This window comes from Microbulbifer regidiadema (SeqCode), from assembly GCF_052467605.1.
Genome location: NZ_CP174316.1, coordinates 1,265,606 through 1,496,291, shown reverse-complemented (window position 1 = coordinate 1,496,291; position 230,686 = coordinate 1,265,606). Strand labels below are relative to the sequence as shown.

Annotated in this window: 222 protein-coding genes, 5 tRNA genes, 2 pseudogenes and 1 riboswitch (1 of these 230 only partly in view); of the genes and pseudogenes, 144 read left to right on the top strand and 85 right to left on the bottom strand. The window is 51.4% G+C overall.

Going from position 1 to position 230,686, the window contains the following annotated elements:
* From ACJJIF_RS07245 to ACJJIF_RS07195, 11 genes are all read left to right on the top strand, one after another.
* Positions 1-506 carry the end of a glutamine--tRNA ligase/YqeY domain fusion protein gene (locus ACJJIF_RS07245; protein ID WP_444931560.1) on the top strand. 1,168 nt of this gene lie to the left of the window's left edge, so the window shows 506 of its 1,674 coding nt (coding positions 1,169-1,674); its start codon lies beyond the left edge, outside the window; its stop codon occupies positions 504-506.
* An 87-nt stretch (positions 507-593) separates the two neighbouring features.
* Positions 594-1,970 carry a cysteine--tRNA ligase gene (gene cysS, locus ACJJIF_RS07240; protein ID WP_444931559.1) on the top strand — a complete coding sequence of 459 codons (1,377 nt, stop codon included), beginning with the start codon at positions 594-596 and terminating at the stop codon, positions 1,968-1,970.
* A 110-nt stretch (positions 1,971-2,080) separates the two neighbouring features.
* A complete protein-coding gene (locus tag ACJJIF_RS07235; RefSeq protein WP_444931558.1) occupies positions 2,081-2,269 on the top strand; it encodes a DUF3012 domain-containing protein in 189 nt (62 codons plus the stop codon).
* A 15-nt stretch (positions 2,270-2,284) separates the two neighbouring features.
* Positions 2,285-3,712, top strand: a complete 1,428-nt coding sequence (locus tag ACJJIF_RS07230) for a Wadjet anti-phage system protein JetA family protein (protein ID WP_444931557.1) — start codon at positions 2,285-2,287, stop codon at positions 3,710-3,712.
* Entirely contained in the window at positions 3,705-4,469 is a 765-nt protein-coding gene (locus ACJJIF_RS07225) for a DUF4194 domain-containing protein (RefSeq protein ID WP_444893397.1), read from the top strand. The genes ACJJIF_RS07230 and ACJJIF_RS07225 overlap by 8 nt, the downstream gene beginning before the upstream one ends.
* Before the next feature lie 134 nt (positions 4,470-4,603).
* Positions 4,604-8,245: an ATP-binding protein gene (locus tag ACJJIF_RS07220; protein WP_444931556.1), complete on the top strand. Its 3,642-nt coding sequence runs from the start codon at positions 4,604-4,606 to the stop codon at positions 8,243-8,245.
* Between the two features lie 42 nt (positions 8,246-8,287).
* The gene (locus ACJJIF_RS07215; RefSeq protein ID WP_444931555.1) at positions 8,288-9,490 is read left to right on the top strand and encodes a hypothetical protein; all 1,203 of its coding nucleotides are present in this window, start codon (positions 8,288-8,290) and stop codon (positions 9,488-9,490) included.
* 226 nt (positions 9,491-9,716) lie between these two features.
* A complete protein-coding gene (locus ACJJIF_RS07210; RefSeq protein ID WP_444931554.1) occupies positions 9,717-10,172 on the top strand; it encodes a hypothetical protein in 456 nt (151 codons plus the stop codon).
* A gap of 154 nt (positions 10,173-10,326) precedes the next feature.
* Positions 10,327-10,800, top strand: a complete 474-nt coding sequence (gene msrC / locus ACJJIF_RS07205) for a free L-methionine (R)-S-oxide reductase MsrC (RefSeq protein ID WP_444931553.1) — start codon at positions 10,327-10,329, stop codon at positions 10,798-10,800.
* A complete protein-coding gene (locus ACJJIF_RS07200; protein WP_444931552.1) occupies positions 10,800-11,546 on the top strand; it encodes a spermidine synthase in 747 nt (248 codons plus the stop codon). The genes msrC and ACJJIF_RS07200 overlap by 1 nt, the downstream gene beginning before the upstream one ends.
* A 132-nt stretch (positions 11,547-11,678) precedes the next feature.
* Positions 11,679-12,134, top strand: a complete 456-nt coding sequence (locus tag ACJJIF_RS07195) for a hypothetical protein (protein ID WP_444931551.1) — start codon at positions 11,679-11,681, stop codon at positions 12,132-12,134.
* A gap of 55 nt (positions 12,135-12,189) precedes the next feature.
* Here the strand turns inward: ACJJIF_RS07195 and ACJJIF_RS07190 are convergent, their stop codons facing one another.
* Genes ACJJIF_RS07190 through folD form a run of 3 tightly spaced genes read right to left on the bottom strand, consistent with a single transcriptional unit; the run spans position 12,190 to position 14,755 of the window.
* Positions 12,190-13,206, bottom strand: a complete 1,017-nt coding sequence (locus ACJJIF_RS07190; protein WP_444931550.1) for a class I SAM-dependent methyltransferase — start codon at positions 13,204-13,206, stop codon at positions 12,190-12,192.
* A 6-nt stretch (positions 13,207-13,212) separates the two neighbouring features.
* Entirely contained in the window at positions 13,213-13,917 is a 705-nt protein-coding gene (gene rsuA, locus ACJJIF_RS07185) for a 16S rRNA pseudouridine(516) synthase RsuA (RefSeq protein WP_444931549.1), read from the bottom strand.
* Positions 13,910-14,755, bottom strand: coding sequence for a bifunctional methylenetetrahydrofolate dehydrogenase/methenyltetrahydrofolate cyclohydrolase FolD (folD, locus tag ACJJIF_RS07180; protein WP_444931548.1), 846 nt, complete (start codon positions 14,753-14,755; stop codon positions 13,910-13,912). Before folD ends, rsuA begins: the two co-directional genes overlap by 8 nt.
* A 341-nt stretch (positions 14,756-15,096) precedes the next feature.
* Here folD and ACJJIF_RS07175 point away from each other — a divergent pair.
* The 4 genes from ACJJIF_RS07175 to ACJJIF_RS07160 all read left to right on the top strand — a co-directional run bounded on the left by ACJJIF_RS07175 (position 15,097) and on the right by ACJJIF_RS07160 (position 16,459).
* Positions 15,097-15,173, top strand: a tRNA-Pro gene (locus ACJJIF_RS07175).
* 18 nt (positions 15,174-15,191) lie between these two features.
* Positions 15,192-15,268 (top strand) — tRNA-Arg (locus tag ACJJIF_RS07170).
* Positions 15,269-15,383: 115 nt separating this feature from the next.
* Positions 15,384-15,459 (top strand) — tRNA-His (locus ACJJIF_RS07165).
* 154 nt (positions 15,460-15,613) lie between these two features.
* Entirely contained in the window at positions 15,614-16,459 is an 846-nt protein-coding gene (locus tag ACJJIF_RS07160) for a hypothetical protein (protein ID WP_444931547.1), read from the top strand.
* Between the two features lies 1 nt (position 16,460).
* On the opposite strand, the gene ACJJIF_RS07155 is transcribed toward ACJJIF_RS07160, so the two are convergent.
* From ACJJIF_RS07155 to ACJJIF_RS07085, 15 genes are all read right to left on the bottom strand, one after another.
* Entirely contained in the window at positions 16,461-17,393 is a 933-nt protein-coding gene (locus ACJJIF_RS07155) for a tyrosine-type recombinase/integrase (RefSeq protein WP_444931546.1), read from the bottom strand.
* A 101-nt stretch (positions 17,394-17,494) separates the two neighbouring features.
* Positions 17,495-17,734 carry a DUF4224 domain-containing protein gene (locus tag ACJJIF_RS07150; RefSeq protein WP_444931545.1) on the bottom strand — a complete coding sequence of 80 codons (240 nt, stop codon included), beginning with the start codon at positions 17,732-17,734 and terminating at the stop codon, positions 17,495-17,497.
* Between the two features lie 15 nt (positions 17,735-17,749).
* Entirely contained in the window at positions 17,750-18,664 is a 915-nt protein-coding gene (locus ACJJIF_RS07145; RefSeq protein WP_444931544.1) for a hypothetical protein, read from the bottom strand.
* Positions 18,661-19,212 carry a phiTE_072 family protein gene (locus tag ACJJIF_RS07140; protein WP_444931543.1) on the bottom strand — a complete coding sequence of 184 codons (552 nt, stop codon included), beginning with the start codon at positions 19,210-19,212 and terminating at the stop codon, positions 18,661-18,663. The genes ACJJIF_RS07145 and ACJJIF_RS07140 overlap by 4 nt, the downstream gene beginning before the upstream one ends.
* Positions 19,209-19,655 carry a hypothetical protein gene (locus ACJJIF_RS07135; protein WP_444931542.1) on the bottom strand — a complete coding sequence of 149 codons (447 nt, stop codon included), beginning with the start codon at positions 19,653-19,655 and terminating at the stop codon, positions 19,209-19,211. The genes ACJJIF_RS07140 and ACJJIF_RS07135 overlap by 4 nt, the downstream gene beginning before the upstream one ends.
* Positions 19,642-19,899 (bottom strand): hypothetical protein, encoded by a 258-nt coding sequence (locus ACJJIF_RS07130; RefSeq protein WP_444931541.1) that lies wholly within the window; start codon positions 19,897-19,899, stop codon positions 19,642-19,644. The genes ACJJIF_RS07135 and ACJJIF_RS07130 overlap by 14 nt, the downstream gene beginning before the upstream one ends.
* Positions 19,900-19,980: 81 nt before the next feature.
* Positions 19,981-20,235 (bottom strand): hypothetical protein, encoded by a 255-nt coding sequence (locus tag ACJJIF_RS07125; RefSeq protein WP_444931540.1) that lies wholly within the window; start codon positions 20,233-20,235, stop codon positions 19,981-19,983.
* A gap of 87 nt (positions 20,236-20,322) precedes the next feature.
* Positions 20,323-20,622 carry a hypothetical protein gene (locus tag ACJJIF_RS07120; protein ID WP_444931539.1) on the bottom strand — a complete coding sequence of 100 codons (300 nt, stop codon included), beginning with the start codon at positions 20,620-20,622 and terminating at the stop codon, positions 20,323-20,325.
* Positions 20,623-20,646: 24 nt separating this feature from the next.
* Positions 20,647-20,934 (bottom strand): phage antirepressor KilAC domain-containing protein, encoded by a 288-nt coding sequence (locus ACJJIF_RS07115; RefSeq protein WP_444931538.1) that lies wholly within the window; start codon positions 20,932-20,934, stop codon positions 20,647-20,649.
* Positions 20,931-21,089 carry a hypothetical protein gene (locus ACJJIF_RS07110; RefSeq protein WP_444931537.1) on the bottom strand — a complete coding sequence of 53 codons (159 nt, stop codon included), beginning with the start codon at positions 21,087-21,089 and terminating at the stop codon, positions 20,931-20,933. The genes ACJJIF_RS07115 and ACJJIF_RS07110 overlap by 4 nt, the downstream gene beginning before the upstream one ends.
* Before the next feature lie 165 nt (positions 21,090-21,254).
* Positions 21,255-21,557 (bottom strand): DUF7673 family protein, encoded by a 303-nt coding sequence (locus ACJJIF_RS07105; RefSeq protein ID WP_444931536.1) that lies wholly within the window; start codon positions 21,555-21,557, stop codon positions 21,255-21,257.
* Entirely contained in the window at positions 21,554-21,733 is a 180-nt protein-coding gene (locus tag ACJJIF_RS07100; RefSeq protein WP_444931535.1) for a hypothetical protein, read from the bottom strand. Before ACJJIF_RS07100 ends, ACJJIF_RS07105 begins: the two co-directional genes overlap by 4 nt.
* Positions 21,730-22,068, bottom strand: a complete 339-nt coding sequence (locus ACJJIF_RS07095) for a response regulator transcription factor (protein ID WP_444931534.1) — start codon at positions 22,066-22,068, stop codon at positions 21,730-21,732. The genes ACJJIF_RS07100 and ACJJIF_RS07095 overlap by 4 nt, the downstream gene beginning before the upstream one ends.
* 304 nt (positions 22,069-22,372) lie before the next feature.
* Complete coding sequence (locus ACJJIF_RS07090) at positions 22,373-23,710, bottom strand: SNIPE associated domain-containing protein (RefSeq protein ID WP_444931533.1); 1,338 nt, start codon at positions 23,708-23,710, stop codon at positions 22,373-22,375.
* A gap of 223 nt (positions 23,711-23,933) precedes the next feature.
* A complete protein-coding gene (locus tag ACJJIF_RS07085) occupies positions 23,934-24,608 on the bottom strand; it encodes a LexA family protein (RefSeq protein WP_444931532.1) in 675 nt (224 codons plus the stop codon).
* Positions 24,609-24,705: 97 nt separating this feature from the next.
* Between ACJJIF_RS07085 and ACJJIF_RS07080 the strand changes: the two are divergent.
* Positions 24,706-24,858: pseudogene (locus ACJJIF_RS07080) on the top strand (transcriptional regulator); the annotation flags it as partial.
* A 10-nt stretch (positions 24,859-24,868) separates the two neighbouring features.
* On the opposite strand, the gene ACJJIF_RS07075 reads toward ACJJIF_RS07080, so the two are convergent.
* Positions 24,869-25,015 (bottom strand): hypothetical protein, encoded by a 147-nt coding sequence (locus tag ACJJIF_RS07075; RefSeq protein ID WP_444932399.1) that lies wholly within the window; start codon positions 25,013-25,015, stop codon positions 24,869-24,871.
* 360 nt (positions 25,016-25,375) lie between these two features.
* On the opposite strand from ACJJIF_RS07075, the gene ACJJIF_RS07070 reads away from it, so the two are divergent.
* The 44 genes from ACJJIF_RS07070 (at position 25,376) to ACJJIF_RS06855 (ending at position 59,636) form a co-directional block, all read left to right on the top strand.
* A complete protein-coding gene (locus ACJJIF_RS07070; RefSeq protein ID WP_444931531.1) occupies positions 25,376-26,416 on the top strand; it encodes a PriCT-2 domain-containing protein in 1,041 nt (346 codons plus the stop codon).
* Positions 26,413-27,006, top strand: coding sequence for a hypothetical protein (locus ACJJIF_RS07065; RefSeq protein WP_444931530.1), 594 nt, complete (start codon positions 26,413-26,415; stop codon positions 27,004-27,006). Before ACJJIF_RS07070 ends, ACJJIF_RS07065 begins: the two co-directional genes overlap by 4 nt.
* On the top strand, positions 27,003-28,751 hold the full coding sequence (locus ACJJIF_RS07060; protein ID WP_444931529.1) for a DUF5906 domain-containing protein: 1,749 nt from the start codon (positions 27,003-27,005) through the stop codon (positions 28,749-28,751). The genes ACJJIF_RS07065 and ACJJIF_RS07060 overlap by 4 nt, the downstream gene beginning before the upstream one ends.
* 338 nt (positions 28,752-29,089) lie before the next feature.
* Complete coding sequence (locus ACJJIF_RS07055; protein ID WP_444931528.1) at positions 29,090-29,548, top strand: hypothetical protein; 459 nt, start codon at positions 29,090-29,092, stop codon at positions 29,546-29,548.
* A gap of 210 nt (positions 29,549-29,758) precedes the next feature.
* The gene (locus ACJJIF_RS07050) at positions 29,759-30,199 is read left to right on the top strand and encodes a DUF5675 family protein (RefSeq protein WP_444931527.1); all 441 of its coding nucleotides are present in this window, start codon (positions 29,759-29,761) and stop codon (positions 30,197-30,199) included.
* A complete protein-coding gene (locus ACJJIF_RS07045) occupies positions 30,199-30,555 on the top strand; it encodes a hypothetical protein (protein ID WP_444931526.1) in 357 nt (118 codons plus the stop codon). The genes ACJJIF_RS07050 and ACJJIF_RS07045 overlap by 1 nt, the downstream gene beginning before the upstream one ends.
* A complete protein-coding gene (locus tag ACJJIF_RS07040; protein ID WP_444931525.1) occupies positions 30,552-30,773 on the top strand; it encodes a holin in 222 nt (73 codons plus the stop codon). The genes ACJJIF_RS07045 and ACJJIF_RS07040 overlap by 4 nt, the downstream gene beginning before the upstream one ends.
* A complete protein-coding gene (locus ACJJIF_RS07035; protein ID WP_444931524.1) occupies positions 30,773-31,531 on the top strand; it encodes a hypothetical protein in 759 nt (252 codons plus the stop codon). Before ACJJIF_RS07040 ends, ACJJIF_RS07035 begins: the two co-directional genes overlap by 1 nt.
* Before the next feature lie 72 nt (positions 31,532-31,603).
* Entirely contained in the window at positions 31,604-32,125 is a 522-nt protein-coding gene (locus ACJJIF_RS07030; RefSeq protein ID WP_444931523.1) for a hypothetical protein, read from the top strand.
* A complete protein-coding gene (locus tag ACJJIF_RS07025; protein WP_444931522.1) occupies positions 32,097-34,094 on the top strand; it encodes a terminase gpA endonuclease subunit in 1,998 nt (665 codons plus the stop codon). The genes ACJJIF_RS07030 and ACJJIF_RS07025 overlap by 29 nt, the downstream gene beginning before the upstream one ends.
* Positions 34,095-34,310 carry a DUF6148 family protein gene (locus tag ACJJIF_RS07020; protein WP_444931521.1) on the top strand — a complete coding sequence of 72 codons (216 nt, stop codon included), beginning with the start codon at positions 34,095-34,097 and terminating at the stop codon, positions 34,308-34,310. It begins immediately after the preceding gene.
* A complete protein-coding gene (locus ACJJIF_RS07015) occupies positions 34,310-35,791 on the top strand; it encodes a phage portal protein (protein WP_444931520.1) in 1,482 nt (493 codons plus the stop codon). The genes ACJJIF_RS07020 and ACJJIF_RS07015 overlap by 1 nt, the downstream gene beginning before the upstream one ends.
* Positions 35,792-35,800: 9 nt before the next feature.
* Entirely contained in the window at positions 35,801-37,837 is a 2,037-nt protein-coding gene (locus ACJJIF_RS07010) for a ClpP-like prohead protease/major capsid protein fusion protein (RefSeq protein WP_444931519.1), read from the top strand.
* Between the two features lie 81 nt (positions 37,838-37,918).
* Complete coding sequence (locus tag ACJJIF_RS07005; RefSeq protein WP_444931518.1) at positions 37,919-38,290, top strand: capsid cement protein; 372 nt, start codon at positions 37,919-37,921, stop codon at positions 38,288-38,290.
* A 7-nt stretch (positions 38,291-38,297) separates the two neighbouring features.
* On the top strand, positions 38,298-38,594 hold the full coding sequence (locus ACJJIF_RS07000) for a head-tail joining protein (protein WP_444931517.1): 297 nt from the start codon (positions 38,298-38,300) through the stop codon (positions 38,592-38,594).
* Positions 38,595-38,865: 271 nt separating this feature from the next.
* The gene (locus ACJJIF_RS06995; protein WP_444931516.1) at positions 38,866-39,669 is read left to right on the top strand and encodes a hypothetical protein; all 804 of its coding nucleotides are present in this window, start codon (positions 38,866-38,868) and stop codon (positions 39,667-39,669) included.
* Between the two features lie 88 nt (positions 39,670-39,757).
* Positions 39,758-40,297, top strand: a complete 540-nt coding sequence (locus tag ACJJIF_RS06990) for an NYN domain-containing protein (protein ID WP_444931515.1) — start codon at positions 39,758-39,760, stop codon at positions 40,295-40,297.
* A gap of 464 nt (positions 40,298-40,761) precedes the next feature.
* The gene (locus ACJJIF_RS06985; RefSeq protein ID WP_444931514.1) at positions 40,762-41,004 is read left to right on the top strand and encodes a hypothetical protein; all 243 of its coding nucleotides are present in this window, start codon (positions 40,762-40,764) and stop codon (positions 41,002-41,004) included.
* Positions 41,005-41,020: 16 nt separating this feature from the next.
* Positions 41,021-41,839 (top strand): BRO-N domain-containing protein, encoded by an 819-nt coding sequence (locus ACJJIF_RS06980; protein ID WP_444931513.1) that lies wholly within the window; start codon positions 41,021-41,023, stop codon positions 41,837-41,839.
* A 113-nt stretch (positions 41,840-41,952) separates the two neighbouring features.
* On the top strand, positions 41,953-42,192 hold the full coding sequence (locus ACJJIF_RS06975) for a hypothetical protein (protein WP_444931512.1): 240 nt from the start codon (positions 41,953-41,955) through the stop codon (positions 42,190-42,192).
* Between the two features lie 85 nt (positions 42,193-42,277).
* Positions 42,278-42,655: a hypothetical protein gene (locus ACJJIF_RS06970; RefSeq protein WP_444931511.1), complete on the top strand. Its 378-nt coding sequence runs from the start codon at positions 42,278-42,280 to the stop codon at positions 42,653-42,655.
* 212 nt (positions 42,656-42,867) lie between these two features.
* Positions 42,868-43,260 carry a hypothetical protein gene (locus ACJJIF_RS06965; protein ID WP_444931510.1) on the top strand — a complete coding sequence of 131 codons (393 nt, stop codon included), beginning with the start codon at positions 42,868-42,870 and terminating at the stop codon, positions 43,258-43,260.
* A gap of 51 nt (positions 43,261-43,311) precedes the next feature.
* A complete protein-coding gene (locus ACJJIF_RS06960) occupies positions 43,312-43,785 on the top strand; it encodes a phage tail tube protein (protein ID WP_444931509.1) in 474 nt (157 codons plus the stop codon).
* 10 nt (positions 43,786-43,795) lie between these two features.
* Positions 43,796-44,155: a phage tail assembly chaperone family protein, TAC gene (locus tag ACJJIF_RS06955; RefSeq protein WP_444931508.1), complete on the top strand. Its 360-nt coding sequence runs from the start codon at positions 43,796-43,798 to the stop codon at positions 44,153-44,155.
* 20 nt (positions 44,156-44,175) lie between these two features.
* Positions 44,176-44,439 carry a phage tail assembly protein T gene (locus ACJJIF_RS06950; RefSeq protein WP_444931507.1) on the top strand — a complete coding sequence of 88 codons (264 nt, stop codon included), beginning with the start codon at positions 44,176-44,178 and terminating at the stop codon, positions 44,437-44,439.
* A 7-nt stretch (positions 44,440-44,446) separates the two neighbouring features.
* Positions 44,447-46,702: a hypothetical protein gene (locus ACJJIF_RS06945; RefSeq protein ID WP_444931506.1), complete on the top strand. Its 2,256-nt coding sequence runs from the start codon at positions 44,447-44,449 to the stop codon at positions 46,700-46,702.
* Positions 46,702-47,292, top strand: coding sequence for a DUF2460 domain-containing protein (locus ACJJIF_RS06940; RefSeq protein ID WP_444931505.1), 591 nt, complete (start codon positions 46,702-46,704; stop codon positions 47,290-47,292). The genes ACJJIF_RS06945 and ACJJIF_RS06940 overlap by 1 nt, the downstream gene beginning before the upstream one ends.
* On the top strand, positions 47,289-48,209 hold the full coding sequence (locus tag ACJJIF_RS06935; protein WP_444931504.1) for a phage/gene transfer agent baseplate hub protein: 921 nt from the start codon (positions 47,289-47,291) through the stop codon (positions 48,207-48,209). The genes ACJJIF_RS06940 and ACJJIF_RS06935 overlap by 4 nt, the downstream gene beginning before the upstream one ends.
* A gap of 1 nt (position 48,210) precedes the next feature.
* On the top strand, positions 48,211-48,645 hold the full coding sequence (locus ACJJIF_RS06930) for an NlpC/P60 family protein (protein ID WP_444931503.1): 435 nt from the start codon (positions 48,211-48,213) through the stop codon (positions 48,643-48,645).
* Positions 48,633-49,562, top strand: a complete 930-nt coding sequence (locus ACJJIF_RS06925) for a hypothetical protein (protein ID WP_444931502.1) — start codon at positions 48,633-48,635, stop codon at positions 49,560-49,562. The genes ACJJIF_RS06930 and ACJJIF_RS06925 overlap by 13 nt, the downstream gene beginning before the upstream one ends.
* Positions 49,559-50,527 carry a hypothetical protein gene (locus tag ACJJIF_RS06920; RefSeq protein WP_444931501.1) on the top strand — a complete coding sequence of 323 codons (969 nt, stop codon included), beginning with the start codon at positions 49,559-49,561 and terminating at the stop codon, positions 50,525-50,527. The genes ACJJIF_RS06925 and ACJJIF_RS06920 overlap by 4 nt, the downstream gene beginning before the upstream one ends.
* Positions 50,527-51,108, top strand: a complete 582-nt coding sequence (locus ACJJIF_RS06915; RefSeq protein ID WP_444931500.1) for a hypothetical protein — start codon at positions 50,527-50,529, stop codon at positions 51,106-51,108. The genes ACJJIF_RS06920 and ACJJIF_RS06915 overlap by 1 nt, the downstream gene beginning before the upstream one ends.
* A gap of 7 nt (positions 51,109-51,115) precedes the next feature.
* Positions 51,116-52,684 carry a phage tail protein gene (locus ACJJIF_RS06910; RefSeq protein ID WP_444931499.1) on the top strand — a complete coding sequence of 523 codons (1,569 nt, stop codon included), beginning with the start codon at positions 51,116-51,118 and terminating at the stop codon, positions 52,682-52,684.
* 4 nt (positions 52,685-52,688) lie between these two features.
* Complete coding sequence (locus ACJJIF_RS06905; RefSeq protein ID WP_444931498.1) at positions 52,689-53,129, top strand: DUF2793 domain-containing protein; 441 nt, start codon at positions 52,689-52,691, stop codon at positions 53,127-53,129.
* A gap of 245 nt (positions 53,130-53,374) precedes the next feature.
* Positions 53,375-54,190: a hypothetical protein gene (locus ACJJIF_RS06900; RefSeq protein WP_444931497.1), complete on the top strand. Its 816-nt coding sequence runs from the start codon at positions 53,375-53,377 to the stop codon at positions 54,188-54,190.
* Positions 54,191-54,293: 103 nt separating this feature from the next.
* The gene (locus tag ACJJIF_RS06895; protein ID WP_444931496.1) at positions 54,294-54,830 is read left to right on the top strand and encodes a hypothetical protein; all 537 of its coding nucleotides are present in this window, start codon (positions 54,294-54,296) and stop codon (positions 54,828-54,830) included.
* A 152-nt stretch (positions 54,831-54,982) separates the two neighbouring features.
* Positions 54,983-55,297, top strand: coding sequence for a hypothetical protein (locus ACJJIF_RS06890; protein WP_444930959.1), 315 nt, complete (start codon positions 54,983-54,985; stop codon positions 55,295-55,297).
* A 121-nt stretch (positions 55,298-55,418) separates the two neighbouring features.
* Positions 55,419-55,826, top strand: a complete 408-nt coding sequence (locus tag ACJJIF_RS06885) for a hypothetical protein (protein ID WP_444931495.1) — start codon at positions 55,419-55,421, stop codon at positions 55,824-55,826.
* Positions 55,827-55,920: 94 nt separating this feature from the next.
* A complete protein-coding gene (locus ACJJIF_RS06880; protein WP_444931494.1) occupies positions 55,921-56,352 on the top strand; it encodes a hypothetical protein in 432 nt (143 codons plus the stop codon).
* 19 nt (positions 56,353-56,371) lie between these two features.
* Positions 56,372-56,638, top strand: a complete 267-nt coding sequence (locus ACJJIF_RS06875) for a hypothetical protein (RefSeq protein WP_444931493.1) — start codon at positions 56,372-56,374, stop codon at positions 56,636-56,638.
* Positions 56,639-56,670: 32 nt separating this feature from the next.
* Positions 56,671-57,012 (top strand): hypothetical protein, encoded by a 342-nt coding sequence (locus ACJJIF_RS06870; protein WP_444931492.1) that lies wholly within the window; start codon positions 56,671-56,673, stop codon positions 57,010-57,012.
* A 21-nt stretch (positions 57,013-57,033) separates the two neighbouring features.
* Positions 57,034-57,375: a hypothetical protein gene (locus ACJJIF_RS06865; protein WP_444931491.1), complete on the top strand. Its 342-nt coding sequence runs from the start codon at positions 57,034-57,036 to the stop codon at positions 57,373-57,375.
* Between the two features lie 132 nt (positions 57,376-57,507).
* The gene (locus ACJJIF_RS06860; protein WP_444931490.1) at positions 57,508-58,212 is read left to right on the top strand and encodes a hypothetical protein; all 705 of its coding nucleotides are present in this window, start codon (positions 57,508-57,510) and stop codon (positions 58,210-58,212) included.
* Positions 58,213-59,174: 962 nt separating this feature from the next.
* On the top strand, positions 59,175-59,636 hold the full coding sequence (locus tag ACJJIF_RS06855) for a hypothetical protein (protein ID WP_444931489.1): 462 nt from the start codon (positions 59,175-59,177) through the stop codon (positions 59,634-59,636).
* Positions 59,637-60,110: 474 nt separating this feature from the next.
* Here ACJJIF_RS06855 and ACJJIF_RS06850 read toward each other — a convergent pair whose 3' ends face one another.
* On the bottom strand, positions 60,111-61,022 hold the full coding sequence (locus ACJJIF_RS06850) for an EamA family transporter (protein ID WP_444931488.1): 912 nt from the start codon (positions 61,020-61,022) through the stop codon (positions 60,111-60,113).
* Positions 61,023-61,140: 118 nt separating this feature from the next.
* Between ACJJIF_RS06850 and ACJJIF_RS06845 the strand changes: the two genes are divergently transcribed.
* The gene (locus ACJJIF_RS06845) at positions 61,141-62,613 is read left to right on the top strand and encodes an aminotransferase-like domain-containing protein (protein WP_444931487.1); all 1,473 of its coding nucleotides are present in this window, start codon (positions 61,141-61,143) and stop codon (positions 62,611-62,613) included.
* A 1,301-nt stretch (positions 62,614-63,914) separates the two neighbouring features.
* Here the strand turns inward: ACJJIF_RS06845 and ACJJIF_RS06840 are convergent.
* Positions 63,915-64,337 (bottom strand): hypothetical protein, encoded by a 423-nt coding sequence (locus tag ACJJIF_RS06840; RefSeq protein ID WP_444931486.1) that lies wholly within the window; start codon positions 64,335-64,337, stop codon positions 63,915-63,917.
* A 656-nt stretch (positions 64,338-64,993) separates the two neighbouring features.
* Between ACJJIF_RS06840 and ACJJIF_RS06835 the strand changes: the two genes are divergently transcribed.
* Both ACJJIF_RS06835 and ACJJIF_RS06830 read left to right on the top strand, forming a co-directional pair.
* Positions 64,994-65,446, top strand: a complete 453-nt coding sequence (locus ACJJIF_RS06835; RefSeq protein WP_444931485.1) for an IS1/IS1595 family N-terminal zinc-binding domain-containing protein — start codon at positions 64,994-64,996, stop codon at positions 65,444-65,446.
* Positions 65,382-65,918, top strand: coding sequence for an IS1595 family transposase (locus ACJJIF_RS06830; RefSeq protein WP_444931484.1), 537 nt, complete (start codon positions 65,382-65,384; stop codon positions 65,916-65,918). Before ACJJIF_RS06835 ends, ACJJIF_RS06830 begins: the two co-directional genes overlap by 65 nt.
* 368 nt (positions 65,919-66,286) lie before the next feature.
* Here the strand turns inward: ACJJIF_RS06830 and ACJJIF_RS06825 are convergent, their stop codons facing one another.
* On the bottom strand, positions 66,287-66,646 hold the full coding sequence (locus ACJJIF_RS06825) for a hypothetical protein (RefSeq protein ID WP_444931483.1): 360 nt from the start codon (positions 66,644-66,646) through the stop codon (positions 66,287-66,289).
* 478 nt (positions 66,647-67,124) lie between these two features.
* On the opposite strand from ACJJIF_RS06825, the gene ACJJIF_RS06820 reads away from it, so the two are divergent.
* From ACJJIF_RS06820 to ACJJIF_RS06805, 4 genes are all read left to right on the top strand, one after another.
* A complete protein-coding gene (locus ACJJIF_RS06820; RefSeq protein ID WP_444931482.1) occupies positions 67,125-67,487 on the top strand; it encodes a hypothetical protein in 363 nt (120 codons plus the stop codon).
* 685 nt (positions 67,488-68,172) lie between these two features.
* Positions 68,173-69,030, top strand: a complete 858-nt coding sequence (locus ACJJIF_RS06815; protein WP_444931481.1) for an RbmA family biofilm matrix protein — start codon at positions 68,173-68,175, stop codon at positions 69,028-69,030.
* A gap of 1,625 nt (positions 69,031-70,655) precedes the next feature.
* Positions 70,656-71,486: a glycerophosphodiester phosphodiesterase family protein gene (locus tag ACJJIF_RS06810; RefSeq protein WP_444931480.1), complete on the top strand. Its 831-nt coding sequence runs from the start codon at positions 70,656-70,658 to the stop codon at positions 71,484-71,486.
* 417 nt (positions 71,487-71,903) lie between these two features.
* Positions 71,904-72,299 carry a universal stress protein gene (locus tag ACJJIF_RS06805; RefSeq protein WP_444931479.1) on the top strand — a complete coding sequence of 132 codons (396 nt, stop codon included), beginning with the start codon at positions 71,904-71,906 and terminating at the stop codon, positions 72,297-72,299.
* Positions 72,300-72,398: 99 nt separating this feature from the next.
* On the opposite strand, the gene nhaA is transcribed toward ACJJIF_RS06805, so the two are convergent.
* Complete coding sequence (gene nhaA / locus ACJJIF_RS06800; RefSeq protein WP_444931478.1) at positions 72,399-73,829, bottom strand: Na+/H+ antiporter NhaA; 1,431 nt, start codon at positions 73,827-73,829, stop codon at positions 72,399-72,401.
* A gap of 944 nt (positions 73,830-74,773) precedes the next feature.
* Between nhaA and cysC the strand changes: the two genes are divergently transcribed.
* The 10 genes from cysC (at position 74,774) to ACJJIF_RS06750 (ending at position 84,855) form a co-directional block, all read left to right on the top strand.
* Positions 74,774-75,403 carry an adenylyl-sulfate kinase gene (gene cysC, locus ACJJIF_RS06795; protein ID WP_444931477.1) on the top strand — a complete coding sequence of 210 codons (630 nt, stop codon included), beginning with the start codon at positions 74,774-74,776 and terminating at the stop codon, positions 75,401-75,403.
* A 257-nt stretch (positions 75,404-75,660) separates the two neighbouring features.
* The gene (locus ACJJIF_RS06790; protein ID WP_444931476.1) at positions 75,661-78,021 is read left to right on the top strand and encodes a DUF6351 family protein; all 2,361 of its coding nucleotides are present in this window, start codon (positions 75,661-75,663) and stop codon (positions 78,019-78,021) included.
* A gap of 99 nt (positions 78,022-78,120) precedes the next feature.
* Positions 78,121-78,196, top strand: a tRNA-Val gene (locus ACJJIF_RS06785).
* Positions 78,197-78,223: 27 nt separating this feature from the next.
* Positions 78,224-78,300: transfer RNA gene (locus ACJJIF_RS06780), tRNA-Asp, on the top strand.
* A gap of 384 nt (positions 78,301-78,684) precedes the next feature.
* Positions 78,685-79,554, top strand: coding sequence for a 1-aminocyclopropane-1-carboxylate deaminase/D-cysteine desulfhydrase (locus ACJJIF_RS06775; RefSeq protein ID WP_444931475.1), 870 nt, complete (start codon positions 78,685-78,687; stop codon positions 79,552-79,554).
* 186 nt (positions 79,555-79,740) lie between these two features.
* On the top strand, positions 79,741-80,610 hold the full coding sequence (locus tag ACJJIF_RS06770; RefSeq protein ID WP_444931474.1) for an NAD(+) kinase: 870 nt from the start codon (positions 79,741-79,743) through the stop codon (positions 80,608-80,610).
* A 141-nt stretch (positions 80,611-80,751) separates the two neighbouring features.
* Positions 80,752-81,687, top strand: a complete 936-nt coding sequence (locus ACJJIF_RS06765) for a glycosyltransferase family protein (protein WP_444931473.1) — start codon at positions 80,752-80,754, stop codon at positions 81,685-81,687.
* Complete coding sequence (locus tag ACJJIF_RS06760) at positions 81,684-83,141, top strand: capsular polysaccharide export protein, LipB/KpsS family (RefSeq protein WP_444931472.1); 1,458 nt, start codon at positions 81,684-81,686, stop codon at positions 83,139-83,141. Before ACJJIF_RS06765 ends, ACJJIF_RS06760 begins: the two co-directional genes overlap by 4 nt.
* Positions 83,142-83,200: 59 nt before the next feature.
* Positions 83,201-83,872: a hypothetical protein gene (locus ACJJIF_RS06755; RefSeq protein ID WP_444931471.1), complete on the top strand. Its 672-nt coding sequence runs from the start codon at positions 83,201-83,203 to the stop codon at positions 83,870-83,872.
* A gap of 44 nt (positions 83,873-83,916) precedes the next feature.
* Complete coding sequence (locus tag ACJJIF_RS06750) at positions 83,917-84,855, top strand: hypothetical protein (RefSeq protein WP_444931470.1); 939 nt, start codon at positions 83,917-83,919, stop codon at positions 84,853-84,855.
* A 150-nt stretch (positions 84,856-85,005) separates the two neighbouring features.
* Here the strand turns inward: ACJJIF_RS06750 and ACJJIF_RS06745 are convergent, their stop codons facing one another.
* The 5 genes from ACJJIF_RS06745 to ACJJIF_RS06725 form a co-directional block, all read right to left on the bottom strand.
* Positions 85,006-86,178 (bottom strand): capsular polysaccharide export protein, LipB/KpsS family, encoded by a 1,173-nt coding sequence (locus tag ACJJIF_RS06745; protein WP_444931469.1) that lies wholly within the window; start codon positions 86,176-86,178, stop codon positions 85,006-85,008.
* A gap of 16 nt (positions 86,179-86,194) precedes the next feature.
* Positions 86,195-87,502: a glycosyltransferase gene (locus tag ACJJIF_RS06740; RefSeq protein ID WP_444931468.1), complete on the bottom strand. Its 1,308-nt coding sequence runs from the start codon at positions 87,500-87,502 to the stop codon at positions 86,195-86,197.
* 50 nt (positions 87,503-87,552) lie between these two features.
* The gene (locus ACJJIF_RS06735; protein ID WP_444931467.1) at positions 87,553-88,413 is read right to left on the bottom strand and encodes a hypothetical protein; all 861 of its coding nucleotides are present in this window, start codon (positions 88,411-88,413) and stop codon (positions 87,553-87,555) included.
* A 149-nt stretch (positions 88,414-88,562) separates the two neighbouring features.
* Positions 88,563-89,261, bottom strand: a complete 699-nt coding sequence (locus ACJJIF_RS06730; protein WP_444931466.1) for an ABC transporter ATP-binding protein — start codon at positions 89,259-89,261, stop codon at positions 88,563-88,565.
* The gene (locus ACJJIF_RS06725) at positions 89,258-90,025 is read right to left on the bottom strand and encodes an ABC transporter permease (protein WP_444931465.1); all 768 of its coding nucleotides are present in this window, start codon (positions 90,023-90,025) and stop codon (positions 89,258-89,260) included. Before ACJJIF_RS06725 ends, ACJJIF_RS06730 begins: the two co-directional genes overlap by 4 nt.
* A gap of 220 nt (positions 90,026-90,245) precedes the next feature.
* Between ACJJIF_RS06725 and ACJJIF_RS06720 the strand changes: the two genes are divergently transcribed.
* Together ACJJIF_RS06720 and ACJJIF_RS06715 are read left to right on the top strand one after the other, a co-directional pair.
* A complete protein-coding gene (locus ACJJIF_RS06720) occupies positions 90,246-91,391 on the top strand; it encodes a glycosyltransferase (protein ID WP_444931464.1) in 1,146 nt (381 codons plus the stop codon).
* On the top strand, positions 91,391-92,482 hold the full coding sequence (locus ACJJIF_RS06715; protein WP_444931463.1) for a glycosyltransferase family 4 protein: 1,092 nt from the start codon (positions 91,391-91,393) through the stop codon (positions 92,480-92,482). Before ACJJIF_RS06720 ends, ACJJIF_RS06715 begins: the two co-directional genes overlap by 1 nt.
* 294 nt (positions 92,483-92,776) lie before the next feature.
* Here ACJJIF_RS06715 and ACJJIF_RS06710 read toward each other — a convergent pair whose 3' ends face one another.
* The 6 genes from ACJJIF_RS06710 to ACJJIF_RS06685 form a co-directional block, all read right to left on the bottom strand.
* Positions 92,777-94,525: a BatD family protein gene (locus tag ACJJIF_RS06710; protein WP_444931462.1), complete on the bottom strand. Its 1,749-nt coding sequence runs from the start codon at positions 94,523-94,525 to the stop codon at positions 92,777-92,779.
* A 14-nt stretch (positions 94,526-94,539) separates the two neighbouring features.
* Positions 94,540-96,432, bottom strand: a complete 1,893-nt coding sequence (locus tag ACJJIF_RS06705) for a VWA domain-containing protein (protein WP_444932323.1) — start codon at positions 96,430-96,432, stop codon at positions 94,540-94,542.
* A gap of 2 nt (positions 96,433-96,434) precedes the next feature.
* Entirely contained in the window at positions 96,435-97,475 is a 1,041-nt protein-coding gene (locus ACJJIF_RS06700; protein ID WP_444931461.1) for a vWA domain-containing protein, read from the bottom strand.
* Positions 97,468-98,043 carry a DUF4381 domain-containing protein gene (locus ACJJIF_RS06695; protein WP_444931460.1) on the bottom strand — a complete coding sequence of 192 codons (576 nt, stop codon included), beginning with the start codon at positions 98,041-98,043 and terminating at the stop codon, positions 97,468-97,470. The genes ACJJIF_RS06700 and ACJJIF_RS06695 overlap by 8 nt, the downstream gene beginning before the upstream one ends.
* A gap of 97 nt (positions 98,044-98,140) precedes the next feature.
* Complete coding sequence (locus tag ACJJIF_RS06690; RefSeq protein WP_444931459.1) at positions 98,141-99,115, bottom strand: DUF58 domain-containing protein; 975 nt, start codon at positions 99,113-99,115, stop codon at positions 98,141-98,143.
* Positions 99,115-100,086 carry an AAA family ATPase gene (locus ACJJIF_RS06685; protein WP_444931458.1) on the bottom strand — a complete coding sequence of 324 codons (972 nt, stop codon included), beginning with the start codon at positions 100,084-100,086 and terminating at the stop codon, positions 99,115-99,117. The genes ACJJIF_RS06690 and ACJJIF_RS06685 overlap by 1 nt, the downstream gene beginning before the upstream one ends.
* A 309-nt stretch (positions 100,087-100,395) precedes the next feature.
* Here ACJJIF_RS06685 and ACJJIF_RS06680 point away from each other — a divergent pair, with 309 nt between their 5' ends.
* Both ACJJIF_RS06680 and ACJJIF_RS06675 read left to right on the top strand, forming a co-directional pair.
* Positions 100,396-105,291 (top strand): NAD-glutamate dehydrogenase, encoded by a 4,896-nt coding sequence (locus tag ACJJIF_RS06680; protein ID WP_444931457.1) that lies wholly within the window; start codon positions 100,396-100,398, stop codon positions 105,289-105,291.
* Positions 105,292-105,394: 103 nt separating this feature from the next.
* Positions 105,395-106,444 (top strand): quinone-dependent dihydroorotate dehydrogenase, encoded by a 1,050-nt coding sequence (locus ACJJIF_RS06675; RefSeq protein WP_444931456.1) that lies wholly within the window; start codon positions 105,395-105,397, stop codon positions 106,442-106,444.
* Between the two features lie 51 nt (positions 106,445-106,495).
* On the opposite strand, the gene rmf is transcribed toward ACJJIF_RS06675, so the two are convergent.
* Positions 106,496-106,747 carry a ribosome modulation factor gene (gene rmf / locus ACJJIF_RS06670; RefSeq protein ID WP_444931455.1) on the bottom strand — a complete coding sequence of 84 codons (252 nt, stop codon included), beginning with the start codon at positions 106,745-106,747 and terminating at the stop codon, positions 106,496-106,498.
* Positions 106,748-107,197: 450 nt separating this feature from the next.
* Between rmf and rlmKL the strand changes: the two genes are divergently transcribed.
* Positions 107,198-109,396, top strand: a complete 2,199-nt coding sequence (gene rlmKL / locus ACJJIF_RS06665; protein WP_444931454.1) for a bifunctional 23S rRNA (guanine(2069)-N(7))-methyltransferase RlmK/23S rRNA (guanine(2445)-N(2))-methyltransferase RlmL — start codon at positions 107,198-107,200, stop codon at positions 109,394-109,396.
* Between the two features lie 218 nt (positions 109,397-109,614).
* Here the strand turns inward: rlmKL and ACJJIF_RS06660 are convergent, their stop codons facing one another.
* The gene (locus ACJJIF_RS06660; RefSeq protein WP_444931453.1) at positions 109,615-112,029 is read right to left on the bottom strand and encodes a bifunctional serine/threonine-protein kinase/formylglycine-generating enzyme family protein; all 2,415 of its coding nucleotides are present in this window, start codon (positions 112,027-112,029) and stop codon (positions 109,615-109,617) included.
* A gap of 17 nt (positions 112,030-112,046) precedes the next feature.
* Entirely contained in the window at positions 112,047-112,964 is a 918-nt protein-coding gene (locus ACJJIF_RS06655) for a PP2C family protein-serine/threonine phosphatase (RefSeq protein WP_444931452.1), read from the bottom strand.
* A gap of 327 nt (positions 112,965-113,291) precedes the next feature.
* Here ACJJIF_RS06655 and ACJJIF_RS06650 point away from each other — a divergent pair, with 327 nt between their 5' ends.
* Together ACJJIF_RS06650 and ACJJIF_RS06645 are read left to right on the top strand one after the other, a co-directional pair.
* Positions 113,292-114,152: an FHA domain-containing protein gene (locus ACJJIF_RS06650; RefSeq protein WP_444931451.1), complete on the top strand. Its 861-nt coding sequence runs from the start codon at positions 113,292-113,294 to the stop codon at positions 114,150-114,152.
* A gap of 5 nt (positions 114,153-114,157) precedes the next feature.
* A complete protein-coding gene (locus ACJJIF_RS06645; protein ID WP_444931450.1) occupies positions 114,158-114,403 on the top strand; it encodes a glutaredoxin family protein in 246 nt (81 codons plus the stop codon).
* Position 114,404: 1 nt separating this feature from the next.
* On the opposite strand, the gene ACJJIF_RS06640 is transcribed toward ACJJIF_RS06645, so the two are convergent.
* Complete coding sequence (locus ACJJIF_RS06640) at positions 114,405-116,411, bottom strand: transglycosylase SLT domain-containing protein (protein ID WP_444931449.1); 2,007 nt, start codon at positions 116,409-116,411, stop codon at positions 114,405-114,407.
* Between the two features lie 156 nt (positions 116,412-116,567).
* Between ACJJIF_RS06640 and ACJJIF_RS06635 the strand changes: the two genes are divergently transcribed.
* Positions 116,568-118,433 carry an ATP-binding cassette domain-containing protein gene (locus tag ACJJIF_RS06635; RefSeq protein ID WP_444931448.1) on the top strand — a complete coding sequence of 622 codons (1,866 nt, stop codon included), beginning with the start codon at positions 116,568-116,570 and terminating at the stop codon, positions 118,431-118,433.
* 49 nt (positions 118,434-118,482) lie between these two features.
* Here ACJJIF_RS06635 and ACJJIF_RS06630 read toward each other — a convergent pair whose 3' ends face one another.
* Positions 118,483-118,926 (bottom strand): universal stress protein, encoded by a 444-nt coding sequence (locus ACJJIF_RS06630; protein WP_444931447.1) that lies wholly within the window; start codon positions 118,924-118,926, stop codon positions 118,483-118,485.
* A 144-nt stretch (positions 118,927-119,070) separates the two neighbouring features.
* On the opposite strand from ACJJIF_RS06630, the gene ACJJIF_RS06625 reads away from it, so the two are divergent.
* From ACJJIF_RS06625 to ACJJIF_RS06610, 4 genes are all read left to right on the top strand, one after another.
* A complete protein-coding gene (locus tag ACJJIF_RS06625) occupies positions 119,071-119,601 on the top strand; it encodes a hypothetical protein (protein WP_444931446.1) in 531 nt (176 codons plus the stop codon).
* A gap of 207 nt (positions 119,602-119,808) precedes the next feature.
* Positions 119,809-122,496, top strand: coding sequence for a type I DNA topoisomerase (gene topA, locus ACJJIF_RS06620; protein ID WP_444931445.1), 2,688 nt, complete (start codon positions 119,809-119,811; stop codon positions 122,494-122,496).
* A 3-nt stretch (positions 122,497-122,499) separates the two neighbouring features.
* Positions 122,500-122,991, top strand: a complete 492-nt coding sequence (locus ACJJIF_RS06615) for a DUF6586 family protein (RefSeq protein ID WP_444931444.1) — start codon at positions 122,500-122,502, stop codon at positions 122,989-122,991.
* 257 nt (positions 122,992-123,248) lie between these two features.
* Complete coding sequence (locus tag ACJJIF_RS06610; RefSeq protein WP_444931443.1) at positions 123,249-123,503, top strand: hypothetical protein; 255 nt, start codon at positions 123,249-123,251, stop codon at positions 123,501-123,503.
* Between the two features lie 92 nt (positions 123,504-123,595).
* Here ACJJIF_RS06610 and lexA read toward each other — a convergent pair whose 3' ends face one another.
* Positions 123,596-124,201: a transcriptional repressor LexA gene (gene lexA / locus ACJJIF_RS06605; protein ID WP_444931442.1), complete on the bottom strand. Its 606-nt coding sequence runs from the start codon at positions 124,199-124,201 to the stop codon at positions 123,596-123,598.
* 162 nt (positions 124,202-124,363) lie between these two features.
* Between lexA and ACJJIF_RS06600 the strand changes: the two genes are divergently transcribed.
* The 6 genes from ACJJIF_RS06600 to ACJJIF_RS06575 all read left to right on the top strand — a co-directional run bounded on the left by ACJJIF_RS06600 (position 124,364) and on the right by ACJJIF_RS06575 (position 129,220).
* Entirely contained in the window at positions 124,364-125,002 is a 639-nt protein-coding gene (locus tag ACJJIF_RS06600; protein ID WP_444931441.1) for an LOG family protein, read from the top strand.
* A 298-nt stretch (positions 125,003-125,300) separates the two neighbouring features.
* Positions 125,301-125,933, top strand: coding sequence for a TetR/AcrR family transcriptional regulator (locus ACJJIF_RS06595; RefSeq protein ID WP_444931440.1), 633 nt, complete (start codon positions 125,301-125,303; stop codon positions 125,931-125,933).
* Between the two features lie 30 nt (positions 125,934-125,963).
* Complete coding sequence (gene nagZ / locus ACJJIF_RS06590; protein ID WP_444931439.1) at positions 125,964-126,980, top strand: beta-N-acetylhexosaminidase; 1,017 nt, start codon at positions 125,964-125,966, stop codon at positions 126,978-126,980.
* Positions 126,981-127,067: 87 nt separating this feature from the next.
* On the top strand, positions 127,068-128,174 hold the full coding sequence (locus tag ACJJIF_RS06585) for a mechanosensitive ion channel family protein (RefSeq protein WP_444931438.1): 1,107 nt from the start codon (positions 127,068-127,070) through the stop codon (positions 128,172-128,174).
* 299 nt (positions 128,175-128,473) lie between these two features.
* Positions 128,474-128,689: a cold-shock protein gene (locus ACJJIF_RS06580; RefSeq protein WP_020413094.1), complete on the top strand. Its 216-nt coding sequence runs from the start codon at positions 128,474-128,476 to the stop codon at positions 128,687-128,689.
* Positions 128,690-128,980: 291 nt separating this feature from the next.
* Complete coding sequence (locus ACJJIF_RS06575; protein ID WP_444931437.1) at positions 128,981-129,220, top strand: hypothetical protein; 240 nt, start codon at positions 128,981-128,983, stop codon at positions 129,218-129,220.
* A 2-nt stretch (positions 129,221-129,222) separates the two neighbouring features.
* On the opposite strand, the gene ACJJIF_RS06570 is transcribed toward ACJJIF_RS06575, so the two are convergent.
* Positions 129,223-130,221 carry a CsiV family protein gene (locus ACJJIF_RS06570; RefSeq protein ID WP_444931436.1) on the bottom strand — a complete coding sequence of 333 codons (999 nt, stop codon included), beginning with the start codon at positions 130,219-130,221 and terminating at the stop codon, positions 129,223-129,225.
* A gap of 121 nt (positions 130,222-130,342) precedes the next feature.
* Entirely contained in the window at positions 130,343-133,822 is a 3,480-nt protein-coding gene (gene mfd / locus ACJJIF_RS06565) for a transcription-repair coupling factor (RefSeq protein WP_444931435.1), read from the bottom strand.
* A gap of 300 nt (positions 133,823-134,122) precedes the next feature.
* On the opposite strand from mfd, the gene ACJJIF_RS06560 reads away from it, so the two are divergent.
* The 14 genes from ACJJIF_RS06560 (at position 134,123) to ACJJIF_RS06495 (ending at position 150,078) form a co-directional block, all read left to right on the top strand.
* Positions 134,123-135,586 (top strand): glyceraldehyde-3-phosphate dehydrogenase, encoded by a 1,464-nt coding sequence (locus tag ACJJIF_RS06560; protein ID WP_444932322.1) that lies wholly within the window; start codon positions 134,123-134,125, stop codon positions 135,584-135,586.
* A gap of 372 nt (positions 135,587-135,958) precedes the next feature.
* Positions 135,959-137,299, top strand: coding sequence for a Na(+)-translocating NADH-quinone reductase subunit A (locus ACJJIF_RS06555; protein ID WP_444931434.1), 1,341 nt, complete (start codon positions 135,959-135,961; stop codon positions 137,297-137,299).
* A 2-nt stretch (positions 137,300-137,301) separates the two neighbouring features.
* Positions 137,302-138,516, top strand: coding sequence for an NADH:ubiquinone reductase (Na(+)-transporting) subunit B (locus tag ACJJIF_RS06550; protein WP_444931433.1), 1,215 nt, complete (start codon positions 137,302-137,304; stop codon positions 138,514-138,516).
* Positions 138,509-139,291 (top strand): Na(+)-translocating NADH-quinone reductase subunit C, encoded by a 783-nt coding sequence (locus ACJJIF_RS06545; RefSeq protein WP_444931432.1) that lies wholly within the window; start codon positions 138,509-138,511, stop codon positions 139,289-139,291. Before ACJJIF_RS06550 ends, ACJJIF_RS06545 begins: the two co-directional genes overlap by 8 nt.
* 2 nt (positions 139,292-139,293) lie before the next feature.
* A complete protein-coding gene (locus ACJJIF_RS06540) occupies positions 139,294-139,950 on the top strand; it encodes an NADH:ubiquinone reductase (Na(+)-transporting) subunit D (protein WP_444931431.1) in 657 nt (218 codons plus the stop codon).
* 3 nt (positions 139,951-139,953) lie between these two features.
* Positions 139,954-140,562, top strand: a complete 609-nt coding sequence (nqrE, locus tag ACJJIF_RS06535) for an NADH:ubiquinone reductase (Na(+)-transporting) subunit E (RefSeq protein ID WP_020413086.1) — start codon at positions 139,954-139,956, stop codon at positions 140,560-140,562.
* 17 nt (positions 140,563-140,579) lie between these two features.
* Positions 140,580-141,803 (top strand): NADH:ubiquinone reductase (Na(+)-transporting) subunit F, encoded by a 1,224-nt coding sequence (nqrF, locus tag ACJJIF_RS06530; protein ID WP_444931430.1) that lies wholly within the window; start codon positions 140,580-140,582, stop codon positions 141,801-141,803.
* 14 nt (positions 141,804-141,817) lie between these two features.
* Positions 141,818-142,879, top strand: coding sequence for an FAD:protein FMN transferase (locus tag ACJJIF_RS06525; RefSeq protein ID WP_444931429.1), 1,062 nt, complete (start codon positions 141,818-141,820; stop codon positions 142,877-142,879).
* On the top strand, positions 142,876-143,118 hold the full coding sequence (gene nqrM, locus ACJJIF_RS06520) for a (Na+)-NQR maturation NqrM (protein WP_444931428.1): 243 nt from the start codon (positions 142,876-142,878) through the stop codon (positions 143,116-143,118). The genes ACJJIF_RS06525 and nqrM overlap by 4 nt, the downstream gene beginning before the upstream one ends.
* A 146-nt stretch (positions 143,119-143,264) precedes the next feature.
* Entirely contained in the window at positions 143,265-144,662 is a 1,398-nt protein-coding gene (sthA, locus tag ACJJIF_RS06515) for a Si-specific NAD(P)(+) transhydrogenase (protein ID WP_444931427.1), read from the top strand.
* Positions 144,659-145,123 (top strand): thioesterase family protein, encoded by a 465-nt coding sequence (locus tag ACJJIF_RS06510; RefSeq protein ID WP_444931426.1) that lies wholly within the window; start codon positions 144,659-144,661, stop codon positions 145,121-145,123. The genes sthA and ACJJIF_RS06510 overlap by 4 nt, the downstream gene beginning before the upstream one ends.
* 93 nt (positions 145,124-145,216) lie before the next feature.
* Positions 145,217-145,867: a LysE family translocator gene (locus tag ACJJIF_RS06505; protein ID WP_444931425.1), complete on the top strand. Its 651-nt coding sequence runs from the start codon at positions 145,217-145,219 to the stop codon at positions 145,865-145,867.
* 1,242 nt (positions 145,868-147,109) lie between these two features.
* A complete protein-coding gene (locus tag ACJJIF_RS06500; RefSeq protein ID WP_444931424.1) occupies positions 147,110-147,811 on the top strand; it encodes a YopT-type cysteine protease domain-containing protein in 702 nt (233 codons plus the stop codon).
* Positions 147,812-148,494: 683 nt separating this feature from the next.
* A complete protein-coding gene (locus ACJJIF_RS06495) occupies positions 148,495-150,078 on the top strand; it encodes a bifunctional AfsR/SARP family transcriptional regulator/alpha/beta hydrolase (protein ID WP_444931423.1) in 1,584 nt (527 codons plus the stop codon).
* 135 nt (positions 150,079-150,213) lie between these two features.
* Here the strand turns inward: ACJJIF_RS06495 and ACJJIF_RS06490 are convergent, their stop codons facing one another.
* Positions 150,214-150,549, bottom strand: coding sequence for a hypothetical protein (locus ACJJIF_RS06490; RefSeq protein ID WP_444931422.1), 336 nt, complete (start codon positions 150,547-150,549; stop codon positions 150,214-150,216).
* 1,268 nt (positions 150,550-151,817) lie between these two features.
* On the opposite strand from ACJJIF_RS06490, the gene ACJJIF_RS06485 reads away from it, so the two are divergent.
* The 3 genes from ACJJIF_RS06485 (at position 151,818) to ACJJIF_RS06475 (ending at position 155,852) form a co-directional block, all read left to right on the top strand.
* Positions 151,818-152,744 (top strand): helix-turn-helix transcriptional regulator, encoded by a 927-nt coding sequence (locus ACJJIF_RS06485; protein WP_444931421.1) that lies wholly within the window; start codon positions 151,818-151,820, stop codon positions 152,742-152,744.
* Positions 152,745-152,848: 104 nt separating this feature from the next.
* Complete coding sequence (locus ACJJIF_RS06480) at positions 152,849-153,304, top strand: GyrI-like domain-containing protein (RefSeq protein ID WP_444931420.1); 456 nt, start codon at positions 152,849-152,851, stop codon at positions 153,302-153,304.
* Between the two features lie 868 nt (positions 153,305-154,172).
* Positions 154,173-155,852 (top strand): NAD-dependent malic enzyme, encoded by a 1,680-nt coding sequence (locus tag ACJJIF_RS06475; RefSeq protein ID WP_444931419.1) that lies wholly within the window; start codon positions 154,173-154,175, stop codon positions 155,850-155,852.
* Positions 155,853-155,899: 47 nt separating this feature from the next.
* On the opposite strand, the gene ACJJIF_RS06470 is transcribed toward ACJJIF_RS06475, so the two are convergent.
* The 3 genes from ACJJIF_RS06470 to ACJJIF_RS06460 all read right to left on the bottom strand — a co-directional run bounded on the left by ACJJIF_RS06470 (position 155,900) and on the right by ACJJIF_RS06460 (position 158,882).
* The gene (locus ACJJIF_RS06470) at positions 155,900-157,204 is read right to left on the bottom strand and encodes a patatin-like phospholipase family protein (RefSeq protein ID WP_444931418.1); all 1,305 of its coding nucleotides are present in this window, start codon (positions 157,202-157,204) and stop codon (positions 155,900-155,902) included.
* Between the two features lie 1,028 nt (positions 157,205-158,232).
* A complete protein-coding gene (locus tag ACJJIF_RS06465) occupies positions 158,233-158,508 on the bottom strand; it encodes a YecA/YgfB family protein (RefSeq protein ID WP_444931417.1) in 276 nt (91 codons plus the stop codon).
* Between the two features lie 101 nt (positions 158,509-158,609).
* Positions 158,610-158,882, bottom strand: coding sequence for a hypothetical protein (locus tag ACJJIF_RS06460; RefSeq protein WP_444931416.1), 273 nt, complete (start codon positions 158,880-158,882; stop codon positions 158,610-158,612).
* A gap of 137 nt (positions 158,883-159,019) precedes the next feature.
* Here ACJJIF_RS06460 and ACJJIF_RS06455 point away from each other — a divergent pair, with 137 nt between their 5' ends.
* Positions 159,020-159,526, top strand: a complete 507-nt coding sequence (locus ACJJIF_RS06455) for a hypothetical protein (RefSeq protein WP_444931415.1) — start codon at positions 159,020-159,022, stop codon at positions 159,524-159,526.
* 52 nt (positions 159,527-159,578) lie between these two features.
* Here ACJJIF_RS06455 and ACJJIF_RS06450 read toward each other — a convergent pair whose 3' ends face one another.
* The 4 genes from ACJJIF_RS06450 to ACJJIF_RS06435 form a co-directional block, all read right to left on the bottom strand.
* A complete protein-coding gene (locus ACJJIF_RS06450; protein WP_444931414.1) occupies positions 159,579-160,319 on the bottom strand; it encodes a siderophore-interacting protein in 741 nt (246 codons plus the stop codon).
* A gap of 5 nt (positions 160,320-160,324) precedes the next feature.
* Positions 160,325-160,774 carry a MarR family winged helix-turn-helix transcriptional regulator gene (locus ACJJIF_RS06445; RefSeq protein ID WP_444931413.1) on the bottom strand — a complete coding sequence of 150 codons (450 nt, stop codon included), beginning with the start codon at positions 160,772-160,774 and terminating at the stop codon, positions 160,325-160,327.
* Positions 160,775-161,070: 296 nt separating this feature from the next.
* Entirely contained in the window at positions 161,071-161,574 is a 504-nt protein-coding gene (gene greB, locus ACJJIF_RS06440) for a transcription elongation factor GreB (protein ID WP_444931412.1), read from the bottom strand.
* A 30-nt stretch (positions 161,575-161,604) separates the two neighbouring features.
* Positions 161,605-163,551, bottom strand: coding sequence for a S9 family peptidase (locus ACJJIF_RS06435; RefSeq protein WP_444931411.1), 1,947 nt, complete (start codon positions 163,549-163,551; stop codon positions 161,605-161,607).
* Between the two features lie 266 nt (positions 163,552-163,817).
* Between ACJJIF_RS06435 and ACJJIF_RS06430 the strand changes: the two genes are divergently transcribed.
* The 3 genes from ACJJIF_RS06430 (at position 163,818) to ACJJIF_RS06420 (ending at position 166,988) form a co-directional block, all read left to right on the top strand.
* On the top strand, positions 163,818-164,672 hold the full coding sequence (locus ACJJIF_RS06430) for a beta-keto acid cleavage family enzyme (protein WP_444931410.1): 855 nt from the start codon (positions 163,818-163,820) through the stop codon (positions 164,670-164,672).
* A gap of 361 nt (positions 164,673-165,033) precedes the next feature.
* Entirely contained in the window at positions 165,034-165,228 is a 195-nt protein-coding gene (locus ACJJIF_RS06425) for a hypothetical protein (RefSeq protein ID WP_444931409.1), read from the top strand.
* Between the two features lie 293 nt (positions 165,229-165,521).
* Positions 165,522-166,988 (top strand): alanine/glycine:cation symporter family protein, encoded by a 1,467-nt coding sequence (locus ACJJIF_RS06420; RefSeq protein WP_444931408.1) that lies wholly within the window; start codon positions 165,522-165,524, stop codon positions 166,986-166,988.
* A gap of 89 nt (positions 166,989-167,077) precedes the next feature.
* On the opposite strand, the gene ACJJIF_RS06415 is transcribed toward ACJJIF_RS06420, so the two are convergent.
* Together ACJJIF_RS06415 and ACJJIF_RS06410 are read right to left on the bottom strand one after the other, a co-directional pair.
* Positions 167,078-167,488 carry a SirB2 family protein gene (locus tag ACJJIF_RS06415; RefSeq protein ID WP_444931407.1) on the bottom strand — a complete coding sequence of 137 codons (411 nt, stop codon included), beginning with the start codon at positions 167,486-167,488 and terminating at the stop codon, positions 167,078-167,080.
* A 130-nt stretch (positions 167,489-167,618) separates the two neighbouring features.
* Positions 167,619-168,491, bottom strand: coding sequence for a M91 family zinc metallopeptidase (locus ACJJIF_RS06410; RefSeq protein ID WP_444931406.1), 873 nt, complete (start codon positions 168,489-168,491; stop codon positions 167,619-167,621).
* Between the two features lie 465 nt (positions 168,492-168,956).
* On the opposite strand from ACJJIF_RS06410, the gene ACJJIF_RS06405 reads away from it, so the two are divergent.
* The 3 genes from ACJJIF_RS06405 to ACJJIF_RS06395 all read left to right on the top strand — a co-directional run bounded on the left by ACJJIF_RS06405 (position 168,957) and on the right by ACJJIF_RS06395 (position 172,041).
* Complete coding sequence (locus ACJJIF_RS06405) at positions 168,957-169,625, top strand: hypothetical protein (protein WP_444931405.1); 669 nt, start codon at positions 168,957-168,959, stop codon at positions 169,623-169,625.
* A 278-nt stretch (positions 169,626-169,903) separates the two neighbouring features.
* Positions 169,904-170,899, top strand: coding sequence for a zinc-dependent alcohol dehydrogenase family protein (locus ACJJIF_RS06400; RefSeq protein WP_444931404.1), 996 nt, complete (start codon positions 169,904-169,906; stop codon positions 170,897-170,899).
* A gap of 194 nt (positions 170,900-171,093) precedes the next feature.
* Positions 171,094-172,041, top strand: a complete 948-nt coding sequence (locus tag ACJJIF_RS06395) for a DUF5996 family protein (RefSeq protein WP_444931403.1) — start codon at positions 171,094-171,096, stop codon at positions 172,039-172,041.
* Positions 172,042-172,061: 20 nt separating this feature from the next.
* On the opposite strand, the gene ACJJIF_RS06390 is transcribed toward ACJJIF_RS06395, so the two are convergent.
* The 4 genes from ACJJIF_RS06390 to ACJJIF_RS06375 form a co-directional block, all read right to left on the bottom strand.
* Positions 172,062-172,541, bottom strand: a complete 480-nt coding sequence (locus ACJJIF_RS06390) for a low molecular weight protein-tyrosine-phosphatase (protein WP_444931402.1) — start codon at positions 172,539-172,541, stop codon at positions 172,062-172,064.
* Positions 172,542-172,582: 41 nt separating this feature from the next.
* Positions 172,583-173,311: a hypothetical protein gene (locus ACJJIF_RS06385; RefSeq protein WP_444931401.1), complete on the bottom strand. Its 729-nt coding sequence runs from the start codon at positions 173,309-173,311 to the stop codon at positions 172,583-172,585.
* A 24-nt stretch (positions 173,312-173,335) separates the two neighbouring features.
* Positions 173,336-174,004, bottom strand: coding sequence for a class I SAM-dependent methyltransferase (locus ACJJIF_RS06380; RefSeq protein WP_444931400.1), 669 nt, complete (start codon positions 174,002-174,004; stop codon positions 173,336-173,338).
* 195 nt (positions 174,005-174,199) lie between these two features.
* A complete protein-coding gene (locus ACJJIF_RS06375; protein WP_444931399.1) occupies positions 174,200-175,111 on the bottom strand; it encodes a LysR family transcriptional regulator in 912 nt (303 codons plus the stop codon).
* A 105-nt stretch (positions 175,112-175,216) separates the two neighbouring features.
* On the opposite strand from ACJJIF_RS06375, the gene ACJJIF_RS06370 reads away from it, so the two are divergent.
* The gene (locus ACJJIF_RS06370; protein ID WP_444931398.1) at positions 175,217-175,516 is read left to right on the top strand and encodes a GFA family protein; all 300 of its coding nucleotides are present in this window, start codon (positions 175,217-175,219) and stop codon (positions 175,514-175,516) included.
* A gap of 49 nt (positions 175,517-175,565) precedes the next feature.
* On the opposite strand, the gene ACJJIF_RS06365 is transcribed toward ACJJIF_RS06370, so the two are convergent.
* From ACJJIF_RS06365 to ACJJIF_RS06340, 6 genes are all read right to left on the bottom strand, one after another.
* Positions 175,566-176,009 (bottom strand): YtoQ family protein, encoded by a 444-nt coding sequence (locus ACJJIF_RS06365; RefSeq protein ID WP_444931397.1) that lies wholly within the window; start codon positions 176,007-176,009, stop codon positions 175,566-175,568.
* A gap of 159 nt (positions 176,010-176,168) precedes the next feature.
* Positions 176,169-176,630: a nuclear transport factor 2 family protein gene (locus ACJJIF_RS06360; protein ID WP_444931396.1), complete on the bottom strand. Its 462-nt coding sequence runs from the start codon at positions 176,628-176,630 to the stop codon at positions 176,169-176,171.
* 105 nt (positions 176,631-176,735) lie between these two features.
* Positions 176,736-177,617 (bottom strand): phosphotransferase, encoded by an 882-nt coding sequence (locus ACJJIF_RS06355; protein WP_444931395.1) that lies wholly within the window; start codon positions 177,615-177,617, stop codon positions 176,736-176,738.
* Positions 177,618-177,624: 7 nt separating this feature from the next.
* Positions 177,625-178,290 (bottom strand): nicotinamide riboside transporter PnuC, encoded by a 666-nt coding sequence (pnuC, locus tag ACJJIF_RS06350; protein WP_444931394.1) that lies wholly within the window; start codon positions 178,288-178,290, stop codon positions 177,625-177,627.
* Positions 178,283-178,546, bottom strand: coding sequence for a hypothetical protein (locus ACJJIF_RS06345; protein ID WP_444931393.1), 264 nt, complete (start codon positions 178,544-178,546; stop codon positions 178,283-178,285). The genes pnuC and ACJJIF_RS06345 overlap by 8 nt, the downstream gene beginning before the upstream one ends.
* A 60-nt stretch (positions 178,547-178,606) precedes the next feature.
* Positions 178,607-180,748, bottom strand: coding sequence for a TonB-dependent receptor (locus ACJJIF_RS06340; RefSeq protein ID WP_444931392.1), 2,142 nt, complete (start codon positions 180,746-180,748; stop codon positions 178,607-178,609).
* Between the two features lie 55 nt (positions 180,749-180,803).
* Positions 180,804-180,919: riboswitch (TPP riboswitch) on the bottom strand.
* 348 nt (positions 180,920-181,267) lie between these two features.
* Between ACJJIF_RS06340 and ACJJIF_RS06335 the strand changes: the two genes are divergently transcribed.
* The gene (locus ACJJIF_RS06335; RefSeq protein WP_444931391.1) at positions 181,268-182,104 is read left to right on the top strand and encodes an SDR family NAD(P)-dependent oxidoreductase; all 837 of its coding nucleotides are present in this window, start codon (positions 181,268-181,270) and stop codon (positions 182,102-182,104) included.
* Positions 182,105-182,507: 403 nt separating this feature from the next.
* Here ACJJIF_RS06335 and trmA read toward each other — a convergent pair whose 3' ends face one another.
* Positions 182,508-183,599, bottom strand: a complete 1,092-nt coding sequence (gene trmA / locus ACJJIF_RS06330; protein WP_444931390.1) for a tRNA (uridine(54)-C5)-methyltransferase TrmA — start codon at positions 183,597-183,599, stop codon at positions 182,508-182,510.
* 53 nt (positions 183,600-183,652) lie between these two features.
* Here trmA and ACJJIF_RS06325 point away from each other — a divergent pair, with 53 nt between their 5' ends.
* The 11 genes from ACJJIF_RS06325 (at position 183,653) to tnpC (ending at position 194,834) form a co-directional block, all read left to right on the top strand.
* Entirely contained in the window at positions 183,653-184,057 is a 405-nt protein-coding gene (locus tag ACJJIF_RS06325) for a secondary thiamine-phosphate synthase enzyme YjbQ (RefSeq protein ID WP_444931389.1), read from the top strand.
* An 877-nt stretch (positions 184,058-184,934) separates the two neighbouring features.
* Positions 184,935-185,294: a hypothetical protein gene (locus ACJJIF_RS06320; RefSeq protein ID WP_444931388.1), complete on the top strand. Its 360-nt coding sequence runs from the start codon at positions 184,935-184,937 to the stop codon at positions 185,292-185,294.
* A 464-nt stretch (positions 185,295-185,758) separates the two neighbouring features.
* Positions 185,759-186,310 carry a hypothetical protein gene (locus ACJJIF_RS06315; protein ID WP_444931387.1) on the top strand — a complete coding sequence of 184 codons (552 nt, stop codon included), beginning with the start codon at positions 185,759-185,761 and terminating at the stop codon, positions 186,308-186,310.
* Between the two features lie 116 nt (positions 186,311-186,426).
* Positions 186,427-187,005: a hypothetical protein gene (locus tag ACJJIF_RS06310; RefSeq protein ID WP_444931386.1), complete on the top strand. Its 579-nt coding sequence runs from the start codon at positions 186,427-186,429 to the stop codon at positions 187,003-187,005.
* A gap of 996 nt (positions 187,006-188,001) precedes the next feature.
* Positions 188,002-189,291, top strand: a complete 1,290-nt coding sequence (gene ltrA / locus ACJJIF_RS06305) for a group II intron reverse transcriptase/maturase (protein WP_444931385.1) — start codon at positions 188,002-188,004, stop codon at positions 189,289-189,291.
* Between the two features lie 489 nt (positions 189,292-189,780).
* Complete coding sequence (locus ACJJIF_RS06300; RefSeq protein ID WP_444931384.1) at positions 189,781-190,128, top strand: hypothetical protein; 348 nt, start codon at positions 189,781-189,783, stop codon at positions 190,126-190,128.
* A gap of 839 nt (positions 190,129-190,967) precedes the next feature.
* Complete coding sequence (locus ACJJIF_RS06295) at positions 190,968-191,306, top strand: hypothetical protein (RefSeq protein WP_444931383.1); 339 nt, start codon at positions 190,968-190,970, stop codon at positions 191,304-191,306.
* A 163-nt stretch (positions 191,307-191,469) separates the two neighbouring features.
* On the top strand, positions 191,470-192,501 hold the full coding sequence (locus tag ACJJIF_RS06290; protein ID WP_444931382.1) for a hypothetical protein: 1,032 nt from the start codon (positions 191,470-191,472) through the stop codon (positions 192,499-192,501).
* A 55-nt stretch (positions 192,502-192,556) separates the two neighbouring features.
* Positions 192,557-192,859: an IS66 family insertion sequence element accessory protein TnpA gene (gene tnpA, locus ACJJIF_RS06285; protein WP_444931381.1), complete on the top strand. Its 303-nt coding sequence runs from the start codon at positions 192,557-192,559 to the stop codon at positions 192,857-192,859.
* Positions 192,853-193,209 carry an IS66 family insertion sequence element accessory protein TnpB gene (gene tnpB / locus ACJJIF_RS06280; RefSeq protein WP_444928607.1) on the top strand — a complete coding sequence of 119 codons (357 nt, stop codon included), beginning with the start codon at positions 192,853-192,855 and terminating at the stop codon, positions 193,207-193,209. Before tnpA ends, tnpB begins: the two co-directional genes overlap by 7 nt.
* 35 nt (positions 193,210-193,244) lie before the next feature.
* A complete protein-coding gene (gene tnpC / locus ACJJIF_RS06275; protein WP_444932321.1) occupies positions 193,245-194,834 on the top strand; it encodes an IS66 family transposase in 1,590 nt (529 codons plus the stop codon).
* A gap of 221 nt (positions 194,835-195,055) precedes the next feature.
* On the opposite strand, the gene ltrA (ACJJIF_RS06270) is transcribed toward tnpC, so the two are convergent.
* Positions 195,056-196,327, bottom strand: a complete 1,272-nt coding sequence (gene ltrA, locus ACJJIF_RS06270) for a group II intron reverse transcriptase/maturase (protein ID WP_444931380.1) — start codon at positions 196,325-196,327, stop codon at positions 195,056-195,058.
* A gap of 966 nt (positions 196,328-197,293) precedes the next feature.
* Between ltrA (ACJJIF_RS06270) and ACJJIF_RS06265 the strand changes: the two genes are divergently transcribed.
* The 4 genes from ACJJIF_RS06265 to ACJJIF_RS06250 all read left to right on the top strand — a co-directional run bounded on the left by ACJJIF_RS06265 (position 197,294) and on the right by ACJJIF_RS06250 (position 199,627).
* Positions 197,294-197,638, top strand: a complete 345-nt coding sequence (locus tag ACJJIF_RS06265; RefSeq protein ID WP_444931379.1) for a hypothetical protein — start codon at positions 197,294-197,296, stop codon at positions 197,636-197,638.
* 109 nt (positions 197,639-197,747) lie between these two features.
* Positions 197,748-198,071, top strand: coding sequence for a hypothetical protein (locus ACJJIF_RS06260; protein WP_444931378.1), 324 nt, complete (start codon positions 197,748-197,750; stop codon positions 198,069-198,071).
* 230 nt (positions 198,072-198,301) lie between these two features.
* Entirely contained in the window at positions 198,302-199,174 is an 873-nt protein-coding gene (locus ACJJIF_RS06255; RefSeq protein ID WP_444931377.1) for a hypothetical protein, read from the top strand.
* Entirely contained in the window at positions 199,175-199,627 is a 453-nt protein-coding gene (locus ACJJIF_RS06250; protein WP_444931376.1) for a hypothetical protein, read from the top strand.
* Between the two features lie 287 nt (positions 199,628-199,914).
* Here ACJJIF_RS06250 and ACJJIF_RS06245 read toward each other — a convergent pair whose 3' ends face one another.
* From ACJJIF_RS06245 to ACJJIF_RS06190, 12 genes are all read right to left on the bottom strand, one after another.
* A complete protein-coding gene (locus ACJJIF_RS06245) occupies positions 199,915-201,012 on the bottom strand; it encodes an IS630 family transposase (RefSeq protein ID WP_444928468.1) in 1,098 nt (365 codons plus the stop codon).
* 419 nt (positions 201,013-201,431) lie between these two features.
* Positions 201,432-201,746 (bottom strand): hypothetical protein, encoded by a 315-nt coding sequence (locus tag ACJJIF_RS06240; protein WP_444931375.1) that lies wholly within the window; start codon positions 201,744-201,746, stop codon positions 201,432-201,434.
* A gap of 136 nt (positions 201,747-201,882) precedes the next feature.
* Positions 201,883-202,248, bottom strand: coding sequence for a hypothetical protein (locus tag ACJJIF_RS06235; protein ID WP_444931374.1), 366 nt, complete (start codon positions 202,246-202,248; stop codon positions 201,883-201,885).
* 331 nt (positions 202,249-202,579) lie between these two features.
* Positions 202,580-202,915 carry a TusE/DsrC/DsvC family sulfur relay protein gene (locus ACJJIF_RS06230; RefSeq protein ID WP_444931373.1) on the bottom strand — a complete coding sequence of 112 codons (336 nt, stop codon included), beginning with the start codon at positions 202,913-202,915 and terminating at the stop codon, positions 202,580-202,582.
* A 6-nt stretch (positions 202,916-202,921) separates the two neighbouring features.
* On the bottom strand, positions 202,922-203,215 hold the full coding sequence (gene tusB, locus ACJJIF_RS06225; protein WP_444931372.1) for a sulfurtransferase complex subunit TusB: 294 nt from the start codon (positions 203,213-203,215) through the stop codon (positions 202,922-202,924).
* 1 nt (position 203,216) lies between these two features.
* On the bottom strand, positions 203,217-203,579 hold the full coding sequence (gene tusC / locus ACJJIF_RS06220) for a sulfurtransferase complex subunit TusC (RefSeq protein ID WP_444931371.1): 363 nt from the start codon (positions 203,577-203,579) through the stop codon (positions 203,217-203,219).
* Between the two features lie 2 nt (positions 203,580-203,581).
* A complete protein-coding gene (gene tusD / locus ACJJIF_RS06215) occupies positions 203,582-203,974 on the bottom strand; it encodes a sulfurtransferase complex subunit TusD (RefSeq protein WP_444931370.1) in 393 nt (130 codons plus the stop codon).
* 66 nt (positions 203,975-204,040) lie between these two features.
* A complete protein-coding gene (locus ACJJIF_RS06210; RefSeq protein WP_444931369.1) occupies positions 204,041-204,724 on the bottom strand; it encodes a Bax inhibitor-1/YccA family protein in 684 nt (227 codons plus the stop codon).
* A 229-nt stretch (positions 204,725-204,953) separates the two neighbouring features.
* A complete protein-coding gene (locus ACJJIF_RS06205) occupies positions 204,954-207,383 on the bottom strand; it encodes an endonuclease/exonuclease/phosphatase family protein (protein ID WP_444931368.1) in 2,430 nt (809 codons plus the stop codon).
* A 10-nt stretch (positions 207,384-207,393) separates the two neighbouring features.
* Positions 207,394-208,668 (bottom strand): glycosyltransferase, encoded by a 1,275-nt coding sequence (locus ACJJIF_RS06200; protein WP_444931367.1) that lies wholly within the window; start codon positions 208,666-208,668, stop codon positions 207,394-207,396.
* Positions 208,665-210,902, bottom strand: coding sequence for a glucosidase family protein (locus ACJJIF_RS06195; protein WP_444931366.1), 2,238 nt, complete (start codon positions 210,900-210,902; stop codon positions 208,665-208,667). Before ACJJIF_RS06195 ends, ACJJIF_RS06200 begins: the two co-directional genes overlap by 4 nt.
* Entirely contained in the window at positions 210,902-211,609 is a 708-nt protein-coding gene (locus tag ACJJIF_RS06190) for a TVP38/TMEM64 family protein (protein WP_444931365.1), read from the bottom strand. The genes ACJJIF_RS06195 and ACJJIF_RS06190 overlap by 1 nt, the downstream gene beginning before the upstream one ends.
* A gap of 466 nt (positions 211,610-212,075) precedes the next feature.
* Between ACJJIF_RS06190 and ACJJIF_RS06185 the strand changes: the two genes are divergently transcribed.
* The 6 genes from ACJJIF_RS06185 (at position 212,076) to ACJJIF_RS06160 (ending at position 220,851) form a co-directional block, all read left to right on the top strand.
* A complete protein-coding gene (locus tag ACJJIF_RS06185; RefSeq protein ID WP_444931364.1) occupies positions 212,076-213,386 on the top strand; it encodes a TolC family protein in 1,311 nt (436 codons plus the stop codon).
* A 3-nt stretch (positions 213,387-213,389) separates the two neighbouring features.
* Positions 213,390-214,499, top strand: coding sequence for an efflux RND transporter periplasmic adaptor subunit (locus tag ACJJIF_RS06180; RefSeq protein WP_444931363.1), 1,110 nt, complete (start codon positions 213,390-213,392; stop codon positions 214,497-214,499).
* Positions 214,500-214,509: 10 nt separating this feature from the next.
* Positions 214,510-218,190 (top strand): efflux RND transporter permease subunit, encoded by a 3,681-nt coding sequence (locus ACJJIF_RS06175; protein ID WP_444931362.1) that lies wholly within the window; start codon positions 214,510-214,512, stop codon positions 218,188-218,190.
* A 34-nt stretch (positions 218,191-218,224) separates the two neighbouring features.
* Positions 218,225-219,115, top strand: coding sequence for an AEC family transporter (locus ACJJIF_RS06170; RefSeq protein ID WP_444931361.1), 891 nt, complete (start codon positions 218,225-218,227; stop codon positions 219,113-219,115).
* A 141-nt stretch (positions 219,116-219,256) separates the two neighbouring features.
* Positions 219,257-219,769 (top strand): hypothetical protein, encoded by a 513-nt coding sequence (locus ACJJIF_RS06165; RefSeq protein WP_444931360.1) that lies wholly within the window; start codon positions 219,257-219,259, stop codon positions 219,767-219,769.
* 113 nt (positions 219,770-219,882) lie between these two features.
* The gene (locus ACJJIF_RS06160) at positions 219,883-220,851 is read left to right on the top strand and encodes a UDP-glucose 4-epimerase family protein (RefSeq protein WP_444931359.1); all 969 of its coding nucleotides are present in this window, start codon (positions 219,883-219,885) and stop codon (positions 220,849-220,851) included.
* A gap of 28 nt (positions 220,852-220,879) precedes the next feature.
* Here ACJJIF_RS06160 and ACJJIF_RS06155 read toward each other — a convergent pair whose 3' ends face one another.
* The 6 genes from ACJJIF_RS06155 to ACJJIF_RS06130 all read right to left on the bottom strand — a co-directional run bounded on the left by ACJJIF_RS06155 (position 220,880) and on the right by ACJJIF_RS06130 (position 227,185).
* The gene (locus ACJJIF_RS06155) at positions 220,880-221,431 is read right to left on the bottom strand and encodes a hypothetical protein (protein WP_444931358.1); all 552 of its coding nucleotides are present in this window, start codon (positions 221,429-221,431) and stop codon (positions 220,880-220,882) included.
* A gap of 233 nt (positions 221,432-221,664) precedes the next feature.
* Positions 221,665-222,522, bottom strand: coding sequence for a class I SAM-dependent methyltransferase (locus tag ACJJIF_RS06150; RefSeq protein ID WP_444931357.1), 858 nt, complete (start codon positions 222,520-222,522; stop codon positions 221,665-221,667).
* A gap of 82 nt (positions 222,523-222,604) precedes the next feature.
* Entirely contained in the window at positions 222,605-223,906 is a 1,302-nt protein-coding gene (locus ACJJIF_RS06145) for an NAD(P)-binding domain-containing protein (protein ID WP_444931356.1), read from the bottom strand.
* Between the two features lie 27 nt (positions 223,907-223,933).
* A complete protein-coding gene (locus ACJJIF_RS06140; RefSeq protein WP_444931355.1) occupies positions 223,934-225,013 on the bottom strand; it encodes a permease in 1,080 nt (359 codons plus the stop codon).
* Between the two features lie 115 nt (positions 225,014-225,128).
* A complete protein-coding gene (locus tag ACJJIF_RS06135; protein ID WP_444931354.1) occupies positions 225,129-226,583 on the bottom strand; it encodes a hypothetical protein in 1,455 nt (484 codons plus the stop codon).
* A 260-nt stretch (positions 226,584-226,843) separates the two neighbouring features.
* The gene (locus ACJJIF_RS06130) at positions 226,844-227,185 is read right to left on the bottom strand and encodes an ArsR/SmtB family transcription factor (RefSeq protein WP_444931353.1); all 342 of its coding nucleotides are present in this window, start codon (positions 227,183-227,185) and stop codon (positions 226,844-226,846) included.
* 301 nt (positions 227,186-227,486) lie between these two features.
* Here ACJJIF_RS06130 and ACJJIF_RS06125 point away from each other — a divergent pair.
* Positions 227,487-227,750, top strand: a pseudogene (locus tag ACJJIF_RS06125) (DMT family transporter); the annotation flags it as partial.
* 25 nt (positions 227,751-227,775) lie between these two features.
* Here ACJJIF_RS06125 and ACJJIF_RS06120 read toward each other — a convergent pair.
* Together ACJJIF_RS06120 and ACJJIF_RS06115 are read right to left on the bottom strand one after the other, a co-directional pair.
* Complete coding sequence (locus tag ACJJIF_RS06120) at positions 227,776-228,258, bottom strand: pyroglutamyl-peptidase I (protein WP_444931352.1); 483 nt, start codon at positions 228,256-228,258, stop codon at positions 227,776-227,778.
* Between the two features lie 53 nt (positions 228,259-228,311).
* Positions 228,312-228,731 (bottom strand): ester cyclase, encoded by a 420-nt coding sequence (locus ACJJIF_RS06115; protein ID WP_444931351.1) that lies wholly within the window; start codon positions 228,729-228,731, stop codon positions 228,312-228,314.
* A gap of 527 nt (positions 228,732-229,258) precedes the next feature.
* Between ACJJIF_RS06115 and ACJJIF_RS06110 the strand changes: the two genes are divergently transcribed.
* Positions 229,259-229,705 (top strand): GNAT family N-acetyltransferase, encoded by a 447-nt coding sequence (locus tag ACJJIF_RS06110; RefSeq protein ID WP_444931350.1) that lies wholly within the window; start codon positions 229,259-229,261, stop codon positions 229,703-229,705.
* An 18-nt stretch (positions 229,706-229,723) separates the two neighbouring features.
* Here the strand turns inward: ACJJIF_RS06110 and ACJJIF_RS06105 are convergent, their stop codons facing one another.
* Complete coding sequence (locus ACJJIF_RS06105) at positions 229,724-230,632, bottom strand: LysR family transcriptional regulator (RefSeq protein WP_444931349.1); 909 nt, start codon at positions 230,630-230,632, stop codon at positions 229,724-229,726.
* Positions 230,633-230,686 lie beyond the last annotated feature (54 nt).

Genomic DNA, 230,686 nt, shown 5'->3' with positions numbered 1-230,686 from the left:
AAGAAGATTTCCGCGAAGAGGCCAACAAGAAGTACAAGCGCCTGGTGCTGGGCAAGAAAGTTCGCCTGCGCAACGCCTATGTGATCTTCGCCGAAGAAGTGGTGAAGAACGAGGCCGGTGACATTGTTGAAGTGATCTGCTCGGTTGACCTGGATACCCTGGGCAAAGACCCGGCCGACGGCGTTAAGCCGAAGGGCGTTATTCACTGGGTGTCTGCGGACAACAATGTCGATTGCGAAGTGCGCCTCTACGACCGCCTGTTCAGTGATGCGGCGCCGGATGCCGGCGGCAAGAACTTCCTCGACAGCGTAAACCCGGACAACCTGCAAATCCTAAAAGGCTGTAAGGCGGAAATCGGCCTGGCCAAAGCGGAGCCGGAGCAGGGTTACCAGTTCGAGCGCAACGGCTACTTCTGTCGCGACAGCAAGTACGGCAGCGCGGAAGCGCCGGTGTTTAACCGCACCATTGGTCTGCGCGACAGCTGGGCCAAAGAGCAAAACAAATAGCCAAGCGGAGAGCTGCCCGAGCGGCAGTTTTCGCGGCTGGGTCAATGACTGGCCCAGCCACACAGCAAAAAGAATTCGAGAGAAAAAATGTCTCTACAGGTCTACAACACGTTTTCCGGGAAGAAAGAACCCTTCGTACCACTGGTGGAAGATCAGGTGCGCATGTATGTGTGTGGCCCCACCGTGTACAACCGCGTGCATATTGGCAACGCCCGCCCCGTAGTGGTGTTCGACACTCTGTACCGGGTACTGAAAAGAAACTTCAGCGATGTGATTTACGCGCGCAATATCACCGATATTGACGACAAAATCATGAAGACCGCGCGGGACAACGGCGAGGAAATCGGCGTGCTGTCGGCGCGCTATGCCCAGGCCTACTACGAGGATATGGCCGCGCTCAATAACCTGGAGCCGGATATTGTCCCCTACGCCACCCAGCACTTGCCGGAAATGATCGCGATGATCGCAAGCCTGCTGGAGAAGGGCCACGCCTACGCCGCCGAGGGCCATGTGCTGTTCGCCGTGGAATCCATGCAGGAGTACGGCCAGCTGTCCAAGCGCTCCCTCGACGATATGCTCGCCGGTGCGCGGGTGGAAGTGGCGCCCTACAAAAAGTACGCCGGCGACTTCGTCCTGTGGAAGCCGTCCGCCGATGATGAGCCCGGTTGGGACAGCCCCTGGGGCCGTGGACGCCCCGGCTGGCACCTGGAGTGCTCGGCCATGATCAAGAAGCACCTGGGTGACACCATCGATATTCACGGCGGCGGTCGCGACCTGACCTTCCCCCACCACGAGAACGAGCGCGCCCAGAGCTGCTGCGCCAACGGTGTGGACTTTGTGCGCTACTGGATGCACAACGGCTATGTGAATATCGACGGCGAAAAGATGTCCAAATCCCTGGGCAACTTCCGCATGGTCAAAGACCTGCTGGGCCAATACCCCGGTGAAGTACTGCGCTTCGCACTGCTGTCTGCCCACTACCGCTCCGAGCTGAATTTCAGCGCTGACCTGCTGGATCAGGCATGGCGCACCCTGGATACTCTCTACGGTGCCCTGCGTGAAACGGAAGCGCTTGCGGCTGAAGCGGCAGATCTTAACGACAGCGCCTTTATCAAGGCGTTGGAAGACGATCTGAATACGCCGATCGCTATCAGTGAGTTGCACCAGATCGCCCGCGATCTGAACAAGGCCGGTGAGGCGGATAAAGCGCGCCTGAAGGGCTTGTTGCTGGCCGCCGCAGATATGCTCGGTATTCTCCAGCAAGACCCGGAAACCTGGTTCAAGCAGGCCCGTGGGGGTGATGAGGGTATTTCTGCCGAGGAGATCGAAGTCCTGATTGAAGAGCGCGCGCAGAGTAAGAAGAACCGTGACTTTGCCCGCGCCGATGAGATTCGCGAAGAGTTAAAATCCAAAGGTGTGGTGCTTGAGGATAGCCGCGAAGGTACCAAGTGGCGCCGCGAATAGCGCGGCCCACTTCACACGGATAGACCCGAGACACCGATAGATATTCCCCGGCCTGTCACTCTGTGGCTGCCGGGGAACTGCCATTCGAATTTTATTTGTAGAAGCGAACCATGAAAAAAGTACTTGTCCTGACCAGCGCTGTGATCGCCCTTATCGCACTGACCGGCTGCGAGCCCAAACGGGGTTCCGATGCCTGGTGTGAGAAAATGGATAGCATCCCCAAGGGGCAGTGGACTTTTGACGATACCCGCGACTACACCAAGTACTGCGTCTTCAACCAGAAGCCGGAAGAAGAATAAGCGGGCCTATAGTCGTTGTTCTTCGTCGATTCCTACCAGCACTTCTTCCGCCCGCTGACCGGTAAATACCGCGAGCAGGTGGTCGAGTGCTTGCGTCTTTTGTATGAGCGTCTGTACACCGCCAAGGCTGACTACGGTGAGTCCCTGCTGCGCGAACAGATTCTGGAAATTTTTGCCGAGGCCCTGACCCGCGCGCCGCAGCTCGATAGCGAGGACGGCGTGCAGGACCCGGAGGGCCGCTTCCGCAACCTGCGCGATCAGGCCGTCTGGGTACTGAACAGCCTGGTGGAATACGGTTGGCTGGAGAAGCAGGTGGACAGCGCCACGCTCACCGCCACCTATCCGTTTAGCCGCCGGGGCCGCCTTTTCACTCAGCCGCTAGTGGAAGTGAACGGCACCCGCGTACGCACCCGCCACCGCAATACCCGTAACACCTTAAATGCCCTGGAAGCCTTTGCCAGCCGAGGTGAAATCCACGACTTGATCGATGCCTGGGAATACTCCGAGCGTATCGTGGCGGATTTCACCGATATGATCGCCGAGCTGGAAGAGCGCAAGCGGGAAATGGTGCGGGAGGTGGAAGCCCAGTTGCTGGTGCAGCAGGCCACCGATGAGTTTTTCTCCTTTATGGAGAGCCGCTTCCAGCCGGACCTGGCTATCCGCCTGTCTGCGGACAGCGTGGAGAAGCACCGCGATTCCATCAACCGGGTGATTGACTGCATTCGCCGCAAGGAGGATATGCAGAAAGCGGAGTGGGAGAAGCGCCTGCGCCAACTGCTGCCGGAATTGATGCAGCCGGGCCAGTCCCTGCTGTGGCTGATGCTCGATACCATCGAGGACCGTATGCGCCGCGCCTGCGAGGTAAAACTGCCCGCTTTGCGCCGCGCGCTACAGGGCTTTACCAAGCGCGCGGATATTATTATTCGCCAGCTCAGCTACCTGCACAGCCAGGCCGAGGGCGAGTTTGCCGACCTGTGCCAGCGCCTCGGTGAGAGCCAGCAAAAAACACATATCCTCGAACAGCTGGGCGAACAGCTGGGCGGCTTCCAGCTGCGCCTGTTCGACCCCAAGCAAACCCAGCTGTGGCAGCGCAACCGCCGCCAACCGGTAAATACCCGGGTCGAAGATGAAACCCCCATCGGTGAGGAGAACCGCCGCGAGATCGAGCTGCAACAACTGCTCGACCAGGCGTTTAACTTCAACAACAGTAACCTGCGCGATTACTTGAGTGATGCCCTCGGCACCGGCCGCCAGATCAATAGCCGCAACCTGCCACTGCGGGATGCGCGGGATCTGCTCGCTATGAGCCATGTGATCGAAGCGGCGGCGGTGAACCAGAGCGGCGCCGCCGACTTGCAGGTGAAATTTACCGGTGAAATCGCCAGCAATGACTATTTCACCGAATTTGACGAATATATCCTGGAGCTGAAAAACCGTGATTGAGCAGGCTTTGGAAGAGGCTCTGGCGCAGTGCCGCCTGAACCGCAGTGAATTTTCTGAGCTGCTGGTGCGCCTGTTGGATTACGGCGTTATCTGCCGGGATGAAAGCGTAATCGAAACCACCCTTTACGATCGCTTCCAGCGCTGTGAGCAGCTGGTGCGCGAGTGGTTGGCCCCGCTGGGATTGCGTTTGCAGCACGACAGCCGTTTCCAGTTTATCCGCGTGTATCCGCCCGGCGCCGAAGTGCCGGGCCTGCCGGATCAGGAAGAGCCGCACCACGGCGGCTTCCGCGCCCGCCTCAGCCAGCAGGAAGTGGCCGCGATTCTTGCCCTGCGCGTGGAGTATGATAAAGCGCTGCGGGAAGGGCAGGTGGATGAGAGCGGTTGCGCCGCGCTATCGATGGAAGCCCTGGAACTGGGCATGCGCAATCTGCTGAAAATGTCCCTGCCGGATAAGCACGCCGAGCGTAAAAACCTGCTGAAGAAATTGCGCCAGTTGCGCCTGGTGCAGTTCAGCAGCGAAGAGGTGGAGACCAGTGCGGAAGTGTGGCTGCGCGTGCGCCCGACCATCGCCCACTTTGTCAGCGAGTCGGTATTGCACCAGCTGATCGACAGCGAAGTCCCGCCCGCCGCAGAGAGCCAAGTTGCCGAAACCGATAAGGTGGGTGAGCTTGAAGAAGCGGAAATAGAGCCGGCGCCTGCGCGCATCACCCCAGAGGTCGAAGACCACAGCTTATTTGAGAGTGAAGCGGCTTCTTAGCTGAAAAATAGAGGCCGCAACAGCGGCCACAAAAAATAGACAAATACTCGACCGCCGGGGCCTCGAAAAAGGGTAGTGGCTTTCCGCCTGCCAAAAGACCCTGCTTTTGAAAAGACCGTTTTTTTGAAAAGACTATGTTCCTAAAAAAACTGATCCTGATTAACTGGGGTAATATTCCGCAGTTGGAATATGATTTCGGCCCGATCAACCTGTTTTCCGGTGGCAATGGTTCCGGTAAAACCACCGCAGCCGATGCCATCCAGACATTGATGACCGCCGCCCACGACACCCTGTTTACCTTTAACCCGGGGCAGGATGAAACCACCCAGCGCGGGCGCGGCGGCAAGCAGGTGCGCACGCTCGCATCCTACGTGTTGGGTTGTGACGACGGCAGCTATGCCCGTGTTGAGCCCACCGACTGTTACATCGCCGGTATTTTTCATCCCACCAGCGGTGAAGACGACGCTGAGCCTTTTACCGCAGTGATGGGTATTCGCGCACACCTGGATAACAGCAGTAAACCCGCCCAGGCCCGCCAAAGTGATTTGCGCTTTTTCGTATTCCCCGGCGAACAGTTGGTGATGGGGGATTTTGTCCGGGATTACACCGATGGCAAACATTTACTGCCACTGGATAAATTCAACCAGGTCCTGAGCAAACAGTTCGAAAAAGTCGAGCAGTACGACAAGAAAAAGGCCTACCTGCGCCGCCTTTACGGTGCCCTGCGCGGACGCCGCGATGCGGTCTCCGATCGCGAGGCTATGCACGCCGCGCGCACCTTTGCCAATTTTATGGCCTACAAGCCAGTAAAAAGCATCAACGATTTTGTCGCCCAGGAAGTGTTGGAAAAACGCGACCTGGGTGATGCCATCCGCTCCGTTTCCGAGCTGATGAAAACCATTCACAGCATGGAGCAGGAAGCCCGCCAGATTGTGGAGCGGGTCAGTTCCCTGGAGGCCATCGCCCAGTCGGTAGAGCTCTACCGGGAGCAGTGGTTGCAGTTGCGGGTGCAGGAATATTTGTGCGCACGCCACCGCCAGCAGCGGGTGCAAAAGAGTTATCTGAGCGGCAAGAACGATCAGAAAAAACTGCGCAGCGATCTGGACAACAATGAGCGCGAAGTGCGCGTCGCTTCCGAACGCGTCGAGCAGCTCAATGGTCAGCTGGTAGAGCTTCAAGCCCAGCGCCTGGGTATCGATGCGCTGCGCAATAAGGACGAACTGGAGCAGCGCATTAACAATGCCCTGAGCCTGCTGTCCCAGCAGCACACCCCGCTGTCTGCCGAAGAGGCCCGCTGGCGTGAGAACCGCGAGGCCGCCGAAGAATTATTAAACCTGCTCAACTTCACCTCCGCCGAGCTGGAAATTCCCGCCTTCTCCGATAAGGCGCTGGTGCAGGCAATTAAGCAGGTGGCCCGCGAGGAAGACCTGCCGGATCTGCACAAGTTGCTGGGCAAAGACTGGATCGATCTGGCTGCACTGGAGCCACTGCGCGAGCGCGCCGCCAGCAGTGAAGCCCTACAGAACCGCCTGTTCGACCTGCTGGATAGCAGTGGTAAAGCCGGCGCCAGTGATGAGGTTTCCCCCAAAGAGCAGATTGCCCAGCAGGCCTCCCGCTGGGAGCAAAAAGTGCAGCAACTGCAAAAGCAGCTGCGCACCCAGGAGAGTCGCATTCAGCATCTCCAGGCCAACCGCGTGCGCTACCCCCAATCGGTGGAAGTGGCCCTGGCCGCAATTCGCGAGCAGTGCCCAGAGGCGGAGCCCCGCGTCCTGTGTGATTATGTGGAAGTGCTGGATGAGCGCTGGCAGATGGCGATTGAAGGCTATCTGGGCGGCGCGCGTTTCTCGATTATTGTGGAGCCGGAACACGAGGCCCGCGCGATTCGTATCGTGCGCGGCCTGCCCGGGCGCAACAACCGCGCCCGTGTGATCCAGGGGGACAAGGCCCGCCGCGATGCGGAGCGCCTGGATACGCCGTCGGGCTCCATTATCGAACTGATGGAGTTCACCCATAAAACTGCCGAGCACTATTTGCGCGCCTCTTACGGTGCCGTGGTGCAGGTGGAGGATGAACACGAGCTGCGCGGCACCCGCCGGGGCCTGACTGCCGACGGTATGGCCAGTGGCAACTACAGCATGTGGCGCTGCGATATGGACGATGCCGAGTTGGTATTCGGCCAGGGCGCCCGCGCCCGCGCACTGGCGGCGCAGCAGCGCGCTATGGAGCAGTTGCTGGAAGAGGCCGCCCACGTCAACGAGCGCCACCAGCTCTACCGCCGCGTCACCAATGCAGTGCGCGGACTGGCGAATATCAAGCTGTTGTCCATTGTGGATACCGCCCTGGCGGCCCAGCGCGAATGGCGCAGCGCCGAGCGCGCTCTGGAAAACCTGGACCTGAAGGACTTCGAGCAGTTCGAGCAGCAGGTTGATGAACTCAAGGCCCAGCTCAAAGATCAGCAAAAGCAGTTGTCTGACCTCCAGCGCAAGCATGGCTCTCTGGAGACCAAGCTAAGAAGCAACGAAAAACTCTTGTATGCTCTGTCTGGCGAGCTGGAGTCCCTGGACGATGCTGCCAGTGACAGCGAGGCAATGGTAAGGCGCATTACCGCCATCGACCCCACTTTCGACGCCGAGCAAGTACTGATTACTGCCGACGAGCAGGTGGAGCGCGCCGCCGACAACTTCGACTTCTCAGCGGATATCGAAAGTTGGCGGGGGCAGCTGGAAAAATACAGCCGCCAACTGGATCGCGCGGTGATGGAATACAACGCCACCTGTGCCAGCGTCGATACCCTGGTGTTTGAGCCGGACTTGAGCGGCGGCCACAAAGACAACCTGTTCAAGTTGATCAGCGGCCTCGGCGATCAGGTAGAGACCCTGCGCAACCGCCTGAAGAATAACCTGTTGGTGGAGCGCCACGATCAACTGCTGGGATTGAAAAAATCCTTCAATACCACGTTTGTAACTCACCTGTGTCACGCTATTTACCAGTCTATTAACGACGGTAAGCGCGTGCTGGATGATTTGAACAAAGAGCTGGAGCACCACCGCTTCGGCGCGGATCGCGAGCGTTTCCGTTTCGACTACCAGTGGGTGGCGGAATTTAAGGAGTACTGGAGCTTCTTTAAGGCGGTGATCGAGCTGCCCAATTTGGGCGAAGAGCAGAGCTTGTTCGACACGGATTTGGCGCCCAAGCACCGCAAGGTGCGCGACCGCCTGTTGAGCATGCTGCTGAGTGAAGACGAGCAGGTGGCGCGGCGCGAGCTGGATCGAATCAGCGACTACCGCAACTACCGCAGCTATGAGATCTATAAGGAACCGGAAGGCAAGGAGCCGATCGCCCTCAGCCAGTACGGCACCGGTTCCGGCGGTCAGCTGGAAACCCCGGCTTATATTATCCGCTCCGCAGCGGTGACTTCGGCCTTCCGCTTTGGTGAGAGTGGCAGCCATTTGCAGATGGTGCTGGTGGATGAGGCCTTCTCCAAAATGGATGAGTCCCGCTCCAAGGAAGTGATTCGTTACCTGACTGAGACCCTGGGCCTACAGCTGCTGTTTATTATGCCCAGCAGTAAGTCAGGGCCCTTTATGGACCTGATCTCGAATCAGTTTGTATTCAGTAAGTGCCCCAGTGCCAAGCCTATCGGCCAGCTGAATACGCGGGTGTATGTGGATCGCAAGGTGTGCAACCAAGAGCGCATCGCCGAACTCTGGGCCAACCACCGCCGCACGATTCGCCAACAGGCATCGCTGGATTTTATGGACCTGGTTGAGGGATAGGTATTTTCGGGGGAGACCCCGCCATTGGCAGGGAGGCAAGCAATGGAAAAGGCATTGCCCTATTGGGTAGAGGAAAACCCGCTGTTACTCGGCATCCTGAATTTTATTCTGGACCGGCGGGATAGCCAGCTGCTGCGCGGCAAGGAAACGCGTATCAGCTTTAGGTTGGATCTGCGCGCCGGCAGCAAGCGCTGGCAGGAAGTGCTGGAGCCCCTCAGGGACCCCGGTCAGGATGAGCAGGAACTGTGGGGAGGCTTGCAGAAATTTGCGCGGGAATACCAGTGCTTTACGGTAAAGCCCAACCCGAAAAGGCGGCCGGGTGTTGCCGAGTGGCAGGGGGCCCAGTTAATTTTCCGCGATGCCAGTGAGGCGCAGCTGCGCCAGTGGCTCAAGCGCCCATCCCCGACTGTGCGCCAGTCCGCCTGGACCAGCTTGCTGGAACCCTACGCCGATTGCTTTGAAAACCCCGCTGCTTTTCCCCTCGAAGGGTTGGAGCTGCAACCGGGGTTTAACTCCGTTGAAGAGATTATTGCCTGCTGGGTCTCCGTCGGCAAAGCGCTGATCTTTGCCGATAAAATTTCCTGGCGGCAACTGGCCGCGCGCTGCTTTAACGGGGATTCCAAATACCTCGAATTACCCAGTCGTCAGTCCCTGGTGCGCAACCTCTACCCCGAATTGAGCCGCAAAATACAAGAGCGCCCACTGTTGCTGCACACCTACCTGCCGGAGTCATTTGAGCGGGTGATTTTTATTGAAAACCAGGACACTTTTATCAGTTTGGCCGAGCGGCAGCCCAGCTGTGTAGCACTGGTGTATAGCGAGGGCTACCAGGGCGGGGCGGAGCGCATTCGCAACCGGGAGGGGGTGCGCTTTAGTACGTTTAATACGGTGAGCGCTAGTAGTCGGCAACAGTTCTTAGCCTGGTGGTACGGGGAGAGTCCCGAAGCGCTGCCAGCTTTTTTCTGGGGCGATTTGGACTACGAGGGCCTGCGCATTGCCGCAGCACTGAGAAAGAGCTTTCCCGACTTGCAGTGCTGGCGCCCGGGCTACGATCTGTTGCTACATTTTTTGCGCGCGGGGAAGGCACACACCCCGGAGCAGGCGGAAAAGGCGGGGCAAAAACCGGTGCAAGCTATCGGTTGCCAATACGCAGATACGGTACTGTTACCGGCAATTTCAGCTCTCAATCGCTATGTGGATCAGGAGATGGTTGAGATCGGCAAATTGGCCGGGGCGCTGGCGTAGAGCGCTTTTGCAAGTTGGACGTTTAAAATTTTCCGGGCGCTTGTGGGCTTGGCCCGGGTTGTGTCGCTATCGGCTAAATTTCAGCGGTTGGTTTTTAGGGAATGGCGACTGCTAAGACTTTTACTGGCGTTTAAACTTGTGTTTTATGCGCAATTTCTCGGAAGATGGAAAGAATATGCTGTAAAAATCCCATCCAAAATATCAAATGCAGCTTTCGGAGTTTAGTATGCGTCAGTTTTCCATCCTGGTCATTTTTGCTTTGGCCTTTGGCGGTGCCGCTGTGATGTATGAAAAGGAAAGTCGCAAAGTAAAAGGCGTGCTGACCCAGATTACCGAGCTGCAAGCGCAGGTGGGCGATTTGCAGGCGGAGATCAATCGACTCAATAGCGAGCTGGAAGCGGTAAAACTCGCCGAGCGTCGCCGCCCCAATTTGAGCGCTATGGCCAATCGCATTCGCCGCGAAGCTAATGCCCCGCAAGTTGCGCCCAAGCCCAAGGTGGAAGAGCGCTTCGAAAAATCTCGCAACCTGATTCAATCAGACGTTACCAGCGCGCCGCCGGCAATCCAGTCGAATACGCGCGGCAACCAGGATGACAGCGACTGGGCTCGCCCCACCGTAGACGCCGATGAGTATCGCGGTGAGAGCGGTGAAGAGTCCGCAGTGGTCGATCCCTACCAGTAATTTTGCCCTCTGCATATTGATTCCCTCGCCAAAGCCCGCAAAATACCTGCCTGCCGCAGGATACTGTTTTGCGGGTTTGCCAGTTTTAGCGAGCACGATTTGAAGTTATAAGCTGGCACAATTTGAAATTATAAGTGGGCAAGGGGCGCTAGGTATGTCGCTGAACAAGTTTTACACCACCTTAAATGGACAGCTGGAAGGATTGCTTTCTGCGGAGCGAGACTGGCTGGCCAACACCGCCAATGCCAGCGCGCTGTTGTTTATGGAGCTGGGGGATATCAACTGGGCCGGCTTTTATTTTCTCTGCGGCGATGAACTGCGCCTGGGGCCCTTCCAGGGCAAACCCGCCTGCACCCGGATTCCGGTGGGCGCCGGTGTCTGCGGCACCGCTGTCGCTACCGGTGAATCCCAATTAGTGGACGATGTACACCAGTTCCCCGGCCATATCGCCTGCGATGCGGTGTCCGCCTCCGAGGTAGTGGTGCCACTCTACGACGCAAGCGGCCGTTGCCTGGGGGTACTGGATATCGATAGCCCCAGTGTGGCCCGTTTTAGCCAGGAAGACCTGGCGGGTCTACAGGACTTTGCCCGGATACTGCTCGAGTCCTCAGACCTCCCGGCGAGCTGATGGCGCTGCTCTGGCAAAAGCAGGTTGGCGACACCTGTTATCAGGTGCGCAACCACGGCGCCAGTGTGCGCCTCTATAGCAATGGGGTTTTTCACTCCCAGTGGAATCCCCGCGATCCCCTCAAGGGCTCCCTTTGGGAATTGCTGCTGTTACCGGCATTTTTCCTCCCGGAACAGCGCCTGGATTCGGTATTGGTGCTCGGCGTTGGTGGGGGTGCCCTGATTCGCCTGCTGCAAACATTTACCTCCGCCAAGCGTATTGTCGGCGTGGATTTGGACCCGGTGCATCTGGATATTGCCCGCCGCTTCTTCGATGTGCGCGGTGTCGAGCTGGTGTGTGCCGATGCCTGTGACTTTGTGTGCGATCACCTGAGCCGGCCCTCTCCCAGCACTTTCGATCTGGTGATTGACGACCTGTTTGGCCACTGTGACGGAGTGGCCCAGCGGGCAGTACCCGCCGATAAAAATTGGTGTGCCAGCCTGATGCGCCTGCTGCACCGGGATGGTGTGCTGGTCAGTAACTTTGGCGATCGCCCCGAGCTACAGAACAGCGCCTGGCGCAGCAAAGCTATGCGTGAGCGCCTCGGCGGCGCCTGGATGGCGCATATGCCCCAGTATGAAAATCATATCCTGGCCGTGAGCAGAAGGGCGCTGCGCAAAGGCGAGTTAGCGGCCAGGGCACCGGAAAAAATCAATCCCGCCAACCCCAACCGGCGCCTGGATTTCCGCATGAGCCAGCTGCGCTGATTGCAGCTGTCGCGGATTGGCCCGACTGAAAAAATCTTAAATCCCTGTCGCGTTAATGATGATATTCATTGGCGCCCTTTGTCACCTCGTGACTATACTCAATCGAGTAAATTGTTCTGCTGGGATTGAACGATGCGGTACAAAACGGTTGAGGATGTAATTCAGGAAGGAAGGGATTTTCACGCCAAGCTGGCGCTGCAATACGAAGAGTACGAGCAGCTCGCCACCAATGAGCGGGTTGAGTTACTGCTGGACCAGCTGCGGCGGCGGGAAGACTCCATGAAGCACTCACTGGATAACTTCCATGACGACCTGCCCCCTGGCGCCCTGCATACCTGGGTGCAATTTGCCCCGGAGGGGCGCGAGAAGGAGTTTCTACAACGCTTGCGCGGCATTGATATTGAAAGCTTGGAGCAGATTGCCAAGCTGGCGATGGATATTGAGATCTATCTGGCCGATCAATATCGGGATCTGGCTCAGGGCGCGGAGACCCCATCGGCCCGGGATGCATTTGAGCGACTGCGGCAACTCGAAGAGCTGGAAGAGCACACCCTGTCGTCGAATCTATTCAACTTGCGCGATTACTAGTCTTCTGACCAATGCCTGACTCCAGGCGACTGCTGCCGGCCTGCGTCCCTAGCTCTTAGGGGCGCAGGCGGTATACACAAAATCCCCGCTCTTTAGTGATCAATGTCACCTGGGAGAAGTAGCGGGGCCCTTTTTTGGCCAGGGGAATAAATTCATTCACCACAAAAATTGCCGTACCGGAATCTTTCAGTATCCGCGCGCTCTGCTGTAGAAAGCGATCGGTTAAATCCCCCTCCACTTGAAAGCCCTGGTGGAAAGGCGGATTGCACAGCAGCAGATCGGCAATACCCCCCTCCAGTTCAGAGCCCGCATCAGAGGGCACCACGATGCCTTCGATATTCCGCTCGGTAAAGTTTTTGCGGCAGGCCAGCAGGGCCGCAGCGTTGTTGTCCGTCGCGGTAAAGTGGTAGTTGCCCAGGGCGGCCAATTGCAGGCTCAGGTAGCCGTAGCCACAGCCCAGGTCAACAATGCGCGAGCCATCCGCAGGCAGCTCGGTAGTGAACTGTTGAGCCAGCAGCGCGCTGCCCTTATCGACCTTGTTCCAGCCGAACAGCCCCGGCTTGGAATAGAGATCGCCAAGCTCGGCAAGCTGCTGCAATTCCGGGTACTGGAGTTCGGCAATTGGCGTGCCGCTGTCCCCGCAGTCAACCGTATTGCAGCTCAGATAGCTGCTGCCGTGCTTTTGCAAGTGCTTGGCGCCACCCAGGCGCTCGGCCACTTTTGCCGCATAGCTTTTGATCCCGCTCTGCTTTTCGCCCAGCAGAACCAGCTCGCCACCCTCACCGAGAAAGTCGGGGGCGCGATCAATAATATGGTGAACCACGGCCTTTTCTTTCGAAACGGCGTAGACAATACGGCGGTATTTGCGCTCAAGCTCTTCAAAGTGGAAGTCGTTGAAGAAGCTCCGCTGCACCCTATTTGCAGCGAGTTCGGCAATATCCCAGCGGTTGCTGAGTAAATCCCCGGCAAAGTGAAACCCCTCCTGGTGTAGGAGGGGTTTGCTGTTTTCATCGGCGATCCACAGAGTTTCCTCTGGGGCTTGGGTAAGTTCCTGATATAGAAGGGATGACATATTATTTTATTGGATAGAGTCGATTTCTTCAGGAGCCAGGAGGCGGTATTCACCTTCCTGAAGTTCTTCATCCAGGATAATTTCGCCGATTCTCTCCCGGTGCAACTCCACTACCTTATTGCCCAGAGCTGCGAACATACGCTTCACTTGGTGGTAGCGCCCTTCACCGATGGTGATACGCACCTCATTGGCAAAGAGAATCTCCAGCTTGGCGGGCTTGGTTCTCTTCTTTTCATTATTGAGCCAGATACCCTTGGCAAACTTTGCCACTGCATCTTCCTCAATCTTCTCGGCCAACAGTGCGTAGTAGGTCTTGTCGCAGTGGTGGTTGGGGGAGGTCACCTTATGGGACCACTGGCCGTCATCGGTGAGCAGCACCAGACCGGTGGTATCGATATCCAGGCGCCCGGCGATATGCAGCTTGGCCTTGTTCGGCTCATCAATCAGGTCCAGCACTGTGGGGTGCTCGCCATCTTTGGTGGCACTGACATAGCCCAGGGGCTTGTTCAACATAATGTAGCGGGGGCCCGGCTCGTGCAAGGGCTCATCATCCAGGCACAACTCATCACTGACCTGTATCTTGGTGGCCGCACTGGTGACCACCTCACCATTCACAGTAATGCGCCCCGCCCAGGCGGCGCGCTTTACATCGGTGCGGGAGAGGTCGGTGACCTGGCTGACCGCTTTGTCCAGACGAATCAGGTTAGCCAATTTTACGCTCACCGGAATCAACAGATTGATAGATCAGGGTATTGATGGTCATGGGGCCAACACCGCCGGGTACCGGGGTGTAAGCAGCGGCGCGCTCAGTCAGAGGGCCCAGCTCGATATCGCCGACGCCACCGGGGTGGTAACCGGCATCCACAACCACGGCGCCATCTTTAATCCACTCGGCCTTGATAAACTCCGGCTTGCCCACGGCACCTACAACGATATCGGCGCGGCGGATATGCTCGGCCAGATCCTGGGTACGGGAGTGACAGATGGTCACGGTGGCGTTGGCGTTTAGCAGCATCGCCGCCATCGGCTTGCCCAGAATGGGGCTGCGGCCCACAACTACGGCGTGCTTGCCTTCCAATTCGATATTGTAGGCTTCCAGCAGGCGCATGATTCCTTTAGGAGTGGCGCAGCCGTAGGCTTCTTCACCCATAGCCATGCGGCCGAAGCCCAGGCAGGTTACACCGTCTACATCCTTCTCCAGGCTGATCGCATCGAAACAGGCGCGCTCATCGATCTGCGCCGGCACCGGGTGCTGGAGCAGTATGCCGTGGACGTTGGGGTTGGTGTTGAGTTCTTCGATCTTGGTAAGCAGTTGCTCGGTGGTGGTGGAGGAGGGCAGTTCCACCTGGAGGGAATCCATGCCGATTCGGCGGCAGGCATTGCCCTTCATTTTTACGTAAGTGGCGGAGGCGGGGTCATCACCTACCAGGATGGTCGCCAGGATTGGCGTTTGGCCACCACTCTTTTCCTTTAGTACGGCTACCCGAGCCGAGAGTTCCTCTTCAGTTTTCTGTGCCAGGGCCTTGCCGTCCAGAACCAGTGCAGACATAGATACTATCTCTAACAGTAAAAAATCGATGGCTAATAGACCGGAGTCTGCTCCAGCACCTACTTTATATAGAAGAGCGGAAGCAGGCGGCTTTTAAGAGCTGCTTACTTTTTATCCGGTCGGATTCGCGAAGTGCGCCATTTTCGCACAGGTTGGAAATAATTTCGCCACTTCTGGGCCCAGATAGGCAAAAGGATAAACTTCTTTAAAAATAATAGCTTAGAAGCGTTGACAAGGACCCGGGGTATCATTACTATGCACGCACTTCGCAGCTACAGCGACTTACACAACCCCCCACGGGACGGTTGGCAAAGTTAAGAAGCAGCGAACAATTGGAAAAACGGGGCATAGCGCAGTCTGGTAGCGCGCCTGCTTTGGGAGCAGGATGTCGGGGGTTCGAATCCCTCTGCCCCGACCAATTTTCCGGGTTCACCTTGCGCCCGTAGCTCAGCTGGATAGAGCATCCGCCTTCTAAGCGGATGGTCGCAGGTTCGAGTCCTGCCGGGCGTGCCATCTCCACAAGATGGTGCTGGTTTGGCAAAAAGGACTTAGTCTGAAGCCAGATTGGTTGCAAGAGGTATCCGGTACTCAGTACTGCCACAAGGTGCTGAAGTATATCACTTTTATGGTGGCCGTAGCTCAGTCGGTAGAGCACAGGATTGTGGCTCCTGAGGTCGCGGGTTCGATCCCCGTCGGCCACCCCATATTTTTCCTTGTTTATCAAGGACTTAAAACCCCGCCTAGTGCGGGGTTTTTTCGTTTCTGACTCCAGTGTGGTAATTTGGTGTGGTAATTTTGGCCTCAATCTATGTTGAGGTTTTTTGATTGCGAGCTTGAGGTCAAAGGGAAAAGACTTGTATGGCTAATGAATTAGAGCAATTCCAATCGATTCTGAATGAGCTAGATGGACCATCGAAATTAGATAGTAAATTTGCCCGCCTAAGTCAGCTACCTCCCGGTAGTGAGATTCATAACATCGAAAAGTGTCGTTCAGAGTTGAAGGCGTGGAAGCTGGAGCTGCAGGGCTCTTGTCGAGTGGCGCGGATAGCAGGGGAGTTATTGGAATCCTCCTCTTTCACATCGACATCAGATGTTAATCTACGTGACGTACTGATCCTTAAGGCAGGAAAAAAGCTTGAGTGCGCAGAAAGTTACATTGAGGCTACTGATGCGCGGATTGAATTTGTCGAAGATTTGCTTCGCGGTATGCAAGAGAAGGAACAAAAAGAGTTTACAAAACGGACATTGTCTGAGGCTGAGCGTGCCAACTCGATTGCTAAAGAGGGATTGAGGATTGCCGCTGATAGTTCGGCGGCGGCGGAAGTGAGTGCAAGTGCAGCCAAGCAAAGTGCTCAAGTTGCAGGGGATGGAGTCAAGCTTACAAAAAAGATGTTCTGGGCAGCAGTTGTTTCGGCCTTGGTAGCTGTTGGTGCGCTCATAGGTCAGATCTACTCTCAAAATAAAGATGTTTCTGTAAATCTAAGCTCCCCTGTGGCCTTACAGCCAGTTACCCTCTCTGATGAATCAATAAGTAACCTAACTCACGCAATTGCAGTTGAGCTAACTAAGGCAAAAGGTCAGCAGGTGATTTTATCAGCTGAATCAATTGAAGGTTTGCTAGCAGCGCTGAAGCTTGAGCTTGAAAGTAGTGCTCGTATTGATGTTGTAGAAACCAAAGAAAAAGTAGAACAAAAGGCAAATTAAATTATTTGCCTTTCTTTGGCCGCTTCCGGTCTAGGCTGACAACTTTATCTGCTGTTCGATTGTATCGCTCTGCCATAGAGCGGGTTTTGTGTCCTGTAAATTTCTGCACGTCACCGTCAAAATCACTGGCGGCTTTAATTTTCAAATCGTGAAACCGAAACCGCTCCTTAATCACTCCCGCTTCAAGCGCAGCTCGCTGTTCTCTTAGCCAGGTAGCATTAAAACCCGTGCGGGTGAAAGGTCGCCCGGTGCGGCTGCGAATAATATGAGCTGTTTGAATTTGTGCTTCAATGTTGCTCGCAAGTGCGCGCTCCACAGCTTCCCTTAGTGCTGGGCTCCAGAGTTTTATCTGCGCTTTTCCGGTCTTGCTTTGAACAATTAGCAGGCCATCTTCCTTCATATCTGTTCGGGTGAGGGCGAGCACATCCTGCTGCCTGGCTGCACACAAATAGCTAATCTCCATAGCGCACTGATGCATAATATGGCCGCGATCGCCAAGCCACTGCCAAAAGGCTTCATACTCCCAGTCTTCGAGATAGCGCCCGCCTGCTTTTTCCTTGAGACTTTTAATTACTGCGGTTGGGTCTTCAATTTTTACAAACCCTCTGGCTTTGCCCCATTTCATCACAATGCCTAGAAAGGTTTTTTCTCGGTTTGCTGCGGTAGGGTGTTCTGCACCTCGGGCATCAATAAACATCTGAACCAGTGGTGAGGTGATAGCATCGGGTGTCATTTCCCCAAACACTGCCAAGATACGCAGGCTATAGCGGTGGTAGTCTTTTTGCGTCTGCGGTTTGATGTGTTTGGTGTATTGAGGTGATGCAAAATACAGCTCAACAAGGTCTTTAAGGGTGAATTCCTTCTCTACCAATCCGGCCAGGTAGCGTTCGTAAGCAGTCCATACTTCTGCTTTGCTGGCATCAGGTTTTGCCAAGTGCTTGGTCGGGTAGCCCCTGCGATTTACTCGGAAGCCGCTCTTGTACCGTTCAACATTTGGTGGCATCCATGCATTTTCGGGGTTGCGCCTTCTGCCCATCAGCTTGCTGCTCCAAGGTTAAAGCCTGTAGGTAAGTTTATACCTGGGGTGCCGGGTTTATTGGCTCCTCGGGAGAGCGTCGCCTGGTTGACCATCTCCCAAGTTAGGGCGGGTGAGCCATCTTTGCGTCGCACATAGGGGATTCGGTTGGCTTCCAAAATTTGTTTTTGCCCTTCGATATTATCTGCGCCAACACCAGTCAGGCGGCCTATCTCTGTTTTGGTGAGTAGCTTACTCATGGTAATCCTTACCTTCTAGCGCTGCACCAGGGCAAACCCCTGGCCGTTGCGTTTGAGTGCGCCTGCCTGTTGCAGGGCATCGAAAACGGGTTTAACGGTTCCGTATCGAAGGCGCATATCGTTGATAATGTTGCGCATTACGGGCTTGTGGCCGAACTCTCCGGCACTGATGCGCTGGGCGAGCTGCTGCTGCTCTTCGCTTAAGTGGGTGGTGTGTTTCAGCTGTTTCTCCACTGTTTCAGGCTGTTGCAACGGTGTTGTGGCGCGTTTCGCAACTGTTGCAGCGGCGTTAAACGCGAGCAGTGCGACAAGCCCCACGATGTCAGTGATGACTGCCAGCGCCAGAAAGCCGATATGCTGAACCTTTTCCGGGTCTGCGTTGAGGGCGCCCGCCAAGCTGCTGAAGGCGCTGTTTGTGCTGGGTGCCTGTTCGATTGTGGATAGTTTTTCTATCAGCTGCGCGCGTTGAGCTTCCAATGTGGATAACTGAGCGGCGGTATTGAGGGCGCGCTGGCGATAGCCGTTGTTAGCATCGGTGTTGATCAAGCCGTTTAAGGTGTCGATCTGTTGTTGCAGGCTGTTTAGCTGCTGTTGCAATGCTTGGTATTCCTGGCTGTTACGGGTGCTGCGCTGTTGCTGTTCCTCGCTGTGGGTGGCGAGGAATCCGACCGTTGCAACAATGCTGATCACTACCAGCAGGGGCCAGAGGCAGAGCAGGGCATAGCCACTGGCCTGGCCCTGGCTGCGCAACCAAAGCCCGAGCGGGGCGAAGCTGAACTTGCACAGCTCCAGCGCTACCGCAGTAGCCCCGGCGACCACCTGCCCGCCGAGGCCTGCGGGCATAGATATCCACAGCTGCACGGTAAACGCGAGGCTGGTGCCGCAGAAGATTAGGGCGGCGATACCGGTGAGGGATTGCCAGAGTTTCACGCAGCCTCTCCAAGTTGCTCGGCTGTGCGCAGTTTTAGTGCTTCTTTCACTGCATCAATGATTTTGCAAAGGTAGGTAAATTCGTGGTGGTCCTTGGTGGGCAGCAGCTCGTACCATTCCTGGCCAAATACCTCGCAAATGGTCTCCAGGTGTTCTTGCAGCTCGTAGTCGTCAGATAGGTGCTTTAGGCCTCTAATATCAGTCCAAAGTCTTTTCGCCGTTTGTTTGTCAATTGCATGCTCTCGGCGATCTTCCAGAATTGTTGTTTTGGCTTGCTTATAAACTTCTGAAAAATCAGTAACGCTTCTTTGCAGGTGGTTTGGAAATAGTTTGTTAGAGAGGTAATCCGTACTTGCAGAAAGAAAAAAAGTCTCAAGAGTGTGCTGCTCACCCATGCGTGGCCAGAAGTGATTCCAAGCCTCACCGCAACAACTAAGGGTGATTTGTCCTGCCCCCTTGGCCGTGTTCTCAATAAGCACAGTGATGGGGTCGAGACCTTGAGGGGTTAGAGTTCGAAAAGCTGAAACTTCAATGTCTTTGGTATTCATGCTGCTCTCCCTTTTTCCTGTTTACGATTCGGTAGAATCTCTGCCTGCCAGCCGTGGTCTGTGTAGTGGTTGGGGTTGGCTTTGTTTTTGATGGTGTCCAGTTCTGGGCGCACTAATTCGGCTAGGTCATTAAGGCGGACGCCGTAGGCTTCGAACTCGGTCGAGTCTTTATAGAAATCGCCTTCAGGGGTTTTGCACTCAACAAATACCGTTATCATCCAGTGGTGTTGCCAGTTCAATATTTCATGCTGGTAATCAGCGCGGGCGATATCGCCCACGGCGCCCCGTTGGCGGCGGTGGGTGATCTTTAAAATAGGATCGCCATCGGTATCCAGACCGGTACTGCTGCGCGCGGTGAGGATTAAACCGGATAGCCAGCGGTTTACCCGGCGGGCGTGCAGGGCGCGTTGGCTCATGGGTTTGCGGGATTTACGCTTGGGCACTGCTTTCTTCCTCTAGTGGGTGTCCTGCGCAGCGCCCAGTAGAGTCCATGTTGTCGCAGCCGCTATAGTAGCTAAGTCCTTTGTCCTGCTGTTTACGCAGAAAATGCCGTACCTCATTTGGAGACATTTCTCTCCCGGTTTTAGCATCCTGCAAAATCCCATCTAGCCACTTATCGGATTTCCTCAATGCGCCTTGGATATCAATGCATATATGGCGAGTTACTCCTGATACAAAATTTGTCATGGTATCCCCCGAGTTTATTTATTAATTGCTTCTACCCACTTAGCCCGCACGGGGCGGGCTTAGAACGTTATTGGCTGTGAGTCAGGCGGCGTTTGGTTCTGGGTGAGGGCAGTCTTGGGATTTGTCCTCGGTGATTTTTTTATCGTCGATACGATAAATTTTTGCGGTGTCGGTTTTCTTGTCGAAGATTTGCGCCCAGTGTGTGAACAGTTCCTGCTGGGCAATGCGCTCTACCTCTTGGTAGGCTTCTTCTTCGGTGGCGTAGGAGCGCTTAAAATCTTTGATGCCTCCCATTAGTAAGTTATAAGTGCCGGTAAATAGTGCGTATCTTTCCACGGGGTTCTCCAATTTATTAAAATTGGGCTCCGTACCGGCAGCCCTAACGGTTACAGCTGACTGATGCGCCTGGGGCGCGGTTAAACTTTAATACTTGCTTTCTGGGGGTTTTTCGCTTGGCCCCTTTCGGCCTTCGGCAATGTGCCCATATTCAAAATTAGGGCGCTCCATCACTGATTTTTTACTGGTTATTTCAAGGCGTGAGATATCAAACCATATGGTTTCTTGTGGTTTGCCATCCGCGCTCAAACCTGGGTGAACAATTGCTTGAACACATCCATATAGATCAAAACCTATATTTACTATTACGCCCTTTAGCCCTGTCACCTTGTCCTGACATCTCATGCCAAGAAGGCTTAAATGTTTTTCAACTTGTGTTGTGCTCATATCTACTCTTACTTTCTAAAAAATTTAACTGGCTTCGAGTACGGTTTGTTTTTCGATAAGGTCGCGCATCCAGACCATGCCGTTGGAGGTGACTTTGGTGTTGATGTAGGGCACGGCCACCACGCCGCGTTTGTATTCAGCGTTTTCTGCTACGAGCAGGCCCTGTGTGGTGGCCCACTTTGTGGGGGAGTTGCGCATGGGTTCTTGGCTGTGTAATAAGCCGTTGTTCCGCATGAGTTTCATTAAATTGTTTCTGCCCATTCCCAATAGGCGGGCGGCTTGGGTGACGGTGAAAGTTTTTTGCTTGTTCACGCTGCCTCCTGATTTCCTTGTTGTGGGGCTTGGCCTTGGATGGCTTCGGAGAGTGTGGCGGTTTGTTCGCGCATGCTCTCAAGTTGAATTTCTTGCAGCTTTACCTTGGCCAGTAGCTCTTCGTATAGCTCTAAGATTCGGGTGAATTCACTCATGGCCGGGCCCTGGTTTTTTGAACTTCCTTTCTCTGCCAATGGCGGGTTCCCAGTATCGGCAGGGTTGGCAGCTCCAGCCGCGCAACTGCAATTGCCCGTTAAATACTGGCTTTGCTGATTCACCACAGTGAGGGCAGGGCATTTGCGGTAGCGGCTGGGCTTGGCTCATGCTGCTTCCTTCCTTTGTATTTCCAAGTAACTCCAGTAGCGGTAGAGGGTGTGGAATTTCTTTTCGCCGTTGGTGATAACGCTTTGTGGTGATTTGCCCTGGTAGCGCAGATTGATCACGTTGATGGCGTGTTGGTAGTTGTCGCCATCAAGCAGGCTAAGCTCGGCAACCGGGACTGCAAAATCACTGCTATTCCAGGCCGAAAGCAAAACCTGTGCGGCAATTTCGCTGGCACCGGAATAACCGTTGGCGACCCTGAGCAGGGTTTCCACGCTGTGGGCGGGGTTGATCTGGTTCATGCGGCATCACCTCCAAACGGTGGCCAGTTGTTATTGGCTGGCTTTGTAAAGGTTTTGGGTTGCACTAAGCGGATGTGCGCTTTGTGGACGGCGTTGGCGATATCGATGCGCTGCTTGAGGCGGTCGATATTGTTTTTACTCATGGCCGTGGGGTGTACAAACACGGTGGCGGTCATGCGATTCCCTCCCGGTTATTGCGTATGCGGATAGTTTGTGAGGTAAGACGGCGTCCGAATCGGGTGCGCAACTGTTCTTGTTCCGCGCCAATTCCGCTGACAATCGTGGCGATCAGGACGAATTGAATTAATCCATGTTTTATGGCTTTGGCCACGGCGTCGGTGCTGTTACGGGCGTGCAGTTTGTAGAAGCACTCCGCCAGCAGGTTGCTCACGTTGGTAACGGAGCACTGCATAGCCTGGGCGGTCTCCCGGTTTGAGAGGCCTCGGGCGCGATGTGTCAGCGCTTCGGCTTGGCGTGGTGCTAGTTGTCGGAACTCCGTTTCGCTGTGCATTTTGGCTGCCCTGTCCTTGGTTTACATGAAGACAGTAGCCGAAAGTTAATGCTCTCGTCAATAGCCGAAAGTTAATGTTAGGGGTTGTAGTGGTGTGGTTTGTCGTAAGGGGCAAGTAACTTATTGAATATCAATGGCGCTAGGAGTGGCTGCCAGAAAGGGGTAATGGCTCTATCTAGTTTTGAGTTTGAGTAGAATATTGTCGCTTTTTGAAGGATTTAGCGCCAATGGAGGCTGCGAGCTTCTGCTTAATTGGGCAAGCAGCCAAAGATTAGCGCGTGTACAGGGTGCTTCTATGTAGCTGTTATATGGTTTCAGGAAACTCTTCAGCTAGATTATTTGCGGCTTTCTTGCTTTGACGTTGGGCAATTATACTTCGAGATTCTCTGTAATCTCTGGCTTCAGCGGTTTTAATAAATTCAGCATTTGGATATTCCCTTTTAACTACTCTTTCAATATCTGAAAGGGATACACGGAAGAACTCTTTTCTTGTGTTAACTAAGTTGAGTCTTCTTTCATCAAATACCTTGTGAAGTTTGTTTTCTAGCGCCGGGGCATCGTCTGAAAAGATCATGGCGTGGATATCAAAGGTGAAGGGTACACTAGCGTCACCAAGCTCTTTGACCCGATCATTTGGTTCTAGTCGTCTGGTCATTCCAATTTTATATACATGTGCACCAAATGATCCTACGTTTGAAATAACATATACGTGCCCTTGTTTAGTTTGTTCTGCCATAGATTTGGCGCGTTCAGATTTTTTATGGGCCTCTGTGAGTTCTTCGTTTAGCTTGGCTATTTTTGCGTTAAGGTTTTCAAGTTTACTTCCTGTGGTTTTTTCAGCCTCTTTCCTTGCTTTCTCTAGCAATTTTTTATACTTCACTTCCTCTTTAAGGCTTTTTTCCATCTCTTGTTCTAGTTTTAACTCCTCTCGCATCTGACGTTTTATTTCTTGCTGCTCTTCTTTTTCTTTTTGCTTCTTATCTTTGTATTCGTAAGCTAGTCGTAGCTCTTTTAGTTTAAGAAGGTAGTAATCATGTGAGATGACAATAGAGTTAGATTGATTCATTTTGTTTATTGCATCATAGGCAGCTTTTATTCGCTGTTCCATTCTGTCAACATTGTTCCAGTTTGTATTGGAAATTGCGGAGTCACATTCATTGTTAAAAGCTCTGGCAGTTAACTTGATGGCTCGATTGGTCATTGTTCTGCCTTTTGCCTTGCTTCCTTCAACAGTCCATTGAGTGTTGCAATATATAGCCTTCTTAGCGGAAATTAAGCTTTTTTGTTCATTCTTTATTTGGTCTATTTTCTGTTTGTATATCTCGGATGTGTCAAAATCAAAGTGAGGTTTATAGAATCCTAACTCGGCAAGCTGGATTTCCTCGTCATAGATGGCAGCTTTTTTGATTAGCTTGTTTAGTATTTCTCGTTTTTCTTTATAGTTTTGAATGAGGATTGCTGTTTCATTGGATATTTTCTTCTTGTCTTTTTTGGCTTTTTCAACCTCTTTATCAATATTTATTATTTTTGAATACTTCTGTTTAATTTTTTTTAGCTGTAGATAAATTTTTACGGTTAATGCTGAAAGTGCTATAAGGGCCGCAATTGCTATGGATATTCCGGCAATTAGCTGTTGCTCCATCTTAATCTTTCCTTGGTGTAAGGTGCAAAGTCGACTATCTTCTATTTTCTCTGTTCGCTTGAGGTGAAGGTGCAGAGAATTAGAAATATATCCAATTGGATGGATGTGAAGCAACAAGGTTATTTCACTTGTTGCCTCTTGATGGGTGTGAATTTCGATTTATGGAGTGGGTGAGTCGCAACTTAAAGTTACTTTGCACACCTGTGCCAATTTCAGAGGGGTGTTAGTCCGGGGTGTAGGAGCCAAGTATGACACCGCAAAAGCTAACATCCATATCTGTGATATCCATTGATGGATAGCTGGGGTTGATTGGCCGCAAGAAAGTGCGCCCCATATCTTCGGCATAAGTTTTGAAGGTTGCTTCGTCATTAAGTTTGGCTATAACCCGGCAACCATTAGTAAGAGGCTTGTCAGGGTCAACAAAAATAATGGTTCCTTCAGGGTAAGATCGTTGGCCTGGGTAGGGGTTTGTCATGCTGTCGCCATTAACGCGTAGTGCGTAAGCTCGATCAGAATGTGTTGCTGGACAGGGTAACCAGGCTTCGGCTTCACTTGGATCAATTAAGTCTAGAGTTTCACAAAAGGCCCCTGCTTGTACCCAGCTAATTAGGGGAATTCTCCCTTGAATTCTTGGCCCTTGAACAACATTGCTTCCCTCCTTAGTGCCTCCTTCACCTGGTCCTTTGCCTGAACCAGTTAGCAGCCAATCGACAGAGACACCAAGCGTTTCTGCAATTCGCTTTGATGTGCTCATGCGGGGCAGCTTCTCCCCATTACGGTAGCTCCATATCGTTACGGTACTTACTTCAAACAGGCGTGCTAATGCCTCCTGCGTATCTTCCACGCCGGCATGGGTAACCGCCTGTTTAAACCGCTTTGCAAAGTCAGGATGTTTCATAGCGCTATGTTAGCTATAAGTTAATTAATTATCGGCTATTGATTTTCGGTAGCTGAAAGTTAATACTCTGGACTCTGATGACAAGGAGCCGCCGGACATGACGCAGGAAACGCCAGATTCTGCCCTGGATACCGCTATCAAAGTGGTTGGATCACAAGCCAGACTCGCAAGGGCTATCGGGGTTACCCCGGTTTTTGTCTCTCAAATGCGTAATGGGTTGAAAGCTATACCGCCAAAGCTTTGCTCGAAGATTGAGTTGGCTACTCGGAGGAAAGTTTCTCGGGCTCAGTTACGCCCTGATGTGTTTGGGCCTCTTGAGGTGCAGTTTGTGGATCAAGCAGGCTGAGAAGTTCAGTGGGTAAGCTGAGCGGGTGCGGGTTCGTTTCAGAAACCAGAATAACGATCATTTTCAATTCCCCATTCTATTGTCCTGCCATTCTGCGGTTTTTGAAGATCGGGATTAATTCACTGCGGTATATGGGGGTTTATACAGGGTGTATTGAATACCCACAGGATGGGCCGGTGCGGGATCTGAGCCGGCCCGATTAGAAGACGGCGGGAAAGACCGGCATTCAGAATTATTTAGTCTCCGCCGTTCGGAATAGGGCAGCAGTGTGGGGACTTAAAGAGCGGCACGACACGACCACGGGAAGCCCTATTTGCATCGTGGAGAAACAGCGCCAAGGGCCTGAAAAACCCTGAGCCGGTGGAAGACCGGCACTCACTTCTCAGCGCTTCGGGCGCTTCTGTTTTAGGGGGAATTCTCTATGTACGAACAGTGCACTATGGATGATGTGCGCCGTGCGCTCACGTTTGTTCTCGATTATGCCGTGCGTGATACCTGGGTTGAGATGGGTATGGCGATCAAGGCGGAGTTTGGTGATTCAGCCTTTGATATCTGGGATGAGTGGAGCCAGCAGGCGGATAACTATTGCCCGCGCGCGGCGAAAAGTACCTGGAAAAGTTTCAACCGATCTGCGGGTGGTATTGGTATCGGCACATTGTTCGCTAAGGCGAAAGAGGGTGGCTATCAGTTTGAGCGCCGGGAGTTTACGCCGGAAGAGAAAGCGGCCTGGGCGAAGGAAAAGGCAGCGCGCGATGCACAGCGGGTTGAAGATATTCGCCGGGAAGAGTCGGAAACGGCGGCCTGGCATGAGGCGGTAAAGCAGCAGGCGCAGGCGATTTGGTCAGAATTAAAACCTACAGGGCGGAGTAAGTACCTGGGGGTTAAAAAAATTGGCGCCCATGGGGTGCGCTTTTTCCGTTCGGCGTTGTTGTTGATTGAACGGGATGATCATTTGGAGCGGGTTGAGGATCAGGAAAAAATATCAGAGTTTTTCGCTTTGCCGAAAGAAGGGCGCCCGAAGTTTCACTATTTCAAGAGTGGATATTTTGCAGTCCCTATGACTGATATTGATGGTGTGATTTGGAGTCTACAAATTATTACACCCTCGGGTAAGAAGTTGTTTTTGCGTAATGGACGTAAGTCGGGTTTGTATGTACTCCTTGGAAAGATGGACCCACGTAAACCCTTAGTATTGGTTGAGGGGTTTTCGACGGGTGCCAGTGCCCATGAGGCCACAGAGTGCCCGGTATTGATTTGTTTTGACTGTGGCAATTTGAAGGTGGTGGCTCTGTTGATCCGTGAGCGCTTCCCTGATCAACACATGGTATTCGCTGCTGATAATGATCTGCACTTGGATGTGAATGATGGTGTGCAGAAGGCTATGGAGGCGGCAAAGGCTGTGGGTGATGCTGCGGTGTGGGTTCCGTCTCTGCGTGATGAGGTGGAGGATAAAGCTGCATGAGCCAGTTAGAAAAAATAGCTGTGCTTTTCGCGAGACAGGACAGTAACTATAAATCAATAGAGGGTGTCGATGTCTGGGATGCGGAAAGGGATGCACGCAGGTGGCCTGGGGGAAGTTCTTTGATTGCGCACCCGCCGTGTCGGTTGTGGGGCAGGCTGAGACAGTTTGCGAAAGGTTCAGAGGATGAAAAAGAATTAGCGATTTTCGCGATTGGGAAAATCCAGAAGTGGGGAGGTGTTTTGGAGCATCCAGCCTATTCAACGCTCTGGAAGTCTGAAGGATTGCCATTGCCTGGTTCACGAGATCAATTTGATGGATGGACACTGCCAGTGCATCAGCATTGGTGGGGGCATAGAGCTGAGAAGGCAACCTGGTTATATGTGGTAGGCGTTGAGCCAAAAGATATGCCAGAAATTCCGCTGGTACTCGGAAAGGCTACGCACTGTATTAGACCGACAAAAAGTTATCCGCGTCTGCCCTCTGTAACGAAGGCAGAACGTGAGCATACACCAATAGATTTTGCTCATTGGTTGGTTGAAGTTGCCCGAAGAGCAGCTGGGTACTCTAAACCGTCTCAGGAGGCAGCATGAGCAAAAGCAAGCCAGAGGGATTTGATTTTAATGATATCCATTGCCGCTATGGATTAGAGGAGGTGCGGCGGCAGTGGGATGTGTTTATGAAGAATGTGGTTTTCTTCCCCCGCTCCCCATCTACTGAGGCGCCCGCTGCGGTTGCTGATGATTATTCGGGGCCTGTTGATGCTCCGCCTATTGATGATATTCCCCCCGAGTATTCTGAGCCGAGCGAGCCTGCTGATTCTCCCGTACCCTCTATAACGGCAGAGGCGCGCGAAATTACGCTGGAGGATGCGAAAAAGCGTTTTGCTTTGATTTCTGGTACTACCAAGGTGTGGGATGAGCATCAGCACAAAGAAATGAAAGCTGCTGCATTTAAGGCTGAGGTAGGTACCGATATCTATAAGCAGTTCATGGATGCTGGTGATAAGCGCAAGGTGCTTGAGTTGGATGTGCGCCGGTTTATCTCGGCGCGCCAGGCCGCCAACAAGGGGGCGGGGGGAGTAGGTGACCTACTGAGGCGTTTCACGTTATTGGAGGGGACGGAAGAGGCGTGGGATAGTTTGCATTGGGAAAGGATGCCATTAAAGGTGATTAAACATATTTCGCCTGATGCTTATGATATCTGGTATAGGCATCCAGATAGGAAAATGGTGCCGCACCGAAATGTTGTTTTTGATCCAACGCGCCGGACTGATCCCAAAACCCATATCAATACTTTCCAGAAGTTGCCACTGAATCCAGAAAAGAATTGGAATAAGTGTAAGAACATCCGTGCATTACTAAATCATCTTTGCAATGAAGATGAGGCAGTTTGGCGCTGGATGGTGAGTTGGTTGGCGTATCCGTTGCAGTATGTTGGTTCCAAAATGGAGACGGCGTTGCTGGTGCACTCTGATGTCCATGGTTCTGGTAAGTCCCTATTTTTTGATGGGGTGATGCGCAAGATATATGGTGAATACAGCGCTACGCTGGGTCAGCATCAAATTGAAAGTGCTTATACAGATTGGAAGTCTTCTTTGCTTTGGGGGGTGTTTGAGGAGATCTTTTCGAGAGATAAGAAGTACTCCCAGACCGGTAACATCAAGCAGATGATTACCGGTGCAACCACTCGTATTGAGAAGAAATTTGTCTCTGGATGGGAAGAGGCGAACTATATGAATAGCGTGTTTCTTTCGAATGAGGTTTTGCCATTCCCGGTTGAACCTAGGGATCGGCGTTTTTTAGTTGTTTGGCCCTTGAAAACCTTGCCTTTAGATTTGCAGAAAGGTGTGGGTCAGGAGCTGGAGAATGGCGGGGCAGAGGCTTTCTATCAGTTCTTATTAGATTGGAATCTGGGTGAGTTTAATGCCCGCACCAAGCCGCCTATGACTAGTGCCAAGGAGCGGTTGATTAGCTTTGGATTGCCTAGTTGGGAAGTTTTTTTTAGGGCTTGGAAAGAAGGAGAGACGGAGGCACCATACTTTACGTGTTTAACCGGGGATCTGTATTCGGTCTATAAGCGGTGGTGTCGTGCAGGTGGATTTCATCAAATGGATATGAACCGCTTTTCTGAGGCGATGGCTGCGCGGGTACAGAAGAGGAACCGGTTGGAGTATGATAATCCGGGTGGCTTCGGCAGAGGCTCAAAGAAGGGAGTACAAGGAACCTTCTTTCTATTGCACTCTGCGCCGTATGACAAAACCCAAAAGGAGTGGCTGTCTGATTGTGTTAAGGCTTTTCGAGATGAGATCGGTGCATTTCATGAGGAGGCCGCATGATTCCCGTATGCCCCCGTTGGGCTCCCGTACATGATGTTTATACAGTATACGGCTCTGTAGCCCCCGTCATTTCTAGCTTCCTAGCACTTCCCGTATACCTGTACCTCTCTTACGTGCGCGCACGCACGCGCGTAATTACTGCGGCAGTATTTATTCAGAATTCAGTATTTATTTTTTCTCTACGCGCGAGAGGTTTTTGTATTACGGGTATACGGGAAGTGTAAAAACCCTAGTAACCATGCGGTCTGTAGAGCCGTATACCTATTTTTTTTACTGTACGGGATATATACGGATATATACGGGTAGTTAATTTCAGTTTTTTCCAGAGGAGGGGTGTGATGATTGATCGAGTTGAAAAACGTTTGCTTGATTGGGCGTTTCAGGTGATTGGGAGTATGGCGCGGCAATATAAGTCGCCGATGGCTGCGATTATGGAGAACGGTGTGAGTTCTTCATCTTCTGGCCAGTGGACCAATGAGATACGGGTGAGCCCGATAACCTACAGGGCTCACAGAATTACCGCCAATATGCGCGCAGGCAGCGGCCAGGGGCAGCGAGGTAAGGGGCCGGTAGTTTTAATTGATGAGGAGCCTATGGAAGTTGAAGAGGCTTTGCGTAAATTGCCGGAAGTGCTGCGACAGGTTGTGAGAGTGCAGTATTTACGGGAGGGCCTTTCTGCTAAGGGGCGTGCAAAGGCTGCTGGTGTTTCCGTTCGTACCTATTATCGCCATCTTGATGCGGCTCATGTTTTATTAGATGTGGAGCTATTTGGCTCGCTAGGTCCAAGAGTGGCGTAAATATCTCTAAGTTAGGGCTTTACATCCGTGACAATAAATTATTAAATCTAGGCATCCTGCCATAGGTGGGTAAGAAAGAACCCAATCCGATTCCCCCCATTTTCGGATCGCGCAAAAAACCCGGCTCCCCCAGCTGGGTTTTTTGCGTTTGGGGCTTTCATTTTTCATCCTTGTACGATCTTTGATGGCGCTCTTTTGGGCGCCTTTTTTTTGAATTCTATTTGCTCTGCAATGCAGGGCACTGAGCGCAAACACATGGACTGCAATTTACAACGATACGCCTATGGGCCAGATGCCACATTGGGGCGGCTGAGAGTGCGCGACTGTGTGTTTTATACGATTGAGCGCCCTTGGGTGGGTAATCGCCCGTTTGAGAGTTGTATCCCCGAGGGTATTTACTCTTGTGAGGCGTATAGCTCGCAGCGGTATCCCAATGTGTGGGAGTTGTCAGAGGTCCCTGGGCGCTCAAAAATATTAATCCATACGGCCAATTATGCCTCTGATGTTCAAGGCTGCATTGGTGTTGGTTCTGCTATAGCGCCAGGTGGCTGGTGGGTGATGCGGTCACGCAAGGCAATGGATCAACTGCGGGATATGTTGCCGCCTAACTTTAATCTGACAATTACGCACTACGTGCCGGAGTATCCGTGATGGGTATTTGGTCTGGAGTTAAGGGTTTGTTCGCGGGCCCCGAGTCTGCAAGCAAAGTGTTGGATGCCACTGTAAATACCGTGGATGCGGTGTGGTTTACCAATGAGGAAAAGTCCCGTTGGTATCTCAAATATCTGGAGGCCACACAGCCGCAGAACCGGGCGCGAAGATTAATTGCCTTTCTGGTGACGTTGGTTTGGTCGCTGCTGGTTTTATTTATTGCGGCAGCCATGGCTTTTAAGGCGCCTTTTGTGGCGGACCTAAAGGGCCTGCTGGTTGATGTAGTTGTACAGCCTTACAGCATCATCATCGGCTTCTATTTTGTGAAGTCATGGGTGAGTGAGGTTAAGCGGTGAACACTGTAGCCCAAGAGGCAGCGAGGGAAGCCATGGTTCAGAAGGTCGCCAGTGCAACCACTACGGTTGCTGCGGGTACAGCGGTATTCGGTGGATATGCAGCGCAAGAGCTGCTTGCTATGGGTGGTTTCCTGATTGCTTTGGGTGGTTTCGTTGTGAATTGGTATTACAACCACAAGCGCCTGAAGTTACAAGAAAAGCAGCAGGGGGAGAGCTGATGGACGTTAGTGTCAGGTTGGATATTTCAAGGTTTCAGCGGGCGTCTGCGGAGCTAAAGCGACAGGTGCCCTATGCCAGTTCGGTCGCTCTGAATAATGTGGCGTTTCGTATTCGCGGTGAGGAGCGTGCAGCCATCGGGCGCATATTTGTAAACCCGGCGAAGCTGACACTGAACTCTGTGCTGGTGAAGAAAGCCACTAAGCGTTCAGGTGTGGCGAAAGTCTTTATTCGTGATCAGGCAACCAAGGGAACGCCGCCCAGTAAATACTTAGCGCCAGCCATACTTGGTGTTGACCGCAATGTGAAGAGGTTCGAGCGGGCATTGCGCCACGCGGGCTTACTACCTGAAGGGATGTATGCAGTGCATGGTGAAGGGGCCAAGTTGAATAAGCATGGCAATATCTCGGGCGGCACTTATAGCAAGATCCTCTCGCAGGTACGTGCTAGCAGTGACCCAATGCAGAATGCCACTAATAGCAATCGTAGTAAGGCTAAACGGGGCGCAACTAAAGGCTATTTTGTTGGAAAGATTGAAGGCACCTTGGGTGTATGGCAAAGGGTAGGGTACAAGCGGCGCAGATCCGTTAGGCCCATTCTGATCTTCGTAAAAAAGAAACCAAACTATCGCAAGCGCTTCCCCTTCTTCCGAATTGCCGAGGGCATAGCGCGGCGACACTTCCCGATTGAGCTTGATAAAGCAATGGATCGTGCCATTGCGACCGCTAGGCCATGGCCAGGCCCTGGTGGGTCCTTCTGAGAAATCCGTGATACGGGTAATTCGGGCCCCGTTTTTTTAACAGCTATCTGAAATTTCCTAGGGGGTTATACCTTGGCTGACAACCTATCACTGGATGATCAGGCCACTCAGTCGGGCTTTGCTCGCTTGGTTGGCGCCTCACAACCCGCGATTGCCAAGCACTGCAAGGCCGAGGTTTTTACTAAAGATGCGAGCTATAGGGTTTGGCTTCACGAGTACTGCGAGCGGCTGAGAACTGAGGCTGCTGGTCGCCAAGCGAATGAAGCCCGCAACCGTCGTGATATGGCTCAGGCAGTTGAATCTGAGGCGAATGCTCAACTAAAAATGCGCGAGCTGTACAAGCAGGATCAATTAATTCTGGATATTGAGTCCGTGCGTAAAGCGATGGTGGAGTGGTCCACCATTGGCAAGAATGAATTATTAGGAGCGGTGGAGAGCATCGTTATTGCTATCGAGAGCCAGCATGCAATTACCGTCGACCGCGAACCCTTACAGCCAAACATTGACGCTGCCCTCAGAGCTATTGGCAGTTACGAGATCGAATCTCTCGCGCCTGGTGAAGGAGGTGCGGGAGACCTGGATACCGCAGCCTAAAGTCCCGCTGATTGAGTGGCTGCCGGAAAATATCAAACTGCCGTCTGAGGATAGCGACAACGCCGGCTATTACCGCAACGATTATGTGCCCTATTTTTGGGGCGTAATGCACGCGCTGGATAATCCGGTGTCGTGGATGGTAGTGATGCAAAAGGCCGCGCAGATCGGCTGGACGGTTCTACTGGCAACCGATATCTGCAAGGTCGCCGCTACTGATCCAGCCCGTATCCTGATGTTGTTCCCCAAGGATGAAAAGGGGCGGCTGTTTATGGATGAGAAGCTGGTGCCGATTATCGAAGGGTCGCCGGCGGTGAGTAAGGTGATCGATGTCACCACCAGTCGCAAAGGGGGCAGTCGCTCAACGCGAAAGAAATTCCCCGGTGGTGAGATTCGCACCATTGGCTCCAACTCCATTTCCAATGTGAAATCTACTTCAGCCCGGCGAGGCTATGTGGAGGAGCCGGACGATACCAACAAAGACGTCGGTGATCAGGGCGACTCCATTCGCCACCTGCGCGAACGCCTCAAGCGCATGCGCAATAAAAAGTTAATTATCGGCGGCACCCCAGCGGTTGCCGATCTCTCCCAGGTGGAGCACTACACCAAGCTCGGCACCATGCGCGTGCTGCCGATTACCTGCCACGACTGCGGCGAGTCCCATGTACTGGACTGGGAAAACGTCAGTTGGTTAGAGAAAGAGGGTGGCACACCGCATCCGGTGTTTGGCCTGCACCAGCCCGAAAGCGCGGTGTATGGCTGCCCGCACTGTGGCAGCGAATGGGATGACTACCGCCGCCAGGCCAATATTTTGCAGACCTGCAAAACCGCGCAGGAGAATGGCGATGACTTTGCCGGCTGGGTTAAAACCCAATGCGGCGAAGACTTTGAGCAAGACGAGATCGAACCGATAGAAACCTTTATGGAGCTATCGGAGCTTTATGTGTGTATCCCCGGCACCGGCCTCGCCGATGTGGTGCGGGATTTTCTCGAAGCGGAACACGAAGCGAAAAGCGGCGATGAATCTGCCCGCATTGTTTTTCAGAATAACAAACTGGGCCGGCCCTACCAGTATGCCGCCAGTCGTTTGCTTGACCATGAAAAGCTGCAAGAGGCCGCCGAGGATTACCCGGAATTAGTGTGCCCTGCCGGTGGTCTGCTGGTAACGGTCGGCATCGATGTACAGCACGACCGACTCGCAATCACCATTCGCGCCTTTGGCCGTAATGAAGAAAGTTGGCAGATGTACTGGGGCGAAATTGACGGCGATACCGCCGACAAGCGCGACGATTGCTGGGATGCCCTGGATAAACTGGTTTTCCAGAGTTTTGAGCACGAGCGCTTCGGCGAGATCCGCGCAGCGGCGGTGAGTATCGATTCCGGCGATGGCGGCACCAGTAACGCGGTGTATCACTGGGTGCGAACCCGCGATAAAAAATATCGCGGCGTGCTGGTGATGGCGATTAAAGGTGACAGCAACGACTTCGGCACCAAGGAAATCTTCAACCAGCCCCGGCAGGTGGATTTTAACAACCCCAAGCGCCGCACCAAGGCAGACCGCTTTGGGGTAAAGGTTTATATCGTCGGCACCCACAAAGCCAAAGACCTGATGGCCAAGCGTCTGCTGGGCACCAGTGCCTATATGCACAGCTGCAAGCATGTGCGGCAGGATTACTGGGAGCAGGTCACCGCTGAAGTCAAAGCCCCCAGCAAGAAAAATAAAGGCCGGGAAACCTGGCAGCCGCGCCCCGGCCGGCCCAATGAAGGCACCGATACCGAGGTCTACGCCCTGCACGCCGCCCACGCCATGGGCATGCACAAATACAACGAGAAAAAATGGTCCACCATCGAATCGCGCCTGGGCCAGCGCACGCTGTTTAGCGAACCTCAACAAGCCTCCGAACAACCCAAACCAGCCCCGAAAAAACCACGGCAGCCCGCGCAGCCAGCCGGCTCCCTACTGGATAGTTAAATGTCGAAAACCGCCGCTGAAATGGTCGACCTCTATATCGAGGCCGAGATAGACGTGCTCGCTGGAAAATCCACGGTGATTAACGGCCGCCAATTTACTGCCGAGAACCTGCAAGAGATCCGCGCGGGCCGACAGGAATGGGAGCGCCGCGCAACCGCAGAAACCTTAAAGGCCGCCGGCAAACGCCCAGGGCCCGCCTACGCGAATTTTTGCTAATGAATAAACTGGATTCTGTAATCGGGTTTTTTGCCCCCGAGGCTGCCCTGCGCCGTGTACAAGCCCGGCGCGCCCTGGAAATCGCCGCCGCCTATGAGGCCGCGCGCCCCAGTCGCCTGCGCAAAAACCCCGGTGATAACCGCAGCGGCGACCTGGTGTTGGAAGGCAGTGTGGAAACCCTGCGCGGCCAAGCCCGGCACCTGGAGCAAAACCACGATTTTGCCTTTGGCATTCTCACCACCCTGGTCAACAACATCGTCGGCCCGCGCGGCATCGATGTGGAATTCCAGCCCAAAACCTGGGATGGCGATATCCATGACGATCTTGCCAGCCAAATGAATGACGCCCACAAGGAATGGGCGCGGCGCCCGGAATGCACCCGGCAATTTAGCTGGGGCAAAGCCCAGCGGCTTTTGTGCAATACCTGGCTGCGCGATGGTGAAACTTTAATGCGGCACCTACAGGGCACAGTGCCCGGGTTAAAACACCGCACCCCGGTGCCTTACACCATCGAATGCCTGGAACCGGATTTCCTGCCGGTGGATTACAACGACCCCAGCAAGCGCATTGTGCAAGGCATTCAAAAATCCGCCTGGGGTGAACCTGCGGGCTTTTGGTTGTACGACGAACACCCCGGGGCCTCATTTAACTGGCGCATGAAGCGCAGGTTTCACAGTGCCGACAATATCGAGCACCTGAAATTTGTACGCCGGCTGCACCAAACCCGTGGGGCTTCCATCTTTGCCGCAGTGATGAATCGCCTTACCGATATTAAAGACTATGAAGAAAACGAGCGCGTTGCCGCCAAGATTGCCTCAGCCATGGTGGGTTTTATCCAAAAGGGCAGCCCTGATACTTATGACGCTGACTCTTATGATGAGAATGGAAACCGCACCCTGGATATCCGCGCCGGCGCCATCTATGACGATCTACGCCCAGGGGAATCTGTCGGCACCATTCAAAGTAATCGCCCCAGTGGTCTGCTAACGCCATTTTTAGAAACCATGCACCGCATGGCCGCCGCCGGCACCATGGCCAGCTTTAGCAGTATCAGCAAAAACTACAACGGGACTTATAGCGCCCAGCGCCAGGAACTGGTGGAGCAGTGGGGAAACTACGAAACCCTCAGCCTGGAATTCTGCGAAGAAATTGTAGAGCCGGCCACCCGCCGCTGGGTGCAGATGGGTTTACTCGCGGATGCCTTCAAAGTGCCGAGTGATGTCGATCCATCCACATTAATGCACGTCGATTTTATTACCCCGGTGATGCCCTGGATTAATCCGGTTCATGAAGCCAGCGCCGATGAAACCCTGCTGGAAAATGTACTGGCCAGCCCACAGCAGACCATCCGCCGCCGAGGCAAAAAGCCGGACGATGTGATTAAGCAAACCGCTGCCTGGCAGCGGAAGTTGAAAGAGAACGGAATCACCACCCCAACCAAGCGCGAAGCCGTACCCGCGCAAGAAACTGAATCTGAATAGGAGGCAGCTATGCCGAAAAAATCCTGGTACAGCATGACCGCTGCCGCAAAGAACAGTGAAGCCGATATTTATCTGTACGACTCCATCGGCTACTGGGATATGACCGCCAAAGACTTTGCCCGCGATCTCAAAGCCCTCGGTGATGTCAGCAAGATCAATCTGCATATCAACTGCCCCGGCGGCGATGTGTTCGACGGTACCGCCATCTACAACCTGCTTAAAGACCATAAAGCCGAAGTGGAAACCTGGATTGAAGGCATCGCAGCCAGTATGGGCAGTGTGATCGCCCTGGCCGGGGATAGGGTCCATATCGCCGAGAACGCCTATTACATGGTGCACAACCCCAGTGCCGGTGTTCGCGGTGACGAGCGCGCTCTGGAAAAAACCAAGAGCCTGCTGGCCAAAGTCAAAACCACCATGAAAAGCCTGTATTCCTCCCGCACCGGCATGTCGGATGAGGAAATCAGCCAAGTGATGGATGACGAGACTTGGTATACCGGCACCGAAGCGGTAGAGGCAGGCTTCGCCACCGATACCAGCGCAGCAATAGAAATGGCTGCCAGCTTCAGTGCCGATCACTTAAACCAGTTCAAAAACACCCCGCAAGTCATTAGTGCATTGGTTATGCAGGGGCCCACTGAATTTAGATTCCCGTCTGCGGTTGCAGACAACCCAACCCAAACCCAGGAGGCGCAAGCCATGCCGAAAACTACCACGCCAGCTGCAACCGCTGCGACCGAGGTTACCCCAGAAATGAAAGCGCAGATTGCTGCCGATGCCAAAGCGCAATTTGCCGCCGATGAGAAAAAGCGCAAAGACGATATTAAAGCCGTGTTTAAAGGCTTCGACGCGCACAGTGTTGTGATGCAGGAATGTCTCAATGATATGGACTGCACCGCCGAAAAAGCCAAAGACAAACTGCTTGAAGCCCTCGGCAGCCAAACCCCAACCCCCGTGCAAAGCTATAGCGTGGTGGTACAGGAAGGTGAAGGCATTAAGCGCCTTAAGGCGGATGCTGAAAATGCCATTGCCATGCGCGCCCTCGGTGAAAAACGCACAGAGGGCAATGAGCTTACCGGCTACACCATGATGGAGATTGCCCGCATTTTGGTGCAAGCCCACGGCCAGAGCTTGTCCGGACTGGATAGAATGGGTGTGGTCGCCGCAGCGTTTACCCATAGCTCGGGTGACTTCGCAACGGTCCTCGGCAATATCGCCAATAAATCCATGCTGAAGGGCTATGAAGAAGCACAGGAGATCTTCCCGCGCTTTACCAGTGTCGGCAACCTCAGTGACTTTAAACTCACCACCCGCACAGACCTGGGCAGCTTCCCCTCACTGCGCCAAGTCGCACCCGGGGCAGAATTTAAATATGTGAGTATCGGCGAACGCGCCGAGACTGCCGCTCTGGCCACTTACGGGGAACTCTTCTCCATTAACCGCCAATCCATTATTAATGACGACCTGGGCGCATTCACCCGCATCCCGCAAAAGATGGGCCTCGCCGCCGTGCGCACCGTGGGGGACTTGGTGTTCAGCATCCTGCTCAATAACCCGAATATGGCAGACGGTAAAGCCCTGTTCCATGACGATCATGGCAACTTGGCCGGCACAGCCGGTATCAACACCGCCAGCATCGACGCCGCACGGGTATTGATGGGCAAGCAAAAGGATGGCAGCGCAGTACTCAATATCCGGCCCAAGTTCCTGCTGTGTGACATTGCCGACGAGGGCAGCGCAAAGGTTGCCCTGGAATCCGAATTCGAAGTGGGTGCAACCAGCAAAAACAACACCACCCCGAACAGCGTGCGCAATATTGCCGAAGTGCTCTCTGATGCGCGCCTTAGCGGACACAAGGGCTGGTACCTCAAAGCCGACCCGGCAGTACACGACACCATCGAAGTGCTCTATCTGGATGGCCAACAGGCCCCGGTGTTAGAAGAGCAAAATGGCTGGAGTATCGATGGGGTGGAATTCAAAGTGCGCCTGGATGCCGCCGCCAAAGCCTGGGATGCAAAAGGCATGGTGAAAACACCCAAAACCTAAACCCAATTCAAATTAAATCGGAAAGGGCCGCACTACGCGGCCTTTTCTATTTCGACGGCTTGATCCACTGAGAGAAAGAATATGGCTACGAATTTTGTACAAGACGGGCGCATGCTCGATTTCACCAACAGCACCAGCGCAGCGATTACTTCCGGCCAGGTGGTAATCGCAGGTGCGGTCCTGGGTGTGGCGATGGATGATATCGCCGTGGGCGAGTCCGGGGTGATCGCCATTGATGGCGTATTCACCGTGCCCAAGGTATCCGCCGCAGAGATCAATCAGGGCGAAACCCTCACCTGGGTGGTTGCCTCCAGCTCATTCGATAGTAATGCAGCCACCGCAGCCACTGGCGATATCACCGGCTCCACTGCCTTTGCCGCCGAAGCCGCGGGGGGTGGCGTCACCAGCTTTGCCGTCAAGTTTACCGGCATACCGGGCACCGTTAAGGCCTAGGTGATCCATGGACCTGGACCAAAGAGCCGCAGAGCGCGCGTTCCGCAAATGGGGCAAGGCCGCTACCTATGAGGACGGTAGCGGTGCTGAGCCTATTGATTGCCGAGTGATAAAGGATCAGGAGATCGACGAGTTTGAGGAGGATGATCGTTTGCGGGTGGCGCGCATTGAGTTGAGCCTGCTGGTGAGTGAAGTGGGTACTTACAACTCAGAGGCAGTGATTACGCTGGGTGGTGTGGCTTATACGGTGCGCAAACGATTGGCGGATGATGGGGTGGTTTGGCGGGTGTTGGTGGATGGGTAGCCTTAGTGGGTAGGTCAGCACAGGATTTATGGTCACTGTGATTGTTATTTTTTTGAGTTATTCAAACTTACGGGAAAGTGCTTCAAAATCAGTGGGTTGAAAGGGTGGCTGAAATTGAGGATAGTGGTCATGATGATTACTTTTATAGATGGGTCGATGGTACTAAATGACCGTAATCTATTGATTTAGTAGAAGAAGACGGCGTGTAGGCGTAAATTTGTATCAGAAATAGTGGTCATGATGACCACTATATAAATGTTAAGCATCAGTCATGGTTATGAGAATTTATCACGAAACAAATGAATTTTTAGAGCAATGCTTTCATGCGTTGGAGAAGCCCTTGCCAGCGCCTGTTCTAAAGAAGCTCGGAGAAAGCCCCGTTCTTAGATATCTTGAAGCTCATCAAGGCCTAGAGTTGGCAATCGTCCAAAAGTTAGCACGGTACATAAGTGGCCTCAACGCGGCATTGCTTTTGCTAGATTCAGGATATACGCAGGAACTTGGTGTGATATTTAGAACGCTCGATGAATTCCAAGAAGATATAGTGTTTCTTGCGTTACCAATTGTTGGTGGAATAGAAAGAGGAGAAGCCCATAAAAAATATCTAGCTGATTTCTTTCAAGAGGAATTTGATAATCCTAACAATCCTATTCTTTCAACTCAAAAAAGAGAGGCCGTTTCTCGAAAGAAAATTAGGGCTGTTATTGCCAACTCTGGGAAAAATAATCTTAACCCACATGATAGCCGTGAATTATCACGTACAATCAGCCAAACCTATGGTGGGTACGTGCATGGTGCTTCATGCCATATTTGTGAAATGATAGGGGGAGATCCTCTACACTACTATTTGTCGGGTATGGCAGGTACGCCACGGCAAGTGGAATTCGCTTATAATTATTGGGATTACGCGTACCGCGGGCTCATATCAGTCGTGCTCGCTGCAAAAGCGCTTGGAGATGCTGAGGTTGTCGAAAAAGGTTGTAAGTATATTGAGCATTTTGAAATCGTTACTGGTGATACTGGTAGTGGCGATGCGGAAAAACTGATGAAGAAAGTAAAGCGGAAAAATGCTTAACAAAGGCAGTCATTTGCCCTCCATTACGGCGCTTGAGCGCCTTCATTCCGGCAAATGCTGCCTGCGTTAACAATACAAGGAGATATTGGTGAAATCCTATACATACATAGACAATTCCAACGTTTTTATTGAAGCTCAGAGAGTCGCTGCCGTGAAATCAAATATGGCCGTCGATATCTATGATGCAATGGATCGCAGGGTCTTCGACTTTAGCTATAAATTGGATTACGGAAAAATGTATGAATATTTTTGCGGGGAAAACCAAAGTGAAATTGGCTGCGCTAAGCTTTGGGGGTCTCCGCCACCATCAGATAGCTTCTGGAAAATGGTCAAGAAAAAAGGATTTGAAGTTGTAACTTACGATAGGAATGCAGCAGGAAAAGAGAAAAAGGTTGATGTGGCTATAGCTCATTCAATGACAAAAGATGCATATACAGCTATCGACAAAGATGATTCTGAAATTGTTCTGGTTTCTGGTGATAAAGATTACGTTCCAGTCATTGAAGACCTAAAGCAAGAGGGTTACCGCGTAATTGTTGTTTTTTGGGATCATGCTGCCAAAGAACTCAAAGAAACAGCTACCAAATACATATCCCTCAATCAGTGGCATGACTATCTACAGTTGTAATGTTAACAAGGCCATCAACCATCGCCACTTCGTCGCTGGACAGCCTAAAGCGCGCTTCGCGCTCGGTTGCTGGTTATGGCGGCGTTAACCGCTACTGTCCCCCTGAGTAGCAATAAAAAACCCTACCAGTCACCGCTGGTGGGGTTTTTTATTGCCTGCGGTAGCGGGCTGTATAGAAAACCATATATTTGGAGTGATTAACTGGAGATTGGCGACAAGGTATTGTTTAAATCGTGCTTAGCGTGTAGTGTTGGAGGCCTAAAACTCACAAAGCGGTCTCCCGCACCCGTTAGCAGCGGTTTTTTTGCGCCCGAAATCCGTGCGCGAAATGCCAGTTATGGCGGGATGATAGGCGTAAATACAACACCTCTTTGAGGGAATAGCGCCAGGGTTTCCTTTGTGAGCCTTAGTGAGTCCTGCCGCCTCAACAAAGCGGCACCTCTAAAATCATGAAGGAGGCCGCCATGGCCAGTGCCCACGCAATCTCCATAGTTAATCACTCCCAACCTGCGCTACAGCCGGCTCATGTCCAGCAGTTGCGCGAATTGCAGTATTTAAACCTGGCCCGCCAGCGCATCCTGGAATGGCCCGACTCCCCAGTAAAAACCGCCGCACTCAATGCTCTCTGTGGCGAAGAGGGCGCGGTCCTGGATGGATTGACCTACGCCGCCGAACGTATGGCTGCGAAGCAAAGTACTGAACATTAACCGCAGGAGAGTGATTATGGGTAACGTGATTCCATTTAATTTCAAAAGCCGCCAAGTACGTGTTGTTGAGCAGAATGGTGAGCCGTGGTTTGTAGCTAAGGATGTAGCAGAGGTTTTAGGCTATAAGCGAACAGCAGACGCGGTTCGTGCGCATTGCAAGGGGGTCGGTGAAATGCAGACCCCCATAAACGGGGTGATTCAAACAGTTAAAATTATCCCTGAGAGTGATGTATACCGTCTGATCTTCCGATCAAAGCTTCCAGAGGCTGAGGCATTCGAGGATCTGGTAGTTAAAGAAATTCTCCCCAGCATCCGTAAAACTGGTCAATACAATTCTACTAAGCCGGAGATGAGTGGTGACAAGCTATTGATAGTGGCCAATCGCTCATTTGGAGCGGCCCACGGATTAGCCAAGCGAATGGGCATGAAGGGTAATCAGGCAATCTTACTGGCCAATCGGGTAGTGGAAGAAACCACCGGCATCAGCCCAATGAAGCTGATGGGAGTAACCCATCTGGAGGCCGAGAACAACGAGCCTCTCTATACCCCCTCGGAATTGGGTAAAGCGTACGAAATGAGCGGACAACAGTTCAATACCATCCTTCAGGGTATGGGGCTTCAGAAGCGCGTGGAATATAAGCCAAAGCAGAAGCGCTGGGAGCTCTTGCCTAAAGGGGAAGAGTTTGGCCGCTACTGCGATACCGGCAAGAACCACTCCAGCGGCGCCCCAGTACAGCAAATCAAATGGCGTAAAGCGGTATTGGAAGAGGTTGCCCGGTACGCGGAACAGCTCCGCGATAAGTTGCCAGGAGGGCCGTCTTTAAAAGTCGTCTAGGGTCGGTACTTCATCGCACCCTTCCAAACCGGCGAATCGCCGGTTTGGGATACTGAAGACAGAATGGCGCTGAAGGTAAGGCGCTGGATGTAAGCCAAAATGGACGAAGAGGCATGAATGAAATTGTCGAATTTCAAACTGGTGAAGTTCAAGGAGCTGAGTCGACGGGGCGTCAACTGGCGTGTGAGTTCCTGCGTGATGTTGATGCAATTGATACCGAACTGTTGGTTCGCCGCTGGGCAAGACAGCTAGTTAATGAGTTGTCGTGCCCACAGCCTGAAGCTCAAGGCGTGTTGGCTGGATTTCTTGATGAGGTGCTGGAGCAGCTATATACCCTAGATATAGAGGACTGAGCTTCTTTTTTAAAGGCTGTCTAAGGTGGTATAAAGAAGCTTCTTTTGAATTAACTGTTATGTATTTCTCTAGTTCGGAGTTTAAATGATGGAACAAGAAATTTCACAAATTGCCGCTAAATGTGTTTGTGATAGTAAATTTTGGATTGGCCTTATTGGTGTTGTAGGTGCAATAGTAGGCTCTATTTTGACTATTTTGGGCAACTTCGCGCTTGAATGGTTTAAATCTAGAAGTCAGAAAATTATTGATAAATCTAGGCAAAAAATCCTAAAAGAATTGTTAGAAGATAAAGCGTTCGAATGGCGTAATATTTCGACTCTGGCCGCTGTTATTGGTTGTGATGAAGATTCGACAAAACACCACCTTATCGCTATTGAGGCTCGCGGTTCGGAGAGAAATGATGGGATGTGGGGGCTAATATCCCGTCACCCATTAAAAGATATTAAGCGTAAAGAGACATAACAAGCGTATCAATTGGTCTGGTTTTCCGTTGGCGCTTGAAACCAGTCCATTACGCGGGCGTTAAAGCTACACCAAAAACGCTTTCTGTTCTGTTTCATAAGGCCTCTTGAATCGTAGATAATTATCAAGCAGGCGGTCAGTAAAGAAGCATCGTCGGTACTAAACCCGCATCAGCGGGTTTTTTTATGCCCAAAATTCCTGGAGCAATCCCAATGACCCAACGCATCACCATCCGCGATGCTGTATTAAGCAAACTAAAAACCCTATCCGGCTACACCTTCCCCCCGGCCGGCACCACCGAAGGCATCGAACGGGAAAAGCTGCCGGCCATTCTTGTCGGCTTTGCCACAGAACAAACACAACAGGAGTTCTCTGGCACCACCCGCCAGCTGGATCTTGTCGTATCGGTGGTGGTGCATAGCCGGGGGGATATCTATGAACTTCTGGATCAGGCCTCAGCCGAGGTTGAGAGTGTCCTACAGGACCGAACCCTGGGCGGGGCCTGTGAAATCTTTGCGCTCTCGCAAACGGACTTCGCCCTGGATCAGGACTACCCCCTGGGCGAGGTGCGCCTGACCTACAGCGCCCAATATTCCACTGAATGACGCGCCCCTGCGTCGGTATTTCATTTCCACTAAAGCGACTGGAGAACCCCTATGTCCCAATTGGCTCAGGGCACCAATATCTATTTTATCGACCCGGCAGATGATTCTGTGCAGAAAGTTACCGGGGTGAATTCTTTTAACCCCGGCGGCAACCCTGCCGATCAGCTGGATGACACCTCCCTGGAAGACCTGGATAAGAAGTTCAAGCGCGGCCTGCGTACACCGGGGCAGGCTTCTGTGGGCCTCAAGATAGACTCACAGAACGCGGTGCATAAGCGTCTGCATGAACTGTCCCAGGATGACACAGTGGACAGTATCCAGTGGGCGGTGGGCTGGAGCGATGGGTCTGAAGCGCCCACCGTGACAACTGGCGAGTGGACACTGCCGAGCACGCGCACTTGGTTTACCTTCGAGGGTTATGTGGCCGACTTCCCCTTTGATTTTCAGCAGAACACCTTGGTCACGGGTGAAATGTCGATCCAGCGCAGCGGCGGTTCTGCCTGGACTGCTAAATCCTCAAGCTAAGGGGTAAGTTATGGAATTATCTATTGCGTCCCTGCAAGAGCAGGGCAGCTTTTCCGGGGCGCCGGTTAAGCGTTCCATTACCTGGAAGCAGGATAAAGAGGAATTTACGGCAACCGTCTACATTCGCCGCCTGTCCTACTTTAGTGCGGTCAATGATGTGGCCGCGATGCGCGGTGAGGGCAATCTTATTGCCGGGCGGATTGCCGCCTGTGTTGTCGATGCCGAGGGTAAGCCGATATTTACCCCGGCAGATATCACTGGCGATGCAGACCCGGAGCGCGGTCCGCTCAATGACGGCCTGACCCAGGCACTGCTGCTGGAAATCGGTGCGGTCAATAACCTGGGAAAGACGCAAAGCTCAGTGAACTAGACGAGCTCTGGCATGAGCTGGTGTTGAACGGCATTGGTGGATGCACCATCGCCGAGGCCCAGTGCCGGCTCAGCTATGAGGAGGTCCAGCGCTGGGCACTCTACCGCAAGAAGCGCGGCTCCCTACACCCGGGGATGCGAATAGAGCGATCCACGGCATTACTCGCCACCCTCTACGCCAATGCCCATCGCGGTAAAGGCAGCCCCGTAAAAATTACTGACTTTATGCCCCACGAGGAAGAGCCGGAAATCACGCTAAAGGATGCGATGAAATCCTGGCAATAGGATTGCTATGTCTACGAGAAACCTTGGTGCATTAACCATTGATTTAATTGCTGATGTTGGCGGCTTTGTGAGGGGGTTGAATGATTCCGAGCAGAGCACAGAGGCATGGCAGCAGCGTGTAAGCCGCAGTACGAAGGTGGCCGGAAAGGCGTTTGCGGCTGTATCTGTTGCGGCGGCGGGCAGCTTAGCGTTGATGACCAGCCGCGTGGTGGATCAAGCGGCTGAGATTGAGATCCTCTCTGCTGTAGCCAATACCAGCACCGAAGAATTCCAGCGCATGGCCTATGGCGCTCAGCGCTATGGTGTTGAGCAGGATAAGGTTGCCGATATCCTCAAGGATACCTCGGATAAAGTCGGGGATTTTTTACAAAATGGCGCCGGCCCACTAAAGGACTTTTTCGACAAGATTGCCCCGCAGGTGGGGGTTACTGCCGAGGAGTTTCGCGACCTCTCGGGCCGTGAGGCCCTTGGGCTTTATGTCAGTAGCCTGGAAAAAGCCAATTTATCCCAGAACGAAATGACCTTCTATATGGAGGCCATCGCCAGTGATGCAACGTTGTTGCTGCCTCTGTTGCGCAACAACGGCAAAGAGCTTGGCCGGCTGGGGGATGAGGCCGAAGATGTGGGCGCGGTGCTCTCTGATCTGGATCTTCAGCAACTGGGAGAGGTGCGCGAGAACCTGGATAAACTCAAGGGCGCGTTTGATGGGTTCGAAAAAGAAATCGTCACCGGTGCGCTTCCGGCGATTAAGGATCTGACCGATTTATTGCAAGATCCCGACACCATAGAGGGAGCGACTGCCCTCGCGAACGGCGTAATAAAAGGTTTTTCTGCGGTTACGAAAGTGGCGACCGGAACCGCTAACGTTATCAAGTTCCTGGCGGAGGAAACGGCTGCATTTTTTAGTGGTCCCCATGCCGACGATATTGTGCGGCTGGAGGATACCGCACAGCGCATGCGCGATATTTTGGATGGCAATAACTTTGGCGATCGTATTAGGCTCTTCGGCCCTACAGGGCTGGTGGAATATTGGGACGATGAAGAGTTAAAGGCGGAGTTGGCGTATCTGGAATCCATGATCGATGCCTATTACAACCCGGCCACAAAAACCAATGCCAAAACCCCAGCAGAGATCACCATTGAAGGTGAACTACTCGGCGATGATTTTCAGCAGGCTATTGCTGAGGCGGAGAGTGAGTTAAAGCAGTTGGCGGCTATGGGTGACCCCTGGGAAATTTTCTCGGATACCTTGGGGGAACTCGAGGGGGAGTTGGAGGTTGAGGCAGAGCAGCGCGAGCGAATGCTGCGTGCGCAGCAGGCTTTTAATTCGCTGGTTGCAGACCTGCAAACCGATGAAGAGCGCAACCTCGCTCTGCTGCGTGAGCGCCTGGATATCCTCGAAGCCGTTCACGATATCACCGATGAACAGCGCCAGCAGACGCTCGGCCGTATCGTCGACGCGGCTGTCGATGATTCCCCGGCCCTCGGCGGCCTCGATAGTGGTGAGGATATCGAATCTGCGCGCACCGAGCTGGAAGACTGGTATTCCACTCAGCTCGATATGCTGGAGCAATTCCGCAGCGAGCGCGCCGACCTGAATGCCGCTTGGGATGATGAGGAGCTGGCCATTCGCCAGCAGTATGAAGAAAAACTCACCGAAATTAGCCAGGCCAACGAAGACCTGCGCCGCCAGCAGCAGCTGGAGGGGTACAGCACTTTGATGTCGGTGGCCTCGGAATACTATTCCGGTATGGAAAGCCAAGAGGCGGCCTATATGCGCGCGGCGCTTACGCTTGGGCAAACCCTGCTGGATGAGAAAAAGCGCAATGCCCTGGAGAGCATTATTGCCAATACCCAAGATGCCGCCATGGGTGCCTACAGTGCTTTGTCTTCCATCTACATCGTAGGCCCTGCACTGGGTGCAGCGGCAGCTGGTTCCATATATGTAGCTGGCGGCCTGGCTGCGGCAAAACTTACCGGTATGGCCCACCACGGTATCGACGCGGTACCGGAAGACGGCACCTGGCTGCTGCAAAAAGGCGAGCGGGTTACCACTTCTGAAACCAGTGCAAAACTGGATCGCACCCTAGCGATGATTCAAGCGGATATGCACGGCGGTGGTCGCGGTGGTAGCTCGGCTGGGGCGGCACCATTCACCCAGAATATTAGCGTTACCGGCAAGTTGGATAATCGCACCGCGAGTCAAATAGCTCGCGAGGGTACCCGCCAGCAACGTATTAACCGCAGGAGGCTCGGCTCTTAATGTTTAATGAAAGTCGATTGTTGGAGCGCGTGGCCTATGGTTCCGAATACGGCCACCGCTATAAAACGGATATTCGCGAATTGCGCAACGGGGTAGAGCGGCGCAATGCGGAGTGGGAGCGCCCGCTGGGTCAATATTCGGTGATATTTAAAAACCTGGATTATGACGATCATCAGATAGTTGTCGCCGCACACCATGCCTGCGCCGGCGCCCTGGTGGGGTTTCGCTTTAAAGATGCCAGTGATTTTTTTGCCGACGGTGAGGTGATTGGTTACGGCAGCGGCAGTACAGAAACTTACCAGCTGATAAAAAGCTATGTGTTTGGCTCGCTGTCTTATCAGCGCGAGATTTATAAACCGGTGACAGGAACGGTACAGATTCTTGTCGATGGCCAGGCGGTGTCTGCCGCGATCGACTACACCAGCGGCCTGGTAGAGCTCAGCGCGACGGCCGGTGCAGAAATTACCTGGCACGGTGAGTTCGATGTGCCGGTGCGCTTTGAGGATGAGGTCAGCTTTAGTATTGAAAATCGCCGCAGGGGCCAGCCGGTGTGTAGCGGCAGTGTTGAGCTGTTGGAGATTCGCTTATGAGAGTTATCCCTTCGGCACTGCAAGCCCATTTAAACAGCGGCGTTACCAGCACCTGCCGCCTGTTAAAAATCACCCTCAGCGACGGCCGCGAATTCGGTGCCACCACCCTGGACCGCAATGTCGAATACAACGGAATTACCTACTACGCCCAGAACGGCTTCGACCCCAGTGTGATCGCCAGCGATACCAGCTTTGATGTGGACAACGCCGAGGGCTATTCCCTGTACGCCACCGACGTGCCCGGCATCACCGTCGAGATGGCCGAGCGCGGCGAGCTGGATGGCGCCGAGTGGACTATGTATCTGCTCAATTACCGCGATCTGTCCATGGGTGTGATTGAACTGGACGGCGGCGATATCGGCGAAGTGAAGACCGTCCGCAATACCGTGTTTATTCCCGAACTGCTGAGCTACATGATGCGCCTGCGCCAATCGATCGGCCATGTGGATTCCATCACCTGCCGGGGCATATTCGGCACCGAGGCCAATTCGCAAACCGGCTGCGGCGTGAATGCCGATGCGCTGTGGCAGTCGGCCACGGTCACCGCCGTCGATAGTGATGAACCGAAAGTCACCTATCGGGTGGACGATATTGCCACCCTGTCCACGGCCGCCAACCGCTGGCGGGTGCGCTGGAAATCCGGCGATAACGTCTCCTCGCGGCTGTATCAGATCGAAGCGGTAGACACCGCCAGCGGCCAGATTACCCAAATCGAACCGCTGCCGTTTGCGGTTGAAATTGGCGATGCCCTGGAGATCCGCCCGGACTGCGACAAGCAGTACAGCACTTGCCAAGCCTACGGCAATGAACTGGATTTTAAGGGCGAAAACTTAATTCCCATCGGCCAGGCCTCAGACACCCCCGGTGCCGGCATTTCCGGCACGACCGCTTGGCCTGGCATTAATAGCGAACCGTAAAATGAACCCACAAAGACAAGCGACACTGGCCTTTGCCCGGGGCCTGGTGGCTAACGGCGTGCGCTGGCGCCACCGGGGCCGAACGCCCTGGGCGGTGGATTGCGTGGGCTTAATCGTGCTCAGCCTGCACGCCGCCGGCCTCGATATCGAAGATGAAAAGCACTACGGCCGCGAGCCCTGGAAAGATGGCCTGCGGCAAAAAATGCAGCGGCGTTTTGGTGACCCGATTGCGGAAGACTTGTGGGAAGCGGGCGATATCGCGGTATTTAAATCGCCGCAAAAATCTGCCCCCAGCCATGTGGGTTTTTTAGGGGATTACCCCCACGGCGGTTTCTCCCTGATTCACGCCCACGCGGATCAGGATTGCCGCGAGCATATTCTGGATAAACGCTGGCGCCGCCTGCTGGTGGAGGTGTATTCGCCATGGGTAACTTAATTTTTGGTACCACCACCATCGAGGGGCGCACCTTTGACGATATTAAAATCCAGACCTCCAAAGCCGGGGTGCCGCGCCCGATTGTGTTCGGCAAGGTTTTTCCCATTGTCGGCAACGTTATCGCCACCACCGCGCCGAAAATAGTTAAGAAAAAAGAAAAGCAGGATTCGGGCAAGGGCGGCGGCAGTACTGAAGTGGTCAATGACGAGGTTTACCGCACCTACGCCATTCGAATTTGCGAGGGGCCGATAACGGGTATTTCCCGGGTTTGGCGCAACAATGAATTGGTTTACGAGCGCGATAGCAGCGACAGCACGCAAATCGAAAACAACCGTGCCTTTACACAAATCGCTGAGTTTTTCCTGGGCGATTGGGACCAAATGCCCAGTAGCGTGATGCAAGCGGCGTTTGGGGTCAGTGAGGTACATGCGTATCGCGGCACCTGCTACATGGTGATCGACAACGAAAACCTCACCAGTACCGGCGGCGCCATTCCGCAGTTTGCGTTTGAGGTGGAGCGGGCTGAGGGGAGGGTATTGACCAGCCGGCTTTATCCGCTGGAGCAGATCGACAATTTCGCCGCGAGTCACCATAGCACCAGCGTCCGCGTTATTCCCGATTACAGCTATGCGCAGATAGATGGGCTCAGCCCCAGTATTAGCCAGGTTGCCGCCGATTTGCGCCAGCCTTTGCAATCGCTCGATACCTGGCCGGCGGAAGCCCTGGCCCCCGTTATTGAATCCGCCTCGGCGGAAATGCGCAGTCTGTTGCAATCTACCGAGTTCGAAGCCGAGGGGCTCGATGCAGCCATTGTCGGCGCCTCGGGCTCGATGCGGCAGGCCCTGATCCCCTACAACAATTATCCGGCCGAAGGCTTGGATGTATCCATTATCGACGTTACCGGTGAGTTCACATGATGAATTGCAAATTGGGAATGCGGGTCTATTACCGCTTCGAGAAATTCCGTGCGGATAACAGCGGGGCCGAAATCGCAGGATCGCGCCAGGTAGTTTCAGCCTGGTCCCCGAATATTATTCTGAACCAGGGGCTGGATTATATTGCCTCTAAGCCCCTGAATTACGCCGTCGCTCGTGTGAGAGTGGGCAGCGGTAACTCCACGCCATCGGCGACGCAGACCGGCCTGGATAATCAGATAGCCGTGTCGTCGACCCAGCAAGCCGCTAGCACCGGTGCCGAGACCTCGGGTACCCCCTATATTTGGCGGCGCCGCACGGTGCGTTTCGATGAAGGGGAAGCCGCCGGCATCTTGGCGGAGGTGGGCGTGGGTTGGAGTGACGAGGTCACCGACACCTTTAGTCGTGCCCTGATCCTCGATACGGATGGCAATCCCACCACTATCACGGTGCTCGCAGACGAATATCTGGATGTGGTTTACGAGCTGCGCATCTACCCGCCCAGCGCCGATGCCGCTGGCAGTCTCACTATTGACGGTAAGACCTACGATTATATTTGCCGCCCGGCGCGCATAGGGAGTTACTCAATTAATAACAGTTACCCTGGCGGCTGGAACGCGGAATACGGCGCAAGCAGCCTAGCTCCATCAATTAGCAACTATTCGGTCTTTGATGGGGAGATCGGAGATAGCACCGGCTATCCAGCTGGGACAGCGAAGAGTGTAGCCAACGGATCGGTAACCCCCGCAGGCTATGTACAGGGCAGCTATCAATTAACCCTTGAGATTGAGTTTGGCCTCAACAACGGCAATCTCAGCGACGGCATCCGCTCCTTGCTGTTTGCTACCGGCTGGGGCCTGTGGCAAATGGAATTTAGCGAGCAGGGCACCGGCGATACCATCCCCAAAGATGACCAAAAGAAGCTGACTTTTAATATCACTCACAGCTGGGGGCGGGCGACGATCTAATGGCACTGCCGGAAAACAGCCTGTCTACGCTCGCAATCTCTGCGCCCTTTGTCGGCGGCGCCGCACTCCCAGTGCGGGATATTACCGACTACGAAACCGGCGGTATCGCGATTCGGGACAGTAGCGAGGGCTTGCAGTACCAGGTCTGGCGCGCACGCATTTTAAATGACGGCACCGATATTGTGCTGGATGCCCGCGAAGTCGACGAGTTTACCCTGATTAGCGGCAGCGATATTACCGAAGTCAGCCTCGCCTTCGACCGGAATATGTATCCGGTTATCGCCTACGTTGAAGCCGGCACCGCCAAACTGAACTGGTATGACAGCAGCGCAGCGGAGCAGGTCACCACCGACTGGCCCGGCATTATCACACCGCGCGTCACCCTGGACGATAAGCGCCAATTACAGTCCGCTGCCAGCGATGTGATTTTCGCTTATCTCAAAGACGGCCACCTCTACTACCGCCAACAGCGCGACCGCTTCGAAACCGAATACCTGTTGCAGGCCGATGTGGATAGCGACGGCCTGATCAAAATTGGCATGAATCGACAGCATCGCCTGCAATTTCTATTAAAACCCTAGGTTTTCTATGTCTACCGCCTCTTCTGCCTACCCGCTCTACGCGGTTATCGCCGAGATCTGCGCGCGCGCCGGCCTGCCCTACGACAAGTTCAACACCACTCTGCTGGAAGGCTATGTGCAGGGCATGCAGATCACCAATGAATCGGCGGCCTTCGAACATATCCAAACCCTGGCGCAAGCCTATTTTTTTGACCCGGTTAATCGGGGTGGCGCGGTTACCTTTGTGCCGCGCGGCGCCGAACCGGTAATGGAAATCGACGAGAACGATTTAATCGGCGATAGCGACGACGAGAAAACCCGCCGCTCCCCCGAGGAAATCGTGCAGGTACTAAACCTGAATTACTACGACTCCGCTGGCGGCATCGACACCTGCAAACAAACCTCTGATCGCAGCATCGATACGCGCTCCGAGGGTGAAAAGAATATCGAAACCCCGCTGGTACTGGAGACTGACCAAGCCGCCCAGGCCGTAGTGATCATGCACAAAGTCATGATCGAAGAGCAGCGTGGCGAAGTTGAAATCACTTTGCCGTCAAGCTACCTAAGTCTCACCGCCGGCGATGTCGTGTTGTATCAAGGCGATCGCTACCGCATCGATGAGGTTAATATTGATAGTGGCGAGCAGAAGTACAAGCTGCTCCACGACCGCAAAAGTGCCTATCAAAGCCAGGCTTTAGGCGTAGCCCCCATGGCCGCACCAGACCCGGTGCCGCTGGTGGCCGGCTCGACCTATATCGAATTTATCGACGCGCCGATATTGTCCAGCGGCGACGATACCCAGCTGGGTTATTACATCGCCATTGCCGGCAGCAACAGTGCCTGGAGCGGCGCCACGGTGGCGCTGTCCCTGGACGGCGGCGAGAACTACAGCGGCTCGGATACCACCGATGTCGAGGCTGTTATGGGCGAGCTGACTACCACCCTCGGCACGCACAAGCGCGAGATCCCCGACACCCACAACCGCGTGCAGGTCCAGCTGTACGACGATGGCGACGCGCTCGAGTATCGCACCCTGGCGCAGCTGCTCAACCGGCAGAATAGGGCGCTGATTGGCAATGAGATTGTGAGCTTTGCCGAAGCCGACGAAATCAGCCCCGGGGTATGGGAGATTGGCTATTTGCTGCGCGGGCGCCTGGGCACCGGTATCGAGGCGCACCCAGCGGGCACTCGCTTTGTCCTGCTGGAGCGCAACACGCTGCACTATATCCCCACCGAACGCTACAACCTGGAGCAGACCTTAACCTTCCGCGCCACCAGTTCCGGCAGTGCGGTGGAGACCACTACTGACGGCACCTTCACCGGCGCCAGCCACAGTGAACCCGCACCCACCAGCCTCACCGCCTACCGCAGCGGCGGCCAGCTGACGATCGAATGGGTTGGGGTAGGGTACTTGGGCGGCCGCGCCGCCTACGATCAATCACAGTTTTTTAGCGGCTACCGGGTAACAATCAACGGCGACAGCACCGACACCAGCGCCACCCGCCTCACCATCGCCGACCCGGGCACCGCCACCATCCAAGTGAGCCAAATCAACAGTATCACCGGCACAGGGCCGGCCGCAGAAATTACGGTATAAACCAATGAGCAACACACCCAACAACGCTATCCCTTACGCCGCTGAAGGCACCCTGGACCCCGCCACCAGCCTTAACCAGGCACTGGACACCATTGACGCGCTGCTACAGATTGAAGTACTGGGAATACAGAACGATCCCCCGGCCAGTGCCAGCGACGGCGACCGCTACATAGTTGCCAGCGGCAGTGGCGGCTGGGCCGGCAAAGACGGCCAGCTAGCCCGCTATGTTGCCGACCCCGGCTACTGGCAATTTTTCCCCGTAAAAGTCGCGCTGAATCAGGTGGATGGACTGCTGTATATCAACGGCAGCAGCGGCTGGCAGATAGCCAACCGCCCGGCCACACTGCCGCAGATTACTGGGGATACTGGCACTGACCTGGCGGGGGTGGTTGGGCAGATGCTGGGGGCTTTGGATGGGGTTTATTGGGATAGTCAGGTCACTTAATGTGCTTGTTGGTCAAGGATCACAAGCAGCTTCATCTATCCACCCGCAGAAAAGCACTAATCCTTTGACTTTTAAGGGGTTCCCAAAATGATGAATAGCAGAGAAAATGCTGGGATATAAGGCGGTTGCAATATATCCACTTGCGTACGATGGTGCTAACTGCGGGTAACTCGATGTTTCCGGGGGCCTTTTTTAAAATCGAGGCTGAGAGCAGTCTGGGGATATAGAGCTGGGGATATATTGCAGTGGCTTTTGAATACACTGTTAAATTAATACGTAGCATGGATCATTTAAAAGAGTACAACGGAAACAAAGTTCAAGGCGATCAGAATCTATACGGCCAGAAAATCAAAGATGGCACAGAGATTCGTGTTAAAACTGTTGCTGAATTCGAAGGTTTTAAATGTCAACTTTGGGCTCCTGAATTCCATAGCCTGCTAATTGATTCTGCCATTAGAGACGCCAAAGAAGCTGAGATTCTTCGTAAAAATCTGGTATATACCCATAATTCTATGAATAGGCAAAAAGAACTTAGTGATGTACCAGGAAATATCGAGAATTCGTTTAGAGTAATGCAGCTCGCAATATCAACGACTGCATCTTGCATTGGTGCCGTAGAGTCTTGGGCAAACAAGATCATCCAAGCCGAGGTTAATGAGCAGATCGAATATCAAAGATTAGATGGAGAGAAAGTAAACTGGGGTGCAAATAGAATTGAAAAGTCTGCTACTTTGGGAGAAAAAGTGTTCAATGTAATCCCTTCTATCTTAGGCGGTAAAATTATCAAGCCTCATGTGACCACACGAAAGAGGTTTGTAGATCTTATCGAAGACAGAAACGCTGTAATGCATATGAAGGAAGCACCTAAAGTTAAAGGTAAGAAAGTTAGAAGAATGGATCTTTCTCTAAAACTAATTCGACGTAACGCATTGCTTGTTCCTAAGAACACAATTTCTATGTTCAAAATGGTATTTGAGCAAGCGAATCAACCATTTCCATTGTGGCTGATCGGTAATGTCGGTGTGTTGGAGGCGGCTGAGAATGAAGTCAAAAAAATTTAACAATGCCAGGCAAGGCGACCGCTTTTCCGTTGCGGCTTCGCCTTCACTGCAAAAACGTCGCTTGCTGGCGGCGTTACATGTCAATCACTAACTACCGGCGAATATGAAAACAAAGCTTAAGGAATTTGTTCAGCATCTTTATCACGAAGTTGAAGATGAGAGTAAAGCTGAAGACTACATAGATGAAGCATTACCATCTATTGGCTTGATTGTTATGTATTTCAACTCTTTAGAGGGTTGGCTGGATTCCATACTTTGTGAAAATTTTACCTACCGCACTGACTCTACTGGCCTTATTGTTCTTAACAAGATGAACTACGCAGCTAAAGTGGAACTACTCAAGCGATTCTGTGATGACTTCCATCTTTGCGTTCAAAAGAAAATTGAGGGATATGATCAATTAATCAACGATTTAAAGGAATCTGGTAGGCTTCGTAATCTTGTGGTTCATGCTAACTGGGAGGCCACAGATGAAGAGGGCTACACCTATGTTCGGCTAAAAATGTCAAAAGACGGTATGCAACAAGAGTACGTTCAGTTTTCGAAAGAATCCCTTGAGAAAATTATCGAGCTAATAATAAAAACGCAATTCAGCTTGAGTGCTTACTGGGAAGCACGCAATGAAGCCCTGCACGGCTAAACATGTAACAATCGCAGGCAGGATGCTCCGGCCCTTCGGGCCTCCGCGGGACGCCCAACGCTGTGCACATATTGTGCTGGTCGCTGCGCTCCCTTTTTAGCACAATATGTGCACAGCATTGGTCGCCCCTGCTGCGGGCGTTAAACGTAAATATGGAAAGAACCGTAGTATCAATAAGCTGGGCCACCATGTTATTTTTAGTGGTAACAGTGGTTTTAGGTAGGGGAGAACTTCCTGAGCATGCAATTATTCCTGCTCTAAACACCGCAGCCTTTTGGGCGGTTGTTACTGGGCCGTTTTGGCTTATGGGTTTTTCTACAGTTTCACTAATTGCAGGTTGCATTGCCATTAGCAAAGGCCAAGCAGCCAAAAACAACTCTATCGCTCAAAAATATGGCTGGGGTTTAGCGGGCGTGGCGCCTATAGCATTTATATTTACAACCTTAATTGTTGCGGCGCTATTATGAGAGCTGAAACGTTTAACAAGGCGCTGTTGTCACAGCCTTCGGCTGCTGGGACGGCCTGCTGCGCAGTCCGCCCCAAAGCTTAGCGTTAGGTTTCCCACAAGCATCGGGCTCTAGTTATAAAATGGAATTTGAAATCGACAAATCTAAGTGGTCAGATTCAAGCCAGAAGTCTTCTGGTGGTCATTATGATAGTAGAGCGACTCACTACGAAAATATCTCTTACAGCTGCCGTACATGCTCTTGTTCATGTGTTTTCTCAGCCCAGGATCAAAAAGAAGCATATGAAATACAGAAAAGGTTTGTATGGTGGATTCCTTCTAGGTGTTCAAAGTGCCAGGAAAAACTAGATAAACTCTTAGATAAAGAGCGTCAATATCAAGCGCTGTGGAATTCTGACAAAGAAAAGGTAAAGAAGGACAAATCCCTAGTAGTAGATTGGCTTAAGGTAATTCGAGAAATTGATGCTTACGGAAAAAAGTCCAATCAAACAATGGTAACCTGTCTGGTAAGGTGTCTAAATGAAACCTAACAAGCGGCTGTATTACGTTCCGGCACTTTCAGCGCCTCCACCGGACTCGCCTTCGGCTCGCCGATAAGCCGGGCGTTAGGACTATTAACCTGAAATGAAAGTTTTAGTGACCCTTATACTTGTTTTTATCGCTCAGGCTGCACTTGCATGTCAGGAGCTAAATTGGACCCCAGAACAGTGGGCTGAAAATGCCAAAGAAGTTTATATTGGCAGAGTGTCTAGCATATCTATCCCTGAGTTGGAACATCGAGTGTTAAGCAAAGAGCAAGAAGGTTTTTTGGTTCGTGGAGCGGAAAGAGTAATCCGAATGAAAGTATATGAGACCCTGAAGGGAAGCCAAGAAAATCTTGTTCAGATAAAATTAGGCTGGTGTCGTGGCGGTAAAGCGAATCTTGGAGAAATGGTAGTTCTTTATAGCCTCGGTAAGGAGTGGCACGTAAAGCAGGCTAGTAGTGCAATTGCCAAAACTAGAGCAACCCTAACAAATAAAGGCTCTGGACGTGGTAAAGCTACGCCGGTGCTTTAAGCGTTAAGTGTCAAATCTTATGGAATACTTGAATAAAGATGAGATTTTCGAACTAATAGACTCCTTGAATAGGGATGTTGTTAGCTTTGATAGAGTGCGTCCATATAATAAAGGTGAAATTAGAAAATCAGCCTCAATGGATAGAAGAGAGCTTAAAGAGTTTATCGCTGAGGCTATTGAAGAGGAGCATCAACCTGGTGGTGATATTGAAATAGTTATTCCATCAATCAATAAAATTTTAGTGGGGCAGCATGACGGGGTTTATTGGCTTGAAAGCAACACTTAACAAGTCGTGGCTGCAAGGATGCTTGAGAAAGTATGACTGATCAAGAAGAAACACCATGGGTAATCGTCGATGATCCGATGGAGGATGTGATTGTAGGGAACCGTAGTGGCCTAAAACTCCTCTCAAAGGCTATAGATGAAGCTCTTGAAAATGGAGAGTCCGATTTTAGTCAGTACCTAGAAGATACGAGCGTTTCTAATATCATTATTAGCTCAAAAAGGGATTTCCTAGAGTCAGTGCCACAGTATCAAGCGACATTAAAGGATAAGGTATTCGGAGCCCTTACCTTTACCTGGTTTGTGATCTTGCCTTTTGTGGCAATAGGACTTATTGCATATTTGGTATTACAGTGGTCAGATTTAAATCAACCATAACAAACAAAGGCATCAGACCAGATGTTGAAGAAATTTATAATTACTTTATTAGTTTTACTCTCACTTCCAATAATTTACATATTAATATTTGCCATCCCGCAGTGGTTGAATACAGATCCAGACGCGACCTATGAACTAAGAGGTCGCTATAAAGATTCACCGGATGGGAAAACATATCTCGTAATTGAAGATGATAATGGGGGGAAATGTAGCCCTCTGGAAGTAAATGGTAAAGCATGGCCTCACCGCTTATTTGAAAAAGGTCAAATTGAACCGGGTGAAGTCTCCATTGAGTGTGGCACTTGGATCGGAGTTACTGTCAGAGCGGGTACAACTTATTTCTTCGATTACTGGGGCCCTTAAAATTCCTAACAAGTTGCGCAAGAGGGGCGTATTTTTAGCTGCTTCAATTTGTGCTTTAATAGCACAAATCAAAACAACTAAAAAACGCCCCTTCGCAAGGCGTTAAAACTCACAAGTAGAAGGGAGCTCTAAATGACTATCAGAACGGAAGATCAATTCTTAAATCAAGAATTAGCAAAGTTAGAAACGACGGCAATTACATTTGCCAACCAAGTAATACCTGATGCTAAAGTCAGGCAGGAGTATATAAAACAAACAAAGGCTATGTCTGATGACCTTGCTAATAAAGTTAATAAAAATCAATTATCACCTAAGGTAGCTGCCGAGCAAGCTAATGCAATGCGTAACACCATAATGGAGGCGCAGAGAGGAAAATCCTCTTCACTAGGTGTCGCTATTGCCACTTTTATGAAAAGAGAGGGTAAAACCTTACCTGAGCTAGAGGCAAAATATGCACAAAACCTCTATGGTAAGCACTTCTCATCTTTAAGTTCGTCTCAGAAGGACGCTGTCTGGCGCCATATTGTTAAAAAGTCCGGATCACCCCAAGTTAAAGCCAGTAATGCTGCAAAATGGATGGGGCATGCAGGTAGGGGGTTATTCCTACTCACTATTGCGATTGCTGTATATCACGTGGCTACCGCTGAAGATAAAGTTAGGGCGGCGGCCAATGAAGGCGTTGCCATTGGAGGCGGAATTGCCGGTGCAACCGCCTTGGGCGCAGCGGGCTTGGCCTGCGGCCCTGCTGCTATAGGATGCGTTCCGCTGGGTGTATTTATTGGTGGTATACTTGGGGCATTCGGTGCGGACTGGGCATTTGATCAAATCTGGAAATGATTATGTATATTCTACGTAGTTTCTTATTTATAACTCTCGCCCTTTCGGCTCTAATTTATGTGACACATTGGTTTCTTGAGTGGTCATGGCTGCAGGTCGTAGGTCTCCTCGCGCTTGGTGCCATATTTATAGGAGCCTCAATATGGGGTTACTATCAAATGTACCGCGAAAATGAGTAAAAGTTTTAACAAACTGCTCAATTTCAACACTTCGGACAGTTTTAGCTCAGTAACCCTGCGGCTTACAGCCATACAGGTCAGTTATCGGCAGCTCTGGGCCACCTTAGATCTTTGATAAAGTAAGCATCGGTAAGCTGCAATCTCATAAGTTAAGAGCACCAGCTTTCTAAAACTGTCCGAAGTGTTGCAATTTCGTTCCAGCCGCAAAAAGCGCAGCTTCCACGGGACGGCCTACGCGTTGCTTCGGCCGCCCATTAGCAAGGCGTTAGGTGGCTGAATGAGCATTGATATCCGACGGGGATTTCTACAGCTAGACGGCGATGTCCCGCCGCGAGAATGTTCTTAGCCGCGTTTATAGGGTTCCTTTCGGATTTTGGGGCTGCGTTGTGCTTCCCGTTACTGCGCAAATATACAGTCTTTGTATGTGTCAAAAATTGAGCGATTCAGCAATCACGGGGTTTATAGCAGGGTTGAACTGCCACAGTATTTGCACACAAAGTACCGTAACTGTATGATAGTTAAAGGTTTTAGATTTGATTGTGGCTCCTGAGGTCGCGGGTTCGATCCCCGTCGGCCACCCCATATTTTTCCTTGTTTATCAAGGACTTAAAACCCCGCCTAGTGCGGGGTTTTTTCGTTTTGGGTTCCGTGGTGCCAATTCATGGTGCCAATTTTGACCTCAATCTATATTGAAGTTTAATTTTGGCAGATCGTGAGTCATGTCCATCTGGCGGGAAAATCCCCCCCCCTGTTGAAATCACTAAGAAGTAGCTTGGAGCTGTAATGAAGTATCTGCTGTGCGTATTTTTCTTAACCTGTTCTGCTTTCGCCTCTGCGGCTGGGGACTCAAACTTTTCATTAGGCTTGGGTGGGGATCATGGTGGGCTCGGGGCAAAGTACGCAATTAACCGAGATGAAGATAAATACTTTGCCACTTTGGGTTTGTTGGGTTACTCAGAGCATACCGGTTGGACCGAAGGTTATGGTATTGGTTGGGAGCGCTTAGTGTCTTCCGATCGCCACACTGTGGGAACATTCCTGGGGGCTGTTAGTTCCGATAGTGGAGGTAGAGTCATGACTCGTTATCACGGAATTTCCTTACTCTATAACTACTATTTTTCAGGGTTTTCTGATTCCTCATGGGTGATCGGTGGCGATATTTATGGCGGTGTTAGCGAAGATGATGACTTGAACTTTGATGATGAGCTATATGGTATTAAGTTGAAATTTGCTTATCAGTGGTAGGGCTGATCACCATCTGCCGCCCTAGCCCCTTCTTTTTTTTGGAGTTTAAAACCTCGCTTTGTGCGAGGTTTTTTTTATTTCTTGTGGATTGATCCTTGGGGTTTATGAATTTAGTGTCTAAACTCTGAAAGTTCTAATCTTCTTAGCTTTGTTTTTAGTGGGAATGGAAACCGTGTGCCAGAGGCGACTGTAAGGACGTGCAGTCTTGGACATCCATAGGTCATCTTCAAGAGCACAGGTTTCTGGCTTTATGTGATCATCCGTTCCACTTTGACTGGAATGAATGGGTTTATAATCACATTCACGATCAAAATATTATCCTGACTGCTTTCAGTCAGTAAATTATTAACCAGGCAATGCTTTCTGATTGTGGCATTGGCGCCATGCCGAGAATCCTGACTAAAAAATTTGAAGACATTATTGAGGTTCCTGAGCCTGAAAGCGAAGCTGGCAAATCTCAACTTGGATATTTGTTCATCGCGATATGTTTAATATGCCAAAAATCCGTGAGTTTCTTAGCATCTTAAAGCTCTGGCGAAAATGAACAATACCAAGTGCCAGCCCAGAAAAAATCATAACAGCGGCCATTAACTTTTCTGAACCAATCGATTCGCCAGTTAATAACCAACTGAAAATGAGTCCAAAAACGGGGCAGAGTAAACCTAAAGGCGCAACAGTAGACAGCGGGTACTTAACGATTAGTCGGTTCCAGAACCAGTATCCCAGCAGAGTGGTTGGGTAGGCCTGAAACAATATGGAGAAAAGTAACCGTCCACTAAGGTTGCTTTGAATTTCATAAAATACAGCCGCACCATTTTGAATATAGGTAGCAGCGAACAGTGGTAGCGGTGCAAAAAATAGCCCCCAGACAATAAAGCTAAATACTTGCTGTGTGCCACTGACTTTTACAATGAGCCCACTGATGCTCCAGCTGGTAGCCGCTATTAAGATAAGTGCAATGCTGATAAGGGGCACAGTGCCATCTTCAACCATCAAGCTTAGCAACAGCCCTCCCAAGGCAAGTAGAGCCCCAAGAGCTTTCTGCGGGATAATCTTTTCTTTCAGGAATACCCAGCCGAACAGTAAGCTAATCGCAACATTTACTTGCAAAAGAAGTGAGGCCATTCCCGCAGAGAGTCCGCTAGAGATTGCCCAGGTGGCCATCCCCCAAACCCCACAGCCAAAAGTCAGGCTGTAGGCTAGAACGTACTTCCAGCTGACTGTCGGTCTGGAAACGAAAAGCACTGCCGGAAAGGCTGCCAAAGAAAAGCGTAAAGCCACCAGAAGGAGTGGGTCCAGATCTTCCGTTCCCATCTGAATAACGATGAAGTTGAAGCCCCACATTGCCATTAGTAGCACACCAAGTAATAAATCCGAGTACCGCATCAGCCCCTCCAATTTGTCTCGGGGCTAACTATCCAAGAAATGAAAAAAGGTATACAGATGCAATTTTTGTATAAAATAGGTATACAGTTTGGGTGGAGACGGAATCGGAGGGGGATAGGTGCGGTATAAAGAGCTTGCCGAACGCTGTATAGAGGATATTCAGTCAGGGAGAATACCGAACGGTCATAAACTACCGTCCCTCAGGCGGTTCGCTGCACAAAACGAAGTCAGCCTGACAACAGCCCAAAGCACCTACTACTTGCTGGAGGAGCTCGGCTGGGCGAAGGTTCGACCGCAATCTGGATTCTTTGCCTCAGTTCCTCCCAGTAGTAACCCGCCTCCCATAATGCCTGCATTTACCTGCCGAACAACAGATCCAGTAAGTCACGATTACTATTTCCGTGGGTTGGGAGCAGGGCCATTGGGTGTTGCGTCTTTATCCCCAGAGCTATTGCCGTTAGATTCCCTGGAGCGCAGTATGCGGCGGGCAACCCGAGAGGCTGGCGCCAGTATGCATGGCTATCCAGTTTCCTCAGGGGAGCCGCTTCTACGCAGTGCGCTTAGCGCACACTTTGCCAGTTATGATTTGCATTTCTCTGCCAATGAATTAGTAGTGACAAATGGTTGTATGGATGCCGTCCGCACAGCGATTGCCATTACGACTAAGCCCGGTGATGCGGTTGCGATCAGTTCTCCTTGTTACAACGGCCTTCTTAATCTGCTGGCTTTGATGGGACGAAAAGTTGTTGAGATACCGACTGTTGGAAACGGTTTAGACCTCGCACAGCTAGAGCGCTATATGCAGCAGGGGTTGGTCCAAGCGGGTCTTTTTAGTAGCAGTCATATGAATCCTACGGGCGTGTCCCTGAGCTCGGAGCAGAAAGAGAGCCTGGCCGTACTGGCTGGTAAATATCGGATTCCAATTGTCGAGGATGATGTGTATTTGGAACTCGGATTTCAAAGAAGTCTGCCCATGCCCGTGCGCTACTGGGACCGGAGCGGGTATGTGCTTTGGTGTGGCTCTATCTCCAAGACATTGAGCGCAGGCTATCGCCTGGGATGGTGCTTACCAGGAAGGTATCGAAAACAATATGAGCGCTATCGATTTACTGAAAGTTTCGGTGTGAGCTTGCCCGTCCAATTAGCGGTAGCCGATTTCATCGGTACCAACCAATACTCCCGTCATGTGCAGGGGCTCAGGCAAAAGCTTGCCTTGCAGGCCGCATCCTATCGCAACTACTTAAGTTCAAACTTGCCCGATGAATCGCGTATCAGTGATCCCCATGGAGGAATGGTGATTTGGTTGCAGATTCCAGGGTTGGATAGCCGGAGTCTTTGTCGGTTGGCTTCCGAAGAAAATATAGCCTTATTGGGCGGTGCAGATTTCAGCACGCTTGATCTCTACGGTGATTGTGTGCGGGTGAATTGTGGTTGGCCGCTTGAAGGTAAAGATGGAGGGAAGACTGAGGCCGGATTTCAGTTGGAACGTTTTATCAAGTTAACTCACTCATGCCTGGTTTTGGACACCCAGTGCGCCGAGATAAATCGGCAAAAGATTGGAGGTGAAAGCCCTCTTCCCGGTAAGGTTTAGCAAGCCGCTGGGGCCCCGAGTCATGGGCGTTGTTCGGTAACGGCCAGCGTTAAGCGTTGACAGGGGAAGGTACCGGCTCAGTATTGAGCTTCGAAAATATAACTTGAGATCGCCGACTTTGTTGGATGATGGGGAAGGCAATAGGTGAAAGATACGCTTTTGCGAGTATCTTTCCCGATCTCCGGAGTTAGTAGACCTGATGCATGTATTGATGTCTTTTGCGCGGAACTCGGGAGGTCCTGTAGGCGATTCGTGCGTGTCCCGCACGGGTTGGGTCCGGCGAAGCCAGTTAGGCAAAGGCCCGTGTGTAATCTTGTGTAATCTTGGACACCCACAGATTAAAAGGTTAAAAAACAGGCAAGGTTTCTACGCTATGAGTTAGAAGCTGGCACGAAGGTTCCAGGTGGGGCGCCAACTACGCACTGAAAATATTTTTGATAGCCATCAAGGGATAGGTAGGTAATGCTGCTAGGAGAGGCTCTATCCAATGGTTTCTCGTGTTGCCTGAACAGGGGGCCGCTCCAATTTGCTGGTTTGAGGTCGTGCAATCTTGGACACCCACAGATCAAAAGGTTAAAAAATAGACAAGATTTCCGCGCTATGAGTCAGCAGTTGACACAGGGGTTCTAGGTGGGGCGTCAACTACGTACCAAAAGTATTTTTGATAGCTATCTAGGGGTAGGTAGGGAATGCTGCTAGGGGAGGCTCTACTCAATGGCTCCTCGCCCTGTTACTTGAACTGGCGGGCGTTCCAGTCTGCTGGTTTGAGACTGTAATCCAATTAAAAGGCAGGTGTAGTGCTCCTCGTAAAAGCGGCCACTATATAGGTCTTCGGCACTGGCTTGGCGAGCAATAGATTCATTGAGGCGACGTATAAACCAGCTGATATCTATCAAATACACTGGCTAAAGGGTTTGAGCGCCCCCATTCCGTGACGATCAAGGCGGCTGTCTTTCAGGCAGCGGTGAGTTTTTACACCTTAGCTGCAAGCCTCTGGTGCCGCTCTTCCAGATCGGGTATCCCTACTACAAAGGAGTGCTCTGTGCATACAGTGGGAGACGCAGTGATAGCAGAGTATCGCATTGAGAGAGTGTGATGTAGGACGTTAACTGTTGAATATCCAGGGGTTGTGGCGCCTTAAACCTTTTTGGGTGGGGCCCACCACTAACAATGAGCGGGCAGGGCCAGGTAAGTCGTCAATCGGATGATAACACTGCCGCAGATTACCCGGGATGTTTCAGTGGATTTAACGAGAGTGGCCTGGGGTGCGAACAGGGATGCTTAATTATAAGGCTCAAATATCAAGCGTTTTCCCTGTAATCACGGCAAACCCAATCCAAGTATTTTTTGGGCGGCAGGTGGAAGTTACCTTCTAAATTCCAGTGGCTGTAAATGTCAACCAAACAAATCTTCTTTCTTCCGTAGGTCCACTGAAAATGGAGAAGCCAATCGGAGGTTTTATACTTGTCGTGTACCTGTACGTATTTAGGGATTCCTACGTGGTAATGCCATAGGTTGTGAGCTTGAGCGTAATCTTTATCTCTCTTTGAAATTTGGTCTTCACGCCAGGATGGCGAAACTTTCCCTTCATAGTTGCTGAAATTAGCTAGTCCCTTCTCTTCATAAACATCAATAAAATTAATAATTTTATCTTGGTGTTCTTTGGGGAGGTTATCAAAGGTTACTTTAAAGCTGTCACTTAATGACCATATATGACTAGGCATAAGCTATGTTCTCTTTTGATTGGGGGCGTACTTTTCTGCCCGCCCACTCAAGAATGCTCTTTTTTGCTCTCTAGTCATCCCCTTTGGAGCTTCATGTCTAGGGGTGGCTAAGGCTGCCTCCATGCGTCTCCTGTCAAAAGCGCAATCAGCCTCATTATCTATAGCGTAGTCCGCATTAATTTTCATAAGTAAAGCCTCTAACAGTTTTACGAATTGCTTAACAGTTACTATTTTTAGCAGTGTGATTTGATGATGTCAAAGTTGTAAAGTTGATAGCAGCTTTTGGCAGCTTGTTATTACATGTCGATATTAGCAGTTAATGTAGAAAATAATGTTAAAAATCCGCAGGGTGGAAAATGAGGTCAAGGAAAGTTTTTCTTAATGAATTAACAGGTGGTAATTAAGCGCTAAAATCTTTTTTTGGGGGCTGGGATGAGGGGGGAGCTTTGGTGATGCTTGGAAAGATGGTTCTCCGGTTTAATCCTGTGACAAACAAAGCCGGTGTTGGCAGCCTTACAATCTGTGTGCCTCAGACTTGTTCTGCTTTACGTAAATCTGCCGAATTAATTCTTGGCTCTTTATGGATTCCGGGGAGCTCTAGATTTGAGACATCATCAATGGAATCAGTAGCCGAATGTCTGTAAAACAGACTCATGATGAAATTTCATGATCTCCTCGATAATGCAAAATGCTACGAACAGATACGGCAGTATCGCTGGCCCGATGGTGTGTGCTGTCCTCATTGTTTGAGCCAGGATGTTACCCGACAAGGAAAGGATGATACACAACCTGAGAAGCAGCACTATCGCTGTAAAGATTGCCAGCGGCGTTTTGACGATCTGACGTTATCAGTCTTTTCGGGGCACCATCAGCCTCTAAAGGTCTGGGTGCACTGCTTATACCTCATGTCATTGAATCTATCCAATTTGCAGATCAGCAAAGAGCTCGATCTGAACAAAGATGATGTTCATAAAATGACTCAGCAGCTCAGGGAAGCCGTTTGTGACAAAGCCCCTGATGTCTCCCTTGAGGGAGAGGTAGAGTGTGACGAGGTCTATATTGTTGCAGGCCACAAAGGGCGGCCTGAAGCAGTTAAAAAAAGGCCGTAGCGGACGGCGGAACCGACTGAGAGGTGCTCGTGGGCGAGGTACCCTGGAAAAGGAAAAGCCTCCCATTTTTGGCATGGTTCAGAGAGGCGGGCAGGTTGCAATACGTATGCTTGAAAATGTAAAGCAAGCAACGATTCAACCGCTTATCGAAAGCACTATCGTTTCGGGCACTCTGGTCTACACGGATGAATACAATATTTATGACCGCTTAGAGGAGTGGGGTTATACCCACAAGTCTGTTTGCCATAGTGTGGGTGAGTATGCCAGGGATGAAGATGGCGACGGTTTTCATGAGGTTCATGTTAATACTATGGAAGGTTTCTGGTCATTGTTACGATCCTGGTTACGTCCTCATCGCGGTATATCGCAAGAAAAACTTCCACTATATCTTAGCTTCTTTGAGTGTCTGCACAATCTAAGGCGCCGAGGAAAATCGGCCATTTCCGGGCTTTTTAATTTGTTGCTGGGGTAGCTCCCCGGAATCCATAAAGAGCCTAATTCTTTCGGGTCCACTAACCCTTTGAGGCGATTTCCAGCGTTATGGTTTGGGTGGGGTGAGAGTTTTTTCGGTATCTACAGTTGTTTGGGGTTTGGGATATTTAAAATATCACCTGTAAAGTGAATCTTGCTGTAGTGATGGTGGAGTAAAGTCAGAGAGCTATCCATGCAATGCTGGAACAGACTGCTGGGGGTATTGGAAGTGTCCGTAGAGTTAAAAACTGGGCGGTGTCTGTGAGTCTTTTACGTTATCGCAAATCGATTTCGATCAGGGTCTGCATCGCCCAATATCCTACTGAATGATACATCTTGGAGTCGCTATTTAATTTATACTAAGACTAACTAGAAGCCCTCTAAGTGAGAAATTTTTAAATTGGTACCATCTCTTTGTCCCTGCACAGTAACTGAGTAATCAGCTTCTATTTGATTGTTTATTGCATCACCATTTTTAGTGGAAATTAAGGAGGTTTGGTCAATTACTACTTGAACATCAACTGCGGATATGTCGCCGCGTTGAGCCACATTGCCGAGGATTTTGGCACTTAAATTAGCCGCTGTGTCAATCAGTATGGTTTGTTGGTTTCCCAGCCGTTCACCACTGTTCCATCGATCTGTAGCTTTTTGCTCTGCCTGAGGCTGGGTGTCGGCTTGGTGCCGTCTTAGAAAGTCTTCGGTAAAAGTAACTGTATTAATTGCGGGCATCGTTTAGTTTCCTTTCAGATTGAGGTTCAGAATATCGTATACCTGTTATGGGGGGAGTGTTAATCGTGAATTTATTCCCCATCAAAAGCAGTCAAAGGTTGTACTTATGTCTAAAGTTCTAATTGCCCAGCGAATTTTGAATAATGATACAGAGGTGATTGTATTGTTTGGGTCAAGATGATTTTCTAATGAGGTGCATCTGATTTACTATATCCAACATTTGGTGCCCTATGGATTTTTTAGAGGAGCTTAATGTCTCAGATATAATAGTAGATATGTTTTCAATAATTACCTGTTTTGACAGTTGGCGTTGAACTTAGTAATCTTTGTAGGGCTCGTACGCGGTTAATATATGCTCCCTTGGGGGTTGTATTTATAAGTTGAATTTGATAATTCATGTATTACGCTTTGGTTTGGCGGGTCGCACAGGTTTGCATTTGATATTAAATTAAGAATTATATGAGTTGGATGCTTATAAATGTCTGCTTCTAGTGGTTCCAGGGGGTGCTTTACCGTTATTATGCGGGTTTGTGTGTTTCTCTTGTTGCTAAGTATTATTGTCGATAAATATGGGGAATATGAAGATAATAGGCAAATCAGAGAAAAGTTTGCCAGCGCTAAACTTTCAGACTGGAAATCTGTCAAGGAGGTGGATCGAACGATACTTTCTATTGGTCTTTTCCATGCGGTGGATGGTGTAAGTTTTTCTTTTCTCGGTGCTCGACAGGAAAGGGGTTTTGAAGCTTTAAGGCACTGTCTTGATGATTCCGTGGAGGAGAGAGGCAATGAAAATCGGCTGCTCCTGAAGCAGGTTGCAATTTGTCTTGAGCAAATTAAATGATAAATAACTTTGTGCAAGCAAGGTTGTGATGGAGTAATTAACATTGTTCAGATTTTTGTGTGGGTCATCGCTGTTCTAGCGAAAGCAAGGGTGCCTTGTTTTGGTTCTGGGTTTTGTTAGAAATGACTGAGTAGAATTTCAGGTGGGTGCAAACCCACGCGGAGCGTGTCTTATGCTCGGAAGAATCTTGAATACGCCTTAACACCCACTAACTACCTTAATGCTCACATCGGGAAAGCGAAAGCGCTACTTGGTGGGGCAGTGGTTAGGGTTGCTCCTTGTTGTCCCCGTCAAGCTCAAACTTTATCAAGCTGGTAAATTGCTATATGTCAGCGGCCAGTAAAAATTTGGGGCGTGATGTCGATTTTATTGGAATGTCCCCATAAATATTATTTGCTAATGTAACCATATTGGTTTCAAAATATTTAACTTACAACCTATTTGGTACGCTTGCGCGAGAGAAAGTTTTAGAGGGGTTGCGGAGAGTGTAATATAATATTCTGGACAGTTTTAGCCAAGTAATTATGAGCTTAGTTCGATAAGGCTATTTTTCGCAGCCTGGGGGGAGTCAGGATGTTCGATAAATGTGGCTTGCCAAGCTGTAAGCCCTACTTTATCGAGATTTGGTGCCATAAGCTGTCCGAAGTATTGTTGTACCTTATGATATATGTAATGGATTATGATTTTGAAAAAACTAGCTGTAACCCGCTTGCCATGCGGGGCTGTATTAAAAAATTCTATTGGTGGTTTCACGTTGATCTGTGTGTCGGCACTGGTTCAGGCTGATACAATAAGTACAAAAATAGATCTAGATGGGCCCTTCCCTTTTAGAATGGAGGATGGAAATAAATATAAGGTGAATTTAGATGTTGGCTATCAGTTCGACTCCATTGAAAGAGTTTGTGTCAATGCTGAAACTAAAGATGGGGATGCTTTCTCGGCAGCTTATAGCGTGATGGGTGAAGATGCTGTTTCTGCTGCGCATCAATTGACGCTTATCAGTTATTCTGTTGATGATCCAACTCCAGAAAACCCAGATCCTGTTCCGCAGATAGGGAACATTGATCTCTGTGGGGATGGCGATAGCATATTGGCAAAAAATTTTCTCGATGGGGAGAGTGAGTTTACACTCTACGTGTCTGGCGGTTATGTAGACTTCTGGGATCTGGAGTTGGTTGTTGAGGGTGATGTTTCTGATACTCAGCTGGCAGTTGTACTTGATGAGCCAGCTGAATTCTCGGTCCCCTCCTACGGAGGACGGGTTAATTACGATGCAAGCATTCGCAATTTAGATTCTACGCAATCGCTGCTTACACTGGAGCAGTGGAGCGTGCTCAAATTCCCCAATGGGGATCATTACCCCATTCATAAACCCAGAGACGTTGTATTAAATTACTCTGAGGCAAAGGACTACACCCGAAACTATCTGAATATACCCGAGTGGTTTGAGGCTGGAGATTACGAATTGACCTGGTATGTAACCAATCCAAGCACCGGGGTTCGAGTGAAAGATAGCTTGTATTTTACTAAAAGCGCTGATTGAGCCTTCTTTTCAGTGTTTTAATCCTAAGAGCACTGCCGCAAGGTTTGTCGGCCTTGCGCGGTCCTCTAATCTTTGGTTGTAAGAGCTTTTTACCAACGTTCCATATGGCTGAAGCATATCTATGGTCTATCCCTAAGGGAGTTATAAATTGTCGGGCTGCTGGGACGTTCTTGTGTCCCAGTAGTCCCTCTGGGATTATAGCTGCGATCGAGAGTACCTATGCGTACTTATACTCTATCTGAGGCGAGTTGAAAAAAGCCTATATCTGTCAGTGATGACTAAGATATTAAACACCGTTTTAAATTTAATGGGAAAGGCACCCCCTTGGGCGGCCAATGTTGCGCAAGGCAGGTAGTGCCGGAGAGTGCTGTGTAGGGCAATAAATGATATCGCCATGGGTAAGTCTTGGGTGACTGCTATCGGAGGTGTGTCCACAGTATCTAAGGTGTCTGCGATAGAAGTCAGTCGATGGAAAACCTTAACCTGGGTAGTTGCCCCCAGCTTGCTTGACGCTAACACTGCGAGTGCAGCAACTGGCGATATTGCCGGTTTAAACCGATAGGTTAGTGGGGAGATTTTGGAGAGCGGAAGGTTGAGTATATCGTACCAGTTTCACAATCTAGGTGGTGCGATAGTTCAGATTGGAGCTTGAGGCGGCAGCTTGCAGAAGATTCTGAGGGCCAGCGGCTGACCGATAATGGTCCTTGAGATTTCTTACTGGCTTGAAAGGCGCTGCTCTTGGCAACAATTTTGGCGACAAAGGGTGAATGCAGTTCTGTAGAGGCGACCCCAGTGACCTCCTCTTTCTTGGGCAGTTTACTTTTTATACCATAGTGTTTTCATATGGGCTGCTGTCGCAAGGCTTCCTGTTCACTTTTAGGCCGGGTATATCCTGAGACTTTAGGACCGCCGCCATCTTCCAGTGCTGGCAATACGGATAGATCTACACCTATCTGCTAATTGTATTTTGTGCGTCTAGTCCCTAAGCGTTGATATTGCGGATCGCGCCTCCCTACGCTTGGGCCTGTAATAAGGTTTCACATGAGTTGGTGGGGGCCAATCTTGCATACAGCTTTCCTGTAGTGCTCCCCAACTCATAAAGATCATATCTTGCCCTTGCACTTCGGAACGATAGGGTTTTGTTAAGCTCTACCGCCAGAGGCGGCGCTTTATGATGTGTTGGTCAATGAAATGGGTGGCGATACTTACCTATTTTGTGTGTTAGTGCCAACTATTTGCTTATGGCATATTGTTTAAATTTGATAGGGGCGTTTAGGATGGTGTGCCGATTAAATTTCACTTGGCTAGATACGAGGCGGGCTAATTCTATAGAGTGGCGTCGATGAAAAGGCGAGCAGTCAGCTCGGGAGGTGTTCTACAAGCAAAAATTTCCTGACTATCAGTAGTGGAAGTTATTTAATTAGATTTGTTTCGATTGCAATGATAGAAAGAGGAGGTTTTTATGCTGGTTGGCTCCCTTTTCTTTTAGTGGTGGGATTGGAAATCTAGATTAAGTATTTGTTAAGAAAATTCTTAATGTTAGATGTGTGATAGCAAGCTGGGTTTGGTTGGTTTTTTTATTTCTGGATGAATAGTTACCCCCTATTAACAAAGGAAATCCCTCAATGAAAAACATGCTTAAGGTTGTTGTCTGTGTACTTGTTTCAGTGGTTGCTTATAGTCAGGTGTGGGCCATCGATATCCTTGCTCACAGGGGTGCATCAGGTGAGTATCCCCAGGGCACCGCTATAGCCTTTGATAAAGCTCTGGAGCAGGGTGCTGATATCTTGGAGCTGGATATACATCTGTCTAAAGACCATAACATTATTATCAATCATGATGCGGATCTAAAAGAAAATGTGGGGATCTCCGATAAAATTGAGGATCTGACACTGGGGGAGATCAAGGCTCTGGATGCCGGGTATGAATTTACACTTGATAGTGGCATTAGCTATCCTTTTCGGAACCAGGGGCATACATTATTAACGCTGAATGAATTGTTTGAGCGCTATCCTAATGCCATATTTAACATTGAGATTAAGCCAAATGACAAAACATTATCAGAAATACTTTGGCAGGTGATAGTTGATTACCGAATGGAGCAGCAGGTGACTGTGGCTAGTCAGCATAATAAGGCGATGGGGCATTTTCGTGATATTAGTGGGGGAGAGGTGAGAACCAGCGCAACCGTTGGCGAACTTGTAGAGGCTAGCCTTGCCTGGAGCTCTGGTTTTGGTTGGGTCTTCAATCCTGATTTTGATGTTGCCCAATTGCCGTACGGTATCACAACTAAGCCTTATGTGCGCTTTTTTCAAGGTAAAGGAGTTGCGGTTGACCTTTGGACCGTTAATGATATAGAGGATATTGAGCGCAGTATTTCACTTGGTGTGGACGGTATCATTGGCGATTACCCCAGTCGGATTTATCAAGCCCTTGAGGATGCTGGTGATCGTTAGCTTTCGTGATTCAGTTGCCAAGTAAAATTTCTGGGTGCATAAAAATAACCTTGCTGAGGTGATATGTTCTACTGGATAGATGATTGAGAAGAAGTCTTTTAGGTCAGCTTTTTGCTGGCCTTTTTGTTAGATTTTTACTTTTGTAAGGGAACTCATGGTGCCCCTCTGGGCCTTGAAGGTCACAGGTATTGGGTGCGTCTTAGTGTAGAACGCTCTCGCAGAGATATTATGAGGCTAATTGTAGCTGCCTAGGGGGCTTTTGAAGCCTGGGTACAAGCTGATTTTCTCAATTTTTTAATCTGTCGCTTCCGCTTGTGTCGCTAAGATGGTAAAACTATTAAGCAATGTTGGAGTAGGGATGTTTTCGGTTTTCATTTAATTTTTTAGGTTTCTAGTGTGGAAACTATGGGGGATCGTATGTACGGGACTGTCCTTTGCGCTATAGAGGCATCTCAAGAGGGTAGGTTTGTATTATCTAAGGCTGTAGAGCTATCCAGGAAATTTGATAGCAAGCTAATAGTTTTAAATGTGTTGCCTTACAGTTTCTTACCCAAGGATTATCAGCGAGAACTAAAGGAAAGCGCCATTCCAAAATTTGATGAGATTACTGCGGATTTTGGGATTGCTAAAAAAAATCGGGCACTTAAAGTCGGCAAACCCTATGAAGTCATCTGCAAAGAGGCTGAAAAAAGGGAGGTGGATTTGATCGTGCTGGGCACTCATTCCAAGAAGGGGTTGGGCTCTCTTATTGGCTCTACAGCGAATAGCATAGTGAACTATGCGCACTGCGATGTAACTTTGGTTAGAATTTAGCCTGAGGGTTAGGCTGTTATCTACACCATGTGATTCTTACAGGACTTTCATTAAGCCGGGCAGCTATAAACTGCCCGGCTTACTATTGACCGTTGAAAATTAGCTAGAGGCAGGTTGGGTCGGATACTCTGAATCCTTGCTCTCTGCTGTAGTCTCTTCTGCTGCGGGTGCGCTGCGCAATACAAGGAAGCCCGCTGTACCAGCGATAACTGACGCTAACAGAATGCCTGCTTTGGCCTGGATAAGCAGTTCATTTTGTGTGCTGAATGCAAGTTCGGCAATAAAAATGGACATGGTAAATCCAATGCCTGCAAGTAAGGCTACACCGACAATGTGCCGGAAATTTGCCGATTTGGGTAGCTGGCCCCAGCCCAACTTCCAGCCGATCCAGGTCGCACCTACAATGCCGAGTAATTTCCCAACGACTAAGCCGAAAATAACCCCAAGGGTAACTGGGTTAAACACGGCTTCAGAGCTATTGAAGCTGGCGACTGGAATCCCCGCATTGGCCAAGGCAAAGATTGGTATTACCACAAACCCTACGGGGATATGCAGTCGGGTTTCCATGCGCTGGAGGGGGGACTGAGCCAGGTTGACACCGTTGCTCAAACCCATCACGCGAGCTCTTAGATCATCGTTGGCGATAATCTTGTCGCCGGGGCGGAAACAGCGGTCAAAGCTGCGAATAATGTCTTTAACGAAGGTGCTAAATGCTACAGGGTCGTACTTCGGCTTGGCCGGCAGGGCCATAGCAGTAATAACTCCCGCGAGTGTGGCGTGAACGCCTGCGGAGTGGAGTCCGTACCACAGCAGCCCACCAACGAAGACATAGGCCGCAGATCGGCGAATGCCTGCGGCATTAAGCAGGCCCAGTACCACAACGAGGCAGCCTGATAGGATGAGAGCCGTCATATTGACTTGCTCTGTATACCAGATCGCAATAACAAGAATGGCACCCAGGTCGTCGACAATGGCCAGTGCGACCAGGAAAGTGACGACTGTGCGTGGCACTCGGTTGCCCAGTAGCGCAATACAGCCCACAGCAAAGGCAATATCTGTCGCCATGGGGATACCCCAGCCAGGCCCGGCTTCGCTGCCTGCATTTAGGGAGCTGTAAAGCAGGGCTGGCACCACCATACCACCAATAGCCGCCATCACTGGCAGTACTGCCTGGCGAAGATCTGAGAGTTCTCCTACGAGAAACTCTCGTTTCAGCTCCAGACCCACCAAAAAGAAAAAGATGGCCATTAGGCCGTCATTGATCCAGTGGTGTAGAGAAAGGGAGAGCATCCATTCCCCGGCACCGATTGCAATAGGCATATGAAGCAGATGCTTGTAGGCTTCCTGCAGGGGAGAGTTGGCGACAATTAGTGCGATTAGCGCAGAGAGCATTAGTAATATGCCACTGCTGCTTTGTCGGTGAATAAACTCTTCAAAAGGAGTGACCAGGCGACCGAATGCCTCCTCCAGTGGGGCTTCAAAAATCTTTCCTTTGCGAATTTTAAATCTATTTAAAACCCCTTTATTCATTGGCAAATATCCTCTTTCCTAAATAAGCCCTACGAAGTATAGGGCTATCTCTTTTAAATTTAGGCTGAAAGGTTACCATGAATCCTGTATTTCTACCTAGATTAAAGCGTGTCATTCTGTAATTGCCTGTAAGAGTATTGATAGGCAAAGCCCGTATAATTGACAGGGAAACTTTGCTGAAAATTTTATGGGGTTAGAAACTTTATTATCTAAATCTAGACGCTGTTTTTATCGGTAAGTGACACGGGTAGACCCCTTAAATTAGTGATTTTTTATTGTTTTGGGAGTCTAGATTTTTCTAGCCGTAAAAAGAACTTTAAGTCGGTTTTTGGCGAGGGTAAATCTAACCTCCGAAAGTGCCTTTTGCTGAAGATGGGAGAGACTGTATTGCCGCACTGGATTTCCTATTTGGTGATTTTGCTGTTGGCCGATCAGGGGTAGGTGGTGAAATTCCTCCTTTATTTTTTCTTTTTTTACTTTTAAACGATAGGTGCGGGTTAACTTTTCAGGGCGGATGTTGTGAGTAGCGTAGATCTTCTACGCTCGCTGCAAGCTAAATAAATCACTCACTCTCAAAGCTTAGAGACGATTTATTTCAACTCCTACCACCTGGTATATTTGGTATTAAAAATCTGTACTGCCACTTGTCTTTTATATGTAGATTGGCACTTAAGCGGGGGTGAGCTGAATTGAACTCCACTCCATAGGGGAGGGTAGGTTCGGTCTTTTATCCGGCGAGTTGTCTGGCAATAAGTAATGAACCTTTATTGCTTATGCACACAGAACTTTGAACTGGGTAGACATGTTCTAACAAGGGGCTTTACGCTTACGGCTCAAATGCTCGATAATTGGCGGCCATATCGCAGATTGATGCCAATGCTTACTGTAATAAAACGCCTTAGGCCTGCGACGTTGGGAACAATATTCAAAACTTGGAGTGATCAGTGACGACTACAGTTGAGCAAAAAGCGACCAATGTTCATTGGCATGAGGGTGATGTCACCCGTGAAAACCGGGCGAGTATCCTCGGTCACAAAGGTGTGACCCTTTGGTTCACTGGTCTGTCAGGTTCCGGCAAGAGTACTGTGGCCGTTGCTGTAGAGAAGGCGCTGGCTGCCCGTGGCGTGCTTAGCTACCGTCTTGATGGCGATAATATTCGCCTGGGTATCAACTCGAACCTTGGCTTCTCCGCAGAGGACCGCCAAGAAAATATCCGCCGTGTAGGCGAGATTTCCAAGCTGTTTGCTGATACCGGTGTGGTTGTTCTATCTAGCTTTATCAGCCCATACCGCGAAGATCGCGATATAGTCAGAAAAATGCACGAAGCGGGCGACCTTCCTTATATGGAGGTGTTTGTAGACTGCCCGTTGGATGAAGCCGAGGCGCGCGACCCTAAAGGTCTGTACAAGAAAGCCCGTGCCGGTGAAATCAAAGGGTTCACCGGCATTGATGACCCCTATGAGGCGCCAGTTTCACCGGAACTGCACTTGAATACCGCTGAAATGACCCTTGAGGAGGAGGTGGAGGTGATCCTTTCCACCCTTAAGGAAAAAGGTATTATCGCCAAAGATTAAGCGATAGACCTCAGGAAAAGGGAGATCACTAGATCTCCCTTTTTTGTTGCCCCTAAAAAATTTGTGCTGCCGCGCAATTCTCTATAGCTTCGGCTTCTCTTTAGAGGGCCCCTGGATAGCTTTGAAAGTTCTACCGGGGGGTATCAAGTTGCCCAAAGACCCCTTAAGTGCCTCTCGACGCCAACTGTCAGTAGCCCGGTATATCCGCTCATATACTCAAATTGTACAGATCGTGATATTTGCCGGTGGAGGCGCTTATGTCTGCAAGGATGGGCTGGGTACTCTCTATTTCGCTCTTTCTCCTGGTCGGTTTGGTGGCGGCAGCTTGGTATGGGTATAGCCAGCTACCAAAAGTTCATGGGAGTGTAGAGGCTCCAGTTCTGGGAATCCCGGAAGGGGTATTGGATTATAAGCCAACCCCAGCCTACTCCGGCCCCCACCCTAGAATGATGTCACGCCCGCCTGAATACTTTCCTTTTCCCGTTGGGATAGGTGAGGTCGGGCCGGTGGAGACGCTGTTTAGCGGCCCATCCCGCTACCCCCTCTATTGTGGGGAAAATAACATCACCAATAAGCAGCCCCTGGTCGATAACCAGAAAGGGGAGGGGGTGCCAGTCTTCGCCCTGAATGAAAAGGGGCGGAAGACAAAAGAGGTGATCGGATATAGTCGGGATTGCAGCCACGCCACAGAAGTGACCTATTTTTATCGCAGTAATGTCGATGGTCAGTTCCACTATCTACATGAAGCCAGAAGTGATATCGACAAGGTGACCGTAAATGGAAAGTCGGTGGATTTTATTATTCGCGTAGAGACAGGAACGATTAACCGCCACTTTTATGCGATAGCGGTATTAAAGGGAGAGGGGGAGTCGGCAGCCAGGCCAAGCGGCAGCAACTGGAATAAGCGGTTAATTTATCAGTTTCGCGGTGGTGTAGGCATTGGAGGGCGCCAGGGAAAGATCAATAAAGGCGATATTACCACGCGGCGCATGGATGAGCTTGCCCGGGGTTACGCTGTTGTCTATTCGACCGCCAATCAAACTAGAAATCACTACAATATGTGGCTGGCGGAAGACACGGCCCGACGCGTTAAAAAGCAGTTTGAATCGCTGTATGGGGAGCCGATGTATACCGTTGGTATTGGCGGATCGGGTGGCGCGATCCAGCAGTATTTGTTTGCACAGAATGCTCCCGGTCTCTTGGATGCGGCGATACCTCTCTACTCTTACCCGGACATGGTGTCTCAAACGATTTATGCTTTCGATTGTGAACCATTAGAGTATTTCTTTGACATTGTGGACAGTGCCAATCAGCGCTGGAAAAGGGCGGAGGAGCGCACCGTTATCCAGGGGCTGGCCGCCAGTGAAAATGGCTCCAGTAGATTTGGAATGCTCAGATTTTTTGCCGGTATCTTTGATAGCCGCTATCGAAATGGCATTCAGGGGAGCACTGAGTGCGTGGAGGGCTGGAGGGGCTTGGTTCCACTGGTCAACAATCCGAATTTCGTTCACTTTGCCAAGAGTTTTGCCGCAGAGGTTATCCCAAAGGTACATTGGACACACTGGGAAGACCTTCGCCAATTTTATGGGGCAAATGCCTCAGGGTATGCGAATAGCGCCTGGGACAACGAGGGAGTGCAGTACGGCCTGAAATCCCTCGTGAGTGGTGAAATAAATATTGATACCTTCTTACGCCTTAACGCTGCTGTAGGTGGCTGGAAAGCGCCAGAAGATCAAAGTCAGGAGCAGTTGTGGTTTATGAACGGGAGTATGTTTCCTGTTCGATTGTCCCTTTGGAGCGAGCAAAACCTCAATATGGGAACACTGTTAAACCCGGCAAAGCGCAGTCGGGCAAGCCTGGAGGCAATCAATGGAATATATCGCTCCGGGCATGTTTTCCTTGGAGATGTAGAGATCCCCATCATTGATTTGCGCCACTACCTGGATAAAGAGCCGGATATGCATCACAGCTCTGCCTCCTTCTCTGCCCGCGAACGTATCCGGCGGGCCCGCGGGCATGCGGACAATCAATTGATATGGATGAGTGACAAGGACTATAACCCACTGCACGAGGCCCTGGACCTTATCGACCGCTGGGTGCAGAACATCGTTAAGAATCCGGCTAAGGGAGTGGTGGAAAATCGCCCCGACGACGCCAGGGACCGCTGCTTCGACAAAGAGGGGAATTTACTGGCATCTGGGGATGATGTCTGGAATGGCCTCTGGAATAGCCGGGCTCCCGGCAAGTGCATGCGGGTGTATCCGATCCACAGTACATCGAGGCAGCTGGCGGGAGCCCCAGTGACCGATGATATCTTTAAGTGCGCACTGCAACCGGTTGAGTTGGCCCTGGCCAAGGGTGTCTATGGCCCGTTTACCGAGGAAATTTCCAGCCGTGTGGTGGATCTCAAGAGGATCTTCCCCACTGGGGTGTGTAATTACAACGAGCAGGACCTTGCCCGGCCAAAGGAGCAGCTGATTCCCAGAGAGATACCGGTGAAAATTGCGGGGCACCTGCTCGACCCGGACTACAGGCAAGGGAAGGTGCTACAGGGGGCAAATGCTGAGGGGGTGAGAGGCGCTCCTGTATCTTTACCCCGCGAATCGAGCGGAAATTGATCATATAGGATTTTTGGCGCGAAAATTGTTGACAGAAAATTACAATCGGGTAATATTCACCTCGCTCAAGGGGGCACGGCCTCTAAGAAAAAGAGCATCGGGTGGTTAGCTCAGTTGGGAGAGCGACGGCCTTACAAGCCGTAGGTCACAGGTTCGACCCCTGTACCACCCACCAACTTCCCAAAGGGAAGTTTACTACCGAGGACCGGTAGTTCAGTTGGTTAGAATGCCGGCCTGTCACGCCGGAGGTCGCGGGTTCGAGTCCCGTCCGGTCCGCCAGACACAAAAAAGCCCTCACTTGTGAGGGCTTTTTTGTGTCTGTTATTTGGAGTAAAGCCTTTAACTTTCCTTGCTAGTCGCACTTCTTCATCTTTGAGCCGGTCTGTATTGGATAATGTCGGTCTTACACCTACCTTAGTTCCACTGAATTAATTATCTACTTGAGGGGGAGGCTAAAGCGAACTCTTGGGCTCTAGGGGGCATCGTTTGAAGGTATAGCTGTGCCTGGTGGAGGGTATTATTATTGCGAGTTATCTTATCTGCGGTGGAGGGGGGGGAGATGCTGCTTGGCGCGTTAGACCAGTTGGATTTAGGTAGCTTTATTGGTGCGGCAAAAAGTGTCCCATACGAAAGAGTGGGGGGGGAGTCTTTCCCGAAGTTGAGGTGTGGATTAGAAGGGATGACTTGATAGACCCTCTCATTTCTGGGAATAAAGCATATAAGCTCTTTTACAACCTGATTGAGGCGAGAAGGCGGGGTGCTAGTACGCTAGTTACCTGTGGCGGCGCTTGGTCAAATCATATTCATGCGGTAGCGGCTGCGGGGAGCAGATTTGGTTATCGTACGGTTGGGGTAATTCGGGGTGAAAAGCCTCCAAAGCTTAGCGCTACATTGTCAGATGCTGAGCGGATGGGAATGGTTTTACATTTTGTTAGTAGGATGGAGTATCGGAAGCGAGGGGAAAAGGATTTCTTTAGCCGGCTCGATCTACAGGCGGGGGAGAGTTACTTTATCCCTGAGGGGGGAGGTAACCTGTTGGGGGTTGAGGGTATACAGTTGCTTGGGGAAGTGATTGAAGACACTATGCCCGTTAAGTTTGACCAGATATGGGTGGCCTGTGGGACTGGCGCTACTTTTGCTGGGCTATCGCTAACCATGGACAGGGTTCGTGTTATCGGGGTGGAGGTTTTAAAGGCGGGTGATAGTATTCTTAGGGGGGTGTGTGAGTGGGGCTCCCGCCTCAGGTGTGCGAATAAGCTGCTGGATGTAGCGCGGGTTGATTACCGTACGGCGCTTAGAGAGTCTTTGATTGGGGGGTACCATTGCGGGGGGTATGCTAGGTACCCTGATTGGTTGAGGAGCTTTCATTTTGATTTTGAAGCAGAAACAGGTATCCCGCTTGACCCCGTCTATATGGTCAAGGTTTTTAATGGGCTTTCTGATAGGATCTCTAAGGGGGAGATTCCTATTGGTAGTCGCATCCTTGTACTCCATTCTGGAGGCTTACAAGGGCGACGCGCTTACATTAAGTAAGAGGGGTTATTTTGGCCCAAAAATTAGTAGGAGATAGCGTTTTTGGCGTACAAAGGCTACACGATTCGACTCAGTGTACTCTCTTCGGCATAATGGCGGCCCTTCTTGGGATGCTACTTTGCCGATAGTGGTTGTGTCTCGGTAGGGTTCATCAGTGGGTAAATGACAGTGAGCTGAGAGGTATTGGTGTCAGAATTTCAAAGTATAGGCCTGATAGGGCGGACTGAAAGTGACAATGCGGTCATTTCCTTGAGGCGCCTGATGGCCTTCCTTGAGGCTGAGGGATACTCTGTTGTACTTGAAGTTGATACTGCAAATGCTGTAGCTAATCACTGCACCCGTACCTCTTCTAAGGATAAGCTTGGCGAGCAGTGTGATCTTGTTATCGTTGTAGGGGGCGATGGTAGTTTGCTCGCGGCAGCTCGCGCCCTAGCGAAGTTTAGTGTCCCATTACTAGGTATTAATAGGGGGCGCCTCGGCTTTCTCACAGATATTACTCCTGACCAAGTGGAGCAAAAAGTTGGTGAGGTATTGTCCGGCAAGTACATGGCAGAAAGTAGGTTCTTGCTAGATATGTCTGTTTATCGTAGTGGGAGATTGATAGGGAGGGGGGCAGCCTTAAATGATGTTGTGTTGCACCCTGGCGAATTTATTCGAATGATAGAGTTCGATCTATTCATTGATGGCCAGTTTGTCTATACGCAACGATCAGACGGTCTAATTATCTCTACCCCTACTGGATCAACTGCGTATGCCCTATCTGGTGGCGGCCCTATTATGCATCCAAAATTAGATGCAATTGTTTTGGTCCCTCTCAATCCTCATACACTTAGTAGTCGCCCAATAGTGGTAGAGGGGAGTAGTGAATTTAAGCTTATTGTAGGGGATCAAAATATTGCTAATCCATATGTAACTTGTGATGGGCACGATCAAATAATAACTGAGCCAGGTGATATCATACGAATACATAAAAAGCCGCATCGCCTTACACTAATCCACCCTATAGATCACAATTTTTATGAAACATGTAGGTCTAAACTAGGCTGGCTTAGCTAGCGGTTAAGCTGTAAAGGGTATAGCGTGTATCAAGCATGGTGAAGTATTTAATTAATGATTTCTACTCTTACTGCTATTCAGCTTGCGAGTTGAAAAATGAAAATTAAATTTAGTTAGGCTTTTACACGTAAAGTAGAGGTTATGGGAAAAATGATTATAGTTAATCATGTCATGTCTAGTGACATGTATAGTGCAATTTTTGATGCAATATTGGGGTATTTTGACAACCTAAAATCAAAAGGGTTTAGGCATATAATAACTACTGAACCTGATCCAAGTGCAGATGTTTATCATTTTCATAGACCTAATTTAGCAGATAATATTCCAGAAAATTCTATATGTACCGTTCATCATGATTTGAATGATGAAGATTCATGGCTTGACAAGATGAGTTTTGTGCGGGCATATGAGAAATGTAAATTCGTGGTTTGCTTGAATTCTCAGCAGTCGCAAACCTTGAACGATTTTCATGGTATCTCGCATACAGTGGTTATTCCGCACGGTGTAAATAAACCATTGTTTGATCGTTTTACAGCAAGCGAAAAGCGCCTAGCTGCCCCAAAAAAATATACCCTTGGGGTTATATCAAAGCGCTATGGACGCATGGTCAAAGGGGAGTATCGACTATATGAGCTGGCAAAGCGTTTATCTCCCGAACTATTTGACTTTGTACTTGTCGGCGCTGGCCGTCTGATGGATGCCAATTTTTTGCAGCGGAGAGGCTTTGATGCTTTATGCTACTCATACCTTCCGTATAATTTAATGCCGCAAATTTATGCTGAATTAGATGGATTGCTAATGCTATCTAATTTTGAGGGAGGGCCTGCGAACCTACCTGAGGCTATTTATACAAAAACGCCAATTTTCTCTACGCCTGTAGGAATGGCTGTAGATTTCATTGATGCAGATAAAAGCTTGAATGGAGTTTTCTTGGAGGAGGGTTTTGATGGTATGGCTCATCAAATAAATAGATATTTTATCGAGGGGGTGGGAGCGGTTAGCTTCACCGATATTCCGGATTGGAGTGATATTGTGGGCCAGCATGAAAGCTTGTACTTGAGGGTTGCGAAAAAATGAGACCAGATGTTCTGATTTCAGATAAATTGCATATACATAAAAGAAACTTTTTTAGTCTTTTTAAATTCCTGGAGTCAAGTAATATTGCTTACAGAGAGTTTTCTGAGTATGATGAGTTGCGTAACAATACGCTTGAGACTTACTGCTCTTCTGAAAAACTTAGTAAGTATGACGATATTTTGCACAGTGATATTGACGTTAAGTTGTATAACCTTAAACATTGTGGAGTGTCAGTGTTTGAGATTGCTCGTGCGGAGTTGTTGAGTCACCTTGTGTATAAAGGGTTAACCAGTTTTTCCTTTTCCAGCACAAGAGAGTTATTTGATTATCTTTATTCCGGATTTTTGGATGAGATGCTGGCGGCTTATCGAGTGGCTATGTTTTGGCTGGATGTCTGGCGGGAAGAGCTGTTAGAGAGTAACTATAAGTTCGCGATAATATTTTCTGGGTCTTCGATTTCGGCTAAGGCGTTACTTTATCTATGTAGATTTAATTCAACGGAGCCGCTCCTGGCCGAGGGGTTCTTCACGGGTAAGCATTATTATTTGGAAAATAAGTATGAGCCAATTGCTAACAACTCGGACTTGAGGTTTGCCTCTCTAAGCTTCAATCCTGAAATTGATTTTCCTAGGTGGCCCAAGACCTGTGAATATATTTCTTCAGTAGGAGTTTTCAATAAGAACGTAAAGCAGCCAAAGGAAAAGTGCGATCTGCCTTTTGATAATTATTTATTGCTTACTTGTCAGGTTGTGAATGACTACTCTCTAATCGATTCTAGTAGGAAGCTTGTTTCAAGTGTTGAGTTGTATAAGAGGATTATTAAAGAGGTCGTTGAGGAAACTAATTTTAACCTGATAGTCAAGGTGCACCCTTGGGAAAGAAATAAAACAGAGAGCCGCTCCCCGGTTACGTTTGATGCACTAAGTCAGTATTTAGAAGGGTTTAATCCTCAGCAATCAAAAAGGGTTTTCCTGACAGAGGATAGCAACCTTTCACATTTGATCTCAAACTCTATTACTACAATGACCCTATGCTCACAATCGGGTTTGGAGGCATGCTTTTTAGGGAAGAAACCGATTACAATAGGGGGAGCCTTTTACTCAAATAAAGGGTTTACCTATGATGTCGAGTCACCAGTGATGCTGGGTGAGTTGCTGAATAATAATTTTGATAGCGAGTTAACTCTGATAGAGTTTAATAAATATATTGCATTTATGAATCACAGTTTATGTGATCATTTGGTTCGGAGCGATTGCGATGTGTTTAATCGACTCCCTGTAATATTGGCTGGGTGTAAAGCGACTTCTCAAGTTGGTGGCGTCGGAGTAGGCACCTTTAAATACGAGATGGAGCAGGCTTTTCTCAAGAGAAATCTACTTAAGGCAGTTGAAAACCCCTCCCAATTGGTTCGGGATTTTATGGTTATTTGTAGTCGGATAGGTCAAAAAGCTTGATTGGGTAGTGATAAGCCAATATTTTTGTTTGAACTTTATTTATCTGTAGGTGGTAAAAAATGAAAAAGAAGTTTCATATTTCATGTTGTGGCCGTAGTGGCAGCAAATATGTCGCAGCAGCTCTAAGGAATATGGGTTTTGCTGTTCTTCATGAGATGGGTGATGATTGGCCTTTCCCCAAAGAAAGAGGGATTAAATACATTGCGCAGAATAGAAATATATTTAGAAACTATGACGGAATTGTTGGTTGGAAGTGGTCTCTATTGACTCCTCGATATGCAGAATCATTTAATTTACAGTTCCATATGGTTAGGAATCCAATTTCTGCAATTGAGTCCGCTACAACCCATGCCGATTCACTATTCACCCAAGTTGAAAGGCATCTAGGCAAGGCTGATTTTCTTACTGGCGATGAGCCTATTGAGTTGGTGAGGCTTGGGCGGGCTATCAACTATTGGTTGAGATACAACTCTGAATTCGCTCAGGGTAAGCCAATACTTAAGGTGGAGGATTTTTCAATTGCAGGTTCAACTTTTGTAACCTTTTGCGAAATGGTTGGTGGCTCAAAAATGGCTGGTGAGTTGTTGGACTTTTTGCCAAAAGATGTTAATGCCAGAAAAGATGCAAAAAGGAGGGTTTCCTTATCTTGGGAGAAGTTGGATGAGCATTTCCCTCAGCAGGCGAGCTTGGTTCGGGGTATGGCTGAAAAATATGGCTACTCAGTAGAGTAAAAATATTTTGAGTGGTTATATTTCCCTATCTTCCTGAGGCTTAAATGGGAAAAGTTATCATACATATAGGTAGTCCGAAAACTGGGACTACCTCTATTCAGAGATTTATGTCTGAAAATGCTAAGACATTAACCAAATTTGGTATTTTGTATCCTGATGTTGGGCATGACGAATCATGTGGGCATACTTCATTTAGAAAGGCTTTGTTAAGTAAGCCTACACAAGCTATTGTTAACAATAAACACGAGTATAGTGCTATTTTTGAGCAGCTTGAGGATGATGTATCTTGCCTCCTTTCTACGGAGCTTTTGTGGACGATAAATCCGGAAAGGCTGTTATCGGTATTCCCCTTTTTAGCTAATCATGAGGTTATAGTTGTTTGTTACTTGAGGAATCAAATTTCAATGATTCACTCTCATATAAAGCAAAAAATTAAGAGCGGGAGAGATATAGGTAGTCTCTCGGTTTTTTTTGCAGCAAACTATCAACACTATGACTATTATGAAAAGCTTAGCAGGTGGGAATCGGTATTTGGTAAGGGTAGTGTGCAGGCATATGCTTACGAACTTGAGTCTTCTGTATCTATTGTTGATAGCTTTCTCAAAAAAGTTGTCGTAAAAAATAGAAGTGCGTCTAGTGAAGTAAGTCACGATGACGGGCTTAATGCTTTTACTTCAAGTGAAGGGATGTCAATGATGGATTATAGGAACAAATCCTTATCTGAGGAAATTGTTGCACTGATTCAGGCTATTAATAGTTCAGGTTATTCTGAGGAGGCTAAGTTTAAACTACGAAGTCTATTGATTTCTTGCGGGGATAATTTTAACGAAATTCCTGGTTTCAAAAGCGAAATATTTGATGAGGAAACTCAGTCCCTTATAAGTAAGTATTATAAGTCAAGTAACGAGGCTTTGTTGAACTCCTTTTTTAGTTGCGGGTATGCGAAAAAAGATTTAATTTCAGCGGGCTGGGTATTTAACTAACTTTTTCTTGTAAGTTCTTTAGGTGGATAGCGGTGAAGATTTGATCTGCCAGTTGCAGATTATTGTAGTGTGCTCTGTCAGATCGGCTTCACTTGTAGGTTTTCATGTTTTAGCTTTTTAGTGCCCCCCTATTGTGTGTGCTTGTAGTGCTTACTTTCTGCTTAACCTCCTCCTTAAAGACAAGTATAGTTTTGCAGTTAGTATAGATAATCTGCTATATGGTGAGGGTACGGCTGTTTGGTTAGCTGATCTGTTAAAGGTGGGAATACTTTTCTGTTTTTTTAATAAAAAATACAGCAAGGCATCGCTTTCATGTTTTGAACTTTTGCTACCACTTAACTTTAAAGGGGTGTCAATTTTTTGCTTGGGAATGGCCATAGAAGAATCAAATAATCCATTTCCAAGTGCGTATGTTGGTTTGTTGTAGATTAGGCTTTCCAATAGTACAGTACTATTAATACCTATGACTGCGCTGCATTCGGCCAGGAGTTTGCAAATAGGCGTCTCACTATCAAATGTGACTCTACCAGGGATGTTTTTTGTTTCTAGTTCTGGGATGACGGGATGAATGGGGTGTGGTCTTATTATAATCTTCTGTTTTTCATCTGTATTGTTGATTACCCACTCTATAAATTTGGCCATAGTTTTAAAGGGGGAGAACATCGTAATGTTGGTATCTGTTTCCAGCTGAAGCGGAACAAATATATAACCAGAGTCCTTAATCGCATATCTACCACGTTGAATGTGGTATTTTTTCTTCCAGTGGTTTAGGGTCTCTCTCTCTTTGGCTGAAATTGAGGGGGGGCATGTAAGGGCGATTGAACTCTCTGCATTAACCCCTTTGCTGTCTTGATAATAGGTCCCTTTTTGGGGAAACCAGCCGGCTTCGATGTAGCAGTATTTTTGTTTGGGATTTAACTCTTTTGTTAAAGAGATGAAATCTTGCTGGTAATGTACGAGCCCATTCCATAGGGTAATTAGATCTGGGTTGTACCCAGTGATAATATCTTTATATGCGGATTTTCTATATTTCTGTATTTTTTTTAGGGTTGCTCTGGGGGAGCTTTTAAAGAGTTTTCTTAGTGCCTTATTCCTTGGGAGGGCAAAAAAAGGAATGCCTGAATCGGCAATTATGGATTTTATGATGTTTATGCAGCAAATGCTGTGAGGATTATTCTGGGCGTTTCGAAAAAGAAGTTGAATCTCCTCCTCAACTATGAGGAAAACTTGATTGCCATTTTTTATTTCTTGTTGTGCGATAGCGCATATCTGCTCTGCCCGCAGGATGTCCGGCATTGGCTCATAAAAAAGTATTTTTTTCATAAACTTTTATTGGATTTTAATGATTGTTTTTCAGGGTTGTGCTAAGGGTGGGCTTTAGGGGTGAATAGATATTGCAGGTCTTCTCTGAGACCTCTGCTATAGAAAGAGGTTTTACTGGAGGCGCAAAGGAAGATGGGTTGCTTAGAAAGCTTTGGATAAGATGAGCTAGTGATCTTGAATCATTCATTGGGAATGTTAGCTTGGTTTCCAGTAGTTCAGCGCAGCCTGGACTGTTGCTAGAGATTGTTGGTATTCCTCTTGCGCCGGCCTCAAGCAGAACTTGAGGTTGGTTTTCAGGGCTGGTACTGGGTATTACTAGTAGATCCAGGGAGTCAAGGAAAGAGATAGTGGCCTTTTCATTGGCTTCTCCTGCATACTCTATATTGACGTTACTCTTAAATAACAAACTGGCATAGTCTTTGTCATGTATTTTTCCTGCGACACTCAATATAACGTTTTTGCATGCAAGTTGAGATATTGCCTCTACAAGTATGTGTACCCCTTTGTGCGGTGCAATTGCACCTAAAAATCCAATTTTAGTAAAAAATTTTTTCTCTTTCCTTTCAGGGGGGGGAGGCAGGAACCAGTCGGAGGAAAGTCCTGTTGGTAGGTAGGTGGCATTTTTAATTTTAAAGAAATCTTCTAGGCGAGACTTCCCGGTTTTGGAAAGACAGATAACCTTTTCGGCGTTACTTAAAATTTGCTGGAGAAGCTTATTCCTTTTAGGCCATTTGGTAATTCCGCCAAACTTAAAGAGGTTGTTACTGAGGACGGCACCTTGGGTTAAAGTTTTGAGTCCATTTCTTGTTGATAGCTCCCTAATGACTTTGTTTGGGTGTGTTGAGGCAATGCACTTTAAGCACTCGGTTGACTTTCTGAAGCCTGAGCAAAACCTACCATTACTTAAGGTTAAGGTATGTTTGGGGCATAACCACCAAAAATCAGTAACTGTAATGAAGTAAGGTAGCTGAAGAGCTCTTGCTGCTATTAGTGCATTAACGCCAATGTGGGCTGGATTAACCATGTGAATGATATCGGGTTGAATTTCACCTAGCAGATTTTTGTAATAATTTACAGATGCTCCGTCAAGAGTGCTCCATCCTTTTGTGGGAATCTTAACTAGTGTGGTTTTGCCTGCTGGCTCCACGTTGTGTGTATGTGTATTCTTTTTCTCTGGGTCGCCAGCTGCGATTATAATCTCATAACCTATATCGGTAAGTCCATTTGCTATATTCTTTATATACCTTTCTGTACCTTGGGTATAGCCCGGCCCATACTGCATTGTAAAAAATAGAATACGTTTAGTTTTGCAAGTATTAGCCATTGCTGCGGGTCTCTGGGAGAATTGGTATGTAAATCAATTTCTTACCATCATTATGGTCGAGTATTTCCAGAATTCTGGACATTCTTAAGCGCAAGCTTCTTCTTCAGTTGATTAACTTTCTTTTTTTGATGTATTGAAAACTCAAGTAGGAGTTGCTGTGATTTACCGATGATCAATGACTCTCCTGGCGCAAAACTGGCCGATAGCTTTTTCTTCGCGGGAGGAGGGCAATTAAATTCTCTGCTAATTCGTTTAAATATGATGTTTGATATAGCTAAAGCCATGTGCCTTTTAAGGCGGCTAGTAACAGGTCGCTTCATCGCTTGCCCATATTTTTGGGTCATTATCTCAGAGAATTGATGCCTTATAGAGGGGCGTTTGGTGGCTGCAAAAGAGGACATTGTGAAGATTGTATATATATCGGGAGTTATATTTTTTTTGCGAGGGGTTTGTTTTAAATTTTCAGTCTGTGAAGAAAGGCCCAGCGTGCTCATAAAATCTGACACTAAACTTCCATCTACCCACTGAGACTCACAGTAGGGGCGTACATATAGATTTTCTTTGCCAAATACTTTTGCCCACCTAAATACGAATAGAGGTTTCAGTCCAGAAATGTAAACCCAGGAATTAAATATTGCTGGAAGCCATTTTAATTTTCGATATAGGCGAAAGAAATCAACCGTTGATTTGCAGCTTTTGAGCTGCTGCATGGCGCCTGACTCTAGATATTCGTCAGACTTTCTTATATATGCAATTATTTTGACCTCGTGATCATGTAGCCAATTTTTGAGTTGTAGAATATCTGCTTCGCTAATCCCGCAAAGCATTTCAGAACTAAGAATTATACTCTCACTAGAACCTTTCAATTGTTGCTCAAAAGTCTGCCAGCCCGGCCCTTTCTTTCCTGACAAGAGTTCTCTCGCTAGAACTTCCTGATGTGGTGATCTTTCCAGTTGGGGGTAGAGTATCCCGGACCTCCTTAGCGCTTTTCGGCTTCTGGACAAAGTGTCTTGAATAGACGTGGTTCCGGTTTTATCTGATCCTATGTGGACATATATCTTCATGTGGATTCAGTCTCTAAAGAGTAACAATCTAATACATGTTGAGTAGGGCCGAGCATCTTTACTTTACCCTGATCAATCCAGAGGACGCGGTCACAAAATTTCTTTAAAGTTCGAATTGAGTGGGATACCAAAACAACAGTCTGATCAGAACTAACTCGCTTTTTTAGCTCCTGGGATGACCTTTCTTTAAACTTTTTATCTCCAACTCCCAGGATTTCATCCAATAATAAAATCTCAGGGTTGGTGCGAATTGCAATTGAAAAGCCAAGCCGAGCCCTTTCCCCCGCAGAATAGGTTCCCACAGGTTGGTTCATTAGGTGTGTTATCTCTCCAAACTGCGCAATTTCTGTAACTAAAGACTTTGCGACGCTAATGGGTTTACCCTGCGTAACTAAAGCCATTACAGTATTATCGTAGCCGCTTAGGTTTTTATTAAAACCCAGGTTTAGAGATAGTAGTTGAGATCTCAATCCTTTGGATCGAGAAATATGGCCCTTGTCAGGTTTGATGATGCCTGCTAGAAGTTTCAGAAGAGTTGATTTCCCTGCTCCATTGCGACCAATCACACCAAGAGTTTCACCCTTGAATAGCTCAAAATTAAGGTTTTCAAGGACATATTCCTTCTTGGAGAAGGGAGTTAAACGCCTACGAAAGCCGACGCCAACCCCATTGAAGGTGAGTACTTTATCTTTCATATGAGCCTCCTTGGGTAATGCTTATCAAATTTTTGTAAAATCCCAAATCCCAAGAGGAAGAACACTGCGGCGAAGCAATATGGGTATATAAGATCTGCGCTATCTAAATTTTCACCGCGTATAATGATGGCGCGATAGCTATCAAAGATGCTGACAAAGGGATTGAAGTGTAAAATTTCTTGAATTGCTTCTGGGCGGCTGTTGATATCAAAAAATATACCAGAGGTAAATAAGATGGTTGTCATTCCGAGGCCAATAATGTGCTTCGTATCTGGAACCAGGGGTACAATGGCAGCTGCCATAAAGCTAAGCCCCAAGGTGATAAATAGCTGACAAGCTACAATTGGCAACAAAAATACCCAGTTCAGACTCGGGTTAAAGCCGCTAAGTATAAAAAACAAACATAAAAGCGGAAAGACAATTGAAAAGCGCAAAAGTATGGATAGGTTTACAATAGTTGGGAATATCCACTTAGGTAGATAGAACTGATTAAGAATACCCTTGTTGCTACTAATCGAGGTTCCGCTACCAGTTATTGCAGAGGATGTCCACTTGAAAGGAATGAGTGCACACAGCAAGAAATAGAGAAAGTCTGCACCTTTACCGCCACCTTTAAGCCCTGTAGAAAAGGCAACAAAAAAAAGTGCAGCCAAAAGGATGGGTTCAAGCACCCACCAAAGTGACCCGAGGTAGGAGTTTTCGGAGTCAGCTTTGAGCGCCCCAATACCACGTATCCAAATAATACTTAAATAATTTTTTAACATCTAAAGAATAGCTCGTTCTTTCAGAGTGTCCCAGGGGTAGAAATCTAATAGTTTTGTCAGCATGTATAGCGCGCTGCTGTTGTCATATCAGAGTTCCATTGTTAATCTTGGAAGAATGTAAAAATATACAATATTTTGTTTAAAAACAGTAGCCTACAGGTGTAAGTTATAGCTTGCGGGTTGGTGTTGGTTGGGTGGTCATGATTTATGGCGGTGATCTGTGGGTAGACTTATAGAAGCTAGGGGGGATGAGTTGGAAGCCTCAACTAAAATACTGCAGTGCTACCGTACATTTTTTCCGGAAAGTCAAGGGGGGGTGGAGCAGGTTATTCTGGAGATTGCTCGTAGAACAGAGGGTGAGGTTTTAACCCTGTCACAGACACCTTGTGAGCAGTCGATATATTCAGGTGTAAAATACAGTGCCGCCAAAAGGTGGCTTTCTATTGCCTCCTGCTGCGTTGGCCCAGGCTTATTACTGCGTCTCCTCAAAAGATCTCCCGATATCCTCCATTTCCACTTTCCGTGGCCATTTGGGGATATCAGTTACTTGCTGGCTGGCCGCTCACGCCCTCTAGTCATTACTTATCACTCTGATATTGTTCGGCAGCGCTTCTTGGGGGCGATTTATAGGCCTTTAATGAGGTATTTTCTCAGTCGTGCTGATCGAATTGTCGCCACTTCTCAGGCATATGCAGATACTAGTGCCGTGCTATCCAACTATCGAGAGAAGGTTGAAGTAATTCCGTTAGGCATATCTGAGGGGGACTACCCCCTCTTAAACCACCAAACGCTTGATTCAGTCGAGTCGCGATTTGGCCGTGATTTCATGCTGTTCGTAGGTGTTCTTCGGTACTACAAGGGGTTGGACTACCTGATTGAGGCAGCAGCTGGCCAGGCATATAACGTTGTTATTGCTGGGAAGGGGCCAGAGATGGAGCGCTTGAGAGCTCTGTCCCAGGGATTGGGCGCTGACAATATTATCTTTGCGGGGTTCGTTAGTGATGAGGAAAAAGTAGCGCTTATGTCGCTATGTCGAGCAGTAGTTTTTCCCTCTCATCTACGCTCAGAGGCCTTTGGAGTTACCTTGATAGAAGGGTTGATGAATGGGAAGCCGCTAGTATCTTGTGAGATTGGGACTGGAACGAGTTATGTGAACTCAGATGGTGAAACTGGCTATGTGGTTAGGCCTGCTGACCCGGACTCCTTGCGTGAAGCTATGGATAAACTATGGCATGAGCCAGAGAGGGCTGTAGAGATGGGGCGGGCTGGGCGCCGTCGCTTTGAAGCGTTGTTTACCGCAGAAAAGATGGTTTCCTCTTATCAGCGGCTGTATCAGGATGTTCTCGAGCAGAGGGCGGGGGTCTAATGGCCAGGATCGCTGTTGATGCACGCCCACTTTCTGAGGCGACAACGGGGATAGGTCGCTATACCCGAGCGCTGTTCGATCGTATGTGTGAGAGTGAACATCATTGGTACCTCTATAGCCATAAGCCACTCATAGGGAACCTCCCAAACACAGGCAATATTACTGTTAGGTGTGGTAACGTTAGCTGGGGGAGCCTTAGCTCTCCATTTGCACAGGTAGTATTTCCGCTCTGGGCTAGGCTTGATCGTATTGATGTGTTCTGGTCCCCTCGCCATCACTTGCCTCTTTTTTTGCCTTTACGTACCTTCAAGGTGGTTACGATACATGATCTGGTATGGCAAAAATTCCCGCAAACTATGTCGCGCCTGGGTCTACAGCTCGAGCGCTGGTTAATGCCTCCATCATTGCGCTTGGCTGATAATGTGATTGCTGTGTCAGAGAGTACTGGAGGAGAAGTTTTAGATTCTTTCAGTTGCTCTAGGGGGAAGGTTGTTGTCATTCCCGAGGCCCCATTTCTAGATTCCTGCTCCTCTATAGCCACTCGAGGGGATTATTTTCTATTTGTAGGTACTCTTGAGCCGCGTAAGAATTTGCGGCGTCTGCTAGAGGCATACTGCCAATATACGATGCTTGTAGAAGAAGCTTTGCCTCTGAAGTTGTGCGGAGGTAAAGGGTGGGGAGGGGTGAAGGTTGAGGAGGTTATTGAGGAGCTGGGACTTGGGGGGCGAGTTGAGGTTTTAGGATATGTTGACGATAGCCAGCTCCCAGCTCTTTACAATAATGCTAGAGCATTGTTAATCCCTTCTCTCTATGAGGGCTTTGGGCTTCCGATTGTGGAAGCCTTTAGCCAGGGTACGCCCGTCTTGACCTCGAATTCCGGAGCAATGCAGGAGGTTGCGGGTGAGGCCGCGCTCCTGGTAGACCCTTTAGATGTTGAGGGAATGGCTAAGGCTCTAGTCAGGCTAACATCTGATTGCTCACTGGTAGAGAGTTTGCAGAAAAATGCTCTTACAAGGCTGGATAAGTTCTGCTGGGCTAAGTCCTCGGCTAAAACGTTAGCTGTGCTTGAGGGTTCCTATCAAAAGGGGTGAGATACTCATTGCGTCCTAATGATTTTCTTATTTTGGGTTTATTTTCCCCTTTTGTGCTCTGTTTTGGTTTTTTGTTGTGTTAGCTGTATAAAAATATCTATAACTTAACTCCACATTTTTATGTGGTGACAGCTCACAGAAAGCTTGAAATTGCGCTATCAAAGTCTGGAGATCGTCAGGGCCAAATTTATTCCTGGCTCTATTTAAGATGCTCAACCACACCGGGGTTGGCCTTACCCTCAGAGGTAAAGGCCAAATTCTCTGTAAAGCCCCATTTGACAGCGGCGATCCCCTTCAGGAGAACAGCGAGGGCAGGGCGCTACCCGCCTCACTGGACTCTCTTTCTGGTTGTGCTTTGAGTAGCGACCCCACAATTGCTTGCAGTTTATGGATGTCCAACGGGCTGGGCGGTGACCGGTAAATGGAGGCATCCAGCATGGCTTGGAGTTGTCCCAGCTCGGAGATGTGCAGCTGCCCTGCAGCCTCCGTTAAACTTTTCCCCTTTGCTTGTGGCCACTTTGCGTAAATCCATTTTAGCGCGGCTTGCTGGATATGGATGGGGTCCTCGCTTTCCAACGCTCTCTTAAGTGCGCTGGTTTCACGCTGCAAATCGGGAGCCTGGGGATTGATATTCGGTCTCTGTCGGGTGGATTTGCGTCGCTGCAAGAAAAAGTACAGTACCCACAGTAGGTGGGAGGCAATGGCGATAATGGCCAGGTTGCGCCAGAAGTGACTCGCGCTGCCGAGCTGTTCAGCGGGGGCTGTTACCTGGGGGGTGTTGGCGCTGATTTCACTGTTGTTGGTTGCTGGTGCAGCCGTACCGGAAACAGAGAAGCGGAATGCCGGCAGTTGAGTGGTGCGCTGCCGCTGGGTTTTGGTGTCCCACCAGGTCACAGTGATTGGGGGGAGTTCGTAGTCCCCGGGTTGTGTGGCCACGATCGCGGTAGTCTCTATGCGGCTTCCGGTAACTCCGTTGGGGCCAACTTGGTCCTCTTGCTGTGGTTGATCGGGGTAGGTTTTAAGGCCATCCACGTTGAGTTTTGGCAGAGGCGGTAGCTGTGCGGCTCTGAGCCCTTCGGCGCGGATATTTAGAATTCGGGTAATGGGTTCGCCCACGGCAAAACTATCCGGGTCCTGACTCCAGCTTTGCACTATGCCGAGGCCGGTGGCGGGTAGCCACTGACTGCCAGAGTAGTCAGCGGGCTTCGGCAGCACTTCAATAGACTTCTCCTGGGAGCGAAGCCGCAGTCGCTGGCTGTTGCGATTAAACAGGGAGAAGGGGTCCCTGCGCCCGGCAATGGCGACATAGCTCAGTGCGGGGATGCTGAGCTTACCGGAATTGTCCGGGAAAACGGCATAAGTGAGCTCATAAACCGCATAGCTGGCACCATCGAGTTTGCGCTCATAGCGCTGCTCATCGACTTTTTCCGCATGGGCGCCGGCAACCTTAAGAGGGTCGGTCGCGATGTCGTGTAAGCCGATCGTGGTATATAGGCGAACTTTTACCAGCAGTTGTTCCTGGACATAGACTTTTTCCTTGTCGAGGGTCACCTCTAGGAAAGCCTGTTTCTCTCCGCCATTGGGCCCGCTTTGGGCCTCGGTAACCGTAATGGGGACGGCATCGGAGATCTCTCCCTGGTAGTTAAAGGAAGGGATAAACAGTTTGCCTTCCCGCTTTGGGGCCAGCGCCAGCACCCATTCGACAAAACTCTCTGCGCGCCCATTAATTACACGGTACTGGTTGGACTGTTGGTGCGAGAGGATATCGAAGTCCTGCTCCAATAAATCAAAGTCCGGTTGTCCGCCGCTCTTATCCCCTGAGTAGCGCACACGCAAATTGACAGTCTCATCAATTCCAATTTTGTTCCGGTCTACCGTTGCATTGAGGTCGCTCGCCAAAACCGGTGTCGACACGCATAGGGCCGCCGCAAGAAGCAGCCAGAGAAAGACGTGGCCGAATGGGAGGCCGCCAAGTTTGATGCGATTGTTGATGGATACGTCCATAGGGTGTTTCGAAATCAGTGTCCTTGAATCCGGTGACATTGCTCTGCTGCTCTCTACCATCTCTGTGTTGCACCGTTCTTTGGTGGTTCCCATTCTCCGCTGCGATAGGCGCGGCGTCTTTGCAGGCTTTCGTATTTGAATTTCTCACGCATCAGGCCGGCGGGATCATCGGGAATTTGACGGAGCCACTGGTCCAGAGCTTGCTGGGTTTCCTGGTCGAGCGGGCTCTCCTCATCAGCGCCGGCGGGCTGCGGCTCTGCCTGCGGCGGTTGCTCTTCACCCTGTTGTTGCTGGGATTGCTGTTGTTCGCCCTGCTGCTCCTCTTTGCCTTGCTCCTGGGCGTTCTGCTGTTCTTCTCCCTGGGGTTGCTGCTCGGAGGGCTCGGTTGAGCCGGAGGATTGCTGGTTGTTGCCCTGCTGTTGATTGCTGCTCTGTTGTTGTTCGCTGGATTGCTGCTCGCTGTTTTCCGATTGCTGTTCCTGGTTTTGCTCTTGCCCCTGGCCCTGCTGCTGATCCTGTTGCTGCTCGCCCTGCTGTTGTTGGCCGGACTGCTGCTGGGATTGCTGTTGTTTTTCTTGCAGCTCCTGCAGTTTTTCAGCGATTTCGCGATTGTATTCGGCGTCGGCAAATTCGGGCTGCTTTTGCAGGGCTTTATCGTACGCTTCGATAGCTTTGCCGTAGTCACCCTGTTGCACCAGGCTGTTGCCAAGGTTGTAGAGGCTCTGTGACTTATCGCTCTCGGCGAAGTTTTTCTGGGCCTCGGCGTAATTGCCCGCGCGATAGTTGGCGGTGCCTTTCCATTCGGGGTTGTGAAACTCTTGCGCGGCCTCTGCCGGTTGCCCTTCTTCCAATAGGCGCTGGCCTTGCTGGTCCTTGCGTTGCCATAAATCCTGCCACTCAATGGCCTGGCTTTCACTGGGCAGCCCGCTCAGCAGCAGTAGGGGTAGGGTGCATGCCAGGGCGCCCCGGCGGAACAGTAGGGCGGCGAAAGGCAGTAATAGCAGAAGCAGTAGTGGCCCCTCATCCCGCCATTGGTCGAACTCCCTTTCCGTCAGCTGCGCTTGCTGGGGGCTGTCTGCTTGCGGCAGTAGGTAATCGATATCGCTGTCGTTTACGCTGATTTTGGCAAAGCGCCCTCCGCTGGAGCGGGCGAGTTGGCGAAGTTCACCGGCATCGAAATTGGATATGACGATGGCGCCTTTGTTGTCGGTTACAAATCCGCCGGCATTTCCCCGGGGGATTGGGCTGCCCTCACCGCTGCCCACGGCGAGTATGCTCATTTCGACTTTTGCGCTGGATAAGGACTCGCCTATCTCATCGGCGGCCATTGGGTCTATGCCGTCGGTAACGGCGAGTAATTGGCCTCGTCCGGTAGTCCCATCTTTTAACAGGCGAATTCCGGTGTTTACCGCCATTTCAATATTGCTGCCGGGAACCGGCATAATCGAGGGCGACAGCGCTGGTACCAGGTTGGCAATAGTGGCCGTGTCCTCGGTAAGAGGGGTGACTACGTGGGCCTCTCCGGCATAGGCGACAAGTGCGGTGAGACCGTCTTTTCTCTGCCGCAAAATATCCAAAATCTTAAGGCGGGCGCGGGTCAGCCGGTCGGGGGAGAGGTCTGTCGCCATCATGGAGGGGGACAGATCCAGTAATATGACCAGGGCATCCTGGTTGCTGTACACAGGCGTCGGCAGCTTGCGCCAGGCGGGGCCCGCCAGAGCGATAATCATTGCCGCCAGTAGCGCAAAAATTAAGGCGAATAACCAGGGCCTTTTGCTGCCGCCGCGCAGTAGAAGGTGGGGCAGCAGGTCCGGGTCTATGACCTTTTGCAGCTGGGCGCTGTTGAGCACCATTTTTGCCAGCCCCCAGCAGAGGAGTGCTGCGGGAAGCAGCAGCCATAAAACGCCTGGGCGCAGGAAGTGGAAGGACTGGAGTAGGTCGAGCATAGTCACTGGGCCTGGCCTCCGTTAGTGCGACTTATTTCTTCACGCTTGGCGGGGAGTCTCAAGTTGCCCGCCAGGGGAATCAGGGCCCAAACTCCAGCCAGAAGCAGAGCGATGCTCAGGGGCCAGGTAAACAGGGACTTCATGGGACGGTAACTCTCCGCCTCTTGTTCGACAGGCTCCAGTTTATCCAGTTCGGCATAGATTTCTGCCAATTCTTGCGGGTTGTGGGCGCGGAAGTAGCGGCCGCCGGTTTTGTCGGCAATCTCCTTGAGGGTCTTGCTGTCGAGATCTCGCGACGGGTTAATTCTGCGGCTGCCAAACTGGCTCCCCAGAAGGCCCGGTTGGACCATTTCATCGGCGCCCACGCCGATGGTGTAGACGGTAATGCCCGCTTGCTGTGCCAGCTCGGCGGCTTTGAGCGGGGAGACTTCCCCGGCGGTGTTGGCGCCGTCGGTGAGGAGTATCAGCACGCGCTGGTCGGCGGGGCGCTGGGTTAGGCGTTTGACCGATAATCCTATGGCATCGCCGATAGCGGTTCCCTGTCCGGCGAAACCAATCTGTGCCTCTTTTAGCAGGGTGCCTACAGTTTCCCTGTCGTAGGTGAGGGGGGCTTGTAGATAGGCGCGGGTGCCAAACAGTACCAGCCCCAAGCGGTCGCCCTTGCGCCGCTCAACAAAGTTGCCGACAACTTGTTTGACGGCGCTGATGCGCATCGCCGGCCGCCCGTTAATCACCATATCGGGTGTTTCCATGCTGCCGGAAATATCTACGGCAATAAGGAGGTCTCGCGCGCTGCTGGGCTGAGAAATCGGCTCTCCATACCAGCGGGGGCGAGCTGCGGCACTGATTAAGAGCAGCCAAATCAGAATTAACAAAATCAGGTTGAGCAGGTTGTTTTGCTCGCCGCCGCCGCGCTGGGACAGCTCCGCATAAAAGGGCACCTTGAGGGCGCTGCTCATGGGTTTGGCACGGGGTAGCAACCAGCGGGCGAGCAGTGGGAGCGGGGTTAAAAAGAAAACCCACGGCCAGGCAAATTCAAACATGCGCAGCCTCCCCGCCCGGGTGTTGTGAGTGGCTTGTGCTGGATTGTCCGTGTTGCTTTACCCACAAAATAGCGTATTCCTGTAGCGCTCGGTTTTTGTCCGGATCGCAAGTGCCGCGATAGAGGTTTTCGCGGAGCGCCTGCTGTGCATCGGCGGGGCATTCAAGCGGGGCCGATTTTTTCAGAAATTCGATCCATGCCGTGCCGGTGAGGTTGCCGCACTCCGTGCGGCTGTAGGTAGTCACTGCAACTCGCTTGAGTATTTCATTAATCTCCGCCACCGCAGTCGTTTGCTCAATCTCTATTGCGGCGAGCAGTGCCGCTGCCTCTACGCGATAGCGATTGCGCTCAGCTTTTTTGCGCCGCTGCCGCCACCACAGAGCGGCGGCGACCAGGCCGGCCAGAATTAATGCGGCCAATATCCACCACCCGGGAGCGGGCGGCCACCAATTGATCGCTGCGGGCTCCTGGATGTCGCGGAGTTGCGCTAACAACTCCTGGGCCTCAGGCGAGGGAGCTTGGGGTGCCGGCGAGGGCATTTGTTTTGGCAGAAGACTTCCTCGTGTCACGACCGGCCCTCAATTAAATGGCCAGTGCATTTTGCCTTCGCTCCTTCGCTCGCCGGAATAATGGCGGTCAGCTTTTTCTGCACGTTAAAAATCATTACTACTTGGGCCTTCTCGTATTTTGCCTGCCGTTTCTCTGCCGCGAGCCGTAGACCGACATCAGCGCTGGAATCAGCGGCTGGGTATTGTCAAAGTCCAGCAGTGGCAGGCGATAACGCCGGCACAGTTGTTCGACTCCGGCGCGGGCGCGGGCCTGCTTTTCGGCAAAGTGTTCGTGTACCGGGCGGTTGCCGGCGTGAAGAAATGTGCGCTGGCGGCCATCGGATATGGTGAGGGACTGGCCTGGCAGGTGTTGCTCCAGGGGGTCCGATACTCTCAGTACCTGGAGGTCGGCATGCCGGGACAAAAGGTAGAGCGGTTGTGAGCAGGTCTCGTCGAGATCGTGACAATCGCTGATTAAAAAGAGCGCACTACCGGGGCGTGCGATTCGCCGCGCTTCCTCGAGTAATGTTTTCAGCGATTGACTACCCTGTTCGGCAATGGGGCTGTTTAGCTCTGCCGCCCGCGCCACCGTACTGTGAATCATCGATAGCACGGCGTGGTGGCTGCGGCGCGGGCGCACAGTGTCGATTGCGCGGTCGGAAAAAAGCAGTGCTCCGATGCGATCGCTGTGTTGCAGGCCCGCCCAGCCCAGGGCTGCCGCAATACCGCTGGCCGTTACCGATTTAAATGCTCTTTGGCTGCCGAAAAACATCGGCGAGCGCAAGTCCAGCAGGATCACCACTGGGCGCTCCCGCTCCTCCTGGTAAAGCTTGGTATGGGTTTGGCCGGTTCGAGCGGTTACGCGCCAATCAATGGAGCGCACATCATCGCCGGCCTGGTAATCCCGCACTTCCTCAAAATTCATGCCGCGACCGCGATAGCGAGTGAGCAGGCTGCCGGCCTGGTCGCTGCGGGCGAGTCGCGGTTTGAATAATTGCAGCTGCCGCGCGGCGTAGCGCATTTGTACCAGCGGCGTTACCTCGGGGTAAGCGCCGCGCAGCTCGAGTTCTGTTGGGGCTGTTTCTGCGGACATCAGATCGCTGGAACCTGTTGCAGTAAACGTTCAATTACCTGATCGGCGGTAATTCCTGCGGCTTCCGCTTCAAAACTCAGTAGGAGTCGATGGCGTAAAATATCGGGGGCGACACTCATTACATCGTCTGGGGTGACGTAGTCGCGCCCGGCGAGCCAGGCGTGTGCCCGCGCGCAGCGGTCCAGTGCAATTGTTGCCCTCGGACTTGCACCAAAATCTAGCCATGACGCCAGCTCGCTGTCATACTTCGCCGGCTCGCGAGTAGCAATGACAAGTTGGACAGTATAGGTTTCCACGGCTTCAACCATCTGCATTTCCAGAATTTGGTTGCGGGCCTGGAGAATGGTCTCCTCACTGATAATTTTAGTGGGGCGATTTTCGCCAAGGCTAGCCTCGGATCTGGCCAGGCGCAGGATTTTTGCTTCCGCCTCCGCATCGGGATAGGCAAGATTTACCTGCATTAGAAATCTATCTAACTGTGCCTCTGGCAGAGGATAAGTACCTTCCTGCTCAATAGGGTTTTGGGTAGCCATTACCAAAAATAACTGGGGAAGGGGATAAGTTTTCCGGCCGACACTAATCTGCCGCTCTGCCATAGCTTCGAGCAGCGCCGACTGAACTTTGGCCGGCGCGCGGTTAATCTCATCGGCCAGTATCAGGTTGTGAAACACTGGACCTGGCTGAAAATGGAACTCTCCGGTTTCCGGCCGGTAAATGTCGGTGCCGGTAATATCTGCCGGCAGCAGATCTGGCGTAAACTGAACGCGATGGAAGTCACCCTCAATAGCTTCGCCCAGTGTTTTAATGGCCTTGGTTTTGGCCAGGCCTGGTGCTCCCTCCACCAAAAGGTGGCCGTCGGCAAGCATGGCGATCAGCAGTCGGTTGACCAGTTTCTCTTGACCAATAATCTGCTTTTCCAACCAATCGCCCAGTGCGGCGATCTGATCCCTAATAGTCTGGTTTGCTTCCATAGTCTCTCTTCTTCTGAGCATTTAGCCGCCGCACGGACTTGGCTGGCTTTCTACCATCTATATATAGTCGCCGCCCACAGGGTGGCGACTGTTGATTTTAACGGCACCAAATGAAGAGGCAACTCTTGAGTCAAGGGCCTCTGTTGAGCCGACTGGATTCTGAGGTGGAATGGACTTCACCTCACTGCCTGACTGAAAGTGTAATTTTTAGGACTCGACCCTGCAGCTGCGTATGGGCTGAGATGATGACCTTTTCGGATCTACAGTGTTTGGATTCGATGTGACAAAAATGAGATTGGGAGGTTCCCCGTGAATATGGCGACGGTTATTACCGACAGCCGTGAAGAATTGGTTGCGCAGATTAGCGAGCTGATTCGTGACAAGCTGACCAGCGAGGCTGAACCCGTTGTGGCTTTTGCCCAGCAGTTCCTCAACCAGTATCCACTGGAAGATCTGGCCGGCCGTCGTCTTGTCGATGTCTATGGCTGCATATACACCTGGTGGAACTTTATCCAGCAGCGTCCCGGCGGCCTCCCCAAGGTGAAGGTATTTAATCCCCGTCTCGAAGATGATGGCTGGCAGTGTTCACACACGGTAATCGGTGTACTGCAACGGGATATGCCTTTTCTGGTGGATTCCATTCGCATGGAGATCAACCGGAAGAATACGGTCACTCACTCAATCAAGAGTACTGTGGTTCGAGTCGAGCGCGATGCCAAGGGGCAGCTGACGCGCCTGCTGCCGCCAGAGGAAAGCGCCTCGGGGGAGAAGCCGCCGGCAAAAGGTCGGCATATCACCAACGAGGCGATGATTTATGTCGAGATTAATCACGACACTTTATCGGAATTTGCCTCGGGGCTGATGACCGGCCTAAAAGATGTACTCGGTGATATTGAGCTGGTGGTGGACGACTATGTCCCCATGCTGGAAACATGCAGTGCCATAGAGGGGCAGTTACAGGCGGGTCTTCCGGAAGAAGATGCCAACCTGCTGGAAGCCAGTGCATTTTTGCAGTGGATGCGCGATGGTAACTTTACTTTCCTCGGCTACCGCGAATACGAATTTAGCATGGTTGGGGATAAGAAAATCCTCAATGAAGTCGAAGATCGCAGACTCGGTATTTTCAAAAAACTGGAAGAGGCGGCCCCGGTGCTGGAAACCTCTTTCAGCGAGGGTAAACAGCGTTTTTACCAGGGCCCCAATTACCTGACATTTGCCAAGTCCTCGGTTAAGTCCCGGGTGCATCGCACGGCCTACTCCGACTACGTCATCATCAAGCGCTACAACAGCGCGGGTGATGTGATCGGTGAGGCGGCGTTTATGGGGTTGTATACCTCGCCGGTTTACACTGAGAGCCCGGTTAAGATTCCGATTATTCGCCGCAAGATGGCCTCGATTATCGAGTCCAGTGGTCTCTCCGGGCAGGGGCACGACGGCAAAGCCCTGCGCCGGATTCTAGACACTTTCCCACGGGACGAGCTTTTCCAGGGCAGCACCAAAGAGCTGTTTGAGGTGGTTATGGGGGTGCTGCAATTAAATGAGCGCGCGCACCTCCGCCTGTTTATGCGCCGCGACCCCTTTGGTAAGTTTGTTACTGCCACGGTCTATGTCCCCCGCGAACTGTTTAACAGCGATGTGCGCGAGGTGATTTGTGCGCATATTGCCAAAGCGATCAATGCCAAGGACTCGGACTTCACCACTTTCTTCTCCGAGTCTATTCTCGCGCGGGTGCATTTTGTTTTCCGCGTATCTCCCGATGAGCCTGTTGAATTAGATGTCGCGCTGCTGGAGGCGCAAATTGTGGATATTACCCGCTCCTGGGAAGATGTTTTCCAAAGATCACTGATTGACAATAGTGGGGAAGAAGAGGGCAGCCGCCTCTACCGCACTTTTGGTCGCGCCTTCCCGGCGGGGTATCGGGAGGACTTTGAGCCCCGTATTGCCGTACAGGATGTGGCCGCCGTTCAGAGCCTGAATGAAGACAACCGGGTGGCAATGAGCTTCTACCAGCCGGTGGGTGCGGCCCAGGGTAGCCTGCGCTTTAAGGTATTTAACTGGGGCAGCGGTCTGACGCTGTCCGATGTGATCCCGGTATTGGAAAACCTGGGCTTGCGGGTTATTGGAGAATTTCCCTATACCATCCGCCCCCGTGGCTACACCGATGTCTGGATGCACGAGTTCCATCTGGAATTTGGCTTGCCCACCAAAATTGATGCGCAGGCATCCCGCAGCCTGTTCCAGGATGCGTTTGCGGCAATCTGGAACCATACGGCGGAGAGCGATGCCTTTAACCGCCTGGTACTGGCGGCGCGTCTCAACTGGCGTGAAGTATCCATGCTGCGCGCCTATGCGCGCTATTTGAAGCAAACCAAGTCCAGTGCCAGCCAGAGCTATATCGCCGCTACCCTGGCCAACCATGTGGATATCACCCGCAATCTGGTAGCCCTGTTTAGGGCGATGTTCGATCCCCGTTTAAGCAGCGGCAAGCAGGAGCAGCCCCGTGTCGAGCGCTTGATTGCAAAAATTCACGACGGCCTGGATGCGGTGGACAACCTCAACGAAGACCTGGTTCTGCGCCGTTACTTGGAGCTAATCCTGGCGACCCTGCGCACCAACTTCTTCCAGGCGGATGAGGAGGGGCAGCCCAAGGATTATATTTCGATCAAATTCAGCCCCCGGGATATTCCCGGTATTCCCGAGCCCCGCCCGGAATTTGAGATTTTTGTGTACTCTCCACGGGTGGAAGGTGTGCACTTGCGCGGCAGTAAAGTCGCCCGTGGCGGCCTGCGCTGGTCTGACCGCCTGGAAGATTTCCGCACAGAAGTTCTGGGCCTGGTAAAAGCCCAAGCGGTGAAAAACGCGGTGATTGTTCCCAGTGGTGCTAAAGGCGGATTTGTTGTGCGCCGCCCGCCCGCCGATGGCAGCCGCGAAGCCATGATGGAAGAGGGGATTTCCTGCTACAAAACCTTTATTCGCGGTCTTCTGGATATCACCGATAACCTGAAAGACGGTGAAGTTGTGCCGCCCAAGCACGTTGTTCGCCGCGATGAAGATGACCCCTATCTGGTGGTCGCTGCGGATAAAGGAACGGCGACCTTCTCCGATATCGCCAACGGTATTGCCGGGGAGTATGGTTTCTGGATGGGCGATGCTTTCGCCTCCGGCGGTAGCCAGGGTTACGACCACAAGAAAATGGGGATCACTGCGCGCGGTGCCTGGGTGTCGGTGCAGCGCCACTTCCGAGAGATGGGGGTGGACGTCCAGAAAGAGAACTTCTCTGTTGTCGGTATCGGCGATATGGGCGGTGATGTGTTCGGCAACGGTATGTTGCTGTCCGAGCACATTTGTCTGAAAGCGGCCTTTAACCACCTGCATATTTTTGTGGACCCCAATCCGGATGCGGCATCCAGCTTTAAAGAGCGCCAGCGTTTGTTCGCGCTGCCCCGCTCAAGCTGGAGAGATTACGAGCGCAAATTAATCTCCAAAGGTGGCGGTATCTTTGAGCGCCGCGCCAAGGCCATCGCGATTACTCCGGAGATGAAAGCGGCATTTGATATCAAGCAGGACCAGCTCAATCCCAATGAATTGATCAGCGCCTTGCTCAGAGCGCCGGTGGATCTGATCTGGAATGGCGGTATTGGCACTTATGTTAAAGCCACCACCGAGACAGATTCTGAGGTCGGCGACAAGTCCAATGACCACCTGCGCGTTGATGGCCGAGAGCTGCGCGCCAAGGTCTTTGGTGAGGGCGGCAATCTGGGCATGACCCAGCGCGGGCGCATTGAGTTTGCGCTCAATGGCGGGCGCTGTAACACCGACTTTATCGATAATGCTGCCGGTGTGGACTGCTCCGACCACGAGGTAAACATCAAGATCCTGCTGGACAAGGTGGTTGCCAATGGTGATCTGACCGAGAAGCAGCGCAATGAATTGCTCGATGGCATGACCGATGCTGTCGGCGAGCTGGTGTTGCACAACAACTACGAGCAGACCTTTGCCCTCAGTGTGGCGGAGTATCAGGTTGCCAAGCGCCTGGATGAGTACCGCAGAACCATCAACACCTTGGAAGACGACGGCCGACTGAACCGCGCGCTGGAGTTTATCCCGGACAACGAGCAGATTTCTGAGCGCGAGCACAAGGGACAGTCCCTGACCCGCCCTGAACTATCGGTTTTGATTTCATACGTGAAGGTGAAATTGAAGGAGGAGCTGCAAAATGCACAAATCACCGACAATGAGCGGGTGCGTTTTGCGGTGGAGTCTGCATTCCCGGAGAAGCTGGTAGCGCGCTATCGCGATCAGGTCTACGACCACCCACTGCTGCGCCAGATTGTGGCGACCCAGGTTGCCAATGAGATGGTCAACAGCATGGGGATCACCTTCTACAACCGCATCGGCACCGCCACCGGCGCCGATGTGAACGATGTCACCGCCGCTTATGTCAGCGCGCGCGATGTGTACAAAATGCACGACTTCCAGCAACAGCTGGCGGCCCTGGATTACAAGGTGCCGGCGGAGTTGCAGACGGAACTGCTGAACTCGATGATTGGCCGGGTGCGCCGGGCAACGCGCTGGTTCCTGCGCAACCGTCGCAATGAGTTGGAGCCGGCTAATAATTGTGAACTGTTCCAAGAGCCGGTACAGCGGGTTATTAAGGCGCTGCCGCAGGTCTTGAGTGGAGAACCCCTGGTTGAATGGGAGCAGCGCTACCAGAAGTTATTGGAAGCCGGGGTGCCGGAGGACCTGGCTCTGCTCTCGGCATCGCCCACCTACCTCTACTCAGCGCTGGGCATCTCCGAGTCGGCGCGAGCCAGCGATACGCCGGTAGAGGAGGTCGCCACGGTTTATTTCAGGCTCTCCGACGAGCTGAACCTGCACTGGTTTGGCAATCTGATCGTCGACTTGCCGGTGGACAGCTTCTGGCAGGCCCAGGCTCGTGAGACTAGCATGGATGATCTGGATAGCCAGTTGTCGACACTGGCGGTGAACATTCTCCGTTTGGGTAAGGCTGAAAATCTTGATGTAGAGGGTGCAATGTCCCGCTGGAGCGCTATCATGGCGCCCGCTATTCAACGCTGGCACAATATGATCGCCGAGTTGAAGTCTACTGCTGTCGGCGATTTCGCCATGTTTACGGTGGCCCTGCGCGAACTTATGTACCTCGCGCACGCCACTGCGGACCGGGAAGTCCTGGCAGAGCAGTAGCGGAATCGAGCCCAGGGGCCGCTCAGAGGCCCCTGCTGTACCGTCATCACAATAGAGAGCCCTTCACTGCTCGAAGGGCTCGCCTCCCCACGTAAGGAAAGGTATGTATTCAACACTGCGTAAAGCCCTGTTTGCGCTTGACCCTGAGCGGGCCCACCACTTGTCGATTGATGCCATCGGCGCCGCAGAGCGCCTCGGCTTGATGTCCCTGTACAAAAAGTCGGTGCCGGATGATCCGGTCGAGCTGATGGGGCTCACCCTGCCCAATCCGGTGGGTCTGGCGGCCGGTCTGGACAAGAATGCGCAGGCCTTTAACGGTTTCGGGGCACTGGGTTTTGGGTTTGTTGAAGTGGGCACAGTGACACCTCGCCCCCAGCCCGGCAATCCGCTGCCGCGATTGTTTCGGGTGGAAGAGGCCGATGCGATTATCAACCGCATGGGCTTTAATAATCTCGGTGTCGACTACCTGATTCAGCGGGTGAAAAAGCGCCGCTATAGTGGCGTATTGGGTATCAATGTAGGCAAGAACTTCGATACTCCGGTGGAAAAGGCCGCCGATGACTACTGCTTGTGTATGGAGAAGGTGTACGGTTACGCCGATTACATCACTGCCAATGTATCCTCCCCTAATACCAAGGGACTGCGGGACTTGCAGTTTGGTGACAGTCTCAACCGCTTGCTCGGCAGTATCAAAGACAAGCAAATGGAGCTGGCGCAAAAGAGCGATCGCTACGTTCCGGTTGCGGTCAAAATTGCCCCGGATATGGAAGGCGATGCGGTGGCACAGATCGCTGAGGCACTGTGCGAGTACGATATCGATGGTGTTATCGCCACCAATACAACCATTGATAAATCCTCCGTCGCTAATCTGCCCTGCGGTAGCGAGGAGGGCGGTTTGAGCGGAAAGCCCCTGCGGGAGCAATCCACCAAGGTGATTGAACTGCTTTCGAAAGCGCTGAGCAAACAGATCCCGATTATTGGCGTTGGTGGTATCTTTGACGGCGATAGTGCCGCAGAAAAGATTCGTGCCGGGGCAACCGCTGTACAGATGTACACCGGATTTATCTATCGGGGACCCGAATTGATTCGCGAAGCGGCAGAGGCTATTGCCTTGGAGCGCCGCAGCAAAGATCGAGAGCAGGCTGCTGATTAATAGGCCGCCGCGCTGGAGAGGGGGCTTGGGTAGCAAGCCCCCCTATCGCGGCTAAATCGTGCTCCACCCGTCGGGGTATTGGACCTTGGTTGAAACGGCGCCGTAGATTTCCAGCTTTTGCGCCTTGGTCACTCTGTCAAAGCCATTCCAGTAGTCTTCCCGCCCCTCACGCCAACCGTTGACCCACTGCTGGTGAGAATCTTCTTCGACAAATGGGCAACTATCCATAGACTTGTTGTTCAGGGCTGCCAAATAGCCCTTATAGAATGCCCTGTCGGCGTGATTTCGTTTTTGGCGTTTCATCGTATACGGCACCTCTACTTTGTCAGTTTGTGCAGAGTTTGTCGGCAGGTTAGCAGACGGTTCTATTTCTGGGTGTCTCCCAATAAATTTTAGTGAAAGAAATGTGACCTTGGGCGGGCCGACTCAGACCATCTTGAGGAAAGAGTAAAGTGGTCGAGCAGGAATCGGAAAATAGTCGTAGGGCCCACAGCGCTCAGTGCGGGCGTGACTTATGGGGCAGGTAGTATTTGACGGCAGGGCGTATTCTCTTCTGCCACAAAATGGGATAATCGTCCTCTTTTAGGGCAAGGCGATAGTGCTCAATTTCCCCGGCCGGGAAGGGGAAATTTTTGCCTTCAAGTTTTGTTTGTGCGCAATGATGGCACAGATTGTTTGCCGACGGCTTTGGACAGAGGGCCTTTACTGGCGTACAAAAATTCCCCCACAGGGGGAGATTAATGAGTAAGTATTTTGACAGATTTACAAACTGAAGAACTCGAGTTTACCGCTACCTGCCCCAAGGGAATAGAGGGTCTGCTCGCCAATGAATTGCGCGATTTGGGTGCGGAGTCCGTGCGGGAACAACCGGCGGCGGTGTATTTTTCCGGCTCCCTGAAGTTGGCTTACCGCTGCTGTCTGTGGAGTCGCTTGGCAAACCGCATTATGTTGCGCTTGGCGCAGGTGCATGTGGCCACCGCTGAAGACCTGTATCGAGCGGTGGCCGAGCAACCCTGGGAGCTGCATATTCGCCCCTCGGGCAAACTGTGGATGCAATTCTCTGGTACCAACCGAGAGATCCGCAACAGTCAGTTCGGTGCTCAAAAAGCAAAAGATGCCATTGTCGACCGCCTGCGCCGCCACTCGGGAGCCCGCCCGAGCATTGAAAAACACCATCCGGATCTGACCGTGGCTTTGCGCCTACACCGGGATAAGCTGGATATTGCCATCGACCTGAGTGGTGACAGCCTGCACCGCCGTGGCTACCGGACCCATATCGGCGCGGCCCCATTAAAAGAAAATCTGGCGGCGGCCCTGTTGCTGCGCGCCGGCTGGCCGAAGATTGCCGCAGAGGGCGGGGCTCTGCTCGACCCGATGTGTGGTTCCGGCACTATCCTGGTGGAGGCGGCGATGATGGCGGCCGATATCGCCCCGGGATTGATGCGGGATAGTTTTGGTTTTGAGCGCTGGCTGAACCACCAGAGCGATATTTGGAATGAACTTCGCGAGGAGGCGTTGCAGCGCCAAGGTGTTGGCCTGGCCCGCGAGCTGCCGGAAATTCGCGGCTACGATGCCGATGCGAAAGTGCTGTTTGCCGCTGAGGCCAATATTACCCGGGCCGGTCTGGAACGCCAGGTGCGGGTGAGTTGTCGCCCGGTAGCTGCGTTTAAAGTGCCGAGCCATAGAGAGGTCAAGGCTGGATTGGTTTTGACAAATCCTCCCTACGGCGAGCGCCTGGGTGAGCAGGAGGCCCTGCGCGAGACCTATTTTGAACTGGGGCGGCAGTTAAAAGCTGAATTCCCCGGCTGGTTGGTGGGGGTGTTTACCGGCAACCCGGAGCTCGGTTATGCCACAGGCCTGCGCTCCCACAAGCAATACCAGCTTTACAACGGCAGTATCCCCAGTCAGCTGTTGATGTTTGAAGTGCGCGCGCAAAGCGGGGCGGCGGCGAGCGAAGATAAGGGGCCGAAACTTTCACCCCAGGCGGAAATGGTCGCCAATCGCCTGCGTAAAAATCTGCGCACAACAGGGAAGTGGGCGGCTAGAAGTGGTGTGGATTGCTATCGCCTCTACGATGCGGATTTACCCGAGTATGCGGCGGCGATCGATATCTACAAAACTGTGGATGGCGCCGTGTACGCGCATTTGCAGGAGTATCGCCCGCCGGCCACGATTGAAGAAGAGAAAGCTCGGGGGCGCCTGCGGGATTTGTTGAGGGCGCTTCAGTCTGTACTCGAATTGCCCCGCGCGAATATCAGTATCAAGGAGCGCCGCCGTCACAGCCACAAGGGTGGAGGCAAGGGCGGGAGCCAGTACCAGAAGCAGACCGAATCGCGGAAGGAACTCTGGGTTGGTGAATACGGCGCTGAGCTGGCTGTGGACCTGTGGAGCTACCTGGATACCGGGCTCTTCCTCGATCATCGCCCAGTGCGCAAGTATCTGCGCGAGATCTCTACCGGTAAAACATTCCTAAACCTTTTCTGCTACACCGCCAGTGCGACAGTGCAAGCGGCCCTGGGGGGATGCAAGCAGAGCACCAGTGTCGATATGTCGAGAACTTATCAAAACTGGGCGGCACAAAATTTCCGCGCGAACGACATGGACCCCTATCGCCACCAATTGGTGGAGGCCGATTGCCTACAGTGGCTTGAATCGGCACAGCAGAATAGGAAAGGCCACTACGACCTGATTTTCCTCGACCCGCCGAGTTTTTCCAATTCCGCCAAGATGAGCGGTGTGTTGGATATTCAAAGGGATCACGGCAAACTGATTCGCCAGTGTATGTCTCTGTTGTCACCCCAGGGGCGTCTGGTATTTTCCAATAATTTGCGCAGCTTTAAGATGGATGACGAAGTTTCCAGTGAGTTTTCAGTAGAGAAGCTGAACCTTTTAGATAAGGACTTTCAGCGCAATCCGAAAATTCACAATGTCTGGGAGTTTCGGCTGAAATAGGGTAGGGCTAGCGCTTTACCTTTAGGGGTTGGAAGCTAATGGCCAGCTTGATTTTATCGGCTGGCCATTAAGCCCGGGGAGCTTTGGTGGTTGGAGAGAAGTTGTTTCGCAGTGCCACAAAAATATAATTTCAGATTTATTTGTGCCTGCGGTTTTTAATAAAAATTTTGTCGGGTAAAAAGGGGCTGAAAGTTAGTAGCGCAATCACCAAAACCCCTTTATTCATTCAGTTCCATGACAACCCGTATCCCCACATCCTTAGCGCGCGCGGTTTCACTGAGGCCTTTCCGATAGTCAGAAGATATCTTGCTAGAGATATCGCGCATTGAGCCGCCCCTGACAGTGTGAAGTTGGCAGCCTCTGATTTTTACCGGTGCAGCAGTGGATTTTGTCGAGTCGTAACCGGCCTGGTAGCAATCCTCTACCCACTCGGCGACATTCCCCGCTGTATCAAAAAGTCCAAAGGGATTCGCTGGGTAGTGCCCGACAGGTGCGGTACTAATACTGAACAATTTTGTGAACTCGCTTGAGCAGCCCCGGCGACAATTGGCTTTTCCGCGGGCGTCGCTGGAGGCCCACCAGTACTGGTGGCTATTGCCTCCCCTCGCGGCATATTCCCACTCGGCTTCACTGGCCAGCCGGTAGCGTTTGCCGGATTCTTTGGACAGCCATTTCACGTACTCCTGTGCATCTTGCCAGGTCACATTGATGACTGGTCTATCGCCGCGTCCCCAGCCGGCATCGCTGGGTTTTGCGCTGCCGGTGGCTTCGGCAAAGCGATCGTATTCGGCAAAAGTAATTTCATAGACGGACATGGCAAAGTCCTGCTCAACCCGTACCTTGTGTGCGGGACTGGCCAGGCGCCGCTGGTTGTTGCCCATGGTAAAGCTGCCGGCGGCAACGGGGACCATCCTCGGCCCCAGGCCGCCGGAGGTGAGCTTTGACTGGAAGCTTCTGCCAATAGTGTAGGCGCGCTCCAGTTTGAGCTCGACCTCCAGATTTTCTGCCTCAATAGAAACCCATTGGCGCACCTTGCTGAAGCCCGCTCTGCTGACTTCAACGTCGTACCTGCCGGGACTTAATTCAATACCCGGCTGGTAGCGCGGTGCTATATTCATAATCCGCACACGGGCATCAGCGGGCTCCGTGTTGATGGTCAGGCTGTAGAGCGGGGGTTGCTCTACTTCAGTCTCTGCTTCCGCTTCTTTTTCCACCTCTGCGGGCAGGGGGAGAATCTCTTCTGGAAGAGCCGCATTCTCCACTGCGACAGGGCTCTGTTGATCGGTGGGCGCTGCGAAGGTGGTGATTAGCGGGGCAATTGCAACCGCTGAATCTGGACTGTTAAGCGCTATCTCTGCTTCCGCTTCTATTTCTGCTTCTACCTGTGCGGGCTCTCTCTCCTCGCGGGAGGGGGCAGAGGCGGATGCCTGTTTATTGCCCAGTAGTGAGGCGGCGGTAAAATCGGCCGCGCTATCCAGCCAAGGCATGCCGGATTGCCAATCGGTCTTGTGGTTGATCAGGCTGTACAAGCTCCACAGGGAGGTGAGACCGAAGACAATTAAGCCGCTCATAAGCCAGGGGCGCTTGTGTTTGGTCGGCTCGGCCAGGAACTGGCGCAGGCGCACAACCGTGTGCTGCTCTTTGCGTTCGGGGCTCTCCAGTGCCGCTGTTTCCCTCCAGTTGGCGGTAATTTTCCCGAGGCGATCGGTCGCGCTGCCGTAGATGGTCAGTAGCAGGGCTTTTGCCAGGCTGGAAGTGTTCAGGGTCGAGTTGTTGAGCTGACTGATTTGGTTTGCGGGTTTTCCCGCAAGCGTGGCGACCAGATCATCGGCGGCATCGGCGACATCCAGGCCGCGCTGAAAACGCTTGTCCGGGTCCTTGGCCAGAAAGCGATCGAGCAGGGGCTGGTAGAGCGCGTGGCGGGCCGGTAGTCGCGGTATTGGGTCGGTGAGGTGCTTGATCGCTATAGCGACGGCTTCATCGGCCTGATAGGGTACGGCTCCAGTCAGCATTTCATAGAGCACCACGCCGAGACTGTACAGGTCGGCGCGGCCATCTACCGCCGTTCCGCGCGCCTGTTCGGGGCTCATGTAGTGGGGGGTTCCCACAACCATACCGCTGTTTGTCATACGGGTGGTGCGCGCAATGGCTCGGGCAACACCAAAGTCACTGAGTACGGCCGAACCATCTTCGCGAAACAGAATATTTTCCGGTTTCAGATCCCGGTGTACATAGCCTTTGCTGTGGGAGTGATCCAGGGCCATAGCAATTTGGCGCACCACATTGAGCGCGTCGAGGGGATCAAGTCCGCCCCGGCCCAGGCGCTCTGCAACTGAGCCTCCGGGCATATAGTCCATTGCGATATAGTTTAGGCTGCGATAGCGGCCAATATCGTGAATACCAACAATGTTGGGGTGCGATAGCTGCCCGACGATATTCGCTTCCCGCTGGAATCGCTCGCTAAAGATAGGGTCGGCGTTTAGTACCGGCGACATAACCTTGAGCGCCACCTGTCGGCCCACACTGCGCTGTACCGCCAGGTACACCGAAGACATACCGCCCTGATTGATTTTCTTCAGGATGCGATAGCCCGGTATCTGTAGTGAGGAGGTACCACTATTAACAACTTCCATTGAGTGCTTCCCTTATCTTAAAGCAGGAATGAAAGTCCATAGGTCGCTGCGGAGGCTAAAGCGACTGCGAAGAAAAAGGCAAGAAGGCGCTGCATTTTGATTGTGAAGCCGGGGGGGCTGGAGTCGTTAATTTGACTGGGGGAGGCGGTGTGGGAGGGTTGTGCGGTAGCCGGGGCATCAATCACCTGAACGGTTACATTGTCTTTGCCTCCTGCATCTAGGGCCGCTGCGATAAGAAGTTCTGTAGCCCTGAGGGTATTGCTGTTTTCAGCTAATATCCGTGCAATTTGATCAGCTGGTACTTCCGAACTAAGTCCGTCACTACAGAGAAGTAGTCTCTGCCCTGCGGCCCAGCGATAGGAGACCCGGTCCACCTCAAGCTTGGGATTGGTACTGCCGCCGATACATCGGGTGATCACGTGCCGATTGGGGTGGATGGCGGCTTCCTCTGAATTGATTGCGCCGGAGTCCATCAGCATCTGCACATAGGAGTGATCGCTAGTCAGCTGAGTGAGTTTTCCTGTTTCCCCTTCAGGGGCCCAGAGATAAACACGGCTGTCACCTACCCAGTAGATATGGAAATAGTCTCTCTCTTCGGCAACGACAACCGCAGTGGAGCCCATATTGGCTGCGGTTTGCTCATCGCCCAGGAGAAGGGCGTGCGCTTTTTGTAGCGCGCGCTCATAGTGTCGGTCAGTTTCTGCCGACTTTTGGATTTCCTCAACAACGGTTTTGCTGGCGAGTTCACCCGCGTGGTGACCGCCGAGGCCGTCAGCAACAACCCAGATGCCTTTGTCTTCCGCAGCCCAATAGGCATCTTCATTCTGTTCACGCTTGTAGCCGGTATGGGTGGCGCCGGCACTGCGTGTCGCATCTTGCTTATGCTGAACAGTTTCGCTGTGCCTTGATACTTCGTGTAGTTTGGCTTCACTCACTGGCGTGCAACTACCTGTAATTTATTTTGATCTTTTAACGCTGATCACCCTGCGGTAATCATGCGCGTCTTCCCTGTTGTGTAATCGGTACGCTTGAAGATAAGCTGCCGATTGCTGAATAGGTCATCACTGAATCTGTTGAATAGTAGACCACAGGGCCATTTTAAGCTGCAAACCTAATCACACGCTAATAATATTGCCCATGATAAACTCAACTTTATTAATAAAGAGAGAGTGTTTCGGCTGCTTTTTAACATTAGTTAAGCGCACTGTCTTCAATAATCGGACAATTTTCACACGGCCACTGTGGCTTTAGGAACGATTTCGATGCTCAAACTTTGTGATGTTAATGATCTCAGCCAGAGTGTTTGGCTGGTATCTCCAGGGGTGACTGTGGGGCGGGCACAGAGTAGTGATCTGTGTATAGCCGATGATTCCGTAGCGAAGTCACACCTGCAGATCACTGTCGATGGCGATATCCTGACCCTGCACAATTTGGCAGGTGCGCCCCGTATACAGCTCAATGGCAAGTCAACGGGTACTCCCTGCCAATTAAAAGTCAACGACCAAGTCAAAGTGGGCAGCCGCTTACTTCAGGTCGTCGATCCCAAGGTAACCAAACTCAAATCGGATTCTGCCAAGGCGGCCTCGGGCAAAGGTGTTGCCTGGGCGCTGCGAGCTAATCACCGGGCTATTGCCGGCAAGGTGTTTCCGCTGCGCGAGAGTTCGGTTATCGGGCGCTCCGATGAGTGCGATATTACTTTTTCACTCTCCCACCTTTCGCGTCGGCACGCCCGTCTCGAAGTGCGGGAGGGGCTACTGTTTGTTATTGACTTGGGTTCGGCAAATGGGACTTTCGTCAATAATAAAAGGGTCAGTGAGACCCGGGTGCGCAGGGGAGATGAGCTGCGATTCGACACCTTGAGTTTTTCTGTCGTTGGCCCCGCAGATGATCATAATCGTACGGCCGTACGTCCGGCGCTATCGGATTTCGAATTGCCTGGCGCTCCCCCAGTGCCCGGCGAGGTCGATACCGTTCCCCATGCGGTGCAATCCCGATTGCCGGAGGAAACCGCTGAGGAGAAAGACAAGCCCGGGGCTAAGAGCAGGACCTGGTTGTTGCTCGCCGGTGTTGTGTTGGGGGCTGTGGGATACCTTTGGGGGACCAGTCAGGGACTGTTTGGATAAGCAATATGAGAGAGCTGTTACTCTATACGACTTTAGGTTGCGGGCTGTGCGAAAAGGCCAAAGTTGAAATTTGGCCCGCACTGGAGAAGTTTGACCTGCGCCTTCGCGAGGTGGATATCGCTGAAGAAGAAGCCCTGATGGAGCGCTTCTCTATTCGTATCCCGGTGGTTGGCCTGGGGGATCTCGATGATGTCTGCGGCTGGCCGTTTGAGCGGGAGCAACTGCAAGACTGGCTTGCGGCGCGGCTTTGAGTTACAGCAGCCGCGCAGCCTCGCTCTCCCTCAGTAGCTGAAGTTTTGACCCGCTTCGATAGGCGTAAATTACCGAATAGGCGAGGACATTTTGCACATAGTTGCGTGTCTCGCTAAACGGAATGGTTTCGATCCACACATCATAGGGCAGCTGCTGGCGAGTTTCTTTTAGCCATCTCGCTACGCGGGTTGGTCCGGCATTGTAAGCGGCAGCGGCAAGAAAGCGGTTGTTGTCAAAGCGGTTGAGCAGAGTGCTTAAGTAAAAACTGCCCAGGGCAATATTGGTGCTGGGGCTCAGCAGGTCCCAGCTGCGCCGGTAGTTTACGCCGGCCTTGCGCGCTGTCGCTTTTGCGGTGGATGGCAGCAGTTGCATAAGCCCCAGGGCGCCGGAGCTGGACTTTGCATCGTGGCTGAAGTGGCTCTCCTGGCGCGCCACCGCGTAAATCAGATAGGGCTCCAGTGCGGAGTTCCGGGCACCGACCTGCTGGCTGATATCCTGCACAATCTCAGAAAATGCGAGAGGGAAGCGCAGCTCCAGGTCGTCGAGGTAGTCTGCCGCGAGGGCGGAGCGAATCGACTTGTGGTACCAGCCCCAGGTGCTGGCCACCTTGCCGGCGGCGAGTAGTTCCTGGTGATCCATGGATCGCGTGGCGTAACTCCACTCCCGGCGGGCGTGAAAGAGTTCGCCAATCGCCTGTAACTCCCGCGCCCGCTGTAAGCCGGGGCGCTTGGACATCGCCTGCACCTGTACCGGAGTGATAGGCGCCGGCCGGTGCTCAAAACTGTATTGCTGGCCCAGAGTGTCTGCGGACAGAAAGCCGTAGTAGCTGCGATTGCGCGCGGCTTTGCGGTAGAGGTGGGCGGAGGCTGTGGCGCTCTCCTGGCCGTACAGCTCCTCCAGGGCGCGGGCTTTCCAGTAGGTCCAGCGGTCGAGCTGCTGCCTGTCCTCCGGTAAGCGGTCAATCCAGAAAGCCACCTGCTGCCAATTCAGTTCGCGCAGGGATTGCCTGGCCAGCCACTCGATGGTGCGATCATCGGTCACTTTGTGATGCTCAACCAGTTGCTGTAAGCGCTGCATATTGTCCTGGCGGGCAAATTGCCGTGCCAAATGCCTGAACATAGCTTCCTGCTGAGCATCGGAAAACAGGTAGCTGGCCTGATAGCGGTGCCAGGCGCTCTCGGCCTTGGCGGCGTCTTTTTTCGCCAGCTGGTGCAAGCCGTGCAATACGATATCGCGGTACCCCGGTGAGTTGTGGGCGAGAGGGGTCTGAGTGATAAGCTGCTGTGGATTGCGATGAACCGAGCGCAAGAGTTCCGCTTTCCGAGCCTGGTTAGGCATCATTTTTTTTGCGATATAGCGCGCCAAATCGAGGTTGCCCTCTTTCACCGCCAGCAGGTGCCGCTGCCAGGCGAGCTTTTGGGTTAGTCCGCCACTCTTTATCCAGCGGGCAAAAACGGGATCGCACTCCTCAACTTGGGAGTGCCCCACAAGCCAGAGCTCCGAGAGTAATTGCTGGGTTTCCGCCTGGAAACCGTCCCTGCGCGATAGGGCGTCGGCGTAGTAGCAGCGGAGAGAGGCGCGACTGTGTTGCGAGGGCTGGTAATAGTGCAGGTAGGTCGTGAATTTCTTCTGGCTGCCAAGCTGGCGCAACAGTTTGACCATCATCCAGTCGCCGATGGCAGTCCCTTTGTTGCTGTCTAAAAAGCGATCAACTTCTTTTAGCGGCAGCTGGTGCAGTTTGTCACTGAGCGCCCAATAGTCAATGTAAGCCACCAGGGGATAACCTTTCAGCTCCGCTTTGAGCGCTTCCAGTTGCCGCTTATCCCTGTGCTCGATGGCCTGCCGAGCCCGCTGCAATAGCTCTCTCTGCGCGGTGAGAGTGCTCTCTGGTGCCTCCGCTGTGTTGGCGACTGCTTGAGCCGCCAGTGCCTTGCTGGGCGCCGCTGTGCAGAAGCCGGCGACAATTAGGGCACAAAAAAGTGCGATTCCTTTTGCATCAGCTGACATCTCAATCACCTCAGTTGGACGTATATTTTCAGCTATGACTGACTATACGGCAAAAACGCGTAAAATAGCTGATTTTTCACAGAGCCCGAAAGAGCCAGCTTCGCTTCTTTCATTAGCGGGAATGAGGTTCGGGTTTGCTAATTGTAGTGCCTATTTATGTTGCTTCTATTGGATGGGGTCAGTCTTCGCTACGGGACCCAGATACTGGCGGACAATGTCAGCGCAAAAGTTGAGCGTGGAGATCGCATATGCCTGGTGGGGCGAAATGGGGAGGGGAAGTCCAGCCTGTTGCGCCTGATTGCAGGTCAAGTTGACGCTGATAGCGGCGAAATTGTTCGTGCCAGCGGTATGGTGCAGTCGGTTCTGGAGCAGGAATTGCCCGCCGATTGCCCCGATTCTGTCTACGGATACGTGGCCATGGGGCTGGGAGAAATCGGCGCCGTGCTGGCGGCCTACCGGGAGTCCCCCACAGCGGATCTCCAGGCGAAGATTGAGGCGGGGCACGGCTGGGAGTTACTGCCAAAAGTTGACAGTGCTTTGGATCGCCTGGGCCTCAATGCCGATGAGAAGGTGGCCGACCTCTCCGGGGGCTGGCAGCGTCGGGCGGCCCTGGCGCGCGCGCTGGTGGTAGAGCCGGACTTGCTGATCCTCGACGAGCCCACTAACCACCTGGATATTGCCGCAGTGGAGTGGTTGGAAAATTTCCTCGCCAGTTATCGCGGCGCCCTCTTGTTCGTGAGCCACGACCGGGCGCTGGCGCAGCGTCTGGCCACCAGTGTCTGGGATTTGGATCGCGGATATTTGCGTACTTTCCGCTGCAAGTTTGACCGCTATCAGGAAGAAAAAGAAAAGCTTCTCGAAGAGGAGGCCAAAAATGAGGCCCTGTTCGACAAGAAGTTGGCGCAAGAGGAAACCTGGATTCGCCAGGGTATCAAAGCGCGCCGAACCCGCAATGAAGGCCGGGTAAGGGCACTTCAGGTACTGCGCCGCCAGAGGGAGGCGCGCCGCACCCAGCAGGGTATCGCCAAGATGGCCCTGGATAGCGGTGAGGTGTCTGGCAAGCTGGTTGCCGAGCTGAAGGGGATCACTTTTGCCTACCCCGACGAGCAGCCGCTGATTAAGGATCTGTCATTCACCCTGATGCGTGGTGACAAGGTTGGCTTGATTGGCCCCAACGGTGTAGGTAAAAGTACCCTGATCAAGTTGTTACTGGGGGAGTTAAAGTCCCAGGGTGGCACTGTTCGCCTGGGCACCAAGCAGCAGGTGGCCTATTTCGATCAGCGCCGCGACCAGCTAAATCCGGATCTAACGGTACTCGATAATATTGCCGAAGGGCGTGACTCAGTGACTATTGGCGGTAAGAGCCGCCATGTTATGTCCTACCTGTCCGATTTTCTCTTTAGTGGCGTGAAAGCTCGCACTAAGGTCAGCGCCTTGAGCGGTGGAGAGCGCAATCGCGCCCTACTGGCCAAGTTGTTTAGCCAGCCCGCTAATATTTTGGTGCTCGATGAGCCCACCAACGACCTGGATGTAGAAACCCTGGAGCTGCTCGAGCAGCTGCTGCTCGATTTTAGCGGCACGGTGTTGCTAGTGAGCCACGACCGGGCTTTCCTCGACAATGTGGTGGGGGAGTGTCTCGCGTTTGAGGGAGATGGCCGCATTCGCGAATACGTCGGCGGCTACGGTGATTTTGTGCGCCAGGGGGGCAGCTTTATCGCAGAGTTGAAAGAGGTAAACCCCGCCGCCAATAAACCGAAGGAGAAACCTCAGTCCCAAGAGGCGGCCCCGGCAAAGAAAAAGAAGCTGAGTTATAAGCTTCAGAGAGAGCTGGACAGCTTGCCCGCCTTAATTGAAACCCTTGAGGGAGAAATCGGGGCGATTGAGCAGGAGGTTGCAGACCCCAGTTTTTACCAGCAGGAGCAGCAGCAGGTGCAAGCCAAGTTGAGTGCGCTGACGGAAAAACAGGCTCAGCTGGAAGAGGCTTTTGAGCGCTGGTCGGAGCTGGAAGGCGGCGACGACTAGCGGGAGAATAGGGAAGTTGCAACTGATGCCGCTTCCCTTTTTGCCCGGGTTATTCGTCCTCCACAAAGACCCGAATGGCCAGGACATCGCATTTGGCGCCGTGGAGGACGCCATTGGCGGTGGAACCGAGCAGCAGCGCCAAGCCGTGGCGGCCGTGGCTGCCAATAATAATCAGATCGGCCTGGATATCCTGGGCCAGGCGGTGAATTTCGGTGGAGGGTTGGCCGAGGATGACGTGCTGGCGATCGGCGGGGATATTTAGCGGCCCGGCGGCTTTTTGCAGCTGCTCCTTGGCCTGGGACTGTAGCTGCTCCTGTACCTCGGAGAGGTCCATAGGGATATCCCCGCCATAGGCAAAGGTCAGGGGCTCAATGGCGTGCAGTAAACTTAGCTCTGCACCAAATGCCTCAGCCATATCCGCCGCTTTTTCAAGTACCTGAGAAGACTCTTTTGACAGGTCCAAGCCCACGAGGATGTGTTGGTATTTCGCCATAATTTACCTGCTCCTATCCCTTTTTATTGACTGTGAAAACACCCTTTTGACACCTATTTTGAGTCTACCGCAAAAAAAACCGATTGACATAGATCACACGAAACACCGCACAATAGTCACTTTTTTCCACAATGAGGAATGGTTATGTCTGATTGGTTGCCGGTGATTATCATCGTGTTTGCCATCGCGCTGGTGCTGGGCCCGGTGATGTGGCTCAAGCCCAATGCCCGCGACAGCCGCCTGGCGGACCTGCGCAGCCGGGCGGCCCGGGCCGGCATTACCGTACAAATCCAGGCGCTGCCCGCCGCCTTAGGCGATGGCACTGCGGCGGTCTATTACCGCTGCTGGCAGAATCGCAAAGGGTTGCAAGTGGATTGGGTGCTGGACAAGCAGCGCTTGGAGCACGAGCTGAATTTTTCCGGTGTCTGGGATTGGGTCGATGGCCAGCCGGCGCCACAGGCTGCGTGGAAATATTTACACCAGCTGCTGGAAAAAATCCCCCGGGGAGCCTGTGCCATTACCGCAACCCCGGTGGGTCTCGGTATTCAGTGGCCGGAAACCGGCGGTGAACAGGCCTTCCAAAAGTTGATGGCTTCGCTCGATGAATACACCCCCTTAATAGAAGAAGCTATTCGGAAAGTGAGCGCCCACTCGGGCACTGAGGGGCCGCTCTGAGCGGCGGGAAAGCGGTATAAAAGAGCGTCTACGGGGTCGCATTTTAGCGGACTGGCCGGTGCCAATTTTGGTGACTGAGAGCGGAAAATTGTCAGCTTTGCTTGACCGCGCTTGATGTGAGGCTTATATATTCGCGCAGCACAAGCCCGATAAGAGGGCTTACAAGACTTGCAATAGCAGTAAATTTTCATTTGAAATCAAAGGCTTATGGGTAAATCACTGGTCATCGTCGAATCACCGGCCAAAGCGAAAACCATCAATAAATATCTCGGCAAGGACTTTGTTGTGAAGTCCAGTGTCGGCCATATTCGCGATTTGCCCACGGGTGGGGGCAATAAACAACCGGTTGACGCAAAGGAGCGCGCGCGTCGTGCGGCGGAAACACGCAAGCTTTCCCCCGAGGCGAAAGAGGCTTACAAGCGCAAGAAAAATCGCGAGCAGCTGATCAAGCGTATGGGGATAGACCCGGATCAGGAGTGGCAGGCCCACTACGAGATACTGCCGGGCAAAGAGAAAGTGGTGAGCGAATTGCAGCGGCTCGCCGAAGGCGCCGATCACATCTATCTCGCAACGGACTTGGACCGCGAGGGGGAGGCGATTGCCTGGCATTTGCGCGAGGCGATTGGCGGTGATAACGACCGCTACCGCCGGGTCGTGTTTAACGAAATTACCAAATCGGCGATTCAGGAGGCCTTTAAAGATCCCGGCCGCCTGAATATTAACCGCGTCAACGCCCAGCAGGCGCGCCGCTTCCTCGATCGGATTGTCGGCTATATGGTATCCCCACTCCTGTGGGAGAAAGTGGCCAGGGGCTTGTCTGCGGGGCGTGTGCAATCCGTTGCTGTTCGCCTGGTGGTGGAGCGGGAGCGGGAAATCCGCGCGTTTATTCCCGAAGAGTACTGGACCCTGTTTGCCGACACCGCAACGACAAAGGCGGCCAAGTTGCGCCTCGAGGTGAAAAAGCAGGCCGGTGAGGCTTTCCGTCCCACCAACGAAGAGCTGGCGATGAATGCTGCCAAGCAGCTGCAGTCCAGTGAGTTTGTCGTTTCAGCCCGCGACGACAAGCCCACCAGTTCCAAGCCCGGCGCGCCATTTATTACCTCCACCTTGCAGCAGGCGGCCAGTAACCGTCTCGGCTTCAGCGTGAAGAAGACCATGACCCTGGCCCAGCGTTTGTATGAAGCCGGTCATATCACCTATATGCGTACTGACTCCACCAACCTCAGTAAAGAGGCAGTGGAATCTGCGCGGGATTATATTGGCGAGAATTACGGCGATAAGTACCTGCCGCAAAGTCCCAACAGCTACAGCAGCAAAGAGGGCGCTCAAGAAGCGCACGAAGCGATTCGCCCATCCGATGTGCGTATCGCCCCGAATATGCTCTCCGGTGTCGAGCGGGACGCGGAGAGGCTGTACAACCTGATTTGGCAGCAGTTCGTCGCCTGCCAGATGACCCCAGCCCAGTTCACCTCCTCTTCAATTGTGGTCAGTGCCGGCGACTTTGAGTTGCGCGCGCGGGGCCGGGTGATTCGATTTGACGGTTTCCTCAAGGTCGCTCCAGCGAGCGGCAAAAAGGATGAGGATCTACTGCTTCCGGATGTGAAGGTCGGCGATAAACTGTCCCTTCAGCAGCTGGACCCCAAACAGCACTTTACCAAACCGCCGGCGCGCTTTAGTGAAGCGGCCCTGGTTAAAGAGCTGGAAAAGCGCGGTATCGGCCGCCCCTCCACCTACGCCTCCATTATTTCCACGATCCAGGATCGCGGTTATGTGCGCTTGGAGAACCGCCGTTTTTACGCCGAAAAAATGGGGGATATTGTCACCGACCGGCTCAGCGAAAGCTTTAAGAACCTGATGGATTACGGCTTTACTGCAAACCTGGAGGAATCTCTGGACGCAGTTGCCGATGGCGATAAGGGCTGGAAGCAACTGCTCGATGAGTTCTATCAGGACTTTTCCGGGCGCCTGGAAAAAGCCCAGTCTGCCGATGCGGGCATGCGCCGCAACACGCCGACCGATACCGATATCGAGTGCGGCAAGTGTGGCCGCCATATGCAGATTCGCACCGGTTCCACCGGGGTGTTCCTCGGTTGCTCCGGTTACGCACTGCCGCCCAAAGAGCGCTGTACCAATACCATGAACCTGGTATCGGGGGATGAAGCGGTCGATGCGGACAAGGACGAGGAAGCGGAATCCAGGCTGCTGCGCGAGAAGCGCCGCTGTGGCAAGTGCGGTACTGCCATGGATAGCTACTTGTTGGACGAGCAGCGCAAATTACATATTTGCGGCAATAACCCGGATTGCAGCGGCTACGAGATAGAGCAGGGCACCTTTAAAATTAAAGGGTACGATGGTCCGATTATCGAGTGTGATAAATGTAGCAGTGATATGCAGTTAAAGTCGGGCCGCTTTGGCAAGTACTTTGGCTGTACCAATGAGAGCTGTAAGAACACTCGTAAGCTGTTAAAAAATGGACAGCCGGCACCACCGAAAATGGACCCGGTTCCCATGCCGGAGCTGGCCTGTATCAAAGTGGAGGATCACTACATCCTGCGCGATGGTGCCTCGGGTCTGTTCCTGGCTGCCAGTCAGTTCCCCAAAAACCGCGAGACCCGGGCTCCGCTGGTCAAAGAGTTGCTGCCCCACCAGAGCGAAATCGATCCAAAATACAGCTTCCTATTTTCTGCGCCGACGCAGGACGATAGTGGCCGGGATACGGTGGTTCGATTCAGTCGTAAAACTCAGGAGCAATACGTTCAATCTGAGGAGGAAGGCAAGGCGACCGGTTGGCGTGCTTTTTACCGCGATGGCAGTTGGAAAGTAGAGGCCTCGACCAAGAGCACGGCTGCCACGCGCAAGAAGCCTGCGACTAAAAAAGCAGCGGCAAAGAAGTAGGCCATGAGTAACCCCTACACCATCCATGTGACTTCGGCTCTGCGCAAGGGCCAGTTGCTGTTGCAGCAGCCGTGGGATATTCCCCTCCAGCGCGATGCGCTGGAGGAAGCGGCATTGATGCAGTTGTGCAAGGCCTACCGGGCCTTTCTCGCAGAGCAGGCCAGCCAGCTTCAGCTGGGGTTTGAGCCAGCTTCCCCGCAGTTGATTATCGATGCGCTGGGTGTCCAGGGGCGGGCCAGTGCTGAGGTCAATGAACTGGCAGGCCTGGTGGGCGATCCGCAAAGCTGGCTGTCCCATATGCTGCACGCCTGGCAGGAGCAGCAGAAAATATCTGCGGCTGCCGAGGAAAAGTCACAGCCGGTCAATTTAATACCGCTACACAATGAAGTCGCCGCGCCAGAATTTGCCCCCCTGTGCAAAGAGTCGCTGCTCGACTGGCATCGCTGCCTGAGCGAGCTGGTGGTGAGGCAGCGGGCCCATCTGGACGAGTGTTAAGTCATCTCCGAAGCCCCTGGGCAATTCACTGATCTTTTTGCGGGCCTTTAAGGCCCGTATTCTTCACTGCTTTCAGGTCGGCCCCTGTTTTTGTCGCAGGGGTTCGACACTGCTGCGCAGTTGTCTAAGTCTCAGCTTAAAAATGGGCCAGAGTATAAATTAATTGAGAACATCTCGGACTTGAGCGGGGCGAATGAAACTTCCCGCAAGCCTGTGGTACACTGGGCGCAAACTACTGTGCCGTGAAGGAAAAGCGAATGTCCTCCGAAACTTTTGAGATTATCGAGTTGGCTAATGGCGATGTAGCCTTGCGTCGTGCTGGCCACAAGGAGGACCCTTTGGTGAGCATCTCTTTTTCAGCAGAGAGCCTTCAGTTTTTGCAAAAGCACAAGGTTGCTGTAGCTCGGGCTATGCTGGAAGCGGGTATTGAAGCTGTGCAAAATCTGGACGATCTCGAGGTGGGCTACTTCGAGGAAGAAGAGTTGATGCCGGTAAATCACACCGTTCACTAATAGTAATGCCTGATAGCAGCATTGCATTAATGTCAGTGCTATTGGTTAAATCAGCAGCGGCCAGTGGCCGCTGTTGTTGTTTTTAGAGCGCCTTAAGGTGCTTGGCGAATCACACCGACAGCCAGCCCCTCAATCACAAAGTTCTTATCTCTCATATCGACCTGAATTAACTCAAAGTCATCATTTTCAGGAAGCAGCTGAACCGTTGCCTGATTACCCTTGCGGCGAAAACGCTTCACAGTAACCTCATCATCAATTCGGGCAACCACGATCTGTCCGTTGCGCACCTGTTCCGTTTTTTGTACGGCGAGTAAATCCCCATCGAGAATCCCGGCGTCGCGCATACTCATGCCGTGCACCCGCAGCAGGTAATCGGCCGGTGGGTGGAAAAAGCTGGCAGGCATGTCGCAGTAGTCCTCAATATGCTCAGCGGCGAGGACCGGGTGACCTGCGGCAACCCGTCCCACAATGGGTAGACCGGATTGATGGTCGGGGATACGTATTCCACGGGAGGCACCGGCAACCATCTCAATGGCGCCTTTTCTAGCGAGAGCTTTCAGGTGTTCCTCAGCGGCATTAGGTGAGCGAAAGCCTAGTTCCTGGGCGATTTCTGCCCGTGTTGGCGGGTAGCCTGTTTCATCCAGGTAGGCTTTGATCAGGTCGAGAACCTGAGTCTGACGAGCGGTGAGATTGGTCATAGTTTTACCTAGTTTTCTGTATTTATATACAGTTGCTGGAATTATATACAGATTTAATGTTCGCGCAATCCTCAGCTTTTAGTCTTTGTGAACTGCTACATTGAGAGAGAAAGTAAGGAAAGCAGAAAACGTTGAAAGAGCTGACAATAAGGGGGAAACGTAATGTTGGACGCAAAGATGCCGGAAGCTTGGAGGGTGCTTCGTATTCAGTCTGAGTTGGTCGATGGAATAGAGCGATTGATTGCGTTGGGCGGGGCTGTAACTGTGTTTGGAGGGGCGAGGTTTACAGAGGATAGTCCTGAGTACCAGCAGGGCGTGAAGTTGGGAGAGCTTCTCGCTGCGGAGGGAATACCGGTGATTACCGGCGGCGGGCCGGGTTTGATGGAGGCCTGTAACCGGGGTGCCTTTGCCCAGCCGGGCGCGTCGATTGGCTTAAATATAGAGCTGCCCTTTGAGCAGGCGGCGAATCCCTATCAAGATATCAGTTTGAATTTCCGCTACTTTTTTGTGCGCAAGTTTATATTTGTAAAGCACGCGCTCGGATTTGTCGGGCTCCCCGGCGGGTACGGCACGCTGGATGAGCTGTTTGAAGCACTCACCCTGGTACAAACCCAGAAAGTGCGGCGCTTCCCGATTGTATTGGTGGGTAAGCGCTACTGGAGTGGGCTCTACGACTGGCTGGTAGATACCGTTTTAGAGCGCAACTGCATCGATGCCGGTGATCTCGATCTCTTCCATCTTGTCGATAGTGTGGAGGAGGCTGCGGCTCTAATTATGAAATATATGCATGTGAAAGCATAAGCTCGCAAATAAACCGAACTAAAGCGGGGCTCTGAATTACTCCCGAACAACTCTGCGATCCTTCAACGGGTCGCTTTTCTTTTGCGGTACCCCCCAGCCTGCGATCTCTAAAGCACTAAAAAACACCCCCGCTCAAACTTTTACTTGGACTGCTCTCACACTTTAGCGCTAAGGGGGTCTGGGGGCGTTCGGCACTTTTACTGAGGCTGCGGGGCGCCTATCCAGTGGACTCTGCGGCAGTGAGAATGTGCTACTCTGGCGGCGATTAAACGTATGTTTTAAATGGTGTTTGAGACTTATGAGCCAGACAGATACGGTCAGCCGGATACTCGATGCAGCGGAAGTGCTGTTTGCTGAACGAGGTTTTACTGAAACCTCTTTGAGAACGATCACGAGCACGGCGGGAGTGAATCTGGCCGCAGTTAACTATCATTTTGGCTCCAAAAAGGAATTGATACAGGCGGTATTCGAACGTTTCCTAACACCTTTCACCGATGCGCTGGAGGAAGAGCTGGATCGCCGTGTTGCCGAGGGGCAGTCCCTGGGGGTGGAGGAGCTGATCGAGTGCCTGTACCGGGTTGGCCTGGGAAGCCTGGGCTTGGAGGGGAAAGATCCGCAGCGGTTTATGCGCCTGCTGGGGTTGGCCTATACCCAGTTCCAGGGGCATCTGCGCCGATTTATCGTATCCCGATATGGGGATAGCTACCGCCGTTTTGCCGGCCTGTTGGCGGAAGCGCTGCCGGGGCTGGATCCGGAAACCTTCTACTGGCGCCTTTACTTTATGTTGGGCGCAACCATTTTTACACTGTCGAGCCACGATGCGATTGAGGCGATCCTGCGGGAAGACTTCGGTGCCGATAGTACGCTTTCTCAGACTCTTGAACGCCTGGTGCCTGCGGCTTCAGCCATGCTGAAGGTGGACAATCCGTGAGTGCGCTGCCAAAGCGATAAGGAATGTAATATGTCACTATCACTCGGACCGCTAATGGTGGATATTGAGGGGCTCGAACTCAGCGAGGAAGATTGCGAGCTGCTCAGACACCCCATGGTGGGTGGGCTTATCTTTTTTGCCCGCAACTACCGGGACCGCCAGCAGCTTACCCAGCTGGTGAGATCGATCCGCGCGGTGCGCCCGGAAATCCTATTGGCAGTGGACCAGGAAGGCGGGCGGGTGCAGCGGTTTCGCGATGATTTTACCCGCATACCCTCCATGCAGGCCCTCGGCGCTGCGGCCAGTGGCCAGCAGCTGCAAGATGTGGGCTGGCTGTTGGCGGCGGAGTTGCTTGCTGTGGGCGTGGACTTCAGCTTTGCGCCGGTATTGGATGCGGATGACAGCCACAGTCGGGTAATTGGCGACCGCAGCTTCTGTCCCAACCCGGCCCGATTAACCGCACTGGCGCGCCCATTTATTCAGGGAATGCATGAGGCGGGCATGGCGACGACCGGAAAACACTTTCCGGGTCATGGTCATGTACTCGAGGACAGTCATGTAGAGCTGCCTGAGGACAAGCGCTCCCTGGAACAGGTTATGGCAACAGATGCGCTGCCCTTTATCGATTGCATTGCCACCCAAGAATTAAGCGCCGTGATGCCGGCTCATATTCGCTTTGTGAATATAGATAGCCAGCCGGTGGGTTTCTCGCGTTATTGGTTGCAGGATGTATTGCGGGGGCAGCTGGGCTTTACCGGGGTGATTTTCAGCGACGACTTGTCGATGGAGGGAGCCGGGGCTGCGGGTGGTTACGGTGACCGGATTCTTGCCGCCCTGCATGCGGGCTGTGACATGGGAATCGTCTGTAACAATCGGGTGGGTGCCTTTGAGGCCCTGGCAGCCCTGGAAACCTTTGTGCCCAAGCCGGAATCGAGCCACCGCCTGTCGGCCATGAGAGGCAGGCCCGTGATATCGTCCTGGGCAGATCTTGAAAAGAGTGCGCGTTGGCATAGAACCAGAGACTGGTTAGCTTCGATAATGCGCTGAGAAAATATTGTTGAATTTGTAGGGCCCCCGCTCGATGGGGCCTTATTGCAGCTATTGCTGATTGTTATTGAACGCGGAGGGGGTCAAGTGGAGTCCGTTGAGAGTGTGTTGTTGTCCTGGCTGGGTGAGAACCGGGTTTGGATAGTGTCAGTTTTCCTCATTGTGCTTGTGTCTGGTGTAGCGGCTTGGCTGTTTGGCCGCTTTGTGCGGCGTATGATGATCAAAGCCGAGCAGACGGTTAATCCCTGGGATGATGCTTTGGTGGGAGCGCTGTCGCCCCCGGGGCAGGTGTTGGTCTGGCTACTGGGCCTGAGTGTTGCGGCGCAGCGGGCTGGGAGCGCCACCGGCGCAGAGATATTCTCTCTGGCGACACCGATCCGGGAAATCGGCCTGATTCTGGTGATGGCCTGGTTTGCCTGGCGATTCTCCCGCAGTGTGGAGCACAATTTGTGCGATCCGCGCTATATGGGCAAGCCGATGGATGCCACTACGGTGCGGGCGATCGGCAAGCTGGTCAGAGCTTCAATTCTGATCACGGCGGGAATTGTGATCATGCAGTTCCTGGGCTACAGCGTTAGCGGCGTTTTGGCTTTTGGTGGCATTGGCGGCTTAGCGGTGGGCTTCGCGGCCAAGGACCTGCTGGCGAACTTCTTCGGTGGCCTGATGATCTACCTGGATCGGCCGTTTGCGGTGGGTGATTGGGTGCGCTCCCCAGACCGGGATATCGAGGGCACCGTAGAGGATATCGGTTGGCGCCTGACCAGAATACGCACCTTTGATATGCGCCCCGTTTATGTTCCCAATGGGGTCTTTACCCAGATCTCGGTAGAAAACCCCTCTCGAATGCTCAATCGAAGAATTTTCGAAACGATCGGTATTCGCTATGAGGATGCCCATCATATGGCGGCAATTGTGGCCGATGTTAAAACTATGTTACAGGAGCATCCGGAAATTGATTCCAATCGTACGCTTATCGTTAACTTTAATAGTTTTGCCGCCTCATCTCTGGACTTCTTTATATACACTTTTACCCGCACTACCGATTGGGTACGCTATCACGAAATAAAGCAAGATGTTCTATTAACGATTCTTAAGATAATCGAAGGATATGGAGCATCCTGTGCATTCCCGACTTCGACATTGCATATTGCCGATATGCCGGCGATAACGCGAGAAGCCGCGTTAGACAGTTGAGGAATGGGAGTGCGATAAGGTACAAATGATTAGTTTACAAATGAGTGCTTTTGTAGATTTTGACGGTTAATTACGCATATTGGTAAAAACGTAGTATTTATTTCACAGAGAAAACTAGACACTGGCGCTGTTTTATCTAAGAATCAGGGTACGTCCTTTGAGTGTTTGCTCATCGGATTAAGCAAGATAGCATTCTGCATGGAGCAGTTTGTTAACAATGGGGTGGCGTTTGCCCTTCTTGCCGAATTAAGCAGTGAGGTGGTTGAGGTAGGCGCAATAACAATAATGAGGTTTTCTCAATGAGTGATCGCGTTACAGGTACAGTGAAGTGGTTTAATAACGCACGGGGTTATGGCTTCATCACCTGTGGAGAAGGAACTGAAGATATTTTCGTTCACTATCGCAGCATTCGCGGCGAGGGTTACAAAACCCTTAATGAGGGGCAGGCGGTAGAGTTCGAAATGCAACAAGGTGACAAAGGACTGCTGGCGGAAGATGTTGTTCCCTGTGAGTGATTTACTGATCGCTCGTTGAAAGAACTGTTGTCGTGTAGGGTTTTGCGGCATTAATTGATGCCGGCCCTGTCAGCGCCTCTAAAAAGCGGATCCCTGTGATCCGCTTTTTTGCTTTCTGGCCCTGCACTCGTGAGCTTGGCAATAAGCGGCTTGCTCGCTCAGATTGATACTGCGATAGCATTTTTGGCACTGCCGCTATAGTGGGTCAAAGCCCCCCGATATATATGTGTATAAGGTGGCATATATGCTGCTCAATACTAACCTGATTTTTGTTATTGTTGTTGAGTCCAGTTGTTGCTGTTAGTTTGGGTTTTATTGGTTATTGGCGGTATTTGCTTGTTTTATGTCTATGGGTTAAATGAAAGTAAATCAATTAAATTAAAAGGCGATGGCGCCTTTTGTAAAAGAATGTTGGAATTAATTTGTCTGGGATTAAAGTCTTTGGAGTTGGGGTGTGTATTGGTGCTATCTAAAATAAAGCCCCGCTGTGCTGAGCGGGGCTTTATTTTTTTGGTTACTTCGGCGGATTAATTTTATGCGCCACTATTTTTTGAAAGCTCATTGGCCGGGGTGTCGATATTTGATGAATCTTCTTTGGGTTTGGCGACGGTGCGCACCTCAATAAGAATACCAAACGCGGGGTGGTCTATATAATGCAGTTGCCCGCTGCGCAGGCGTCGCTCATGTTGTAATCTCGCTGCGTGCGCAACATATAGCGGTGCTTCTTTTATAAATTCGGGTTCACTCAGGGTGAGAGGCTCGCGGCTATGAATGGAACCCTGATTAGCTTCAATATCAAAGCCGTTATTTTGCGGATAGGTATCCCCACCAGCGCTGTAGTTATCTGTAGAGATTTGCAGTGGTCTTTCCACTTTATTTTGCGGGCGCTGAGGGAGGAGAATACTTTGCTCCCCGGGTTGGGTATAAAAATCGTTGAGCCATAGATTTGTGCTGATATGTAAATAGCGGGCAACGCTCAAGGTGATAAACCCCTCAAGCTGGCTGTGGCCGCTGAACTGGCTGCCGCCATCAATCAGGATGGCGGGAGAATTTCTCTTGGTTTTCAGCACCTGGCGCCAAGCCCGGTGAAACAGGATTTTATCCCCGGCGCGGGAAATCGCTGCAGCCTTGTTATTGAGTAGTGTCGGTACCGGCCTCAGGAGCAGGTTTGCGGCGGCGGGTTTGGGGGCTTGTCGCGTTTCAACATTTTCGCCGGGGACGCCCTCAAGCCCTGCGGGCTCAAGGTCCGATGGGTTGCCCGCTTCAGGCGCGGAGATAATGTCATCCAGTGACAGGGCCTCCTCTGCCGCCGCTGGGCGCGGTGTGCGCGGTGTTGCGAAGTCGACCCACTTTGATGGGTACTGGAGGCGCGGTGCGGCGGGCCAGGTCTCTGCTGAGTTTTCCATTCCCTGGGGACGCTCGAATACGATCATCTCTATTTCGAAAGTATTGCCAGCGTAGTTAACGGCCTGGGCACTGGTGGCTGCCAGCGTGAGCGCCAGGGTTGAGCAGAGGCTAATTATCCTTTTCATGGGTTTACCACTTAAACAATTCTATTGGGGGTGCCGAGAGTGTTGTTGCCGGGAGGCCGTTTGGGTGGGAGCTGCTGACTAGGTAGTCTAATCGCCAGCTCCCGCCGCCTACCGAATGGTATCACTGTGCAAGCTTTTCCAGAACTTCGTTGATCTCCTGTAGCTTGCGCTCTGTACCCTCCTCATCGAGACTGAAATTCAGTTGGTTGGCGCCGGCCAGCTGGTAGCGTCCCGGCTGGGTTTGCACCATCTTAACCAGTGTGAGCGGATCTACACGGGTATTCTCCGCAAATTCGATACGCCCTCGCGCAGCGGAGGCCTCAAGTTTGCGGATGCCCATGTTTTCGGCCTTCAACTTGATCTCCGTGGTGCGGAACAGGTGCTTTACCGATTCCGGCAGTAGCCCGAAGCGGTCGATCATCTCCACCTGAAGCTCCTTCAGTTGCTGCCGGTCGGTGGCATTGGCGATGCGCTTGTACATAATCAGGCGGCCGTGGACATCGGGCAGGTAGTCCTCGGGAATCAGCGCCGCGACCCGCAGATTGACGTCCACCGCTGGGGATTCGAGCGGCTCGTCGATATTCGGTGTGCGGCCCTCGCGGATGGCCTTCACCGCCTTGTCGAGCATCTCCATATACAGATTGAAGCCGACGCTCTGGATCTGCCCGCTTTGCTCCTCGCCCAGCAGCTCGCCCGCGCCGCGAATTTCCAGGTCGTGGGTTGCCAGGGTAAAGCCCGCACCTAAATCCTGGGCCTCGCTAATCGCCTCCAGGCGCTTCACCGCGTCACCGGTCATGGAGCGCTTGTTGGGGGTCAATAGGTAGGCGTAGGCCTGGTGGTGCGAGCGCCCCACGCGGCCGCGCAGCTGGTGGAGCTGGGCCAGGCCGAACTTGTCGGCGCGCTCGATTAAAATGGTATTGGCGGTGGGGACGTCGATACCGGTTTCGATAATGGTGGTACAGACCAGGACATTAAAGCGCTTGTGATAGAAGTCGCTCATCACCTGTTCCAGCTCCCGCTCGCGCATCTGGCCGTGGCCGATACCGATGCGGGCCTCGGGAATCATCTCCTGTAATTCCCGCGCGATTCGTTCAATGCTTTTCACCTCGTTGTGCAGGAAGTACACCTGGCCGCCGCGCAATATCTCCCGCAGGATGGCCTCTTTTACCAGGGCGTCATCACGCTCGCGCACAAAGGTTTTCACCGAGAGACGCCGTGCCGGCGGGGTGGCGATCACCGAGAGATCGCGAATACCGGCCATGGCCATATTCAGGGTGCGGGGAATAGGGGTGGCGGTAAGGTTGAGGATATCCACCTCGGAGCGCAGGCTCTTCAGGCGCTCCTTCTGCCGGACGCCAAAGCGGTGCTCTTCGTCGATAATCAGCAGGCCGAGATTTTTAAAGTCCAGATCGCTTTGCAGCAGCTTGTGGGTGCCAACCAGGATATCCACCTTGCCGCTGGAAACCTTCTCTTTCACGCTGTCCACTTCCTTGCCGGAGCGGAAGCGGGAAATCACCTCGATATTGATCGGCCAATCGGCAAAGCGATCCTGGAAGGATTGATAGTGTTGCTGGGCCAGCAGGGTGGTGGGTACCAGCATGGCCACTTGCATACCTGCGTGGGCGGCGACAAAGGCGGCGCGCATAGCCACTTCGGTCTTGCCGAAGCCCACGTCGCCGCACACCAGTCGGTCCATCGGCTTGTCTGAGAGCATATCCCCCAGAACTGCCTCGATAGCCTGCTGTTGGTCTGGGGTTTCCTCGAAGGGGAAACCTGCGGAAAATTCCCGATAGGCCAGTTGAGGGTTGTCGAAGGCGTGGCCAATGCGGGCTTCGCGGCGGGCGTAGATATCCAACAGTTCCGCTGCGGCATCGCGCACTTTCTCGGCGGCTTTGCGCTTGGCTTTTTGCCACTGCTCACTGCCCATCTTGTGCAGCGGAGCCAGGGCTTCATCGGCGCCGGAGTAGCGGCTGATCAGGTGCAGGCTGGCCACAGGTACGTAGAGTTTGGCCTCATCGGCGTATTCCAGGGTCAGGAATTCTGCCGGTTGCCCGTCGATCTCCAGGTGCTGTAAGCCGCGATAGCGGCCCACACCGTGATCAATATGGACTACGGGGGTGCCCATGCGCAGTTCGGCCAGGTTTTTAACCGCATTGTCCGCTTCATCTTTGGCCTTCTTGCGGCGGCGCTGTTGCAGGACGCGCTCACCAAATAACTGCGGCTCTGCGATCAGGTTGATCTGTGGCTCCTCAAGCAGCAGTCCTTGGTCGAGGGGGGCTACGGTAATGCCGATAGGGTCCTCTGCGGCGAGGAAGTCCTGCCAGCTCTGGAAGCTGGGCGGGGTCAGGCGTATCCCCTTTAATAGCTCCAGCAGCGCTTCGCGCCGCCCGCTGCTCTCTGCACAGAAGAGCACCCGGCCGGAATATTCCATCAGGTAGCTTTCCAGCGCGGCCAGGGGCTGGTCGGACTTGCCATCTACCGGCAGCGAGGGCGGTGTAACAGCGGCAAAATTAAAGTTGCCCTGGGCCTCCGGCAGGCTCTCCGTCGCAAAGATTGCCCGGGGCATGGACTTCAGGGCGCCATTAAACTCGTCGACTTCCAGCAATATCTGGCGCGGTGGCAGAATGGGGCGGGTCAGGTCGCCGCGACGACTTTCATAGCGGTTGCTCACTTCGCGCCAGAAACTGTCGAGCGCCTGCTGGATGTCCCCCTGCAAAAATGCCTGACTGCCCTCGGGCAGGTAATCGAACAGGCTGGAGCAGTTGCCGTCGAAAAATAGGGGCAGGTAGTACTCGATACCCGCCGGGGCAATTCCCGCGCTGATATCCTGATATATCGGTACCTGGCTGGGGTCACTGTCGAATTCGCCGTGCCAGTTTTGCAGGAATTCCGACAGGGCGGCCTTGTGTAAAGGAAATTCCCGTGCCGGCAAAAGGTGAATGGTTTTCACGGTGTCGATGGTGCGCTGGGTTTCCGGGTCGAAAGTGCGCAGGGTTTCGATCTCGTCGTCGAACAGATCGATACGGTAGGGCAGGGGACTGCCCATTGGGAAAATATCCATCAGCGAGCCGCGCACGGCAAATTCACCGTGCTCGTAGACGGTATCTACGCAGTGATAGCCGGCCTGCTCCAGCAACCTTCGCTGGATATCGATATCAAACTGCTGCCCCTCTTCCAGTATCAGCGCATTGCCGGCGATGTAGTTGCAGGGGGGGAGTCGGTGCATCAGGGTGCTGACGGGAATAATGACGATACCCGCGCCCATTTTTGGCAGCTGGTACAGCGTGGCAAGGCGATCCGAAATAATATCCTGGTGGGGGGAAAAGGTGTCGTAGGGGAGGATTTCCCAGTCGGGGAAATGGAAGATCTCCAGCGCCTCATTCCCCCCCTTATCTCGCCGCGCCTTGTTAAAAAATTTCAATTGCACCTCTAGGCGGTGCGCTTCGAGACTGTCCTTTGTGATTAACAGGGTGGGCGCCTTGTTATTACGCGCCGCGCTGAGGATGGCGGACGCGGCAGCTGCGCCGTGCAGTTGTCCCCAAAATTGTCGGTCACTGGAGGAGCGAAACTTCGGTGGGGTCAGGGGCTGTATTTCTGTCATCTTTCCTTATATATCCACGCTTTTATTCGGGTGTCGTCGAGGCGGCTATTGTAGCCGCGAACAGTTTTGGCTGCAGGGAATGTTGCCCATATCTGTGTTTCCCGGCGGCGGTGGCGACGTTTTTTTGAGGATTGCGCGCTATCCCGGGGGCGAGCTACAAAAAGGTAGTTTTACTACATTTTTTTGGCTCTTTTTTGCTCAGTTGCGCAGTGCTGAGCGAATACTGATAATGCGCAGCCATGCGGCCCTGAGTGGTTTTAGGGCTGTATTTCTTGTCTACTAAACACATTGCAGAGGTGTCTGACAGTGACTCAGAAGCGACCGAAGCCCGCGGACTTTTTCAAGGATTGGAAACAGCGTGAAGCGCTGGCTGAATCCATGATCCCGATGATTGGAAAGCTCAACCGTGAGAGCAACGTCGGTATTTATATGTATGGCCGCAACCTGGTTAATCGCTCAGTTCTGAGCATTATGAAAGCGCACCGTTTCGTGCGTCAGGTTGAGGAGAATGAACTCTCCGAGTTTGAAACCTTCCCTGTATTGGAAGCCATCTGCAAGATGGACCTGGGTCCCGTACATATTGACCTGGGAACCATGACCAACAAATATATGCGCGACGACCGCGGCCTGTCCGTGGACGAGTTTGTGCGCGAAGAGCTGACCGACGCCGCAGGTGCCGGCAAGCCTCTGCCTGAGTCCAAAGATGTTGTGATCTACGGCTTTGGTCGCATCGGCCGTCTGGTTGCCCGCCTGCTGATCGACAAAGCGGGCAGTGGTGACGTTCTGCGTCTGCGCGCGATCGTACTGCGCAAGGGCAAGGCGCCCAACGACCTGGTGAAGCGCGCCTCTCTGCTGCGTCGCGACTCCGTACACGGCGCCTTCCAGGGCACCATCCGTGTAGATGAGGAGACTAACTCCCTGATCTGTAACGGTAACGAAATCAAGATCATCTACGCCAACTCCCCGCAGGAAGTGGATTACACCCAGCACGGTATCAACGACGCGATCGTCGTTGACAGCACCGGTGTATGGCGCGATGAAGACGGCCTGAGCCAGCACCTGGAGAGCCCTGGCGCCTCCAAGGTACTGCTGACTGCGCCGGGCAAGGGCGATATCAAGAATATCGTTTACGGTATCAACAGCAGCGACATCAAGCCGGAAGACAAGGTGCTGTCCGCCGCTTCCTGTACCACTAACGCTATCGTACCGGTCCTGAAGGCGATGATGGACGGCTACGGCGTTGAGCACGGTCACGTGGAGACGGTACACGCCTACACCAACGACCAGAACCTGATCGACAACTACCACAAGGGTGAGCGTCGCGGTCGCGCAGCAGCGCTGAACATGGTTCTGACCGAAACCGGTGCTGCCAAGGCGGTTGCCAAGGCACTGCCCGAGCTGAAAGGTAAGCTCACCGGCAATGCGATTCGCGTTCCGACCCCCAATGTCTCCATGGCGATCCTGAACCTGAACCTGGGTAAAGAGACCACCAAGGAAGAGTTGAACGAATATATGCGCGATGTGGCGCTGCACTCGCCGCTGCGCCAGCAGATCGACTACACCAACTCCCCGGAAGTGGTGTCCAGCGATTTTGTCGGCTCCCGCCGCGCCTGCGTATTCGATTCCACCGCGACTATCGTGGACGGTAAGAACGCGGTGCTCTACTGCTGGTACGACAATGAGTTCGGCTACAGCTGTCAGGTGGTTCGCTGCCTGGAAGATATGGCCGGCGTTCGCTACAAGCTGTTCCCGAAAGAGGACTAAGGCGTCACGCCTCCTCGTCACAGCCGGCTCCCAGAGGCGGCTGTGACGTGCCGGCGACCGCTTCGGTCGCCGCACCATCTCTCCCCAAATCCCTGTTTTTTCAGCAGAATTTTCCCAACTTAGTGCCACTTAAAGCCTTTCCAGGCTGGTAAAGACCCTGGCCCATCTTTATAATGCGCGCGATTTTGCGGGGCGGCCGTGCGCCGAGAAGTTAGCGCGCACAACCTATAAGTCAGCTTCCTTCCTCCCGGTTCACGGGTGATGCGGCGTAAGCCCTCGCAGCGCGGAATTCCTCAAGAGGACCTAGCTTCCCAGTAATGGGACGGTGGGTCCTATTGCAATTTTTTAAACTAGAAACTTAGGCATAGGCGTATGAGAAAGATCCGTCGGGGATTGGACTTACCCATATCCGGCGCGCCCGAGCAGGTCATCCAAGATGGTCCTGCGCTCAAGACCGTCGCTGTTCTCGGCCCCGATTACCACGGGATGAAGCCGACGATGGCGGTGGCTGAAGGGGATAGCGTCAAACTTGGTCAGCTGTTGTTTAGCGATAAAAAAACAGAAGGCGTGCGTTACACTGCTCCCGCTGCGGGCCGTGTTGTTGCGATTAACCGTGGTGCCCGCAGGGTGCTGCAGTCAGTCGTGATCGAGATAGACGGTGACGAAGCGGAAGAGTTCAAAAGTTACAGCGCAGACAAACTGTCTGGCCTGACTCGCGAACAAGTGGTTGAAAACCTGGTTGAGTCCGGCATGTGGACCGCGCTGCGCGCTCGTCCGTTCAGCCGTGTACCCGCCCTGGATGCCGAGCCGGCAGCGGTATTTATCAATGCGATGGATACCAACCCGCTGGCGGCGAATCCGGAAGTGGTTATTGCCGAGAACCGCGAAGCGTTTGAACAGGGTGTAGAAGTTCTGTCCAAGCTGGCTGAGACTACCTTTGTTTGTAGCGCTCCCGATGCGGATATCCCGGTACCGAGCGCTGCTAATATTCGCCATGAAACCTTTGCGGGCCCGCACCCGGCAGGCCTGTCCGGTACCCATATCCACTACCTGAAGCCAGTTTCTGGCAACCGCAGTGTATTCACCATCAACTACCAGGATGTGATCGCCGTAGGCAAACTGTTTACCACCGGTAAGCTGTTCACCGACCGCGTTATCTCCCTGGCGGGCCCTCAGGTCAAGCAGCCGCGTCTGCTGCGCACCCGTCTGGGCGCGAGCTTTGATGAGCTGACTGCTGGCGATCTGAAAGGCGATAGCGATCGCGTTATCTCCGGCTCCGTATTTGGCGGCCGCACCGCAGCGGGCCCCTTGGCTTACCTGGGCCGCTACCACAACCAGATCTCTATACTGGAAGAGGGCAATGAGCGCCCGTTCCTGCACTACCTGCGTGCCGGTAACAAGCGTTTCTCCATCTTCCCCATTTACCTGTCGCGCCTGTTTAAGAACAAGCTGTTTAACTTCACCACCAGCACCAATGGTTCTGAGCGCGCCATGGTACCCATCGGTACCTATGAAGAGGTAATGCCCCTGGATGTGCTGCCCACTCAGCTGCTGCGCTCCCTGATCGTTGGCGATACTGCGATGGCGCAGAAACTGGGTGCGCTGGAGCTGGATGAAGAAGATCTGGCGTTGTGCACCTTCGTGTGTCCGGGCAAGTACGAGTACGGCCCCATTTTGCGGGACAACCTGACCCGTATTGAGAAGGAGGGGTAAGTATGTTGCGTAAATTCCTCGATTCGATCGAACCCAAGTTTCACAAAGGCGGCAAGTTCGAAAAGTTCTACGCCCTGTTTGAAGCGATTGACACCGGTCTGTTCCAGCCGGCTGACAAGACCAAGACCACGGCTCACGTGCGCGACGGCATCGACCTGAAGCGCATTATGATCACTGTGTGGGCTTGTGCCATGATTCCGGCGTTCTACGGTATGTGGAATATCGGTTTCCAGGCCAACACCATTCTCGAAGGCATGACCAACCCGGACCTGTCCGGCTGGCGCCACGCCATTATTGGTGCTCTGACCTCCTACAACCCGGCTAGCCTGTGGGACAACTTTGTCTACGGTGCCATGTACTTCCTGCCGATTTATGCGGTCACCTTTATTGTGGGCGGTATCTGGGAAGTGCTGTTTGCCGCGGTGCGCGGTCACGAAGTCAACGAAGGTTTCTTCGTAACCTCCATCCTGTTCGCCCTGACCTGTCCGCCGGATCTGCCCCTGTGGATGGTGGCTATGGGTATCAGCTTTGGTGTGGTTATCGGTAAGGAAGTCTTCGGTGGTACCGGCAAAAACTTCCTCAACCCGGCACTGACCGGCCGTGCTTTCCTGTTCTTCGCCTACCCGGCAGCGATGTCCGGCGATGTGGTCTGGACTGCGGTTGACGGTTACACCGGCGCTACTGCGCTGTCTGTAATGGCCAGCGAAGGTGTTCAGAACCAGGTGGTGAACCTGGCTGGCGGCCAGCTGACCTGGCTCGACGCTTTCTTCGGTAAAATGCACGGTTCTATCGGTGAAACCTCCACCCTGGCGATGCTGATTGCCGGCGTGATCCTGATGGGCATGAAGATCGCCAGCTGGCGCATCGTTGCCGGCACCCTGCTGGGCATGATGGCCACCGCGTTTATGTTCAACATGTTCGCTTCCGAAGCCAGCAACCCGATGTTCCATGTACCCTGGTACTGGCACCTGGTAGTAGGCGGCTTTGCCTTCGGTCTGATCTTTATGACTACAGACCCTGTATCCGCTGCGATGACCGATACCGGCCGCTGGTGGTACGGCATCCTGATCGGGGTGATGGTTGTCCTGATTCGTGTGGTGAACCCGGCCTTCCCGGAAGGCATGATGCTGGCGATTCTGTTCGCCAACCTGTTCGCTCCGCTGTTTGACCACTTTGTGGTGCAGTCCAATATCAAACGGAGGTTGGCACGTGGCTAATAAAGATTCCATAACCGGTACTCTGATTGTCGCGCTGGTAATGTGTCTGGTGTGCTCCGTAGTGGTATCTACCGCTGCGGTAATGCTGAAGCCCGCTCAGCAGGCCAATGCCGAGCTGGATATGAAGCGCAATGTACTGATGGCTGGCGGCCTGCTGAACGACTCTCACGCTAATAAAGCGGCAGTCGAAAAGGCCTTCGCCGACGTACAGATTAAATACGTTGACCTGAGCACCGGTAAGTTTACCGATCAGGCTCCGGCTGGCGGCAGCGGTCGCGCTGCGGCCAAGATCCCGTCCGGCAGTGAAAAGCTGTCTTCCGACGAGGACACCGCCAAAATTATCCGCCGGGAAAATACCAAAGAGGTATACCTGGTAGAGAAAGATGGCAAGCTGGACAAGATCATTCTGCCGATTCGCGGTTACGGCCTGTGGGGCACCCTGTACGGCTTCCTCGCTCTGGAGAGCAACCTCGACACCGTAGCGGGCCTCGGCTTCTACGAGCACAAGGAAACTCCGGGACTGGGTGGTGAAGTTGACAACCCCAACTGGAAAGCCCAGTGGGTTGGCAAGAAAGTCTTCAACAGCCAGGGCGACGTGGATATCGCAGTGATCAAGGGCCAGGTTAACCCCAGCAGCCCGAAAGCGATTCACGAAGTAGACGGCCTGTCCGGTGCGACTCTGACCAGCAAGGGTGTTAGCAACCTGGTGAACTTCTGGTTGGGCAACCAGGGTTACGGTCCCTTCCTGAAAAACCTGAAAGCAGGGGAGGCATAAGCATGAAAATTAAAGATACTCTGCTAGAGCCGATTTTTAACAACAACCCGATCGCGTTGCAGATCCTGGGTATCTGTTCTGCACTGGCTGTTACCAGCTCGTTGCAGGTTACCCTGGTAATGTGTATCGCACTGACCTCGGTTGTAGCCTGTTCCAACGTTGCGGTATCCCTGATCCGCAACCAGATCCCGAACAGCATTCGTATCATCGTACAGATGACTGTGATTGCCTCTCTGGTAATTCTGGTTGACCAGCTGATCAAGGCCCTGGCTTACGACATCTCCAAGCAGTTGTCCGTATTCGTCGGTCTGATCATTACCAACTGTATCGTGATGGGCCGTGCGGAAGCCTTCGCTATGAAGAACCCGCCGCTGCCCAGCTTCTTCGACGGTATCGGTAACGGCCTGGGCTACAGCGTTATCCTGATCGGCCTCGCGGTAGTTCGTGAACTCTTCGGCGCCGGCAAACTGTTCGGTATCGATATCCTGACCACCGTGAGCAACGGCGGTTGGTATATCCCCAACGGCCTGCTGCTGTTGCCACCGAGCGCATTCTTCCTGATCGGCCTGTTCATCTGGGCGATCCGTGCCTGGAAACCGGCACAGGTGGAGCAAGATGAGTTCAAGATTGCGCCTAATTCCCGAGCGCAGGAGGCCTAATCCGTGGAACATTATATTTCTTTGATTATCCGCGCCGTTTTCGTTGAAAACATGGCGCTGGCCTTCTTCCTCGGTATGTGTACCTTCCTGGCGGTATCGAAGAAGATCGAGGCCGCTATTGGCTTGGGTGTTGCGGTTATCGTGGTACTGACTCTGACAGTACCGGTGAACAACCTGATCTACACCTACCTGCTGAAAGACGGCGCACTGGCCTGGGCCGGTTACCCCGACGTGGACCTGAGCTTCCTCGGCCTGCTGTCCTACATCGGCGTAATTGCGGCACTGGTACAGATCCTGGAGATGTTCCTGGATAAATATGTACCGGCACTCTACAACGCGCTGGGTGTATTCCTGCCGCTGATCACCGTGAACTGCGCCATCATGGGTGCGTCCCTGTTCATGGTGGAGCGCGAGTACGCGTTCGGTGAGAGTGTTGCCTACGGCTTCGGTGCCGGCCTCGGCTGGGCACTGGCGATTACCGCTCTGGCCGGTATTCGTGAAAAACTGAAGTACAGTGACGTTCCGGATGGCCTGAAAGGCCTGGGTATCACCTTCGTAACCGTTGGTCTGATGTCCCTGGGCTTCATGTCCTTCGGCGGCATCGATATCTAAGCGGGGAAAACAATAGAATGAATATTGAAATTATCCTCGGCGTAGCGATGTTTACCGTCATCGTACTGGCCCTGGTAGCGGTGATCCTTGCGGCCCGTTCGCGCCTGGTAAACACCGGCAACGTCAACATCCTGGTTAACGGTGAGAAGACCCTCACCGTACCGGCCGGCGGCAAGCTGCTGCAAACCCTGGCTGCCAACAACCTGTTCCTGGCCTCCGCCTGTGGCGGCGGCGGCAGCTGTGCGCAGTGTACCTGTAAAGTGACTGCCGGCGGTGGCGATATGCTGCCGACCGAAGCGGCTCACTTTACCCCGCGCGACGCCAAAGAAGGCAAGCGTCTTTCCTGTCAGGTTGCGGTTAAGCAGGACATGGAAATCGAAGTGCCGGAAGAGGTGTTTGGTGTGAAGCAGTGGGAGTGCACTGTGGAATCCAACCCGAACGTGGCCACCTTTATTAAAGAGCTGACTCTGCGTCTGCCCGAAGGTGAAAACGTCGACTTCCGCGCTGGCGGTTACGTACAGCTGGAAGCGCCGGCTCACCACGTGCAATTCTCCGACTTCGAAGTTGAAGATCAGTACCGTGGCGACTGGGAGCACTTTGGCTTCTTCAAGCTGGAGTCCAAAGTGACCGAGCCCGTGGTTCGCGCTTACTCCATGGCCAACTACCCGGAAGAGAAAGGTGTTGTCAAGTTCAACATCCGTATCGCGACTCCGCCGCCCCGCACTGAGGGTATTCCGCCGGGTCAGATGTCTTCCTACGTATTCAGCCTGAAGCCGGGTGACAAGATCAAGGTGTACGGTCCCTTCGGTGAGTTCTTCGCCAAGGAAACTGACAACGAGATGGTATTTATCGGCGGTGGTGCCGGTATGGCGCCGATGCGTTCACACATCTTCGACCAGCTCAAGCGCCTGAACTCTACCCGTAAGATCAGCTTCTGGTACGGTGCGCGCTCTCTGCGCGAGATGTTCTACGAAGACGACTACAATGGTCTGGCTTCCGAGTTCGACAACTTCCAGTGGCATGTGGCTCTGTCCGATCCGCAGCCGGAAGACAACTGGACCGGTTACACCGGCTTCATCCACAACGTCGTGTATGAAAACTACCTGAAGGACCACCCGGCTCCGGAAGATTGTGAGTACTACATGTGTGGGCCGCCCATGATGAACGCGGCAGTCATCAATATGCTCAAGGACTTGGGTGTAGAAGATGAAAATATCCTGCTGGATGACTTCGGCGGATAATTGGAGGGCTTAGCTTGCTAAAAGCAATCACAGGCCCGACAAACTCAAAAACAGGGCCCGTCTTTACGGCCCTGTTTTTGCTTTGGGCAGTGGTAATTTTATCGGCCTGCTCCCCCGCAGCGGAGACCTGGCAGCTGGCGGGCCGCACTATGGGCACCAGCTATCACATCACCGTAGCTCAGGTACCTCCGGGGCTTAAACAGGACGAGTTGCAGCAGCTGATCGACGATGAGTTGCAGCAGGTCAATCAGGAGATGTCGACCTATATCGACGACTCCGAGTTAATGCGCTTTAACCGCAGCCCGGTAGGGCAGGCGATCCCGGTTAGCCAACATTTGGCCGATGTGCTGGAGATGTCCTTGGATATCTACCACCGCAGTGAGGGTGCTTTCGAGGTGACAGTTGGCCCACTGGTCAACTTATGGGGCTTTGGCCCGCAGCCTGAACCTGAGCATATTCCCTCAGATAAAGACATTGCCGATCTGCTAACCGTCGTCGGTTCCGATGCGTTAACCCTGACCCGAAAGCCGGATACCGTTATCAAGAGCCGCCCGGTTGAGGTGGATCTCTCGGCGATTGCCAAGGGCCACGGTGTAGACAGAGTCGCTGAGCTGCTGGAAGACCTGGGTATTGGCAACTACTTGGTCGAGATTGGCGGTGAACTGCGAACCCTGGGTGTGAATCCAAAGGGTAAGGCCTGGGTGATTGGTATCGAGGTGCCCAGTTCAGCCGGGCAGATGGTGCAGGAGCCGATCGCGGTGAGCGGCAAGTCTGTAGCTACCAGTGGCGATTACCGCAACTACTACGAAAGGAATGGTGTTCGTTACTCCCACAGTATTGATCCTCGCTCCGGGCGCTCCATCAAGCACAGATTGGCATCGGTAACCGTCGTTGCCGACACCTGTGCTGAGGCCGATGGTCTGGCTACCGCGCTTAATGTTCTCGGTGCGGATGCCGGCATGGCCCTGGCCGAGCGCGACGATCTCGCTGTCTTTATGGTGGTGAAAACGGATACAGGTTTTGAAGAGCGCTATAGCTCTGGGTTCGAAGCTTATTTAGAGAGGTCTGAGAAATGACAATTTTTATATTTGCCTTTGTGGCCATGTTGCTCGTTGTTGCCGGTATGGCGCTCGGGGCCATGGTTCAGAACAAACCATTGAAAGGGACTTGTGGCGGGCTCAACAATATCGGCATGAAGCAGGATTGCACAGTCTGCGGTGGCGATGACGATGAGTGTGAGAAGGAGCAAGAGAGACAAAGACAGCAGCAGGTGGCTGCTGAAGATCTCGCTTACGATGCGACAAAACGCAAGTAAGCCTTCCTCTTTAGCAAGCCCGTGATTAACGGGCTTGTTATTTTATGTCATTGGCACAGGTGGTGCCGATAATCGTATAGTTAGTATTGAGTAAATGGCGTTAGCGCGCTGTGGACTCCGTTTGGAAAATAGAATTAGAGCATTTAATGGCAGAGCAAAAGTTTGACCTGGTAGTAATTGGTTCTGGCCCGGCTGGAGAAGCCGCCGCAATGAGCGCCGCAAAAAAAGGTATGCGTGTTGCGGTAATTGAAAAGCGCCAAGTGGTTGGCGGTAACTGTACCCACAAAGGTACTATCCCCTCCAAGGCACTGCGCCACTCTGTCAAACAGTTGATGCGTTACAACACTCAGAGCGTTTTTCGCGCATTGGGTGAACCCCGTCGCCTTACTTTCCCCCAGGTAATGCAGACGGTGAATAAAGTCATTTCCTATCAGGTGGAAATGCACACGTCTTTTTACGCTCGCAATCGGGTTGAGCTGATCGTTGGGGATGCGGAATTCCGCGATGAGCACACCGTTGAGGTGTTGATGCCCGATGGTGCCGCAGAAACGGTTACCGCGAAGAAGTTTGTTATCGCTACCGGCTCGCGTCCCTACCGCCCCGCCGATGTGGACTTTGACCACGAGCGCGTTTACGACAGCGATATGATCCTGGATATGCAGCACACCCCGCACTCCATTATGATCTATGGCGCCGGTGTGATTGGCTGTGAATACGCCTCTATCTTTGCCGGCCTCGGCGTTAAGGTGGATTTGATCAATACCCGCAATAGCCTGCTGGAATTCCTCGACGATGAGATTTCCGATGCGCTGAGCTACCACCTGCGCGATATGGGGGTCACAGTTCGCCACCAGGAAGAGTACGCGCGGGTGCTGCCCAACGATCAGGGCGTCATTATGGAGATGCAATCCGGCAAGCGCATTCATGCGGATGCACTGCTCTGGTGTAATGGCCGCACTGGCAATACCAGCGGCTTGGGCCTGGATAATGTCGGCCTGGAGGCCAATCACCGCGGTCAGCTGAGTGTCGATGATCACTACTGCACCGAAGTGGAAAATATCTACGCAGTGGGCGATGTGATTGGCTGGCCCAGTCTTGCCAGCGCCTCATATGACCAGGGGCGCGCCGTCGCCGCAGCAATTGCCGGCCGTGGCCATCGAGTAATTGAGGATGCGCCTACCGGGATTTATACCCTTCCAGAAATCTCCTCAGTGGGTAAAACCGAGTCTGAGTTGACTGCGGCCAAAGTGCCCTATGAAGTGGGGCGCGCACTGTTCAAGCACACTGCGCGAGCGCAAATTTCTGGTGAGCGCGTGGGGATGCTCAAGATACTGTTCCATATTGAGACCCATGAGATTCTCGGTATTCACTGCTTTGGCGCCGAGGCTGCCGAGATTGTGCATATTGGCCAGGCCATCATGAAGCAGCCGGCACCGAATAATTCGATCGATTATTTCGTTAACACGACTTTTAACTATCCCACCATGGCGGAGGCATACCGCAGCGCCGCACTGGATGGGCTGAACCGGGTTGCCCGCCTATGACAGAACCCTCACCCAGTGAGTTTCAGGCACTAGTCAGGGAATTTTTTGAACAGATCCCTTTCAATCAGCAAATTGGACTTGAGATGCGCGACCTGGACCTGGAGGCGCTCACGCTCTCAGCCGGTTTTACGCTCACGCCACAGCTGATTGGCAATGTGTGGAAGAAAATCCTGCACGGTGGCGTAATCGCCACCGCCCTGGATACGGTTGGTGGTTTGACCGCAATGGTCGCCGCCTACCAGCATCTGGGAGATGTCCACTGGAAAGAAAAAGTGGATCGTCTGTTAAAGCTGGGTACGGTCGATATGCGTGTCGACTACCTGAAACCGGGCAGGGGAGAGCACTTTCTCTGCCATGGCTCAATTCTGCGCACCGGTAATAAGCTGGTTGTGACAAGGATGGAATTGAGCAACGACAAGGATGAGTTGATTGCTACTGGCACCGCAACCTACCTGTATTGAGCTAGACCGAGTCAGCCTTTGGCTCGGTTACTCCCTAGATGTACCCCCTAGATGTACCCCCTAGATGTACCCCTATCCACTGGCTTTTTTAAGGTGTTTATTGTTATGAGTGAAATTCTTGCATTTGCCGCAGTCTCCCTTTTGTTAGTAATTTCCCCGGGGCCGAACAGTGTCCTCATTGTTAAAACGGTGGCCGATAAGGGGCTGAGGTCGGGAGTGGAAAATATTCTGGGACTAGTTTCGGCAACGTTTGCCCACGGCGCCATCTCAATTCTGGGTTTATCGGCGATCATCCTACAGTCGGCTGAGCTTTATACTCTGATCAAATATCTCGGGGCTGCCTACTTGGCCTATTTGGGCGTAAAAACGATAGTGGCTACTTTCTCGAGGCCTTCCGCTCACAGGGCTGCCGATAGATTACAGCCCAGCGCAAAAGCACCTGGCGATACGTGCCGAAATTTTGCCGAGGGTTTCCTGACCCAGATTCTGAACCCGAAAGTATCGATGTTTTACCTTGCCGCCTTCCCACAGTTTATCTCGCTAGGTAGTGCTAGCTACTATGAAGCTTTCTTGCTGGTCTCGATTCACGCATCCATAATCTTTCTGTGGTTCTTGGGGGTTGCGATTATGCTGTCGCAATGGCGAGCGGTTTCTGTAGGCGGAATGATACAGAAATGGATTCAACGTTTTAGCGGCAGCGTATTGCTTGGCTTTGCCGCTCTAGTGGTTCGCCAGGACGCTTAAGCCTGGGCCGTGCCCTTCAAATATTGCCTCCATATGCCAATATTTGAAGGGTGCATTGTTCAACCGAATTTCTAATAGACTGGGCATTTGCTCCAAACCTGCTCTTAACTGTTCTAATCTTGCTGCTTTTGTCGGTATATATTCCTTTCTTTTGCGCTTGAGGGTATATCTTTTCCTGTCTTTTGGTCGCGCCATCGTGCCCCGTACAAGGTTTAAGGAGCCTCTGAACAATTCCGTGATGCCTCTGGCTTACAGAGCGCTTCACAATCAAGGCGCGGCTTCGCAGGAATGTCTAGACCTTTCAAGAAGTCGCAACGCGGAGTGTGAATCGCTCTGTAAGCCCCGAAGGGCGGGCCTTGAAGGCCACAGCTGCTGCGTTGCAGCTCTTGCAAAGGACTAGGGCCATTCGCGGCGAACTGCGCCTAACATCTGTAGCCTTCAAGACCCGCAGAGGTATTACGGAATTGTTCAGAGGCTCCTTAATAAGAGCCTATCGATTGAATCCTGTTTGTTGATGGTGGCTTATCAATTGTAAATATAAGCTTAACTATTAGTTTAGTTTAACTTTAATTAGATTTCCGTACTGGGAAGTTTATTTAATATCTATTTGGGAGGGGTGTATAAAAGATCTGGTTATCGAGGGTGTAGGCTTTTGAGTAGTGGCAATTATTTTATGTTTTATTTGCCTGATGGTGACATTGGTCACTTATCGTGGACTTGTGATCTGCAAAAATATAGCATGTTTACAGTTTATATTATTAAGTGTTTTTACATGAGTGGCCAAACCTAAGCTTGCCTTCAAGATTTATAGTTTTATAAGAGTGGGTTGGTGCGCTTATTTTTATAGCGATTGATTTGCTGTGGTTTTTAGCTTAGTGCGGGGCCTGTAAATTTTTTGTGGCATTGTTTTAAATAATAATTTACACGCTGTTTGCATAAGTGCCGGGCAGTAAAAAGCCAGATTTTGGTTGCGATGTGAGGATGACAAAATGCCAATTTTCCCAGCTGTTGATGTAGGTGCCTCTAATATGGGCGGGGTTTTAACCTGGAAGTTTAGTCAAGCGGCTTATTCGAAAGTTACCAAAAAGCATCCCCACACAAAGAGGGCTGTGCCCCATTAGGTGAGATGTTTAAAAATTTTGATGGCGGACTTTTGCAAAGATAAGTAATTGTGTTATTTGTGCTGAGGCCAAATAGTATAAAAAATACCGAGAAGATCGGTTGTAATGTGAGGATACAAATATGCCGGGTTTGTTTAACAGTGACAGTGGCGCATCAGGTATGGGCGGGCAGCTGACCTGGGGGTTCAAGCAGGGAAGTTATTCAAAAGTTACTAAAAAGCACCCTTATTCGAAGGATGGAATCTGTGAGGCTTTGTCCGTTAGTTGGATTACTAAGGCGCTTCAGTCTGGTCTTCGAGATGCACTATCGACCGGTGGCAATATTGATGAGACAAAGATAGCGACTGTCGCCCAGCGTTTTGCTTCCATGTATCGATTTAAGTATAAAAATGGTACGGAGGGACGCTTCAGTACATCCTATGAGATGATGGCGGAAACTAAAAAATACTTGGCATCTCAAGGTTTTCTTTCTTTGGGAACGACAGGTAATAGCATAGTGCTAAGAGACAAAAATCCTTCACTGGATGATCAATTTGCAGATTCTTTTGGTGGTCTTGAAGCTAAGGATTACTTTTCCAAACAGTCCGGTACGCTTTACTGTATGTTGAGAACGGCGGGAACTGGCTGGGGCCACGCAATGGCATTTCGTATCGAGCCATCGGCGGATAAGGTGAGTTACTTTTTCGACCCGAATAAAGGCGAGTTTAAGTTCTTTAAATATGCTCAGTTCAGAAAATGGTATGAAAGTTTTCACCGTAGCACCAAGTTGTACCGGAGTTCACGGGCACTCGGATTTGAAGTTTTTCTGCATAAAGATCGTTAATTTTGCTCAAATAGATTTTTGCTGAGCGGTTAAAGCTCTCAAATTCTGATTGAGAGGGGGCCGGCCTGCCGATTTGCAAGAGATTCGGTGGTCCAGCCCCTTTTGTGCTTAACGGATGAGCCATAAGTTTTTCCTTATAAAATTTCAGGCCGATTTCGAATGGTGGGTAGTGGAGCTGCGCCGCCCTGAGGCCCGGATGTGACTCCTGCCACCTTTTAGACAGCCCGCTGCAATTCCCCTCCTGCTGACTAATCTTGCAATTTTAGTCTCGCCTTGGCGCCGCGCTGTACCTGTTACTCCCTGGCTTTGCCACCCAGTTATTGAGCGTTGGGCCCCGTTATAGCGAAGTAGGGCGTCTATTGTTCAAGTGCTTCACATCTGTAATGTATGGTGTTTGCAGCTATTCGGTATCCTTGAGAAGATTGCCGGAATCTTTCTTGGGCGCTAGGGAGCCCCTGAATAATTCCGCAGTATCTCTGCGGACTTTGAGAGTTGTAGGTGTCGGGCATAGATCGCCGGCTTGCAAGAGCGGCAATGCAGCAGCTATGGCCCTCAGAGTGCCTTCATTCTGCGCCGCGAAGCCGCGCCTTGATTGAGAGCCGCCCTGAAAGCCAGGGGCATCGCAGAACTACTCAGAGGCTCCCTAGAAGATATCTTATTTTTCAGGGGTAAATAATTCATTCATGGGTATTTCAGTTCAGATGCTGGGCGATTTTCTAGTCACTCGTGATGGCAGTCCGGTCAATCTACCGCCCTCTAAAATAACCCGAGCCCTTTTGGCTTTCCTGTTGTTGGCGGCGAGGCCCCACCGGCGGGATCGCCTGTGTGAAATATTTTGGGAGCTGCCAGATGATCCGCGCGCATCACTGCGCTGGTCTTTGAGCAAAATTCGATCGATAGTCAACGACTCGGACAAGGAGCGTCTAATAGCCGACAGAGAGCGTGTCAGTATGGATACGGAAGATGTCGCTATTGATATTGCCCAAATCGCTTTAACCCTTGATTCCCCCAAGGTGCTGGCATCGGAGCTGGAGGCTATCTACCGACAACTGCAAGAGCCTTTCCTCGATGGTGTCGACCTCCCCGACCAGGAGCTTTTCCAGCAGTGGCTATTGTCGGAGCGCCAGGAAATCGTTCAGCTGCGCGGCAAGGTATTGTCACGCCTGGCATCCCACCCCTGGGTTTCTCTACCGGATCAGCTGGTTTGGGCTCGCCGCTGGGAAGAGTTGGAGCCCTTTAACCCAAATGCTGCGACGCAGTTACTGCAGGTGATGGCATCACTGGGGATGGATAGTGAAATAGAGCACGAGCGTTCAAGGCTTGCGAATCGTTTCCGTAAGGCGGGTATTGCGTGGTCACCCAGCAAGCTGGGGGAGCCAGAGGTGCAAGAGGTTGTTGATGATCGGGCGAGGGGGCGAAAACTGCTAACCCAGCAAAAGGTTGAATTTTGCACAGCAGATGACGGCGTGCGCATTGCCTATGCCAAGATGGGGGAGGGGCTTCCGATCGTCAAGGCGGCCAACTGGCTGAGTCATCTGGAGCATGATTGGGATTCCCCCATATGGAGCCCTTTATTTCGGGAGCTTTCCGTCGATCATCAGTTTATTCGCTACGATGAGCGCGGCAACGGCCTTTCAGACTGGGAGGTCGACAATATTTCATTTGAGTCGTTTGTGACAGATCTGGAGACTGTGGTTGATGCCTGCGGGGTCGACAACTTTACGCTGTTGGGGATATCACAGGGAGCGGCTGTCTCTATTGAGTATGCGGTAAGGCACCCCAGCCGAGTCAGGCAGCTGATTTTGTTTGGCGGCTATCACGCGGGTTGGCGAATCGGTGCGAGTGAAGCTACGGTTAGAGAGCGTGAAGCGGTAATGACTCTGACAGAGACGGGCTGGGGGCAGGATAACCCGGCTTATCGCCAGATTTTTTCTTCGACATTTATGCCAAGTGCAAATGCCAGCGAGCTGGCATGGTTTAATGAGTTTCAGCGGCTGACAACTTCCCCTGAAAATGCTGTCCGTTTTCTCTCGGTTTTCGGCAGCATTGATGTGAGGGAAAAGCTTAAAGAGGTTACAGTGCCCACCTTGGTGATTCACTCACTGGGGGATCAGCGAATTCCAGTTCAAACTGGTTGTGAAATTGCTTCGGCAATACCGGGGGCTCGATTTGTCGGCCTCAATAGTGACGGGCATTTACTTTTGGGGCGGGAGCCGGCCTCGCAGGTATTTGTCGAGGAAGTCCGCCAATTTATTTCCAGATACTAAGGAGTCTCTGGGTAATTCCACAATCTCTCTGTGGCCTTCCAGGTCCGCTCTGCGGGGGCTTTTACGCTGATAGGGGTGTTAGTGCCGGTGGCGCCAAATGGCTGCCACCTGGGGATAAAGCCGCTTTGAGGTCAGCTAGAGGTAAACAGCCAGCTCTTTGGCGGAAAGATAGCGAATAGAAGCTGCTGGAAATTTACGAATGATATCGAGGGCGGCGGAGCGGGCAGCGGCCTCATCGGCGTATATATTGGGTAACTTGACATTGGAAGCTGTTCTGCCCGATACATAGCGCATTACCACGATATATCGCCCTTTCCATTTACCCCAAAAAACATCATTGGGGGCGCTGTCTACTGAGGATTGCTCAGGAGGAGACTCCTTTTCTTCCTTGGGCTTAAGCTCCAATTCCGCTTCTTGCTCCCACATAAGTTGAGCAAGCCGATTTAATTCTTTAGAGTAACTTGTTGACATAAATCTCAAAGGCTTAAGAGTTTATAGGTTTAAAGCGTCCTACTGATTGCTCATACTGATAAATTCAATGGCTAGCAGAAAAGATCTTAATAAATACTAGCTTATAATTGCTATATGGACATTTAACTGATGCACTTCAAAGTTGAATGCAGGATTTGAATATATCCACTGGCATAGGCTTTATGTAAATCTTCTCTCTATTTATCAATAAATATTCCGCCTGGCTCCAAAGCACTTGATTGGTGCAAAAATGTGTCCCGATGGAGTAGGGCAGTTTCCATGTGAGTTATTTTGTCATATTTTAGGAGAAAATCATACCTGGTACAAAGTAAATGTTCATCGGCTTTATAAATTGATTATTTTATGATCGAAGCTACCCTTGAAATCTAGTGGTATTACTTGCATAGATGATTCAAATAAAAGTATTTAACCGGGCAACTTGTTTAGGCCTTTTTTACTTTATTGGCGACAGTAAGAGTGTGCTGTTCTAAGGAGCCTCCAAATAACTCTGTAATACCTCTGCGGGATACGGCTACAGATATTGGGCGCCGTACTTTTGCAGGAGCGGTAATGCGGCAGCTGCGGCCTTCGAGGCCCGCCCTGCGGGGCCTTCAGGGCAATTTACACTCGGTGTGGCGACTTTTATTTTCCTACAAAACCGCGCCTTGACTGTGAGTTGTTCATAGCCTTGCTAAAGCCCCCTAGGTTCTTTTACCGTAAAATTACCGGTGAAGAGTTTCAGGATTGTATCGCTGTGATTTTTCATATGGCGACAGCTTTAATTGGTTGCCAGCGAGTGTCGCTTGCATTGCCAATCTGGGTAGTATGCAGAGGCTCCTTAATTAAATTAATTGTGTAAATAAGTGTAAAGGCTATATCAGTGAGCGGTTTGGCTTCAGTCAATGCTAAATAGATAGATTGTATTGCCGGCCGTATAGAGACCTCTGCGCGCTTGGTAAGTCGCGCTAGCGATATCCTGGAATGCCATTATTCACAAATATAATCCCCGCCCCTTGGTGTGCTCGGTTTAATATTCTCTCTTTATGGTTAATCTGGCACTTTTGTTCCATAAATTTTTATAAAAAATTTCATGGTATTGGTTGTTCAAATGATGCTTCAAACGCTCAGTTCAACGGTTGTGGCTTCTAATAGCTGAAGCCGGGAGTCGCTTGTAGCTTCCGGTGATCAAACTTCCAGAAAAGCACCCTCTCAATAGTGCCAAATGGAAGCTTAAAGGAATATTGGTGTAAATTTGAGCGGTGAACCTCATGATTGCCTCCTATCAAAAGGACTTGCAAAGGAATTTAGACAGCCCCCTAAGGCAAAAAGCTTCCTTTGCGGGCCAGGACTCAGCTGAACTATTTCAGTTTCAAAAGATACGGGTTAAGCCGGGTGAAGTGACGCCATGTGAACTTCTGTCTGAATTTAACCTTTTTATGGTGGTTGACGGCGTAGCCGCTATCAATTGCGGCACCTGTGAGTTTCATATTGCTTCAGGGCAGGTTTGGCTGGCGGGCGCGGTCGATGGTCTTGAAGTGAGTAATCTGTTTTCTGGCAGGGAACTGCTGATTATCTGTGCCAGTATAGGTTCAGCCATGCTGACCCGGTTTTACGAGCGGCATAGTCAAGTATTGATAAGGGCAAAAAATACCCAGGCGGCTTTACCCCGTGTAGAGGCCTCACACAATAGCGCCCCCTTTATTTTTCCGGAGTGTGATTTGACACGTCTTACTCTGGATTCACTGGATGCCTTTAGCGAGTTAAACGATGACAGCCTGAATAGCTTAAAGCTGGAGGAGTTACTTCTTTTAAAGCTGAAGGGCGGGTGTGGTTGTCGCCTGGCTGAAGAACTGCTTCGCCAAATCAATCCGGCCAATGAGCGCTTTCGCCGATTTATGGAGGCAAATGTGACTCAGCACTGGTCTGTGGCAGACTATGCCAAGCAGATAGGTATGAGCCTGACGTCATTTAAAAACAGGTTTAGCCGAGTATTTAAAGCGGAATCGCCAAAAGCCTGGATCAATGAGCGGAGGCTGCAGCACGCTGATATTCAGTTGAGAACTACCCACAAGCGCCTGGTGGATATAGCGCTGGATAGCGGCTTTTCCAGTCAATCCTATTTTACCCAGCGGTATAAATCGATGTATGGATACCCGCCCTCAGAGGCCAGGCAGAAGCCCTTGGGCGCTGTTTGAGTGAGTGCCTGTATGTGCTTGTGCGTGTAGACGCCTGGCCAGCTTCTCGGGAGTTGTTATAGTATTCGGCTCCCTGCAAATAATTATATAAATGGTCGGTAAATATGGATGTCAGAGAATTAGAGCGCTTGGATTTGGTGGGCCTTTGCACCCGCACTAAGAATACCAATGAGGCCGATCCGGATAAGGCAAGAATAGCGCCACTGTGGGATCGGTTTGGCGCGGAGGCTGCACCGAAGTTGAGAGGTAATCCAAAGGTATTTGGGGTTTACGCCAATTATGAATCGGATCATAGCGGCTTTTTTGATGTCTATGCCTGTTCTGATAGTTTGTCTGAAGATATGTCTGAGGCGTTTAAGCCCATTCAAATACAGTCTGGTCAATACTTAATATTTTCCGCTAAAGGGGATATGCCCCAAGTTGCGATCGATTTGTGGGGCAAAGTCTGGGAGTATTTTGCTGCGGAGCACTGTCCCCATCAGCGCGCATTCACCACCGATTTTGAACAGTATGTCGGCGGCAATGAAATTCAGATCGCTATTGCGATCAAATCGTCATAGGGCGAATCGATACCCGCGCTCCCCATGTCCCCATGCCCCCCCAACGTGTTTTTTGACACGGACTGATTTGATTCAGGCGCTGTGGGCAAGGGGATCAGTGGGGCTGGATTTCAACCTTATATTACCTCTATTCCCGGGGCTGCCAGCCGCCGGCTATATCTATCAGGTTGCAGCTACAGAGCTTTAGGGAGCCTCGCTATTAAAGGGGGCTGGATGCTATCTGGGATTGAGCTGATCCCCCCGGTGCCGTCTGAGTAATCTGTCAGCCAATATTGGCGATAAGGCTGGTTGGGTTGGCAATCTAGGGGGGGGGCAATCCACTGTCAGGGTGACAGTGCTTCCAGGCTTGCCTCTATCGGTGTTATCGGCAAGAAAGAAACCCTCTTGGTTATCTCGCAGTGGCAGTCCGGCCACTATGGTCAGGTATATCGCCAAAATAGACATCGCTGGCAGTGGGTTTATCACAATTCTGGCGGGTCTCCCGCTCCGTTAAGATCGCAAGCAGCGCGCACTGAGTGGCTTTTGCTTCTTCTACTTGTCGTTCTTGCTTCTTGATTTGGGCCCCTTAATTCTGCTGAGTGTATGGATGGCGGCACTATATTCTCGCCGTGAAGCGGCCGCGCTTTAGCTTAAAAAAAATCGCAACAAGGGAAAGCTAAATTACAGCTAGCCTAGTTGGGCGGCCCGATTAAATCGAAAATTGGCTCGCACCGGGGGCCTTGTTATCTATAGGTACAATAGATAGGCTTCCGGCCCCAGTTGAGTTGGCACATCTATGCAACCTCAAGAACAAGTTTGACTGATTCAGTCACATTGAAAGATAGCTACGCAATAATCATCGCTTCGAGCGATAGGCAAAAGCAGGCATATGAGTAACAAAGAAAAGCGTCCACTGTACATTCCCCATGCAGGTCCCTCCCTACTGGAAATGCCACTGCTCAACAAAGGCAGTGCATTTAGCTTAAAAGAGCGTCTCGAATTTAATTTGGCCGGCCTTTTGCCAAATACGGTTGAGACGATTGAGGAGCAGGCCAGGCGCGCTTACCACCAATATCAGCAGTGTAAGACCGGCCTGGAAAAACATATTTATCTCAGGGGAATTCAGGACGACAACGAGACGTTGTTTTTCTACTTAATTGAGCACCATATCGAGGAGATGCTGCCGATTATCTACACCCCTACGGTGGGTGCAGCCTGTGAAGAGTTCTCCAGTATTTATCGCAATCACCGAGGACTGTTTATCTCCTATCCCGACCGGGATCATATTGACGATATTCTGCGCAGCGCTACGAAAGAGAACGTTAAAGTGATCGTGGTGACCGACGGTGAGCGGATTCTCGGACTGGGGGATCAGGGCATCGGCGGTATGGGTATCCCTATTGGCAAGCTCTCCCTGTATACGGCCTGCGGAGGCATCAGCCCGGCCTACACCCTGCCGGTGACGCTGGATGTGGGGACGAATAACCGCACACTGCTAAGCGATCCTATGTATATGGGCTGGCGCCACGAGCGCATCTCCCAGGAGGAGTACGATGAGTTCCTGGAGCAGTTTATTGAAGCGGTAAAACGGCGCTGGCCCAAGGTGCTGGTACAGTTTGAGGACTTTGCGCAAACCAATGCCATGCCGCTGTTGCAACGCTACCGGAACCAGCTGTGCTGTTTTAACGATGATATTCAGGGCACCGCCTCTGTGGCCCTGGGCACTATCCTGGCGGCCTGTAAAACCTGGCAGGAAACCATCACCGCGCAGAGAGTGGTGATTGTGGGGGCCGGTTCAGCGGGCTGCGGTATTGCCGAGCAAATCGTCAGTGCGAAAGTACAGGCTGGCCTTGCCGATGCGGAGGCGCGCGCGCAGATCTTTATGTTCGATCGTTACGGGCTCGTGACTGCCGATATGAAAGGCCTGCACGATTTCCAGGCGGCCCTGGCCCAGGACCCGAGCAAGTACGAAGGGGTTTCCGATTGGGATCTTGAGACGCTGATCGGCAATGTGGGGCCGAGTATTCTGATCGGTGTATCCGGGCAGGGGGGCTTGTTTACCCAGCCGGTGATCGAAGCGCTGCACAAAGGGCACCGCCGCCCCTTGGTGATGCCGCTGTCCAACCCCACTTCCCGTGCAGAGGCGACCCCCGCAGAAATATTCAGCTGGACCCGAGGCGAGGCCCTGGTGGCCACTGGCAGCCCCTTCGCAGCGGTGGAGCTGAATGGCCACCACTACGCGGTAGCGCAGTGTAACAATGTCTATATTTTCCCGGGTATTGGCCTCGGTGTGATTGCCTCCGGTGCCTCCAAGGTGACCGATGGTATGTTGATGGCGGCATCGAATGCTTTGGCTGAGCAGGCGCCAGTGGTAAAAGAGGGCGAGGGTGCTCTGTTGCCGCACCTCAATGATATCCGCGAAGTAAGCTTGCATATCGCCAGGGCAGTTGCCGCCCAGGCGCAGCTGGATGGTGTTGCCCCCAAGGTAAGTGGTGAGCAGTTGGAGCGTTTGCTAGAGCGTAACTTCTGGCGCGCGGATTACCGCTCTTACCGCCGTCGCTCTTTCTAAGGCAACGGCAATACAAGGCCCGGTGCGACTATGGCGCCGGGCTGTTGTTAAGCCAGTTTTTCGCCGGCATAAAAGGCGTCGGGTTGACGCAGTACCAAATAATCCTCCCAGTGAAACTCCTGGCTCAAAAACTCGATAGCCGCATTGACGCCGGATAGGAACAGGTGTTCGCAGTGGTGATCGGGCATGGAAAAATCCAGCCAGTGGGGGGCCTCTCCCGTTGCGGTGGACTTTATTGGGATCTCCTTAACCAGCGCGTGGTACTCCGCATTGAGACTGGCGCGTACATGGTTGTCGAGCATATTGCGGCAGGTGCTGACCAGCCCCATGGTAAACCTGCCCACCTTATCGGACTTGGGCTGGTACAGGTCTACTTCCAATTTAATGCCAAAAGTCGGCAACTTCGGGGTGCCTACGGATTTGTGGAAGATGTCAAAGGGGAAGTTGGAAACAAGGCCCCCGTCGACAAATTCAATATCCCTGGGGAAACCGTTGCGAAAGAAGCGCTTGGGATCGCCGATGCCCTTAATGCTGCGCCAGTTCTCGGCGACAGCGTTGTTCTCACTGAGCTGGGGAATGTCCTTTACCACGTAAGGTTTAAAAAAACCGGGCACCGACATAGAGGCGCGGACAAATTCAGCGGGGTTTACCGCGTTTGGATTGTCGAAATACAGTGGCGCCTTGGCCGGAAATACCGCGCGGGTCTCCGTGGTGATATCCGCTGCAACCAGGGCAACTTCGCCGTAACCAATCTGGTTGTCCGGCTTGCCACGGTGCAGGAGCGGCGGGAACTGGTTAACTCTCTGATTGAGTTGTGCGGTGTTGGTGATGCCCAGCTGCTTCAGTTCTTGTTGCAGCCACTGGGTAAAGGTGTCTCCCGGATTTAACCCCTTGTGCTTGAGTAGGTGTCGCAAGGTGCGCATGGAATCCAGGGGGTGTAAAGCTACACTGCCGAGCAGGCCTCTGCCTTTGAGCAGCCGTTGCACGGTTTTTCGCGCATAGCGCTCACCGTCTTCAAAACTGGCAAAGTTGGCACCGGCGAGGATATCCAGGAGTCTTTCGCTCTTGCTGGCGCTGGGGGTGCCGGCGGCGGCGAGAAATAGGGCGTTGATGGCACCGGCCGAAGTTCCGGCTATTTTGCGGAAGCGAATGCCCGCCTTTTCCAGTATGTAGGTATATCCCACCAGGGCGATACCCAGCATACCGCCGCCCTCCATCACAACATCGACATATTGCCGCCCCTGACTGTCCTGTACATCACTGAATACTTTTCCTTCAATAGTGGATTTAGATGCTTGCCAGCGTGCATCCGCCTTGGTGATAGCGTCTTCAACCCAGGGTGATTTTTGCATGTCGACTTTCCGTAATATGGCAGCGGTTTATCCGTAGACAGCTTATCAAAGCTTATCGATTGGTTGCTGAAACAGGCAGGGTATCATCCAGAGTCAAATTCGCCATAGTATCCAGCTCGTTTTTCGTATTTTCCCACTGGGGCATCACTTAATTCATCAAGCGATAAAAGCGCCCACTGTGGTTATGTTCGGCGATATGGCCGAGTTTGTACAAAATGATATCAACACATTGGCGCAGTGCCTTAATCAGGGGGGGGATAATACGCCCCTGTGCTGAATCGCTACCCTTTAGCACTAAAATTGCAGGTTCGCTTATCCAGTGATCGCTATCACATTTTTGTGGATGTCATTTGCCCCTGGCGTCCATAGCGAGCCTCGTGGCTTTGGCTGAAGGAAAGACCTGTCTAGATTACACCGTGGCCCGACTGGGAATTTACGCAGCGTACTTTCTCTGGAGGTAAATATTTAACGCGATCCGCTCCTGCGGATTTTGAGGTGAGGTGAAATTTCCTAAGGGCGGTAAGTTCTATCTCGGCAGTTAGCATACAGAGATTTTGCCCCTCTCTTTAACATACAGCATGATTTTACTGTGGGGCGTAACATGCAAGAGTTGCCAGCACGGTATAGCAATTGATGTGCCTGATAGGGGCTCAAGGGGCTGATGATAATAGTTTGTATCCCGGCTCTATACGCATGCAAGTAGTAAGACAATTTTTGCTCTAAAAAGGCTCTGTGAGTTACCCCTGCTAATTAAAAAAATTATAAATGGCACTTTGGGGTAGAGAGTGGGGAAATCGATGCGGGAGTCTCTTCATAGGTTGTTAACGACTTCCAGCGACGTTCAGAATATCCCAATGCGGTTGTGTTTTTGAAAACTAAGTCCGAGATGCAGATATTTTGCAGATATCAGTATGTATGGAGAAATTTCACCGGGAAATATTTTGTAGTTTGGGTCACTGAGTGAGTATAGCGGGGCTCGATAAACCGATGATTTGAGAATAGATCAAGAAACAAGCGCTGGATGCGCGTCACCAGGAGCAGCTGCTGGGGGGAACCATCTCCGGGCCCGACACCCGGGCGGTCAGGGGAGCATCCAGCTCGCAAATATCCAGTACCGAGCCGTTACTACCATACTCGTGCATTACATCATCAATAAATTCCAGATCGGCTTCAGTGATGGGGGTATCGAGGTCGATTGTTTCGCTAAAATTTATGGAAGTTCCTCTACCTGGAGCCGGCGCTCGGCGGTGACAGTACCAAAGGCCTGTCAAAACTGAATCAATAAGGCCTTTGCGCCTGGGCATAAGTGCTGCCGGGCTTGCTCTATAGAGGCGCAAAAACGGATTGCCGCGCTGTAGCAGACCTTATTTAACGTCTACTTTCTGCTTTGATCCGCTGAATAATTTCACCCTTGTAACGAGGTGTCTGGAGGTATGCGGCAGCCATAGTGGATCGGCATCCAGCCCAGGTAGGTGTGGGCATTTTCGTAGTGGTCGATTCCCACTTCCCAGGCCGAATCCAGATTGCCATCGATCGACGGTGTGGATTTCCAGATGACGCGCACATAGCCACGCTTGGTTGCTTCATATTTTCCCGGTAGGCGCTCGTGGCAACTAATCCATTGGGGGAGTTCTGGAGGGGGAGCTTTTTTTCTGTAAGAGAGGATGTTATTAATCAACAGATTACTCCTTGTAAAAAATACGGTCTTTATTGGAGCTTTCCCGGTCAGGTTGCAAGTTGACCAGATAATTATAGTTGCTATTTATTCGCTCTGCGGGCTGAGAAACTCCGCTATTGGGGCGAGGAAAAGACGGTTTGCTTTTTGCACTGTTATGGGTCGGTGTCAGTTCGACAAGTGCGGCGTTCGCTGAGGTTTCAGAGGGCAGCTTATCCAGCAACCCTTTTGTTTGCTGTGCGGCAGTTGTGGATGATGACAACCCCGTCAATAACTTTGCCGACTCGGCGATGCCCCAAGAGATTGTCGATGGGATTCGCAAGACGGCCAGTCTCAGTGCAGGGGCCCTGGAAGACTGGGTGGCGCTGTATGGGGGGAGAGGTATGTGCCTGTTTTATGGGGCTAACCTTCCCTGTGCAGAAAAGGCCAATACAAGTCGGCAGCCGAGTAGCGCTATGATCTCCTTCTGCAAGGATAATCCGGATTCTGAGATGATTCCTGCGGTGGTGACTGGTCGAGCTTCTGTGTATGAGTGGCACTGTAGCCAGGACTCGCCGGCAATCGTCCGGCAGGTCTCTAAACCCGATGCGCGGGGCTATTTATCCAATGATTGGTATCGGTTGGAGAGCCCCGTTTCAGCTGAGTAGTGGTCGCTGGCAATAGCGTGGCGGTCTGTTGCCAGTGATCCGAGGGCGCTCTTTATTCTGCCAGCTGCTCGTTGTCCAGGCGTTTGGCCAGTTTATGACCTTCGTCAGTTTGCCCTAATTTCCAGTAACTGGATATATAAATATGGGTTTTGGGGATGGCCTTTTCCCGCTTAAAAAATTGTCGCAGGGTGCGCATACTGTCGAACTCACAGGCGCTCCACACAGACGCCTGCCCTTCCAGCCAGGGGAGCGAACGCAGTTTTTCTAGCAGGCGCTCTCCGGAGGGAAGCGGATTGACTACCCAGTGAATCTGTAGGTTTTCCGGGTGCTGCAGTTCCTGAATATCGGCTTCACTGGTGACTTCTATCAGTGCATAACCCTTTGCATCACGGGGCAGTTCGGCAAGATTTACGCTGATAGCGGGGAGTGCGGTCATATCCCCCAGCAGTAAAAACCAGTCTGCTTCGGGGTGGAGTAATTTTTTGGGGCCGGGGCCACGGGTTTGGATTTTATCGCCGGGCTGTGCATTGAGTGCCCAGCTTAAAGCGGGCCCTTGATGTTCGTGTAGGGCGAAATCGATATCAATTTCAGTATCCCGCTGATACCTGATGGTATAGCTGCGCAAAAGCGGACGCTCATTGTCAGCCTGTGGCAGTAGGAGTTTAACGTAGGCACTTTCCTGCTGGGGGGCGAGTGTTTTTAAATCATCGCCGCCCAAGGTAATGCGCAGCATATTGTCTGTAATTTGCGTCCTGCGAATAACGACTAATTCTCTGGTAACTTTTTCGGCCATAGGGCTTAGCTCCTTTCGTCAGGGGTGGCGTGCTCGGTCATATTGGCGACCATTACACGGGCAATACGGGCGAAGTTTTCGAGCTCTTCGGTGCTCAAGTTGCGGGTCATTAGCCTGGCGACTTCGGCTTCCTGCCTGCTCACTGTTTCCAGTGTGCTTATTCCGTCTGTAGTGAGTGTTAAAAACTGGCTGCGCCGGTCATCTGGGTTATCGCTCTTTTCGACCAGCCCGGAGTGCACCAGCTCATTGAGGATTCGTGTAATTTGACCTTTATCCAGCTGCATCCGCTGGGCAATTGAGCGGGCCGTGCTCATTGGAAACTTGTACACCCCTTTAAGCACCCGAATATGGCTTACCGGTAGGCCAATCTGCTGCGCCTGCATACCCGCTCGCAGGCGCCGTTTGTAGGCGTGGATAAGCTGGTGGAGGGATTCATTGATTGCGATGTCGTTCATGGCGCCATGCTAACTGGTTGATAGTGTCAACTTTATTGATACTGGTTGACTCTGTCAACCAGTTCTGCCGGCCTGGAGGCCGGGCTGTCTTTGGGGGAAGGGGGAGAGAGTCGATATTTTGCGGTGTAGCGTAAAAAGCCTGCGCCACAGGGCTAGGTTTATGCAGGCTTTAACGGCCACCTCCAGCAAATGCTTTTCTTGAAAAAGAAAAAGCCGTACTGGAGGTCGCTTGGGGGGAGGGGGTGATAGTTTCACCTGGCGGTAAGAGATGTCTGACTTTACAGATCTAAAGTTTATTACCGCTCCTCGTAACGAATGTCAGTAATATAAAAAGTCTGCCACTTTTCCCCCTGGCGGATATCCACCTCATCGTCGAGTTTGCGTCCCAGCAGTGCGCGGGCAACGGGGGAATCCATCGAGATCAGGCCTGCTTTTACCTCGAACTCATCGGGGCCGACGATACGATAGCAAACACTCTCCCCCTCATCGTCTTCAAGCGTTACCCAGGCGCCAAAAAACACCTTGTCCTTGTCGTCGGGTATCCGATCTACCACGGTAATCTCTTCCAGGCGCTTGGTGAGAAAGCGTACACGGCTGTCGATTTCCCGCAGCCTTTTTTTACCGTAGATATAGTCGGCATTTTCCGAGCGGTCCCCCAGTTTGGCGGCGTCACTGACCGCTTGGGTTACCCGGGGGCGCTCCTCCTCCCAGAGATGTTTAACTTCGGCGCGCATACGTTGCGCGCCCTCAGCGGTAATGTAGCGGGAGCCGCGCGGGCGCGGCGGTCTCCATCTTCCCATACTTACTTAAACTCTTTATAAACGGCTTGATTATAGGTTTTCGATAGTAATGCCCGGCCCGGGCTCAGCGAGCGGAAAATTAAATATACGGCTATAAAATTCCAGCTCCCCCTCCAGAGCCAATTTAATGCTATCGCCACTGCGGAAGCCGTGCCCTTCGCTGGCAAAGGTAATATAGGATACGGGAATTCCGCGCTTGCGCAGGGCTGCAACCATAGTTTCAGCTTGATTGGGGGGGACAACCTTGTCTTCCATGCCCTGGAAAAAAATTACCGGGCAGCTCAATTTTTCCACATCGTTGATGGGAGAGCGCTGATGGTAGATTTTTTCCGCAGAGGGCCAGGGACCTACCAGCTTGTCCAGATAGCGGGACTCGAATTTGTGGGTGTCTTTAGCGAGGCTGCTCAACTCCCCGATACCATAGTGGCTGGCACCGGCCTTGAAGGTGTTGTGATAAGTCAGCGCCGCCAAAACGGTGTAGCCGCCGGCGCTACCGCCTTTAATCAGTAATCGATCGGGGTCGGCGAGACCGCCTTCAACCAGGTACTCGGCGCCAGCGCAGACATCCTCAACATCGTAGATGCCCCATTTATTCGCCAGGCGATCGCGGTATTCGCGGCCATAGCCAGTGCTGCCGGAGTAGTTGACATCCAGGATGGCGAAGCCCCGGCTGGTCCAGTATTGAACCTTCAGGTTGAGACCCGCCGAGGTAGCGCCGGTGGGGCCGCCGTGGCTAAAAACAATAAGCGGTGGCTTGTCGCCAGCGGGCGCCTTGAAGCTGGGGTTGTGGGGCGGATAGTAAAAGCCGTGTACACTGCGCTCGCCCGCAGTAAAGGTAACCGCCTGCGCAACAGAAAACAGCTCGGCCGGCAGTGAGCGGCTGTTGCTGCTGGCAATTTGTTCTGTTGTGCCGCTGCTGAGGTCAAAGGCGGTGACGGCGGGAAAGCTCTCTGCGCCGGCGGCGATCATTACTGCGCGGCCATTTTCACAGTGCAGGCTCTCGATATCGCAATAGGGTTGGGAGAGGGTTTTATGTTCCCCGCTTTGCATGTTCACCATACCGAGGTGCCAGCAACCGTTTTGGGTATAGGTGCAGAGAATATCTTTGGCGCTGATAAAGCCGTAAGTGGACATGCCAAACACCCACTGCGGCGTGGCGAATTCTGCCTCCTTTTTCCACAGTGGCTCGTCTTGCCCCAGTTTGTACAGATTCCACCAGTTGTTGCGATCGGAGACGTAGCAGAGTTCGCCCAGGGGAGACCACTGGGGTTGGAAGATCGACTCGTTTTCGCCGCCGGCAACCTGAGTGATTTCTTCGGCATCCCCCTGTGGATTGAGTTTGGCAATACAAAGTTCTGTGGCGTCCCAGGGGAGGTTGGGGTGGTGCCAGCGCAGGAACGCCAGCTGATCGCCGGCCGGATTCAAGCTTGGGTTTGAATAAAAGTCGGCCCCTTCCTGTAGGGTTTTGGCGGGCTGGGCCAGTGGGTCGTCTAAGTCTATCGCGATAATACGGGCCCGAGGTTCCTCTCCCTGCGTATCTTCACTGGCGTCCTCTTCGACACAAATAAGACGATTGCGCAGGGGATCGATGATCAGGTCGGCGTAGCGGGAGTTCTTTTCCGCTGTGATTGCCTCAGGGATCGCACTGTCGAGTTTCATGCGGTAGATACGCTGATCTTCTGCCAACACAAAATAGACGCTATCCGCGTGCACCAGGCAGCTGCCACCACCGTATTCATGAGCTTTACTGCGCACAGCGATGGGGGCGGGGGTGAGGTCTCTGCGCCCATTTTGCGGGCAGTATTGCACCAGTACATTTCTTCCCTTTTCAGAGGGGCGCGATTCCAGCCAGTAATAGCGCCCATCGACCAAGCTGGCTTCTGCCAGGCGAACGCTGCCCTCGACCAGGAGATCTGCACTGATCGCAGATTTCCAGCTGCCGTAGGGGGCGGTGGTTGGAGTGATCGTCTCGCTCATGAGGTACTTACTTCCTTATTGGGTTTTCCGCATTCTGCCGAGATGAATCTGCGGAAACAAGGCGCCTTTCTAAGGTGGGGGCCCTGTGGTAGTCTGATGAAACCAAGCAAGCGCTTGGTGCTGTATTTTGTCGATGTACTATCCAGAAGCGGCCCCCCTATTTTCTCTGGTGTTTTATCGCCAGCGGACTCTACCGGAGCTGTGGGAGCACGCTGGATAGCCCTGTAAACAGCGGCCTTAACAAAGATAATTTAGGAGAGCCAGCGATGTCCGATGAAGTAGTGATTACCTGCGCCCTGACCGGTGTGCTTACCAATCCCCAGCAGCACCCGGTGCCTGTGACCCCCAGGGAAATGGCAGGCTCGGCCCGCGAAGCCTATGACGCTGGGGCTTCGGTTATGCATGTTCACTTTCGCGCCCAAGAGGAGAATAGGGGCCATTTGCCCACCTGGGACCCGCAAGTGGCGTTAGAGATTGCCGATGCAATTCGCGATAAGTGCCCCGGGGTTATTTTAAATTTTTCCACGGGCACTATCGGGCGGGATCAGGAGGGGCCGTTGAGTTGTGTGCGCGCGGGTAGGCCGGAAATTGCCGCCTGCAATGCCGGCAGCCTGAATTATTTGAAAGCCCGCTCTAACGGCACCTGGGCCTGGCCGCCAATGGTCTTTGATAATCCGGTCGACAAAGTGGAAGAGCTGCTGGCGGTGTGCCGGGAGACGGGCACCCGCCCGGAGTTTGAGTGCTTTGATATCGGTATTGTCCGCTCGGTGGGAATGTATGCAGATGTAGGGATGGTGGATAGGCCCAACTACAACCTGGTGATGGGCGTGGCCTCAGGTATGCCTGCCGATCCCGAGTTACTGGAAATTATCCCCAAATATATGAAGCCCGGTAGCTTGTGGCAGAGTACGGTGATTGGTCGTGAGGAGATCTGGCCGGTGCATCGTAAAACGGCGGAGCTGGGAGGGCATTTGCGCAGTGGGGTTGAAGATACCTTCTATTTGCCCAGCGGCGCACGCGCTTCAGGCAATGGCCAGTTGATTGAAGCGTTGGCGGGGATGGCGGAGGAGTGCGGCCGCAAAGTGGTATCCCCGGATCGGGCGCGGGAGATTTTTTGTTAAAGATAGTGCTGTCTTTATAGGGGCGCCGGGGGGTGGGGCCGAGCTATTGTTTGATTTTTTTATTGGAATGGCTTGAGTTTCCCCAAGCTTTATTTTCTGGGGCCTCTGAGTAATTTTGTAATGTCTTTGGTTTTTAGAGTAAGTTGCAATTAGGGTGCGGCGTTGCAGGAGTGTCTAAATTTTTCAAGAGCTCGCAATACAGGGAGTGAGTTGCTCTGTAGGCCGGATCTTGAAAGGCACCGTTGTCGCGTTACAGTCTTGCAAAGGGCTTAAGACAGGCACCACTAGGAAGTGCTGGATTAAGAGAAGCAAACGAGTTCATTTTCACTTTATTCCGATCGGTTCATCTTGGCTGAATCTGATGGAAATATTTTTTCGGTTACTCACAGAGAAGCAGTTGCGCCGAGGGGTATTCACCTCAGTTAAGGAGTTGGAAACGACTATCGTGCAATTTATTGAAATATATGGTGAGGCCAAGAAACCTCTTGTGTGGGCGAAATCTGCCGAAGGGATTTTAGTGAAGGTGGAGCGTGCGCGCCAAGCACTCTCAAATTAGAAGTCTATTTAATACAGTACACTAGTATTTTCTCATAGCTCCCCTATTCGAGCTTGAGGCCGTTCACGGCGCATTGTGCTTGGCATCTACAGCCTTCAATAGTTATAGAGATATTCGTATTTATCCGAGACTCCTCAACGCTGGTGCTATTACAGCGTCAACGCTATCGATCCTGATATAGGATGAAAGACCTATTGTCAGCTTTAAATGCATCTGAGAAAGGTCTGCTAGTCTTACTACCAATCAACCAACCAGCCGTGTTTATAAGGATAAGCCGCCATTTGGAGTGAGCAATGCAAGGGCTTTTAGATTTCCTCATTACCTTGATTGAGTGGGCCGATTCGCTCGTGTGGGGGGGAATCGGGGGAATCTGGTGGCTTGGTATCCTGATTTTGGGGTTGCTGCCGGCGGGGCTCTACTTTTCTATTCGTAGCCGCTTTATACAGTTTCGCCACTTTGGCCATATGGTCGGCGTGATGGTCCGTGGTGTTCACAAGGAGAATGAAAACTCGGTGACTGCCTTCCAGGCATTTGCCACCAGTGCTGCGGCAAGGATCGGTACTGGAAATATTGCCGGTGTGGCGGTGGCCATAACAGCCGGTGGAGCCGGGGCGGTGTTTTGGATGTGGCTGGTGGCTCTGCTGGGGATGGCGACCAGTCTGGTAGAAAATACCCTGGCGCAAATCTACAAGGAGCGCGGCGATGCCCCTGGTACATTTCGCGGGGGGCCGGCCTATTATATCGAGAAGGGGCTGGGGCGTCAGTGGAAGTGGTTATCCCTGGTCTTTTCGATATTCCTGATGATTTGTTATGGCTTTACCTTTAATGCCGTACAGTCAAATACTATGGCGGTTGCGCTAAATAGCGCCTGGGGCATCAGCCCACTTTGGGTTGGTTTTATTGTGGCGCTGGTTGCCGGCGTGATTGTCTTTGGGGGGATTCGCTCCATTGCCCGTTTCGCGGGTATCGTGGTTCCGGTTATGGCGATCGGCTATCTATTGGTCGCCTTTTACGTTTTGTTGACCAATATTACTGAGTTGCCGCGTGTGCTAGAGGAGATACTGGCGAGCGCCTTTGGTTTTCAGGAGGTGGGTGCTGGGGCTTTTGGTGCAGTTGTAGCGAATGGCATTAGGCGTGGACTTTTCTCTAATGAGGCGGGACTGGGCTCTTCACCCAATGTGGCTGCGGTTGCCGATGTAAAGCATCCGCTGGTGCAGGGGTATGTTCAAATGGCCTCGGTATTTCTCGATACCATTATTATCTGTACTTCCACAGCCGCCATTATATTGGTGGCCGATATTTTTATGGAGGGGAATATGGAAGGCGTTGAGCTAGTCCAGGATGCTCTGGCTAGTGAGGTGGGGGCTTGGGGTAGTAGTTTTATCGCGATTTCACTGATATTTTTTGCGTTTACTTCAATTATTGGGAATTATTATTACGGCGAAACCAATATTTATTATTTGTACCACACTCGCTTATCGATTTTATGCTATCGAATATTATTTTTAATGTTTGTCCTTTTTGGGGCCTGGGTCGCCGATACTGGTAGCGTTGAAAATTTTGCTCTGCTATGGAGCATGGCAGATGTCTCTATGGGGGTTATGGCATCGGCGAACCTGTTAGCTATTATCCTGTTGTCGGGTGTCGCTTTTAAAGTGCTGGCGGATTACGAAAACCAGCTGTCTTCTGGGGTGCGTGAGCCGGTGTTTGATGCGAGTAAATACACTATAAAAGGCATTGAGCGCGATGTTTGGGGTTGAGGTTGGGATTGAAACGCGCGATCTAAGCGCGGCGGGGCGTCGCCGTCTAGCGGTAGGAACCCCCGCCCTTTAGGGCGGGGGAGGGGATGTCAAAAGCTGGGTTTGTGTAGGGCCAGATAAAAAATAGCGATAACTTGCAGGAACGCAAGTACACAGGCCGTTATCCTGATCGGCTTGGAAAAACTGGGGCGCAGGGCAAAGACGCCGGCAATGATATAGCCAAATACCAGGGCCACTTTTACGGCCAGCCAGTGCGAGGTGCCGGGGTTCCAGCTGCCCAGGATTACCAGTCCGACCGCCGCAGATAACAGCAGGGTGTCATTGAGGTGTGGTACCCAGCGCAGGGGGCCGTTGCGCCAGCCTGTGTTGTGGCTGAATTCCAGCCCGATCCTGAGAGTAAACAGCAGGATACTGAGGGCTGCGGCGGTGATGTGGAGGTGCTTTACGAGTACATAATCAATCATGGTGATGATCTGGCTGTATTTTGATTTTGCCTTCACCCCAATGGGAAGGCTCCCTAACCGTCAAAGCATAACGATTTGCTGCGCTTGGATGCAATATGGAAAACTGGGGAGCCTTTGAATGATCCCGTGACACCTGCGGCTGGGCAGTTGGGCCCAGGGGGTGGGATTAGTTCAGATTTCTGATTTGGCCATACTTCATCCGCTGCGCTACGCCATGCTCTGCCCGAATCATATTCTCATTGATGGCCAGTGGGTCAGTGGGGACGTTGCCATGGTCATCGCTGAGGCCCACAGTGGCAATTTCTTCGCGCAGCTCCATAGATCCTCCCACCCAAATCCAGCCGCTGGCTCTAGTTGAAATCAGATTGTTGCGATTGGGGATCGTCATATTGTTGTAAACAATATTGAGGCCGCCATTGGCGATGCGGGCCATGGTCAGAGGGGCACCTTGCATATGGAGCGCTCTGCCGGTCGGGGCCTGGCGTTCATCAGCCAGAAAAGTCGAGTTGGCACTGCCGGATAGGTAGCGGCCGCGATTGCAGCGATCAGCGTGAACCAACTCGTGGGCGAGCGTGATATAGCTTGGGCAATTTCCCATCACTACGGTGCCGTTATTGAGTAGATTGGCAGTTTGGAGGGAGCTATTGTTCCACATAACAAGCCCACTGGAGCCACTGCTCATCACTTTGGCCATAAACCCTTTGTCTGAACTGACCAGGGGAAGGTAGCTCTTGAAGCCACTCCACACTTGATCCATCAACCACTGATCGGGGCGAAAGCCGAGGGCGTGGTGCTCGGTAATTCGGGTATCGTGGCGACTGGCGATTAATCGGCGCAGCAGGGTGGTGCTGTTCGCCCTTAAACCGGCCGCATTTAAAATACCAGCTCCCTCGGTAACCCGTAGCACATAGCGGCTGCCGGTTCTATATCTCTCCGGCGTATAGGTAAGGGCAGTACCCACGCCACCGACAAGCGTATGCAGGGCTGCTCTTACTTGGGTGATGAAAGTGTTATTGCTGGAGTCGATGCAGAGTCCCATTATTATTCTCCTGTCCTGCACGGTAATGCGAGTTTTATTGTTGGGGGAAGTCGTGATTTATTGAGCGGGTTTGCAGGTGATTTCTAGCGTTGCTCCGGGCTAAACCCTGTGAGCTAAAAAGCACGGTGGGCTTGGGCAGTGCTTGAGATGAGTGGGCTAGGGGCCACTCTTGAGGAGGTAGGGGGTCAATTGTAATTCTTTTGTCATACATCCTTGGGCTATCCAGGTGCTTAAATCAGAGGCTCCCCAGGACTCTACTCTTAATTGGTACGTTTTTCTATACGGCAATCTTCCGATAGGTATTATTTGAAAGAATTAGAATAGTGTAGGCGGGGTTGTAGAGACAGGTTGTTCCAGGCAGAGTCTTAGTGTCATATCTGGTTCGAGTTGGGGGCTTTACGGGGTGGTTATGAGTGGGAGTTGCCCCTGAGGTTTCGTAAATATTTCCCTGTAAGTATGCTCGGATTGCTGGATGATTACAGGCTTCTTATTTGTAGACATATGGATGTTCGGATAAAACACATGTTGTTAACGACAAAAGTATCCCTGGTTCTGCTTTTTCTCGCTGTGTTCATATTGATCTATGCAGTTATCTCCTATATGAAGTATCGCTGGGTGGTGTTTGAGCACCCTGTGGATGTGACGAAAAATAAGAGATATGAAGTTAAATTTTGCTCCCAATTAAATGCGCCCCATGAATTAACACTGGAAGCGGAAAGGGCACTGGATTCCAGCGAGCTTAACAGTCGCTTGGGTATCAAGCCGCTCAGGAGAGAAACCTGCACAAAATACTCTGAGGCGTTGGCGATTGAATGGGTAATCTACGAGGAGGGCGCGACGCTTGCATCGGGTAGCAGTGGGGATACAACTTCGGGTTTCTGGGGAAAAAAGGCCGGTAAACTGCTGCATATATTTACTACAAAAAAGGGTAAAAATTACACGCTTGTAGCTTCCGTGACAGCACCAGACCCTGTTTTGGCCGTTACAAATCCGGCGCTTAAGGTTGCGGTTGGTAGAGTGGAGCACAAAAGCGCTTATGTTTATTCCAGCTTGTGTATTTTTACTGCCTATCTGCTAGCGGCTATTGCCGCTGTCACCTGGCTTTTCGGTTTTATCTATAACTGGTTGACCTGAGGCTAATCGCCTGAACCGTGGCGATATCTAGAGGGGGTTAGGCATTCCTGCCTGTAGAGCCGCGCCTTGACTGAGAACTGCTCTGCAAGTTAGAGGTATTGCGGAATTACTCAGAGGCTCTCTTGATAGGACCAGATATGATCGTTTAACTGGCTTGATCTATCGGCGGGCAGGCGTAGACTGCCCTCTGTCGGATTAAAGTCAGGCCCCAGTGGTAGCGGTATATATTGTGCTGTGTGGGGCGTTATTCATAATTAACCGAAAAAGGATATGGCGATATGTTAAAGGCGGAATATCAAGAGCGTGGACCAGTGCCGCAAGAGGTTATTGAGGCGGTGTCCTTTGACACCCCTGAACTTCAAGAGGGGCAGGTGTTATTGGAAATGCTGGCAGCCCCAATTAACCCTTCAGATGTCCTTACCTTGACCGGTGAATATGGGATGTTACCGCCGCTGCCGGCGGTCGGGGGAAATGAGGGTGTGGCTAAGGTCGTGAAGCTGGGCCCCAAGGTGATGGCCCCGGAGATCGGCCAGGTGGTCCTCCTGCCAGTGGGTAGTGGTACCTGGGCCACGCATATGGTGGCCAATGCACAGGGACTGATCCCGCTGCCGAACAATGTAGACCCATTGCAACTTTCCATGTTGACGATTAACCCGCCAACCGCCTATTTATTGCTGAGCGAGTTTGTCGACCTCAAAGAGGGGGATTGGGTTATACAGAACGCTGCAAACTCGGGTGTGGGGTCTTACCTGACAACTCTAGCCAAATTGCGCGGGCTAAAAGTAGTTAATATTGTTCGCCGGGAATCTCTGCTTGAGCCGATGAAAGCCGCCGGTGCGGATGTCGTTTTGCTTGATGGTGAGCATTTGGGTAAACGGGTGGCGGAAGCGACCGGCGGTGCTGAGATTAAGCTGGGGATTGATGCGGTTGGCGGTATGGCCACTGCCCGTATGGGGGAAGCCCTATCGAATGGCGCCACTTTAGTGAATTATGGTGCGCTCAGTGGGGAACCTTGTGTGATTGCGCCAGGAATGATTATCTTCAAAGATATTACGGTGCGCGGCTTTTGGTTGGCCAAATGGTTCGGCTCGGCATCCCCCGAGCGGCAGCAAGAAGTTTTTACCACTATCACTCAGTTAGTAGCAGAAGGTAAGTTGTCCACCTCAGTGCATGGCACATACCCTCTTACTGAAATCAAAGAGGCGGTTCGAGTAGCGGCGTCGGGGGGCCGTGACGGCAAAGTAATTGTTGTCGGTGACAGCCTGGCGGTGTGATGAAGTCTTAACTGCTACCTCCTTGGAAGTGTTGCCGATATGGGCGGCACTTCCGAAGACCGTTCCGTCATTTGTCTGGAGCCCTATCCCCTAAATGCTACCCTTGCTGTCAGCCTTGATATTTACAGGTATCTTAACGAGAAACTTTTATTCCCAGCCTCTTGGGCCAATCATTGGCAGTTGGAGCACAGTTGGTGAGCAAGTCGAAGAATCGTTCTGGGAGTCAAGATTGGCCAGAACTACCCTACGCTGAATCGGTGAATACCATAGCGACCCTGCATATGTGGATGCAGGTTATTGGTAAGATTCGCCTGGTGCAAACTCCCTGGATAAATCACTCTTGGCATGTCCCTTTCAATATCACCGCCAGGGGAATAGATACGCCGCTTATCCCCCATAGTGGGCGATCCTTTTCCATAAGCTTTGATTTCTATCACCACCTACTCAAGCTTTTGAGTACAGATGGGGGAGAGTGGGTATTGCCTTTGAAGTCCCGCACGGTCTCTGATTTCTATTGGGAGGTGATGGCGGCACTCAAGCAGCTGGGCATTCCGGTTGAGATCAACACTATGCCATCCGAAGTGGCAGATGCGCTCCCCTTTGAGCGAGATCAGGATAATTACGAATACGATCCTGAATACGCGGGGCAGCTGTGGCAGGCACTGGTACAGATTCAGCGGGTTTTTACCGAGTTTCGCAGCGATTTTGTTGGCAAGTGCAGTCCAATCCAGCTTTTTTGGGGAAGCTTTGATTTGGCACTTACCCGTTTTTCCGGCCGGGAGGCGCCCCCGCACCCGGGAGGTATTCCACACTTTCCCGATTGGGTAGCCCGGGAAGCTTACTCTCACGAGGTGAGTAGTGCCGGTTTTTGGCCCGGTGGTGGCGGTGTCGATGGCGCCTGCTTCTATTCATACGCCTACCCCGAGCCCCAGGGGTTTGCCGCAGCAAAAGTTGTGCCCGCTCCCGCCTATTACTCTGAGGATTTGGGGGAGTTTTTGTTGCCTTATGAGGCTGTGAGGAGTGCAGGTTCACCAGATGAGATGTTGTTAAGCTTTTTGCAGAGTACTTATGAAGCTGCGGCAGATAAGGGAATGTGGGATAGGCCTGCTTTGGAGGCGCGTTTCCCCCCGCAGGCCCGCTAGGCGTTGCAGGGGATTTTCACTTACTGTTGGGTTTTAAGCTGTTCGATAAAGGCGTCCGATGCCTGTTCTATAAGCTTGAGAATATGCTGAAACCCATCTATGCCACCATAGTAGGGGTCGGGTACTTCAGCGATATCACTATCTTGCAATACGGATAAAAACAATCTTAGCTGGGCCTGTGATGAGGCGGGTTGCAGGGATTTCAGTGCTTGCAGATTATCTTTGTCCATGGCAAAGATATAATCATACTTTGTGAAGTCGGCACTGGTGACTTGGCGGGCGCAGCTATTTTCAAATGAGTATCCCTTCTCTTCACCAACGGCTAAGGTTCGTGAGTCTGGTCGTTTGCCCGCATGGTAGCTGATAATGCCTGCCGAATCGACGCAAACCGGGATGCCCGCCTGCTGAGCCTTGCTGCGGAATACGGCTTCGGCGAGCGGCGAGCGGCAAATATTGCCCAGGCAAACAAATAATACCGAGAGTTCTGAGTTAGCTGTCAAAATAGCTCCAAGACACTTTGGATAAATTAAAGGGGGACATTTTAATCAAAATATTGAATGTTTACACCTTGGCTGTCAGGGGCGATAGAAAGCACAGTTTTAGTCTCAATATAAAATGGCTGATTTTTATTTGAAAAGTAGTTGGGGTTAAGCTGCTTTTTTGTGAAAGAAACGGTATTTTCTGTCGTCCAGTAAGCTTGATCGGGCCCCCAGTTTTCAGGCTTTAGCTCGTATAGTAGATCCAAGGTGTTTTCAGATAGCTGGTATACTTGCAAGGCATTTTCATTAAAACCGGCATCCAGGTCTTGTTCTGCAACAAAAAGGTAACCACCGTGTGGAGACAGCAAAGGGTAGCCGGCGATAGGAAGCTCACTACCGTTGCTTAAGTCTAGCAAAATATAGGCGTGCGCCTCCCAGAACTGTTGATGTATCAGTAGTAGGTTATCAGTTATTTGATCAATAGCAGAGTAGGCTATGTGTTCTGCGGGATTGTTAGCGGGAAGAACGTCTGTGTACGTCAGCGATCTCCCGCCATTCAGAGTTATAGCCAGGTGCCCTGGTTGTATCCGCCTGATATACTTGATTTGATCACTCAGTTCACTTTCGAGTGACCGTGCACAGTCTAAAGAATTGTGAATATCTGGGCATTCGAACTTATCTTCAAATACACTGAAATGTAGACCCAGGCAGTAATTTGGAGCTGCTGCTAAAGTTGGCAAGATAACGAATATCAGCAGGTTTTTCAGCCCCAACTTAAACGAGAATTTCACCTACACTAGTGCCCTGTAAACACTTTATCCAGTAATTTTGTGCCGCGCGCTGAATAGTGCTACACATCCACGAATTTCTATTTTGTACTCCCTAAATCGACTGGCAAGGAATGTATTGAGGTCCTCTTCACAATCCTGAGTATTGGAAAATATGCCTTTCTTATTGTAGATAGCCATTAATTTCTTGGCTGCCCCACTTCTCGGCACTCCCTCGGACAGGATAGTTGACCCAAATACGGTACCCGAATCTGATAGCAGAGTTGCAACATTATCCAGCGCGACCAGCTTATCTGGCAGCTTACCGGGAAGGCAGTGGAATAGGTAATTTAAGGAAATTGAATCAAAATTTTCAGCTTCTAAGGTGATTTTATCCAGGACATTGCAGCGGAACTGGGTGGGGTTATATCGGGCCACTCTTTGCGCTGAGATATCCAGGCTGTTTTGGTTCAGGTCCATTAGGGCAAGGCGGACTTTGTTGGAGGGGAAGTGGCAATTGTCGATAAAATAGCCTGTTCCGACACCTACATCCAAGTGGTTGGAGGATATATTTCGATTGAAGTGCTCTAATATTCCAGGGGTTGGGCACTTCCAGATAAAGCGGTTTGATATACCCAGAACCCACATGTCATAAAGCCAAAGTACGGGTTTGGAATAGACAGCTTGGCCCTGCTCGACCTCTTTAGTGATTGTCACTTCAATCTCCAGTTTATGGCTGTTGTGCGGCTTTACCAAAAAAGGAGAGGGAGTGTATCCACAGTGCATTCACTCTTTCGACCCAAGTGGCAAGTCGCTTATTATTGTTCGATGGTACCACTTGGGGGAATGCTAAACAGCTGAGTGTTTCACATTGCTTGTCTGATTAGTCTAGAGTTTTTTCTTGGCATATCCTCACTCTTCAAACAGGCTAAAGTCGTACTCCTGCAAGCGCTCTTGTGCAAAGTTTAAAAATACATCAATTTTCCTGGAGTCTTTTCGTTTCACCTTATACAGGGCGCCGACAGTTTTGTCTTTGCGCTCCAGTTCCGGTAGAACCTCGACAAGTCGGCCTTTTTTAATATCCCTTTGGCAAAAGTAGGAGGGCAGCTTGGCAATGCCATTCCCGTTTAATGCCGCAGCGCGGGTATGAAATGTTTTATTGGAAATTAAATTTCCACTGAATGGGTAGAACTTCCCATCGATTGACCAGCCATCTTCCAGGCCGTCGAGGCGGGTCAGCATGATATTGTGTTGGCTGAGCTCGGCAATTGTATTTGGGTAGCCGTGTTTTTCCAGGTAGGCTGGTGCGGCGATAAAAATAGGGCGGATACTGAATAGCGGTTGTGCGTAAAACTGGCAGTCGGGCAGTGTCTCCCAGACCCGAAATGCAATATCGATATCATCTTCGATTAAATCTAGATGATAGGGGCTGAAGATAAGCTCCAGGCTAAAGTCGGGAAAGGTTTTTTGAAAGTCATTGCAAATATGGCTGAATACCTTTAAGCCCAGGGTTTCCGGAAAAGTAATTTTTAACTTTCCCCGGGTGAGCGTTGCCGCCTCTGCAACCTGGTCTTCCAGCTCGGTAAAGGAATTGATGATTTTTTGCCCTTTCTGATAGGTAATCCTACCGGCGTCAGTGACTGCGATCGCCCGGGTGGTGCGATTGAGTAATACCTGCCCCAGGGCCTGCTCAAGTTGGGCGAGGGTCTTGCTGACCGTGGGGGTGGACAGGCCCAAATGCTTGGCGGCTTTGCTTAAAGACCCGTGGTCAACGACACTGCAAAATACATTGATTAAGTGGTATTTGTCGTACTCTCTGCGCACGGATTGTTTCCTTAAAGCTAAAAGATATTTTCAATATACCCCCTTTGTTAAATTAAAGTAAATAGTAAACTCCCGCCCGTACTAATCGACCAGGGAGATAACGCTATGAATCCATTAACTTGCCACTGTGGAGCGATTCATTTCAACCGGCTTGTAGATTCCCCCCTGGCAGATGAGGCGCAAGGGGCGCACACGGATATGGCAGGCAGGCTCCATATTCGTGATCCTGAAAATTCACTGCAAAAATATCACTTTAAAGAAGGCGCTTTACAAGAGAGGGGGTTCTGCAAGCACTGCGGTGCGGAAATCTATGCGATTAATCGCGGCGGTGAGCTGCTGCACCAAGCGCAAATCGAGGAAACCTACCGACCGAACTATGCCGGGGTCCTTAATTACGGTTTTTAGTGGCAGGCACCGACCGAATAGGGGCCTGCCGGATTGTTCGACCTGTTCTTTAGGCCTGAGTGGTTAAGTATTTCAGGATGTCGACAACCTGTGCCGGTGTTTGCGCCCAGGCCTGAGCAGCACCGTCCACTTCTTTCAGTGCGTGTACCAGTGACTCATCGTGGAGAGTGATATAGGACTTGCCCAGGGCGGCACAGAAGCCGGCATCAAAGGCGGCGTTCCACTGTTTATATTTTTCGCCAAAACGAATCACCGCCAGGTCGCAATTTTCAATAAGGTGCTTGATGCGGATGGCATTGACTTTGGCGGACTTGTGATCCCGCCAGAAAGCCTTTTGCTCCTCGCCCAGGCCATCTCCGGCGGCATCGCTGGCATCATGGTGGGTAACGGCGGAAGAGAAGGCGATATCCATCCCCTCTTTTTGGCAGCCTTCGATGATTTGAGCGCGCCAATCGGAGTGGATTTCGCCAGAGAGGTAAACCTTAAGCTTCATAGAGTGGCCCTACAGAATTGGAAACTAATATGTGGTTTAGAGTCACATATTAGCACCTTGAAGCTCTGAAATCTGGCTGTCATGCGAGTGAGGAGGGGGAAATCTAGTGGCTGCTATTGAAACCCGGGCCCTATGAATAGGGCCCGGATAGGGAGTTCTTTACAGTACTTGCTGTTCAAACTCGACATTTTCTGGAGACTTGCCGGCGGGCAGTCGGGTTGAGTGCAGTTGAGTTACCAGCCACTGGCCATCGATTTTCTTAACAATGGCACTTTCCAGCCATACCGCTTCTTTGTTGCCCTCTTTGGATTCAAAGCTGGCCTTGGTCCAGTAGTTGATGGTCAGCAGGTTGTCGCTCTCTTCAAAGCTGATAATGCTGAAGTAGTTGGTTCTCTTTAATTTAGAGGGTTTCATTACCGCGATAAGGTCTTCAATGTCCCAGACCTCACCGTGCTCAAGGAGAATAAAATCATCGCTAACGCCATTTCTCATCGCCTGCTGATCCAGGTTTGAAAGTGCTGCAAAGAGCCCGTCGATGGTTTTAAATCCCTCAGGCTTTGCTGCGGCCTGTACGTTGATTGCGAGTAAGGTGAGTGCGATTGCAACAAACTTTCTGATCACCGGGGTACCTCTGTGGTTATATTAGCTTGGGCGCTATTTTAACTGAGTTCGCTGCTACTTTGCTGCTTTAGTGGCAGCCTGAGCAGGGGGATCTGCTGGGATCACTTATTTCAGGCCGTGAGCGGATACACTATCCAGTAACTGTTGGGCCTTTCTCACAATATATTCCCGCTGTTCTGAAGACCTCGCGGTTTGGTTGCTCCACTGTACCCCGTGCCAGAGAACGCAGAGGTAGCCGTAGATAAATTGCCACAGCTGTAGGCGTTGATTGTCTTTAGGTGTCACCGTGCGGTTGAGGTAGCATTCCAGTAATTGATTTTGTGCAGCCAGATCCAAGCTGTGTTCCTCTACTAGAACCGCGAGATCATAGAATCTATCGCCCATTGCCGCATATTCCCAGTCGATGGCATACAGCCTGCCCGAGGGGCGCTCAATCAAGTTACCGCCGCTCAGGTCGTTGTGGCACAGGTGATAGCCATCACTGAACTGATAGGCCCTGCCAATTAATGGCGCTAGCCTCTCTTGCAGTGTGTCGAGCAGTTGGGAAAAACTGGCTCGCCGATCGATAAATGGCCTGTAGCTGGAGATTTTTTCTCTGATATCCAGTTGAGCGTCAATGGCTGGGGCGCTGTGTATACGGCGCAATAAGTCGGCAACTCTCTCCAGGCTGCGGGGAGTATTTTTGTCCCAGGGCGTGCCCTCGACAAAGCCAGTGACCAAGTATTTGTAGAGGGGATCGCAGTAAATCAAGGGGGCGCAACTGCCGGAAACTGTGGCCGAGTGCAGAGCCTGCTGCTCAGCAGCTCTATCGAGATTGAGCTGCTCGCTGATACTCGAATTTATCCGCAGCACCATTTGCTGACCGGCGGACTCAAGCAGAAAAGCGCTATTGGTCAGCCCCCCGGTTAGGGCCCGGACCACAGTAGGGCGGGCCTTGCTCCAGCGCTGCCAATCGTTGGGAATAATGCTGCTCAGTGCCTGATTCATCAATCGGTCACTGAATGGCTGCGCTTGTTTGTGGCGCGGGAGTAGAGATCAGCGCTTTCTCTAGTTTCTCTTTCTGGTAAATGGTGAGCCACTGGAAAAAGCCAATCACAACCAGCACCAGGTACAGCATAAACAATACGGCGGTGAGGTAGAGTTCTCTGTCCAGATAGAGATAGATTGAGGCCCCGTCTACGACAATCCAGTAGAGCCAGTTCTCCAGCACCTTGCGGGTGACCATATAGGTGGTGACGACCGCCCCCAGTGTAGTGAATGAATCCAGGTAGGGGAGGGCGGCACTGGTATTGCGGTCCAGCAGGTAGCCGATTAGCAATGTCAGTACCAGAGTGGTGCCAATAACCATCCCGTGGGTTTTTGCACTCCAGCGGTGGATTTTTAAATTGTCTTGCCGGTCGCGGTGGTTTCGCCATTGCCACCAGCCGTAAACCGCCATAATCAGATAGAAAACCTGCAATGCGGATTCCATTAACAGGCTGACGTCCCAAAACAAAAACAGATAGATCGCCGTGCTGGCAAAGGCGGCATACCAGCAACTGATTTTTTCCCTCATGGCCAGGAGTAAATAGGCCAGGGCCAAAATGACTGCGGCTACCTCCCAGAGAGACATAGCGGCAAGGGAAGCGCTAATCGCACTACTGATATTCTGCTCAAACATCTACTTCCCCCGGGGCCAGATCGCCGTCGATAAATTTGTATACAAAAATGGCGCGGCCAAACTGTTGGTAGGATTTGCGCATTTCCAGCTTGAGCACGTCCATCAGCAGATCGTAATCGCCAAATACCTGAGTGCTCATGGTATTGGTGATTACCCTGAGTCCCGGGTGGCTATTTAACTGCGCGATAAATGCCTGAATGGCTGGGATGTACTCGTCTTTTAGCGGATACATACTAATTTCGACAGAGAGCTGCATAATTCCCCTCTTGGTGAGAGTTCTGGGGCAGCAAAGAGCTGCCCCAAAGTCACTGAGTGATTAGAAGGTGTAGGTGCCCGTTACTCCGGCAATTCGGGGTTCACCATACTGATAGTAGGGTTCCGGCGCATAGTAATTCTCCGGGTTATTGCCGTATTGGTTGCTGAAGTAGAACCCGCGCACATAGTAATCTTCGTCAGTCAGGTTTCTGCCCCACAGGGAAACATCCCAGTTATCTCCCCGGTAGGTCAAGCGGGCATTGACCAGCTCGTAGGCGGTGGACTTTTCGTCGTGGCTATTTGAGAAGTAGAACTCGTCTTTGCCCTCCAGCTCCAATCGCAGGATCAGGTTGGGAAGCAGATCGATTTCTGCACCGGTGAAGAACTGATAGTTAGGCGCGTGAGCGATATCGCGGCCATCCAGATCGACCGCAGCCAACACCGTTCCTGCGTAGTCATCGCGGGCATCGACATGGGAACTGCTCTCGTAGTCTTTAAATTCTGCATTCAGCCAGCCCGCTGAGGCGAAAAAGCGCAGGGCGTCGCTGGCCTGGTAGTTCAATTCTACTTCGAGACCCACTGTGCTTCCGCCGGCAGCATTGGCAAGGTAGTCACTAAATGAGTAGTCGGCAGGGTTAAAGATAGAAACCTTGGCCTGGACGTCATCTCGGTCCTGGTAGAAAGCGGCAACCTGTGCTTGCAGGCGATTATCCAGCCAGCTGCCTTTAACTCCTAACTCATAGTTGAGCATATGTTCGGTGTCGAACTCGAACATATCGCTGCTGATCTCAGTGTTACTGGCGGATTCTGAGATGATTCTGCCGTTTACGCCGCCGGCCTTATAGCCTCGGGAAACGGTAGCGTAGAGCAGAGTGTTGTCGGCGTAATGGTATTGCAGGGAGATATTGCCGCCCCACAGGTTTTCTCCATTGTCCGTTTCGATGTTGTAGGAGTCAGAGTAGTCGGCTTCCCGCCTTTCCAGTCTCAGGCCGGTGATCAAATTGATGCTTGAGATAATCTCCGTTGAGAGCTGGCCGTAGATTGCAGAATTTTCAGTATCAAAGTCGCTGCGGAAGCTCTGGTTGCGGTTCAGTTCCTCGCGCTCCTTGCGCCCATAGAGGCCCACAACCCAGTGACTGCGATCCCAGAATAGCTTGGACTCGTCGGTAGAGAGTGCGCGCAGGTCAATGCTGATATTGTCCTTATCGCGCAGGTAATTGTCGGTGGAGCTGTATTCCCAGGGGTGGAAGCCGACATAGGTCCAATCCTCATCGAAACCGTATTCAGTATCTGAATCGGCGAGACTGAGGGTGCCCTCCAGGATAACGCTCTCACTACCTGACCACTGGGCAGTCAGTGCGCCGGCAAAGGTCTCCTGGCGATCCCAGCCGGGTTGGTCCGACAGGGTTTCGCGGGTGTTATACAGGGAGAATGCATCGTAGCCGTTGTCAACGTCGATATAGAAGAGGGTAACGCCCAGCTTTACATCCTCGGAGGGGGAGTAAGCCAGCTTACCGCGCAGCACGGACTCATCAATATTGTTGGTGTTATCGCGATCGAGATACTCATTCTCCGTATAGCCATCGGACTTGCGTTTGCTGGCTGCAAGTCGATAGCCAAGGGTATCGCTTAAAGAGCCCGCAGTAGTGGCGGACAGGCTCTGTCCATTGTATTCGCTTACCTCGGCGGATACCTTGGTGGTTGATTCGCGGGTAGGTGCGCCACTGGTCATATTGATCAGACCGGCCAGAGCATTGGCGCCGTACACTGTGCCCTGTGGGCCGCGCAGGATTTCTACCTGATCGATATCCAGGGTGCTGGCTGCGAGCCCCAGGCCGGTAAAGTCGATGCCATCGATGATCAGGCCAACCGAGGGGTTTACTGGATCGATAAACTGGCTGCGTTCACCGATACCGCGAATCTGTACGAACCGTCCTCTAGAGGCGCCGGAAGAAAAGTTCACATTGGGCGCCATGTTCAAAAGTTGGTCCAGATTGGCAGCGCCCCGCGCGTCGATCGCGCTTTGATCCAGAACGGTAACACTGGAAGGCAGCTCCAAAAGGCTGGTTTCCCGCAACTGTGCCGTAACGACGACTTCTTCCAGCCCTGTGTTTGCGGTATTGGCCGTGGCGATACCGGCGAACAGGCTACTGGCGAGGCTGACAGACCAGGCAATAGGGTGGGTGGGAAACTGTTTCTTCATGGTTCTCTCTCGAATAACGGCGATGAAAGAGACCCGGAGTGCGACGTGGGGAGGTTTTGTGGTGTCTACCTATTCCTACGCCGGTATTAACCGGATCAGGTTCAAGGGTTTGTCGCGATAGACCAATTTGGTCTCCAGACATCTCAGGCAAGGCCACCCCTTAGGTTTTGCGGGCGCGATGATAGCAGAAACTAGGGAGCCTCTGAATAATTCCGTGATGCCTCTGGCATGCAGAGCGGTTCACAATCAAGGCGCGACTTCGCAGGAATGTCTAGACCTTTCAAGAAGTTGCAACGCGGAGTGTGAATCGCTCTGCAAGCCCCGAAGGGCGGGCCTTGAAGGCCACAGCTGCTGCGTTGCAGCCTTCAAGACCCGCAGAGGTATTACGGAATTATTCAGAGGCTCCCTAGGGTAGGCAAAAAATAATGCGCAAGGCGAAGTGGGTTGGCGAATTATAGTTACTGATTTTAAAAGAATATTTGGGGTAGAAACGGTAAAAGTAAGGAAGGGAAAGCGCTTATGGATCAGGCATCTTACTTTAGTGGTAAGACGGCACTGATTGCCGGTGGTGTTTCTGGAATCGGTGCAGCCTTGGCCTATCGTCTGGCAGCACTTGGGGCTCAAGTCATTATCGCGGATATCCAGCGGGACCTCGCTGCGCAGGTTGTCAGCCAAATACAGGAATTCGGTGGGAGAGTATCGTTTGCTTACCTGGATGTTCGCAACTTTGATCAATTTTTTCAGATTATTAGTGAAATATCTCCGTTAGATTTCCTTTTTAACAATGCTGGTGTAGGGGTGGGTGGATATTTTTCCGATCATAATCTTGAAGATTGGAAAGTGGCGATTGATATCAATTTGTTTGGCGTTATTCATGGGCTCCAATGTGGTTTCCAGGTCATGAAGTGCCAGGGCTTTGGCCATATTATCAATACGGCCTCGATGGCGGCTTTAGTTCCGTCGCCAGCAATGGCTGCCTACTCAGCCTCCAAGAGTGCTGTAGTGGCAATATCAAAGGCTATTCGCCCTGAAGCTGAGTCCTGTGGTGTTCGAGTGAGTGTTTTGTGCCCTGGGACAGTATCAACGCCGATTTTGCAGGGAGGTGGCGTCAATGGGCGGATGCCAACCCCCATTCCTCCTCAAGAGCAGGCAGAAATGTTCGAGCCCCTTGGGCCAATATCTGCTGATGCTTTTGCAGAAAAGGCTTTGTTTCAAATAGCAAAGAACAAAGAAATCATTGTTGTGCCAGCAAAACTTAAGTTGCTGTGGTGGTTGGAAAGATTGTTCCCTTCTTTACTGTGTCGCCTTTCCTTTAAGCAGATGGAAAAAATACTTCAGCCTTTGGGACTAAAATAATTGTATCTTTGGAAAGGCGGAGTAAATTGGGACATGGTAATTTCCTGTGACCACTGTGGTGAAGTTTGGGAGCTTACTGCTAAGGCCCTGTCGAACATTCAAAAAATTACGGGGGATTTTCCTGAGGGACGTATTACTGCAAGTTTAGTAAAAGCGCTGAGCGGTGAACTTCAAATGCCTATGCTCTACAGCAAAAAATTGGCTGTTCATATGACGGTGAGATGTGGGCACTGCTTTTACTGCCAGGAGCCCCTGGGATAGCGGAAACTTTTATAAAACACTGTCGGGGCTGTGGGGCCCTTAATTTGGATCGCAGGTTCGCTTAGTGGAGAGCGGCTCATTTACAAGCACCCGGCATGCCGAATTATCGGCATGCCGGGGTGGGGTACAGGAATAATTGAAACTATGACTTCTTCACCAACAATAACCCAGTTTCAGTATGGTCTGTATAGGGGAACTGGTCGAACAGAGCGAAGCGCTCAATACGATGGGTTTTGGTCAGCGACTCCAGGTTTTCCAATTGGGTTTCCGGGTTGCAGGAGATATATAGGATTCTCGGGAAGCGGGCGACCATCGCACAGGTGTCCTCATCTAAGCCCGCTCGGGGAGGATCAACCAGGACGGTGGAGAAATCGTAGCTATCCAGTTCTATATCCTTAAGCCGGCGAAAGGGGCGTACCTTGTCAATAGCCTGGGTGAACTCTTCACTGGATAGGCGCACAATATCCAGATTGGTGATCTGATTGTTGGCAATATTCTCCTGGGCCGAATTTACTGACACTTTGGAGATTTCAGTGGCCAGGACCTTGCGGAACTTCTCGCTGAGCGGGATGGTGAAGTTGCCATTGCCACAGTAGAGTTCCAGCAGGTCGCTATCGCTATCACCACAGGCACTCCTCGCCCACTGGATCATGGAGCGGCAGATCTCTCCGTTGGGCTGGGTAAAGCTGCCCTCTACCTGCTTGTACTGGTAGGTCTTCCCGTCGATATCCAGCTTTTCGGTAACGAAATCTCGCTCTAAAACCACTTTCTGCTTGCGCGAGCGGCCTAGAATCGGGAATCCCAGCTGTGTTTGCAGGGCTTTGGCCTCCTGCTCCCAGGCTTCATCCAGCTTCTTGTGGTAGATCAGTGTAATCAACGCATCGCCACTTAGCGTGGTGAGAAACTCGGCGGAGAACAGGCGCTTGCGTAGGACTTCGCTATTATTGACAGCAGCCAGCACCTTCGGCATCAGCTGGTTCATCAGCTCAGAGCCGACGGTAAACTCATCGATGATAAAGGGCTTTTTGTACTCACCCTGGCGGTACATGGCGTAATTGGCTACACCTCCCTCATGCCACACCTTGAACTCGGCGCGCAGTCGGTAGTGGATGGGCGGAGAGGGAAAGAGTTCCGGCTCCAAGTCAGTGAACTTGCTATAAGCCTCTCGCAGGCGCTCGGCCTTGTTTTGAAGCTGTTGTGGGTAGTCGTCAGTGTTAACGCGGTACAGTGCCATATTACAATGCGGTGTCAGTACAAAAAGCGGGCGCGAATTATATAGGAAAGTGTATGGCAATAGGTGAGATAAAAATTCCGGTTCATGGGCAGGGGCTTCACGAGTTTACCGGCAGTGTAGCTGACTGGGTCAGCGAGCAGGCCCCCGATGAGGGCTTGTGTACACTTTTTATACAGCACACCTCCGCGAGTCTATTGATCCAGGAGAATGCCGACCCCAGTGCCCGCCGCGATCTGGAGAGCTGGCTCAACCGGCTGGTACCGGAAAATGACCCCCTTTACACCCACACTCTGGAGGGGCCGGACGATATGCCAGCCCATATCAAATCCAGCCTCACCGCGACCAGCCTGTCCATCCCGGTGCAAAAAGGGCGCCTAATGCTGGGTACTTGGCAGGGGATCTATCTGTGGGAGCACCGCTATCACCACGGTAGCCGGCACGTTATCCTACATGTCTGAAGTATAGCGGGGTATTGGCCGCCTATAGCCGCTGCAATGGGATCGTTACATCTGCCTCTGGCAGCGCTGGTAGATCAATGGCCTGGCGATTCCTTCCGGCAACCTGGGTTTGTCTTGCTTTACGGTTTGGGCGCGTTTTATGCCTGTGTGGGATGCAAAGCGTCAGTGGAGCGGTGAGCTTGCGGGTGTTTAAGATTATGCCTCGCAAGGTTAGGTGCTGGATAGTTAAGTCTTGCTCTTTTTGTATCAGAGTTCAGCAGCAGATTTCCCCTATTCTTGGAAGAAGATAGCTAAATTATTGGTTCATGAAGGCCCTCCAAAAAGAGGGGCTGATTTAAGTATCAATGTCGTATAAATGGCGTATCTTTCTCAAGGTAGATAGAAGTTTGGTGCGAAAATATTCCCTTGGGAGTGCAGAGAAGTAGGTACAAAGTTCTGAGTGGCAGCTCAGCTGAAAGGCAGCTCCTTGGGTATAGTTTGGCCCTCGTTATCAAGCATTAATTTTGGGGCTGCCAGCCAAATCCTTCCTTCTTTCCCTATTAGACCCTGGTCACACTAGCCTCGAACCCCTAACAGCCCCGCAAAGGTTTGTGAGCGCCAGCTTATGGATTTTTGGTCATATTGACTGTTATTTATGTGGCCGCGAAGGAGTATAGAAAAATAACTTTCAAATCAAAGAGTTGCAGGTTGATATAAAAAGCAGGATAGTAGTCAAAGTGATCATTTTTGTATTTTGTACGATCGAGCCAGGTGGGCTTAACTTTATGATTTTAAAGTAATATTTTGGCTTTGGCGGAAAAATTGATTCTGAGATAGTAATCAGGATAATAGTAGTCATGATGACCACTATATAAATGTTACGTGGAAAGGTAAGCTGATGTCTCTCAACTTCTATAGAAAGAAATCGGGTTCCCGGCCAAACTTTGATGGGTTTTATTCATCAACGAAAGGTTTTGAGAAGTACGATCAATCATCATACTGCTATCTGATTAAGTTCTATGAAAACGGTACAGTGGAAAAAGGAGTTCCTCATGAGGGAGATTTCTACAAAGTGGGTGCAGGAACCTATTCCCAAAGTGGTTCTGAAGTGATCTGCAAGATAAGATCTGATGCCGATGGTTTCGAATCCAAATGGATCGGTCATTTGCATGATGACTTCATCCAGTTCGAAATCGAACAGCCAGATTTTGAAGATATAGTAGGGAGATACACATTTGTTCCAAGCAAAAGCACGTAACAAGGCGCTGCACCCGACTCCGGCGCTATCGCGCCTCCGCGGGTGAGCTTGGCGTTATTGTGGCGGTCGATTTTATTGGTTTTTCGTAGTAACTGAAGCTTTAGTGCCACTAAATTGCAGCCGATATTGAGCCCTTTTTACTGGTTGCTATTCAAGCAGTTTCGTTCCTAGGGTATTTGCTCAAGTGTGGTAGAGGTGGGCAGTCTGCTGCAATTTCGTGGAGTGCCAGTAAAATAGGAATTGGTTGGGGAAAGTGCGGTATTCTTTCCTCGTAAATATTGGGCAGCGGCCAGCCAAACTATGGCTGGCAAAGTGCTGGTAGTCGGTCCCGAGCGCGCCAACCATAACCAGGCTAGGCAAGCTCGCCCAACCCCTTCGGGGCTGGGCTGGACAGCCTACGCGTTGCTTCGGCTGCCCTTGCTAGCGGCGTTATGTTCTCTTTCACATTAACAAAGGAGGTCAGTGTGGCCCGTTTTGATGATATCGCTATTGCTAAAACTGTATGCGACTATTTTATAAGTAGAAGAGTTTATGGGCAGGGTATTGATACTACAAATGACGCTGGATTAGATCTGTACCAGCGCGGTGGTCGTTTATCAACAATGCTTACCCTTCAAAATAATTCAGCACATAGAACATCTGATCAAATAGCCTATTGGAAGCACATTGGTGATCGGCAACAGAAAGAGCCTGCGGGGTCAGGTCTTTGGTGTGATGGATCAGCGGGAATAATAATATCACTCCTTTCTCAACGTTCAGATTTCAAATCCAAACTGGAGGTAATAAAACAGGGCGACCCGACACTCCATGGCCACTGGTGGGTACTAGCGAATCGTCCCGATGGGGTTGTGTTGGATTTTGGTGCCGATCTACACAATGATTGTTTTGTTATCGACATATGGGGGGCAATAAGGGGTAAGCTAGCGTCAAGCGTTGTATACAATCCGCCAGCTATCCTCTACGATTGTGGAGAAGATAATTCACTAGAAATTGTCTGTACTGTAGCAGCTAAATAACATAACAAGGCGTGCCAGTCGGACAGTTTGTTCCGTGGCTTTATTTTGTGCTGGCCGCTACGCTAGCACAAACGCCACTCCACAAACTGCCGCTGCACTTGGCGTTAAGGGTACGTATGAATAACGACCTATCGATATTTTTGGATCAAGTAAAAAGTCGCAGTGTTGAAAACAGGGAGGCTTTTAAAATACTTCTTGATTCGAAATTGTATGGAGTGGCTATAGGGTTGCTTCGACAGGAGCTTGATTCACTTATTCGTATTTCATATCTATGGCAGCCTGAAACCCCGGTGGCTGTCTCTCAATCACTAATTGAGAAATCCGTAAGAGGTAAAATGTGGAAAGTGGTAAATCACAATGGTAAGGAAGTCAAAGTTACTGATAGGGATATGCTAAATTTAGCTAGCCATCTGGGAGGCTGGGAACAAACCATTTATTCTTTTGGCTGTAAATTGATACATTTATCTGATTATCACTTGTATTTAGATAAAGATCCATTTGATACATTATCGAACGCCGAAAAAGAAGAGATTATTGGCTATTTATCCGCATATCACGATTATTCTAAATCAAATATACGTTTTAATGATCTAGTAGAGTATCTGCCAAAAATTATGGTCAAATTGACTGACAATGTTGAGTTCTATATCGAAGAGTTGCCCGAAAAAATGGATGGTTGCTATGAAAACCCTTAACAAGGCCAATCACAATCGCCCGCAAAAGGCGCGGGCTGGACTCGCTAACGCTCGCCTGTGTTGGCGGCGTTATTGTGGCGGTCGGTTTTATTGATTTTCCGTGGTAACTGAAGGTTTAGTGCTACTAAATAGCATCCGGTGTTGAGCGATTTTACTGATTGCTATTCAAGCAGTTTCGCTCCTAGAGTGTTTGCTCGGGTGTTGTAAAAAGAGGCAGTCCGGTGCAATTTCGTGGAGTGCCAGTAAGATAGGAATTGGTTGGGGAAAGTGCGGTATTCTTTCCTCGTAAATATTGGGCAGCGGCCAGCCAAACTATGGCTGGCAAAGTGCTAGTAGTCGGTTCCGAGCGCGCCAGCCATAACCAGGCTAGGCAAGATCGCCCAACCCCTTCGGGGCTGGGCTGGACAGCCTACGCGTTGCTTCGGCTGCCCTTGCTAGCGGCGTTAGTGCGTCAAGCTAAGCTTGATGCTTCTTGCAGGGTGGAAGTCCCTGTCGGGTAAGGCCTAACCAGCCACCCGTATCGAGTGTTGCGCGTAGGGCGGAGCAGAAGGAAAAAAAATATATACTCATTTTTTTTCTCACTGTGAACAAACTATGTGAAGCGTACACAGAGAATTCTATAGGCCATAGGGGTTATCGTGACCCTGAAGTGCTGGTATCGCTCCGATAATAAAGTGAGCTCCGATTGACGAGATGTGTAACGCCATCGAAGTCCAGGCAAAGCAACCGCATTGGTGAGGTTGTGGCGGATCGGCGGGGTTATCAAGCCGTGGCATGTAGAAAGAGAGGTATTGAGAACTTGAGAGATCCGAGCAGGTTCCTGAAGGAACAGGTAGGGAAGTTAAGCCTAATGGTGAAACCAATGAAGACCACTCGGAAGTCGGATCAGCTCATAGTAGTCCGAGAGCGGGAAAGCCGCTTACATGGCGAAGGGGCTGACAGTAATATCGGTGTGCAACAGAAACATAGTCCGGACAAAGTAGGGCTGGAGACACTATGACAACCGCCTTGCACGCCATCGCATTTAAAGCACAGAGCCACCCCACGCACAGGTTTCAGAATTTATACGGACTGCTAAATTCCAACCTGCTGTATCAAAGCTGGGGCCAGCTCAACAAGCAGGCCCGCCCCGGTATCGATGGAGTAACAACCGAAGCTTACCGGCAAGGTCTGCCGCAAAATATTCAATGCCTACATCAACGGCTGTGTGACAAGCGCTACCGCACCCAGGCGATTAAGCGGGTATTGATTCCCAAAGGCAACGGCAAGCAGCGCCCACTGGGGCTGCCTACGGTGGAAGACAAACTGGTACAGCAGAGCGTAGCGCAGCTACTGCAAAGTATCTGGGAGCAGGATTTTCTGCCCTTTAGCTACGGCTACCGCCCCAGGAAAAGCGCCCACCAAGCCGTACATAGCCTTGGCTTAAACCTGCAATTCAAAGGCTACGGCTACATCGTTGAAGCCGATATTAAAGGCTTCTTCGATCAGCTGGATCACGACTGGCTACTGCGCATGCTAGCCCTTCGTATCGACGATAAAGCCCTGCTGACACTGATTAAACAGTGGCTTAAGGTGCGCGCGCAAACTCCAGATGGTAAGTTCAGTAAAGCGGCAGCAGGCACCCCACAAGGTGGCGTGATCAGTCCGGTACTGGCGAACATCTATCTGCACTACGTCCTGGATTTGTGGTTCGAGAAGAAGGTTAAGCCGCGTATGCGTGGCAGAGCCATGCTAATCCGGTACGCCGATGATTATGTAGCGGCTTTCCAATTGAAAACGGATGCAGAGCGATTTTACCGGGTGCTACCGCAACGGCTGAACAAGTTTGGCTTGCAGTTAGCCCCCGAGAAAACGTACCTGAAGCGCTTTAGCCGCTTCCATCCGGGCCGAAAACGGCAGTTCCAGTTTCTGGGTTTTGAGTTCTACTGGAGCTTGGACGTCAACAAACGTCCCAGGCTCAGGCGCCGGACTGCCGCAAAGAAACAGAAGGGCACAATGGAAGCGCTCTACCACTGGATCAAAGCCAAGCGCAGTGAGCGTCTGAGAGAATGGCTGCCCACACTGAAGCGCAAGCTACAAGGCTTCCAGAACTACTTCGGTCTGCCAGACAACAGTCGAAGCTTGTCCCGTTTGTACAGCTATGTTCTACACAGCATACACAAATGGCTCAATCGACGGAGTCAGCGCAAGAGTTACAACTGGAACAGTCTAAAGGAAATGCTGGGATATTTTGGGCTAAAGCCACCGCGAGTATACAAACGCAGTATACTTGTGGACTGGTATTAGGGTTCGTGCTTTACACGAGCGAATATATTATTGAAGAGCCGGATGCGGTAGTTCCGCACGTCCGGATCTGCGTGGGGGCAGTTAGGGTAACCGGCTGTCCTACCACTACTTGTGGCGGTCGATTTTTAGATGTTCTGTAGCTGCTGCAAGCATCAATCTCTATCTGAGCACTTTTTTCTGAGATTTTTTCTGAAATTTGGTACTGCAGTTTCGTTCCAGTGCCATCGTTTTAAGTCAGCAAGCCCTGCAAGCCAGCTACGCCATCATGGAGTGCCAATCAGATAGTTAACCGGTTGGGAAAGTATGGTATTTTCCCCTTTAAATTTATCGGGCAGTGGCCAGCCAAAGTTGGCTGGTAGAGAGCAAGTAGGTGGTTCAGTGCGCGTCAGCCATAACCAGGCTAGTCAAGCTCGCCCAACCCCTCCGGGGCTGGGCTGGACAGCCTACGCGTTGCTTCGGCTGCCCTTGCTAGCGGCGTTAGGAGTCTCGATGGGTCAAGAATTTGAAAATTTTAAAAAGCTATATGATGAAGAGCTCCGCCAGGAAACACCGACTGCTAATTTTATTGTGGACGCAGCTTTTAGATTTCTCACGGAAGGAAATGTAATAGATATTCTCAAACTTTTAGCCTCAGACGAGATTGGGGCCAATGAGATGTTCTGGAAAGAGATTAACAGATCGCCAGTCTCAGACGAAGACTGGGAGAAGTGGGTTTATATAGTGGGGGAGGTAAGCCATGAAGAGTATAAGAGAAATATGCGAGAAAAAATCGAGCTCGTGAGGAATAATGTTGATCCACTAGAAAAAAGCTGCAATTCAATGTTCAGGGCTCAGTGATGTGTGGAGCTCCTAACAAAGTACTGCTAGGGACAAACCTACGCTACGCTCAGGTTTTCCCCAGAGCACGACGCTAAGTTTTATACACAAGTGAAGCAGTGAAAATTACTACTCTGATAAGCTCTACAAGAGTATTGAGAGCTTCAACTCTGTCTACTACAGGCAAGATCAGATACCTAAGTAGAGAGGGATACTGGTGATTGTTTAATCAATATGCGCTCTACTCCAGGGAAAGCGCTAGATTTAGCGTAAAACTCAAGCGCTTTTGGTCTTACAGACGGTTAAATTTCATCCATTCCAGTCGGGAAATTAGGCTATTTCTCTGTATGAGACTTTGAATAGGATTCAAATATGTGTATAAAACACAGGCACGACGTTATGTGTAAGTAAGGGCAAAAGTAGAGTATGGAAGGTTTTCTATTCATTTTGATCATGCTGCTTCTACTTTGCGTAGCACTATCTCCTAGCCTAGTAATTTGGCTGTGTGCATATTTGTGGTTGCCTGATGCTTATAAGCTCCCGCCGTACAAAATGACAATCGCTTGTTTCATACTGGCTTTAATTACGGCATTTTTACTGAATGTAGAGCTCGAAGGTGGAGCTGGCTCTAGCGTAGTCGTTATTCTCGCATTTTCCGTTCTATGGTCAGCTATTTTGGTTCCCATTGGCGCTCTGGCCAAGTATCTTAAAGCGCGCTGTGCGTAGCGCCACACATAACAATCAGCGGCAGAGCGACAGCCAACGCTACGCACCTTTTGTGTACTCGCTGGCGCTCAAACATTAACACAAAATGCGCTCCGCGCTGGCTGCGCCTGCGCTGGGCGTTAGGTTTCCCCAGTATGGATAGAGCAGAAATAATCGGAAAGTGGAGCTTCAATACAGCTTTTGAAGAAGATCTCTCGAATGATAAACAGCTGCATTTCCATGAAAATGGCACTGGGTGTGTAGTTGGTGGAGACGAAATCGTCCTTAATTATGAGTGGGGTATTTCAGAAGACGGTGCCGATATCCTTATCGGGAATAACACTACCCCTGATGGCGAGCCGTGCGGTAAAAGAAAGCTGATGGAATCAGGTGCAACGTTGAGCACAGAGGCACTGCCAAGAGGTGAGTTTAAAGTGCTAAATTTTACAAAGTTCTCATTGCCATTCGGGTTGCGAAAGTTTGCAAAGCTATAAACTTAACAAGGGCCAGCACAATCGCCAAATGCAAAAAGCGCATTTGGCTGGACTCGCTACACTGCGTTTCGCTCGCCTGTGTGGCCGGCGTTAGATTTCACAGCAAGTTCACAGTAAAACTTCCAGAAAAAAAGGGTAAATTTTTAGGAATATGGAGCGTTCGTTGAATTCACTACAAGAACAGCTTAATGCTATTCTTGAACCTCAAAGAAGACTTCAAGAGCAGTTTGCACACATGTTTGAGCCTCAACACAGAATGCAGGAACAGCTAAAGCATATTCTTGAGCCTCAATGCAGAATGCAGGAACAGCTAAAGCATATTCTTGAGCCTCAACGCAGAATGCAGGAACAGCTAAAGCATATTCTTGAGCCTCAACGCAGAATACAGGAACAGCTAAAGCATATTCTTGAGCCTCAACGCAGAATGCAGGAACAGCTAAAGCATATTCTTGAGCCTCAACGCAGAATGCAGGAACAGCTAAAGCATATTCTTGAGCCTCAACGCAGAATGCAGGAACAGCTAAAGCATATTATTCTTGAGCCTCAACGCAGAATGCAAGAGCAGCTTGCGCAAATCCTTGAGCCACAGCGGAAAATTCAAGAACAACTGTCACATATTCTCGAACCTCAACGGCTATTTCAAGAAAATATCAAGAAGTATTTAACTCCATTAAACGAACTTATTTCTAACCCCTTAATGCAAGAGGTTGCCTTCTCAGAAAATGGAGAATTTGCCGTTTCTGGTGAGGTAGTCGACCTTGAAACTATCAGTGATGGCATAGAAAAACTTCCTGACGATTGGCAAGACTCAGAAGTGTTCTTTTCTAGCTTCTTCAGTCTCCTAGGAAAACTGAACGAACCTTCTCGCATCGTATTTTTATATATTTTTTTACCGTACATTATTGCCATTTTTGCCAACTTAACCACACCAATATTCCAAGAGATAGTTGATGACTTTCAAGGCAATAATCAACGTACTGTAAAAAAAGAAATAATTCTTGAAGCAAATAGCTTTTACGATGCCAGCGAATTATTAGGACATCGCTTTGTCTATGCCACTGCACTTCATGTTAGGAATGAAGGTAGCACCAAGTCTGAAATAATTGATGAAATCTCGTTAGGTAAGACTGTAAAACTAATAGAGAAGGCAAAACGCTGGTCATTTATAGGTAAGCGCTCAATAAAGCCCACCTAAAAATCCAAGTGCCCATCCGCTACGATCCTGGTTTTTAAACGATCAGGAGATCTACATGACAGAGCAAAGTAAATCAGACTTTTGGATGATGCATGTCACTAAGTGGAAGGATAGCGGGCTTTCACAGACAGCCTACTGCCGGGAGCATCAGCTCAGACTCAGTACCTTTACTTATTGGCGCGGCAAGGAGGCCAAGAAGCCCCCGAAATTGATTCCGCTATCAGTATCACCGAGATCTACTGATGAAACTGTAGTTGTGACTCTTCCTGGAAATGCAAAGATACATCTCCGTGAATCCACACTCGAACGGACACTGCCAATGGTTTTACGCCTACTTCGAGAGCAACCTGAATGTTGAGGCCAAGACAGTCTGCGGAGATCTATCTTTATGCCGAACCTGTGGATATGCGCAAATCTATTGATGGTCTGGCGGCGATAGTGGAAGCAGAGATGGAGCTATCACCAATGCAAGATGCTATCTTTGTCTTCTGTAATCGCGGTCGAGACAAGATTAAGCTTTTGTATTGGGAGCGCAATGGGTTTATCGTTTGGTATAAACGATTGGAGAAACAGCGATTTCAGTGGCAATGGAGTGATATTTCAAAATACCACATACGTAATGGCAAGGATTTAAACCAGCTCCTTGATGGACTTAATATCTGGGAGCAGGAACCCCACCAAATCTTGCACCTTAACTCTGTTATATAGCTGTTCATCACGGTAAAATAGCAGCCATGGAAAACATGGACGCGAAACTATTACCCACCGATCCAGAAGCGTTAAAAACGCTTCTGCTTGAGCAATCTAAGAAAATTTTTGAGCAGGATTCCAGGCTTAAAGAAAATCACAAGCATATCCGCTTTCTCGAAGAGCAAATTGCTTTGCTTCGCAATCAGCGCTTCGGCAAAAGCAGTGAGAAAAGCTCGCCAGACCAGATTGGCCTGTTCAATGAAGCCGAGTCTGAGGCGACAGATAGCCTGTGTGAAGAAGAGGGTGAAGGCGAAGCTACTGAGGCAGTAATAGAGTCTGCTAGTTACACTCGAAGAAAATCATCCGGGCGCAAACCTCTACCTGCTGACCTTCCCCGTGTACGTATAGAGCATGATCTTCCTAAAAAAGAAAAAATCTGTGATTGCGGCTGTGCACTTAAAGCTATTGGTGAAGAAGTCAGTGAACAGCTGGATATTATCCCGGCAAAGATCCAAGTTCTACAGCATGTCCGTAAGAAATATGCTTGTGGCAACTGTGAAGTAGGTGTAAAGACTGCGGCATTGCCTGCTCAACCTATCCCAAAAAGCAATGCCAGCCCTAACTTGCTGGCATATATCACCACAGCCAAGTACCAGGATGCCATGCCTCTGGCGCGTCTGGAAAAAGGTTTTCAGCGTATTCAAGTTGAATTGCCCAGAAGCACTCTGGCTAATTGGATGATACGTTGCAGTCACCTAGTGCAGCCACTCCTTAACCTTTTTAATGACAAGCTAAGAGAAGGGCCAGTCATCCAGTGTGATGAAACTCCTCTACAGGTATTAAACGAGCAAGAAAAGTCCGCACAAAGTAAATCCTATATGTGGATACGGCGAGGGGGGCTCCCAGATCAAAAAGTGATCCTGTTTGACTATTCACCCAGTCGCAGTGGCGCTATTGCTAGCGATTTACTTTCTGGCTATAGAGGTTATCTACAAACAGATGATTATTCTGGCTATTATGCAGTTGCCACAGAGGAGCAAATTACTCACCTTGGCTGCTGGGCACATGCACGCCGGAAATTTGTAGAAGCGCAAGTGACAACCAAAGCTAAGAGTAAGAATAAAAAATCCGGCAAAAGTAAACCCAGTAGAGCTGACATTGCAATCAACTACATTACCCATTTATACAATATTGAACGAAAAGGAAAAGAGCTGAGCGCTGAAGAAAGGTATCAACTGAGACAAAAAGAGAGTCTACCTGTGCTGGACAAGCTGCATGTCTGGCTCGAAAAAACACGTCCCAAGGTAATCCCGAAAAGCACTCTTGGAAAAGCGCTGAACTATTTGCATAAAAACTGGCGCAAGCTACAGATCTACACTGCCAGCGGTAATTTAAAGATCGACAACAATGCAGCGGAGAACGCCATCCGCCCCTTCGTTGTTGGCCGGAAAAACTGGCTCTTCAGTGCAACCCCAAGAGGCGCCCATGCCAGCGCCGCCCTATACAGCCTGATCGAAACCGCTAAAGGCAACGACCTCGAACCTTACGCCTATCTCTGCAAAGTCTTTAGTGAACTGCCCAAGGCCCAATCTCTTGAAGATATTGAAGTGTTACTACCCTGGAATATCAAACTGGCAGATTAGTAGGAGGGGTATCACAGCCCCTACTGACCTGCCAGGTGGGGTTTATTGAGCGCTTACATTTATAGAGTATGTTGACTCTGATACTGGCGAATTAAAACAAGGATGGGTATTCTCTCGCTACCTAAAGAAATTCACCAAGTGAAATCTAAATCGGGTAGCCGGTAGTTTCTAGCTACCGGCCCCCACACCACCCATCGTGCGGGTCCGCAATGGGCGGTTCCCTATCCGTAATGAATCTCTACCCAGCGGTCACGTAACGAAATCAAGCCCATCTTTTGGAAAAACTCATTGTTGAGCGCAATGTGAATACCTTCGGTCTTTGCATTTCGCCAGTAACTCTTACCGGACGATCCACAAGTGACAGCCAGTGATTCACTCACACCCATGCGTAGTAAGTTTCGGACTTTCGTTCTCACTTTACGCCAGTTTTTCCAGTAGCTCATTCTCAATCTTCGCCGTATCCAGCAGTCAAGATCGATACATTTTTGATAGCCTTGCGCTATACCAAAATAATTGATCCAACCACGGAGGAACACGGTAAGTTCTTTCAGTTTCTTTTCCATAGAAATACCACGGGATCGCCCTGTAATCTGGCGGATGCGGTATTTAAATTGGAGCAGGGACTTGTCATGCCAGACGAGCCTTGCACCGCGAAAAGAGAACCCCAAAAACTTACAGCGGCTGACAGGAACTACTTGGCTTTTGGCATCGTTAACTTTGAGCTTAAGCTTGCGCTCAACAAAGCGTTTAATACTCGCCATAACCCGTTCACCCGCGCGCTTAGAAGCAACAACAATCACAAAATCATCCGCATAGCGAACAAAATCATGTCGGCGTTTTTCCAGCTCTTTATCGAGCAGGTCGAGTACAATGTTGGAGAGCAGCGGCGATAAAGGGCCCCCTTGTGGCACCCCCTCATGACAGGCTTTCCAGCATCCATCTTCTACACTTCCTGCACGCAAGTAACTTGCGATCAACTTGAGTAAACGCTTATCGCTGATTCTTTGGCCAAGTAAACTCATGAGGAAGTCATGGTTGACCCGGTCGAAGAACTTAGATAAATCGACATCTACGGCTATTCGCTTCCCGCCTTCGATATACTTCTGTAGCTTTTTCACCGCATGATGCTGTGATCGCTTTGGGCGGAATCCATAGCTGAACTCCGAAAAGGTTTTATCGAAACTGGGGCCGATGATTTGGGCGATAGCCTGCTGAATAACACGATCAAAGATCGTAGGTATCCCGAGCCCACGCTGGCCACCATCTGGCTTGCGAATGTAGACGCGCCTGACGGGAAGCGGCTGGTAATGACCCTGTCGAATAGTCTCGATGAGGTCGTCGCCAACTGCCTTGAAGTGCTTCACAAAATTATCGACAGTAATCCCGTCAATGCCTGCGGCACCTTTGTTGCTTCGCACGTGTTTCCATGCAGCATTAAGATTTTCTTTGCTGAGGATGATTTCAAGCAGATTTTCATTTGAGTTGAGTGTCATGGCAGTGCGCTACGTCAATTTTATATCCGGCTGGCAACACATCGGTAGGCTAGCCCTGTCTTTTAACTCGTGGATTTTGGGTTCAGGCCTTCACCGTATCCAAGGTATTAATCTTGGCATTAGGCTACTATGCCGTCGGCTGACTTCTGTTCAATCACCTTGGCCATTACTGGCCGAGGCGCTGCTGTGTTCCACCAATTTTGTTTACCCCCGCGATGGTGGCTAGCGGGCTGGGCCTACTTATGAGTCAGCGGCCACGCTGGCAGCTTTACAGCAGCAGGTTGAACAGATCTCCCCAGATAAGAACGTGAACTTTCACTACACAACTGCATCATTTACTCTACCCGTTAGACCACATGGCTTCGGTATCCTTGGCTACCTCGCCTCCAGGCTAAGCCTTATATGATGTTTCTGTTCGTCAGCTCGTAGCTTTGCTAGCGGCTTCCTCCCCACAAGACCTCACGGTCTTGCCGTTGCCATTTGCTAGTAGTTAGCATTTAATGGAGACCATTAAACGGTGATCCTCCTACAGGGGACTTTCACCCCATTAGTTCACGCCCATGCTGGGCGTACCAAGTTTGTCAACCATCGCCACTGCGTGGCTGGACAGCCTAAAGCGCGCTTCGCGCACGGCTGCCGGTTATAAAGGCGCTAAGTTTTATACACAAGTGAACCAGTGAAAATTGCTACTCTGATAAGCTCTACAAGAGTATTGAGAGCTTCAACTCTATCTACTACAGGCAAGATCAGATACCTAAGTAGAGAGGGCTGCTGGTGATTGTTTAATCAATATGCGCTCTACTCCAGGGAAAGCGCTAGATTTAGCGTAAAACGCAAGCGCTTTTGGTCTTATAGGCGGTTAAATTTCATCCATTCCAGTCGGGAATTAGGCTATTTCTCTGTATGAGACTTTGAATAGCATTCAAATATGTGTATAAAACACAGTAAAGGCGTTAGGTGCGCACAATGTCGGACGACGATAAATGGTATTCAATAAAAGTCGAAGCGATAGTTTCATTGTTACCGGGCAGTGAATCTGGTCGCAAAAAAGGAATTACATCTGGCTACCGACCTAATCATAATTTCGGTGGGCCAGATAATAATGAAATGAGAATGGGCCAAATTACCGTAGAGAATGATGAGTGGATAAGCCCGGGAGAATCAAAGGCAGTTGAGATTCATTTCATAATGCCGGAAGGTTATGTAATAGACCTTGTCCCAGGTCTTACATGGCGCATTCAGGAAGGTGGCCACTTGGTAGGTAATGGCAAAATTACAAAGGTAATCTCATCAGCTGTGCCAGCTAATTAAACAATCACCTAACAAGGCGCAGAAATTCGCAGCCTTCGGCTGCCGGACGCTCGCAAGCTCGCGCCGTTGTGCTTTGCGTTATGCTCTCAAAGCATGATCGAGAAATATTATGAAAATAGACATTGATCAATTAACTGAAGAGGAATTAATTGAACTCAATCATCGTATTGTTGAGAGGTTAAAATTTATAGAATCCTTTCGTGTTCACAATGAAATGATGGAGTTCACTCCTGGCGAGAAAGTTAGTTTCGAGCCGCCTGGTAAAGGCCGTCAAATAGGAACGCTCGTTAAATTTAATAAGAAAACTGTTACAGTCATTACCGAGTCTGGGCAAAAATGGAATGTATCTCCACATTTGCTTAGCAAGCTAAAAAAGGTTAAGTCCAAAAAGGGTAAGTCTGGTAAATTGGTTGAATTGCATGAGCAAAAGTAATTCGCATAACAAATGCTGGGATATTTTGGGCTAAAGCCACCGCGTGTATACAAACGCTGTATACTTGTGGACAGGTATTAGGGTTCGTGCTTTACATGAGCGAATATATTATTGAAGAGCCGGATGCGGTAGTTCCGCACGTCTGGGTCTGCGTGGGGGCAGTTAGGGTAACCAGCTGTCCTACCACTACTTATTTCTCATCACAATTTCAACCAATGGAGTAAGGTAAAATGCTTACGGAAAAGGAAAAGAAAGAGCTACAACAAAAAATTCAATCAAACAAGCACGAAGTATATGTGGTCTCATTTGAAGAAATGGATGCCATTATCAAATCTTCACCCAAAGGGGGCAGGCCTAGTGTTAAAGCTGCTTGGCAAAAGATAAAAGGAAAAGTTGGAATTGGCGCAAGCTACTATGCTTCTGCTGATGATGCCGTAACAATGACTAAGCTTGTGGGTGATTTAGGCGGGATAGGAGCAAGAGCGTATATTAAAAATTATGGGGGAAAACCTCATATTATTTTAAAAGGTCATGCAGGGTTAAGAACTATACTCACCGGTACAAAGTACGGGATTAAAAACCCTAAAGTAATCTCGATGGGGTTGGGTAAAGCTGGCGCCGTAGCGGCAGCCAAACAAGGCGGAATACTCACAGTCGTTCTTCTTTCGGCATACAGAGTTGCTGATTACTTTTTAACTGACCAAGCTACGCTAAATCAGCTCGTTGGAACACTGGCTACGGATGTTGTAAAAGTTGGTATTGCTACAGCGGCTTCTATAGGTGCCGCTGTTGTGATGGGTGGGTTTACGTTAGCTGTTGGGCCGATTCTTGCAGTAGTTGCGGTTGGATTCGGTGTATCAATGCTTCTTGAATACGCGGATAACAGTCTAGGAATTACAAGTCGCGTAATTGCAGGCTTGGACGAGCTTGAAGAAAGCGCGAACAACTACATAAATAATCAAAAGCAGCGAGCTCTTAATACAGCTAGAGAGGCTGCGGGACAAATTATTGATCATGCAATAGATTCTGTACAAACCATAGCTATAAACTGGGTTCGAAATAAATTAGGGGGGTATTTATCTCCAGTAAGGAGGTTGTGGTAAATGGATGACCGAGAAAAGCCATCATTGGGCGTCCGTATTTTTGCTCCTCTATTTTTTATCTCTGGCTCATTGTCAGCATTGTGGTGGTTTTTTTACCGAGTATTTGATGTGTTCTTCGGGGCTTTGTCGAAAATTGAGGTCTTTGACAAAGGCTCCTTCTATATGCTCGGTGTGGGTATAGGTTTGCTAATTCTTGCTATTGTTACTGTGCAAGAAGGGTGGCTGGGTAAGCCTCTTTCAAAAAGACAGTCAGCTCATTTAACAAAAGCTGCTTTTATAGGGGTCGCATTGATATTTACGGTGCCTCATCTAGTGCACTATTCTGAAAACAAATATCTTATAGATAAAGGCTATACAGTTTGTGATGAGGCATCACATCAATGGTTATTTATTCGATATATTGTTTATATCCAGCCCTCTGTGGAATGCAGTGCTAATCTGAAAAAGAAATAACGAATAAGGATAGATCGCGCGCAGCCGCGATCTTATCCAGTTGTTGGACAAGCCCGCAGCGCCCGACTCGCTATCCTATTGCTTGTTTCGGGGATGTAGTCCAGAACCTTTCTCGGGCGATTATTTAAATTTTCAATAGTCGCTTCTATATCTGCTTGATTCGCAAGCTTGAAATCAGTTTGTTTCGAGAAATGCTGACGCAGTAGGTCATTGGTATTCTCATTTAGATCCCTCTCCCACGATGAATGCGGATGTGCAAAATAGACCTTCGCATCTAGTGTACCGTATTAAATAGATTGCTGATTTGAGAGTGCTTGGCGTGCACGCTCCACTTTCAATAAAATTTCCTCAGCAGATTTCGTCCACACAAAAGCTTTCTTGGCTTCATTATGTGTTTCAATAAATTTCACGATAGCCGTTTCCAACTCCTTGACTGAGGTGAATGCCCCTCGGCGCAACTGCTTCTCTGTGAGTAATCCAAAAAATCTTTCTACCAGATTTAGCCAGGATGAACTGGTCGGAATAAAATGAAGATGAACTCGTTTGTTTCTCTTGAGCCAGCGCTTTACATTTTCATGCTTGTGAGTCGCGTAATTATCGACGATAAGATGAAGATCCTGTTCTTTAGGTGTTTGCTTTTCTACGGTCTTTAAAAAGCCTAAGAACTCCTGATGACGATGGCGCTTTCTACACTCACCTATGACCTCACCAGTCAGCGTATTAAGGGCGGCAAAAAGAGTGCTTGTCCCGTGACGTTTATAATCATGGGTCATAGTGCCACACCGCCCCGGTTTCATGGGTAGTCCAGGCTGTGTCCGATCCAGGGCCTGAATCGAGCTTTTTTCATCCACACAAAAGACAACAGCATTTTCTGGCGGTGACATATACAAGCCAACAACATCGCGTAATTTTTCTTCAAAAGCAGGATCGTTACTCACCTTGAACTTTTCGGTTAGATGAGGCTTAAGGCCCACTTCCTGCCATACCCTGCTGACAAAAGAGTGGTTAATTCCTAAGACTTTCGCCATGCCTCGCGTTGTCCAGTGTGTCCCATCCTTTGGCTTACTTCCTGTCGTCATCTTGATAATTTTCGAGCGGAGTTTTGCCTGCTCTTCTGAATTCTTACCGCCATGATTAGCCCCCCTGGGCAAATCCTTCTCTATACCTGCCAGACGCTTTTCTGCAAAACGATTGCGCCATCGGCCCACCGTATTGACATCAATGCTTAACTTTTTCGCAATTTGGTAGTTGGGAACCTGCTTGGCAGCGAGCAAAATAATCTTTGACCGCTCAGCCAATCTCACCGATATTTTTCGACTTTTTATATTCTTTTCTAACTGCTTTTTTTCTTCCGGTGATAAATTGATTTCAACTTGAGCTGGCATTGGTCTTCACTTAATCGCTAAATTAAGCTCACATTATATATCAGCAATATATTTAATACACTACACTAGAGCCCCTTCAGTTTTCCCGTTCAGGGTAAACACTTTACCGTTGTAGGCAGTAATAATGTGTACGAAGTCCTTATGTTGTAGGGGATATCCCTGCGGGTAAATTCTCGTAAAGGGTGCCATTTTGCTGATTATTTGACCCGATATGAGGACAAGAAGTGTTCGAAAGCTTCACTCGTTTGTCAAAAGGGCTGAAGGATTATATTTTTTCTGGTGGATGTTCATAAATAGCGCTACGGAATGGTGTCCTTAATAAGCGGTGAGGAAAATTTTGGTAATCTGAAGCAGGAGTACTTAACGGGAAATTCTGCATTAAAATTTCATACCACTTTATGATTATCTGGGTTGTGGATCTATGCCTCATCGCAGACTGTATCCCACTCTTGTTGGTAGCCATTGCTGTTCAGGTATCCGCCAATAATGTGCATTATTCTTTCTGCCCAATGTTGAAGGTTAGCCTCGCCTAATACAATCTTTCCCTCTTCTCTGTCTAGGGCAGTGGCGTCGAGCATTTCCCAGAAAAACCTGGATAGAATAATAGCTTCCTCTTTATTGAAGACGCCTCTTGGCTTGGATAGAATTTCAAGCACGGTTTGATTGTTAAACTCCCCGGCATAATGAAGCATGACCAGCCTGGCCTTTTCATCTTTCCCGCTAAAGTTAAGCATTGTCAGGTTCTTCAGTTGTTGTATATTTTATTGTGAATATATGGTTGATGGTGTTTTTCCGAGTGTCCATAAGTGGCATTACCTGCACACAATGCTGAAGTGTATCAATCCCTGTTTGTCTAAAGCTAGTTTAAAATTAGTCCCACTCAACTTCGTCATTATCAGTTTCTTTAGCTTCATCAAAGTCCAAAGCATCAGAGGAAATAAATAGGGCAAATTTAGGTTCCCCTTTATTTCTGGCATGCTCAGCAGCCTTTTCTATCTGCTCAAATTGCATGCTGCTCTTCCATGATTTGGGATTATACCTCTCACATTTAAGTATTTCGGCCAAATCGAGCTGCTTGTTTCGCAATAGGTGAACCATGGTACCAGTAGCTTCTTCAGAGTTTTTTGCTGGAATTAAGCAGTCGACGTAATAAAGCTCTGACTCATCACTGTCAAGTAAACAGCCTTTTAATGGGCGTGACATGCTTGCAACGATCCATATATTTTTCTTGTTCATAGTTTTATTTTGTGGGTTAAGCGCTTGACTGACCTGGGTAGTTCTTATGCTTTATGTTAGCGCAGTATTAAGGTCAATTCTTTATTGCTGAATGCACTGAACCATAAACTACCCTGTATTCAATACTGAAAGGGAGGCGGTGTATCGTTTTGAGGGGGTTCACCGTTATTGAAATCAGGCAGAGAAAATCCGCTCACCATGTAAGCCTGCATGCCCAGCCGTTTGAGAGCGGGTACTATTCAGATCTATTGGCTATACAGAGCGAAGTGCTGAAATATATGTAGGGGGTAGCTGACCAGGCTGGCGCAGGCAAGCCTGGTCTAGGGGGGGATTATAGGCAGTTGGTTGGCTTGGGGAGGCCGGCGATTTTACTGGCCACTTTTGCCGGGCTGGGGGGGAAAAGCTGCATTAGATAGATACTGCGGCCCTTTTCTGCACCTAGGTGCTGGCCAATATATTTCACCAGCGGGCGCATAGCCGGGGAGAGTTCAAATTCGCGGTAGAAGCTTTGCAGCAGGTCGATAACCTGCCAGTGCTCATCGCTCAATTCGATGTTCTCGGCAGCGGCCAGCTGAAGAGCGGCGTCCCGGCTCCAGTCACTGAGGTTGCGCAGGTAACCCTCTTTATCCAAGGGGATTTCCTGTCCGTTGACGACTAGGTTGCTCATTTGTTGTTACCGAAACCAGCTGACTATGGGTTGATGCTCGGTACAGAGTTGTACCCAGCGAGCATCGTCGATCATTTCCACACTATCTATGGCCGCCGCAGGTTGTTGCTGGCCTCGGGCAGCGGCGTCAGCCTCCAGGCAGTAGACCGGTGCATTTTGCACCCTTGCGAGGGTTGGGTGACGCAGTGCGTAGGCGCCGTCCTCAATAAGAAGGAGGGCGTCGCCCTGTGCAAATGCACCCAGGCATTCCTTTAGGGCGCTGCTGGTATAGGGTGACTTACTGACAATATGCAACGTCATATCAAAAGCTCAATACGGTGGGGTAAGCGGCGATCAGTGAGCCGGTATCTGTTACGGTTTTTGTTTCTGCGCCGGCAACCTGTATTTGCTCCAGAGTGATATTGCGTTCAGCGAGGCTTTGCTGGCAAACAAAAAACTGCTCAATCCCAAACATCGGCAGGGCCTGTAAATTGCGGCGCAGGCTTTTCTGGCCGATTTCTGCGGGCGATTGCTGCTCCAATAATTGGAATACCCCATCGCCGAGAAACAGCAGGTCCACGTCCTGTTCCATCGCCGCTGCGGCCAGTACGGCTTCGATACCCTCCCGTGCCAGGGCGTTGCCGTAGGGGGCGGTGCGGCATAGGGCCAGTGATTTAGTGTTCATGCTCAGCCTCCAAAGGTAATCAGGCGGTCGGAGTTGGCGACGGCATCGGTCAACTGGCCGAGGCCCGCCAGTTCGAAGCCGTCCGCTAAGTTGGCGGCGGGTCTTTCCAGGCGCTCGGATTCTCGCTGGTTCAGTACTCCGCGCCGTTGCGCTGCGGCAATGCAAACTACCAGGTCCAATGGGTGCTGGCGGCCCAGTGCCTGCCACTCGGCGGTGAGATCTGTTTCATCCTGAGGAGGGGCGGCTACGGCATTGCCGTTTTGTACACCGTCGCAGTAGAAAAAGACCCGGTAGATGGTGTGGCCCTGGGCTAAAAGGGCTTTGGCAAATCGCAGCGCACTGGATGCGGATTGGCCGCTGTGGGGGGCAGAGTAGATGGCTAGGGAAAACTTCATAGGGGGCCAAATAGTAAAATGCCCCGCATGGCGGGGCATTGTGACTTGCTCGATCAGGCTTGTTGCTTAGTCGTCAGAGGATGCGAATCCAAGGATGTGCAGCAGGCTGGTGAACAGGTTGAAGATGTTCAGGTACAGGGAGGCGGTAGCCATCAGGTAGTTGGTTTCGCCACCGTTGATGATGCGGCTGGTGTCGTACAGGATAAAGCCGGACATCAGCAGGGCCACAACGCCGCTCAGGGCAACGCTAAACAGCGGCATATGGATGCCGAAGAAACCGGCGATCATAACGCCCAGGAAACATACCAGGACCGCTATCAGGCCAACGGCGAGGAAGCCACCCATAAAGCTGAAATCTTTGCGGGTAGTCAGCACGTAGGCGGACAGGGCAAAGAAGATCAGGGCAGTGGTACCGAGGGCCTGCATAACGATCTGGCCGCCGCCAGCCATGCCCAGGTAGTGGCTAAGCAGTGGGCCAATGGAAGCGCCCAGTAGGCCGGTAAAGGCGAAAACGACGCCCACGCCTGCGGCGGAGTTTGCTGTGCGCGGCAATACAAACCAGATTAAAGCCAGGGCTCCCAGGGAGCAGATCAGGCTCATGCCGCGGCCCATGCCAATCGCCATGGAAATGCCGGCGGTAATGGCACTAAAGAGAACGGTCATAGCCAGTAGGGCATAGGTATTGCGCAACACCTTCGCCGATTCCGAGCGATCCAGTGCGCGGGTTTGAGTGTAAGCTTGCGGTTGCATTTAGCGACTCCTGCTATTAATTGATAGAAGAATCATATAGCTCGCAGTGGGGACCTTCAAGTCGGGGAAACCCTTTTAGTATCCGTCTGCCAGTGTCTATGAATTTACAAAAACCCTATGTTTTTAAAGGGTTTAGTAAAATATCCTCCGCTTATTGTGAGGGCTGTGGGGCATTTTTCAAGGGCTGTTGTGCGGGGAGGAGCGGCGCTGACCAGGCGTCCAAGGGAGCTTATTTATCCACCCTGGGGGGAATCTCGATATCTACGATCAGTGGCAGATGGTCTGAGGCCTGGCGGGTTAGAGAGGTTTTTGGCACCAGTACCTTTTTCACCTTGAGCCCCGCACTCAAGAAAATATGGTCGATACGCACTTTCAGAAAGGTCCCTTTGGGTGTGTGGTGGGGCGCCTGTTCCTGGGCGTCGCGGAGGTAGCCTCCCAGACGTTTGCACTCGGCGGAATTTGGCAGTGCGTTGAAGTCTCCCAGTAGCACTCGCTCTCCGGTGCAGCGGGGGTTGCTGAGCCATTCGGGGCCGAGCAGGGCATCGACCTGGCGCAGGCGCTCTGTGCGGGATAGACCCAGATGGGTATTGATGATTTGGACAGGCCGACCATTCGCTTCGATCTCTATCCATACCGCGCCGCGCGGTTCGTCGGCGGCGGGGTTGAACAGTCTCCCTTTGCCCGCAGGCGGACCGGGCAGTATGCCTTTTTTAATCAGGCGGGCCGGGAGGTGGGTAAGGATGGCGTCGCCATAGCGTTCCTCCTTGATATTGATTGTGGGCTGGAAGTGAAGGTCCATGGTCAGTAGGCGCGCCAATCTCTCTGCCTGGTCGAGGCCGCCGCTGCGCTTGCGCATCACGTCCAGTTCTTGCAGGGCGACGATATCCGGGTGGTAGCGGGCGATCACCCGGGCGATGCGCTGGGGTGACAGTTTACCGTCGAGTCCCCGGCAGCTGTGTACGTTGTAAGTCATGATGCGCAGCACCTTCTGCGGTGCTCTGTGGGTATCCATCCTCTTTGGGGGGGCGCCCCTGAGGTAGGCTCGGGCGGCGGTGCGGAGGTCCTGGGGGCGCCAGTAGCCGAGGCTGGGGTCCGGGGGCTGGATATCCTCTGGCATCAGGGTGAAGGCGTGGGTTTCGTTGGGCCCGGAGCCGCCGTGACTGCCATTTTCCATGGCAAAGGTGATCGGTTGCGGCAGACCTGTACACCAGCCGTACATCATAAAATCCCCGGAATCCGGGTGTCGGCACAGGTTGGCCATATCCTCTGCGGCCTGGTCCGGGTAGGGGTGTTCATTCCCCATCAGTTTGCGGCCGTCCTTCGGGAGCGCGATAGGCCCCTCTCTCCACCAGCCGTGTACCGGCGATGACGCCGGTGATTTGGGGTCTTGCAGGTAGAGCACCAAGGGCACCTTGGCCTGCTCTACGATCATTCTTGCAACATCGGCGCGATTTGCGCCCCCCAGGTCGATGTTGTACAGCATGGCGATGGGCCCCAGGGCGACCAGGGCAGTTGGGGCTTTGTCGCCCTCTTGCTTGGATGCCTGTTCAATATTGCTTTTGTCCATCCATTCACTGCCAAACAGGCGGGCTCTTTCGAAGCGGACTTTTTTGGCGGGGGCCGCAGGTTTGATTTGTGGCGCGGAGGGCAGGCTGGAGAGCGCTTCAGAAAGGGCGTCACCCAGACTGCGCCCATTTAGCTCCTCGTAGGCTTGGGTTTGTTCCTGGCCGTGGTCTGAGAAAATCCATACATCGTAATGGCGCCGCTCTGAAGTGTGTGCGGCTTTCCAGATTTTGGCTATTGCACTGTCTATTCCCTTTAATACCCAGTGGGCAAATGCCGATTTGGGCCCGCGCCGGTGGGACTGCTCATCGTAACCGAGCAGGTTGATATAAATAATCGGCAGGCCGCGGGTGATATCGACTTTCACCCCCATGGTACACAGCTCTCGGGTAAGAATGGTGACGGCGACCCGCGTTGGAATAAACAGCAATTCTTTGAGTGGGTTCTGCCCGGCGATAATTCCGCGAATACAATCGGCGATAGAGAGCAGCAGTTCGAGAATAATTAGTGCGCTGGTGCGCACCAGGCTCCAGAGGTTGGTGACAATCAAAATGGCGATTGCCAGGGGGCTGGCTTTGCGCAGGGCCGGGCCCCAGCCCTGGTCTGCCGGGCAGAAGTGGGCCTCGCCAGTCTTGGTACCGGCCTTAAATAAACTGAGATAACAACTGCCGCCGGTTAAAAGTGGATCGCGATCTTGTGTGTTAATTCTTTTTTCTACCAGCGCGGCCACTTCCGGGTCGTACATGCGCCCGAGCTTTTGGGTTTCGTGAACGAGAAAACCAAAAGAGGGCACGGCCTGGCGGACACCGTAAAAGAGCTCTGCCTGTACCGCTGGGGTTGTTGAAGGCACCCCGGGGTACATATGTTCCAGGCGGTAGTGTTCTTTTCTGATCAGGCGCTTTAAAAATGGCATTCGCCCCCGCGCCAGGGCTTTTAACAGCTCTGGGTGGGCCAACCCGTCTATTTGAATCAAAATCAGGCCGGGGGCGTGGGGGCTCTGCGGGCTGGTGGATAGGCCGAGTAGACGAGTGATCCACTCGCTGCGGCTTAAGCGGCGGCGCCAGCGTCTGATTGAGAGTCCAATACGGCTTAACATTACTGCTGGATCAGCGCTTTGTGGGTCGACTTATGGCGACGCCGGCGGCTTCGGTGACACTGGCAAAAATTTCCCACTGGGTGCTAATCAACTTTCCGGTGCGCATACAGCGGGCATAAATCGAATTATCTAGCGGCCAGTGGTTGTGGACGAGGGGTTGGTAGAGGTCCAGTGCACGCTGGGCGCAGCTCTGCATGGAGAAATCTCGAGCGGTTGTTCTGGCCGCTTTAATAAGCATTTGGCGGCGCTGGCTGGGGAGTTTATAAAACCAGCGTATGGCATCGACAAAATCGTGGGTGGTCTGTTTGGCAATAAGGCGGCCGTTGATACCCGGTCTCAACATATCCCTGGAGCCATTGGCATCCAGGGCGATCACCGGTACACCAGAGGCCATGGCTTCCGAGAGTACCAACCCCTGAGTTTCAGTTGTGGAGGTAAATAGGAAGATGTTCATTGCACTGTAAACATCCCGGCGCGCATCGCCGATGACTTTTCCCGGCATATGTACCCGCGTCATCAAGTTTTTGTCGATAAAGAATTGTCGAAGCTGATTTTCCATGGGCCCGCTGCCGGCGAGCAGAAAATGTGCGCCGGGATTTTCCCGTAAAAAGGCGGCGACACACTGGCACAGGAAAATCAGGTTTTTCTCTTTTCCAAATCGCCCCAGATGTCCCAACAGGAAGGCGGATGCGGGAATTTTTAGCTGTTGCCGGACTCGCCTGCCGCAGCCCCGGGCATATTGCTCCGAGTGCACACCGGTTGGCACTTCGGCGATGGGGGTGTACACCCCCCGCTCCCGCAACAGCTTTACAATACTCAGGCTGGGCGCCAGTACCAGGGTCGCTTTATTGGCGTAGTGTGTCGCCACCTCGACGACAAAACGCTTTAGCGCCGCCGAGTCTCCCACCAGGTTGTGGGTATAGTGTTCGTACAGTGTGTGATGGGTAAAAACCAGGGGCAGTTCGCGCTCCCGTGCCGTTCGCAGGGCGCTCAGCCCTAAAAGAAAAGGGTGATGCGCATGAATGATATCCGGGCGGAATTTATCCAGCGCATCCGTCAAAACCCCGGAGAATGGCAGCGCCATAGAAAAATCGGTGCCATTAAAATTCTGGATTGAGTGAATCCGTAGAACATGCTCTTCATTCTCGGACTTTTGTGCGAATTCAGGTGCGATAACCAGAACCTGGTGCCCGCGTTTTCGATACTCCTCGCTAAAGGCCGCCACGGAGTGCGCAACGCCGCCCACGTGAGGCAGGTAGGTATTGGTGAACATTGCGATATTCACTGGGGACTCAACTCCACGCTCTGAGTGCCGTCTGAAACGAGTACAGCGCGGAAGCCGAACGCTTTGATCGCAATCGCCGGGGGCTTGCCGTGCCAATCGGCGGCCCAGGAGACCTTGGGGCTGGGGCCCGGTTCAATTTCCAGCGTGATCAACCCAAATCGGGTAGGTGCGGGGCCAAAGCGGATGGGTTGGGGGTTGTCGCCCTCCTTGAGCCACTCCGGGGGCAGCCCCGAGATCAGTACCAGGGCGTCCTGCTCTTCGCGGACAAAGCAATTGCGCTGCATCGCCACCCACTCGGCTGCGGCCCAGGCGTGTTGCCCGTCTCCCATACACCCGCCGAAGGAGTGGGGGTGGATGGCCTCCGGCCACTGCCCGGTTGGCGAGGCCAGTTCCGCCACACTGCGCATCAGATCAATACAGCGGGAATCTCCGGCGCGCAGCAGTACCTGGGCAATATGGAGGGTGAGGTAGGCGTTAATGCCGGAGTGGATCATATCCTGGAAAAAGCCGCCGCTGACAAAACAGGCTTCCATTAGATATTCGGCCAAGTCTATCAGTCGCGAATCCTCGGGGGGGTACAGTTGCAGAGGATAACCGGCGGCGATTGATCCAATGGCGCCGGCGTCCAGGCGCCGGTTTGGCGAGGCGGGCATAGCTGGGCGGCCCAGGCGTTCGCAAGCGCCCTGTAGACTCTGGTCAATGGTGCGTTGGAAGTCACGGGCCGCACTATTGAAGCGGTGGGCGCTGTCTTCCATTCCCTCGCGCGTGCAAATACTGGCGGCGCTCTGGAGTCCGGCGACCCCCCAGAAGTCGTCCCAGTAGTAGCAGTCATTGGGACCCAAGTGTTCCGCGCTAAACCCGGCGGGCAGCAGTCCGCCACAGAGGCTGCCATCTTTCGGCAGGCGCTTGCCGACAATCCACTTGGCCCCTTTAACGACAGGTTCACACCAGCTCTGCTTTAGGGGCTTGCCGGTTAATTCGCAGTAGAGATTGAAAATCCACAGGGCTTCGCCATTGGAGTCCCATTCGCCGTCCTGGGAGTGGAAGAAACCATCCCGTTTTTGCCGGTGGGGAAATTGCTCCAGAGCTCTCTCGGCGCGCTTGGTCAGCCCGGCAAACAATAGCGACTGAATCATAAATGCCGCATCCCGAAACCAGAAGCGCTTGTAGGTGTAGGGCCCCGGATAGACATCTTTGGGGGAGTGGAGGATCAGGGTGCGTATTGCCGAGTCGTAGAGAAACTGGAATTTTTCGTCGGGCACGGTGAGGGCGCAGTGACCTTCCAGCGCGTTTTCCCAGCACTGGGGGTTGCCAACACCCTCCTCAGCCAGGGGAACGGCAACTTCAATTTTGTAGGGTTTGCGGTCTTCAATGCGGAACATGGCAGCAGCGGAGGCCATGCCGATATCGCACAGCCCCTCGCGGTGGCCCTCTTTGTCCCGCAGGTGTAGGTAGATATCGCCGCCTTTGTAATTGGAGGCCAGGTGTTTATCTACCGGCTGGCTAAATTCCACCGCCGCTTTGTCCTCCACAAGCCAGCTGCGCCCGCTATCGCTCAGGCGAACCTTGTGTACGAAACTGACGCCCTCGGGGTTACAGGGACGCAATACCACCATCAACCAGCCGCCCCCCGGGCATTGGGCATTGAGTTCCAGTACACAGCGCGGCTGGCCCTGAAGCAGGCTGGCCGCAGCTCTGTTGCGCAGCTTGAGCCCCCGGCGGTGGGATTCAGTCACTATTGCAATATTGTCCCCCAGCTCCTGGTGCTGGCTACAGAAGCTGAGCGTGGAGGGCATCAGCTCTTCGCCGCTATCACTGATCACCCAGGTATCGATAGACCAGCCATCGTAGTGGGGGGTGAGCAAGCCTCGCGGGTCGACGATCGGCAGGGCCTCACAGTCCGGTATGCCAACCGCAGTCCAGTTGCGATGGCTCAGGTTGCAGTGGCTAATGGAAAAGGCCCGGGGGATAAAGGACTTGTCGCGGGGATCGAATTGGCGCTGAATCCAGTAGGGCCACACCCAGTCCAGGTTGTGCTGGATCACCTTGCTGTTAATCAGGGCCCGGGCGTGAAATACCGCACCGGCTCGCAGCAGTTCAATGGGTTCACTCACCTCCGAGGGTTCGGCAAAGCGCTGGAGGTGCGCCATTAAGGTGAGCGGGTCAAGGAAACCGTGAGCGGTGGCAAAGCGGCGCACGAAGAAGCGCCAAGGCAGCCATTTCATCCAAGGCATCAGAGATCCTCTTCTCTAATAATTCTTTTCAGTGCACGGCGAGCCATGCGGGTGAGCCCGATAAGTGCGATGACGGCCAGGGCAAAGCCGGCAACATAAAATCCCCACTGCATGGGGGTGCGCTCCTCCACTTTGCCCAGCGAGGTGAGGTCTGCGGCGATGGAGCCGATATACACGTTGTGCAAGGTGAGGGGGATAATTCCGAGTGCATTGCCGATCACAAAGTCCCGCAGTCGAACGGGGGTGAGTCCAAAGAAATAGTTCGACAGTTTGAAGGGGAATAGGGGGACCAGGCGGGTCAGCATAATCATTTGCCAGCCCTCGCGCCGAATCACTTCGCCGACTGTTGCGGGTTTGATATGTGACATTATCCACTGGGAGGCCCTCTCGCCGAGGAGATAGCGGGCGATAAGAAATGCCAGAGTGGCGCCGAGTACGGTGCCGGCAATCACCAGCAGGGTGCCTTTTATTACTCCAAATACAAATCCCGCGCCCATAGTAAAAATGACACCCGGCAGTAAAAAAATGATTGCGGCGGCCACAATAAAAATAAACAGCAAACTCGTTTGCCAGCCGCGCTCGTTGAGCCACTGCATCAACGCAATAATTTGGCTGTCCAGGTCAAAATAAACCAGCAAGCTCAGTGCCCCTGCTACGACGATAATGCAAATTGCGAGAACGAATAGAGGTAGAAACTTTACCGCCATAGGATTATCCACAGAACCGAAGGGGCACGGTTTTGATCGCCGCCATTTACTAGCCTAGTCAAAGGATGGCGACAGGCAGTGCTTCTTTATGGCGTCTAGATAGTTTTGTAGAGGGATATTGTGGTGAGATGGAATATTCCAAAAGGAAGGGTATTTTTGACTGCGCACTGTGGGGCTCGCATTGATGGAATAAAAATATATCAAGTTATTACCAATAGAAATAGGGTTCTTGGCCGATTAATGCCTGGGGTAAGCGGATAGCCGCCAGGCTGGGTTCGGCAGCCCGGTTCGAGGCTGCCAATAGATATACTTACTGAATCCCAAATTTATTGGGGTAGTGAGAAAATTTAACGGCGCCGCTGGTGCATTGTGCAAATCGTGCCGACAGCCCTTGGGACAGGATGAGACTACCCTGGGCCCCTTATTCAATTCCCGCTGTAAATAGAGGTGATCGTTGTTCGAGTGTGTGCTTGCAATACTGCTGGTTGGCGGCGGAGCCTGGGGTTATGCCGGTGCGCCGGTATTGCCCCTGGAGGATGCCATCGACTTGGCGGTGACCGCCAACTTGCGGGTTCAGACGGCGGCACTTGAAGTCAATGAGGCTGCGGATGACGTCGAGGCATTAAAGACAAGGCGCTATCCCCGCCTGGAAATGGCAGCGGGTATCGCCGATAACCTGACGCGACAGCGATATACCTTTGATCGCGGTGTCTGGGTACAGAGTTCCCCGGTTGGGCCCATACCGCCCGAGGATATACAGATCACCGCTAAGGAGGGCGTGAGCAAGGCGTTTTCCCTCAGCGCCACCCAGCCCATCACACAGTTGTACACCTTGGCGCTTGAGATTGGTGAAGGGGGTGTGGACAGAGAGATGGCGGCGACAAAGGTTCGCCTGGCGCAGCAGGATGTCGGCTACCTCGCTAAGGTTCAATATTTTGAAATAGACCGAATCCTCGGTGATATACAGGCTGTGGATGAAGCCATTGTCTTCCTCTCCTCCCTCAGTGAGCTTGTCGGGAACTACGTAGCACAGCAAGTTGCTCTTGAGTATGAGGTTTTGGATGTGCGGGCGCGCCTGGCACAGCGTGAGCTGGAGCGTCAGCGGCTTGTCGATCAGATGGCGACGGCGAAAGAGCGCCTCAATGCGCTGATGGATCGGGATATCGAAACGCCTTTCAATATTCAAAGTCTACCGGCTCCCCATCCTTTAACCTTTGATGTAGACGCTTCACTGGGGCTCGCCTTTGCACAGCGTCCGGACCTCGCCGCATCGGAGCTGTCGGTTGAGAAGGCGGAATACAGCTATGAGGTTAAGCAGTCCGAGTATATTCCCGATGTCGCCTTAAATATTGAGTACCTAAAACTCTACGATGTGAAATTGATCCCCGATGCGGAAGCTTATATTTCCCTGGAGATGCGCTGGGAGTTTTTTGATTGGGGGCGAAAACGGGATGAGTTGTCCAGCCGTGCCAATAAAATTGTTGAAGCGGAAAAAAAGTCACAAGAGGTTCGCCAGCGCATAGCGATAGAAGTGCGCGATAGCCTGCGCCATATACGCACTGCTCAGGCGTCTGTCGGGGTTGCCCGGCAATTACAGAGCGCTTATCGAGAGAAGGTGCGGGTAATGACCAATCGTTACCGCGAGCAAGCCGCCGTTTTGAGCGCAGTTTTGGAGGCGGAAAAGCAGCTTTTTCATGCTAATAGCGATTATAACCGCGCCATCCTTTCCGTGTGGCGGGCCCTGGCTGAATATGAAAGGTCAGTGGGGGAGGTGTGATCAATGGGCAGTATCCGCCTTTGCCTGATCGCGGTACTGTTGGTTAGCGGCGCTTGTGGCCGCCAGCCACCGGAAAAAATGCCTACCCCGGTCAAAGTGTTTATTGCCCACTCACAAACGGCTGCGGCGAGCTTTCTCTATTCCGCAGTCGTCAATCCCTACACCCAGGTGGAGGTGGCATTTCGTACAGAGGGTTATGTGCGTGCGATCCCCACTCGTGCGGCACTGGGGCAAACCCGCCTGCTGCAAGGGGGGGATTATGTAAAGCGCCATGAGGTGCTGGCGAAGATTGATGATGAGCAGTACCGGGATCGCGTCGCTGAAGCGGCGGCAAATGTGAGTAAAGCCGAGGCAGAGCGGCGCAAGGCCGACCTGGATTACCAGCGGGCCAGCGCACTTTTTAGCTCTGCCAGTATTACCGCGCCGGAATACGACTCTGCCAGGGAGGAGTATGAAATTGCCCGGGCGGCAGTGGTGGGCACTAAAGCGCATTTGGATCGAGCGGAGGAGGAGCTGCGGGATACGGTGCTGCGCTCGCCCCTTAGCGGAATTATTCTACAGCGCAATATTGAAGTGGGCAGCCTGGTTCACGGGCAAACAGTGGGCTATGTTGTCGCCGATATCACTCGGGTAAAGGTTGTGTTTTCAGTGCCTGATTTGGTGCTGAGTTATGTGCCCCTTGGCAGTGTGGTGTCACTGCGCACCGAATCTTTGCCGGAGCAAGTATTTAAAGGCATGGTCACGGAAGTTTCACCTATGGCGGATTCCCGCACTAGAGTGTTTGCAATTACCGTCACCGTAGATAATCCCCAGGCTCATCTACGGGTGGGTATGATTGCATCACTGGCTCTGGATAAAATACCGGCTCCAGTGAATAGGGTGATCATCCCGCTTTCCTGTCTCGTCGCGCTTCCAGGCAACCCAGAGGGTTTTGCCGTATTTGTATTGGTGCGAGACGGGGAGACTTTACGGGCGAAAATAAGACAGGTTCACCCCGGGCAGGTACTGGGCAATGATATTGCCATTCTCCAGGGCTTAAATGAGGGCGAGCGGGTTGTCTCTACGGGGGCGGCCCAGCTTAGAGACGGGCAAGCCATAATTGTCGTGCCTTGAGGGCTAGGGAATGGCGCATCGGCAGGAAAAAAAACAGGCTGACCTTGCTGCGGTGGAAACCTATCACCGCTTTAATGCCGCGCGTTTCTTTGTCGATAATCCCAGTATTTCTGCGGCCCTGCTAATCACTACCCTGATATGGGGGCTAGTGGCTTATCTGTTTATGCCGAAAAGTAAAGACCCCAATATTCCTGTGCGTATCGCGGTAGCGACAACTTATTGGCCGGGGCAACCGGCTATAAGGGTCGAGGAACTGGTTACACGGAAAGTGGAGGAGGCTATTGCTCAAAGTGAATATCTCCATGAGCCGGATTCAAGAACCTTCGCAATAAAATCCCTCACACTAAATGGCGTGTCTATGGTGCAAGTACAACTGGCACCCAAAACCGATGCGACCAAAGCGTTTAACGATCTCAACCTGAAATTGATTGAGGCACAGCAGCAACTCCCCTCTGGTGCCAGTGAAATTTCACTGAATTCAGAGTTTGGCGATACGGCGGCAATCCTGCTCAGTGTGGCTAGCCCTCGGGCGGGGCCAACGGAGATTACCTTGCGGGCAGAGGATATCGGGGAGCGTATTGCTGAAATTCGCGCGCAGGCCTCGAACAGTGAGGGACGGGTAAGTATTGTTGTTGCTCTTCCACTGTCCCGGGACAATACCTCTTCCGCCACGGGGCTGTGGATTTTTGCCAACTGGCTTGAAGCGGAGGGATACGGAACGGATTTTGAGATTTTGAATGGGGCAGGCTATTTGGGGGTGGATTTTCTCTCCGATAAAAGCAGTCGCGATCTGTTGGCGGCAACAAAACGCTACTTGTCCGATAAGTTAAGTGCCCAGCGTTTCTTTCCCGATGCCTGGGAGCCTATTGTGGTACGTGATCCGGCCAATACCCGTGAACACCTGTTAAAAATTACGGGGGCGAAATATAGCTACCGCCAGCTGGATGAATTCTCAGATCTTATCGCCGCTAATATCAGAACTATACCGGCAGTGAAAAGGGTGTTGAGAACCGGTGTGCTCACCCAGGAAGTTAAATTACTGTATTCCCAGGAGAGATTGGCCTCCTATGGGTTGCGGCCGGATATGATCGCCTCGGTTCTCAACAGCCGCAATACAACTATTCCCGGCGGCACGATTATTGCGGATGATCTGGGTGTCGCTATTATGCCCAGCGGTGAATTTACCGACTATGAAGAAATAGCGGATGTGCCGGTGGCCCTTAGTGATGCGGGAACCCCGGTATACTTGCGCGGAATAGTCGATATTGTAATGGGCTACCAGACGCCGCCGCCCCTGCTCAATTACTACGTTAACCGGGATAAAAAGGGCGAGTGGCAGCGCAGTCGCAGTATTAATCTCTCTGTGCAGATGCTGGATGGCAAGCAAATAGAACAGCTCGGGCAGAATATTACTGAGGTTCTGCAGCGGGTTAGGGTTAATCTGCCTAAAGATTTAATTATCGCTCGAATTTCCGATCAGCCGCGCCAGGTACAGGAGAGTGTAAGCCTATTTATAGCGGCATTGATTGAAGCCGTTATTTTGGTGGTTATTATTGCGTTTATCGGATTTTCCGATTGGCGATCCGCGCTGCTTTTGATGATATCGATACCGGTAACGCTGACAATGACTTTTGGGTTTATGCAGTTGTTGTCAATAGATATCCAGCAGGTATCGATTGCTGCACTGATTATAGCCCTGGGGCTTTTAGTGGATGACCCGGTTGTGGCCAGTGATGCGATCAAGCGGCAAATGACAGCGGGCAAAGCCGCTGCAATAGCCGCTTGGTTGGGGCCGACCTTACTGGCTAAGGCGATTTTTTTTGCCACTTTAACCAATATCGTTGCTTATTTACCGTTTTTACTATTGAGCGGCAATCAGGGCGACTTCTTACGTAGCCTTCCGGTGGTTATGGTTTGTGCCCTGGTGGCTTCTCGTATCGTTTCAATGACCTTTATTCCTTTTCTGGGGCATACGATATTGCGCCCACCTAAGCAAGAGACGCAAAGCTTGGAGGCGAAACGGAAATACGGACTGACGGGACGCTACTATCGGGCGGCAGGCTGGGCTATTGGTCATAGAAAGACGGTGCTTGTTATCGCCCTGGGACTGCTCGTATTGGGGGTTGTGATAAAGAGCCAGCTGCGCAATGCATTCTTTCCCGAAGATGTTCAATACCTTTTCTATGTTGATATTTGGCTGCAAAATGATGCGAGTATTGATGCAACGGATAATGTGGCAAAAACTGCCGAAGGGGTGATTAGGGAAGCGATTGAGGCGTATGAGCGCAAGCATCGAAAAAGCACTGATGAACCTATTCTCGATGGGATTAGTACAACCCTGGGGGGTGGGGCGCCGCGTTTTTGGTATACGATTAATCCCCAGCAAAAACAGCCTAACTACGGGCAAATTATCGTTAAATTGAGTGATAAAAATTTAACGCCGCTACTCACACCGATTATTCAGCGCGCGCTGTCTGAGCGTATTCCGGGGGCCGAGCTGGATGTTCGCCAATTGCAGACAAGCAATGTTGAATACCCCTTTGAGATAAGAGTGTCGGGGCGTGTGACAGTGGGAGCCGAGGAAGAGGCAAAGGATATTGCGCTCTTGCGCCAATATGCGCAAACCATTAAAACTATTGTGGAGGAGTCGTCTTACGCCCGGATTGCCCGCACTAACTGGGGAGGCAAGAGCCTGGTGTTAGAGATGAATGTCTTCGAAGATCGGGCGGCGATGTCGGGTGTTACCAATGCAGATATTGCCCTGGCCTCATCCTCTGGTTTGAGCGGAACGGCGGTGAATACCCTGCGGCAGGGAGATAGGGAAATCCCCATTGTAACCCAGCTTCGCCTGGCAGAGCGCGGCCAGCTTCAGGATGTAAATAACTTATATGTGTTTGCCGCAGATAGCGAAAACCATGTTCCCTTACGGCAAGTAGCGGAGACCTCTGTGCGCTTTGCGACGGAACGAATTTACCGCTTGGAGAAGTTTCGCACCATTAATGTTTATGCATTCCCCTATGCTGAATTTATATCAGCTGACATTATGGCGGATATTAAAGATGAGTTGCAGCTGCTGGCGGAATCGCTGCCGGCGGGGTATCAATTGCAGGTGTCTGGAGATGCGGCAAGCACTCGGCATGGGTTTTTACAGCTGTTGATGATTATGGCGGTTTCCTCCAGTGCGATTTTTCTCGCTCTGGTATTTCAATTTAGCAGTTTGATCAAACCCCTGGTTGTCTTTGCCACAGTGCCTCTGGGTATGGTGGGTGCACTTGCCGCTCTCTTTATCACTGGGCAGCCATTTGGCTTTATGGCCTTTTTAGGAATAGTGAGCCTGATTGGGGTTATTGTCAGTCATATTATTGTTCTGTTTGATTTTATTGAGGTGCGCCATGCCGCTGGTGATTCATTGCGCCAGGCACTTCTCGATGCGGGTATCCTAAGGCTGCGTCCAATTCTGATTACGATCGCCGCGACGACTTTTGCATTGGTCCCCCTGGCGATTCACGGCGGGCCTCTCTGGCGGCCCCTGTGCTTCGCCCAGATTGGCGGTTTACTTCTGGCTACTTTTGGAACTTTATTTTTAGTGCCGGTGATCTATACAACGCTGGTAGAGGATTTAAAGTGGATCAAGTGGGGGGAGGCCGGGGCTGAAAAGGCGAGTGACTCCGGTGATTTGCCGGTCACTTGAATATTGTTAACTCCCGCTTGTTGTTTGAGGTTCGATGAAAACCCTATTTGGGAACGTATTTGAAGTTATTGTGCCTGTTTTTGTCTGTGTTCTTATTGGATACCTATTTGCCGCCAGTAAGCAAGAACTGAACACTAAAATGGTATCCAAATTGATGGCCCATATCGGTTATCCGGCCTTGATACTTGATCATATGCTGGGTCAGAAGATTGTGCTGGATAAGTTCCTGTGGATGCTGTTGGCCGCTGCCCTGATGTATTCTCTAATGGCGGTGTTTACCCTGCTGCTGCTCTCTTTGTTTAGGCAGAGTATACCAACTTACTTCTCCTGTTTGAGTATGAGTAATACCGGCAATATAGGCCTGGCTATATGTGCTTTGGCCTTCGGGCATACCGGTGGATTGTATGGGGTCGCATTTGTTGTGGTGGGCATGGTATTTGTCTTTGTAATTGCTGCTGGGGTCACTTCCGGCCGCTGGTCCGCCAGAGATATTTTCCTGAGCCCGGCTATTTACAGTGTTATCTTTTCTATAGTGGCTTTAATTTTCAATATAAGTCTGCCACAAGCGGTTATGTCTTCCCTGCATCTATTGGGGGGGATGGCGATCCCGCTAATGTTACTGACACTGGGGCACAGTCTTGCCCAAATTAAGCTGACTGATATAAAGAAAGAGTTAATCTTTGCCTTTGGGCACGTTATCCTCGGAGGGCTGGTTGCCCTTATTCTGACCAGTTTTTTTAACTTTACCGGTACCATGCGCGGGGTTCTGATTTTACAGTGCCTGATGCCCTGTGCGATTAATACCTATCTGTGGATCTCTATTTATCGCCCCGAGGATGCGGCCAAAGTATCCGGTATCATTTTTATCTCGACCCTTATGAGTATTGTTGTTCTACCTGTTGCACTCACTTACTGGGTGCAGTAATCCACAGTCGAGTCACTGACTATTGCGGTATGAATTGGGGAGTGGCAGAGGGGCGGATTAAACTGTTCCATATTGTCACTTGGCGGCATGGAAATCGTTTTGCCACCGCAACCAGCTATCCCTGGGAGCTTACAGGCTGTAATGTCAAAACAATTTTTGCCCGAGCGCTGGTTTTGGGTATTGCCAATCATAGGGACTTTTCTATTGGCGATCTCCTCTCAGTTGCTTGCGTACTCCTCTCCGGGAGGAGATTTAACTTCTGTCGATGCCCGTCGGCCTATCAATGGGCTGCGTCAAGATGTGGTAATTCTGCCGGTGCTCTATCCGGGGGGAGTTACAGCTGGCGGGGATAGGGAAGCCCAAGTAGCACCGATTCGACACTTTGAAGGGGCTACCGCCGAGAACTTTCAAGAAAAGATTGCGCACAAGAAATATCATCAGATCTGTGACCGACAATCCCCCCAAGGACTGCCTCCCTGTGAAGAGGCGAGCTGGAAGTACCGGCAAGCACAGGCCTGCTTGCAGGCTAGGGAAGCCTGGGAAAAGCGCTGGGGCAGGCCCGAGACCCGGGCTCCCCACGCGAGAGCCCTGAAGAATGTCAGGGCCAGGCTCAAAAACGCCCGCGCAAACAGGGCGCGCTCTTGCGGCATATAGCCGCGATCCCCTGTTTTTTTGTGCGCGCCATATGCCTTGCGGGAACAGAGCTGCGTTGCAAAAGCGCTCCGTGTAAACTAAGGAAAATTCTACAGCTGCCAAATAGGCCTCTTTTGAAAGGACGTATATTACTCACCGGCGCCAGTGGCTTTGTCGGAACCGCACTCTTATCACAGCTGCGCAAAGCCGGTTATCCGGTCTTGCCGGTGTATCGCCGCGAGACTGAGGGGGGCTTTCAGATCACTGACCTGTCCAGCAATACAGACTGGAGCGATGCACTGGTCGATATAGATACGGTGATTCACACCGCTGCACGCGTTCATGTGATGGAGGAAACCGCCGCTAATCCCCTGGCCGAATTCCGCCGGGTGAATGTCGAGGGGACTATCAAGTTGGCACAGCAGGCGGCTTCAGCGGGAGTTAGGCGCTTTATTTATCTCAGTTCCATCAAGGTTAACGGTGAGTCCACCGACAACCGGGCCCCATTTAACGCGGATGAGCAGTGTGAGCCCCTTGACCCTTATGGGCTTTCAAAGAAGGAGGCGGAAGAGGCGCTGCTTGAGCTGGCTGGCTCTAGCGGAATGGAAGTGGTTATTATTCGCCCACCGCTGATCTATGGCCCGGGGGTAAAGGCAAACTTTCAATCGATGATGCGCTGGCTGAGCCGGGGTGTTCCGCTGCCGCTCGGGGCGATCAACAATCGCCGAAGCTTGGTGTCTATGGGTAATTTGGTGGACTTGGTACGTGTCTGTATTTCTCACCCCAATGCGGCAAATCAAGTGTTCCTGGTCTCTGACGATATGGATGTATCGGTCACCGATCTGCTGCGCGGCCTTTCCTGTGCCCTGGGCTGCAATGCCCGCCTGCTGCCGGTCCCGCAATCACTGCTGACCAGTATGCTCAAGGTGATAGGGAAGGGGGCAATTGCCGAGCGTTTGTGTGGATCACTGCAAGTTGATATCGCCAAAACCAAAGAGCTGCTCGACTGGACCCCGCCGATGGCCCTGGGGGAAGGCCTGGCCAGTGCGGCACAGGCTTATTGTCAGGCGGGAACGTCCAAATCGCCACAGAAGAGCCGTTAGGCAAGGATTGTGGTGAGAGGGAGGGGGACTACCCCTCGTAGTTAACAACAGCGGCGTAAAAGCCCAATAGATAACTGGCGGGAACCTCGATAGTGGAGCTGTGCCCGGACTTTGCTCTCAATTTTAGCGCGAGCTTATCCCGCTCCTGCACCGCAGCCAGTATTTGTTCCTGGGTAAGAGCAATATCCAGAACTTCTTCGAGCATACATGTGCTGCGACTGAAACACTGTAGGACATTCCTATCAATAGGTGCGGTTTCTACGGATTGCCCACTATTTAACTCGGCGAATTCGTAGTTGCGCCATGCCTGGCGATAGGTGAGATTGACCCGGAGGTGATAGCGAGTGGGTGCATCGCTAGCGGGTTCGAAAGCGCGGAGGCTGTAGTAATAAAGATTAAAGTCAGAGCCATCAGTGGTGGCCTGTAAGTGAGGGCCTGAGAATTGGGTGCCGGGGTTTTGCTCATCCACCTGGATAGATACCGCCTGCCTGACTTCCCCAGCCGTTTTTTCTGAGATATGGGTGACCGAGCTACAGCCAGCCAATACAATTGCAGCCAGAGTCAGTGTAAATTTGGTCATAGGCCTTCCCTGTTTTCTTTCGGACTTCTTTGGGGGCGGCAGTATCGCACAACTGGGGCCTGGGCTGGAACTGCGAGGCGAAGATTGCCACCTTATAGCTGGGACCTAACGGTACAAACTGAAGCCCCTTCGAATATTTATCTGCATCACCAAGGTGGCGTGAAAAGATAAGACCGGGTGGGGCTGTGTTCGGTGGATATCGGTAGCGTTTCTTTAGGCGCATTAGAGTAAGTTTAGGGGTGGGGTTTTTCCCCGGCTATGATCACCGAATCCGCTGGTACCAGGGTATCTCCAAAAGGGATCATTTGCTCATCAAAAGAGTAGGATTCAATGGCATCAAAACCGGCATTTTGCATAAGAGATTCTATTTCACTGGTGTTGCGTATATGAAAATCAAATTGGGTAAAGGGTAGTTTTTTCAGTGATTTATCTGAGCGAATAGAAAAGACTACCCGGCCTCCAGGTTTGATCCAGTGAATAATATGAGTAAAGAAAGCCAATAAGTCTTGGATAAAATACAGGATGTTAACCCCTATAATACCGTCAACACTTTCAGCTTTTAGCTGAACTTCCAGGCAATCACCGCAAATAACTTCTGTGGTGCAGGATTTATTTATTATGGCGCTTTGAAGCTCGCCGGCCATAGTTTCTGACATCTCAATGCCCAGATAATGTCCATCGGCCCCAAGGGCATCTAATATCGGTAGGGAGAGCAGCCCGTTGCCTGGCCCGATCTCAACGATTGATTCAGCTTGTTGGGGAGATAGCTTCTCAATGGTTTGCTGGGTAATAATTTGGTTGAGAATATTCATTTTATTGCCCATATCAACACCTGCCTCCCCTTTGGGGCATGAGAGTTGACTGGCAATAAATTGTGGATCTTGGTCTTGCATGGATACAACCTTTGTTGCTGATGCTATTTTCTGAGGCGATTCGAATGATAGCGGATTAATTATATCTCTAAAATTGTTAGTTTTGCCGAGATAAAACTTGTTCGCTTGTACTATTTTGCAGGCTCTCCTTTGTATTTCGAAGTTGAGCCTTGTGTGAGTCGGGGAGGCGTGTGTTACAGGTATAGAGAGATGCGGCATATTACCGGCCTTACGATCAATTGCGGTGCTAATTGATCGCAAGGCCGACAGACTATTTCGACAGAAGTATCAGACCGTGTGGCTAGCAGCAGTGAGAGGTCGTAGTTCTTTCGGAGTCAATAGAATTTTGAGCTTGTGTGCAGGTATTGCTTTCACTTCCCGGGAAATTGAGTTTAACGCTGCGGGCGGCCTCATAATTTCCAGCAAGCTTATCGGCAATAGAGCGAACCTGTTCATATCCAGTCAGCATAAGGAATGTGGGGGCTCTGCCATAGGATTTTATGCCAGCGATATAGAAGTTCTCATCGTGATGAGATAGCTCCTCGGCACCATGTGCTTTTACTGAGCCACAAGAGTGGAGGTTGGGATCTATCATGGGGGCGAGGGCTTTTGGGGCCTCTACGATATGGTCGATATCGAGCCTTATCTCACGCAGCATTTGTAGGTCGGGGCGAAACCCGGTAGCGACGATAATGCGGTTGACCGTTATTTCCTGGTCTTCGCCACCGCTGGTTAAACTGACAAGAAGTTCTGTGCCCTCTCTTTTGATTTGTTTTATCTGTATTTGCGGCAGTAGTTCCAGTAGCTTACTGTCGATGGCGTTTTTGGCTGCGATACCCAATTCTTTTCTCGCGGGAACCTTATCGTTGATGCCACTGCCTAGGAGTTTTTCAATATCATTTTTTCGCATACCCCAGCTGATGCGTGTGTCAGCTTCGCTTTTCTGAAGATTGATAAGTGCGAGAGCGATATTCATGGCGGAATGCCCAGCACCGAGAATCAGAGTGTGCTTGTTCCTATATTTTTGTTTGTCGGTACCGATAATGTCGGGTATTCCGTAAGTAATAAGGTCGCGATTCTCAATCTCACCGGGTACGGGAAGTCCGTCTCGCCCAATGGGGTTAGGGTTGGACCAGGTTCCTGAGGCGTCGATGATCGCTTTTGCATACTGGATATGGGTATTGCCAGAAGCATCCTTGTAGTGAACGGTGTAGAGAGCCTTGTCGCGATTTGTTGAGGTGTGCTTGCTATGGTTTTCCCGGGATATTGCTGTCACTTCGGCAGAGTAGGTAATTACTGTTTTTAATTCGGGGGTTGTGGCGGCTGGGGTTAAATACTTATCCACCATTTCACGGCCTGTGGGTAGCTGCTCTTTATCGGGGTAGGTCCAGCCATTTTTCTTAAGCAAGGTAGCCACAGCCTTATCAATCACATAGGGCCAGGGAGTAAATACCCGAACATGCCCCCACTCTAATATAGCGCTACCAACGGAGATCCCCTTCTCTAAAACCAGTGGCTTTAAGTTTCTCGACAGGAGTTGTGCGGCAGCGGCAATTCCAATCGGACCTGCACCAACAATAATGGCATCGTGTATCTTGTTCATCAGTCAGTACCTTTAAAATATCTGGTGTTAAAACAGAAGGGTGTACAGATAGCCGGCTGTAACAGCCATACCTAAAACAACGGTTAAAAATGCTGCGATCATCTGGGTTCTAAAGATGGATTTCAGCAGGATAACCTCTGTCAGGCTGGCGCCGGCACTACCGATAATGAGCGCCATTACCGATCCGAGAGCCATACCTTTCTGCACCAAGCCTGCGCTCAGAGGAATAACAGCAGAAGCGCGAATATAGAGTGGAATGCCGATAATGGCTGCAATTGGGATTGCGTACCATTTATTGTCACCGGCATAGGTTACGATTAAATCAGTCGGTACAAATCCGTAAATGAAGGATCCCAGAGTGATACCGAGTAGTAGGTAGGGAAGGGTTTTCTTAAAGTCTTTCCAGGTGGAGTACCAGATACTGATCCAACGATTGGGCTGCTGGGTTTCTGTTTTATCCGCTGCACAGCTGTTGCCCGCTGAAGTACCGGCTCCGCAGGTCGAAGTGGTTTCGGTATTGGCCGTGAGTGATGTCGCGACTGCTGCTGCGGGCACTGTGCTTGCAGTCGCTAATTCAGCTTTATTAAATAGTGGATTGGTACCTGTTCCCTTTTTATCTGTGGGGGAGCTGGAATTATTGTTGCTTGATTCCCGGTAGGCTTCATCGCGGACAAAGCGCTCGAATCCGAGCTTTTCTAAAACAAATCCCGCAGTAATGGATACCGCCATTGCCAGAGAGAAGTAGAAGATTGCCACATTAAGGCCGAAAGTAACGACCAGCAATCCGATAACTACCGGGTTGAGTAGGGGGCTGGAAAATAGGAATACCAGCATTGGCCCGAAGCCGGCGCGGGCTCGGAGTAATCCTTTTAAAAAGGGGATGGTTGAGCATGAGCAGAAAGGTGTAATGGCACCGAGGAGCGCAGATATCACATAGCCTCGGCCATTACGTGAACTGAGGGTTGCCTGAATTTTTTCAGGGGTAATGTATTGCTGTAATACGCCAACAAGGTAGCTGACCGCTAGAAACAGGACCGTTAACTCAACTGCAAGAAAAGCAAACATAGAGAGAGCTTCTTCGAGCATGGATGCAAACTCTGGGGACATTGTTTCAACTCCTTAGTTGAAGATTTGATATTTCTAGAATTGCCGAAATACTGAGCGGTGTCAATATATTTCTATAAAAGCAGAAATAACCTTTAGGGTTGCTGGGAGAGTACTTCTATGGAGTGACTGGTGGGTGTTGGGCAATATTGAGCATTAGTGAATCTAAGACACCATTGCCGCTGTGCACACCGCCCTCAGTCGCCCGGGATGATTTACTTCGGGTCAAATAGCCAGCGTAACCCTGTTCTAAAGTGGCTGGTTTGCCGTTGCTGAGAATTGTGAACAGACCTATTTCGCTGATCAAATCATCTAGCAGGTGCGGTTCGGAATTTCTGACTATCAGAGCGGGGCCGCTTCTAGGAGCGGGGTTTAAGCGCTGCATCAGTGCCCAGGCGGGGTACTCGCCTGTTGAGAGCTGCTTGAGTTTTGGCATGATATCGTGGTCAAAGATACAGTGCCCACCGCCTTCTCCCTGGTTTTTGAGAACCCAGTGAGCGGAATCCTGCTTGCTGAACCACTCCAGCGTATCTGCTGATATTGGTCTTATGTCGCCGAGTAATGATTTGATGGAGATAGCTTCATCTAGAGACAGGTTAAAGCGTGTTAGCTCCTGTGCAGGCATGGATGAAAGGGTCATTTGTACGCGCTTACTGGTGGCCAGCTGTTGGCTCACGGTTGCATTGATTGCGACTCGGTGGTCCTCAAGCAATATCCGCGTTTGCATCAGTGTTTCACAGCAGCGTTCGCCATCCAGGTCTTTAGCGACATAATCGCAGTAGTTATAGCCAGTTCGTAAATAAACGCAGTCTATGGGGCCTACCCCCTGTAGAAGCAGCCTGTTGCCGGGGCCGCTGGCTAGACTCTCGTTAAGTTCGCGAAAGGTCTTGCGTACCGTGCGCACCCCTTTTTCTGCTAAGGCATATTCGAGCAGATGCTGGTCGAAGATATTATCTTCGTCTTCCTGAACCACCATTAAAAAAACTGGGCTGCCGCCATCTTTAAATTCATTTTTAATGGTGCTTGCCGCTTCGGCAAGGCCTTGGGATAGCCTTTCGATACTGGGGTTATCAATCAGTGGGCCATAAGGGGGCTTGGACCAAGTCGTATAAGGCTCTGGATAGTGTGACTGGATAAATTGATGCAACTCGTGAATACGCTGCCCGAATGGTCCCATTCCTGCGGCGATCCCGTTGAATTCAACCAGCTTTGGACCGTGATCTATATCGTCCATAAAGTCACTCCTCATAATCAGGAGGGGGAGGCGCGCGGCATCCTTGATTTGCTGATGCATGACTAGCAGGGCACTAAAGAATGCGTCGCCCTGAGCGACGGGGCTGATGGCTTCGTGAAGGAATTGGTGATCCTCTGAGACTGTATGGATAAGTCTTGCCAGAAGAGGTGCCGCTTTCTTTAGTGCCTCAAAATGATCGAGATCTATAGTACTGGGAGTGAAGCTAAAGGGGACATGGATCGCAGAGCCATCGCTCTTCTTGAACGCGAGGCCGTGGGCAAGTCCCCACTCCGCAGCTTCACCGGCAGCCTGGACGGTATTAGGCTGGATAGTCTGCATGGTTTCTCTCCTTATCGACAGTAATGGCCACAAGGTCATCTGTATAATTAATATCTATGATTCTAGATTAATCGAAATATGTGGGTGTAGTAAAGCCCCGAGATTTAGAGGTTGATCTCAACTTACGCGAGAGCGTTGACCAGGGTTGATTGTTTTTTGGGCGCTTAGTCTATTGGCACTTATAAGCTGGCTGTCTGGGAGGGGGCGGGTAGCTCCGGAATGCGATTAATAGGGGCTGTCCGGAGCAAAGCTAGGGTCATTCAGTGTTGATCTTGCAGTGTGCACTTGGCGTCAGGGTACTTTATCGATGAATTGAAATCATCATGACAGCACTCATCTTGCAAAAACTGAATAACTTCAATTAAGTGCTGATACTCTGCCACACAGTAAAGAGTGCGACTCTCGCGTCGCTGAGAGACCAGCCCCGCTGAAACCAGACTTGATATATGGTGAGAGAGGGTTGAGCCGGGGATGTCTAGTTGTTCCTGAATACTGCCTACAGGAATACCCGGTAAACCGGCTTTGACGACCTTTTTGTAAATCAATAGCCGGGTTGGGTGTCCGAGCTCTTTGAGTGACTTGGCTGCTTCTTCGATTTCCATCACGATTTGATCATAAATTCTGCATTTATCGAAATATATACAGTTTAGTGCTAAAGATAAAGTTTTCCTGATCTATTTGGGGAGCCATAAGTCTTTCAGTCCCTGGAGAACCTGAGTTTTGACTGATGATGTATGCCGGAGAGGGCAGAGGTGATGATATCTGCTCCGAAGTGATATCAGCATTCAGGGGTGTGATGATTAGATTCTCTCTCTTAGACGATGAGTAATTTTCATATAAACGCTACAGGCACTTGGTGATAGTTTGCTGTATTAAACGGTTGTTGCTTAGCTCCTCAAGGCATCAAATGGCTGGGAGAAGTGGTGGCTGGGTATGGCTTCCATATTCTTTTGCTCTTTGGCGAGCTTATTTCTGGCCTTCGTTTTGAAAACCATGAATGTAGGTATGGTCTATGCGATCTGGTCTGGAGTCGGGATAGCACTTGTCTGTGCAGTATCTGTCTTTATTTGGCAGCAGAAATTTGACACCTGCGCGATTTCTGGTATTGCGCTGATATTTATAGGGGCAACTCTGATTACGGTAAAATCTAGCGTTTTTACCTCCTAGGAAGCCCTGAATAATTTAGCAGTATTTATTGGCGGTGAAGATAGTGTAGAGCGCCATACATCAGGTGATTGCAGCAAAAGGTGCCGGCAGTATCGGATATATCTGCCGGAACGCCAGTGTTTCGCATGGCCATTACCATTGCGCGGATAGGAAGTGTGCTTCGATAGGCCACTGGGCCATTTCGTACCGTTGCTTCCCCCTGCATTTCAACCCCCCGATTATCTTTTAGGTGATATCTGGTGGAATCGTTATAATTTTGTGCAATTCTCTCGATAGTAATCGTTGCGCGGCCACTGTATTCCCCCAGCATCACTACTAATTGAGGTTTTATCGTCTTAATTGCAGCGGTAACAAGATCAATACTTTCAAAGAAATTATTGGGCACTAAAAGGCCTTGAATATCACAGTTGGATATTTGTGTGCCATCCAGTAAGCGCATAACGGATTCAGCGGGATTTATCGGGGTGTTACCGAAGGGCTCGAAGCCGGTTAGCAAAACAGTAGGCATTTTGATCGTTCATTAAAGCTCAGTTGCTGGGATTTTATCGCTGGTAATTCAGGCTAGGTTACTAAACCCAACCTCTCCATAAAAGTAAATTTGTCCCAGTCAACCCAGCTTTCCACTAGTTTTCCATCCTGATATCGATCGGTGTGGACACCGGTCCAGCTACTGGTTTTTCCCGTAGCTTCATACTGTTGAAATTTTTTACTGTGGGTTGCCGTCAGTTTCCAACGGGTGCAGACATAGTCCCCTTCAGCTACTTGTAGCAGAACTTCCATTTTTACATTGGAAAAGCCTTTGTGAAAGTCTGTGACAAGTTTCTGCCAGTCCTGCGTGGATAGCACGGAGGTGCCGCCACCGGCATAGGGCATTTGATGGTTCTTATAATCGGAGGAGAGATAGGCCGTGGCTTTATGAGGCGCATTGTCACCCCATAATTCCAATAGAGACCTCGATATTTCTTTGTGCTTATTCGTCATTTTAATTCCATTGCTGGTGAGGGTGGGATTAGCCCAAGCATAGTTCAGGATTTCATACTGGAAGGGGAGGGCTGCATGGTACTTTAGTTATTGCTGCCAGTATGGCTCTATACCAAGCTACAGTCTCCATAAGATAGGTTTCATTGAGGAATAGCATGACAAAAGTATGCTAACCTGCTGAAATGTCAGTGGATGCGGTAATTGTAATCACTTAGTAGAATTTTAATGACTTTATTTAAGGGCGCTGCGCAATTTTTATCATTTGCGTGGTGATTACTTATACGCTTTGTTCAAATATTTTTTACCGTCGCTGCTTGTTACTCTGAAAAGATATGCTGTTTATCGATATTTGCCACTTTGTAGATGGTACGATTGTGGATGGCTTTGCGGATCGATTAAAGTGACAGCTTGTTAGAGAGGCGCCACCGAACAAGACCTGAATAGCTCTTGCTGTCTCTCCAGCCTCAATTGATAATTCAGGCAATAAAATTTTAACTTATCTTCCTTTGAACGGATTCATTCTCAAGATGATTAGAAAGTATAATAAAAATGATTACTCAAGTGTGCTGGATATTTATGCGCGCTCAAAGCTAGATGAGCTGCGCTTTGAAAGTCGAAATTTTAACCTGCTTCCGCTGGATAAAGATCAAAAGCGTTTGGCTCAGCTGATGGAGTCAGATATTTATGTTTATGAAAATAGTGAGGTTGTTGGCTATGGGGCTCGATATAAGAATGAGATTCGAGCGCTGTTTGTTCATCCCTCGGTGCGAGGTCAAGGTATAGGAAAGGAGTTGTTGGAGCACCTGCTGGGAGAAATCAACGGGGAAGTTCGCTTACAGGTTGCCAAGACCAATGATCCGGTGAAAAACCTGTATCGCAAGTATGGTTTCGTGGTGACCGGAGAGCTAGAGACCACCTATAGCGGGGTTCCCGTTCTGGCTAATCAAATGGTCCGCTCGTCAAGTGCCGGCTAAATTCCGCAGAAAAGTACCTTAGCGGGCATTGCTGTGGAAGCTGTCCGCCAAAAATTGCCAAAAGGCATCCAGCTTGGCAGAGGCTGCCCTTCGCTGTTGGTAAACCGCAAAAAGAGGCCTACTCGGTTGCTGCCAATCCGGCAGGATCTGCACTAGGTTTCCCGCAGCAATATCCCGCTCTACCAGATAGTCATAGAGGCAGGCTATTCCAGCCCCGGACAGCGTCGCCTGGTAGAGCGCATAGTAGTTATTGCTGGAGAAGTGGGGGTTGGGGGCGATAGTGATTGCTTCCTGCCCTTTTTGGAAGGCCCAAGACACGGGAACATGGCTGTACTTGTAGCACAGCAGCTTGAATGTATTGAGTTGCTCTGGGGAGGAAAGTGAATCAAGTGCGGCCAAATAGTCTGGGGCTGCCACCAGAAGACGCTGGTGTTGACCAATCTGTTGTGAATAGAGTGTTGAGTGGGCTGGGGCAGGTTGGGAGCGCAATGCCAAGTCAAATCCCTCTCCCGTGAGGTCCCGCAGTTGGTCATCCAGGATCAGGTCGAGGCGGATATCTGGATACCTGGAAGTAAACTGCGCCAGTCGCGGTGCCAGCCAAAATTGTCCCAGAGCCGTTGGGACTGTGACTCGCAGCAAGCCGGAAGGCTGCCCCTTGGTACTATGCAAGCGCTCTTCCACTTCTCGCAAATCAGTAAGGATACGCTCTGTCGTTTCCAGGTAATCCCGCCCCGCATCCGTCAGGCTTTGAGCGCGAGTGGTGCGGTGAATCAAGCGAGTGCCCAACCGCTGCTCCAATTGCTGGATGGCTTTACTCACCGCAGACACGGTTGATCCCAACTCTCGCGCAGCACGGGTAAAAGAGCCCTGCCTCGCCACTGTATTGAATACCTGAATTAAGTGAAACCGGTCCAGAGAAGCCTCCAATAGTTTCCTGTTGGGAAATAGTGAATATCAATATCCTACCATTAACGCACCTTT

Bases quoted from the DNA above. Each gene is read 5' to 3' on its own strand.
- cysS (WP_444931559.1), top strand. From the start codon at position 594: ATGTCTCTACAGGTCTACAACACGTTTTCCGGGAAGAAAGAACCCTTC.
- ACJJIF_RS07235 (WP_444931558.1), top strand. From the start codon at position 2,081: ATGAAAAAAGTACTTGTCCTGACCAGCGCTGTGATCGCCCTTATCGCA.
- ACJJIF_RS07220 (WP_444931556.1), top strand. From the start codon at position 4,604: ATGTTCCTAAAAAAACTGATCCTGATTAACTGGGGTAATATTCCGCAG.
- ACJJIF_RS07215 (WP_444931555.1), top strand. From the start codon at position 8,288: ATGGAAAAGGCATTGCCCTATTGGGTAGAGGAAAACCCGCTGTTACTC.
- ACJJIF_RS07210 (WP_444931554.1), top strand. From the start codon at position 9,717: ATGCGTCAGTTTTCCATCCTGGTCATTTTTGCTTTGGCCTTTGGCGGT.
- msrC (WP_444931553.1), top strand. From the start codon at position 10,327: ATGTCGCTGAACAAGTTTTACACCACCTTAAATGGACAGCTGGAAGGA.
- ACJJIF_RS07200 (WP_444931552.1), top strand. From the start codon at position 10,800: ATGGCGCTGCTCTGGCAAAAGCAGGTTGGCGACACCTGTTATCAGGTG.
- ACJJIF_RS07195 (WP_444931551.1), top strand. From the start codon at position 11,679: ATGCGGTACAAAACGGTTGAGGATGTAATTCAGGAAGGAAGGGATTTT.
- ACJJIF_RS07190 (WP_444931550.1), bottom strand. From the start codon at position 13,206: ATGTCATCCCTTCTATATCAGGAACTTACCCAAGCCCCAGAGGAAACT.
- folD (WP_444931548.1), bottom strand. From the start codon at position 14,755: ATGTCTGCACTGGTTCTGGACGGCAAGGCCCTGGCACAGAAAACTGAA.
- ACJJIF_RS07160 (WP_444931547.1), top strand. From the start codon at position 15,614: ATGGCTAATGAATTAGAGCAATTCCAATCGATTCTGAATGAGCTAGAT.
- ACJJIF_RS07150 (WP_444931545.1), bottom strand. From the start codon at position 17,734: ATGAGTAAGCTACTCACCAAAACAGAGATAGGCCGCCTGACTGGTGTT.
- ACJJIF_RS07140 (WP_444931543.1), bottom strand. From the start codon at position 19,212: ATGAATACCAAAGACATTGAAGTTTCAGCTTTTCGAACTCTAACCCCT.
- ACJJIF_RS07130 (WP_444931541.1), bottom strand. From the start codon at position 19,899: ATGACAAATTTTGTATCAGGAGTAACTCGCCATATATGCATTGATATC.
- ACJJIF_RS07120 (WP_444931539.1), bottom strand. From the start codon at position 20,622: ATGAGCACAACACAAGTTGAAAAACATTTAAGCCTTCTTGGCATGAGA.
- ACJJIF_RS07110 (WP_444931537.1), bottom strand. From the start codon at position 21,089: ATGAGTGAATTCACCCGAATCTTAGAGCTATACGAAGAGCTACTGGCC.
- ACJJIF_RS07105 (WP_444931536.1), bottom strand. From the start codon at position 21,557: ATGAACCAGATCAACCCCGCCCACAGCGTGGAAACCCTGCTCAGGGTC.
- ACJJIF_RS07100 (WP_444931535.1), bottom strand. From the start codon at position 21,733: ATGACCGCCACCGTGTTTGTACACCCCACGGCCATGAGTAAAAACAAT.
- ACJJIF_RS07095 (WP_444931534.1), bottom strand. From the start codon at position 22,068: ATGCACAGCGAAACGGAGTTCCGACAACTAGCACCACGCCAAGCCGAA.
- ACJJIF_RS07090 (WP_444931533.1), bottom strand. From the start codon at position 23,710: ATGGAGCAACAGCTAATTGCCGGAATATCCATAGCAATTGCGGCCCTT.
- ACJJIF_RS07085 (WP_444931532.1), bottom strand. From the start codon at position 24,608: ATGAAACATCCTGACTTTGCAAAGCGGTTTAAACAGGCGGTTACCCAT.
- ACJJIF_RS07075 (WP_444932399.1), bottom strand. From the start codon at position 25,015: ATGATCGTTATTCTGGTTTCTGAAACGAACCCGCACCCGCTCAGCTTA.
- ACJJIF_RS07070 (WP_444931531.1), top strand. From the start codon at position 25,376: ATGTACGAACAGTGCACTATGGATGATGTGCGCCGTGCGCTCACGTTT.
- ACJJIF_RS07065 (WP_444931530.1), top strand. From the start codon at position 26,413: ATGAGCCAGTTAGAAAAAATAGCTGTGCTTTTCGCGAGACAGGACAGT.
- ACJJIF_RS07060 (WP_444931529.1), top strand. From the start codon at position 27,003: ATGAGCAAAAGCAAGCCAGAGGGATTTGATTTTAATGATATCCATTGC.
- ACJJIF_RS07055 (WP_444931528.1), top strand. From the start codon at position 29,090: ATGATTGATCGAGTTGAAAAACGTTTGCTTGATTGGGCGTTTCAGGTG.
- ACJJIF_RS07045 (WP_444931526.1), top strand. From the start codon at position 30,199: ATGGGTATTTGGTCTGGAGTTAAGGGTTTGTTCGCGGGCCCCGAGTCT.
- ACJJIF_RS07035 (WP_444931524.1), top strand. From the start codon at position 30,773: ATGGACGTTAGTGTCAGGTTGGATATTTCAAGGTTTCAGCGGGCGTCT.
- ACJJIF_RS07020 (WP_444931521.1), top strand. From the start codon at position 34,095: ATGTCGAAAACCGCCGCTGAAATGGTCGACCTCTATATCGAGGCCGAG.
- ACJJIF_RS07015 (WP_444931520.1), top strand. From the start codon at position 34,310: ATGAATAAACTGGATTCTGTAATCGGGTTTTTTGCCCCCGAGGCTGCC.
- ACJJIF_RS07010 (WP_444931519.1), top strand. From the start codon at position 35,801: ATGCCGAAAAAATCCTGGTACAGCATGACCGCTGCCGCAAAGAACAGT.
- ACJJIF_RS07005 (WP_444931518.1), top strand. From the start codon at position 37,919: ATGGCTACGAATTTTGTACAAGACGGGCGCATGCTCGATTTCACCAAC.
- ACJJIF_RS07000 (WP_444931517.1), top strand. From the start codon at position 38,298: ATGGACCTGGACCAAAGAGCCGCAGAGCGCGCGTTCCGCAAATGGGGC.
- ACJJIF_RS06995 (WP_444931516.1), top strand. From the start codon at position 38,866: ATGGTTATGAGAATTTATCACGAAACAAATGAATTTTTAGAGCAATGC.
- ACJJIF_RS06985 (WP_444931514.1), top strand. From the start codon at position 40,762: ATGGCCAGTGCCCACGCAATCTCCATAGTTAATCACTCCCAACCTGCG.
- ACJJIF_RS06980 (WP_444931513.1), top strand. From the start codon at position 41,021: ATGGGTAACGTGATTCCATTTAATTTCAAAAGCCGCCAAGTACGTGTT.
- ACJJIF_RS06975 (WP_444931512.1), top strand. From the start codon at position 41,953: ATGAATGAAATTGTCGAATTTCAAACTGGTGAAGTTCAAGGAGCTGAG.
- ACJJIF_RS06970 (WP_444931511.1), top strand. From the start codon at position 42,278: ATGATGGAACAAGAAATTTCACAAATTGCCGCTAAATGTGTTTGTGAT.
- ACJJIF_RS06965 (WP_444931510.1), top strand. From the start codon at position 42,868: ATGACCCAACGCATCACCATCCGCGATGCTGTATTAAGCAAACTAAAA.
- ACJJIF_RS06960 (WP_444931509.1), top strand. From the start codon at position 43,312: ATGTCCCAATTGGCTCAGGGCACCAATATCTATTTTATCGACCCGGCA.
- ACJJIF_RS06955 (WP_444931508.1), top strand. From the start codon at position 43,796: ATGGAATTATCTATTGCGTCCCTGCAAGAGCAGGGCAGCTTTTCCGGG.
- ACJJIF_RS06945 (WP_444931506.1), top strand. From the start codon at position 44,447: ATGTCTACGAGAAACCTTGGTGCATTAACCATTGATTTAATTGCTGAT.
- ACJJIF_RS06940 (WP_444931505.1), top strand. From the start codon at position 46,702: ATGTTTAATGAAAGTCGATTGTTGGAGCGCGTGGCCTATGGTTCCGAA.
- ACJJIF_RS06935 (WP_444931504.1), top strand. From the start codon at position 47,289: ATGAGAGTTATCCCTTCGGCACTGCAAGCCCATTTAAACAGCGGCGTT.
- ACJJIF_RS06930 (WP_444931503.1), top strand. From the start codon at position 48,211: ATGAACCCACAAAGACAAGCGACACTGGCCTTTGCCCGGGGCCTGGTG.
- ACJJIF_RS06925 (WP_444931502.1), top strand. From the start codon at position 48,633: ATGGGTAACTTAATTTTTGGTACCACCACCATCGAGGGGCGCACCTTT.
- ACJJIF_RS06920 (WP_444931501.1), top strand. From the start codon at position 49,559: ATGATGAATTGCAAATTGGGAATGCGGGTCTATTACCGCTTCGAGAAA.
- ACJJIF_RS06915 (WP_444931500.1), top strand. From the start codon at position 50,527: ATGGCACTGCCGGAAAACAGCCTGTCTACGCTCGCAATCTCTGCGCCC.
- ACJJIF_RS06910 (WP_444931499.1), top strand. From the start codon at position 51,116: ATGTCTACCGCCTCTTCTGCCTACCCGCTCTACGCGGTTATCGCCGAG.
- ACJJIF_RS06905 (WP_444931498.1), top strand. From the start codon at position 52,689: ATGAGCAACACACCCAACAACGCTATCCCTTACGCCGCTGAAGGCACC.
- ACJJIF_RS06895 (WP_444931496.1), top strand. From the start codon at position 54,294: ATGAAAACAAAGCTTAAGGAATTTGTTCAGCATCTTTATCACGAAGTT.
- ACJJIF_RS06890 (WP_444930959.1), top strand. From the start codon at position 54,983: ATGGAAAGAACCGTAGTATCAATAAGCTGGGCCACCATGTTATTTTTA.
- ACJJIF_RS06885 (WP_444931495.1), top strand. From the start codon at position 55,419: ATGGAATTTGAAATCGACAAATCTAAGTGGTCAGATTCAAGCCAGAAG.
- ACJJIF_RS06880 (WP_444931494.1), top strand. From the start codon at position 55,921: ATGAAAGTTTTAGTGACCCTTATACTTGTTTTTATCGCTCAGGCTGCA.
- ACJJIF_RS06875 (WP_444931493.1), top strand. From the start codon at position 56,372: ATGGAATACTTGAATAAAGATGAGATTTTCGAACTAATAGACTCCTTG.
- ACJJIF_RS06870 (WP_444931492.1), top strand. From the start codon at position 56,671: ATGACTGATCAAGAAGAAACACCATGGGTAATCGTCGATGATCCGATG.
- ACJJIF_RS06865 (WP_444931491.1), top strand. From the start codon at position 57,034: ATGTTGAAGAAATTTATAATTACTTTATTAGTTTTACTCTCACTTCCA.
- ACJJIF_RS06860 (WP_444931490.1), top strand. From the start codon at position 57,508: ATGACTATCAGAACGGAAGATCAATTCTTAAATCAAGAATTAGCAAAG.
- ACJJIF_RS06855 (WP_444931489.1), top strand. From the start codon at position 59,175: ATGAAGTATCTGCTGTGCGTATTTTTCTTAACCTGTTCTGCTTTCGCC.
- ACJJIF_RS06850 (WP_444931488.1), bottom strand. From the start codon at position 61,022: ATGCGGTACTCGGATTTATTACTTGGTGTGCTACTAATGGCAATGTGG.
- ACJJIF_RS06840 (WP_444931486.1), bottom strand. From the start codon at position 64,337: ATGCCTAGTCATATATGGTCATTAAGTGACAGCTTTAAAGTAACCTTT.
- ACJJIF_RS06835 (WP_444931485.1), top strand. From the start codon at position 64,994: ATGAAATTTCATGATCTCCTCGATAATGCAAAATGCTACGAACAGATA.
- ACJJIF_RS06825 (WP_444931483.1), bottom strand. From the start codon at position 66,646: ATGCCCGCAATTAATACAGTTACTTTTACCGAAGACTTTCTAAGACGG.
- ACJJIF_RS06820 (WP_444931482.1), top strand. From the start codon at position 67,125: ATGTCTGCTTCTAGTGGTTCCAGGGGGTGCTTTACCGTTATTATGCGG.
- ACJJIF_RS06810 (WP_444931480.1), top strand. From the start codon at position 70,656: ATGAAAAACATGCTTAAGGTTGTTGTCTGTGTACTTGTTTCAGTGGTT.
- ACJJIF_RS06805 (WP_444931479.1), top strand. From the start codon at position 71,904: ATGTACGGGACTGTCCTTTGCGCTATAGAGGCATCTCAAGAGGGTAGG.
- nhaA (WP_444931478.1), bottom strand. From the start codon at position 73,829: ATGAATAAAGGGGTTTTAAATAGATTTAAAATTCGCAAAGGAAAGATT.
- ACJJIF_RS06790 (WP_444931476.1), top strand. From the start codon at position 75,661: ATGTCTGCAAGGATGGGCTGGGTACTCTCTATTTCGCTCTTTCTCCTG.
- ACJJIF_RS06765 (WP_444931473.1), top strand. From the start codon at position 80,752: ATGGGAAAAATGATTATAGTTAATCATGTCATGTCTAGTGACATGTAT.
- ACJJIF_RS06760 (WP_444931472.1), top strand. From the start codon at position 81,684: ATGAGACCAGATGTTCTGATTTCAGATAAATTGCATATACATAAAAGA.
- ACJJIF_RS06755 (WP_444931471.1), top strand. From the start codon at position 83,201: ATGAAAAAGAAGTTTCATATTTCATGTTGTGGCCGTAGTGGCAGCAAA.
- ACJJIF_RS06750 (WP_444931470.1), top strand. From the start codon at position 83,917: ATGGGAAAAGTTATCATACATATAGGTAGTCCGAAAACTGGGACTACC.
- ACJJIF_RS06745 (WP_444931469.1), bottom strand. From the start codon at position 86,178: ATGAAAAAAATACTTTTTTATGAGCCAATGCCGGACATCCTGCGGGCA.
- ACJJIF_RS06740 (WP_444931468.1), bottom strand. From the start codon at position 87,502: ATGGCTAATACTTGCAAAACTAAACGTATTCTATTTTTTACAATGCAG.
- ACJJIF_RS06730 (WP_444931466.1), bottom strand. From the start codon at position 89,261: ATGAAAGATAAAGTACTCACCTTCAATGGGGTTGGCGTCGGCTTTCGT.
- ACJJIF_RS06725 (WP_444931465.1), bottom strand. From the start codon at position 90,025: ATGTTAAAAAATTATTTAAGTATTATTTGGATACGTGGTATTGGGGCG.
- ACJJIF_RS06715 (WP_444931463.1), top strand. From the start codon at position 91,391: ATGGCCAGGATCGCTGTTGATGCACGCCCACTTTCTGAGGCGACAACG.
- ACJJIF_RS06710 (WP_444931462.1), bottom strand. From the start codon at position 94,525: ATGTCACCGGATTCAAGGACACTGATTTCGAAACACCCTATGGACGTA.
- ACJJIF_RS06705 (WP_444932323.1), bottom strand. From the start codon at position 96,432: ATGCTCGACCTACTCCAGTCCTTCCACTTCCTGCGCCCAGGCGTTTTA.
- ACJJIF_RS06700 (WP_444931461.1), bottom strand. From the start codon at position 97,475: ATGTTTGAATTTGCCTGGCCGTGGGTTTTCTTTTTAACCCCGCTCCCA.
- ACJJIF_RS06690 (WP_444931459.1), bottom strand. From the start codon at position 99,115: ATGTCCGCAGAAACAGCCCCAACAGAACTCGAGCTGCGCGGCGCTTAC.
- ACJJIF_RS06685 (WP_444931458.1), bottom strand. From the start codon at position 100,086: ATGGAAGCAAACCAGACTATTAGGGATCAGATCGCCGCACTGGGCGAT.
- ACJJIF_RS06675 (WP_444931456.1), top strand. From the start codon at position 105,395: ATGTATTCAACACTGCGTAAAGCCCTGTTTGCGCTTGACCCTGAGCGG.
- rmf (WP_444931455.1), bottom strand. From the start codon at position 106,747: ATGAAACGCCAAAAACGAAATCACGCCGACAGGGCATTCTATAAGGGC.
- ACJJIF_RS06660 (WP_444931453.1), bottom strand. From the start codon at position 112,029: ATGGAAGTTGTTAATAGTGGTACCTCCTCACTACAGATACCGGGCTAT.
- ACJJIF_RS06650 (WP_444931451.1), top strand. From the start codon at position 113,292: ATGCTCAAACTTTGTGATGTTAATGATCTCAGCCAGAGTGTTTGGCTG.
- ACJJIF_RS06645 (WP_444931450.1), top strand. From the start codon at position 114,158: ATGAGAGAGCTGTTACTCTATACGACTTTAGGTTGCGGGCTGTGCGAA.
- ACJJIF_RS06640 (WP_444931449.1), bottom strand. From the start codon at position 116,411: ATGTCAGCTGATGCAAAAGGAATCGCACTTTTTTGTGCCCTAATTGTC.
- ACJJIF_RS06635 (WP_444931448.1), top strand. From the start codon at position 116,568: ATGTTGCTTCTATTGGATGGGGTCAGTCTTCGCTACGGGACCCAGATA.
- ACJJIF_RS06630 (WP_444931447.1), bottom strand. From the start codon at position 118,926: ATGGCGAAATACCAACACATCCTCGTGGGCTTGGACCTGTCAAAAGAG.
- ACJJIF_RS06625 (WP_444931446.1), top strand. From the start codon at position 119,071: ATGTCTGATTGGTTGCCGGTGATTATCATCGTGTTTGCCATCGCGCTG.
- topA (WP_444931445.1), top strand. From the start codon at position 119,809: ATGGGTAAATCACTGGTCATCGTCGAATCACCGGCCAAAGCGAAAACC.
- ACJJIF_RS06615 (WP_444931444.1), top strand. From the start codon at position 122,500: ATGAGTAACCCCTACACCATCCATGTGACTTCGGCTCTGCGCAAGGGC.
- ACJJIF_RS06610 (WP_444931443.1), top strand. From the start codon at position 123,249: ATGTCCTCCGAAACTTTTGAGATTATCGAGTTGGCTAATGGCGATGTA.
- lexA (WP_444931442.1), bottom strand. From the start codon at position 124,201: ATGACCAATCTCACCGCTCGTCAGACTCAGGTTCTCGACCTGATCAAA.
- ACJJIF_RS06600 (WP_444931441.1), top strand. From the start codon at position 124,364: ATGTTGGACGCAAAGATGCCGGAAGCTTGGAGGGTGCTTCGTATTCAG.
- ACJJIF_RS06595 (WP_444931440.1), top strand. From the start codon at position 125,301: ATGAGCCAGACAGATACGGTCAGCCGGATACTCGATGCAGCGGAAGTG.
- nagZ (WP_444931439.1), top strand. From the start codon at position 125,964: ATGTCACTATCACTCGGACCGCTAATGGTGGATATTGAGGGGCTCGAA.
- ACJJIF_RS06580 (WP_020413094.1), top strand. From the start codon at position 128,474: ATGAGTGATCGCGTTACAGGTACAGTGAAGTGGTTTAATAACGCACGG.
- ACJJIF_RS06570 (WP_444931436.1), bottom strand. From the start codon at position 130,221: ATGAAAAGGATAATTAGCCTCTGCTCAACCCTGGCGCTCACGCTGGCA.
- mfd (WP_444931435.1), bottom strand. From the start codon at position 133,822: ATGACAGAAATACAGCCCCTGACCCCACCGAAGTTTCGCTCCTCCAGT.
- ACJJIF_RS06555 (WP_444931434.1), top strand. From the start codon at position 135,959: ATGAGAAAGATCCGTCGGGGATTGGACTTACCCATATCCGGCGCGCCC.
- ACJJIF_RS06550 (WP_444931433.1), top strand. From the start codon at position 137,302: ATGTTGCGTAAATTCCTCGATTCGATCGAACCCAAGTTTCACAAAGGC.
- ACJJIF_RS06540 (WP_444931431.1), top strand. From the start codon at position 139,294: ATGAAAATTAAAGATACTCTGCTAGAGCCGATTTTTAACAACAACCCG.
- nqrF (WP_444931430.1), top strand. From the start codon at position 140,580: ATGAATATTGAAATTATCCTCGGCGTAGCGATGTTTACCGTCATCGTA.
- nqrM (WP_444931428.1), top strand. From the start codon at position 142,876: ATGACAATTTTTATATTTGCCTTTGTGGCCATGTTGCTCGTTGTTGCC.
- sthA (WP_444931427.1), top strand. From the start codon at position 143,265: ATGGCAGAGCAAAAGTTTGACCTGGTAGTAATTGGTTCTGGCCCGGCT.
- ACJJIF_RS06510 (WP_444931426.1), top strand. From the start codon at position 144,659: ATGACAGAACCCTCACCCAGTGAGTTTCAGGCACTAGTCAGGGAATTT.
- ACJJIF_RS06500 (WP_444931424.1), top strand. From the start codon at position 147,110: ATGCCGGGTTTGTTTAACAGTGACAGTGGCGCATCAGGTATGGGCGGG.
- ACJJIF_RS06495 (WP_444931423.1), top strand. From the start codon at position 148,495: ATGGGTATTTCAGTTCAGATGCTGGGCGATTTTCTAGTCACTCGTGAT.
- ACJJIF_RS06490 (WP_444931422.1), bottom strand. From the start codon at position 150,549: ATGTCAACAAGTTACTCTAAAGAATTAAATCGGCTTGCTCAACTTATG.
- ACJJIF_RS06485 (WP_444931421.1), top strand. From the start codon at position 151,818: ATGATTGCCTCCTATCAAAAGGACTTGCAAAGGAATTTAGACAGCCCC.
- ACJJIF_RS06480 (WP_444931420.1), top strand. From the start codon at position 152,849: ATGGATGTCAGAGAATTAGAGCGCTTGGATTTGGTGGGCCTTTGCACC.
- ACJJIF_RS06475 (WP_444931419.1), top strand. From the start codon at position 154,173: ATGAGTAACAAAGAAAAGCGTCCACTGTACATTCCCCATGCAGGTCCC.
- ACJJIF_RS06470 (WP_444931418.1), bottom strand. From the start codon at position 157,204: ATGCAAAAATCACCCTGGGTTGAAGACGCTATCACCAAGGCGGATGCA.
- ACJJIF_RS06465 (WP_444931417.1), bottom strand. From the start codon at position 158,508: ATGCCCAGGCGCAAAGGCCTTATTGATTCAGTTTTGACAGGCCTTTGG.
- ACJJIF_RS06450 (WP_444931414.1), bottom strand. From the start codon at position 160,319: ATGGCCGAAAAAGTTACCAGAGAATTAGTCGTTATTCGCAGGACGCAA.
- ACJJIF_RS06445 (WP_444931413.1), bottom strand. From the start codon at position 160,774: ATGAACGACATCGCAATCAATGAATCCCTCCACCAGCTTATCCACGCC.
- greB (WP_444931412.1), bottom strand. From the start codon at position 161,574: ATGGGAAGATGGAGACCGCCGCGCCCGCGCGGCTCCCGCTACATTACC.
- ACJJIF_RS06435 (WP_444931411.1), bottom strand. From the start codon at position 163,551: ATGAGCGAGACGATCACTCCAACCACCGCCCCCTACGGCAGCTGGAAA.
- ACJJIF_RS06430 (WP_444931410.1), top strand. From the start codon at position 163,818: ATGTCCGATGAAGTAGTGATTACCTGCGCCCTGACCGGTGTGCTTACC.
- ACJJIF_RS06425 (WP_444931409.1), top strand. From the start codon at position 165,034: ATGGAAATATTTTTTCGGTTACTCACAGAGAAGCAGTTGCGCCGAGGG.
- ACJJIF_RS06420 (WP_444931408.1), top strand. From the start codon at position 165,522: ATGCAAGGGCTTTTAGATTTCCTCATTACCTTGATTGAGTGGGCCGAT.
- ACJJIF_RS06410 (WP_444931406.1), bottom strand. From the start codon at position 168,491: ATGGGACTCTGCATCGACTCCAGCAATAACACTTTCATCACCCAAGTA.
- ACJJIF_RS06400 (WP_444931404.1), top strand. From the start codon at position 169,904: ATGTTAAAGGCGGAATATCAAGAGCGTGGACCAGTGCCGCAAGAGGTT.
- ACJJIF_RS06370 (WP_444931398.1), top strand. From the start codon at position 175,217: ATGAATCCATTAACTTGCCACTGTGGAGCGATTCATTTCAACCGGCTT.
- ACJJIF_RS06365 (WP_444931397.1), bottom strand. From the start codon at position 176,009: ATGAAGCTTAAGGTTTACCTCTCTGGCGAAATCCACTCCGATTGGCGC.
- ACJJIF_RS06355 (WP_444931395.1), bottom strand. From the start codon at position 177,617: ATGAATCAGGCACTGAGCAGCATTATTCCCAACGATTGGCAGCGCTGG.
- pnuC (WP_444931394.1), bottom strand. From the start codon at position 178,290: ATGTTTGAGCAGAATATCAGTAGTGCGATTAGCGCTTCCCTTGCCGCT.
- ACJJIF_RS06345 (WP_444931393.1), bottom strand. From the start codon at position 178,546: ATGCAGCTCTCTGTCGAAATTAGTATGTATCCGCTAAAAGACGAGTAC.
- ACJJIF_RS06340 (WP_444931392.1), bottom strand. From the start codon at position 180,748: ATGAAGAAACAGTTTCCCACCCACCCTATTGCCTGGTCTGTCAGCCTC.
- ACJJIF_RS06335 (WP_444931391.1), top strand. From the start codon at position 181,268: ATGGATCAGGCATCTTACTTTAGTGGTAAGACGGCACTGATTGCCGGT.
- trmA (WP_444931390.1), bottom strand. From the start codon at position 183,599: ATGGCACTGTACCGCGTTAACACTGACGACTACCCACAACAGCTTCAA.
- ACJJIF_RS06325 (WP_444931389.1), top strand. From the start codon at position 183,653: ATGGCAATAGGTGAGATAAAAATTCCGGTTCATGGGCAGGGGCTTCAC.
- ACJJIF_RS06320 (WP_444931388.1), top strand. From the start codon at position 184,935: ATGTCTCTCAACTTCTATAGAAAGAAATCGGGTTCCCGGCCAAACTTT.
- ACJJIF_RS06310 (WP_444931386.1), top strand. From the start codon at position 186,427: ATGAATAACGACCTATCGATATTTTTGGATCAAGTAAAAAGTCGCAGT.
- ltrA (WP_444931385.1), top strand. From the start codon at position 188,002: ATGACAACCGCCTTGCACGCCATCGCATTTAAAGCACAGAGCCACCCC.
- ACJJIF_RS06300 (WP_444931384.1), top strand. From the start codon at position 189,781: ATGGGTCAAGAATTTGAAAATTTTAAAAAGCTATATGATGAAGAGCTC.
- ACJJIF_RS06295 (WP_444931383.1), top strand. From the start codon at position 190,968: ATGGATAGAGCAGAAATAATCGGAAAGTGGAGCTTCAATACAGCTTTT.
- tnpA (WP_444931381.1), top strand. From the start codon at position 192,557: ATGACAGAGCAAAGTAAATCAGACTTTTGGATGATGCATGTCACTAAG.
- tnpB (WP_444928607.1), top strand. From the start codon at position 192,853: ATGTTGAGGCCAAGACAGTCTGCGGAGATCTATCTTTATGCCGAACCT.
- tnpC (WP_444932321.1), top strand. From the start codon at position 193,245: ATGGACGCGAAACTATTACCCACCGATCCAGAAGCGTTAAAAACGCTT.
- ltrA (WP_444931380.1), bottom strand. From the start codon at position 196,327: ATGACACTCAACTCAAATGAAAATCTGCTTGAAATCATCCTCAGCAAA.
- ACJJIF_RS06265 (WP_444931379.1), top strand. From the start codon at position 197,294: ATGTCGGACGACGATAAATGGTATTCAATAAAAGTCGAAGCGATAGTT.
- ACJJIF_RS06260 (WP_444931378.1), top strand. From the start codon at position 197,748: ATGAAAATAGACATTGATCAATTAACTGAAGAGGAATTAATTGAACTC.
- ACJJIF_RS06255 (WP_444931377.1), top strand. From the start codon at position 198,302: ATGCTTACGGAAAAGGAAAAGAAAGAGCTACAACAAAAAATTCAATCA.
- ACJJIF_RS06250 (WP_444931376.1), top strand. From the start codon at position 199,175: ATGGATGACCGAGAAAAGCCATCATTGGGCGTCCGTATTTTTGCTCCT.
- ACJJIF_RS06245 (WP_444928468.1), bottom strand. From the start codon at position 201,012: ATGCCAGCTCAAGTTGAAATCAATTTATCACCGGAAGAAAAAAAGCAG.
- ACJJIF_RS06240 (WP_444931375.1), bottom strand. From the start codon at position 201,746: ATGCTTAACTTTAGCGGGAAAGATGAAAAGGCCAGGCTGGTCATGCTT.
- ACJJIF_RS06235 (WP_444931374.1), bottom strand. From the start codon at position 202,248: ATGAACAAGAAAAATATATGGATCGTTGCAAGCATGTCACGCCCATTA.
- ACJJIF_RS06230 (WP_444931373.1), bottom strand. From the start codon at position 202,915: ATGAGCAACCTAGTCGTCAACGGACAGGAAATCCCCTTGGATAAAGAG.
- tusB (WP_444931372.1), bottom strand. From the start codon at position 203,215: ATGACGTTGCATATTGTCAGTAAGTCACCCTATACCAGCAGCGCCCTA.
- tusC (WP_444931371.1), bottom strand. From the start codon at position 203,579: ATGAACACTAAATCACTGGCCCTATGCCGCACCGCCCCCTACGGCAAC.
- tusD (WP_444931370.1), bottom strand. From the start codon at position 203,974: ATGAAGTTTTCCCTAGCCATCTACTCTGCCCCCCACAGCGGCCAATCC.
- ACJJIF_RS06210 (WP_444931369.1), bottom strand. From the start codon at position 204,724: ATGCAACCGCAAGCTTACACTCAAACCCGCGCACTGGATCGCTCGGAA.
- ACJJIF_RS06205 (WP_444931368.1), bottom strand. From the start codon at position 207,383: ATGTTAAGCCGTATTGGACTCTCAATCAGACGCTGGCGCCGCCGCTTA.
- ACJJIF_RS06195 (WP_444931366.1), bottom strand. From the start codon at position 210,902: ATGCCTTGGATGAAATGGCTGCCTTGGCGCTTCTTCGTGCGCCGCTTT.
- ACJJIF_RS06190 (WP_444931365.1), bottom strand. From the start codon at position 211,609: ATGGCGGTAAAGTTTCTACCTCTATTCGTTCTCGCAATTTGCATTATC.
- ACJJIF_RS06180 (WP_444931363.1), top strand. From the start codon at position 213,390: ATGGGCAGTATCCGCCTTTGCCTGATCGCGGTACTGTTGGTTAGCGGC.
- ACJJIF_RS06175 (WP_444931362.1), top strand. From the start codon at position 214,510: ATGGCGCATCGGCAGGAAAAAAAACAGGCTGACCTTGCTGCGGTGGAA.
- ACJJIF_RS06170 (WP_444931361.1), top strand. From the start codon at position 218,225: ATGAAAACCCTATTTGGGAACGTATTTGAAGTTATTGTGCCTGTTTTT.
- ACJJIF_RS06165 (WP_444931360.1), top strand. From the start codon at position 219,257: ATGTCAAAACAATTTTTGCCCGAGCGCTGGTTTTGGGTATTGCCAATC.
- ACJJIF_RS06155 (WP_444931358.1), bottom strand. From the start codon at position 221,431: ATGACCAAATTTACACTGACTCTGGCTGCAATTGTATTGGCTGGCTGT.
- ACJJIF_RS06150 (WP_444931357.1), bottom strand. From the start codon at position 222,522: ATGCCGCATCTCTCTATACCTGTAACACACGCCTCCCCGACTCACACA.
- ACJJIF_RS06145 (WP_444931356.1), bottom strand. From the start codon at position 223,906: ATGAACAAGATACACGATGCCATTATTGTTGGTGCAGGTCCGATTGGA.
- ACJJIF_RS06140 (WP_444931355.1), bottom strand. From the start codon at position 225,013: ATGTCCCCAGAGTTTGCATCCATGCTCGAAGAAGCTCTCTCTATGTTT.
- ACJJIF_RS06135 (WP_444931354.1), bottom strand. From the start codon at position 226,583: ATGCAGACTATCCAGCCTAATACCGTCCAGGCTGCCGGTGAAGCTGCG.
- ACJJIF_RS06130 (WP_444931353.1), bottom strand. From the start codon at position 227,185: ATGGAAATCGAAGAAGCAGCCAAGTCACTCAAAGAGCTCGGACACCCA.
- ACJJIF_RS06120 (WP_444931352.1), bottom strand. From the start codon at position 228,258: ATGCCTACTGTTTTGCTAACCGGCTTCGAGCCCTTCGGTAACACCCCG.
- ACJJIF_RS06115 (WP_444931351.1), bottom strand. From the start codon at position 228,731: ATGACGAATAAGCACAAAGAAATATCGAGGTCTCTATTGGAATTATGG.
- ACJJIF_RS06110 (WP_444931350.1), top strand. From the start codon at position 229,259: ATGATTAGAAAGTATAATAAAAATGATTACTCAAGTGTGCTGGATATT.